We start from the raw sequence: 178097 nt of genomic DNA on the forward strand, positions 1-178097 counted from the left end.
CACCGCCGCCGAGCTCGTCGCCCCGGTGACCGATGCCGCGGGGGCTCCGGCGCTCGACCCCGTCGCACAGCCCGTCGTCGCGGCCGTCGACCCGGTCGTGGCACCGGTCCTCGAGGCCGTCGAGCCGGTGACCCAGCCGGTGGTCGCCGCGGCGGAACCCGTCGTCGACCCGGTCGTGCACGACGTCGCCCAGCCGGTCGCGCAGGCCGTGGCAGCACCCGTCGTCGCCGACGTCGCGGCACCCGTGGCGGATGCGGTCCTCACGCCGGTCGTGTCGGCCGCGGCACCCGTGGTCGCCTCCGTCGTCGACGACGTCATCGCCCCCGTGACCACCCCGGTGGTCGACGCGGTCGTGGCTCCGGTGGTCGCCGAGGTGGTGGCCCCGGTGACCACCCCGGTCGTCCGCGACGTCGTCGCCCCCGTCGTGGCCGGCGTCGTCGCACCGGTCACCACCCCAGTGGTCGACGAGGTCGTCGCACCGGTCGTCGACGCGCTCGTCCCGACCGTCGCACCCCCGGCCCAGGCGGCGCCGGTCCCGACGTCCCCGACCGGGACGACCCCGGCTGCGGACCCCGCGGCTGCCGCCCGGACCGCCGTCGTCGGGTCCGCCCCGGCCGCGCCGGCGAACGGGACCTCGGCGGACGTCGCCACCGCGGCCGCATCCGGCACCACGACCCCGGCCGCGCCCACCACCCCGGCCGGCTCCCCGCTGCCGGCCGTCCCTGCGGCACCGGCCGGTCAGGGCGGGTCGACCCCGGGCTCCGGCGGCGCCGGCCCGAACACCCTCGCCGACGCCACCTCCGCGGCGGGCCTCCAGCTCCCGGCCACGGCCGGTTCCCCGGCGACCTCGCCGGTGGCCCTGCTCGTCGACGGCACCGTCGCCGAGCCCTCGTTCTCCCCCGACTGACCTCCCCGCGGCCAGGCACCGGCGTCCGTCCAGGACCCGCCCCGGTCGTGACCCGTCCGCACCACCGCGTCCGGTCACCGACGACCGCCCGCGACCACACGGACACCGCGCAGCAGCGCGGACGGAAGGACAGATCGTGAACCGACACATCCGCAACGGACTCACCGTTGCGACCATGACCGGCGGGATGTTCCTGCTGGGCCAGGCAGTGGCCAGCGCCGACGAGGGCAGCCATGCCCTCTCCCCGGTGACCGACGCAGTCTCCTCGGTGGTCGGTGGTGACGCCGCGGCCAACTCGGGCAACGACGTCGACTCCGGTACGGCCACGGCCAACTCGGGCAACACGGCCGACGGCCAGGGCGGCGACGCCTCCGCCCAGGGCGGGAACGCCACCAACAACGGGGACGCCACCGCCGGCAACGGCGGCAACGCCGCCAACAACGGCTCCACCGGGGGCAACGAGGCGACCGCCGACGCCGCCCCGCAGGAGCAGCAGACGACCTACGCGACCTCGTCCCACGAGGGCGGCCAGCAGGGCGGCGACTCCGCCGCCCACGCCGACGGCTCCTCCGGGGACGTCGACCAGGGCGCCGAGGCCGGCGACGGCGGATCGGTGGTCGGGTCGAACAACCCGACCGGCGGCTCCCCGCAGGGCGGCGACGCCTCCGGCACCGGCGGCAGCAACGACTCCGCCACGGGGGCGAACTCCGGCAACGCGACCGGCTCCTCGTCCCAGGCCGAGGGCGGAGCGGCCGACTCGACCGCGAGCTCCGACAGCCAGGGCCAGGACGGCGGTCAGCAGTCCGCCGACAGCTCGGCCGAGGGCGGCGACGGGACGGCGAACTCGGGCAACACCGTCGACTCCGGTGACGCCACGGCCAACTCCAGCAACACCGCCGACGGCCGAGGTGGCGATGCCTCCGCCCAGGGCGGCAGCGCCACCAACGACGGGAACGCCACCGCCGGCGACGGCGGCAGCGCCACCAACAACGGCAGCACCGGCGGCAACGAGTCCCACGCCTACGCCTTCTCGCTGTTCGGTGATTCGAACGCCACCTCCGACGCCTCCTCAGGCGACGTCAACCAGGGCGCGCAGGGCGGCGACGGGGGCTCGGTCGAGCACTCGAACAACCCGCAGGGCGGCTCCCCGCAGGGTGGTGACGCCTCCGGCACCGGTGGTGGCAACCACTCCTCCACCGGCGCGAACTCGGGCAACCTGACCGGGTCCGACTCGCAGGCCTCCGGCGGTGACGCCGACGGTTCGGCCGAGTCGGCCGACAGCTACGGCCGGCACGCCTCGGACGAGGGCAGCTCCTCGGCCGGGACCACCTCCCAGGGCGGTGACGGAACGGCGAACTCCGGCAACGACGTCGACTCCGGGGACGCCACAGCCAACTCCGGCAACACCGCCGACGGCCGGGGTGGCAACGCCTCGGCCACCGGCGGCAACGCCACCAACAACGGCGACGCGGACGCCGGGGACGCCGGGAGTGCCACCAACAACGGCAGCACCGGCGGCAACCGGTCCTACTCGCTGTCCCTCGCGGTGTTCGGGGACTCGACCGCGAACTCCGACGCCTCGTCCGGGGACGTCAACCAGGGCGCTCGCGGTGGGGACGGCGGATCCGTCTCCGGATCCAACAACCCGACCGCCGGCTCGCCGCGCGGTGGGGACGCCTCGGGCACCGGGGGGCACAACTCCTCGACCACCGGCGCCAACTCCGGCAACGCGACGGGCTCCTCGTCCGATGCGCACGGCGGCGACAGCACCGGCACCTCGAGCTCGACCAGCTCGCACCCCCGTGGGTGGGACAGCTGGGAAGCCCTGGGCGGCGGCGGATCCGACGACTGGTTCACCGGCGGCTCGTCCACCGGTGACGCCACCAGCACCGTGACCGGTGGGGATGCCACGTCGAACTCCGGCAACGACGTCGACTCCGGTGACGCCACGGCCAACTCCGGCAACACCGCCGACGGCCAGGGCGGCGACGCCTCCGCCCAGGGCGGCAACGCCACCAACGACGGGAACGCCACCGCCGGCAACGGCGGCAGCGCCACCAACAACGGCACCAACGGTGGCAACACCGCTGAGTCCGAGGCCCGCACCGAGTCCGACGAGGGCAACGGCGACCGGTCCGGCTGGGGTCACGACACCTGGGGTCACGACACCTGGGGCCACGACACCTGGGGTCACGACACCTGGGGCCACGACCAGGGCTCCGGGGACCAGCACAGCACCTCGGACGCCTCGTCCGGGGATGTGAACCAGGGCGCCGCCGGCGGCGACGCCGGCGCCGTCGAGCACAGCAACAACCCGATGGGCGGTTCGCCCCAGGGCGGGGACGCCTCCGGCACCGGTGGCAGCAACCACTCCGCCACCGGCGCGAACTCGGGCAACCTGACCGGCTCGAGCTCCGAGGCCACCGGCGGCGACGCCGACGGCTCGGCGTCGAGCTGGCTCGGCGAGCTGGTCGGGTCGCACCACTGATCCGGTAGCGCGCGCCACGGTCGGGGCCCGTCACGGGGCGGACCCCGGCCGTCGGCGTGCCCGGTTACCGTGCCGGTGTGGCTGCCGAACCGACCCGTGAGCGCACCTACACGTGGGGCGACCCCTCGATCTCCGCCGCGGAGGTGATGACCAGCGCGGGCATCGACGTGCTGCGCGGCATCGCCGAGGGCCGTCTGCCGGCCGCCCCCATCGCGATGACGCTGGGCATGGGGCTGGAGTCGGTCGAGCCGGGCAAGGTCGTGTTCACCCTCGAGCCGGCCGAGTTCCACTACAACCCCATCGGCTCGGTGCACGGCGGGGTCTACGCCACGATCCTGGACTCCGCGACCGGTTGCGCCGTCCACTCGATGCTCCCGGCCGGGGTCGGCTACACCAGCCTCGACCTCACGGTGAAGTTCCTCCGCGCGATGACCACCCGCACCGGCCTGGCCCGCTGCACCGGCACGGTCACCCACCTGGGCGGTCGCACGGCGCTGGCCGAGGCCCGGCTGACCGACGCCGACGACCGGCTGCTGGCCACCGCCACGAGCTCGATCCTCGTCATGCGGCCCGAGCCCCGGGTGGTGCAGTGACCGACGTCCGCCCGGCCCGCCGTCCCGACGTCCCCCGCATCTCGGCCACCCTGGCCCGCGCCTGGGCCGACTACCGGTGGTCGTCCTGGGCGCTGCCCGAGGACGGCCGGGCGCAGCGGCTGCACCGGTGGTGCGAGCTGGCCGTGCTGCAGGGCCTCGACCAGGGCACCGACTCGGTCTGGACGACGGAGGACGGCGGCTGCGTGGCGGTCTGGGCCCCGCCGTCCCCACCTCCGGTCCCCGCCGACCTGCAGGCCGTGCTCGACCGCGACCTGCCCCGCATGCTGGGCAGCCGGCAGCCGGTGGTGCTGGCCAGCGAGCGGCTGGCCGAGCAGGGGCTGCCCGACGAGCCGCACTGGCGGCTGGTCGCGCTCGGCACCCTGGCCGAGCAGCGGCACGCGGGCCTGGCCGCCGCGGTCTGCCGGCCGGTGCTGGACCGGTGCGACGCCGAGGGGGTGCCGGCGGCGCTGACCGCCTACACCCGGCTGGCCGTCGAGTGGGGCCAGCGGCAGGGCTTCGCGGTCACCCACGCCACCCGGACGGCGGTCGACCACGAGCTGCCCGCGTGGTGCATGGTCCGCCGTCCGGCTGGGTGACCCTCAGGCCCGCGGGCCGCCGGCGACGTAGATGACCTGGCCGGAGACGAAGCCGGCGCCCTCGCTGGTCAGGAACGACACGGTGTGCGCGATGTCCTCGGGCTGGCCGACCCGGGCCACCGGGATCTGCGACGCGGCGGCCTTCTTGAAGTCCTCGAACGGCATGCCCACGCGCTCGGCCGTGGCCGCGGTCATCTCGGTCTCGATGAACCCGGGGGCGATCGCGTTCGCGGTGACGTTGTAGCGGCCCAGCTCGATCGCCAGGGTCTTGGTGAAGCCCTGCATGCCGGCCTTGGCCGCGGAGTAGTTGACCTGGCCGCGGTTGCCCAGCGCCGAGACGCTGGACAGGTTCACGATCCGGCCCCACTCGGCGGTGACCATGTGCTTCTGGGCGGCCTTGCTCATGAGGAAGGCCCCGCGCAGGTGCACGCCCATGACGGCGTCCCAGTCGGCGACGCTCATCTTGAACAGCAGGTTGTCCCGGGTGATGCCGGCGTTGTTGACCAGCACGGTCGGCCCGCCGAGCGCCTCGGCGACCCGGTCGACGGCCGCGGTCACGCTGGCCTCGTCGGACACGTCGGCGCCGACGGCGATCGCGTCGCCCCCGGCGGCCTTGATCGCGTCGACGGTGGCCCCGCAGGCGCCCTCGTCCAGGTCGAGCACCGCCACCGACATGCCGTCGGCGGCGAGCCGGGAGGCGATCGCCGCCCCGATCCCCCGGGCCGCGCCCGTCACGATCGCCGTCCGCTGTGCCTGCGCCATCGCTGTGCTCCTTCGTTACCGATGAGTAGAACGTCTGCGGTGATCTCTACCAGCCGGGCCGCAGGACGGCGCGGCGCGGGCGTGCGTACGATCTGCCGCACAACCGAACACACCGACAGGGGAGCGCCTCGGCGCTGAGAGTGCGGGCAACCGCAGACCCTCGAACCTGAACCGGGTCATGCCGGCGTAGGGAGTCTGGAGCAGCACCATGTCCGTGCAGGACCGTTCCGCCACGACCACCCGGTGGCGCACCGTCGACATCGTCACCACCGCCGTCCTCGGCGTGGCCTTCGGCGTCGTCTTCATCGTCTGGAACCTGGTCAACTCCGCCGTGGCGCTGGTGCCCCCGGTCGGCGGCATCATGAACGGGGTCTACCTGCTGCCCGCGGTGGTCGCCGGCCTCCTGGTGCGCAAGCCCGGGGCAGCCACCTTCGCCTCGACGCTGGCCGCGGCGGTGAGCCTGCTGGCCTCGCCGTACGGCGGCATCATCGTGGTCTACGGCGTGGTGCAGGGCCTGGGCGGCGAGCTGGGCTTCGCCCTGACCCGCTACCGCAGCTTCGGCTGGGTCACCGCGGTGCTGGCCGCGGTCACCGCGGGGCTCGCCACCACGGTGCTGGACATGACGATCTACTACCCCGCGGTCGCCTTCTGGTCGGTGAAGGTGCCCTACGGGGTGCTCACCGTGCTGAGCAGCGTGCTGGTCGCCGGGGTGCTCGGCCTGCTCCTGGTGCGTGCGCTGGCCCGCACCGGTGCGCTCAGCGCCTTCGCGTCGGGGCGCAGCCGCGTCTGAGCACGTCGGCCCGGCCCGGGTCACCGCGCGCGGGCTCGCCGTCCGGCACGCCTCGCGGCTGGCCTGGGCGCTGACCGCCGTCGACCTGGTGGTCGAGCCCGGCGAGCGGGTGCTGGTGACCGGTGCGTCGGGGGCCGGCAAGTCCACGCTGTTCGCCGTCCTCGCGGGCCTGCTGGACCCCGAGGCCGCCGAGGTCACCGGCGAGCTCGCGGTCGACGGTGCCGACCCGCGGGCCGCCCGCGACCGCCTGGGCCTGCTCATGCAGGACCCCGACGCCCAGCTGGTGATGACCCGCGCCGGCGACGACGTCGCCTTCGGCCTGGAGAACGCCGGCCTGCCGCCCGCGGAGATCTGGCCCCGGGTCGACGCCGCGCTGGCCGCGGTCGGCTGGCGGTACGGCCGCGACCGGGCCACCCAGGCGCTGTCGGGCGGGGAGAAGCAGCGGCTGGTGCTGGCCGGGGCGCTGGCCAGGCGGCCGGGGTTGCTGCTGCTGGACGAGCCGACCGCCCAGCTCGACCCGGCCGGCGGGGACGTCGTCCGGGAGGCGGTCACCCGGGCCGTCGCCGGTCGGCGCACCACGCTGCTGGTCGTCGACCACGACGCGGCGCCGTGGCTGCCGCTGGTCGACCGGGTGGTGGAGGTGCGCGACGGCGGGCTGGTCGAGCACCCGTCCGGCTGGCGCCCCACCCCCCGCACCGCCGGCCTGGCCCTCCCGGGCGGCTCCTCGCTGATCAGGTCACCTGATCACCGGGGTTCCGACCTCACCAACGGTGGTGCGGGTGGCGCACCGCTGATCAGGTCACCTGATCACCGTGGGGCGGCGGTCGTCGCCGACGGGGCCGGGTTCACCTACCGGGGGACGACGACGCCGGCGCTCGCCCCGGTGGACGTCGCCCTGCCGGCGGGCCGGGTGACCGCGGTGACCGGGTCCAACGGCACCGGGAAGTCCACGCTCGCCCTGCTGCTGGCCGGGCTGCGCGCCCCGGGCACCGGCACCGTGCTGGCGTCGGCCGAGCTCGCCGCGCGCGGGGAGCGCCGGCCGCACCGGTGGCGGGCCGGGGAGCTGGTCACCCGGATCGGCAGCGTGTTCCAGCAGCCCGAGCACCAGTTCCTCACCGGCCGGCTGCGCGACGAGCTGGAGCTGGGCCCGCTGCGCAGCGGCAGCGGGTCGGCGGCGGCGCGGGCCGGGGCGGAGGAGCTGCTCGAGCGGCTGGGGCTGACCCCGTTCGCCGACGCCAACCCGTTCACGCTCTCGGGCGGCCAGCAGCGCCGGCTGTCGGTGGCCACGGCCCTGGCCACCGCGCCGCGGGTGCTCGTGCTGGACGAACCCACCTTCGGCCAGGACGCCGGCACCTGGCGCGAGCTGGTCACCCTGCTGGCCGAGCAGCGGGCCGCCGGGTGCGCGGTCTGCACGGTCACCCACGACCGCGACCTGGTCGCGGTGCTGGCAGATGCGGAGATCGCGCTGTGACGGCGTCCCTGGCGCTGGGGCCGACCCCCGACGTCCCGCTGTCGCGGATCAACCCGTGCGCCCAGATCCTGGCCGCGGTGGTGGTCAGCGTCGTGCTGCTGGCCACCCTGGACGTCGTCACCCCGGCCGTGGTCGTGGCCGCCGAGCTGTGCCTGCTGCCGGCGGCGGGGCTGACCGCGCCGCGCACGCTGCTGCTGCGCACCTGGCCGCTGCTGGTCGGCGGCGGCACGCTGGCCGTGGTCAACCTGGTGCTGGGCGACGCCGGGGCGCTGGGCGCGCTGGGCATCGCGCTGCGGGTGGTCGGGCTGGCCCTGCCCGGGGTGCTGCTGGTGGCCTCGACCGACCCGGTGCGGCTGGCCGACGCGCTCACCGTGCACTGGCGCTTCCCGCCGCGGGTGGCCGTCGGGTCGCTGGCCGCGCTGCGGCTGGTGCCGCTGCTGGTGACCGAGTTCGAGACCGTCCGGCTGGCCCGGCGCACCCGCGGGGTGGAGGCCGGGCGCAACCCGGTCGCCCGGGCCCGGTTGCTGGGCGGGGTGGCGTTCACCCTGCTGGTGGGCGCGGTGCGCCGGGCCGGCCGGCTGGCCACGGCGATGGATGCCCGCGGCTTCGACTCCGGGGTGCGCCGGACGAACGCCCGGGGCTCGGTGCTGCGGCGGCGGGACCACCTGTTCGTGGCCGGGTCGGTCGTCGTCGCCGCGGTGGCGGTGACCGCCAGCGTGCTGGCCGGCACCTGGGCCCCGCTCTTCGTCGGGGGCTGACCCGGGCGCCGCCGGGATCAGCCCTTCTTCTGGGCGGTCTCCACGCTGATCAGCCCCAGCAGCAGCGACCAGCCCAGGGCGATGCCCAGCAGCAGGTCGGGCACCTCGCCCAGCAGCAGCCCGATGACCAGCGGCACCGTGCCCAGGACGCCGAGGTCCAGACCCCGGACGAGGGTCACGCCCACGCCGGTGGGCACGGCGCCCATCGGGGAGGAGAGCACGGGTCCGGACCAGTCCAGCTCGGGCCGGTAGCCCCCGCGGACGGCGGCCCCCGCCCACGCCGGCGCGGTGGCGGCCCCCAGCGCGGCCCACTCCCAGCCCAGCCCGACGACCCCGGCGGAGACGGCGCAGACCACGGCCAGCCCGACCACGGGCACGATCGCCCGGGCCCGGACGACGTCCTTCGCACCCATCGGCAGCGCCCGGTCGGCCGCGGGCGCGCCGTGCGCCCGCCGGGCCGGTTCACCGAGGGCGACGGCGGCCACCGACCAGCCGATCACCACCGCGACCGCCACCAGCGCCGGGACGCCGCCCAGCCCGTCGGTGCGGGCGGCCAGCACCGGCAGCGCGGTGCCGATGGCCAGCTGACCCCACCGCCACGGCGACCGCGAGAACACCGCGAGGTCGCCGGCCACCACCGCCTGCCAGGGTTCCCGCACCCAGCTCCAGCTCCGGGTCCGGCGCGGCGGGTGCACGGGGGTGCCGAGGGCGCGGCCCAGCTCGCGGGTGTCCAGCGACAGCGCCGAGGCCGAGGCCACGAAGACCGCCGTCCCCCGTTCGCGCAGGGCACCGGCCCGCAGCCGGCCGCTGACCCGGTCGGCGGCCAGCAGCGCGGCCACCGCCAGGAGCACGGGCACGCCGCCGAGCAGCGGCAGCGAGATGTCCGGGGCCGTGGGCACCCAGGTCCAGCTGCCCACGGTGCCCACCACCGCGGGGACGACGACGGCGACGGTGGCCACCGCCCCGGCCGCCGGTGCCACCCAGCCGGTGAGCTCGCGCGCCTGCAGCACGACCAGCACGCCGACGGCGGCCAGCGACACCAGGGCCGCAGCCAGCACGGTGACGACCACCTCGGGGAGGGTCGGAGCGGCGGGGGCGGCCAGCACCACCGGCAGCGCGACGACGACGGCGGCCACCAGCCCCACGCCGCAGACCCGGCGCAGCTCGCCGCGCAGCAGGCCGCGGCGGTCGGCCGGCAGCGGCAGCCACCAGGCGGCGGTGGCGGGGGTGGCCGACAGCGGGCCCAGCCGGGACAGCAGCGCGACCACGCCGGCGGTGACCAGCAGGGCGGCGACCAGGGCGGTCAGCTCGCCGGGGAGGTCGGTGGCGGCCGCCTCGGGCCGGGCCGCGATCCGCTCTCGCAGGGCCGAGAACGCCCCGCCGAACACCGCGACGACGACGCCGGCGGTGGTCAGCGCGGAGAGGACGTCGCCGCCCAGGGTCAGCCAGCTGGTGTCGGCCCGGGTCGCCGTGGCCTGCCGGGTGAACCGCCGGACCCCCGCACCGGAGAGCTCGGCGGCCGGGTCGGCGTTCACCCCTCGTGCAGCGCCGCGACCGCGGCCTTCGGCGAGACCAGGGTGCAGGCGTGGTCGTCGACGACCAGCACCCGGCGGGCCACGGTCGAGAGGAACTCGGCGTCGTGGCTGGCGAACACCACGGTGAGGCCCTCGGCGACGTCGGCGGCGATGCGGGCGGCCAGCCGGCGGCGCATCTGGGCGTCCAGGCGCCGCTCGGGCTCGTCGAGCACCAGGAGCTTCGCCGGGCGGACGAACGCGGCGGCCAGCGCCAGCCGGCGGCGCTGGCCCGAGGACAGCGCCGAGGGCAGCGCGTGCGCGCGGTCGGCCAGCCCGAACTCCTCGACCTCGGCCTCGACCACGGCGTCGGGGGCGGTGACCCCGTGCCCGCGGGCGGTCAGCAGCAGGTGCTCGGCACCGGTGAGCGAGGGGAAGAACGCGTCGTCGTCCAGCACGGTGGCGACGTCGCGCCGGAACCCGGCGTCGCGCTCGTCGACCTCGCGACCGTCGAACTGCACGCTGCCGGCGATGGCCGGCAGCAGGCCGACCAGGGTCTGCAGCACCGTGGACTTGCCCGCGCCGTTCGGCCCGATCACCCCCAGCGCCGTCCCCGCCTGCACGCCGAGGGTGACCGGTGCGCAGACCGGTTCCCCGCCGTAGCCGACGGAGAGGTCCTGCACCTCGAGCAACGCGTTCTTGGCCATCGTCGCGCAGCGTAGGGCGCCGCCCTGTGCGGCTCAGCGCTCGGTGCGGCCCTCCTCGGCCGCCGCCACGAACGGCTCGGCCGGCGAGGGGACGTCGGGGGCGGGCACCGGGCGGCCGGGCAGCACCAGGTTCAGCACGATCGCCACCAGCGCCGAGACCACGATGCCGGAGCTGAACAGCGCGCCCCACTCCCCCGCGATGCCGGCGATCGCGTCGGGGGCGGCGGCGATGCCCCGGCCCAGAGCGACCGACATCGCCACGATCAGCAGCGACCGGGTGTCCAGGCCGTTCTTCGAGAGCAGCTCGATGCCGATGGCGCAGACCATGCCGAACAGCACCAGCACGCCACCGCCGAGCACCGCGGGCGGGACGGCCGCCAGCACCGCGGCCAGCTGCGGCAGCAGCGCGAGCCCGACCAGCACGCAGGCGCCGATGGTCACCACGTGCCGGCTCATCTGCTTGGTGAGCGCGACCAGGCCGATGTTCTGGCTGAACATCGTGGTGGGCAACGCGCCGAACACACCGCCCAGCACGGCGGACCCGCCCTCGGCGAGGATGCCGCCGCGCAGCTCGCGGCGGGTGGCCGGCCGCCCGGCGCCGCCCTCGGTGACGGCGTGCACCGTGCCCACCGAGTCGACCATGTTCACCACGCCGACGATCGCCATCGAGAGGATCGCCACCAGCTCGAAGGAGACCCCGAACGCGAACGGCGACGGGAAGGCGACGACCGGCCGGTCGCCCACGCCGGAGAGGTCCAGCAGCCCGGCCGGGATGGCCACCAGGTAGCCGACGACGACGGCGATGAGCACCGACGCCGCCTTCGCGATCCCGCGGGCGAACTGGTTGAGCACCACGGTCAGCACGAGCACCAGCCCGGCGACCCCGAAGTTCGTCCAGGAACCGAAGCCCTCGCGGCCCACCCCACCGGCGGCCAGGTTGATGCCGCTGGGCAGCAGCCCCAGCCCGATGACCAGGATGATCGTGCCGGTCACCACCGGCGGGAACAGGAACGCGATCCGGTGGATGCCCAGGCCGATCGCCACCTGCACCAGCGCGGTGACCAGCACCCCGCCCAGCACGGCGTCCAACCCGCGCTCGGCGGCCAGCGGGACGGCGACCGCGATGAACGCGAACCCCGAGCCCATCATCAGCGGCAGCCGGCTGCCCACCGGGCCGATGCCGATGGTCTGCAGCAGGGTGGCCAGCCCGGCGCAGAGCAGCGCGGCCTGCACCAGCAGCACCGCCTCGCCCGTGGTCGCCCCGATGACCCCGGCCAGCAGGATCGCCGGCGTCAGGTTCGAGGTGAACATGGCCAGCACGTGCTGCAGCCCCAGCGGCACGGCCACGCCCCACGGCGGCATCGCGTCGGGGTCGCCCGGGTCCCGCCGCGCCTTCGTCGTCGTCGTCCTGCTCGCCATGCCGGCCCCCTGGCTCCCCACGGCGCCCGCTGCGCCGACCGGTGCCGAGACTGGCGGGTCCGGGTCACAGCCAGGTCACAGGGACGTGTCGCGGCGCCCCCAGTCGACGTCGGCCAGCAGGGCGGCCAGCCGCTCGCCGCGGGCGGGGTGCACCTGGGCCACCCAGGCCACCCGGCCGGTCAGGTGCCGGCGCAGGGCGTGCACGTCGCCGTCGAACGCGGCGAGGTCGGCCGCCGAGGGACCGCGGCGGACCGCGTTCGTCAGCCGGGCCCGCAGCGCGTCGAGCTCGGCGCGGGGCAGCGACGTCCGCTCGTTGACCACGACGCCGGTGACGGTCTGCCGGGCGCCGCGCCCGCGCACCCGGGTCTTGGCCGGCTGCACCGCGAAGCCCTCGTCCACGACGATGCCGGCCACCCGGTCCCGCAGCGCCGCGGTGCCCCGGCCGCCGGAGAAGCTGAGGTCGTCGGCGTACCGGGTGTAGGCGGCGCCGGCTGCGGCGGCCAGCCCGTCCAGCCGCCGGTCCAGGCGGTGCGCGGCCAGGTTGGCCAGCTGCGGGGACGTCGGCGCGCCCTGCGGCAGGTGCGGCCGGGCCAGCGCGGCGCGGGCGTGGTCGCGGGCGGCGTCGGTGCCGCCGCCGGGCATGGTGGCCAGGTCGTCGCGGGTGGCCCGGGTGGTGCACAGCCCGGTCAGCAGCGTCGCCACCGGCTCGGGGTAGCCCGCCGTGCGCAGGGTGGCCCAGACCCGGCCCGCGGTGACCGTGGCGAAGAACGCGGCCAGGTCCATCGTGAGGACGACGTCCGCGCCGACGTGCTGCCGCGCCCCGGTCAGCGCCGAGCGGCCCGGCACGAAGCCGTGCGCCGCCGGGTGGGCCGGGATCGGCGCGAGGACGGCGTCCAGCAGCACCCGCTGCACCGCGCGCAGCCGCGGGGTGGGCACCTCCAGCAGCCGCGGCACCCGGCCGGGGCGGGCCAGCCACCGGCGCCGGTACAGCTGCAGGTGCCCGGCCGGCTCGTGCCGCTGCCGGCCCTGGGGGTCGGCGTACCAGGCCAGGTGGTCCAGGTCGGTGCCCAGCAGCTCGGCGACGTCGGCCAGGTCGTGCAGCGGGTGCACCGGCCAGGGGGTGCGGCCCATCGCCGTGGCGGCCGGCAGCCAGGCCCGCACCCGGGGCTCCGCGGGCCGCGGCGGCAGGTCCTCCTCGTCGTCGTACGCCGGCGGGACGGCGGCCAGCTGCGTGCGGACGGCCAGCAGGAAGCGGGCGAACTCCCGCGGGGCGTCCCGCGGGGGCTCCCGCCAGGCCTCGACCGCGGCGGCCGCGACCCCGGCCAACCAGTCCGGCGCGGGGTCCAGCGCGCGGCGCCCGTGCGCGACCAGCGCGTCGACGGTCCAGTGCGGGGCGCCCAGGAAGGCGGCGGAGAGGGCGCGGGCGGTGTGGGTGCCGGGTGGGGTCCGCTGGTTCACGGCGTCGGATTCACGTGGAACACCGGGGTGCGGTGGCGCGGGCCGACCTGTCCCGTCGTCCCGACGCGGAGCTGCGCGGAGCGCTGCCGAGCGCCGGAGGCGTGGTGGTGGAGGCTGCGTGCTGTCCCCGGGGCATCCCCGGAGCTGCCGGACCGACGCGCGGCACGGCATCCTCGGTCCCGCGCCACCGCATGCGGTCCACCCTCCCAGATGCCGGCGCCCGGCTCTACCGTCGTCCGCATGGCCCGATCCGTCGTCCTGCTCCGCGGCATCAACGTCGGCACGGCGAAGCAGATCGGCATGGGCCCGCTGCGCGACGTGCTCACCGCCCGCGGGTACACCGACGTCGTCACCCACCTGCGCAGCGGCAACGTCGTGCTGGGCAGCGACCGGGCCGAGGCCGAGCTGGTCGCCGACGTGCACGCCTGCATCGCGGCGGAGTTCGGGCACGACGTGGCGGTCGTCGTCCGGTCCGCCGCGGAGCTGGCCGCCGTCGTCGAGGGCGGGCCACGGGCGCTGCCCGCGGGCGCCGAGCTCGACCCGAAGCGCTACCTGGTCACCTTCCTGCCCGAGGCCCCGGCCCCGGCCCGGGTGGCCGCGGTCCCGGCAGCCGGGCCGGACGACGGCGCCTGGGCGCTGCACGGGCGCGAGCTGCACCTGTGGCTCCCCGCCGGCGTCCTCGACACCCCGGTCGGCGGCTGGCGGTGGGACCGGCTGCTCGGCGTGCCGGGCACGGGCCGCAACTGGACGACGGTCACCCGGGTGGCCGAGCTCTCCGCTGCCGACCCGGGATGAGGACCGGTAGGGTGCCGGAGGTGCCGTGACCAGCTGTCCGTGGTCGACTGTCCGGGTCCGGGCCGTCCCCGGCGCCCCGCGACGACGACGAGAGGTACCGCGTGGACCGCGACACGGCCAGCCCGGTGTGGCCGTCCGTGGCACCCCCGGACGCCGCGCCCGGCCGGATGTGGCCCCTCGAACGGGTCTCCGAGCTCCCCCGGGTCCGCGCCCAGCTGCGCCGCCACCTGGCCGCCGAGCTCGGTGACGCACTCTCCGCCGAGGACGCCGAGCTGGTCGACCGGGTCGTGCTCGCCTTCGACGAGATGGCCTCGAACGCCCTGCGGCACGGCGGCGGCGGGGTCACCGCCCGGGTCGCCCCGCACGGGCGCTCGTGGCTGGTCGAGGTCTGCGACGAGGCCGCCGTGCGGCCGCCCACGCCGGCGATCGGCCGCGACCCCAGCCTCGGCGGGCTCGGGCTCTACCTGATCGCCGAGATGTCCACCGCGCACGGGTGGCACACCCACGGCGGCAGCAAGAGCGTCTGGGCCCTCCTCCCCCGCTGAACCGGGCCGCTCAGTCCAGCCGCAGGGCGACCAGCGCGACGTCGTCCTCGGAGCCGGCCGGCCGCAGCCGGCCGACCACCTCGTCGCAGAACGCCTCCAGCGCCGCGCGCCCCGGCGCCACCGGGCCCAGCTCGGCCAGCAGGGCCGCGAGCCTGGGCAGCCCGTCGTCCAGCGGCATCTCGCGGCTCTCGACCAACCCGTCGGTGTAGAGCAGCACCGTCGAGCCCGGGGCGACCAGCAGCTCGTGCTCGGTGCGCGGCGACCGGTCGTCGACCCCCAGCATCAGGTCGGCCCGGGCGGTGGCGAGCTCCTGCACCGTGCCGTCGGCGCGCAGCACCATGATCGGCGGGTGCCCGGCGTTGGACCAGCGCACCCGGGTGCCCCCGGGGCCGCCCCCGGGCTCCAGCCGGGCGATGGCCGCGGTGCCCATGGTGTCGACCTGCAGGCCGGTCATCGCGCGGTCGAGGTCGGCCAGGACGGCGGCCGGACCCCACCCGGCCCGGTGCGCGATGCCGCGCAGCAGCCCGCGCAGCTGGCCCATCGCCGCCGCGGCCTCGGTGTCGTGCCCGACGACGTCGCCGATCACCACCATCGTGCCGCCGTCGGGCTGGCGGAACGCGTCGTACCAGTCGCCGCCCACCTGGGCCGCCTCGGCCGCGGGCAGGTAGCGGACGGCGACCAGGGCCCCGGGGGTGGCCGGCGGCGCGGTGAGCAGGCTCAGCTGCAGCTCCTCGGCGATCCGCCGCTGCTGCTCGTACAGCCGGACGCTGTCGAGGGCGAGGGCGGCCCGGTCGGCCACCTCGCGGCCGGCGGCCAGGTCGTCGGCGTCCATCGGCGGTCGGCCGGGGCCGCGGTGCACCCACAGCACCCCCACCTCGCGGTCACGCGCGACGAGCGGGAAGGCCACCGCGCCCTCGGGCGCCTCGCCCGGGGTGGTGGTCGCGGTGTCGCCGAGCACCGGCACGACGGCCCGGGCCAGCTGGGCCAGCGCCGACCCGGGGGTGAGGTCGCCGGCCAGCATGGCCCCGAAGCCGGCCGTGACCTCGGCGATCATCGCCAGCCGGGCGGCGCTGCGGACCAGCTGCTCCTGCGCGCGGCGGCGCTGGGTCACGTCGAGGAAGTACACGCTCAGGCCGTCGGGCCCCGGCCAGGCGCGCACCTCGAACCAGGCGTCGAGCGGCGGCGGGTAGTAGGCGTCGAACACCACCGGCTGACCGGTCTCGACGGCGGACCGGTAGTGCATCTCGAAGTCGCTGCCCAGCGCGTGCGGGAACAGCTCCCACATCACCCCGCCGAGCAGCTCGTCGCGGCCGCGGCCCAGCACCCGCTCGGCCTCGGCGTTGACGTAGCTGAACCGCCAGTCGGCGTCGAGGGAGAAGAAGGCCGCCGACATCGACTCCAGCACCCGCGACACCCGTGCCTCGGCGTCGCGCTGCCCGGTGGTGTCGTAGGCGACCCCGAGGATGCGGGCGGTGCGGCCGGTCTCGTCGGCGATCGCCCGGCCGCGGCCGACCACCCACCGCGTGGTGCCGTCGGGCCGCTGCACCCGGTACTCGACGTCGAGAGCACCGACCGTGTCGATGGTCTGCTGGATCGCGTCGCCCACCCGCCCGACGTCGTCGGGGTGCAGGCGGTCGGTGAAGTCGGCCAGCGTCTCGCCGAAGGAGCCCCGCTCGTAGCCGAACATCTCGACCAGCCGGTCGTCCCAGACCAGCCGCCCCGAGGCGAGGTCGAGGTCGAAGCTGCCGATGCCGGCGGCCTCGGCGGCCAGCTCCTGGACCAGGGCCGTCATCGGCAGATCACGACCCTCCATGCCCCGATCATGCCTGTGCCCACCGACAGCCGCCGCAGGCCGGGCAGGATGTCGGCGTGACCGGTGTCGACGAGGTGCTGGCCCGCGCCCGCGAGGGCGTCGTCCGGTTGGACCCCGCGGGCACGGCGGCGGCGCAGGTCCGCGGGGCCCTCGTCGTCGACACCCGGACCGAGACCCAGCGCGCCGAGCAGGGCGAGGTCCCCGGCGCCCTGGTCATCGACCGGACCGTGCTCGAGTGGCGGCTGGACCCCACCGGCAGCCACCGCATCCCCGAGGCAACCGGCTGGGACCTCGAGGTCGTCGTGGTCTGCCACGAGGGCTACAGCTCCAGCCTGGCCGCGGCGAGCCTGCGCGCGGTCGGCCTGCACCGGGCCACCGACCTGGCCGGTGGCTTCGCCGCGTGGCGGGACGCCGGGTTCCCGGTCGGGCGCGGCCCGGCCGACGTCCGGCGCTGACGTCCCCGCTGAGGTCCCCCGGCTAGCGTCCGCGCATGGCCACCATCCACCTCGCCACGCTCACCCCCGGCAAGCTCGAGCTGCTGCAGGCCTGGGTCCCCGCGCAGCCCTGGGCGGCCGGGCTGGACACCTCGGCCCTGGAGCAGGTGGGCGCCTACCGGTTCGACGACCCGGCCGGCGAGGTCGGCACCGAGACCTTCCTGCTGCGCGCCGGCGACACGGTGCTGCACGTGCCGGTCACCTACCGCGCGGAGCCCCTGGACGGCGCCGGGCTCGTGGGCGTCACCGAGCACTCCGTGCTGGGCACCCGGTACGTGCACGACGGCCCCACCGACCCGGTCTACGCCGCCGCCCTGGCCGCGGCGTTGCTCATGGGCAGCCCGCAGGCCGAGCTGGAGTACCAGACCCCCGGCGGCCCCGAGGTGCGCGAGCCCACCGCCCGCGTGCACACCGACGGCGCGCTCGGCACCGTCGTCCCGGCGGTCGGTCCGGTCACCACGACCACCGAGGGGACGACCACGCTGCTGCGCGCCGACGGCCAGGAGCTCGTGCTGCTCCGCGTGCTGGGCGGCGCGGAGGAGGGCGCCGTCGCCGGCCCGGTGCTGCGCGGCACCTGGTCCGGCCAGGACGAGCCCGTCCTCCTCGCCCTCGCCCGCTGACTGAGCCCGGCCCCGGACCCCGCCCCGCCCGATGTGACAAGACGTCGTGTCCCCGGCCGCGGACCCCGCGACGAGTCACATCGAGCGGGACCCCAACCGGTCAGCGGATCCAGTAGCGCCGCTTCGCCGGTCCGCCGTCGGGGTTCTCGACGACGGTGTCCAGCACGCCGCCCCACCGCTCGATCGTCCGGGCCGACGCCGCGTTGCCCTCGTCGCAGTCGACGAGGACGGCGATGACGCCCTCGGACCGGGCCACGACGAGGCCCTGCCGCAGCATCTCCGCCGCGTACCCGCGCCCACGACGATCGGGCAGCACCCCGTAGCCGATGTGGCCGCCCACCCGGAGCAGTCGCTCGTCCAGCTCGTGCCGGACCGACGTCCGCCCGACCAGGTCCGTCCCGACCCAGGCCAGCAGGAACGTGGCGGCCACCTGACCGGGCGGCAGCTCGGTCCCCCGCCGCAGGTCGTGCAGCCGGTCCAGGTAGGTCGACCACGACTCCTCGGGCCGGGACGACGGCTCATCGACCGACGGCGTAGCCCTGCATGCCGCGGGGGTTGGCCGCCGCGTGCAGCAGGCCCGTGGTGGGGTCCGCGCTGACCGCCGACAGCCGGCCCAGCGACCACGGGTCGGCCACGACGACGGTGTGCCCGCGGCGGCGCAGGTCGGCGATGACGTCGTCCCCCACCCGGGACTCCACGACCACCTCGCCGACGTTCGTCTCGCGCGGGTAGAACGACGACGGGAAGGCCGTGGTGTGCCAGGCCGGGGCGTCGATCGCGGCCTGCAGGTCCAGCCCGCGGACGGTGTGCGCCAGCCAGAAGCACAGCTGCCACTGCTCCTGCTGGTCGCCGCCCGGGGTGCCGAAGGCCAGCCAGCGCCCGGTCTGCCGGTCCTGGGCCAGGGTCGGCGTCAGGGTGGTGCGGGGCCGCTTACGCGGGGCCAGGGAGTTGGGCAGACCGCGGTCCAGCCAGAACATCTGGGCCCGGGTGCCGAGCGGGAAGCCCAGCTCGGGGATGACCGGCGAGCTCTGCAGCCAGCCGCCCGAGGGGGTGGCCGAGACGATGTTGCCCCAGCGGTCGACGACGTCGACGTGGCAGGTGTCGCCGCGGGTGGTGCCGTCGCGCTCGGTGATCTGCTCGCCGGTGCGCTGGACGGTGGGCTCACCGCTCTGCCCGACTGTCGGCTCGCCGACCCCGGCGCCGGTGCTGAAGCTCCCGGACGGGTCCGTCACGTGCCGGGGGAGCCGGGGCGGGCGCCCGTCCGGTGACCCGGGCCGCAAGGTCAGGCTTGCGGTGTCACCGACGAGCGCCCGCCTCGCGGCGGTGTACTGCGGGTCGAGCAACTGCGTGATCGGGACGTCGGGCATGTCCCCGTACCAGGCCTCGCGGTCGCCCATGGCCAGCTTGACCGCCTCGACGGTGGCGTGGACGACCTCGGCCGATGGCGCCTGCTGCCCTGCTCCCTCGCCCGGTGCCAACCCCGGGACCCCGTCCAGCATCGCCAGCGTCTGCAGCATCGCCGGTCCCTGGGACCACGGCCCGGCCTTCGAGACGTCCCACCCTCGCCAGTCGGTCGTGACCGGGGGCTCGTACGTCGGCTGCCAGCTGGCCAGGTCGTGCCCGGTGAGGAAACCCGCGTGGTCACGACCGGAGTCGTCACGCACGGGGCGCCGGGAGAACACGTCGATCGCATCGGCGACGAATCCGGAGTACCAGGCCGCGAGCGCCGCATCGATGCCTGCCTCACGGGAGGGTCCGCGCGCTGCGTCGAGCAGCCGGCGGTACGTGGAGGCGAGAGCTGGGTTGCGGAACAGGCGGCCTGCTGCCGGAGGAGCTCCGTCGGCGGCGAGCCAGGTGGCGGCCGAGGTCGGCCAGTGGGTGGAGAAGTGCTCGGAGACCGAGGCGACGGTCGCTGCCACCCGTGGGGAGAGCGGGTGGCCGGACTCGGCGTACTCGACCGCGAAGCGGAGGACGGCGTCCAGCGGCAGGCTGCCGTGGTCGCGGAGGAGGGTCAGCCAGGCACCGACAGCACCGGGGACGGTGGCCGCGAGCAGGCCCGTACCGGGGACCAGCTCGAGACCGAGTGCCTCGAATCCTTCGATGGTGGCTGCGGCCGGGGAGACCCCCTGGCCCGACAGGACGGCGGCCCGGCCCGCGAGCCCACCGGACCCGCCGCGGGCGAAGACGACCGGGACCTCGCCACCGGGCCCGTTGAGGTGCGGCTCGACGACGTGGAGCACGAAACCAGCGGCGACGGCGGCGTCGAACGCGTTCCCGCCGGCCTCGAGGGTCGCCATCCCGGCCGAGCTGGCGAGCCAGTGCGTCGAGGCGACCATGCCGAAGGTGCCGGTGAGCTCGGGGCGGGTCGTGAACACCTGGCCAACCTACGGACCCCGCTGCTGGGGCGCAGCGTGCCCGAGGGACCGGCCGACCAGGCCACGCCCCGCACCACCGCACGACGCCGCGTCCGGACCACAGGACGGGACGCCGGGACCGGCGCGGGGGAGGCAGCGCGACGGGGCAGCAGCACGGACGGCGTCGTCCGGGCGGCACCGGCGGGACGGACCGGGGCCGGCTTGGGCAGCTCCACCATCGGGGCCGGGTCGTCGTCGTCCGGGGCGCGGTGCCGGCCGAGGGGGACGAGCGGCGCGACGGGGACGGGCCGGCCCCAGGCGAGGTTCTCGCCGTCCGGTCCGGCGCCCCAGGAACCCAGGGTGCGGTAGCCGCTGCGGATGGCGTGGCGGATCCAGGCCACCAGCCGGACGAGCGTCAGCACGGGGGCCGGCGCCCGGCGGGGGCGCGGTGCGTGCCGGGGGACGAGTCTGGCCACCGGGAACGCCTGGTGGGTGGCCACGGCGAGCCGGGCCAGCTCGACCCGCTGCGCCGACGTGAGCCGGGACAGCGGGATCACCGGGGCGCGGACGTCGTCGTCGGCGGCCCGCAGCCTGGCGGCGCTGCTGGGTCGGATGACCGGGTACTGCAGCGTGTCGGGCACGGGGCTCTCCTCTCCTTCTGGTCGTGAGCCGCAGCCGGGGAAGCAGCTGCGGTCAGGGAGAAGAGTGGCTCGTGGGACGTGCGGGATCGGCGTTGCGCGACACGACCTGGAGGGCGCGTGACCGAACCGTTGTCAACGGCGCGTCGCGGGTCGGCGACCGGCCTCCCCGGCGAACCACAAGTCGACCCGTAACGGCATTTCCGCAGGTCGAGATACGGAACGACGTCGGTGACCTCGCGGCGCGACGTGTGGGGCTGGCGTGTCGCGCGGGACGGACGGGGTCGCTGGGGGTGTCAGGGACGCCGGACGACGCCGGGGTCGGCGCCCACCGCGCGCAGTGCCTGCACCAGCAACGTGCCCAGCGGGCCCTCGGCCACCGTGTAGTAGACGAAGGTGCCCTCGCGGCGGCCCTGGACCAGCCCGGCCAGCCGCAGCTTGGACAGGTGCTGGCTCACCGCCGTGGGCGAGGTGCCGGCCAGCTCGGCGAGGCAGGCCACGTTGCTCTCGCCCTGGGCCAGCGCCCACAGCACCGAGAACCGGGTGGGGTCCGAGAGCATGCGCAGCAGGTCGGTGGCCGACCGGACCTGGGCAGGGTCGGGCATCGCGAAGTCGTCGATGCCCTGGTGCACACGACGGATGCTAGTGCGGCAGGCTCACGGCGTGGCCGAACGCATCCCGCTCGTGATCGACACCGACCCGGGCATCGACGACGCCCTCGCGATCCTGCTGGCGCTGGCCAGCCCCGAGGTGGACCTGCGGCTGATCACCGCGGTGCACGGCAACGTCGAGCTGGCGCAGACCACCGAGAACGCGCTGCGGGTGCTGCACCTGGCCGGCCGGTCCGACGTCCCGGTCGCCGCCGGCGCCGCCGGCCCGCTGGTGCACCCGCTCCCCGAGCGGGCCGGGCACGTGCACGGCGCAGCCGGCCTGGGCGGGGTGGAGCTGCCGGCCTCCCCCGCCGGGCTCGACCCGAGGCCCGCCGTGGTCGCCCTGGCCGAGCTGCTCATGGAGCAGGACCCCGGCACGGTGACCGTCGCGCCGATCGGGCCGCTGACCAACATCGCCCTGCTGCTGCACGTGTTCCCCGAGGCCGCGGCCCGGATCGGGCGCGTGGTGTGGATGGGCGGCTCGGCCACCCGCGGCGGCAACGTCACCGCGGCGGCGGAGTTCAACGCCTGGGCCGACCCCGAGGCGGCCGCGGCGGTGCTCGGGTCCGGGCTGCCGGTGACCATGGTCGGGCTGGACGTCACGCTGCCCACCGTGCTCACCGAGGCCGGCATCGCCCGGTTCCGCGAGGGCGGCGGCGAGGTGGGCCGCACGGCGGCCGAGGTGCTCCGGCAGTACGTCGACGCCGCGCGTGACCGCTACGGCATCGACGGCGTGGTCGTGCACGACGCGCTGGCCCTGACCGAGGCGATCGTCCCGGGCACGCTGGGGGTGGTGCGCCGCGAGGTCGTGGTCGGCACCACGCTGGGCGCGGCCCGCGGCCAGACCCTCGTCGACCGGCGGGCGGTGGCCGCCGGCGGCGTCGACGTCGCCGAGACCGTCGACAGCGCGGCGGCGGTGGAGTTCCTGGTCAGCCGGCTGGAGTCCTACGGCTCCTGATCGCGGCGCCGCTCGTCCAGGAAGGACCGCACCACCCCGGCCATCGCGTCGGCGTGCGTGAACAGGAACAGGTGACCGCCGCCCCGGACGACGTGCAGCCGGCCGTGCGGCAGCCGCGCGGCCATCAGCCGGGCGTTGGCCAGCGGGATGATCGGGTCGTCGTCCCCGGCCAGCACCAGCACCGGCATCTCCAGCCGGTGCAGCCAGGGCAGGCTGGACCACCGGCGCAGCGCGGCGATCTGGCACAGGTAGCCGTAGGGCGTGGGCGGGTTCGCCGAGCGCTGCGCGGCGTGCTCGCCGAGCAGGTCGGGGTGGTGCTCGATGCCGCCGCCGTAGAGGGTCGGCGCGACCCGGGTCAGGTAGCCCGGCGAGTAGTACCGCATCGGCGAGGCCAGGATGCTGATCGCCGCCGGTCGGCCGGGCAGCGACACCCAGCCCGGGGTGGTGCCGGCCAGCACGACCCGCCGGACGACGTCCGGGTGCCGCCGGGCCAGCTCCTGCACCAGCGCCCCGCCCCACGACAGCCCGAGGACGTCGACCCGGTCGTGCCCGACCGCGTGCACCAGCTCGGCCACCATCCCGGCCAGCCTGCGCAGCGTGGGCGGGTAGGCCGGGGTGGAGCTCTCGCCCACCCCCGGGGCGTCGAAGGTGATGGTCTCCCGGTCGCGCACGTGGTCGCGGAAGGTGTCGAACAGGTCGCCGGTGGCCCCGATGCCGTTGACCAGCAGCAGCGGCCGGCCGAGACCGGCGCCCTCGACGCGGACCCGCAGGCGGAAGCCCGCGACGTCCAGGAGCCGGCCGTCGATGGTGCGGGCCACGCTCAGACCGTCGCCCGGACGTAGCTGCCCGGGGCGTCCTCGACCGGCGGGTGGGCCGTGCTGCCGAGGGTCTTGCGGGCCCTCCGCTTCGCCCCGGCGCGGGGCTCGAGCCAGCCCACCCAGTGGTCCCACCACGAGCCCTCGTGCAGCTGCGCCCGCTCGAACCACTCGTCGGCGGTGGGCTTGCCGGCGCTGTCGTCGGTGCCCGCGGCCGGGTCGTCGCCGTCCGTCGTCCGGTAGGAGCCCTTCGGGTTGCCCGAGGGGTTGATCAGCGCCTGGATGTGGCCCTGGCTGCTGAGCACGAACTCGACCTCGCCGCCCATCAGGTCCACCACCGGGTAGCAGGCCCGCCACGGGCAGATGTGGTCGGTGACCGCACCGACCACGTAGCTGTCCTGGGTGACCCGGCCGAGGTCGACCGCCGTGCCCAGGACCCGGAACTCGCCGGGCCGGGTGAGGGAGTTGTCCGTGGCCATCGACATGAAGTCCGCGTGCAGGGCGGCGGGCAGGTCGACGGCGTCGGCGTTCCAGGCCAGGACGTCGAAGGCCGGCGGGTTCTTGCCCATCAGGTAGTTGTTGACCCAGTAGTTCCAGACCAGGTCGTTGGGCCGCAGCCAGGCGAACACCCGGGCCAGCTCGCGCCCCGAGAGCACACCCTCCTTGCGACTGCGCCGGCGGGCCGCGGCCACGACCGGCTTGGAGATGAAGGTGCCCACCTGCGAGGGCACCTCGAAGTCGATCAGGGTGACCAGGAACGTCACGCTGTGGAACCGGCGGTCGTCGGCGGTGGCCAGGTGGCCGAGCAGGCCTGCGGCGGTGATGCCCCCGGCGCACACGCCGAGCAGGTTCATGTCGTCGGCGCCGGTGATCTCCCGGACGACGTCCGACGCCTCGAGCGCCGTGCGGGCGTAGGAGTCGTAGTCCCAGCTCGCCGCGGTGTCGGTGGCGGTGTCGCTGCCGGGGTTGGCCCAGCTGAGCATGAAGACCTGGTGGCCGTGGGAGACCAGGTGCTCGACCATGCTGCGGCCCGGCGCGAGGTCGAGCACGTAGTACTTGTTGATCTGCGGGGGCATCACCAGCATCGGCCGCTCGTGCACCGTGCCGGTGGTCGGCGTGTACTGGATCAGCTCGGCGATCTCGTTCTTCCAGACCACCGCGCCCGGGGTGGCCGCGATGGTCTCGCCGAGCACGAAGGGCCGGGAGTCGACCATCGAGGGCATGGCGCCGTTCTTCTTCACGTCGTGCAGGGCGTGCCGGGCGCCGTCGACCAGGCTGCGGCCCCGGGTCTCGCGGGCCCGCCGCAGCGCGGCCGGGTTGCCCAGCAGCGTGTTGGTCGGCGCGACGGTCTCGGTGACCAGCTTGAGCACGAACTGGGCGCGCAGCTTGCTCTTCTCGTCCAGGTCGAGGTCCTCGACGACGCCGTGCACCGCCCGGTTCCAGGCCAGGTAGGACTGGCCCAGCCGCCTGTAGACCGGGTTCTCCTGCCAGGCGGGGTCCTTCCAGCGGGCGTCCTTGCGGTCGGGCTCGATGCTCGAGGTGCCGACGGCGATGCGGGCCAGCTGGGCGGTGAGGTCCACGCCCCGCCTGGTCAGCGCGGTGGGCTGGCGCAGCACACCCCCGGCCAGGCGGCGGGCGGCAGCCAGGCCCTGCGTAGGGCTCAGCGCCACCGGGAGGACGCCGGTGAGGGCCTCGATCGCGGCCTCGACGAGCTCGAGGTCGGACTGCTGCTCGCCCGGCTCGGCGACCGTGGTCCCCTCGGGCTCGGTGCGGTTCTCGGTCTGGGTCATGCGGAGTCTCCCGACCTCGTGTGTGCTGCCGCTCACATCCTGCCCCGCGGTCACCCTCCCCGCTCGACCGGCGGGCAAAGCACCAGCACGACCACCACCGCGACCACGATCGCCGCGGTCAGCGTCACGGGCACCGGGATGACCGGGTCGGCCAGCACCAGCAGCGCGCCGAGCGGGACCACGGTGTTCACCACCCGGTCGCCGACCGCCCGCAGCGCGATCCACCAGATGGCCAGCACGAACACCGCGACCGGCACGGTGACGGTGAACGAGGCGGCGACGTCGGACAGCTCGCCGTGGCCGAGCCGGGTGTCGACCTCCACCTCGATGCCGGCGGAGAACGCCCCCGCGGCCGCGAACACGACGTAGTGCACGTAGCCGTAGGTCAGCGACTGCCGGAGCGACCTGATCGCCTCGTGGTGCGGCGGCCAGAAGTAGATCCACCAGAGCCCGGCGGTGACCACCAGCGTCAGCACCGCGATCGAGATCAGCGGGCGCAGCGCCGCGTCGTCGTGCAGTGCCTCGATGATCGCGTTCGCGCTGGCCAGCAGGCTCTCGCCGAGCAGGATCAGGGTGAACAGGCCGTACCGCTCGGTGATGTGGTGCGGGTGCCAGGGCGTCGTCCCGTGCCGTTCGGCGACCAGGGGGACGGCGACCTCGGCGGCGATCAGCACGACCAGCCCTACCGTGGCCACCGGGCCGGACAGGGCCAGCAGGCCCAGCCACAGCACCTGCAGGACGCCGATGCCGCCGGCGTAGGTGAGGCAGGTGCGGCGGTGCGCGGGGTCGGCCCGCGCCGCCCGCAGCCACTGGGCGATCATCGCGACCCGCATGACCACGTAGCCGAGCACCACGACCGTGATCCGCTCGCCGGCGAAGACCGCGTCGATCCCGGCGGCCAGCACCAGGACGCCGGCCATCTGCAGGATGGTCAGCACGCGGTAGAGCCAGTCGTCGGTGGCGAACGAGGTGGCGAACCAGGTGAAGTTCATCCACGCCCACCAGATCGCGAAGAACACCACCGCGTAGTGGCCCAGCCCGGCGGCGACGTGGCCCTCGGCCAGCTGCCCGGCCAGCGCGACGGCGGCGATGCTGACCGCGACCACGAACACCAGGTCGAAGAACAGCTCCAGCGTGCTGGCCGTGCGCCCGGGCTCGTGCGGGTCCCGCGGTCGCATCGGGTGCAGACGGGCGGCGGTCACGATCCGGGGACCCTAGCCGTCAGGACGGCCCAGCCGCACGGGTCGTGCTGGTCACCCGTCGCCGCCCCGGAGGGAGCGGACCATCGTCTGCAGGGCCCGGAACGCGACGGACCGGTCGGCGTCGGTCAGGCCGGCCAGCATCCGGACCTCGACGGACCGGACGGCCGCCGTCGCCTGCTCCAGGCTGCGGCGCCCCCGCGGCGTCAGGCTGGCCGGGAGGGCCTTGCCCACCGGCGCCTCCGCGGGCCGGGTGACGTAGCCGTCGCGCTCGAGGTTCTGCAGCAGCACGTTCATCGACTGGCGGGTCACGAACGCACCGCGAGCCAGGTCGGAGTTGGAGGACCCGGGACGCTGGGCGAGCAGCTCGAGGCAGGAGTAGTGCGTGACGGTCATCCCCAGCGGGCGCAGCACCTCCTCCATGGCGGCGCGCAGCGCGCTGGACGCCTCCTTGAGCAGGTAGCCCATCGACGACCCGAGGTCGATGCCCGCTTGACTCATGTCAGGAGTCTGACATACGGTTCGTGTCAGGAAGCTGACACACGACGAAGGAGCACCCCATGCCCGCCACCGGACCCGACTTCATCTCCCTCCAGGCCCGCGACCTCGACGCCTCGCAGGCGTTCTACGAGCAGTACCTGGGTCTCGTGCGCTCGGCGGCGGGTCCCCCGCACGCCGTCGTCTTCGAGACCCGGCCGATCGCCTTCGCCCTGCGCAGCGTCGTCCCCGGCACCGACCTCGACGCCGTCGCCCAGCCCGGCATCGGCACGGCGCTGTGGTTCCACGCCGACGACGTGCAGGCCATCCACGACGCCCTCGTCGCCGACGGACGCACCGTCGTGGCCGAGCCGATCGACGGCCCGTTCGGCCGGACGTTCACCTTCGCCGACCCCGACGGCTACCACGTCACCCTCCATGACCGCGCCTGAACCGTTCTTCCACGGCACGGTCGCACAGCTGCTGCCCGGCGACCTCCTCGTCGCCGGGCGCCGCTCGAACTACCGGCCCGAGGTCGTGATGAACCACGTCTACTTCACCGCCCTGCCCGACGGCGCCGGGCTCGCGGCGGAGATCGCGGCCGAGCTCACCCCCGGGGATGCCGTACCGCGCGTCTACGAGGTCGAGCCCACCGGCCCGTTCGAGGACGACCCCAACGTCACCGACAAGAAGTTCCCCGGGAACCCCACGCGCTCCTACCGCAGCTCGGCGCCGTTGCGGGTGGTCCGCGAGGTCGAGGACTGGACCCGGCTCACCCCGGAGGCGCTGGAGCTCTGGCGCACCCGGCTGGGCGCGATGCGGGCCGACCCGAGCGCCGAGATCGTGAACTGACGACGGCGGGCCACCCAGGATCCCGTACACCTCCGACATCCTCGCGCAGCGCTGTGGACGCAGCTCTGAGCTGCAGTTTCGTCTCGACGCGGGTGCGACCGTGCGGTATTGTTCGTACAGGTGTTCGAGTGCGGGACGGGGGTGGTGCAGGTGGACGACGGTGCGGTCGGCACGCGGTTCGGGCTGTCCCTGGGTGTCGCCCAGGTCGAGGTCTACGCCTCGGCTGCGGCCCGGGCGGCGATGCTGGAGGCCGAGCGGGTGGCCCAGGTCGCCGCCGGAGCACCAGCCGACCTCACGGTGCGCCCCGCCCGGCTGGCCGAGCTGCTGATCACCCCGCAGACCACCCGGGCCCGGGTGCACGCGGTGCTGGCCGACGTCGCCGACGCCCAAGCCCAGCTGCACGCCCTGCAGGCCGCCGCCATCTCCCGGCTCGCCGACCTGCAGCCGGCGCAGCAGCAGCTGCCCGGCGCTCGTCCCGACGACGACCCGGCCGACCAGGAGCGGCCCGATGACTGGGTGGCCGACGAGGTCGCGGTCGTCTTGGGCATCAGCGTGGGATCCGCCTCGGCGTTGGTGGCCAAGCAGCGGGCGCTGGTGGAGCAGCTGCCGGCGGTGTGGGTGGCGTTGGCCGATGGTCGCATCGACGTACGCCGCGCGCAGGTGCTCGTGGAGGCCCTGGCCGACCGCAAGCGGTCCTTCGGCGGCAGCCTGCCCGACGACGTCGTGGACACCATCGCCGCCCAGGGCCTGGGCTGGATCGCCGAAGGCATCGGCCCCACCCCGCTCACCGACCGGATCGCCGGTGCGGTGATCGCGGCCGACCCGGCCGAGGCCGACCGTCGGGCCGAGCGCCGCAAGCGACGGCAGAACGTCACCAGCGTCGGTCAGGGCGACGGCCTGGCCTCGCTGCGCACCGACCTCGCCGACGCCGGTGACGTCGCCGCCGAACTCGAGGTCATCGACGCCCTGGCTGCCTCGATGCGCAAGAACGGCGACAAGCGGCCACTGGGCCAGCTCCGGGTCGCTGCCCACCACCACTTGGTCACCCGCCCCTGGGAGCCCCTGCCCGCCGACGTCGCCGCCGCCCGCTGGCAGCTGCACATGCGCGCCGACCTCGACCACCAGGGACCCCCGCTCAACCCGCCCGATGAGCCGAGCTCACCACCCGCCGACGTGGCGCAGGAAGAAGACGTGGCGCAGGAAGAACCAGCCGCCGACCAGAAGGTGGGCGAGGACCCACCAGCCGAGGGCCCACCTGCCGAGGACTCGTCGTCGCCTGCGACCGATGGCGCCCCGGGCGAAGCTCACCCGAACCCAGTCGACCGCCCAGCGTTCGCCGACCCGGCTGGTCCCGACACTGCAGCCGGGGATGCGGACCCCACGGGCACTCGCCTGCCCGGCGACACCGGGCTGCTCGACGGCGCAGGTCGCTCAGGTGGGTCGGGGATCGGCTCGATCGGCGGGTTGGCGGTGTCCCCGGTCGCGGTCGCCGAGCTCCTGGCCCGCTACGACGCCCTCCTGGCCAGCAACCCCACCGGAGCCGTCGCCGGCGGTGAGGTGTGGTTCGAGATCGTCGACGCCACCGGCCGCCTCCGGGCCACCACCTCACCCGCCCGGGCCCGCGCCGCTCTCCGCCGCGGCACCAGCCTGGGACCACCACCGGCGATCGATCAGTACGAGCCGAGCGCCGCGCAGATCAGGTTCGTCACGACCCGCGACCGGCACTGCCGGTTCCCTGGCTGCCACCGGCCCGCCGAGTACGTCGACCTCGACCACGTCGTCCCCCGCGACCACCACACGCCGGCCGACGGCGGACCGACGTGCATCACGAACCTCGTGTGCCTGTGCCGCCGGCACCACCGGCTCAAGACCCACGCCCCCGGCTGGGTGTTCGCCGTGGACCCCGACGGCACCCTGCACGTCACCCCACCCGGCGGACGCACCCGCACCACCCGGCCCCACCGCATCGCCGAGGTCGACATCGCCCGCGACACCCTCACCGACCTCCTCGGTGCCACCCCGAAGCGGTTCCGCTCGCCCACACCCGAGCAGCGCGCCGCACGCCGAGCCGCGGCCGCCGAACGAGCACAGCTCGCGGCCGACATCGAGGCCGAGCTGCTGGCGGCCGTCTCCCGTCTCGCGGCCGAGCGCGGCGACACCGGGAGCAGTGACACCAGGAGCAGTGACACCGGGAAAAGCGACGCCGAGGACGGCGAGACCAGTGGGAGCGAGACCAGCAGCATCGACGACCCCCCGCCGTTCTAGACCTCACCGGACCCCGGAGCACGTCATGTCCGGCCCGGGATGCCGCCCCGGTTCCTCAGCCCTGCCACCGGCTCCGCGACCACGCGCGCGTCGGACAGCGCCTGGTCGCCGCGCCGGTCGAACGCCAGGTCCGGCGCCCGGGGCGCACGGGGACACGGATCACGGCGCTCCTCCAGTCCGGGCCTCCTCGGACCGGTCGGCCGGGCCCGTCGGCGGGAGGACGGCAGCCCACCCTGGGATGGCGGGCCGCCACGCCGGGGCGGGCACCCGGGACCGGTCAGCTGAGCGCGTCGACCCGCTGCTGGGCGGCGTCGCGGTCGGCCTCGGCGCGTTGCAGGTCCTCCTCCGCCGCGGCGCGGTCGGCCTCGGCCTGCTCCGCCTCGCGATCGGCGGTGGTGGCCTCGGCGCCGGCCTGCTCCGCCCGCTCCCGGGCCTGCGCCAGCGCGGTCTCCAGCTCCTGCACCCGGCCCTCGGCGTCGTCGCGGGCCCGGCGGGCGGCGCCGGCAGCCTGGGCTGCCTCCCGGGCCGCCGCCGTGGCCTGCTCCGACTCGCCGGCGGCGTCGTCCACGGCACTGCGCGCGGCGCGCAGGTCCGCACGCGCCGCGCGCAGCTGCTCCTCGGTCTCCCTGCGCGCGGCCCGCTCGGCCTTCGCAGCGCGTGCGGCGTCCAGGTCGACCGGCGGCGGGGGCGGCTCGGCCGGGGCGGACGGACGGCGGGGCGGGCGACCGGTCGGCCGCACGGGCTGCGTCGACCCCGACGGCGTCCCCAGGCCGTTGTAGGTCAGCGCACCGGTCAGCCGCCCGGCCAGCACCTGCTCGGCCGCGGACGGGTCGGCGACTGCGGCCTTCAGCGTCTCCTCCACCTGGACCACCACCTGCTCGCTGACCGGGTTCCCGGCGCGACGGGCCTGCTTGGCCGCCTCGCGGGCGACGGCGCGGACCACCTGCCGGCGCTGCTTGTCCAGGGCGCGGAGCTGGTCGGGGTCCAGGTCGTCCTGGGCGCGGCGGAGCAGGTCACCCAGCTCCACGAGCTCCTGCACCTGGTCACCGGACTCCCGCACCAGCAGGTTCACCGTCCAGGCGGCCAGCGTCGGCTTGCCCAGCTCGCCGATCCGGCGGGCCAGCCCCTTGTCGGTGGCCTTGGCCTGCGCGACCGCGTCGGTGCGCGCCGCGATGAACTCCGCCGGCAGCACGGCGTAGAGCTCGTCGGCGACGGTGTCGAAGTCGGGGCCGGAGTCCACGCCGGCAGCCTAGGGAGTCACCTCAGGTGACCAGGCCCTCCGCGCGCATCCAGTCCAGCGCGACGTCCACCGGCTCCTCGCCGTCGACGTCCACCCGGCGGTTGAGCTCGATCATCACGTCGTCGGTGATCAGCGGGGTGATCTCGGCGAACACGTCGGCCAGCTCGGGGTGCGCCTCCAGCGTGGGCGTGTAGATCACCGGGGCCACGTTGTAGGCGGGGAAGAACTGCCGGTCGTCCTCGAGCACGGTCAGGTCCAGGGACTCGATCCGGCCGTCGGTGGTGAAGACCTCGCCGAAGTTGCAGGCGCCCTGGTCGGTGGCGGTGTAGACCGCGCCGGTGTCGAGGGTGGAGACGTTGTCGCGCGGCACGCCGTCCGGGCTGCCCAGCGGCAGGTCGTAGGCCTCCAGCATCGGCACGAACCCGTCGTTGCGGCTGGCGAACTCGGCCTCGACGCAGAAGGTGCGCTCCTCCACCGGCAGGTTCGCGATGTCCGACAGCGTCGAGACGCCCAGGTCGGCGGCGGCCTCGCTGCGGATCGCGAAGGCGTAGGTGTTGTTCATCTCCGCCGGCGGCAGCCAGGTCAGGTCGTTGGCCAGGTCGGCCTCGCGCACCGCCTCGTACTGCTCGGTGCGGCCGGGGATGCCCTCGGGCTCGCCGAGGTAGGTCAGCCAGGCGGTGCCGGTGTACTCCCAGTTCATGTCGATCTCGCCCGACGTCGCCCCGGTGCGCACCGGGACCGAGCCGGGGATGTTGGTGCGGTCCAGCACGTCGAACCCGGCCGTCTCGAGCGCGATGACGGCGATCTTGCCGAGGATCAGCTGCTCGGTGAAGTTCTTGCTGCCGACCACCAGCTCGACGCCCGCGGCGTCGGCGACCGGCTCGATCAGCCCCGGCGACGCCTCGGGCGTGTACTGGTTGGCGGCCTGCAGCCCGCAGCCCGCCAGCAGCAGGGGCGCGGTGAGCAGGGCGGCGGCGGTGCGGCGCATCGTCACAGTCCCTTCGGGCGGGCGATCGTCTCGACGACCCGGCCCACCCAGTCGACGGCCAGCGCGAGCAGGGCGACCAGCAGCGCCCCGCTGTAGAGCAGCGTGTCCAGGTTCAGGTTGATGCCGGTGGTGATCAGCAGGCCCAGACCGCCGCCGTCGATGAACGTGGCCAGCGTGGCGGTGCCGACCAGCAGGACCAGGGCGGTGCGGACGCCGGAGAGCATGACCGGCACCGCCAGGGGCAGCTCGACCCGCAGCAGCACGGCCAGCGCGCTCATGCCCATGCCGCGGCCGGCCTCGACCAGCCGGGCGTCGACGCCCTGCAGGCCGACCATCGTGTTCCGCAGCACGGGCAGCACCGAGTACAGGACGAGCGCCACGACGGCCGACCGGAACCCGAAGCCCAGCCAGGTGGCCAGCAGCACGAACAGGCCGATGGCCGGGGCGGCCTGGCCGGTGTTGGCGATGCCGAGCACCAGCGGCGTGGCCCGGCGGAACGGGCCGCGGGTGAGCAGCACGCCCAGCGGGATGCCGATGACCAGCACGACGACGGCGGCGACGGCGACCAGCTCGAGGTGGTCGACGACGCTGCTGCCCAGCGCGGACCAGGCCAGCGGTCGCGCCTCGGCGTCGGTGAGCGTGGCCGTCGAGCGCCAGACGACGAACGCGACCAGGGCCACCGCGATCAGCGCGGGCTGCACCAGCAGGCCGCGCCAGGCCACCCCGTCGCGCCGTCCGCCGGGTTCGACGTCCACCTGCGGGTCGACGACCGCGGTCATCCGCGGGTCTCCCCGCGGGTCGCCTGGATGGCGGCCATGACCTGCTCCACGACGAGGACGCCGGCCACGGAGTCGCGCCGTCCGGTGACGACGACGCCGCCCTGGCTGGCCGCGAGCATCGTGTCCAGCGCGTCGTTGAGGGTGGAGCGCAGCCCCACGACCGGCAGCCGGTCGTCGCGGGTGGCCGGCACGGTCGTCGTCCGGGTGAGCTCGGCGACCGAGGGCCAGCTGATCGGCCGGCCCCGGCCGTCGGTGACCACGACGTACTGCTCGCCCGCTGCGGTCGCCCGGGCGACGACGGCGGCGCTGTCCTCGCCGGCCTGCGCGGTGACCGGCGTGTGCAGCTCGGTGTCGGCGACCCGGGTCAGGGTCAGCTGCTTGAGCGTGGCCCCGGCGCCCACGAAGTCGGCGACGTACTCCTCTGCCGGCTCGGCCAGGATCGCCTCGGGGGTGTCGTACTGCACGACGCGGGCGCCGACGTCGAACACGACGATCTTGTCGCCGAGCTTCACGGCCTCGTCGAAGTCGTGGGTGACGAAGACGATCGTCTTGCCCAGCTCCTCCTGGATGCGCAGCAGCTCGTCCTGCAGGCGCTGGCGGGTGATCGGGTCGACCGCGCCGAACGGCTCGTCCATGAGCAGCACCGGCGGATCGGCGGCCAGCGCGCGGGCCACCCCGACCCGCTGCTGCTGCCCGCCGGAGAGCTCCTTCGGGTACCGGGCGCGGTAGACCTCGGGGTCCAGGCCGACCAGGTCGAGCAGCTCGTCGGTGCGCTCGGCGATGCGCTCCTTGTCCCACCCGAGCATGCCCGGGACCAGGCCGATGTTGGTGCCCACGGTCATGTGCGGGAAGAGCCCGCCGGCCTGGATCACGTAGCCGATCCGACGGCGCAACCTGTCCGGGTCCTGGCCGGTGACGTCCTCGTCGCCGAGGAAGATCTTGCCGCCGCTGGGCTCGATGAGCCGGTTGAGCATCTTCAGCAGCGTGGTCTTCCCGCAGCCCGAGGGGCCGACGAACATGACCGTCTCGCCGGCGGCGATCTCGAGGTCCACCGAGTCGACGGCGGGCTTCTGCTGGCCCGGGTAGCGCTTGGTCACGCCCTCGAGCCGGATGGCGACACCGCTGACGGTGCGCTGGTCGGGTGCGGTCGTGGTCTCAGACACGGATGCCCTTCGAGGTGGTCAGGCGGCCGACCAGCACGAGCACCACGTCCAGGACGAGGGCCAGCAGGACGATCGCGATGGTGCCGACGAGCGTGGCGTTCAGGGCGTTGGCGCCGCCCAGCCGGGAGAGCCCGGAGAAGATGAGGCTGCCCAGGCCGGGGCCCAGGACGTAGGCGGCGACGGCGGCGATGCCCATGACCATCTGGGTGGAGACCCGGACGCCGGCCAGGATCACCGGCCAGGCCAGCGGCAGCTCCACCCGCCACAGGGTGGCCAGCCGGCTCATGCCGATGCCGCGGGCGCTCTCGACCAGCGACTGGTCGACCCCGGCCAGGCCGACGACGGCGTTGCGCAGCACCGGCAGCGCCGCGTAGAAGACGACGGCGACGACCGCCGGGGTGATGCCGAACCCGAAGGGCGCCAGCAGCAGCCCCAGCAGCGCGAACGACGGGATGGTCAGCCCGATGGCCGAGACGCTGTTGGCCAGGCTGGTGATCCGCGGGCTGCGGTAGGCCAGCACGGCCAGCCCGACGGCCAGGACGGTGGCCAGCACCACGCACTGCACCACGAGGCTGACGTGCTGGTAGGCCTGGAACGCGATCAGGTCGCGCCGGTCGAGCAGGTACTGCCACATGCGTCCGGAACCCCCCGGGCAGACGACCGGGGATGCCCGGGATTGTTACGACTGCGTGTCACGCAACCACACCCGTCCCACGGCCCGCACGTCGAGGACGATCACGATCCGGTCACGCGAGGGGTTTGCGACCACCTCCGACTGCCCACTCAGAACGGCATGGAGACGGTGCACGGTCGCGCCGAGGGCGACGGGTTCACGCTGGTCACGGACGAGGACGACGACGGCGAGCTGGTGGCCCGCGTGTCCGGCACGCTCGACGCCTCGCACGGTCCGCAGCTGCACCAGGCCCTGCTCGGCGCCCTGCGGCAGGCACCGACGCGGTTGGTCGTGGACCTGTCCGGGGTGGAGTACTTCGGCTCGGCCGGGGTCACCGCGCTGGTCTGGTTGAGCCAGCACCCCGAGGCGGCCGGCAAGCACGTGCGGGTGGTGGCCACCAGCCGCATCGTCACCGGTCCGCTGGAGCTCACCGGCCTGCTGCAGCGGCTGGACGTCACCGGCATGCCGGCGGAGTCCCGCCCGCCGACCGATCCCACCGGGCCGGCGGTACCGCCGTCCGCTTGACTCGGGGCATGAGCAACCGCGACAAGGCCGAGACCCTGCTCCGCCTGCACACCGACCCCGAGCTGCTGACCGTGGTGAACGTCTGGGACGTGATCACCGCGACCGTCGTCGCCGACCTGCCCGCCACCAAGGCCCTGGCCACCGCCAGCCACTCCATCGCCGCCTCCTACGGCTACGCCGACGGCGAGAACATCCCGGTCGACACCATGATCGAGGCCGTCGGCCGGATCGCCGCCGCGGTGTCCGTGCCGGTGTCCGCCGACCTCGAGGGCGGTTACGGCGACGCCGGCGAGACGGTGCGCAAGGCGATCGGGGTGGGCGTCGTCGGCGCCAACCTCGAGGACCAGATGAAGCCGCTGGACCAGGCCGTGGCCGCCGTCCGGGCCGCCGTCGCCGCCGGCGAGGCCGAGGGCGTGCCGTTCGTGCTCAACGCCCGCACCGACGCCTTCGTCAAGGCCGGCGACCGCCCGAGGGCGGACGTCGTCGCCGACGCGGTCGAGCGCGGGAAGGCCTTCCTCGAGGCCGGCGCGGCCTGCGTGTTCGTGCCGGGCCTGCTCGACGAGCCGACCGTGGTGCAGCTGGTCGAGGGCATCGGCGAGCGCCGGGTGTCGGTGATCAACGTGCCCGGGTCGCTGCCGCAGGACCGGCTGGCCCAGCTCGGCGTCGCCCGCGTCTCCTTCGGCCCGTGGACCCAGCGCCTGGCGCTGACCGCCTTCGCCGACTTCGCCCTGTCGGCGTCCCGCGGCGGCAACCTCCCGGAGGGCATCCGCCCCCTCAACTGAACCCTGATGGAGTCAACCGGCGGCGCGGGCCAGGGCGGCGCAGAACCTCGCGTGGTCGGTCTGCGTCTCGGCCAGCGGGATCAGGACCTCCGACCGCGCCACCTCCGCCACCGCCTGCTCCAGGCGACGGCGGGCCCGACGGGCGCGGCGGCGGGCGCGCAGGGCGACCAGGGGTCGGGCGAGCACCGCCAGCAGCAGGCCCGCCAGCAGGCCGCCGACCAGCAGCAGGGTGGGCACCGGGAGGCCCTCGACGCGAGGCAGCGGCACCAGGTCGTCCAGCTGAAGCCAGCCCAGCACGACCAGGCCGAGCAGCCACAGCACCCCCACCAGCGCGGCCGCGGTCACCACCCACTGCAGGCCGCCGACCCCCCGCTGCCACAGCGGGGTGCGCTCGGAGCCGAGGTCGACCCCGCTCACGGCGAGGTCCAGCCGGTCGGCCAACCGGTCGGTGCGCACCTCGGTGGTGCGGCGCAGGTCGTCGGTCCAGGCCAGCGGCAGCCCCTCCCCCGCGGCGTCCCGGGCCCGGCGGACGGCGGTCGCCACCCCGGCGGCCTGCACCGACCCCACCTCGGGCAGCGAGCTGCGCCCGCCGGTGCCCAGGTGCAGGCGGCGCAGCGGGTCCGGCCGGAGCCGGCCCAGCCACCGGACCACCGGCCACCCGGTCGCCGCGGTGCCCGCCTTCACCGTCGAGCGCTCGACGGCGGCGGCGATCGCCGGCACCCCGGCCGCCTCGCCCAGCGCCCGGGTCAGCGCGGCGTCGTCGGTCGCGGGCCGGGTGGCGGGGCCGCAGTGCACCTGGAGCGCCCGCGCAGCACCCCGGACGTCCGCGGTCAGCCGCTCGGTGGCCGCCCGCCGCTCGGCGACCCGCCGGGCCAGCAGCCCGAGCAGCTCGGGCAGGCCGTCGCCGGTGCGCCCGCTGGCGGTGAGCAGGGTGGCCTCGGCCAGGCCCTCGCCGTCCAGCAGGCCGCGCAGGTCGGCCCGGCAGGCGGCGAGGTCGGCGGGCGGCAGCCGGTCGGCCTGGTTGAGCACCACGAGCAGGGTTCCGGCGTGCCCGGCCAGCGGCCGCAGGTAGCGGTCGTGGACGGCGGCGTCGGCGTACTTCTCGGGGTCCAGCACCCAGACCAGGACGTCGACCAGCTCCACCAGCCGGTCCACCTCGAGCCGGTGCTCCAGCCGCACGCTGTCGTGGTCGGGGAGGTCCAGCAGCACCAGGCCGTCCAGCGCGGGGTCGGCGTCGTGCCGGTGCCGGCGGGGGATCTCCAGCCAGTCCAGCAGGGGGTCCTGGGCCGGGCCCCACACGGTCGCGTGCGCCACCCCGGTGGTGGGACGGCGCACCCCCGGGGTGCTCACCTCGGCGCCGGACAGCGCGTTGAACAGCGTGGACTTGCCGCTGCCCGTGGCCCCGGCCAGCGCCACCACGGTGGCCTCGCCCAGCGCCTGGCGGGCCCCGGCCTTCGCCAGCAGCGCCCGGGCGCGACCCACCTCGGGCACCTCCAGCCGGCCCTCGGCGACCTCGACCGCCTCGCGCAGCCCGGCCAACCGGGCGGCCAGGTCAACCACGGGCCCGGCCCACCGCGGCGACGGCGTCCTGCAGCGCCGCGACGTCCTCCGGCGCGGCGGTGCCGGCCAGCAGCGCGGTGAACCGCGCCCGCTCGGCGGCCAGCAGCGCCGTCGCCCGCTCGTCGAGGTCGCGGCGGGCCCGCTCGGCCAGCTGCCGGACGGCGGAGTCGCCGAACACCGCCTCGAGCACCCGCTGGCCCACCACCGTCGTCCCGCCGGCGACCGCGACCTCGGCGCCGGAGAGCCCGGCGGTCTGCGCGAACACCGCGACCATGACCACCGCGCCGGCGCCGTTGACGCCCCAGGACAGCAGCCGGGCGCGGGAGCGCTTGCCGGCCCCCTCGCCGCGGACCAGCTCGAGCACCGCGCCCTGCCAGTCGCGCACGGTGCGGCCGGCGGCCTCGGCGAACCCCGGCCCCACGGTGGCCAGCTCGCGCTCGCGGCCGGCCACCAGCGCGGCACCGCCGGGCAGGCCGCGCCAGGCGGTGACGGTGTCCTCGGCGGCGGTCTCGGCGGCCGAGCGCAGCAGCTGCTCGACCCCGGACTCCAGCGCCCCGGTGAGGTCCTCGGCCGGCGTCGCCCGACCGGTCACCGCGGCGGTCACCCGGTCGCGCAGCCGCCCGATGCCGGCCTGCAGGGAGCGCATCCACTCACCCGTGCCCACGAACTCCTGCCAGCGGGCCAGCACCTCACCGCGCAGCAGGGTGCCGCTGCGCACGCCGTCGTCCACCGCCTCGACCGCCCGGCCGTAGGCGGCGCCGGCGGCCGCCTCGAGGGCCGCGGCGGCCGTGACCTGCTCCTGCGCGGCCACGCCGATCCCGGCCACCCGGTCGTCGAGGCTGGCCAGCGCGCCGGCCAGGGTCTGCCGCACCACCTCGGCGCGGGCACCGGCATCGGCGGCCAGGTCGTGCAGCCAGGCGCGCAGCGGGGCCACCTGCTCCTCGGGCAGCAGCCCGCCCTGCAGCGGCGCCTCGCGCACCACCCACAGCCGGGCCGCGGCCAGCCCGGCGCGGGCGAGCATGCCGGCCAGGTCGGCGGCCACCTCGTCGACCGCCTCGGCCGGCACCCGGTCCAGGACGACGGCCAGCGCCGTGCCCCGGTCGGCCGCGGTGCGCAGCAGGTCCCACGGCACCGCGTCGGCGTAGCGGGACGCCGTCGTCACGAACACCCACAGGTCGGCCGCGGCCAGCAGCTGCCCGGCGAGGTCGCGGTTGCTCTCGACCACGCTGTCGACGTCGGGGGCGTCGACCAGGGCCAGGCCCGGGGGCAGCGCCGGGCTGACCGTCACCTGCACCGGCAGCACCCGGCCGTCGGCGAACGTGCCCCGGTCGGCCGGCGCGCAGACCAGCACCGGGGTGCGGGTGGTCGGCCGCAGCACCCCCGCCGTGGTCACCTCGACCCCGAGCAGGCTGTTGACCAGCGTGGACTTGCCCGCCCCGGTCGAGCCGCCGACCACGGCCAGCAGCGGGGCGTCGAGGTCCAGCAGCCGGGGCAGCAGGTAGTCCTGCACCTGGTCCACCACCGACCCCGCCGACCGCACCGCGGCGTCGCGCCCGGGGGTGGCCAGCAGCCACGTCAGGGCCGCGACCCGGTCCCGCAGCAGGGTCAGCTCGTCGGGCAGGGTCACCGGGGCAGTCTCCCCCTGCGCATCGGGACGACGTCGTCCAGGATGGTGGACGAACGTCTCCCGCCCGTCGCCGAGGAATGGAAGTGCTCCGTGCATCCCGACACCTCGTGGCCGAGTGCACCGCTCCCCGAGATCCCGGGCGACGTGTGGCGGTGGCAGCTGCCGAGCGTGCACGACGCCTCGCGCGTGCGCATGGACCTCCGGGCCCGGCTGGCCCACCCGTCGCTGACGTCGTCCTCGACCGAGGACGCCCGCGAGGGTCTGCTGCTGGCCTTCGAGGAGCTGGCCTCCAACGCGCTGCGGCACGGGGGCGGGGCGGTCGAGGCCGTCATCGTCGCCACCGCCGACGGCTGGCTGCTGAGCCTGTCCGACGAGGCCGTCGAGCGGCCGCCCGTCCCCGCCGTCGACCGCGACCCGGCCCTGGGCGGCATGGGGCTGCCGATGGTCGCCCAGCTGTCGGTCGACCACGGCTACGACGTCGTGGCCGACCGCAAGCGGGTCTGGGCCCGGTTGACCTCCGGCGTCCCGGTGCCCGGGGCCGTCCCCGGTCCGCGGAGGGGCCTGGCCTGAGGCGCCTGAGCGCCGGCCGTGACCTGACCGTGACATCCCGGGGGGCCTGCGGCTAGCGTTGCCGACGATGCGACGCCGGCTCCCGACCCTCCTGCTCGGGGCACTGGTGACGCTCGCGCTGGGCGCCGGCCCCACGACCGCCCCGGCCGCCGCGGCGCCCGTCGACCCCTCCGCCGTCACCGCCGCGCAGGCCGAGGTGGACCGGGTGGCCGCCCTCGTCGCCGCCGCGGAGGACGAGCTGGCCCGGTCGACGGTGCTGGCCGAGGCCGCCGCCGACGCCGACCGGATCGCCCAGGACGAGCTGGCCGCCGCGCAGACCGCCGCGGCGGAGACCGCGGCGGCCCTCGCCGAGGCCCAGGCGGCCACCGCCGTCGCCGAGGACGACGTCGCCACCCTGGGCCGCGAGGCCTTCATGGGCTCGCAGAGCTTCGGCACCGCGGCGGTGCTGCTGGACGCCGAGAGCCCCGAGGACGTCCTGGAGCGCGCGGCGACCCTGGCCCAGCTCGGCGAGGACCGCGCCGGCCGGCTCGACGCCGTCGAGCTGGTCCGCGACCAGGAGCAGGCCGCCGACGCCGCCGCGCAGGAGGCCGTGGACCAGGTGGGTGCCGCGGCCACGGCCGCCGCGGAGTCCGACGCCGCCGCCCAGCAGCAGGTGGCCGCGGCCCAGCAGTCCTACGACGCGGTGAGCGCCGAGAAGGCCGGGCTGGACGCGACGCTGCTGGCCGCGCAGACCGCGCTGCTCGAGGCCCAGGGCGTCGAGGACGCCGCCGAGGCAGCGGCGGCCGCCGCGCAGGAGTCGGTCGCCGCGGCCAGCGTCACGTCGGTGGGTACCGGCTCGCTGGTGAGCGGCCGGGTGACCAGCTGCTACGGGTCCCGCTGGGGCACCGTGCACCAGGGCATCGACATCGCCGCCCCGATCGGCACCCCGATCTACGCCCCCGAGGGCGGCGTGGTGCTCGACGCCGGTCCGGCCAACGGGTTCGGCCAGGCTGTCTACCTGCAGCACGCCGACGGCGTCGTCACCCTCTACGGCCACGTGGACACCTTCACGGTGCAGGCCGGCCAGGTGGTCGCCGCCGGCCAGCAGATCGCGACCGTCGGCAACCGCGGCCAGTCCACCGGCCCGCACGTGCACGTGGAGACCCACTACAGCGGGCTGTACGCCGACCGCCGCAACCCCGTCCCCTGGCTCACCGCCCACGGCATCTCGGTGGGCTCCTGCGGCTGAGCGTCAGCCGCGGGCGGTCCAGGCCGACCAGAGCCGGGCGTAGCGACCGCCGGCGGCGACCAGCTCGGCGTGCGTGCCCTCCTCGACCACCCGGCCCGCGGCCAGCACCACCACGCGGTCGGCCCGCGCCGCCTGGGTGAGCCGGTGCGCCACCACCAGGGTGGTGCGGCCCCGGACGGCGGCGTCGGCGGCGTCCTCGAGGTCCCGGGCGCCCGCGCTGCCGGCCTCGGCGGTGGCCTCGTCCAGGACGGCGACCGGCGGGTCGGCCAGCACCAACCGGGCCAGTGCCAGCTGCTGCGCCTGCGGGGCGGTGAGCTCGCGCCCGCCGTCGCCCACCACGACGTCCAGGTCGGTGACCCAGCCCGCGCCCACCGTCGCCAGGGCCGCCGCGAGCTCGGCGTCGGTGGCCTGCGGCCGGGCGAGGCGGAGGTCGTCGGACAGCGGGCCGGCGAACACGTGCACCTCCTGGCTGACCAGGCCCACCCGCTCCCGCAGGTCGGCCACCGGCTCGCCGTCCAGCAGCACCTGGCCGGCGGCGGGGTCCAGCGCCCCGGCGAGCACCCCGGCCAGCGTGGTCTTGCCCGCACCGGAGGCCCCCACCAGCGCGACCCGTTCGCCCGGGGCCAGCCGCAGGTCGACGTCGACCAGCACCGGCGGTCCGCCGTAGGAGTGCCCGATGCCGCGCAGCTCGACCGCCGGCCGGACCCCGCTGCGGTCGGCGGCGCGGTCGGCGGCGTGGTCGGCGGCCGCGGTGCCGGGCAGGTCGGCGACCCCCACCATGCGCACCAGCGACGCCCCCGCCGACTGGACGTCGTCGAAGGTGAACAGCAGCAGCCCCAGCGGCCCGAAGAGCCGGTGGAACAGCAGCGCCGCCGTGGTCACCGCGCCCACGGTGACGTCGCCGGACCGGACGAGGAGGAAGCCGACCCCGAGGACGGCGGCCAGACCGACGTACTCGGCCCGGTTCATCCGCCAGCCGAAGTCGGTGAACAGCCGGAACACCCCGAGCGTGATGCCCAGCGCGTGCGCCGACCGGTCGTCGACCACGGCGCGGTGCCGGGCCTCGTCGGCGTAGGCGTGCACGGTGTCCGCGCCCTGCACGGAGCTGACCAGGGCCTGCGACCGCTCGCCCATCGCGACGCGCTCGGCGGCGTACCGCGGTGCCGACCTCGGCAGGTACCAGCGCAGCGCCAGCACGTACAGCGGCAGCGCGACCATCCCCGCCAGCGCCAGCCGCCAGTCCAGGGTGCCCAGCCCGACGAGGGTGAGCAGCACGGTGAGGCCGGCGCCGGCCACCTGCGGCAACGCGCTGGTCACCGCCTCGGCCACCTTCGCGACGTCGTCGCCCACCCGCGAGAGCAGGTCGCCGCCGCGCACCCGGTCCAGGGTCGCCGAGGGCAGGTGCAGGGCCCGGTCCACCACGCGCTCGCGGAGCCGGGCCAGCACGGTCTCGCCGAGGCGGGCGATGAGCACCGCCGACAGGCCGGTGAGGACGGCGGACAGCAGCGCGGCCCCCAGCAGCGCCCCGACGAAGGGCCAGACGGTCCCCTCGCGGCGGTCCACGGCGTCGACCAGCCGGCCCAGCACCACCGGGGCGAGGAGCCCCGAGGCGGCCGCGCAGACCGCGGCGAGCCCGGCCGCCGCGGTGGCCAGCGGACGGGCCCGGAGCTCGTCGGCCACCACCCGCCCGGCGCGCCGCCCGGTGGCGATCGGCAGCAGCTGGTCGGTCCCCCCGTCGGTCACCGCAGCACCGCCGCGGCGTAGCCCGTGTGGTCGGCGAGCTCGCCGTGCGTGCCCTCGGCCTCGACCACGCCGTCGCGCAGCACGACCACCCGGTCGCAGCGGCCCAGCAGTGCCGGGCTGCTGGTCACGAGCACCGTCGTCCGACCGCGGCGCAGCCCGGTCAGCCCACCGGCGATCTCCTCCTCGGTGACCGCGTCCACCGCGGTGGTGGGGTCGTGCAGCACGAGCACGGCCGGACGGCGGAGCAGTGCCCGGGCCAGACCCACCCGCTGGCGCTGGCCACCGGACAGCGAGCGGCCACGGTCGGCCACCGGCAGCGCCAGGTCGGTCAGGTCGGCGGCGCCCGCGGCGGTCAGCGCCTCGACCAGGTCGTCGTCGCCCGCCGCGTCGGCCGGGTCGACGGCCGAGCGCAGGGTGCCCTCGAAGAGCACGACCGCGTGCGGCTCGACCAGCACCCGGCCACGCACCGCGGCGGGGTCGAGCTCGGCGACGTCCTCGCCGTCGAGCAGCAGCTCACCGGGCGCGGCCGGCCGGCGGCCGGCAAGCAGCCCGACGAGGGCCTCGGCGTCGGCGGGGTCGGGTGCGACCACGCCGACCAGGGCGCCCGGTTCCACGTGGAACCCCGCCGCGGGCAGCGCGAGGCCGCCCGGGCCCGGCTGCGGCGCGCGGCCGGCGGGGTGGAGGGGCTCGGCGGTGAGCACGCCGACCACCCGGGCCGCGGACGCGCGGGCCTCGGCCACCTTCTGGCCGGCGAAGCCCAGCAGGCCGACCGGCTCGGCGAGGAACTGCGCCAGCCCGACCACGGTGACCAGCTGGCCGACGCTGAGCTGCCCGTCCAGCGCCAGACCGCCGGCGACCCCGGCCACCGCGACCAGGAAGAGACCGCTGCCCAGCACCGTCGCCCCCTGGTAGGTGCCGATCGCCCGGGCGGACCGCAGGGTCGAGGCCAGCGCCGTCGCGCTGGTGCGCCGGTAGCGGGCGGTGGCGGCGTCCTCGGCGCCGATGCCGCGCAGCACCCGGGCGCCGCGCACGAGATCGGTGGCCAGCCCCGAGGTGCGCGCGACGTCTGCCTGCTGCGTGGCGGTGCGCCGGGTCAACCACGGCGACAGCAGCTGCAGCAGACCCACCAGCAGCGGGGTGCCGACCAGCACGCCGATGCCCAGCGGCACGCTGATCGTGAGCAGGCTGACCGCCGACACGGTCAGCGCAGCGGTGCCGGCGACCACCAGCGAGGCCGCCTCGATCACCCGGCCGGCCTTCTCGGCGTCGTTGGTGGCGATGCTCAGCAGCTCGCCGGTCGGCGGGGCGCCCTGCAGGCCGTGCGGGTCGAGCACCCGGGCCGCGAGCTCGACCCGCAGCTGGTGGGTCTCGGTGAACCAGCCGGTCACCACGTGCCGGGCGCCGTACCGGTAGGCCTGCGACAGGACGACGAACAGCACCGCGGTGGACCCCAGCGCGGCCAGCAGCGCCGGCAGCGAGCCGGTGGCCACCGCCCGGTCGACGGTCACGCCGATGGCGACCGGGACCAGCGCCTCGCAGGTCTGGTGCACCGACAGCAGCACCGTCGCCCAGCCGAGCCGTCGGGGGTGCCGCCGCAGCGACCGCCGCAGCAGCGCGCCGGCCGTGCGGGGGTGGGTCTGCATGGTGAGGGCACCCTAACCCAGCGGGTCGGGGTGCCCCGGATCAGCCGTGGTGACCGAGGCGCTGCACCCGGGCGACGACCCGCTGCGTGCGGCTGGGGGTCTGCTCGGGGTCCAGCAGCTCGGTGTCGGCCAGCACCGTGTCGATCAACCCCTGCTCGGGGATCTCGAACAACTGCAACGACCGGCCGGCCGGCCTGACCAGGCTCTCGACGGCCGCGACCAGGGAGCCGTCGTGGGCGGCCACCGCGGCGGCGACGTCGTCCGGGCCGACGTCCAGGTGCTCGGCGAGCAGCCGGTCCCGCATGCCCAGCACGGCCGCCGCGATCTCGTCGCGCCGCGGGTCGTCGGCGGCCGCCTCGATCGTCAGGTCGCACTCGGTGTCCAGCCCCATCGACCGGTTGTTCAGGTTGGACGACCCGATCCGCAGCAGCCGGTCGTCGACCACGCAGACCTTGGCGTGCACGTAGATCGGGGTGCGGCTGGCGGTGACCGGGACGTAGAGCCGGAACCGGCCGTGCACGTCGGCCTCGCGGACCTTCGCCAACAGCTTGGCGCGGGCGGTGCCCATCGCCTTCTCCTCGAGCCAGCCGTCGGCGGTCTCGGGGTTGACCACCACGAACTCGGGCCCGTCGGCCTCGCCGAGCCGGGCGATGATCGCCTCGGCGACCCGGCGGTTGGCGAAGTACTGGCTCTCGACGTAGACCGCGGTGGTCGCGCTGGCGATCATCGCCAGCCACAGGTCCTCGATCTCGTGCACCAGCTCCCACTCGCGGTGCTCCGGCCGGGTGCGGGAGATCGCGACGTCGACGTCGTGCAGCAGCACCGGGACCTGCTCGGGCCACTCCTGGGTCACGTCGTCGACCGCGTCCAGCTGCTCACCGGTGCCCGCGGCCCAGCGACGCCGGGCGAGCTCGCCCAGGGCCTTGGCGGCCGGGCCGGACACCAGGCTGGTGACGTCGTGCCAGGGCTGGGTGGAGCGGCGCGACCGGGGCCGGTGGCGGTACCGGTTGCGGTCGGCGTGGTCGGAGTCGTCCCAGCGGTCGGCGGTGACGTCGATGCCGCCGGCGAAGGCCAGGCTGTCGTCGACGACCACGATCTTCTGGTGGTGCGCCCCGCCGAGGGGGTGGTGCGCGTCGACCTTCATCTGGAACCGGTCGGACGTGCGACGGTTCAGCAGCACGATCGGCACCAGGCCGCGGCCGAGCGCCTCGAGCATGCCGAGGTCCCACTGCAGCACGCCGACGAACAGGTCGGGGTTGGCCTCGACCGCGGCCTCGAGCACCCGGCCGACCCGGTCGTCGCGGCCCCGGCCCGGGGTGCGCGGGTCCAGCCGGATCCGGGGGTCGAAGTCCCACCCGATGAACAGCACCTGCCGCTTCGCCCGCAGGACGACCTGCTTGAGGGTGGCGAAGTAGTCGGCGGCGTCGACGAACACCGCGTGCTGGTCGGCCCGCTCGATGCGCCACACGGTCTCGCCCGGCTCGAGCACGCTGCCCCGCCAGGGCGCCGGGTCGACCGGCTCGCGCGGGCTCGGGACGGCGGCGGCGAAGCCGTCGGTGTCCGGATCGGTGGTGCTGACGCCGGTCTCCTCGCCGCTCACGCCGTCTTCCGGCCGTAGGCGGCGGCCGCGTCGCGCAGGCTCTTGGTCGGGCGCAGCCAGGCGCCCTCGACCGGCAGGGAGTCCAGCCGGACCCGGTCCAGCGGGGCGGCGAAGGCGCCCGGGACGTCCTCGATGTCGATGAAGTGCAGCAGCTCGCTGCTGCTGGCGTACCCGGCGACCTCGCTGAAGGCGACCACCACGACGTCGGTGCCGGCGCGGGCGAGGTCCTCGAGGGGCTCGGCGAAGTTGCGGCCGTCACCGGAGAACACCACCAGCCGGCGGAGCCGGTGGCTGTGGGTGCGCACCTCGATGTGGTCGAGCATCGACTGGTCGATGTCGTCGTCCGGGCGGCTCTTGGGCCGGGCGAAGACCGAGTAGCCGAAGCTGCGCAGCGCCTCGACCCAGCCGCGCAGGCTGGTGACGTGCTGCGGTGGCACGTTGGCGAAGACGCACGCCTCGACGTCGTCGGCGCCGCCGTCCCCGGGCTCGCCGGCGCCGCCGACGAACCACGAGGCGATGGCGTCGAACCGGGGACGCGAGGCCGCCGTGGGGCGGGCCCCGATGACCGTCGCGAGGGTCATGTCGATGTTCGGGGCGTCCCAGACGAGGAGGTCCAGGGCCGGGCGGTCGCGGTCGACCCGCCGCTCGACCTCGGCGGCGGGCTCCGACCCCCGGCCGGGGCCGAGGTCGGGGTTCTCGATCTCGGTCGCGGTCACCGGGTCAGTGTGCCGGGTCGCGGGCGGGGGTGCCGACGAGCCGGGTGCCGCGGCCACCCGGGAGGGTGGGCCGCCGGGGGACGTGGCGCGTCGGGAGCGGCGCCGGCCGGGGAACTCCACCGGTCCATGGTGGCAGCCGACCCCGGACGCCCGGCAGGCTGATTGCTTCTCCTACAGTTCCGATACACGCTGTCCGCAGCCGTCACCGAGGAGGGGCCACGACCAGCACCTCCTGGCGCGAGCGCAAGCGCGAGAAGACGCAGCAGCAGATCGTCGTCGCCGCCCGCCGCCTGTTCCTCACCCAAGGATTCGAGCAGACGACGGTGCAGCAGATCGCCGAGGCGGCCGAGGTCGCCGTCCAGACCCTGTTCAACCACGCGGCCAGCAAGGAGGCGCTGTTCTTCCTGGGGCGGGTGCCCTTCGCCGACGCGCTGACCCGCCCGGCCGAGTCGGGGGAGGAGACGTGGGAGGACACCCTGGTCGCCCACCTCACCCACCTGTCGATCGGCTACCTGCGCTCCCTGGACGACCCGGACAACCTCGCCATGGCGGCGCAGATCGAGTCCACCCCCGTGCTGCTCCGCTACGAGCGGAGCCTGCACACCCAGGTCGAGGGCGAGCTGGCCGTGGTGATCGCCGCGCACCTGCCCGGCACCGACGCCCGGCTGGCCGCGGCCCTGCTGCTGGCCACCACCCGCGCGCACGCGCACGCGCACCGCAAGCACCTGATCGCCGGGGTGCCGCCGCAGATGCCCCTGGAGCTGATGTCCGAGGTCCTGCCGGCGCGGTTGGCGCAGCTGTTCGCCGTCGCGCGCGACGTCCGGGTCGCCCCGGACCCCGCGCCCACCGCGTGACCGTCGCCGAGGCCTTCGCGGCGGAGCTGGCCCGCGGCACCGAGCCCGAGCTCCTGCCCGAGCGGTTGGCCCGCGCGTGCGTGGCCGCGCTGCCGGTCGACGGCGCCGGGCTGAGCCACTCGTTCGCACCCGGCCGCCGGCTCCCGCTGGGCGCCGGGGACACCGACGCCTCGGTCGCGGAGCGGCTGCAGTTCGCCCTGGGCGACGGCCCCTGCCTGGAGGCCCAGCGCCGGCGTCGGCCGCTGAGCGCCTCGGCGGCCGAGCTGGGCGACCGCTGGCCGGTGTACGCGGCCCAGCTGCAGGACCGCACGCCCTACCGCAGCGTGCTGGCACTGCCGGTCGGCGGGCCGCTGGCCGCCGTGACCATGCTGGTGCTCTTCGCCACCACCCCCGAGGTGCCCGACGTGCCGGCGGGCGACCTCACCGCCACCGCCGAGCTGGTCGGCGAGGTCTTGGCCGAGGCGATGTCCGGGGGCCGGTACCTCGTGCTGGGCCTGCCGGAGTGGTTCCACCAGCCGGCGGTGCTGGCCCGGCAGCGGATCTGGCTGGCCATCGGGCAGCTCAGCACCCTGACCGGCACGACGAACACCGCGGCCCTCGCGGTCCTGCGCGCGCGGGCCTTCCGGCTGGACCTGGACCTCGAGACGGCGGCCGACCGCTACCTGGCGGGCGCGCTGAGCCAGGACTGAGACAGGCTGGGCGGGTGCGGACCACCAGCAGCCGTGAGGTGTACCGGAACCCCTGGACCCGGGTCCGGGAGGACACCGTCGAGCTCGCCGACGGCAGCGCGGGGATCTACGGCGTGGTCGAGAAGCCGGACTTCGCGCTGGTGATCCCGGCCCAGGACGACGGGTTCTGGCTGGTCGAGCAGCACCGGCACCCGGTCGGCCGACGGTGCTGGGAGTTCCCGCAGGGCACCTGGTCGCACGGGCAGGACGGCAGCCCCGAGGAGCTGGCCCGCGCCGAGCTCGCCGAGGAGACCGGGCTCCGGGCCGCCGACCTGCGGCACCTCGGGCACCTCGACGTCTCCCCCGGCCTGTCCACCCAGGAGTTCGACGTCTGGCTGGCCACCGGGCTGACCCCGGGCCCGACCGCCCGCGAGGTCACCGAGGCCGACATGGTGCACGCCTTCGTGCCCGAGACCGAGCTGGTGGCCAGGATCCGGGCCGGCGGGATCACCGACGCCCCGTCGCTGGCCGCGTTCTCGCTGCTGCTGCTGGACCGCGCCGGGAGCTAGGGACGTCGCCCCGGCCAGCGGCGGGGCTGGCGCCGGTGGAAGGGCTCGGGTCGCAGCGGGCGCCAGTCGGTGCGGGCGAGCGCGTACTCGACCTCCCCGAGCTCGGCTCCGGTGATCGGGGCGGTGCGGTCCTCGGTGTAGGTGCGGCGCCAGGTCATGCCCAGCTTCTCCATCACCCGCCGGCTGCCGGTGTTCACCGCCAGGGTGGTGGCCACGACCTCGTCGGTGCCGGTGCCGGTGAACACGGCGTCCACCAGGGCACGGGCACCCTCGGTGGCCAGCCCGCGGCCCCAGGAGGCCCGCCGCAGCCGGTAGCCCAGCTCGACCGACACCAGCGGGTCGGTGACCATCGGCCGCAGCTCGAACCAGCCGACGAACGCGTCGGTGGCCCGGTCCTCGGCCGCCCAGTAGCCCAGCGGGACCGGACCGTGGTCGGCCAGCAGCCGGGGCAGGTCCAGGCCGCGCACCCGGGCGGGCGGCACGGGGCGCCCGGTGCCCAGGTGGCGCATCACCTCGGGATCGCCGTGCAGCGCGACCACGGCGTCGCCGTCCGCGGGGCGGACCGGTCGCAGCCGCAGGCGCGGCGTGAACAGCGGGGGGACGACGACGCCGGTGCCCGGCCCGGGGACCGGCAGGAGGGCACGCGGGGGCACCAGCCGCCGCCTGCCGTCGATCGCCATCCGCACCACGCTAGACCCGACGGGCCCCGTCGCCCGCGACGTCGCCGTGGGCGGCGTGCCGGACCGTCCCGTTCAGCGTCGCGGACGCCACCAGCGGCGGCGGGCCACCGGCGCGGGCTCGGGCGCCGAGGGCGGCTCGGGCGCCGGCCGGGAGGCCCGCCACTGCGCCACCCGCTCCTCCTCGTCGTGCATGCGGACCACCAGCGGCGGACCGTCCAGCGGGGTGCGCCAGGCGGCGGCCACCCGGTCGTTGAACTCGCGGACGGCGGCCCGCACCCGCTCCTCGCTGGTCAGCGCGACCAGTCGCCCGGGCAGATCGTCCCGCTCCCGGCCCAGGGCCAGCGAGGGCGGCAGGAACGACGCGTCGGGCTCCTGGCGGCGGGCCCAGGCCAGCGCCCAGGCGTAGGAGTCCTCGGGACCGTCGCGGCGCGGCAGCGGTTTGCCCGACCCGGGGAGGTCGGCGAAGGCGCCCCGCTCGGCCGCGGTGCGGATCTGGTGCTCCACCCAGGTCTCGACGGACATGCCGTCGGGCTTGCGCTCGGTCACCCACCTGAGTTTCCCACCCTCAGGCGGGGGCGACCACCGCGCGGTCGACGATCTCGGTGACCGCGGTGCCGGCGGGGAGCGTGCCGAGGACCGAGCCCCAGTCGCCCCCCAGGCGGGTGGCGCAGAACGCGTCGGCGACCGACCCGGGGGCGTGCTGGAGCAGCAGCGAGCCCTGCAGGCACAGCGCCAGCAGGCCGGCGACCCGGCGGGCGCGCAGCGGCAGGTCGGCCGGGTCGGCCAGCTCGGCCCGCAGCCGGGCGGCGGCGGCGTCGTAGCGGTCGTCCACCCCGGCGGCCTGCTCGACCTCGGCGAGGACCGCCGCCACCGAGGCCGAGTCGCGGTCCAGCGCGCGCAGGACGTCGAGGGCGATGACGTTGCCGCTGCCCTCCCAGATCGAGTTCAGCGGCGACTGCCGGTACAGCCGCGGCAGCACCGACTCCTCCACGTAGCCGTTGCCGCCGAGCACCTCGAGGGCCTCGGCGACCACGGCCGGGGTGCGCTTGCAGACGTGGAACTTCGCCGCGGCGCCGGCCAGCCGCAGGAAGTCGCTCTCGCCGGCGTCCTGCGCCGCGGCCAGCCGCACGGCCAGCGCGGTGGCCGCCTCGCTCTCGACGGCGACGTCGGCCAGCACGTTCTGCATGAGCGGCTGGTCCAGCAACCGGGCGCCGAACGCGGAGCGGTGGGCGGCGTGGTGCAGGGCCTGGGTCAGCGCGGCCCGCACGGTGGCGGCCGAGCCGAGCACGCAGTCCAGCCGGGTGGTGGTGACCATCTCGAGGATCGCGCGCACCCCGCGCCCGGGCTCGCCCACCAGCCAGCCGACGGTGCGGTCGAACTCGACCTCGGAGGAGGCGTTGGACCGGTCACCCAGCTTGTCCTTGAGCCGCTGCAGCCGGAACACGTTGCGCTCGCCGTCGGGCAGCATGCGCGGCACCAGGAAGCAGGAGACGCCCTCCTCGGTCTGGGCGAGCACCAGGAACAGGTCGCTCATCGGCGCCGAGGTGAACCACTTGTGCCCGGTGAGGTGGTAGGTGCCGTCGATCCGGGCGACCGCGCGGGTGGTGCCGGCCCGCACGTCGGAGCCGCCCTGCTTCTCGGTCATGCCCATGCCGGCGACCAGCCCGGCCTTGGTGCGCGGGTCGGCCAGCCCGAACTCGTAGGAGGTCGAGGTCAGCCCCGGCTCGAACACCACCGCCAGCTCCGGCGCCCGGCGCAGCGCGGGGACGACGGCGTAGGTCATGGTCACCGGGCAGCCGTGCCCGGCCTCGACCTGCGTCCAGCCCAGGTAGCCCACGGCGCGGCGCACGTGGGCGTGGGCGTCCCCCGCCTCGGCGAGCGCCCACGGGGTGCCCGCCAGGCCGTGCCCGACGGCGGCGCCCATCAGCGCGTGCCAGGCCGGGTGGAACTCGACCTCGTCGATGCGGTGCCCGGTGCGGTCGTGCGTGCGCAGCCGCGGCGGGTTCTCGTTCGCCAGCCGGCCCCACTCGGCGGCCTGCTCGCCGCCGGCCAGCGCGCCGAGGTCCTCCAGGGAGTCCAGGGTCAGCGGGTCGGCGTGCCGCAGGCACGCCTCGACCAGCGCGGTGTCCCCGGCGATCGGGTCGTGCCCCACCAGCGGGGGGACCTGGTTGGTCACCGTGTGGGTCGCGTTCACCCCGCGACCCTACGGCGGCTCAGCGGCGGACCAGCCGCTGCAGTGCCGCGGCCGCCAGCGGGACGTAGCCGGCGACCAGCGGGAACGGCCCCGAGACCAGGAGCCCGGTCGTCGTCCCGGTCTCGGGCCCCTCGCGCACCCAGTGCATGAGCTGCAGGGTGCCGACGCCGATGTCCACCGACCACAGCCACTCGCGGGCGGCGTCGTCGACGGCGTCCACCACGAACGGGACCGAGACGCCCAGCGGGCCCAGCACCCGGCCGGTGATGCCGGGGTCGATCCGCTCGGCGTCGGTCTCGACGCCGCGGATCTGCGGAGACCAGTCCGACCACCGCGCCGGGTGCAGGTAGCGGTCCCACGCCTCGTCGGGGTGGACCGGGCCCGTGGCGTGCAGGCGGAACGAACTCATGCGGTACTCCATGCCCGGGCAGTTCCACGTGGAACCACGATCAGGCCGGCGGGCCGCCCAGCAGCAGGTGGCGCAGCAGGTGCATGCCCACGGTGACCGTGCGCTTGCGGAACGCCGCCCGGTCCCCGGGGACGACGAGCGACCGGGTCACCGCGCCGTCCGGGCCGACCGCGCACAGGTGCACGGTGCCCACCGGCTTGTCGGGGCTGCCACCTCCGGGGCCGGCGATGCCGGTGACCCCGATGCCGACGTCGGCGCCGAACCGGCTGCGGGCGCCGTCGGCCAGCTGCCGGGCCACCTCGGGGCTGACCGCCCCGACCGTGGCCAGCGTCTGCGCGGAGACGCCCAGCAGCTCCTCCTTGGCGGTGTTCGAGTACGACACCACACCGCCGGGGACCCAGGCCGACGCACCCGGCCGGTCGATCAGCCGGGCCACCAGCTGCCCGCCGGTGCACGACTCGGCCGTGGCCACGGTGAGACCCCGCGACTCCAGCGCCTGCGCGACGAGGGTGTCGACGTCGGGGCCCTCGCTGACCAGCGTGCCGCCGAAGTCGGTGCGCACCGCCTCGACCAGCCGCCGGTAGGCCGCCGTGGCGTCGGGGGCGTAGCGGGTGACGATCTCGAGCTCGCCGTCGCGCAGGCAGGTGGTGATCTCCAGGCCGGTCAGCTGGTCGTCGACCCGGCGCAGGGTCGCGGCCAGCTCGTTCTCCGGGGTGCCCCACAGCCGCAGGGTGTCCTGCCGCAGCTCCACCGCGCGCTCGAGCACCGCCCGCACCGGTGCGGCCGCCAGCGCGGCCGGCCACATCGCCTGCAGCTCGGTCGGCGGCCCGGGCAGGACGACGACCGGCGGGCCGTCGCCCTCGGCCGGGGGGACGACGAGACCGGGCGCGGTGCCCACCGGCTCCAGCACCACGGCACCGCGCGGCACACGGGCCTGCTTGCGGGTGGCCGCCTCGGTCGACGCCGGGTCGCTCTGCCACCCACGACGGGCCATCAACCGCGCGACGATCGCCCCGATGCGCCCGGCGAGCTCCTCGTCCACGGCCGACGGCCGACCCTGCACGTCGCCGACCACCTCGGCGGTCAGGTCGTCGGCGGTGGGGCCGAGCCCGCCGGAGGTGATCACCAGGTCGTTGCCGGCCGCCAGGAAGCCCAGGGCCGAGCGGAGGTCCTCGGGCCGGTCGCCGACCACGACCACCTGCCCGACGTCCAGCCCCACCCGGCGCAGCTGCTCGGCCAGCCAGGGACCGTTGCGGTCGGTGACCCGCCCGGTCAGGACCTCGGTGCCGGTGACGACGATGCCCGCGCGTGCTCCCACCGCAGCGACAGTAGGCGCCGATACGGTGACCCGCGTGAGCCAGCCGCCCTACCCGCCCCAGCCCAGCCCTGAGCAGCACCCCCGCACGGAGCACCCCCGCACGGAGCAGCAGCCCCGCGTCGAGTCCGCGTACGACCCGGCGTACCCACCGCACGCGACCGAGCCGGCCTACGACCCGGCGTACCCGCCGCAGCCGACCGGGCCGATGGACGGCGCGTTCCCCGCGCCGCCCCCGCTGCCGGGCCCCGAGGTGTCCACCAGCGCGCGGGTGGGGGCCCGGCCGCGGGCCCGCAGCACCGCCGACCGCGCGACCCTCACCTCGACCGTCCTGGGCGTGCTCGGGTTGCTGCTGCTGGTCCTCGGCCTGTCGCTGGGCGACTTCGGCGTCTCGCTGTGGTCGGCCACGACGTCCTGGGCGGTGTTCGCGACGGTCGCCGCGCTGGTGGCGCTGGTGCCCTACGTGCCCGGTCGGGGCGGGCTGAGCAGGCAGCAGGCCTGGCAGGTCGGCGCGGTCGGGGCCGGCGGGGTGGTCGTGTTCTGGCTGCTGGTCCTGGTCCTCACCGGCGCCGCGGCGTCCGACCGCGGGTTCGTGCTCACGCTGGCCACCGCGCTGGTGGCCGGGGGGACCTGGCTCAACCGCCGGGAGTCCTGACCCCGACGGCGGCGGGTCAGGGCCGCCCGCCGCCGGGACCGTTGCCGTTGCCGTTGCCCGGCCCGTTCCCGTTCCCCGGCCCGTTCCCGTTGCCGTTCCCGTTGCCGTTCCCCGGGCCGGTGCCCGCGCCGGGGCCCGCGGGCACCGGCGCGGTGGTCTCCGGCGTGGTCTCGGGCGCGGGCGCGACGACCACCTCCGTGGGCGGGTCGGTGGTGGGGGCGGCGGTCGGCGCGGCCGAGCCGTAGCCGACCGTCACCGCGCTGCCCGCGGCCAGCGGCGTGCCGGCGGGGTCGACCGCCACCACCAGGCCGGCGGTGGAGCCGTCGCCGGCCACCTCCTCCGCGGTCACGAGCAGGCCCAGCGCGGTGAGCTCCGCGACCACCTCGTCGACCGGTCGGCCGGTGTACGCCGCGGCGTCCAGCGTGATCGGCTCGGGGGTCGCCGACGTCGGTGCCGGCGTCGTGGTGGCCGGGCTGCTCGACGTCGGGGCCGCCGACGACGACGCCGGGCCGGCCGCGGCGGGTGCCGTGCTGCCGCCCAGCCCGAGCAGCAGCGCCGTGCCGCCCCCGACGAGCAGCAGCGCGGCCAGCACCCCCGCCACCAGCAGCCTGCGCCGCCGCGGGGTGGGGGCGAGCCGGGTCGCCGTCCCGGTGCCGGGGTCGAGCTCGGGGGTGAGCAGGGCGGTGACGCCCGGTGGGGGGACCAGGTCGAGCAGCGCGGTGGGGGCGTCGGGGCCCAGGGCGGCCCGCGCCCGGCCCGCCGCGGTGACGACGGCGTCGCCGTCGGCCAGCCGGCCCGCGGGGTCCTTCACCAGCATCGCGGCGACCAGCGTGCGGACCGGCTCGGGGACGCCGGCCGGCAGCGGCTCGGGCTCGTCGTTGATCTGGCTCAGCGCGACCGCGACGGAGCTCCCGCCGTCGAAGGCCCGGCGCCCGGCCAGCAGCTCGTAGGCGACCATGCCCAGGGCGTAGACGTCGCTGGCCGGGGTGGCCTTGCGGCCCTGGGCCTGCTCGGGCGAGAGGTAGTGGGCCGTGCCGATGACCTGCCCGGTGGCGGTCAGCGACACGCTCTCCGCCGACCAGGCGATGCCGAAGTCGGTGACCGCCACCGAGCCGTCGGGGCGCAGCAGCAGGTTGCCCGGCTTGACGTCGCGGTGCACGATCCCGGCCTCGTGGGCGGCACCCAACCCGGCCGCGGCCTGGGCCACCACCTCGAGCACCTGCTCGGGGGGCAGCGCGCCCTGCCGGCGGCGGACGGCGGCCAGCGAGTCACCGGGCACCAGCTCCATGACCAGGTAGGCCAGCTGCTCGCCGTCGGCGGCCGCGGTCTCGCCGTAGTCGTAGACGGCGGTGACGTTGCGGTGGCCCAGCAGCGCCGTGTGCCGCGCCTCGGCCCGGAACCGGGCCAGGAAGTCGCGGTCGCCGGCGTACTCGCTGCGCAGCACCTTCACCGCCACCGGCCGCCCGAGCCGCCGGTCGTGCGCCCGCCAGACCTGGCCCATGCCCCCGGTGGCGATCAGCGAGCGCAGCTCGTACCGGTCGCCGAGGGTGCGGGTGACGGGGTCCACCCGACCATGGTGCCTGCTGCCGGACCGATCAGCCGAACAGGCCCGAGCCCCACCAGTCGTCCTCGTCGGTCACCCCGGGCGGGCAGGCGAACACCGCCGACGAGGTGTGCTGCACGTACTCGTTGAGCTTGTCGGTGCGCAGGTTGCGCTGGACCTGCACGAACCCGGTCGCCGGGTCGGACTGGTAGCAGAGGAAGAACAGCCCGGCGTCCAACCGGCCCAGCCCGTCGGAGCCGTCGACGAAGCTGTAGCCGCGGCGCAGGATCGCCGTCCCCGAGTTCGTGGGGTGGGCCAGGAACACGTGCGAGGTCGGCGGGACGGCGGGCTCGCCGTCGACCTGCGCGGTGAAGTCGACCGGGTCGAACTCGGCCGTCCGGCCCAGCGGTGCGCCCGAGCCCTTGGTGCGCCCGATCGTCTGCTGCTGGTCGCGCAGGTTCTGCCGGTCCCACACCTCGACCAGCATGCGGATCCGGCGGCTGACCAGGTAGGAGCCGCCGTCCATCCACGAGCCGGTGCCCGACACCCAGACGAAGCGGTCCAGGGTGGCCGGCTGCTGCGCCTTGAGGTTGTCGGTGCCGTCCTTGAACCCGAACAGGTTGCGCGGGGTGGTCTGGTCCGACGACGTGGACGACGTGCGGCCGAAGCCCAGCTGGGACCAGCGGACGCCGACCAGGCCCTGCCCGATCCGGGCCAGGTTGCGGACGGCGTGCACCGCCACCTGGGGGTCGTCGGCGCAGGCCTGGATGCAGAGGTCCCCGCCGCTGATCTCGGGCCGCAGCTCGTCGCCGGCGAAGGCGGGCAGCTCGACCAGCTCGGCCGGCTGCCGGTCGGCGATGCCGAACCGGTCCGTGCCGTCGGCGGTGCGGAACAGGGTGGGCCCGAAGCCGATGGTCAGCGTCAGCCCGGCCGGCGGCAGCCCCATCGCCTCGCCGGTGTCGTCCGGCGGGGCGTACTCGTTGCCCGCCACCGCGCCGACCGGACCGGCGTCCTGGCCCCGGGTCATCCGCCGGGCGGCGTCGGTCCAGGCCTGCAGCAGCCGGACCAGCTGGTCGCGGTCGTCGGTGATGACGTCGAAGGCGACGAAGTGCAGCCGGTCCTGCGCCGGGGTCACGACCCCGGCCTGGTGGTCGCCGTGGAACTCGACCGCGTCGGCCGTCGTCGTCCCCTCGTCGGTCGTCGCCGCCCGGCCCACGGCCAGGCCGCCGGCACCGAGGGCGACCACCCCGGCGGCACCGACCCCGGCCGCCCCGAAGAAGTCGCGTCGGGAGAGCTTCATGACCCCACTGTCCCCGGTCAGCCGGCGATGGCGGCCGGCACCTGGCTGACCTGGGCGGCGAGCGCGTTGAGGGAGTCGGACAGGCCCTGCACCTGCTCGGGGGTGAGCGCGGTGTAGAGCACGAACCCGTCGCCGGCGGCGAACTGGGCGAGCTCGGCCTGGGTCGCGGCGAACGCGGAGTCCAGCGCGGTGGCCAGGTCGGGGTCGGCCGCGGCGATCGCCGGGCGCAGCGAGGTGACGGCGGCCTGCGAGCCGTCCAGGTTGGCCTGGAAGTCCCACAGGTCGGTGTGGGAGTACCGCTCCTCCTCGCCGGTGACCTTGCTGGCCGCGATCTCGTCGAGCAGCTCCAGCGCCCCGTTGGCCAGCGCGAGGGGCTGCAGGTCGAGGGTCTGCACCTGGGTGGCCAGGTCGTCGACGTCGGTCATGAGCTGGTCGGCGACCGGCCCGGACTGGGACAGGTCGCCGGTGGACCAGAGGTCGCGCTCGAGCACGTGGAACCCGGTCCAGGTGTCGCCCTCCTCCACGTCGTTCTCGCGGGCGTCGATCTTCGGGTCGAGGTCGCCGAAGCTCTCGGCGACCGGCTCGATCCGCTCGTAGTAGGTGCGCGCGACCGGGTAGAGGGCCTGGGCCTGCGCGACGTCGCCGGCCTTGACCGCGTCGACGAAGGCCTGGGTCTGCTCCTGCAGCGCGGTGACCTGGCTGCCCACGTAGCGGGTGTAGTCGGTGACGGCGGCCTGCAGCTGCTCGTCGTCCGAGAGCTGCTGCGACTCGCCGGTCACGGTGAGCGCGTTGCGGATGCCGTCGCCGACCATGCCGGGCTTGCACGCCGTCTGGTAGTCACCGGCCGGCAGCTCGACCACCAGGGAGCGGGCCACGCCGGGGGCGATGTTCTCGACCTCGCCCATGATCCGGTCGCCCTCGGCGTAGACGTAGAACTCCGTCACCGAGCTGCCGCTGTTGGTCACGGTGAACTGGTGCGTGCCGGCGTCGAGGTCGCCGGTGGAGACGTCGCAGGTGGTGTCGGTGGCGGCGACGGTGATGTCGTCGGAGGCCTCGGTGTCGCCGCTGCCGGCCGAGGTGCCGCCCCCGCAGGCGGCCAGCAGGGCGAGGGCAGCGGCTCCGGCCGCGACCAGGGTGGTCCTACGCGCGCGCATCGACGGTCTCCGTGCTGTTCGAGGGGGTGGTGGACCGGGCCGAGCGGCCCGGGAGGAGGAACAGCGCCAGCACCGGCACGAGGTAGGTCAGGTAGGCCACCACCTCGAGCACCGACGGCTGCGCCGAGATGTGGAGGACGCCGTCGAGGACTGCCCCGTACCAGCTGCCCGGGTCCAGCCAGGACGAGGCGTCGTAGGCGTAGGTGGTCAGGCCGGGCAGGACGCCGGCCTCCTGGAAGTCGTGGATGCCGTACTTGAAGATGCCCGCGGCGACGAAGACCAGCAGGAAACCGGACACGGTGAAGAACCGCGAGAGGTCGATGCGGACGGCACCGGCGTAGAGCAGGGCCCCGAGGACGACGGCGGTGGCCAGCCCGGCGGCCAGCCCGACCAGCGGCGTGGCGCTCACCGCGCCCTGGGCCGAGGCGAAGAACAGCAGCGTGGTCTCCAGGCCCTCGCGCACCACCGAGGCGAACGCGATGCCGACCACGGCGCCCAGGCCCAGGCCGACCGCGTCGTCCAGCCGACCGCGCAGCTCGCCGGAGAGCTTCCGCGCGGTGCGGCGCATCCAGAAGATCATCCAGGTGACGAGGGCGACGGCGATCACCGAGGTGATGGCGTCGAAGAGCTCCTGGCCGGGCCCGCCGAGGACGGTGGAGGAGACGTAGGACAGCACCGCGCCGAACCCGACCGAGATCACCACGGCGGCGGCCACGCCGGCCCAGACCGGGAGGAGGTGCTGCCGGCGGCCGGTCTTGACCAGGTAGGCCACCAGCACGCTGACCACGAGGACCATCTCCAGGCCCTCGCGCAGGCCGATGAGGTAGCTGGGGAAGAACAGCGCTCCCACGGGGCACCTCCAGGCAGGCGAATGCCCCCGGCGACGGCTGAGGGCAGCCTCACCTTACGGCGAGGCTGCCCTCAACTCCTAACCCGTCCAGGCAGTTCCCAGCTGGACTACTTCACGTCGAAGCGGTCGGCCTCCATGACCTTGGTCCAGGCGCGCACGAAGTCGGCGGTGAACTTCTCCGCCGAGTCGCCCTGCGCGTAGACCTCGGCGACGGCCCGCAGCTCGGAGTTCGACCCGAAGAGCAGGTCGACCCGGCTGCCGGTCCACACCTGGGCACCGGTGGTGTCGTGCGCGGTGTAGCTGCCGTCCCCGGCCGGCTTCCAGGTGTTCTCCATGTCCAGGAGGTTCACGAAGAAGTCGTTGGTCAGGGTGCCCGGGCGGCTGGTGAGCACGCCCTGGGCGTTGCCGCCGTTGTTGGCACCCAGCACGCGCAGGCCGCCGACCAGCACGGTCAGCTCGGGCGCGGTCAGGCCGAGCAGGTTCGCCCGGTCGACCAGCTGGTACTCGGCCGGCAGCCGCTCGCCCTTGCCGGCGACGTTGCGGAAGCCGTCGGAGACCGGCTCCATCGCCGAGAAGGAGTCGACGTCGGTCTGCTCCTGGGTGGCGTCGGTGCGGCCCGGGGTGAACGGCACCGTCAGCGTGGTGCCGGCGTCGGCCGCGGCCTTCTCGACCCCGGCGTTGCCGGCGATGACCACCAGGTCGGCGAAGGAGACCTTCTTGCCGTCGGCGGCCGAGGCGTCGAAGTCGGCCTTGACGCCCTCGAGGACGCCGATCACCCGGGCCAGCTCGTCGGGCTGGTTGATCTCCCAGCCGGCCTGCGGCTGCAGCCGGATGCGCCCGCCGTTGACCCCACCGCGCTTGTCGCTGCCGCGGAAGGAGAACGCGGCCGCCCAGGCGGTGTTCGTCAACTGGCCGACGGTGAGGCCTGCGGCCAGCACCTTCTCCTTGAGCGCGGCCACGTCGGCGTCGTCGACCAGCGGGTGGTCGACGGCCGGGACGCGGTCCTGCCAGAGCAGCTCCTCCTGCGGCACGAGCGGGCCGAGGTAGCGCTGGATCGGGCCCATGTCGCGGTGGGTCAGCTTGAACCAGGCGCGGGCGAAGGCGTCGGCGTACTGGTCGGGGTCGGCCAGGAAGCGCCGGGTGATCTCCTCGTAGACCGGGTCCACGCGCAGCGCGATGTCGCTGGTCAGCATGGTCGGGTAGCGGGTGAGCTCACCGGTCTCGGGGTCGGGGATGGTGTTGGCGCCCCCGCCGTCCACCGGCCGCCACTGGTGGGCACCGGCCGGGCTCTTCTCGAGCTCCCACTCGTAGGCGTAGAGGTTCTCCAGGTAGCCCATGCCCCAGCGGGTGGGGGTCGAGGTCCAGGTGACCTCCAGGCCGGAGGTGATGGCGTCACGGCCCTTGCCGGAGCCGAAGGAGTTCGCCCAGCCGAAGCCCTGCGCCTCGAGCGGCGCGGCCTCGGGCTCGGGACCGACGTGCGGCTCGGGGTCGGCGGCACCGTGGGTCTTGCCGAAGGTGTGGCCACCGGCGATGAGGGCGACGGTCTCCTCGTCGTTCATGGCCATGTTGCCGAAGGTCTCGCGGATGTCCCGCGCGGAGCCCATCGGGTCGGGGTTGCCGGCCGGGCCCTCGGGGTTGACGTAGATCAGGCCCATCTGGACGGCGGCGAGGCCCTCGACCAGCTTGCCGTCGGCGTCGTAGCGCTCGCGGCCCAGCCAGGTCTGCTCGGGGCCCCAGTAGACGTCCTCGTCGGGCTCCCACACGTCGGGGCGGCCGAAGGCGAACCCGAAGGTCGAGAAGCCCATGGTCTCGAGCGCCCGGTTGCCGGTGAAGATGATCAGGTCGGCCCAGGAGATCTTCTGGCCGTACTTCTGCTTCACCGGCCACAGCAGGCGGCGGGCCTTGTCCAGGCTGGCGTTGTCCGGCCAGCTGTTGAGCGGGGCGAAGCGCTGCATGCCCGCACCCGCGCCACCGCGGCCGTCGCTGACCCGGTAGGTGCCGGCGCTGTGCCACGCCATGCGGATGAAGAGGCCGCCGTAGTGGCCGAAGTCCGCCGGCCACCAGTCCTTGGAGTCGGTCATGATCGCGTCGACGTCACGGGTGAGCTCGTCGAGGTCGATCGTGGCGACCGCGGCCGCGTAGTCGAAGTCCGCGTCGAGCGGGTTGGCCACCGCGGTGTGCTTGCGGAGGATCTTCAGGTTGAGCGCGTTGGGCCACCAGTCCTGGTTGCCGCCGCCCTCGGTGGGGTGCTTGAAGCGGTCGCCCATCGGGCAGCCGCCGGAGACCTCGTCGTTCATGTTGCGCTCGACGGTCTCGGTGTCGACGGGCACGTTCTCTTCGCTCACAGGACTTCCTTCCGATCACTGGACGGTGCGGAGCACTGGGGGCAGAGCCCCCAGAAGACGACCTCGGCCTCGTCCACGGTGAACCCGTGGCTGGCCGAGGGGGTGAGGCAGGGGGCCGCGCCGACGACGCAGTCGACGTCGACGATCCGCGCGCAGGAGCGGCAGACCAGGTGGTGGTGGTTGTCGCCGACCCGGGCCTCGTAGCGGGCCACCGAGCCCTGCGGCTCGATGCGGCGCACCAGCCCGGCGGTGGTCAGGGCCCGGAGGACGTCGTAGACGGCCTGGTGGGAGACCTCGGGGAGCTGGACGCGGACCCGACCGAGGACCTCGTCGGTGGTGGCGTGCGCGTGCTCCCGCAGGACGGCGAGGACGGCCAGCCGCGGCCGGGTCACCCGGAGCGCAGCGCCCCGCAGGGACATCTCCAGCTCCTGGTCCGTCGGCACCGCCCCACCCTCTCCTGCATTCTTGAACGAGTCAAGTAAACAGCGGATGACCACTGGACGGGAGCGCAGACTTGCCCCGGCGTCCGGTGTCCGCTTTCCTGACCGGACGGTCAGTAACCCAGCGAGGAGTGACGATGACGTCCGAGGTCTACCTGGTCGACGGGGTCCGCACACCCCAGGGCAAGTACGGCGGCGCGCTGGCCGGCGTCCGCCCCGACGACCTGGCCGCACTCGTCGTCGGTGAGGTGCTGCGCCGCTCCGGCGCCCCCGCCGACGCCGTCGAGGAGGTCGTGCTGGGTGCGGCGAACCAGTCCGGGGAGGACAACCGGGACGTCGCCCGCATGGCCGTGCTGCTCGCCGGCCTCCCGGACACCGTGCCCGGCTACACCACCAACCGGCTCTGCGCCTCGGGGCTGACCGCCACCGCCTCGGCCGCTGCGTCGATCCGGGCCGGCGAGCTCGACCTGGCCATCGCCGGCGGCGTGGAGTCCATGACGCGCGCCCCCTGGGTGATGGCCAAGCCCGGCACCCCGTGGGCCCGCCCCGGCGAGGTCGTGGACACCTCGCTGGGCTGGCGGTTCACCAACCCCACCTTCACCGCGCACGACCGGTCGGTGGAGCACCCCGAGGACCCCCGCACCCGCAAGGTCACCCTCACCATGGGCGAGACCGCCGAGGAGATCGCCGCCCTCGACGGACTCACCCGCGACGAGTGCGACGCGTTCGCCGTGCGCAGCCACGCCCGGGCCGTCGCCGCGGCCGAGGCCGGCCGGTTCGACGCCGAGATCGTGCCGGTCGACGTCGTCGGCCGGAAGGAGACCACCACCATCACCCACGACGAGGGCCCGCGCCCGGGCTCCTCGATGGAGTCCCTGGGCACGCTCAAGCCCGTCTTCCGCAAGGGCGGCATCGTCACCGCCGGCAACAGCTCCCCGCTCTCCGACGGCGCCGCCGCCCTCGTGCTGGCCTCCGCCGAGGCCGTGCAGCGGCACGGGCTCACCCCGCGCGCCCGCGTGGTGGTGTCGGCCTCGGCCGGGGTCGCCCCCAACGTCATGGGCCTGGGCCCGGTGCCGGCCACGGAGAAGGCACTGGCCAAGGCCGGCTGGACCGTCGCCGACCTGGACGCCGTCGAGCTCAACGAGGCCTTCGCCGCCCAGTCCCTCGGGGTGCTGCGCCGGCTGGGCATCGACGAGGAGATCGTGAACTCCGACGGCGGGGCCATCGCCCTGGGTCACCCGCTGGGCTGCTCGGGCGCCCGGCTGCTGGTCACGCTCATGGGCCGGCTGGAGCGCGAGGGCGGCCGCCGCGGCCTGGCCACCCTCTGCGTCGGCGTCGGCCAGGGCGTCTCGATGCTGGTCGAGCGCGTCTGATGGGAGTGCCCATGGACAAGGTCGTCGGCGTCGTCGGGGGCGGGCGGATGGGCGGCGGCATCGCCCAGGGCCTGCTCGGCACGGGCGCGCAGGTGCACGTCGTGGAGGCCGGGGACGAGGCGGCGCAGGCCGCCCACGACCGGATCGTCGCCGGGCTCGAGGAGTCCGCCCGGCGCGGGAAGCTCGAGGGGTCGGTCGCCGACTCCGCGGCCCGGCTGACGATGGTCGACACCCCCGGCGAGCTGCCGGCCGGCTGCGAGCTGGTGGTCGAGGCGGTGCCCGAGATCCCGGCGCTCAAGGTCGAGGTGCTCCGGGCGGTCGAGGGCGTGCTCGGCCCCGACGCCGTGCTGGCCACCAACACCAGCTCGCTGTCGGTGACGGAGCTGGCCGCCGCCCTCGACCGCCCGGCCCGGTTCGTCGGCATGCACTTCTTCAACCCCGTGCCGGCGTCGAAGCTGGTCGAGGTCGTGGTGGCCGCCGAGACCGCCGACGACGTCGTCGAGACCGCCCGCGCCTGGGTGGACCGGCTGGGCAAGACCGGCATCGTCGTCCGCGACTCCCCCGGGTTCGCGTCGTCCCGGCTGGGCGTGCTGCTGGGCCTGGAGGCGATCCGCATGCTCGAGGAGGGCGTGGCCGACGCCGAGGCGATCGACACCGCCATGGAGCTGGGCTACCGGCACCCGATGGGCCCGCTGCGCTCGACCGACCTGGTGGGTCTCGACGTCCGGCTGGCCGTGGCCGACTACCTGACCTCGACCCTGGGCGACCGGTTCACCCCGCCGCAGCTGCTGCGTGACAAGGTGGCCGCCGGCGACCTCGGCCGCAAGACCGGCCGCGGCTTCCACGACTACGGCTGAGGAGACGACGATGTCCGTGCAGCGCACCGACGACGGAGCAGTGGCGACGCTGACCCTGCCCGCCCCCGGGCTCACCCACGAGATCCGGGTGTCGCTGATCGACCACCTGCGGGCCGTGGCCGAGGACACCTCGGTGCGCGCGGTGGTGCTCACCGGCACCGGCCGGGCGTTCTGCGTCGGGCAGGACCTGGGCCAGCACGTCGAGGAGATCCGGGCCGGCAAGCCGGCGCTGGACGTCGTGGACACCGAGTACAACCCGATGGTGCTGGCGCTGGCGGCGCTGCGGGTGCCGGTGGTCGTGGCGATGAACGGCGCGTGCGCCGGGGCCGGCCTGGGTCTGGCCCTGGGCGGCGACCTCCGGGTGGCTGCGGCGGGCGCGAAGCTCACCACCGCGTTCGTCGGCATCGGGCTGGGCAGCGACTCCGCGCTGGCCTCCCGGCTGGTGCACTGCGTCGGCGGCTCGCGGGCCGCCGAGCTGCTGCTCCTGCCGACACCCTTCACCGCGGAGCAGGCCGCCGAGTGGGGCATCGTGCACCGCGTGGTGCCGGCCGAGGAGGTGCTGCCCACCGCGCAGGCCCTGGCCGCGCAGCTGGCCACCGGGCCCACCGCCGCCTACCGGGCGGTCAAGGAGGTCCTGGCCACCGCGGCCACCGACTCCCTCGAGACCACCCTGGCGCTCGAGGCGAGGCTGCAGGCCGACCTGGGCCACACCCACGACCACAGCGAGGCCGTCGAAGCCTTCCTGTCCAAGCGCACACCGGACTTCCACGGCAACTAGCCGTCTCCCCCACCTCACCCCCACCCACCTGTCGGGCGCCATGTGACGCTGAGGACCCACTCCGACCTCGTTCTGGGTCCTCAGCGTCATGTGACGGCCGACCGGGGAGTGTGCAGCGCGGAGCGCTGTGCAGCGCCGAGCTAGCAGATTCGCTGCAGCTCCGGCGGTCGTCGTCCACAGCGGGGGCTGTTGTCCACCGATCCCCCTGCTGAGCCCTGCTCGTCCTGCGGTGCCGCCACGGTGGTCGCATGGTGGTCGACCCCGCGGCGTTGCTCGGTCCCGACGGCGTGCGCCGGAGCGCCGAGGTGGTTGCCGCGTCGGGTCGCAGCAGTGTGGTCCGGTGGGTGCGCGACGGCCGGTTGCTGCGGCCGCTGCCCGGTGTGCTGGTCGACCCGGCCAGGGCCGGGCACTGGCGCACCCGGGCCGCGAGCGCAGCCCTGTGGACCGGTGGGCGGTTGACGGCGCGCACCGCGCTGCACCTGTCCGACCTGGTCGCCGATGCGGGCGCGAGGGTCCACGTGGCCGTGTCGCCGTCCCGGCACATCGCGGTGGAACGCCCACCGTGGTTGTCCGTCCACGTGTGCCGAGACCTGGCGGGCGTCGTCCGCGCAGGACTCCCGGTCACCCACGACCTCGCGGCGCTGCTCGACGCCTGGGGCTGGGCGCACGGCGCGAGAGGCACCCGACGCGATGTCGAGGTGGTCCGCGGTGCGGTGATCGGTGCTGTCCGGCGCGGTCGGGTCGACGCTGACGACCTGCTGGCCGCCCTCGTCACCCGCACCCGCCTCCCCGGGCGGGCGAGCCTGGTCGAGCTCGTCCAGCTGGTGGGCGGCGGATCGCACAGCGAGTTCGAGATCTGGGGCCTGCAGCACCTGCTGGACATCCCCGGCCTGCCACCGGTCGAGCGCCAGTACGCACTGGAGACGGCCATCGGCACCATCCACCTGGACGGAGCGCTGCCGGCTGCGCGGCTGGGCATCGAGCTCGACGGCGCTGCCTACCACCGCAGCCCGGACAACTGGGCGCGTGACCGCCGCCGGGACGCCGCCGCGCTGGCCCTGGACTGGGCGACCCTGCGCATCGACCACCGCCGCGGGACGGACGACCCGCGGGGGGCGCAGGCGGAGATCGCCGCGGCGTTCCACGTCCGCGCGGCGCGGATCGCCCTGGAGGGCGGCGTCGGATGACGCTCAGGACCCGTTCCGACGCGGTTCTGGGTCCTCACCGTCACATGACGGCTGGAACTGGGTGCGCGCGGAGCGCGCTGGGCGCGCTGGGTGCGCGCAGTGCTAGTAGAGGAGGTCGGCGCAGGCTTCGCAGCTGTCCTCGTCGGCGCCGTCCCAGACGGTGTCGAGGTCGACGCGGGCGAGGGCACCGCAGACGGCCACCTCGCAGGCGCCGTCCACCTCGGACGGGCTGCGGTGCAGCTCCACGGCGTGCCAGATGCCGGTGCTGCGGCCCTGGGCGGCAGCGAGGGTCAGGACGAGTTCGCTCATGCCCCAACGTTCGGCGAGCGCGGACGGCCGGCGCAGGGACGTCCAGCACGAATCACCCGTCCGGGTTGGTCACTTCTGCACCATCAAGCACAGGAACCCCCAGGTCGGGACGGCGTGTCACCCACCTGTCCGGCAGCCGCACGCGAGCTGCCGGTCGGCTGGGTCCCGCCGTGCGACCGGGCGCAGGGCGTGGCAGCGTCGCGGGCATGCAGCTCACCAAGCACGGGCACGCCGCCGTCGTCCTGTCCGAGGGCGACCGCCGCCTGCTCCTCGACCCCGGCGCGTTCACCGAGGAGTCCGCGTGGGAGGGCGTGGGCGCGGTGCTCATCACCCACGAGCACTTCGACCACCTCGACGTCGAGCGCACGAAGCGCGCGCTGGCCGACGACCCGGCCCTCGAGCTCTGGACCAACCGGTCGGTGGCCGACCAGCTCGACGCCGGCCGGCAGGTGCACGTGGTGGGCCACGGCGATGCGTTCACCGCGGTCGGGTTCGACGTCGCCGTCCAGGGCGAGCGGCACGCGGTGATCCACCCCGACATCCCGACCATCGCCAACATCGGCTTCCTGGTCGAGGGCAGCGTCTTCCACCCCGGCGACGCGCTCACCGTCCCCGAGGGCGGCGGCGTGCAGACGCTGCTGCTGCCCCTGCACGCACCGTGGTCGAAGACCGGCGAGCTCATCGACTACGTCCGGGCGGTTCAGCCGGCGCGGTCGTACGCCGTCCACGACGGCCTGCTCAACGACACCGGGCTGATGGTCGGCGCGAACTTCCTCGGCGAGGGCGGGCCCGGCGTCCCGGGCGAGTACGTGCGGCTGGCGCCTGGGGAGTCGGTCACGCTCTGAGTGGAGGGCCCCGGCCCGGGTAGGGGCCGGGGCATGAGCAGCGAGGACTACGACATCGAGCCCCAGGGCGACCTGCAGTACGTCGTCCACCTGGACGACGGCGAGGAGTCCGTCGAGGCGTGGTTCCGGCTGACCCCGGAGGTGTTGGCCCAGCTCGGCGTGGCCGAGGGCGGCGAGGCCGACCTGGTGGCGGCCACCGTGGACTTCCTGCGCCGGCACCAGGACGTCGCCGACTTCCCCTCCATGGTCGAGATCGAGGACGTCCTGGCCAGCTACCCCGACTACGAGGAGACCGTCACCACGCGCCGGTGAGCCGGGGCGCCAGCCACCGCGCGACGGCGAGGTACTTCTCGTCGGCGTGGTTGTCGACGCAGTGGTCGCCGTCGGACCACTCCTGCCAGGTCTTGTCCGCCGACCCGGCGAGGTCGTGCACCTCACGGGCGTTGGCCACCTTGAACACGGCGTCGCGGGCGCCGTGCTGCACCAGCAGCGGGCAGGTCAGCCCGGCGAGCGTGCCGGCGTCGAGCTCGAGGTCGTCCATCAACGTGCGCGAGGCCTCGGGGTCCAGGCCCAGCATGGCCTGCACCTTGCCCAGGAACCGCGGGAACCGGGTGTGCGTCTCGGCCGGCCGGACGGTGCCGCCGGTGACCACGCAGGCGGAGATGCGCGGGTCCTGGGCGGCCAGCAGCGCAGCCAGGTGCCCGCCCATGCTGTTGCCCCACACGGCCACCCGGTCGCCCAGCCGGTCGTCGGCCAGCACCTGGGTGACCGCGGCGGACAGCGCCAGCCGGACGTCGCGGTCCAGGTGCAGCCCGCCCAGCACCCGGGTCTCGCCCTGGCCGGGCGCGTCGAGCAGCAGCAGCGCCACGCCGCGGTCGCGCACCAGCTCGGCGCCGGCGGCGTACTCCTCGCGCCAGGCGTCGATGCCGCCGAGCACCACGACCACGGGCGGACGGACGACGCCGGACGGACGCAGCAGCCAGCCGCGCAGGCTGCGGCCGCGCCAGGGCACCTCGACGTGCTCGGCGGGCGGGTCCAGCAGTGCCCCGGCCCGGCCGAACGCGTCGACCAGGTCGCGGTAGAGGGACCGCTTGGCCGGGCCGTCCTCGAGCGGCACCTGCCCGAAGCTGTAGCAGGCCGCCGCGCGCAGGAAGCGGTCGCGGGCGACCTGGCGGTCACCGGCCTCGATGGCGGCCATCGCCGCCCGGGTCTGCCGGCGGGCCAGCCGGACGGCGACCTCGGACCAGGGCGTGCCGGCGGAGACCCCGGCGTGCAGCTCGTCGGCGTCGGCGGCCTGCATGCCGTTGCCGACCATGCGGTGCCGGGGCATCGCGCGGACCAGCGCCGCCGCTGTTCGCTGCCACTCCAGTGCGTGCGCGGTCACAGTGGACCAACGTCCCGCGGACCGTGCGGTTCCCCGGCTGGTCAGACCCCCGCAGCCAGGTGCTCGGGGAGTCGCTCGAGCTCGCTGTCGACGGTGCGGCGGACCAGCCGGGTGAGCGAACCGCGCTGCACCAGCCGGGCCACCCGCGACCCGCCGACCGGCTCGTGGGTCACGGTGATGGTCACGTCGGTGCCGTCGGCCCCGCCCTTGCCGGCGTCGGCCAGCTCGATCCGGGTCGTCCAGGTCTCGGGGGTCAGCTCGAGCCGCGTGACGACGACGCGGGCCGGGGTCCACTCCAGGATGGTGCCCCGGGGCGCCCCGGCCGGTGGTGCCGCGTCACCGGTCAGCTCACCGGGCACGCAGACGAAGGTCGTGCCCTTGCGGGTGGGCCCGGAGACGACGTAGGAGACGTCGCAGACCGCGCAGTACGGGTGCAGGACGGCGAGGGCCGCCCAGACGTCCGCGCGGCGGTCGGGCACGCGGCGGGTGCCGCTGGCGGTGGTCATGGAGCTCCTGACGACGGGGGGTGCCCACCCATGATGACCTCGCCCAGCACGGCCCTGGCGGTCGCGTACCGCTCGGGGCCGACCGCGGCCGCCCAGCGGCGCTCGACGGCGCCCAGCTGCTCACCGACCGCCTCCACCACCTCGCGTCCCCGGTCGGTCAACCGCACCACGCGGGCCCGCCGGTCGGCCGGGTCGGGGCCGACCACGACGTAGCCGCCGTCCTCCAGCGGCCGCAGGGTCTGGGCGAGCGCCTGCTTGGTCAGCCCGCTGACCGCGGCCACCCGGCTCAGCCGCTCGCCGGCGGGCGGCAGGAAGGTCAGCAGCCGGTAGTGCCGGGCCCGCAGGCCCGGGAAGCGGGCCGCGCTGAGCGCGTACAGCTCGGCGCGCAGCCCGAGGAGGACGCGCTCGAGCAGGCTGGTGACCGGGACACCGTTGACAGGATCGGACAAGCTGCTTCACCATCTCCCCGACAAGACAAGCACGTTGACCATCCTAGGACGGCGTCATGACCGACCTGCCCGGCGGTTGCACCCTCGACCAGCTCACCGCGGACCTGCGCCGGGCGCTCGACCGCCCCGGGCTCACCGTCACCGGCGCCCGCTGCACCCCGGTGGACCACGACGCCAGCGCCCCGACCACCTCCGGGCTGCACCGGGTCACCGCGTCGACGGCCGCCGACGGCGACGTCCACCTGGTCGCCAAGGGCCTGCAGGCCGCCCGGCACGGCCTGCCCCCGGTGATCCCCTCCCCGGCGCGGGCCCACCTGGACTCCGTCATCCCGTGGCGGCTGGAGATCGACGTGCTGGCCACCCCGCTCGCCCAGCGGCTGCCCGCGGGCCTCGCCGTCCCGGTGGTGGTCGCCGTCCACGAGCACGAGGACGACCGGGCGACGCTGTGGATGGTCGACGTCGACCCGGTCGACGCGGCCTGGACGACGGCGGACACCGAACGGGCCGCGCACCTGCTGGGCCGGCTGGCCGCCCGTCGCCGGCACGATCCCGTACCGCACTTCCCGGGCGGGGACTTCCTCACCGCGTACTGCGCGAACCAGCTCGACAGCTGGGCGGTGCCCCACATCCTCGACGACGCCACCTGGACGCACCCGGTGCTGGCCCCGCAGGCCGACCTCCGGCCCGCGCTGACGGCCCTGGCCGGCGACCGGGCCGGCCTGCTCGTCGAGCTGACCACCCTGCCCTGGCTGCCCGCGCACGGCGACGCGACGCCGATGAACCTGCTGCGGCCGCGGTCGGCACCGGACACCTTCGTCGCGATCGACTGGGCCACGGCCACCCCGGGTCCGGTGGGATGGGACGTCGTACCGCTGGTGTTCGGCCGCGCCGAGGCCGGGCTGGCCGACGCCGCCGGGCTGGGCGCGGAGCTGGACGTCGCGCTGGCCGCCCACGCGGCCGGCCTGCAGGCCGACGGCGTCGAGGTGTCCCCCGGCGACCTGCGCCGGTCCGTGCTGACCGCGGCGCTGCTGCGCTACCCGCTGACCAGCCTGCCGCTGGCGGTGGTCGACGGGATGCCCGAGGAGCCGGCGCACGCCGCCCGCAAGGCGGGGTTCGTGCGGGCGGTGCTGGCGCTCAGCGGCCGTCCACCGACACCTCGAACTCCACCTGGCTGACGTCGGGCCGCAGCCGGGAGAACGAGTGCACCAGCGGGTTGCCGTAGCCGTCGTGCACGGTGGTGCGGACGACGAGCAGCGGCGAGCCGGCCACCACCTGCAGCACCTCGGCCTCCTCGGCGCCGGCGGTGCCGACGTCGACGGCGATGCGCGCCCGGGCCAGGTCGGCCTGGTACTCCCGGCGCAGGAACTCGTACAGCGACCCGTGCCCGAAGTCCTCGGTGGCGGCCTTGGGGTAGTCCTCGGCCGGCAGGAACGAGCGGACGACGTGGTTGGGCAGGCCGTCGACCGAACGGAGCCGCACCAGCTCGACGACCTGGTCGGCGGGCTCCAGGCGCAGCTCGGCGGCCACCGCCGGCGGGACGGGGAGCACCTGCTGGCCGAGCACCGTGGTGCCCACCTGGGCGCCCTGCTCGGTCATGACGGAGTGGAACCCGGCGATGCGGTGCACGAAGCTCTCGCGGTACTCGTGCCGGATGCCGGGCCGGGTGACGTAGGTGCCGCGGCCCTGCTCGCGGACCAGGTGCCCGTCGGCGACCAGGCCGTCGACGGCCCGGCGCAGCGTGATGCGGCTGACGCCGTACTCCTCGCACAGCACCGGCTCGGGGGGCAGCAGCGTGTGCTCGGGCAGGTCGGCGACCCGCCGGCGCAGGTGCTCGCGCACGGCCAGGTACTTGGGTCCGGCGTCGGGGCTCACGCTCGTCGCTCCGGCTCGGTCACCCCTGAAAGGTACTCGATCGCAAGACGTCTGGACGTCATGACGAAAGCACGCCCCCTCGATCGAGCAGGCTCCTGGTCAGGCAGCGACGGCAGGTCTAGCATTCCGATCAACTTCAGTTCCGAGATTGGGGCCACGCCATGGAGACCGCTGTGCCGGCCCTGCCCCGACCCGTCGGCCGCCCCCGCGACCCCGCGCTGGACGTCGCCATCCTCGCCGCCGCCCTGGAGCTGCTGGGCGAGGGTGGCATGGAGACCTGTGCACTGGACGCCGTCGCCCGCCGGGCCGGGGTGGGCAAGGCGACGATCTACCGGCGCTGGCCGAGCAAGGACGACCTGGTCCGGGACGCCTTCGGCAGCACCGCGCCGGAGCTCCTCCCCGCCGAGGACCAGGGGTCGCTGGTCGGCGACGCGGTCGGCGTGCTGGCTGCCCTGGCCGCCGCGCTGCGCGCACCCCGCGCCCGGGCCTGGCGGCGCACCGTGCCCGCCCTGGGTCCGGACTCCCCCCTGCTCCCCGGCCTGCCGACCGGCCCCGTGGGTGACTGGACCGGCGCGGTGGACGGCGTGGTGGCCCGGGCCGAGCAGCGGGGTGAGGTCGGCCCGGGCACCTTCCCGCCCCTCGCGCTGCGGGCGGCCTGCGCGGTGCTGGTGGAGCGGTGGCTCACCGGCCAGGACCTGGACGAGGCCACCGAGACCGCCCTGCTGACCGAGCTGCAGTCGGTGCTCCTCCGACCGCACCTGCGTGGCTGACCTCGCCCACCCGGCCGCGTCCACCCCGCCGCACACCTCTCCACATGCCACGATGCGCAGGTGGAGGCGCGAGACTGGCGGGCGCAGAAACGGGACGCGACGCGTCGCCGGCTGAGTGACGCTGCCTTCGCCCTGTTCGACGAGCGCGGCTACGAGGTGGTGTCGGTCGGCGACATCGCGCACGCCGCCGGGGTCTCGGTGCCCACCTTCTACGCCTACTTCCGCACCAAGGAGCACGTCGTCCTGCCCGAGCAGGACCTCGGGTGGATCCACGACCACTTCGCCGACCAGCCCACCGAGCTGGACCTCACCGAACGGATCCGGCGCGGCCTGCACGCGATGGTCGCGGACCTCCCGCCGCGCACGACCGACGACCTGCTGCGCCGGTGGCGCCTGGTGCTCGCCGTCCCCGCCCTGCGGCTGCGGGCCGTCGACCGGGAGCACGCGTCGTCCGGCGTGCTGGCGCAGGCGCTGGGCATCGACCTCGCGACGTCCGGGGGCGCGGCCGACACCGTGGTGGTCTCCGCCTGCCTCACCGCCGCGACGACGGCCTTCCTGCGCTGGGCCGCCACCGGCGGCGAGGACTCGATCCCCGCCCTGCTCGACGACGCCTTCGTCGCCCTGCGGTCGATCTAGCCCACCTGCAGCTCGATGACCGTGATCTCGGGGCGGGCACCGACCCGCATCGGCGGGCCCCAGTACCCCGCACCCGCGGTGACGTAGAGCTGCGTGTCCCCCTGCCGGGACAACCCCTCGACCGCTGGCTGGTCCAACCGCACCGCGTAGTCGAAGGGCCACAGCTGGCCGCCGTGCGTGTGCCCCGACAGCTGCAGGTCGACCCCGGCCGCCCGTGCCTGCTCGACCTGCACCGGCTGGTGGGCCAGCAGCACCACGGGGACGGCGGTGTCCCGGCCGGCGAGCGCGGCGCCCAGGTCCGCCCCGTGGCCGGTGAGCCCCGACGCGGCCGCCGTGCGGTCGTCGATGCCGGCCAGGTCGAAGGAGCCCCCGCCGCGGCGCAGCGCCACCCGCTCGTTGCGCAGGATCCCGATGCCCAGGCCGTCCAGGTGCGTGAGCCAGGCGTCGGTGTCCACGAAGTACTCGTGGTTGCCGGTCACGAAGAACGCGCCGTCCCGGCTGACCAGGTCACCGAGCGGGGCGACGTCCTCGCGCAGCTCGGCGACCTCGCCGTCGACCAGGTCGCCGACGATCGCGACGGCGTCCGGCGACTGCGCGTTGACCATCTCGACCAGCCGCTCGAACCGCCGTCCGCCGTAGGTCGCCGACAGGTGGCCGTCGGAGAAGGTGACGATCCGGTAGCCGGCCAGCGCGGGGTCCAGGCCGGCCAGCGTGATCGGCACCCGCCGGACCACCGGGGCCGAGTTCGCCGCCCACACCCCGTACCCGGCCGTGCCGACCGCGGCCACGCCGGCGGTGACGGCCAGCGAGCGGGCCAGGAACAACCGCCGCGGGACGTCGGCCGGCTCCGGTGCGGGCTCCGGCTCGGTCGCCGGGCCGGGCTCCGGGACCGGACGCCGGCGCTGCACCGCCCGCAGCACCCAGCGCACCGGTTCGAGCACCAGCAGCGCCAGGAAGGCGTAGAAGGCCACCCCCAGCCAGGTGTAGCCCACCCAGTCCAGCGGGGCCTGCACGCCGAAGGGCAGCGACCGGCGGCCGAGCACCGCCGCGGTGGGCAGGACGGCCAGGACGACGGTGAGCACGGTCAGCCACCGGCGCACCCGACCCGGTCGCGTGGTGCTGCGCACGAGCCGGAACCACAGCCAGCCGTGCAGCAGCACCATCGCGAGGGCGACGACGGCACCGAAGGCGATCACCGCCCCATTGTCAGCGCTTGCCGGTGACCCCGTTCAGCACGGGGGCCAGCGAGGGCCACAACGCCCAGAAGTCGCGCTCGGCCTGCATCGCGCGGGCCTCCTCGAGGGCGTGCAGCCGGCCGTAGGTCCAGGCGTTCTCGCCGGCGGCGAAGGCGGCCAGGCCGACGGTGCGGCACAGCTCGCGGGTGACCACGGTGTCCTGCCGGTCGCCCAGGACGTCCTGCAGCTGCTTCATCGCGTCGACCACACCCATCACGGCGCCGCTCCTGCGCTTCGCCCCGCCGTCGAGCACCGGCGCGGCGACCTCGGCGGTGTAGCGCACCCGCTTGCCGGCCTTGCGCACCTCGTGCAGGGCCAGCTCGTACGGGCTGTCGACGGCCTCCTGGCCGGCGCCCTCGGGCTCGGCGAACTCGGCGTCCTCGGCGGCGTCGACCAGCTTCCGCAGCCGCTTCACCGTGTGCCGAAGGACGTCGGCGACGACGTCGGCGGCGGGCTCGCCGGCCCGCTGGGCCAGCGGGGGCTGCTCGACCAGCGCGTGCAGGGTGTCCAGCAGCGTCAGGTAGCGGGGGGTGCTCAGCGCGGCCACCGCGTGGCCGGTGCCGGCGGTCTCGCCCTGCAGCTCGGCCTGCTGCAGCCGGGCGGCCACCGGCCCGAGCACGAACTCCACCGGCTGGGCCGCGACCAGCTCGCGCAGGTGCTCGACGGAGACCTCGGCGTCGCGGGTGCCCGAGAGCTCCTGGCCCAGCCACCGCAGCTCGTCGCGGACGGCGTCGGTGCGGGTGCGGTCGAGCACGGGGCGGTAGGCGGCCAGGATGCTGCGGATCCGGCGCGCGGCGACCCGCACCTGGTGGACGCCGTCGGGCACGTCGGTGCGCACCATCAGGTCGGCCCGCTGCAGGGCGGCCAGCTGCTCGGCCAGGGCGGCGACGACCACCGCGCCGGCCTTGGGGACGGCGGCCAGGCGGGCCTGCTCCGCGGCCTCGGCCGCGGCGGCCTCGGAGGCCTTCTTCGCCTTCTTGGCCTCCTTCTTCGCGGCGGCCGCGGCGGCCTTCGCGGCCTGCTCGCGGCGCGCGATCTCCTTGGCCCGGGCCTTCTTGCCCTCGGGCAACGGCTCCTCGACCACCGGCTCGGGCGCCCCGCCGTCGGTGTCGCCGGTGTCGTCACCGGTGTCGTCGGCCTCGTCGTCGGCCTCGTCCTGCACGGTGGCCGGCGGCGGCCCGGCCAGCCGGTCGGCCAGCACACGGGTGAGCTTGGCCGCCGACGGCGACGGGCGGGCCCCCGACACGACCAGCTCGGCGCCGACCGCGCCCAGCAGCTCCTCGTCGCCGTCCACCAGCTCGACCTCGACCTCGCGCCAGGTCGTGACGACGGCGGCCTCGCCGGCGGCCGCGGGCAGCGCGGTCCCGGTGACCTGGTCGTCGGCGACCTCGACCAGCACGCGGCCGTCCTCGCCGAGCAGGGTCACCACGGTGCGCCGCGTGTGCAGGGTCGCGACCTGCGAGGACGGCGCCCGGCGGACGACGCCCAGCACCGGGGTCAGCACCGCCCGCGGCGGGGCCTTGACCGCACGGCCCAGCGGCGACCGCAGCTCACGGCGGGCGCCGGCGGCGGCGGGCAGCTTGAGGTGCCAGCCCTCGTCGGGGCCACCCGTGCGCCGCCGCAGGGTGATCTTCGCGCGGGCCAGCCGCAGGTCAGCGGTGTCGTAGTAGGTGGCCGCCAGCTCGTGGACGACGGGGGCGCCGACCGAGGCCACCCCGGGCACCCCCGAGAGGTCGGGCAGCGCGAACGTCTCGTCGACGTCGAACTTGCGCTCGATCTCGGTGTGCTCGGTCGCCACGGTGCATCCACTCCTGCTCGATCAACGGGTTGAGGTGCGCTTTCTACCGCAACCAGGTGAACGGCAACCCTGTGGTCGATCATGGGTGCCGATGAGCACCGTGCGGCGAGACCTCCTGCCCCTGGCCGTGGCGACCCCGTGGGCGGTGTGCGCGGGTCTGCGGGTGACCGGTCGGGAGCGCGGCTGGCCGTGGGTGCCGGCGCTGTCGTTCGTGCCCTACGCGGCCGCGTCGTCGGTGCTCCCGCTCGCCGTCGCGGTGGCCCGCCGGTCCCCCGCGGCGACGCTGCTCTCGGCCACCGCCGCCGGGGTGCTGGCCGGGGTGACGCTGGCGCGCACCCGCGTCTCGCCGGTGCGCACCGACGGGGCCCGGGTGCGGATCGTGTCGGCCAACCTGCTCTTCGGCCGCGCCGACCCCCGTGCCGTGGTCGACCTGGTCCGCTCGGTCGACGCCGACGTGCTGTGCCTGGTCGAGCTGACCCCCGAGGCCGACCGGGGGATGCGCGAGGCCGGCCTGGCCGACCTGCTGCCCAGCGAGCACGTGCGGGGGCACCGGCCGGGTGCGCCGCCGGCGGCCGGCGGGGCGGTCTGGACCCGGCTGGAGGTGCTGGACCGGGGCGGGGCACCCGGCCGGTTCGAGCAGCCCGTCGTCCGGCTGGCCGTGCCCGGGGGGCCGGACCTCGAGGTGACCGCCGTGCACACCGACCCCCCGATGTCGGTGCGCCGCACCGCCCGGTGGGAGCGCGAGATGGCCGCGCTGCCCTCCACCGGGGACGACGTGCTGCGCGTGCTGGCCGGTGACTTCAACGCCACCCGCGACCACGCCGCGTTCCGGCGGCTGCTGGACCGCGGGTACGCCGACGCCGCGACCCGGGCGGGGCAGGGCCTGGTGCACACCTGGACCCCCGAGCACCGGCCGCAACCGCGGCTGACCATCGACCACGTGCTGGCCGACCGGCGGATCGGCGTCGCGTCGTTCTCCGTGCACGACCTGCCCGGCAGCGACCACCGCGCCGTGGCCGCCGAACTGGTGCTGCCGCCCCGGTAGGGACCACGATCTGCGGGTGCGCGCGCTCGAGGTCCTCGTGGTGGTCGGTGTCCTGGTGCTGGCCGGGTCGGTGCTTGCTCGGCGGCTGCGGCTGCCCCCGCCCCTCGTGCTGCTCGCCCTGGGCACGGTCGTCGGCTTCGTGCCCGGCATCGGCGGGGTGGAGATGCCGCCGGACGTCGTCCTGTTCCTCTTCCTGCCGGCGCTGCTGTACTGGGAGTCGCTGACGATCTCGCTGCGCCAGATCCGGGCCGACCTGCGGGCGATCAGCCTGGCGTCGATCGGGCTCGTGCTGGCCACCGCGGGCACGGTCGCGGTGGTGGCGCACGCGCTGGGGCTGTCCTGGCCGATGGCGTTCGTGCTCGGCGCGGTGCTGGCACCCACGGACGCCACCGCGGTGTCCACCGTGGCCGGCCTGCTCCCCCGCCGGGCCCGCACCATCCTGCGGGCGGAGAGCCTGATCAACGACGGCACGGCCCTGGTGATCTTCGGGGTCGCGGTCGGCGTGGCCGTGGGCACGCTGGACGTCGGCCCGGCCGGGATCGCCTGGCGGCTGGTCGGGTCCTACGCCGGAGGGATCGCGGTGGGCCTGGTGCTGGCCCTCCTCGTGGTCGAGGTGCGCCGCCGGCTGCACGACACCCGGCTGGAGAACGTGATGAGCGTGCTCACCCCGTTCCTGGCCTACCTGCCGGCCGAGCTGATCCACGCCTCCGGGGTGGTCGCCGTCGTCACCTGCGGGCTGACCCTGACCCAGATCGCCTCCCGGGTGATCTCGGCGCGGGCCCGCGTGCAGTCGGCCGGGTTCTGGACGCTGACCACCTTCCTGCTCAACGGGTCGCTGTTCGTGCTGGTCGGGCTCGAGCTGCACGCCGTGGTCGAGGGCCGTACCGCAGCCGAGCTCTGGACCGGCGTCGCCGCCACGCTGTGGGTCGCGCTGACCGTCGTGGTCACCCGGCTGGCGTGGGGCAACACCATGCCCTACGTCGTCCGGGCCCTGGACCGCCGCCCGCAGCAGCGGCTGCGCCGGGTCGGTTTCCGCGGCCGGCTGCCCGGCCAGTGGGCCGGGTTCCGCGGGGCGGTCTCGCTGGCAGCCGCCCTCGCCGTGCCGACGACGACCTCGGCCGGCGGCCCGCTCGAGGGCCGGGACCTGGTGCTGCTGGTGACCTTCGGCGTCATCGTCGTGCTGCTCGTCGTGCAGGGGTTGACCCTGCCGGCGGTGATCCGGTTCTCCCGGCTGCAGCAGGACCCGGCCGAGGAGGAGGAGCGGCTGCTGGCCGAGCGGGAGATGACCCGGGCCGGCGCCGAGGCGCTGGAGGGCCGCGCCGCCGAGCTGGGCGTCCCCGAGGCCGTCGTCGAGCGGGTGCGGGAGTCCTACGAGACGCGGATCCGGCAGCAGCACCTGGAGCAGGTGCTCGCCGACGGTCGGGTGATCGACCCCGACCACCGGGCGGCCAAGCAGCGGGTGCTGGCGGAGGCCGCGGTGGAGTCACGGCTGCGGTTGGCCCTGCTGGCCGACAAGCGGGAGACGGTGGTCCGGCTGCGCGACGAGCACACCATCGACGACGCCGTCATGCGCCGGGTGATGGCCCAGCTGGACGCCGAGGAGGTCCGCCTCCTGGGCGTGGAGGCCGACGACTAGCTGCGGTCGGCCAGGAAGGGGAACCGCTCGCGGACGCGGGTGACCTCGCCCGCGTCGACGTCGGCCAGCAGCACGGTCTCGCCGTCCCCGGCCTCGGCCAGCAGCTCGCCCAGCGGGCTGATGATCCGGCTGTCCCCGCTGTGCTGCGTGCCGTCGCCGGCGGTGCCGACCCGGTTGACGCCCACCACGTATGCCTGGTTCTCGATCGCCCGGGCGCGCAGCAGCGTCGTCCAGTGCTCGCGGCGGGCGGCCGGCCAGTTGGCCGGCACCAGGTAGACGTCGGTGTCGGGGGCCAGGTCCCAGAACACGTCGGCGAAGCGCAGGTCGTAGCAGACGAACAGGCTCACCCGCAGGTCACCGACCTGCACGGTCACCGACTGCGTGCCGGCGCGGAAGCGCTCGTGCTCGCCGGCGTAGGTGAACGGGTGCTGCTTGCGGTAGCGGTGCACGGTGCCGTCGGGCCCGGCCAGCACGAAGGAGTTGTGGGGAAGGGTCTCCCCGGGGGCGACCTCCGCGCACGAGCCACCGACCCAGACACCGTGCTGCCGCGCCTGCGCGACCAGCCACTGCGCCGACGAGCCGCCCTCGGGCTCGCCGATGCCCGGCGTCATGGAGAACCCGGTGGAGAACGTCTCGCTCAGCAGGACCAGCCCGGCGCCCTCGTCGACCGCGCGGGCCACGGGACCGGCCAGGGCTGCGTGGTTGGCCGCCCGGTCCTCCCAGGCGATGTCGTGCTGGACAGCGGCGATCCTCATGCGGTCAGCCTCGCGACGGCCTCGTCGAGCACCTCGTCGCGCTTGCAGAACGCGAACCGCACCAGGTCGCGGCCCAGCTCGGCGTGCTCGGGCAGGTAGAACGCCGACATCGGGACGGCGACGACGCCCACCCGGTGCGGCAGCTCGCGGCAGAACGCCAGGCCGTCGCCGGGCACCCGCACCGTGGCGAAGTAGGTGCCCTGCGGGCTCACCACCGGCAACCCGGCGGCGGCCAGCCCGGCCACCAGGCGGTCGCGCTTGCCCGCCAGCTCCGTGGCCACCCCGGCGAAGAAGGTGTCGGGCAGCCCGAGACCGGCGGCGATCGCCGGCTGGAACGGGCCGCCGTTGACGTAGGTGAGGAACTGCTTGGCGGTGCGCACGCAGGTGACCAGCTCGGCCGGCCCGCAGACCCACCCGATCTTCCAGCCGGTGGTCGAGAAGGTCTTGCCGCCGCTGCTGACCACCAGGGTGCGCTCGCGCATGCCGGGCAGCTCGGCCACGGAGACGTGCTCCGAGCCCGGGAAGACCAGGTGCTCGTAGACCTCGTCGGTGACCACCAGCAGGTCGTGCTCGCGGGCCAGCTCGGCGACCAGCTCGAGCTGGGCGCGGTCGAGCACCGTGCCGGTCGGGTTGTGCGGGGTGTTCAGCAGGACCAGCGTCGTGCGGGGGCCCACAGCGGCGCGCAGGTCGTCGGGGTCGAACGTCCAGGGCGCGGTGGAGACCTCCCCCGGCTCGACCGCCGGCGGGCGCAGCGGCACCGGGACGGCGACCGCCCCGGCCATCGCGATGCCGGCCGCGTAGCTGTCGTACAGCGGCTCGAGCACCACGACCTCGTCGCCGGGGTCCAGCAGCCCCAGCATCGCCCCGGCCAGCGCCTCGGTGGCCCCGGCGGTCACCAGCACCTCGGTGCCGGGGTCGTAGACCAGGCCGCGGAAGCGCTGCACGTGGGCCGCGATCGCCTCGCGGAGCACCGGCAGGCCGGGGCCGGGCGGGTACTGGTCCAGCGGGGTGCCGATCGCGGCGCGGGCGACGTCGAGCACCTCGGCGGGGCCGGGGGTGTCGGGGAAGCCCTGCCCGAGGTTGACCGAGCCGGTGGCCACCGCGAGCGCGCTCATCTCGGCGAAGACCGTCGTCCCGAAGCCCTGCAGGCGCGCGGCCAGGTGCGGGGTGCTCACGACGAGGAGCCTGCCACCCGCGCGAGCACGTCCGGGGGCACCACCCACGGGCGGTCGGGGTAGCGGTCGAGCACGACCGTCACCTTCGACCGCCCCAGGGACACCACCCGGCCCTCCTCGCCGCCCAGGTAGGCCGGTACCCCGCGGCGGGTGCGGGTGGGGGCGATGCGGATCCGGTCGTCCACGGCGATCGGCTGACCGCGGTAGTCCACGAAGTCGGTCACAGCTCCGCTGCCAGTCGGCGCAGGGTCAGGGCCAGCTGCAGCTGCAGCACCCGGTCGGGGTCGCGCCAGTCGGGCCCGAGCAGCTCGGTCACCCGCTCGAGGCGCTGGTAGAGCGTGTTGGCGTGCACGTGCAGCTCGGCGCAGGTGCGGGCGTGGTGCTGGGCGGTGCGCAGGAACACGTCCACCGTGCTGGCGAGGTCGCGCCCGCGGTCGGCGTCCCACCGCAGCACGGGGCCCAGGGTGGCGTCGACGAAGGCGTCGAGCTCGCCCCGACCGGCCGGGCTCAGCAGCGCCCGGTACACCCCGAAGCGGGCCGCCGTCGCCGCCGACCCCGGCCGGTCCAGTGCCCGCAGCAGGGCCGCGGTCTGCGCCGCCTCCCGGTGCGCCGCGCGCACCCCCGCCGCGCCGCCCGCGCAGGGCGCCAGCCCCACCGCGGCCGGCAGCCCTCCGGTGCCCACCCGCGCGAGGACGTCGTCCGCGGTCGGCCCGGGCAGCAGCACCACCACCGCGCCGGCGTGCTCGACCGACCAGGAACCGCTCCCGTCGGCCAGCCGGGCCACGACCCGCCCGGCCTGCGCGGCGTCGGCCGGGGTGAGGACGGCGACGCAGGTGACCGCGTCGACGTCGACCCCGGCGGCCCGCCCCCGGCGCCGCAGGGCGGTGTCGTCCTCGGCGCCGGCCAGCAGCGACTGCAGGAACTCGCCACGGCTGCGGGCGGCGGCCAGCGCCACGGCCCGCTCGGTGGCCACCACCAGCGCCAGTGAGGTGGCCCCGGCGTCGAGCAGGCCGAGCACCTCGTCGTCGGTGTCGGTAGCGACCCGGCTGGCCACGAGGCAGGCGACCGGCCCCTCGGGCAGCACCACCGGCACGAGCACCGAGCCGGCCAGCAGCTGGCGCTGCGGTGTGCCGTCCCACCCCGCGGGCTCACCGCCGGGGCCGGCGTCCAGCCGGGCGCCGGTGGGGTCCTCGACCCGCACCGCGCCGCCGACCGCCTGCTCGACCGCGCGGGCCACCCCGTCGACCCCGCCGCCGGCCAGCACCACGGCGGTGAGCACCTCGCGCAGCTGGCCGGCCCGCTCGCGCCGCTTCCCCTCCCGGCGCAGCTGCACCGCCCCGGCCCGCAGGTCGGCGATCAGCTGGGCGTTGCCCAGCGCGACCGCGGCGTGCGCGGCCAGGGCCGCGAGCAGCTCGACGTCGTGGTCGGCGAACCGGCGAGGCCGGCGGTCGGCGGCCAGCAGCACCCCGGTCGTCTCGCCGCCGACCTGCAGCGGGACGCCGAGGATGCCGCCCAGCTGCTCGCTGCGGGCGGCGCCGTCGACGTGCTCGAGCCGCCGGACGCCGGTGTCGGCCAGGTAGTCCGCCGTCCACACCGGGCGCCCGGTGCGCAGCACCTCGCCGCCGATGCCCTCGCCCTCGCGCAGCACGATGCCGCGCAGCGCCGAGCCCATCGACCCGTCGGAGACCTCGATCCGCAGGCCGTCGGGGTGCCGCAGCATCAGGTAGGAGACGTCGGCGCCCAGCAGCCGGCGCGACTGCGCAGCCACCTCCTGCAGCAGGTCGGCCGGGTCGTGCAGCCCGACCAGCCGGCGGGCCAGGTCGTCGAGCACCGCCAGCTCGCGGGCCTGCTGCCGGCCCGCCGCCAGCCGGGCGTGCACCTCCTCCGCCGCCGCGGCGTCGGCCTCGACCCGCTCGCGGTCGGCGCCGGGTTCGGCCAGCAACCGGGCCCGGTGCCGCTGCAGCTCACCGGCGGGGACGTCGGCGGCCAGCAGCCCGGGCCACGAGTCAGGTGCGTGCACCACCCGAGTGTGGCCCCGGGTGGAGGGGTTCTCCACCCCCGCCGCCCGGGCCCGGTGACCCCCTCCGTGTGCGGGCCGGGGCGCACGGGTGTCCACTCGAGGGGTGACGACGACCACGGCGACGACCCCGGCGACGGCCACCACGACGGCCAGCACGACGGCCAGCACGACGGCCAGCACGACCCTGGTCGACGAGCTGCGCGCGGCCCTGCCCGACGGCCAGCTCGTCGACGACCCGCAGATCGCCGCGTCCTACCGGCACGACGAGGCCGAGTGGGCGCCGTACGGGACGCCGCTGGCCGTCGTCCGGGCGCGCTCGACCGCCGACGTCCGGGCCGTCGTGCTGGCCTGCCTGCGGCACGGCGTCCCGCTGGTCACCCGCGGGGCGGGCACCGGGCTCTCGGGCGGGGCGAACGCCGTCGAGGGCTGCGTGGTGCTCAGCACCGAGCAGATGACCGCGGTGCTGGAGGTCGACCCGGTCGAGCGGCTGTGCGTGGTCCAGCCCGGCGTGGTCAACGACGACCTGCGGGCGCACGTCGCCGGCTTCGGCCTCTGGTACCCGCCGGACCCGGCGAGCTCGCCCTGGTCGACCATCGGCGGCAACGTGGCCACCAACGCCGGCGGGCTGTGCTGCGTGAAGTACGGCGTCACCCGCGACTTCGTGCTGGGCATGGAGGTCGTCACCGGCACCGGCGAGGTCGTGCGGCTGGGCCGCCGCACGGCGAAGGGCGTCGCCGGCTACGACCTCACCGGGCTGATGGTCGGGTCGGAGGGCACCCTCGGGGTCGTCACCGAGGTGACCCTGCGGCTGCGCCCGGCCCGGTTGCCCGAGCACACGGTGGCCGGCTACTTCGACTCCGTGGTCGCCGCCGGCGAGGCCGTCCGCGCGGTGGGCGCGGCGGGCATCACGCCGTCCGCGCTGGAGCTGGTGGACCGGCACTGCCTGGCCGCCGTCGACGCCTGGAAGAACATGGGCCTGTCCACCGAGGCGCAGGTCGTGCTGCTGGGTCGCACGGACACCCCCGGCGCCGCCGGGGAGGCCGAGGCCGACGCGCTGCTGGCGTGCTTCGAGTCCGCCGGCGCCACCTGGGCGGCCCGCTCGACCGACCAGGAGGAGGCCGACGCGCTGTTCGCCGCCCGTCGGCTGGCCTACCCGGCGCTCGAGCGGCTGGGCCCGGTGCTCACCGAGGACGTCTGCGTGCCGATCGCCGCGGTGCCCGCGGTGCTGGGCCGGATCGAGGAGATCGCCGCCGAGCACGACGTGCTGATCGCCAACATCGCGCACGCCGGCGACGGCAACCTGCACCCGCTGATCATCACGCCGCCCGGCGACGAGCCGGCCCGGGCCCGCGCCCAGCTGGCCTTCGACGAGATCATCGTCGCCGCGCTCGCCGCCGGCGGCACGGTCACCGGCGAGCACGGCGTCGGGCTGCTGAAGCGCCCGGGGCTGGCCGACGAGGTCGGACCGGCCGTGATGGCCATGCAGCGCGCGGTCAAGCAGGCGCTGGACCCGGCCGGGATCCTCAACCCCGGCAAGGTCGTCTAGGCCGGCTCGAAGCGGACGGTGCGGGTGGCCGGGCCGGCCTGGGTCAGCCGCACCCGGACGACGTCCCCCGGCGTCAGCCGGCCGTCGCACCGGGCCTGCACGGCCAGCTCGGTGAGGACGACGGTGGACCGCTTCTCCTCGGCGTCGAGGACGACGGCCTCGAACACCTCGCCCACGCGGCCGGCCAGCAGCGTGGCCTCGACCAGGTCGACCACCGCCCGCTCCACCGCGTGGGTGCGCCGGTCGGAGGCGGCCATCAGCGCGGGCAGCTCGGGCAGCGCCGCCCGCAGCTCGGCCGAGGGCTGCTGCCCCGCGGCCAGCGCCAGGCACACCTCGGTGCCGAACCGGTCGACCAGCCGGCGCAGCGGCGCGGTCACGTGCGCGTACGGACCGCCGACCCCGCCGTGGCCGGGCTCGGCCGGGAGCTCGCCGTCGACGGCGGTGTAGCCGGCACCCCGCAGCAGCGACGTGGCCGCGTCGAGGAAGGCGGCGTGCCGGGGCGTCGCCGGGTCCAGGGTCGCGATCACCTCGCCGGGGCCGGCCCCCTCGGGCCACGCGACCCCCAGCCCGGGGGCCAGCCGGCGCAGCGCCTCGACCGCGCCGGGATCGGGTGCGGGCAGGGTGCGCAGGATGCCCACCCCGCCGTCGAGCATCAACCGGGCGGCGCACCGGCCGGTCAGCAGCGAGATCTGCGCGTTCCAGCCCTCGACGTCGGACTGGCCGCGGAAGACGACGGTCCACCCGCCGTCCGGGCCGGGCTCGACCTCCTGGGACGGCGTGCCCAGCTCGATCGCCCCCCGGTCGCGAGCCCGCGCCTGCAGCAGCCGGCCGATCTCGGGCAGCAGCTCGAGCTCGGCGGGCAGCCGTTCGCCGACGGACGCGTAGTCCAGCTGCGCACGGCTGCGCACCCGGGCCCGGCGGAGGTCGACCGCGGTCACCTCGCCCTGCGCGTCGAGGTCGATGGTCCACAGGGCCGCCGGGCGGAGCTGGTCGGGCAGCAGGCTGGCCGCGCCCTCGCTCAGCTGCGGCGGGTGCAGCGGGGTGCGGCCGTCGGGGCAGTAGACCGTCTGGCCGCGGCGGCGGGCCTCGGCGTCGACCGCGCTGCCCAGCGGGACGAACGCGCCGACGTCGGCGATGGCGTAGCTCACCCGGTAGCCGGTCGCGGTGCGGGCCAGGTGCATCGCCTGGTCCAGGTCGCGGGCACCGGGCGGGTCGACGGTGACCAGCGGCAGGTCGGTGGCGTCGTGGTCGGGCAGCGGAGGTGCGGCGGCCACGCGGTCGGCCTCGGCGAGCACGTCGGGCGGGAACGCCTCGGGGACGTCGAACTCCGCCCGGATCGCGGCGAAGTCGAGCGGACCGGAGACCTTCAGCACGCGAGCCACCCCGCCACGGTTCCACGTGGAACGTGCGCGGTACACAGGGCGCATGCCCGAAGGACACATGATCCACGTGGACGCGCGCCGGTTCGACGAGGCGATGAGCGGCCACGTGGTGCACACCGACAGCCCGCAGGGCCGGTTCGCCGACGGGGCCGCGGCCCTGGACGGCCGCACCCTGCGCGGCACCGAGGCGTGGGGCAAGAACCTCTTCCTGCGGTTCTCCGGCGACTCCCCGCAGTACCTGCACGTGCACCTGGGCCTGATCGGTGGCTGGACCTGGTGGGACGCCGACCACCAGCAGCTGTCCGGCCGCCCGGTGGTGAAGGCCGACTCCAGCAACGTGCGGCTGCGGCTCCGGGTGGGGCGCGGGGACGCCGCGCGCAGCGCCGAGCTGCGCGGCGCGATCACCTGCACGCTGGTCGACGAGGAGGGCCTGGACCGCGCCGTGGCCAAGCTCGGCCCCGACCCGCTGCGCGACGACGCCGACCCCGCGCTGGCCTGGGCGAAGGTGCAGAAGTCGAAGAAGCCGATCGGCGGGCTGCTGCTGGACCAGGCGGTGACCGCCGGCGCCGGGCTCATCTGGCGGGCGGAGGTGCCCTACCTGGCCGGCGTCGACCCGCACCGACCCGGGGTCGACGTCACCGAGGACGAGTTCACGACCATGTGGTCGGAGATGCGCCGGGTGATGCAGGCGGCCGTCGAGCGCGGCGGCAAGGAGATCACCACCGACCCCGCCGACCGGCCGGAGACCGACGGCCACGTCAGCCGGGACGACGCCTTCTACGTCTTCCGCCGCGACGGCGAGCCCTGCCTGCGCTGCGGCACGGAGATCCGGGTCGCCGAGATGGGCACCCGCAAGGTCTGGTGGTGCCCCGTGTGCCAGCCGGGCTAGAGGCCCGGCGAGTTGATCATCGTCTGGTGCAGGCCGGACGCCCGGGCGGCCGGCGCGTCCCACCTGCAGCTGCCGATGATCAACAGGTGGGGGGCGTGGTCAGGCGATGCGGAAGTCGCCCAGGCCCTCGACGGTCACGACGTCGCCGGCGCGCAGCTGGCGGCCGCGACGCTCCTCGGGCTCACCGTTCACGGTGATGTCGCCGCTGGTCAGGACATCCTTGACCTGCGCGCCGGTGGGCACGGCGTCGACGAGCTTGAGCAGCTGACCGAGGCGGATGACGTCCTCGCCCGGACGGAGGTCGACGGTCTGCACGGGGATCAGTCCACCACCAGCTCGTCGCCCACCGCGATCCGGCCACCCGTGGCGGGCATCGCACCCACCGAGAGGGTGCCGTCGTGCTCGCGGTGGATGGTCTTCAGCACGCCGGTGTCCCGACCGATCCCGCCCGGTTGCGGGCGGGTGGTCATCACGCAGCGCGGCACCGGCTCGCCGACCTCCAGCACCGCCGTGCCCAGCTGGACCTGCCGGCCGACCAGGTCGTCCTCGCCCGATCCGTCCAGCACGACGTTGGCCCGGAACCGCCGCGGTGACCAGGTGCCGGTGGAGCCGGTCGACAGCAGGGTGATGCGGGCGGTGGCGTTGTCGTGGAAGGCTCCGTCGGCCCCGGAGAACGGGTTCCAGCGCGACTCGGTGTCGACGTCGGCCGGGTTCTCGTAGGTGCGCGGGCCGGTGAAGGACGCCGGCCGCAGCTCCACCGCCCGGCCGACCCACGCCGACAGGACGGCGTCGTCGTCGGTGACCGTGCCGTCGGGCAGCACCACCTCGGGTCGACCCCCGGTCGCCCGGGCGGCGGCGAAGAGCAGGTCGGGGACCCGGCGGGCGGTCAGCCCGAAACCGGTGCCGGTGTCGAACAGCGCCCAGCCGCGATCGCCGTCGAACCCCTCGGGGCCCACGTCGACGGCGGCGCACCGCTCGCCCTGCAGCGACTTGACCGGGTAGCGCCAGAGCTCGAGGACCCGCATGCCCCCAGTGTGGCGCGGCCGGTCAGCCGGCGGGGGTCCAGGACAGCGTCCAGCTGCCCGACCAGGTCTGCTCGGGAGCCAGCACGACCAGGTCGGCGCCGTCGGCCAGGGCGTTGGGCGGGCAGGTCATCGGCTCCACCGCCAGGCTCCGCCGGCGCTGGCCCGCGGGCAGGGTGTCGCCGGTGTAGACCTGCAGCCAGGGCCAGCTCCGGTCGACCGCCAGCTCCAGCGCGCCGGCCGGGCCGCGCAGCCGCACCCGCGCCCACCCGTCGTCGTCCCGGGTGAGGTCGGTGAGCGCGTCGTCCAGCGCACGGTCGCCGATCGTGCCGACGGCGCCGTCGAAGGGACGCCGGCCACCGGTGGGCAGCCCGCCGTCCAGGTCCAGCGACGTGCTGGCCGGGACGTCGAGGTCGGCGGCGCCGACGTCGCCGTCCTCGTCAGAGCCGACGTGCAGGTAGGGGTGCATGCCGACGCCGAACGGGGCGTCGTGCGTGCCGGCGTTGCGCACCCGCACGGTGACGGTGAGCCGGCCGGGGTCCAGCCGGTAGTCCAGCGCGACGGCGAGCCGGAACGGGTAGCCCGAGCGCGGTTCGAGCACGGTGCCGACGGTGACGGTGTCCTGGGTGCGGGCCAGCACCGAGAACGGCTGCCAGGAGAGCAGTCCGTGCATCGCGGAGCCCTCGGCGGTGACGTCGAGCTGCAGGTCGGCGCCGGCCCAGGACCAGCGCCCGTCGCGCAGCCGGTTGGGCCACGGCAGCAGCAGGCCGCCCCGGCGGCCCTTCGGCACCACGCCCGTGGGGTAGCCGTCCAGGACGTCCCAGTCGCCCACCGCGAGCCGGCGCAGCCCACCGCCGCGCAGGTCGACCGCCACCCGGGCGGCGCCCCGCTCGAGCCAGGCCCCCAGCGGCTCCGTGGTCGGCCAGGCCTCCTCGTCCGGGCCCACCCCGGGGGTGCCCAGCAGGTCGGCGAGGACGTCGAGCACCTCGGCCCGGCGGACGGCGGCGGCCGGTGCGATCTCGGTCAGCCCGAAGTAGCCGTGCACCAGGCCCGGTCCGGGCAGGTGGACGACGTGCACCCCCGCGGCGGCCAGCTCGACGGCGTAGGTGTCGCCCTCGTCGCGCAGCGGGTCGAACTCCGCGGTGGCCACCACGGCCGGGGGCAACCCGGTGAAGTCGGTGCCCAGCGGCGCGACGGACGCGTCGGCCCCGTCGGGCAGGTACCAGTCCCAGAACTGCCGCATGTCCGACCGCTCCAGGAACAGGCCGGTGCCGTTCTCCTCGACCGAGGGCATGGTCATGGCCGGGTCCAGGCCGGGGTAGGCCAGCAGCTGCGCGGCCAGCACCGGCCCGTCCTCGTCCCGGCAGCGCAGGGCCACCCCGGCGGCGAGCCCGGCGCCCGCGCTGTCCCCGGCCACCACCAGCGGGGCGGTCGGCCACCGGTGCGCGGCCCACCGGACCGCGGCGAGGCAGTCCTCCAGCGGTGCGGGATGCGGGTGCTCGGGGGCCAGCCGGTAGTCGACCGCCAGCACCGTGGCGCCCAGCCGGTTGGCCACGGCCCGGCAGACCGGGTCGTGGGTGTCGAGGTCGCCGACCGCCCAGCCCCCGCCGTGCAGCCAGACCACGACCGGCCGGGTCTGCCCGCCGACCCGGCCCAGCCCCGACCGGTAGATGCGCACGCCCAGGTCACCGCCGGGACCGGCGATGGTGCGGTCCTCGACGTCGGCGACCGGCTCGGGCCGGTACCCCTCGCCCCTGCGGGCCAGGGACAGGGCGCGGTAGCGCTGCCGGTCGACGGCGGCGTCCCCGCTGACCAGGGGGGTGGCGCCGAGCTCGGCGAGGCGCTGCAGGAACGGCACGAAGTGCGGGTCGATCGGCACGGGGTCACCTCACCACGGGCGCGGACGCCGGGCGACCGCTCGGCTGTGGGTTCGCTGCCAATCCGGCGATCACCGGTCCGTCACGGCGACGATCGCGCCTACGGTGCCGGCGTCGCAGCACGCCGTCCAGGAGGAACCATGACCGCACCGGCCGCCGGCTGGTACCCCGACCCCCACGGCACCGGTGGCACCCGCTGGTGGGACGGCGGCGCCTGGACCGAGCACGCCGCTCCCCCACCCGCACCCTGGACCCCGGCCCCCGCCCCGTGGAGCTCGACGACCACCGCCCCGGCGCCGACCGGCTGGCGGCGCCACCGGTACAGCCTGCTCGTGGTGCTCTTCGCCGCCGTCTACCTCGGGCTGGCGCTGACCGTGCACATCGCGGTGCTCGGCGTCCTCCCCGCCCTGATGGCTGCCCGGGCGGTGCAGGCCGAGGAGCCGCTGGCCGGCGGTGCGGTGGTCATCGCGATCGCCAGCGTGCTGCTGGCCATCGCCGGGTTCGCCGGGCTCTGGCGGTTCTGACGCGACCCCGGCCCGTGACGGGTCGAGGGGTGGATCGGTGACAGACGTCAGTGGTGCCGGGCGCCCTCCCCGGCGAAGACTCGGGTCATGCCCGAGACCACGTTGCGAGCCGCAGACTCAGACCGCGCCACCGTCGCCGAGGTCCTCGGCACCGCGATGAAGGACGGTCGGCTGACCGTCGAGGAGTACGACGAGCGCCTGGCCGCCGCCTACGCGGCGCGCACCCACGCCGACCTCGCCGTCCTCACCGCCGACCTGCCGGTGCCCCGGGCGGCGGCCGCGCCGGCCGGCGGGCCGACCTACGGCAGCTGCGGGGGCGGTGACCTGCGGAACGCCTGGCGCGGGTACGCGACGGTCGCGCTGGTCGTGTGGGCGGTCTACCTGATGTCGTCGCTGGCCGGCGGCTTCGGCTACCCGTGGCCGGTCTGGGTCGTCGGGCCCTGGGGCGCCGTCCTGCTGGCCCGCACCCTCGGCACCCGCGGAGCGCTCGCCCGCCGCTGACCAGCCGGACCGCCAGCAACGACGAGAGGCCCCACCCGGATCCGGGTGGGGCCTCTCGTCTGCACTGTGGGCAAGGGGGGAGTTGAACCCCCACGTCCTTTCGGACACACGGACCTGAACCGTGCGCGTCTGCCATTCCGCCACTTGCCCTGGCGAGGGAGAACACTAGCAGTCGGCTCCCGAGGGTTTCCGCCGGGGCGTCGCGGGCTCACCGGGCGTCCTCGACGCCTGGTCACGGTTACGATCGGCCCTCAGTCAGCGGGAGGTCAACCGAGCGTAGGGAGCGACTGTGGGTGTGCTGCAGCGCTTCGAGCGTCGCCTCGAGGGCATGGTCGGCCTGGCGTTCGCCCGGGTCTTCAAGGGCAAGGTGCACCCGGCCGAGATCGCCAAGGCCCTGCAGCGCGAGGCCACGGAGCAGCGCAAGGTCATGGGCGAGGGCCGGGTGCTGGTCCCCAACGTCTACGACGTCCGCCTGGGCCCCACCGACTACGAGAACCTCTCCGAGTGGTCCGAGCAGCTGGCTGCCGAGCTGGCCGACATGGTCGCCGAGCACGTGGCCGACGAGGGCTTCCAGACCTTCGGCGACATCCAGGTCCGCCTCGAGCGGGACGACGAGCTGCACACCGGTGTGTTCGAGGTCGCCTCGCACGTCGCCGACCCCGGTGCGGCCCGACCCGAGCGCCGCGCCCGGTTGTCCGCCGGCCTGGACGACGACTGGGGCGGCCCGGTCCCGGGGCACAACACCGGCGCCCCCGCCGTCCCGCCGCCGGTCCCGCCCGTGGCCGGGCGCCCGCCGCTGCCCCCGCTGCCCTCCATCCAGGGCCGTGGGCCGGCCGGCCCGTCGGTGGTCGGCCGCTCCGGCCAGCGCCCCGGCGTGAGCCACGTGCTCGTCGTCGACGGTCCCGGCACCCGGCACGTCCTGGGCCCCGGCAGCAACGTCATCGGGCGCGGCACCGAGGCCGACATCCGGCTCCCCGACACCGGGGTCAGCCGCAAGCACGTCGACGTCGTCCTCGAGGGTCCCGTGGCCGCCGTCCAGGACCTCGGCTCGACCAACGGCACCCTGGTCAACGGCCGCCGCGTCGGCCGCCAGCCGCTCAGCGACGGCGACGTCATCCGCATCGGCCACTCCGTGCTGGTCTACCGGCAGGACGGCGCATGACCGCCGAGATCGTGCTGCAGGTCTTCCGGTTCGGGTTCCTGCTGCTGCTCTGGCTGTTCATCTTCGCGGCGTTCCGGGTGGTCCGGGCCGACCTGCTGGGCGGGCGCGCCGGGCGGGTGGCCTCGGTGCCCCCGCGCGCGCAGGCGGGCAAGAAGAAGGGCGCCCGCGGGCCGAAGAACCTCTTCGTGACCGCCGGCCCGCTGTCGGGCACCCGCATCACCCTCGGCGAGCAGGCCATCCTGATCGGCCGCGCCGACGACTCCACCCTCGTCCTCACCGACGACTTCGCCTCCTCGCGGCACGCCCGGCTCACCAACCGCGGTGGCCAGTGGTACGTCGAGGACCTCGGCTCCACCAACGGCACCTACCTGGACCAGCAGCGCGTGCAGGGCCCGCTGCTGGTGGCCCAGGGCCAACCGATCCGGATCGGACAGACAGTGCTGGAGCTCCGCTCATGACGTTGGTGCTGCGGTACGCCGCCCGCTCGGACCGCGGCCTGATCCGCGGCAGCAACCAGGACTCCGTCTACGCCGGCCCGCGGTTGCTCGCCGTCGCCGACGGCATGGGCGGCCACGCCGCCGGCGACGTCGCCAGCAAGGTGGTCATCGCGGCGCTGGAGCACCTGGACGACGACGCCCCCACCGGCGACATGCTGTCCTCCCTGCGCAACGCGGTCTTCGACGGCAGCGAGCACCTGCGCGAGGTCATCCGCGAGTCCCCCGAGCTCGAGGGCATGGGCACCACGCTGACCGCGGTGCTGTTCGCCGGCGGCCGGCTGGCCCTGTGCCACGTCGGCGACTCCCGGGCCTACCTGGTCCGCGACGGCCAGCTCTCGCAGATCACCCACGACGACACGTTCGTGCAGACCCTGATCGACGACGGCCGGATCACCGAGGACGAGGCCAACAGCCACCCGCAGCGCTCGCTGCTGCTGCGTGCCCTCAACGGCCAGGAGGTCGACCCCGACCTCTCCATGCGCGAGGCGCGCGCCGGTGACCGGTACCTGCTGTGCTCCGACGGCCTGTCCGGCGTGGTCAGCCACGAGACGATGGCCGAGGCGCTGCGCGACCCCGACCCGCAGGCCACCGCCGACCGGCTGATCGAGCTGGCGCTGCGCAGCGGCGGCCCGGACAACATCACCTGCATCGTGGCCGACGTCGTCGACGACGACGGCAGCTCCCGCATCGACCCGGTCGTCGACGGCGCCGCGGGGGACAACCGCGGGCAGCGCGAGGTCGACCCCCGCTCCGCCGCCGGCCGGGCCGCGCTGGCCGACCCGAGGCCGGCCACCCCCACGGCGTCGGTGACCACCGCGAGCCCGCCGGTGAAGCGGCGCCGACCGCTGCGCACCGTGCTGGTCGCGCTGGGCGTCGTGGTGGTCCTCGGCGCCGCAGCGGTCGGCTTCTACGCCTTCGTCGGCAACCACTGGTTCGTCCGCTCGGTCGACGAGGGCGACGTCGGCGTCTACCGCGGCATCAACGCCTCGCTGGCCGGCATCGACCTCTACCGCCTGGACACCGCCACCGACCTGGCCTGGACCGACCTCACCCTGGCCGCGCGCAGCCGGGTCGGTTCCGGGATCGACGCCAGCGACCGCGAGGACGCCGACCGGATCCTGGCCAACCTGCTCGAGCAGCGGCTGCCGCTCTGCCGCACCCCGGAGTCCACCCCGACCTCCGGCTCGGCGTCGGCCACGGCGTCGGCCACGGGGTCGACGACGGGCGCACCGACCACCGTCGACCCGGGCGCCACGGGCACCCCCAGCGGCACCGACCCGACGAGCACCGCCCCGGCCACGACCACGCAGACGACGACGTCGAGCCGGACGCAGGAGCCGGGAGTGGACTGCCGGGAGGCAGGCTGATGGCCGCCCCCGTACCGGCCGTCGGCCCGGGCACCGACCCGAAGAACGCCGCCCCGGGCGTCACCACCCCACCCAAGCGCCGCGGCACCGAGCTGGTGATGCTCGGCTTCGCGGTGCTCATCACGCTGGCCGCGCAGACGATCGTCGACATCACCATCACCGGCTCCCCCAGCCCCGAGATCGCCACCTTCGGGCTGTGGTTCTCCGGCATCTGGGTGGCCGCCCACCTCGTGGTCCGCAAGGTCGCGCCCTACGCGGACCCGTTGCTGCTGCCCTGCATCGCGGTGCTCACCGGTCTCGGCCTGTCGATGATCCACCGTCTGGACATCGCCACGAACGCCCTGGGCGAGTCCGTCTCCAGCCGGGAGGACGCCCCCACCCAGCTGCTGTGGGCCACCGTCGGGCTCGTGGTGTTCGTGGGCGTGCTGCTGGTGGTGCGCGACCACCGCGCGCTCGCCCGGCTGGCCTACACGATCGGGCTGGTCGGCCTGGTGCTGCTGGCCGTCCCGGCGGTGCTGCCCTCGGCGCTGTCCGAGGTCAACGGCGCCAAGATCTGGATCCGGGTGGCCGGGTTCTCGATCCAGCCCGGTGAGTTCGCCAAGATCTGCCTGGTCATCTTCTTCGCCGCCTACCTGGTCGACAAGCGCGACGTGCTCGCGCTGGCCAGCCGTCGCGTGCTCGGCCTCGAGGTCCCGCGCGCCCGCGACCTGGGCCCGGTGCTGGTCGCCTGGGGCGTCTCGATCCTGGTGCTGGTCTTCGAGCGCGACCTGGGCAGCTCGCTGCTGCTGTTCGGCATCTTCGTGGTGATGCTCTACGTGGCCACCGAGCGGGTGTCCTGGCTGGTCATCGGCGTGCTGCTGTTCTCCGCCGGCGCGACCCTGGCCTACCGGCTGTTCGGGCACGTGCGGCTGCGCGTGGACACCTGGCTGGACCCGTTCGCCTACTACCCGGACGGCGGTGGCTACCAGGTCGTGCAGTCGCTGTTCGGCCTGGGCACCGGTGGCCTGTTCGGCGCCGGCCTCGGCGGCGGGCGCCCCGACCAGGTGCCGGTGGCCAAGAGCGACTTCATCGCCGCCGCGATCGGCGAGGAGCTCGGGCTGTTCGGGCTGGTCGCCGTCGTCGTGCTGTACCTGGTGCTCGTCGAGCGCGGGCTGCGCACCTCCCTCGTCGTGCGCGACGGGTTCGGCAAGCTGCTGGCCGCCGGCCTGGCGTTCGGCATCGCCTGGCAGGTGTTCGTCGTGCTCGGCGGTGTGACCGGACTGCTGCCGCTGACCGGGCTCACCACCCCCTTCGTGGCCTACGGCGGGTCGTCGCTGGTGGCGAACTTCGGCCTGGTCGCGCTGCTGGTGCGCATCAGCGACGCCGCCCGGCGCCCGGCCGCCCCGCCGGCGCCCCCGGCCCCCAAGCTGGGCGAGGCGCTCACCGAGGTGGTGCGGCCGTGAACGCACCGCTGCGCAAGGTCGCGATCAGCGTGCTGGTGCTGTTCACCCTGCTGATCCTCAACGCCAACTACATCCAGGTGGTGCGCTCCTCGGAGCTGCGCTCGGACCCGTCCAACACCCGGATCCTGGCCGAGGAGTACGACCGCGAGCGCGGGCAGATCGTGGTCGACGGCAACCCCGTGGCCCAGTCCGTGGCCACCGACGACACGTTGACCTACCTCCGCCAGTACCCGCAGCCCGACCTGTACTCGACGGTCACCGGCTACTACTCCCTGGTCTACGGCAACAGCGGGATCGAGGACGCCGAGGACGAGATCCTCTCCGGTTCCGACGACCGGCTCGCCTTCCGCCGGATCGCCGACCTGTTCACCGGTCGCGACCCCTCCGGCGGCAACGTCGAGCTGACCCTCGACGCCGCCACCCAGCAGGCCGCCTTCGACGCCCTCGGCGGCGTCCGGGGCGCGGTCGTCGCGCTGGACCCCGAGACCGGTGCGGTGCTGGCCATGGTCAGCAGCCCGACCTACGACCCCGGCCAGCTGTCCAGCCACGACCCCGCCGCGATCCGCGCGTACTCGGACTCCCTGAGCGCGATGGACCCCGACCCCCGGGTGAACACCACGGTCTCCGAGCGCTACTCCCCCGGCTCGGTCTTCAAGCTGATCGTGTCGGCCGCGGCCCTCGAGGACGGCTACACCCCCGACACCGTCGTCCCCGCGCCGCAGTACTACACCCCCTCGGACAGCAGCCGGGCCATCCCCAACTTCGGCAACGAGGTGTGCGACCCCAGCGGTGAGCAGTCCCTGATCCAGGCGCTGACGATCTCCTGCAACACGGCGTTCGCCGGCCTGGGCGTGGAGCTGGGCGAGGACCGGGTCCGCGAGGCGGCCGAGGCGTTCGGCATCGACGAGGGCGGCTTCACCATGCCGCTGCCGGTCGTCGAGAGCACCGTGGGCGACGTCGACGGCAACGCCCAGCTGGCCAACGCGTCCATCGGCCAGCAGAACGTGCAGATCACCCCGCTGCAGGGCGCGATGATCGCCGCCGCCATCGCCAACGACGGCGAGCTGATGACCCCGTACCTGGTCGACCAGCTGCAGGCACCCGACCTCAGCGTGGTCGACCAGACCACGCCCGAGGTCCGCAGCCAGCCCGTCTCGGCCGACGTCGCCGAGCAGCTGCAGGAGATGATGGTCAGCGTGGTCGAGAACGGCTCCGGCCGCCGCGCGCAGATCGACGGCTACACCGTGGGCGGCAAGACCGGCACCGCCCAGACCACCACCGACGGCGACGACAACCAGTGGTTCGTCGGCTTCGCCGGCCCCGACGGCGACCCGCAGATCGCCGTGGCCGTCTTCGTCGAGGGCGGTCAGGGCACCGGCGGCGACCTGTCGGCACCGGTCGCCCAGCAGGTCATGTCCGCGTACCTGGCCGCTCACGGGGGCAACTAGCCATGGCACTGCACATCGGCAGCATCCTGGCCGGGCGGTACGAGATCACCGCCCCCATCGCCACCGGCGGCATGGGTGAGGTCTGGCAGGCCACCGACCGCACCCTGGGCCGCACGGTCGCGGCCAAGGTGCTCAAGAGCGAGTACACCGGCGACCGCAACTTCCTCGAGCGCTTCCGCAACGAGGCCCGGCACACCGCCGGGCTGACCCACGCCAACATCGCCTCGGTCTACGACTACGGCGAGATCCAGGACGACGACGGCCGCACGCTGGCCTTCCTGGTCATGGAGTACGTGGAGGGCGAGCCGCTGGTCGCGATCCTCGACCGCGAGATCACCCTGTCCCCCGAGCGCACCCTCGACGTCCTGGCCCAGGCCGGCGAGGGCCTGTCCGCCGCCCACCGGGCCGGTGTGGTGCACCGCGACATCAAGCCGGGCAACCTCATGGTCCGGCCCGACGGCGTCGTGAAGCTGACCGACTTCGGCATCGCCTGGGCCCGCGACGCCGCCCCGCTGACCCGCACCGGCATGGTGGTGGGCACCGCCCAGTACCTGTCCCCCGAGCAGGCGCAGGGCTTCCAGGTCACCGCCGCCTCCGACGTCTACTCCCTCGGGGTGCTCGGCTACGAGTGCCTGGCCGGCAACCGCCCGTTCGACGGCGACTCGCAGGTGGCCATCGCGCTGGCCCAGATCAACCGGCCCCCGCCCCCGCTGCCGGCCGCCGTCCCCGCGCCGGTGCGGGCGCTGGTCGAGAAGGCGCTGGCCAAGGACCCCGCCGCCCGGTTCGCCGACGGCGGCGCCTTCGCCGAGGCCGCGCGCCGGGTGGCTGCCGGCGGGCCGGGCCCCGAGACGGCGGCCACCACCGCCTTCATCCCCGCCGTGGGCGGTGGCAGCACGCAGATGATCGGCGCCGCGGGCGCCGCCGCCGCGACCACCGGGCCGGCGACCGCTCCGCGCGCCATGCCCCCGCTGCAGGGCCCCCCGGTCGACGACCAGGTCGACAGCTGGGACGACGACGAGCCGCGGCGCCGGTCGCCGTGGCCGTGGGTGGCGGCCGCGGCCGTCGTGCTGCTGGTGCTCGGCGCCGTGCTCGCCTTCACCCTGCTGGGCGGTGGCGACGACGAGGGCTCCCCGGGGACGACGACGACCCCGGCCACCACCACCTCCGCGCCCCCGACCACGAGTGCGGCCACCACGACGCAGGAGAGCTCGGCGGAGCAGACCACCGAGGAGTCGCAGGAGCAGACGACGGAGCCGGAGGAGACCACGCAGGCTCCGCCCCCGGCGACCACCACGCAGGCACCCACGACGACCCGGACCACGACGACGTCGTCCTCGACGTCCTCGGCCCCCACCACGACGGCGGCCACGACGACCACCGAACCTCCACCCGCCGGCGGGGAGACCCCTCCGTGACCACCCCCAGCACGTCCCCGGTCCGCCCGACCGGATCGCCTACGCTGCCTGGTGGCCCGGGGACCCCGGCCGCCGCCCGAGAGGACCGTCGATGACCACCCCGCAGGTGCTCGGTGAGCGCTACGAGATCGGTGGTGTCCTCGGCCGCGGCGGGATGGCCGAGGTGCACCGCGGCCGCGACCTCCGGCTGGGCCGCGAGGTCGCCGTCAAGGTGCTGCGCTCGGACCTCGCCCGCGACCCGTCCTTCCAGGTCCGCTTCCGCCGCGAGGCGCAGGCCTCGGCGTCGCTGAACCACCCGGCGATCGTGGCGGTCTACGACACCGGCGAGGACCGCACCACCACCGGCGCCACCCCGTACATCGTCATGGAGTACATCGAGGGCGAGACGCTGCGCGACGTGCTGCGCCGCGAGGGCCGCATCGAGTCCGACCGCGCCATGTCCCTCACCGCCGACATCTGCGCCGCGCTGGACTTCAGCCACCGCAACGGCATCGTGCACCGCGACGTGAAGCCCGGCAACGTCATGATCACCCCGCAGGGCACCGTGAAGGTGATGGACTTCGGCATCGCCCGGGCGGTCTCCGACTCCGCGGCCACCATGACCTCCACCGCCGCGGTCATCGGCACCGCGCAGTACCTCTCGCCCGAGCAGGCCCGCGGCGAGGGCGTCGACGCCCGCTCCGACGTCTACTCGGCCGGCTGCCTGCTCTACGAGCTCGTCACCGGTGCCCCGCCGTTCACCGGCGACTCCCCCGTGGCGGTGGCCTACCAGCACGTGCGCGAGGACCCCCGCACGCCGTCCTCGATCAACCCCGACGTCCCGGCCGAGCTCGACGCCATCCTGCTCAAGGCGATGAGCAAGAACCCGGCCAACCGCTACCAGTCCGCCGCCGAGATGCGCAGCGACCTGCTGCGCGCGGTCGCCGGCCAGCGGGTCGAGGCCACCCCGGTCATGGGCGACGCCGAGCGCACCTCCTACCTCGGCGCCGGCGGCGGTTACCCGGGTCAGGACGACCACTGGGACGCCGACGACGAGGCCGCCGCCAAGCGGCGCAGGCGCGGCATCATCGCCCTGGTCGTGGCCGGCGTGGTCGTGCTCGCGGGGCTGATCACCCTGCTCGTGGTGCTCAACAGCGGCGGCGGCGGCACGGACACCCCCGCCGCCCCCACCACGGCCACCGTGCAGGTGCCGAACCTGGTGAACCAGACGCAGGCGGCCGCCGAGGCGGCGCTCACCCAGCAGGGCCTCGAGCTGGGCACGGTCACCCCCCAGGCCAGCCCCACCGTCGCCGAGGGCTCGGTCATCAGCAGCGACCCCGCCGCCGGCCAGAGCGTCGACGAGGGAACCGCGGTGAACCTCGTGGTCAGCGCCGGACCGGACACCGTGGCCATCCCCAACGTCGTGGGCCTCAGCGAGGCCGCGGCGCGCTCCAACCTGAACAACCAGGGCTTCGAGCGGATCAACACCAACCAGGTCGCCTCCACCGAGCCGGCCGGCCAGGTGGTCGCCGTCGACCCCGGCGAGGGCACCCAGGCCAACCCCGAGACCCAGGTCATCACGCTCAGCATCTCGACCGGCAGCGCGCCGATCCCCGACGTGCGCGGTCAGACCTTCGACCAGGCGCGGGCCACCCTGCAGGCCGCCGGCTTCGCCGTCGTCACCCAGCAGAACGCCGAGAGCAACGAGGTCGCCCAGGGCCAGGCCATCGGCACCGAGCCCGCCGCTGGCCAGCTGGCCACCGCCGACGAGCAGATCGTGGTCCTCATCGCCGTCCCGGTCCCGACCCAGACCACGGCGACGTCGGCGCCCACCACCACCGCGACACCCACCACCGGCACGGGTGTCCCGATCCCGAGCATCCCCAACAACTGAGCGGTCGGGGGGCCGGCCCCCGACCGCTCAGCCGACCGCGGTGAGCAGGCGCTTCGCGGCGGCCGAGGCGGACTCGACCAGGGCCGGGTCGGGGGCCAGGCCGCACCGGCCCAGCCAGGTGGCCAGCAGCTGGTGACCGCCCTCGGTGAGCACCGACTCGGGGTGGAACTGCACCCCCTCGATCGGCAGCTCGCGGTGCCGCAGGGCCATGACGATCCCCGACGGTGTGCGACCGGTGACCTCGAGCTCGGCCGGCATGGTCGAGGCCTCGACGGCCAGCGAGTGGTAGCGGGTCGCGGTGAACGGGGAGGGCAGGTCGGCCAGCACCCCGACCCCGTCGTGCACCACCTGGCTGGTCTTGCCGTGCAGCAGCTCGGGCGCCCGGACGACGTCCCCCCCGAAGGCCTCGGCGATCGCCTGGTGGCCCAGGCAGACCCCCAGGACGGGGACGCCCGCCTCGGCGGCGGCCCGCACCATCGGCACGGTCACCCCGGCGTCGGTCGGGGTCCCGGGGCCCGGCGAGAGCAGCACGCCCGCGACATCCAGATCGCCGAGCTCGTCGACGGTCACCGCGTCGTTGCGGCGGACCACGCTGGGGACGCCGAGCTGGCCCAGGTACTGGACCAGGTTGTAGACGAAGCTGTCGAAGTTGTCGACGACCAGCACCCGCGCGTCCGTGCCCATGGTTCGCTCGCTCACCGGTCCACCGTCACGTCGTTGAAGGGCAGCTTCGGCTCGACCCACGGGAAGACGACGAACAGCAGCAGGGCGCACACGGCCAGCACGAGCACCAGCGCCTGCACGCTCTTCACCGCCGTCCCGCCGGGGAGGTGCCGCCAGATCCAGGTGTACATCAGCCCTCGCTCAGCGCCGGCGGCCCGTCGGGGGCGTCGGCCTTCGGGATCGGGTCGCCGTCCAGCACCGCGTGCACGATGAGCCGCTCGCGGGCGGAGAACTTCGGGTGGCAGGTGGTCAGCGTCAGGTACGCCCCGCTGGCCGGGCCGTCGAGGGCCCCGTTCGGGGTCGGGGCGATGACCGACACGTCGGTGGGCAGCACGATCTGCTGGGCCGGGATGCCGCTGGGGTCGTCCTCGGCCAGCACCCGGTAGACGTACCAGGTGTCCTCGGTCTCGATGACGATCGGGTCGCCGGACTGCAGCTGGTCCAGGTCGAGGAAGGGCGAGCCCTTGCCCACCCGGTGGCCGGCGAGGGCGAAGTTGCCCTGCTCGCCGGGCATCGCGGAGTCGACGTAGTGGCCCGGGCCCTCGACCAGCTCCTGCTCGTCGGTGCCCTCGAGGATCACCTTGACGTAGTCGGGACCGAACCGCGGGATCCGGATGAAGGCGAACCCCTCGCCCAGGGGCACCTCGGAGATGCCGCCGCCGGGGAGCGTGGGCACGGTGGGGTCGTCGGACCCGGTGTCCCAGTCCGCCCGCAGGTCCTGCGACAGGGCGTCCTGCTTGCGGTCGCTGGTCAGGTCGGTGATCCAGACCTCGTAGACCACGAACAGCAGGACGACGAGACCGGCGGTGACCAGCAGCTGACCGACCCCGCGCACCCCGGTGCGGACCAGGTCACCGCGGGTGCGGGTGCGGCGGGGGGCGGCGTCGTCGGTGGTGCCGGGGTCGTCGGTGGTGCCGGGGTCGCCCTGGTCGTCCGGGTCCACGGGCTCGTCGTGCGCCGGGGCGGCCAGCGGCTCCCGGGGGACATCGGGCACCCGGGCCTGCCGGACGGTGGCGTCGGCCCCGACCGGCTGGGGCAGCTGGGGGTCGGCCGGTTCCTCGGGGGCGTGCCGGCCGCGCCGGGGGCGCCCGGCGTCCTCGTCGTCCATGGTCCCTCCCCGCCCGGCAGCAGGTCTCAGCCGGCGGCCGAGGCGTACTGCAGGTCCAGCGCGCCATCGTAGGCGGGCAGGTCGACCTGGGAGGAGTCCTGCACGCGGTAGGTGAGACCGAACCGGTCCACCGCCTGCTGCAGCGCCGCCACCTCGCGGGACTCGCCCAACCGGTCGCGCATCGCGTCGGCGTCGCCGACGGCCGTGACCACGAAGGGCGGGGAGTAGGTGCGGCCCTGGAGCAGCAGCACGTTGCCCACGCAGCGGACGGCGCTGGTGGCGATCAACCGCTGGCCCATGATGGCCACGCCGTCGGCTCCCGCGGCCCACAGCGCGTTGACCACGCCCTGCACGTCGGACTGGTGGATGACCAGGTCGTCGACGTTGGCCCCGCGGGGCAGCGTGCCGCTGTCGGTCTCCGGGGCGTCGTCCAGGGTGACCTCGAGCCCGGCCCCGCTGACGGCGGTGAACCCGGCGGAGGCCTCCTCGGCCGCACCGGCGGCCGCCGCCGCGGCCACGGCCCCGTTGCGACCGGCCTCGGCCGCGGTGAGGGCCTCGGAGCGGTCCTGCAGCTGGCCGAGCTGGGCCTCCTGCGCGTCGTTGTCGGCGGTGAGCTGCCGGATCAGCTGCGACAGCTCGGTGACGTCGCCGGCCCGCAGATCCGTGCCCCGTGCGGTCTGCCCGGACGTGGCGAACAGCATCCCGGCCGCGAGCGCGACCACCGGGACCAGGGCGTCCCACGCGGTCCGCCGGCGGCGTGCCCTGGCTCTGCGCACGGGACCTCCCGGGGACGACGACGGCGCGCGGTGCGGGCCGTCGGCCCACGTCACGTCCCCCGCAGCTTAGGCTGGGGGCGATCCGGACCGGCCACGACGGCCGTTCCCCCGTCCGGTCAGCCGGGTCCGACCGCAGGTCGGGGGCGGCGAGCCGGCGCTCATCGAGCTCGAGGAGTCCTCGCGGTGCCCAAGTCCAAGGTGCGCAAGAAGTCGGTGTACACCCCGCCGGAGGGGGTGCTGCCCTCCAGCGCCACCCGGGCGCGCGCCGCGCAGCCCAGCCCCCGCTGGTACGCCCCCCTGATGATCGCGCTGATGCTGGTCGGGCTGATCTGGATCGTCGTCTACTACGTGGCCGGCGACAAGATCCCGTTCATGGTCTCGCTGTCGGCGTGGAACTTCGCGATCGGCTTCGGCGCCATGGTCGCCGGGCTGGTCATGAGCATGCGCTGGCGCTGAGCGCCCTCAGTCGTCCAGCTGGGGCCGCTCGGCCTCGATCGAGGGCTGGTCGTCGAACAGCGCGGGCAGGAAGCGCAGCATGAGCGTCGACCAGACGAGGTGGGTCAGCACCGGCGCCTGGATCCCCCCGGTGATCCTGCGCTGCCACCCGAACAGGGCGCCCATCACCACCGAGGCCAGGACCAGCGCCGGGTTGCGGGTCGCCGTCGTGGCCAGCGCGTAGACCGCGGTGGACTTCGCGACCGGGTGGGTCGTGCCGGCCGCGGCGTAGAGCGCCCCCCGGAAGAAGACCTCCTCGGCCATGCCGTTGGCCAGCGTGGTGGTGGCGACCAGCGCCGGGTTGCCCTGGTGGGCGTAGCGCAGCACCCGGGTGACCGCGGCGTTGAGGACCGGGATCCGGCGGGCCACCAGAGCAGCGCTGTAGAACACCCCGAAGATGCCGACCCCGGTGACGACCGGTGTGATCACCGGTCGGTGCAGCACCTCCTTCGAGGACCGCATCCACCCCAGGTGGAGCGGACCCGAGGCGATGCCGCCGGCGACCCACGTGCCGGCGACGGCCATCGTCAGGCCGTAGAACTCCTTGGAGTCCGGCTTCTGGGACAGCGAGACCCCCAGCAGCCCGGCCCCGAGCACCGAGACCCCGGCGGTGACCCGCCTGCGGCGCCGGAAGGCCTGGTCGGACTCGCGGTGGTCGCGGGGTACCGGGTCGATCAGCCAGGGCGGTGCGTGGCGGGCCAGGGCCGCCACGGTGCGGTCCAGCGGCCCGCTGGCCCGCCGTCGGCTCACGAGCGCGCGCCCCGGGCCAGCAGACCGCCGTGCCGGGGGCTGTCGCCGGCGGCCTCCCGGCGCTCGGCGGCACGTTCGCCCAGCGCGGTGAGCACCGCCTGGTCGTAGCCCATCGGCTCGAACGGGACCACCTGCCGGATGCTGTCGTCCTTCACGACCACCTCGTTGGTCATCGAGTCGATCAGCGACTTGCCGGTCTGCAGGTCGACGTCGGTCACCAGGGACAGCCAGCGGGCCGACAGCTGCGGGGTCAGGAACGGCACGGGGACGACGAACATGTGGCGGCCCTGGATCTCGGCCACCCGGGTCATCATCTCCAGGTACTCCAGGACGTCGGGGCCGCCGACCTCGAACACCCGCCCCTCGGCCTCGGGGGCCTCCAGCACACCCACCAGGTACCGGACGACGTCGGCGACGGCGATCGGCTGGGTCCGGGTGTGCACCCAGCGCGGGGTGATCATGGCCGGCAGGTGGGCGACCAGCTGCCGGGTCAGCTCCCAGGACACCCCGCCGTGGCCCACGACGATGCCGGCGCGCAGCACGGTCACCGGCACCCCGCCCTCGCCCAGCAGCTGCTCGACCTCGCGGCGGCTGCGCAGGTGGTCGGAGAGGTCGTCGGCGTCCTCGCCCAGCCCGCCCAGGTAGATGATCCGGCGCACCCCGGCGTCGGCGGCGGCGCGACCGAACGACCGGGCAGCCGCGGCGTCCTCCTGCACGAAGTCGGCGTCGCCCAGGCTGTGCACCAGGTAGTAGGCGGCGTCGCAGCCCTCCAGCGCACTCCGCAGCGACGCCTCGTCGGAGACGTCGCCGGCGACCGCCTCCCCGGCGCCGCGGTACTTCTCCGGACGCCGGGTCATCGCCCGCACCCGGTGCCCCTCCTCGACCAGGGCCGGCGCCAGCCGACCACCCACGAACCCGGACGCTCCAGTCACCAGAACCTGCACACGTCCAGCGTCGCGGTTGCCGGCCGGCACCGCAGTCCGAGTGCGACGAACCGGTCCGGTCGGTGTCGAGATGTCGACCACGTCCGCGGTCCCGACGTGTGCACAGGCCGACGACCTGATCCACAACGCCGATGACCGACCACCCCCAGGTTTGTCCACCGCGTGTGGAGGGAGCCGAGCCGCGCACCCGCCTCCGACCTGCACCGTTGTCCTCCGTGTGACGGATGGGGCAGCAGGTCCACCCGCGTAACTACATCCCTGTTCTTCTGTCCCCACCTGTGCACACAGGTGTGGACGAATCGACTCCAGGACCGTGACCACCCCGTCCGGGGGTCGGTCACCGGGCGTGTCCGGAGCGTGATCACGCATGGTGAGGACGACGAACGTCCAGGTCGGACGGCGCGTCCCGGGGTCGGCACCCCGCCCTGTGGACAACCGGGTGCGCGCTGTGGAGGGACCGCCTGGGAGGCTGGCCCCGTGCAGTGGTCCACCCGACGCGCCGAGACGCTCGCGGCCGGCGCCGTGGCGGTCCTCCTGGGGGCCGGGGCACTCCTGGTCGACCAGCTCGGGCGGGTGCTCGTCGGCGCCGCCGCCCTGCTGCTGCTCGGGGTCGTCGTCCGGGACCTGGTCCTGCGACCGCGGCTGCGGGCGGACGAGGGGCAGGTCGTCGTCCGATCCCTGACCGGCACCACGGTCATCCCCCGCGACCGCCTGCTGTCCCGGGTCCGCACCGCGCGGCGGCTCGGGCTGCGCACCACCACCCTCGAGCTCGAGGACACCGCCGACGACACCGTGCTGGTGGTGCTCGGCCGCCGGGACCTCGGCGCCGACCCGGCGCAGGTGGGCGCCGAGGTCCTGGGCCACCGTCCCGGCCAGCCGGGACCGGGCCGGCGCAGACCGGGCTAGCGCAGACCGCCGAAGGTCAGCACGAGGAGCACGGCGACGACCACGGCGACCCCGGCGACGGCCAGGGCACGGCGGCGGCCGGCCCACAGCAGGACGGCGGCGGTGACCGCACCGGCCACCAGACCGCCGAGGTGGCCCAGCAGCGAGACACCGGGCAGGAAGCTGATCACCAGGTTGATGGCCAGCAGCGTGAGCAGACCTCGGAGGTCCTGCTTCTGCTTGACCAGGACGACGCCGAACGCGCCGAGCAGGCCGTAGATGGCGCCCGAGGCACCGACGACGCCGCCCAGGTAGCTGCCGAACAGCTGGAGCGAGGCAGCGCCGCCGAGGGCGGCGACCAGGTAGACGGTGAGGTAGCGACCCTTGCCCAGCAGCCGTTCGAGCTCGGAGCCGAACAGCAGCAGGGCCAGCATGTTCAGCGCGAGGTGCACGATGCTGGCGTGGGTGAAGGCGCTGGTCAGCACCCGCCACCACTCGCCCTGGTCGATCAGCACCGGGGCGGTGAGCAGCTGGCCGGTCAGCGGGGAGTTGAACGAGCTGATCGGGTTGCCGCCGGAGAGCAGGGCGGCGACCGCCGTGGCGATGCCGACGGCGACGTTGAGCGCGACCAGCACGAGGGTGACCGGGCCCCACCGCCGGCCGGCGACCCGCACACCGGTGGAGCGCTTGGGCGCCCGGACGGTGCGCCGGGCCTCGGCGAGCTCCTCGGGGCACTGGAAGCCGACCGAGGCGGGGTTCATGCACTCCGGGCAGATCGGCCGACCGCAGCGGACGCAGGAGATGCGGGTGGGCCGGTCGGGGTGCCGGTAGCAGGTGGTGGCCGGGGGCGCGGGCTGACCCGCACCCCCGGGTCCGTCGGTGGTGCTCAGCTGCGCTGCACCTCGACCGAGGTGATCACGACGTCCTCGAGGGGCTTGTCGCCGCGCGCGGTCGGGACCTTGCCGATGGTGTCGACGACCTTGCGGGACTCGTCGTCGGCGACCTCGCCGAAGATCGTGTGCTTGTTGTTCAGGTGCGGGGTGTTGGTCGTGGTGATGAAGAACTGCGAGCCGTTGGTGCCCGGGCCGGCGTTGGCCATGGCCAGCAGGTAGGGCTTGGAGAACTGCAGGTCGGGGTGGAACTCGTCGCCGAACCGGTAGCCGGGGCCGCCGGTGCCCTGACCGAGCGGGTCGCCGCCCTGGATCATGAAGCCGTCGATGACCCGGTGGAAGATCGTGCCGTCGTAGAGCTTGTCGGTGGTCTTGGCCCGGGTGCGGGGGTCCACCCACTCGCGGCTGCCCTCGGCGAGCTCGGCGAAGTTGGCGACGGTCTTGGGGGCGTGGTCCGGGAACAGGTCCACGGTGATGTCGCCGTGGTTGGTGTGCAGGACTGCGCGCCGCGCAGGAGTCGATTCGGTCACGCGCTCCATCGTCCCACCTGCGGCGATGCGCTGCTCAGACGGCCCCGACGACGGCCTGCGCGATCTCCCGCGCCTGCAGGCTGGACTCCTGGTTCACCGTGACCACCACGACCAGGGTGCCGTCGGCGACGGCCAGCACCGTCTGGTCGGTGCCGACCGCGATCCCCCCGCCGTCGGCGATGTCGTCGACCGCCGTCCCCCCGATGCCGGCCACGCGCTCGACGGCGGCGGTGCGGGCGGCGATCGGGTCGGCGGCCTGGGTGATCTCGACGGTGAGCGCCGGTTCGCCGTCCGGCTTGGCGAACGTGCAGCCCGGCGGTGGCCCCCCGGGCACCCCGGTGGTGGTGACCGTGGGGGTCTTCTGGCCGACGACGTCCTCGACCTGCGCGGTGGCCAGGTAGGGGCAGTCCTGCTCGGTGGTGACCGGCTCGGCCGTGGTCGGGGCTGCCGTCGTGGTGGGGGCCGGCGCGCTGGTCGTGGTGGCCGCCGTCGTCGAGGCGGGGGGATCGACGGGCGGGGTGGGCGAGCTGCACGCGGCCAGCAGCACGCCGAGCGCGGGGAGCAGCAACCGTCGGGACACTGTGGAGACGAGGGGAATCGAACCCCTGACCCCCGCCTTGCAAAGGCGGTGCTCTACCAATTGAGCTACGTCCCCGAGGGGCGGTGCGGGCACCGCCACGGGTTCTAGCGCTGGGTGGTGCGGACGGCGTCGGGGCCGCTGGTGGCCTCGGCCCAGAGGTCCTGGTCGCCCTTGGCCGCCGTCCGCTTGCGGACGGCCAGCACGGCCCCGGCGGCCAGTGCCACCGCGGCGACCTTCTTCAGCACGGGGGTGCCTCCTCGCCGGACGACGTGCGTGGGTGGAGCTGGGCAGTGCACGGTGGGCCTGGGAGGACTTGAACCTCCGGCCTCATCCTTATCAGGGATGCGCTCTAACCGTCTGAGCTACAGGCCCGCGAACCTCGGAAACCATACCTGGACCCCGCGCGGCTCCGCCGCGCGGGGTCCTCGGCTCAGTCGCGCTCGGAGAGCGTGACCTCGAGACCGCCGACCAGGTCGGAGCACAGGTTGTAGATGAACGTGCCGACGGTGCACAGCGCCGTGAACAGCACGATGTTCACCGCACCGATCACCGCCGCGCCGCCGAAGACGATCCCGGGGGTGATCACGTCGGAGGGACCGGAGTCACCCGACGTCGAGCCCAGCTGGCCGATCAGGTCGTTCAGGGTGGAGAACACGCCCAGGCCGTTCAGCACGCCGTAGAGGACGCCGACGGCGACCATCCAGACGAAGAACAGCGCGATGGCCAGCACCAGCGAGATCTTCAGCGCCGACCAGGTGTCGATGTGCCGGAGCTGCAGGCGGGCCCGGCGGGGCCCCCGGCTGCCCGAGCCGCGGACCTTGCCCCCGGGGCGGTCGCCCTCGGACCCCTCGGAACCCCGCCCCTCGGCCGGCCGGCCGACGACCGACGGGGGCCGGTTGCCCGACTGCCGGGGGGCGCCTGCGGCGTCGCGGTTGGCCGGGCGGGCACCGGTCTGCGGCGCTCCCTGCCGGGCGGCGCCCACGGTGGCGGCCGGTGCTGCGGGTGCGGCGGGGCGCTGGCCCGCGGGACGGGCGGCCTGCTGCCCGGCCGGGCGGCCGGCCGACTGCGCGGGCTTCCCCGCCGGCTTGGCGGCGGGCTGGGTCGGCCCGGCCGGGGCCTGACCGGCGGGCGTGGCGGCCGGCGGCGTGCTGGCCGACGGCTGCTTGGCCGGCGACTGCTTGCCGGGGGTGGCTCCGCCCCAACCCGGTGCCGTGCCGGTGCCCTTCGCGCCGCCGACGGGCTGCCCACCGGAGGAGGAGCGTGCCGGCTCCTCGGGGGTGATCGCCGCGGTCTCGGGGTCGGCCGCCGCCGAGGAGTCCTCGGTGCGCACCGAGGACTGGGTCCGGTCGCTCATGCCGCTCTCCGTCCCGGGGTCGGTGTCCCGCCCCCGTCGCGCCCGGCCGCCACCCGGTCGGGCGGCGACCGCACATCGGTGGTCGCTCAGCCGTGCCCGGGGCGGACCCTGCGGTCCGTCCCGGTCGACGGCATTCGCCCCAGCCTAGGCGTCGGGGTGCGGCGTGCACCCGATCCACCTGCCCGGCACGCCGCGCACCCCGCCAGGGCAAGGTGCACGGCTTGCCGGACTCAGAGGGTCTGCTGGTCGCCCGTCTCGGGCTCCACGTCGTCCGTCGTCCGGGCGATGGCGACGATCGAGACGTCCTCGGGCAGGTTCATGAGCTTGACGCCCATGGTCGCGCGGTCCTTGTTGTGCCGGACGCCGTTGACCGGGGTGCGGATGACGCCACCGCTCGACGTGATGGCGTACAGCTCGTCGCCCAGCACGACCGACAGCGCACCGACCAGCACGCCCTTGCGGGACTTCGGGTCGGCGGTGAGCACGCCCTTGCCGCCGCGGTTCTGCTCCGGGTAGTTCTCGATCCCGGTCCGCTTGGCGTAGCCGCCCTCGGTGGCGACCAGGACGTCGACACCCTCGGTCACCACGATCATCGACAGCAGCTGGTCGTCGTCGGCCAGGGAGATGCCGCGCACCCCCTCGGTCGCCCGGCCCATGGGGCGCAGCTGGGCGTCGTCGGCCTTGAAGCAGATGCTCATGGCCTTGCGGGTGACCAGCAGCAGGTTCTGCTCGGGGTCGATCAGCGCCGCCCCGACCAGCTCGTCGCCGTCGCGCAGGTTGATCGCGATGACGCCACCGCTGCGCGGGGAGTCGAAGTCGGTCAGCCGGGTCTTCTTGACCTGGCCGTTGGCCGTGGCCAGCACCAGGTACGGGGCGACCGCGTAGTCCTTGATCTGGATGACCTGGGCGATCTTCTCGTCGGGCTGGAAGGCCAGGATGTTGGCCACGTGGGCGCCGCGCGCGGTGCGGGCGGCCTCGGGCAGCTCGTAGGCCTTGGCCCGGTAGACCCGGCCCTTGTTGGTGAAGAACAGGATCCAGTCGTGGGTCGACCCCACGAAGAACTGCTGGATCAGGTCGTCCTGCTTGAGGGTGGCCCCCATGACGCCCTTGCCGCCGCGCCGCTGCGAGCGGTAGAGGTCGGCCTTGGTGCGCTTGGCGTAGCCGGTGCGGGTGATCGTGACGACCACCTGCTCCTCGGCGATGAGGTCCTCCATCGACACGTCGCCGTCGTGCGCGACGAACTGGGTGCGGCGGTCGTCGCCGTACTTGTCGACGATCTCCTTGAGCTCGTCGCGGACGATCTGCCGCTGCCGCTCCGGGGACTCCAGGATGGCCTGCAGGTCGGCGATGATCGCTTCGATCTCGGCCAGCTCGTCGAGGATGCGCTGGCGCTCCAGCGCCGCCAGGCGACGCAGCTGGAGGTCCAGGATCGACAGCGCCTGGATCTCGTCGACGTCCAGCAGCTCCATCAGCCCGGTGCGCGCGGTCTCGGCGGACTCGCTGGCGCGGATGAGGGCGATGACGGCGTCGAGCTGGTCCAGGGCCTTGGCCCAGCCGCGCAGGATGTGGGCGCGCTCCTCGGCCTTGCGCAGGCGGTAGCGCGTGCGGCGCTGGATGACCTCGATCTGGTGGATCACCCAGTACCGGACCAGCTCGTCCAGCCGCAGCGTGCGGGGCACCCCGTCGACGATGGAGAGCATGTTGCAGCCGAAGGAGGTCTGCAGCTGGGTGTGCTTGTAGAGGTTGTTCAGCACCACCTTGGCCACGGCGTCGCGGCGCAGGGTGATGACCAGTCGCCGGCCGACGCGGTCGGAGGACTCGTCGGCGATCTCGGAGATGCCCTGCAGCCGGCCGTCCTTGACCTGCTCGGCGATGTTCTCGGCCAGGTTGTCCGGGTTGACCTGGTAGGGCAGCTCGGTGACCACCAGCTGCACCCGGCCCCGGGAGTCCTCCTCGACGGCGACGACGGCACGCATGCGCACCGCGCCGCGACCGGTGCGGTAGGCGTCCTCGATGCCGTCGCGGCCGACGATCAGGCCGTGGGTCGGGAAGTCCGGGCCCTTGACCCGCTCCATGCACGCGGTGAGGGCCTCCTCGGCGGGGGCCTCGGGGTGGTCGAGCATCCAGAAGACGGCCTCGGCCACCTCGCGCAGGTTGTGCGGGGGCATGTTGGTCGCCATGCCGACGGCGATGCCGGCCGAGCCGTTGACCAGCAGGTTGGGGAACCGGCCGGGCAGGACCAGCGGCTCGGTCTTGGTGCCGTCGTAGTTGCCCTGGAAGTCGACGGTCTCCTCGGTGATGTCCCGCAGCATCTCCATGGCCAGCGGGGTCAGCCGGGCCTCGGTGTACCGCATGGCCGCGGCCGGGTCGTTGCCCGGCGAGCCGAAGTTGCCCTGCCCGTCGATCAGCGGGTAGCGCATCGACCAGGGCTGGGCCAGCCGCACCAGGGCGTCGTAGATCGCGGTGTCGCCGTGCGGGTGGTAGTTGCCCATCACCTCGCCGACGACGCGGGCGCACTTCACCGTGGCCCGGTCGGGGCGGAAGCCCTGGTCGTACATGGCGTACAGCACGCGGCGGTGCACCGGCTTGAGGCCGTCGCGCACCTCGGGGAGCGCGCGGCCCACGATCACGCTCATCGCGTAGTCGATGTAGCTGCGCTGCATCTCCTGCTGGAGGTCGACCGGTTCGATGCGGTCGGTGGTGGGGCTCTCCGTCACGGTTCAGTTCTCCACAGGTCAGTGCACAGCGGTGGACAAAACCCCAGGTCGACATGGGGTTGGGACGACGTCCGAGTGGCGGGCAGATGGACGATGGGTTACCGCGTCGTCCACCGGGGCCCGGATCAGCCCGGATCGCCCCGCTACACGTCCAGGAAGCGGACGTCCTTGGCGTTGCGGGTGATGAAGGACCGGCGGGCCTCGACGTCCTCACCCATGAGGACGCTGAAGATCTCGTCGGCGGCCGCGGCGTCGTCCAGGGTCACCTGGCGCAGGATGCGGGTGTCGGGGTCCATGGTGGTCTCCCACAGCTCCTTGGCGTCCATCTCGCCCAGACCCTTGAAGCGCTGGATGCCCTCATCCTTGGGGATCTTGCGACCGGCCTCGGCACCGGCCTTGACCAGCGCGTCGCGCTCGCGGTCGGAGTAGGCGTACTCGATGCCGACCTTGCCGCCCCACTTGATCTTGTACAGCGGAGGTGCGGCCAGGTAGACGTGCCCGGCCTCGACCAGCGGTCGCATGAAGCGGAACAGCAGGGTCAGCAGCAGCGTGGTGATGTGCTGGCCGTCGACGTCGGCGTCGGCCATCAGGATGATCTTGTGGTACCGGAGCTTCACGATGTCGAACTCGTCGTGGATGCCGGTGCCGAAGGCGGTGATCATCGACTGGACCTCGGTGTTCTTCAGCACCCGGTCGATGCGCGCCTTCTCGACGTTGATGATCTTGCCTCGGATGGGCAGGATCGCCTGGAACATCGAGTCGCGGCCGGACTTGGCCGAACCGCCGGCCGAGTCGCCCTCGACGATGTAGACCTCGCTGCGGGCGGGGTCGGTGGAGCGGCAGTCGCTCAGCTTGCCGGGCAGGCCCGAGACGGTGAGCAGGCTCTTGCGGGCGAGCTTGCGGGCGTCCTGCGCCGCGCGGCGGGCACGGGCGGCCGAGCTGGCCTTGGTGATGATGGTCTTCGCCTCGGCCGGGTTGGCCTCGAACCAGTGGCCGATCTGCTCGTTGCAGACCCGCTGCACGAAGCCCTTCACCTCGGTGTTGCCCAACTTGGTCTTCGTCTGGCCCTCGAACTGGGGGTCGCCGAGCTTGACCGACACGATGGCGGCCAGGCCCTCGCGGATGTCCTCGCCGGAGAGCTTGTCCTCGGGCTTGTCCTTGAGGATCTTCTTCTCGACGGCGTACCGGTTCACGATCGAGGTGAGCGCCGCGCGGAAGCCCTCCTCGTGGGTGCCGCCCTCGTGGGTGTTGATGATGTTGGCGAAGGTGTGCACCGACTCGGAGTAGGACTCCGACCACTGCATCGCGACCTCGAGGCTCATCGCGGTGTCGTTCTTGCCGACGCCGTCGGCCGAGAAGCTGATGATCGACTTGTGGATCGGGCTGCGCTTGGCGTTGACGTGCTGGACGTAGTCCGACAGCCCGTTGTCGTACCGGTAGGTGACCTCGGTGGCCGTGAACGGCTTGTCGTCGTCGGCCGCGGGCTCGGCCTCGCCGATCAGCAGCTCGTCGGCGGCGGCCTCGGCGGCGACCTGGGTGCGGCGCTCGTCGCGCAGGATGATCGTCAGGCCCTTGTTGAGGAAGGCCATCTCCTGCAGGCGGCGGCGGATCGTCTCGTAGTTGTAGACCGTGGTCTCGAAGATCGACGGGTCGGCCCAGAAGGTGATCGCGGTGCCGCGCTTGGTGGTCTTGCCGACCGTCTCGAGCGGGCCGGGCACGGTGTCGGTGTAGTGCTGGAAGTACTCGGTGCCGTCGCGCCAGATGTTGACGTCCAGGGTGGTGGACAGGGCGTTGACCACCGTGACGCCGACGCCGTGCAGACCGCCGGAGACCCCGTAGCTCTTGCCGTCGAACTTGCCGCCGGCGTGCAGGATCGTGAGCACGACCTCGACGGTCGGGCGCTTCTGCACCGGGTGCTCGTCGACCGGGATGCCGCGGCCGTTGTCCTCGACCCGGACCCCGCCGTCGTCGAGCAGGGTGACCCGGACCGTGTCGCAGAAGCCGGCCAGCGACTCGTCGACGGCGTTGTCCACGACCTCCCACACCATGTGGTGCAGGCCGCGCTCGCCGGTGGAGCCGATGTACATGCCCGGGCGCTTGCGGACCGCCTCGAGCCCCTCGAGGACGGTGATCGAGCTACCGGAGTAGGAGTTCTGCTCGGCAGGCTTGCCGGATCCAGCCACGTGGGGCCCTTCTTCTCGCGCAAGACCACCGGCGCCCGGGAGGCTCAGGACGACGCTCAGCGGGCTGCTGGCGGTACGACCCCTCGATCGTACCGGGTCCCGACGACAGAACCGCGCCGTCCACGCCCTGACGTCACCCCTGCCGCACCAGAAGAGGTCCGACCACCACCGGTGTTGGCCCGGCCGACGAAACTCAGTTCCTCGGCCCCGTGGGGTGCTCGCCGCTCAGCGCCTCCGGGTCCATCCGCACGGTGGTCCCCGTCCTCCGGTTCACCGCGACGGTCACCACCCAGAGGACGACGCCGATCGCGAGCAGCACCCCGGCGATCTGGTACTGCACGGTGGGCCGGCCGGCGAAGGGCGTGGCCAGGTACGCGCAGGCCAGGGCGCCGACAACCGGCAGGAACGTCGGGGTGCGGAAGTGGTCGGCGTCGACGCGGTCGCGGCGCAGCACCAGGACGGCCACGTTGACCACCGCGAACACGACCAGCAGCAGCAGCGCCGTCGTCCCCCCGAGGTCGGGCACCGCGCCGACGAAGGTGATCAGCCCGAACGCCAGGGCGGTGGTGAACAGGATGGCGGTGACCGGGGTGCGCCGACGCGGCCCCACCCGGCCCAGCAGCGGGGGCAGGACGCCCTCGCGGCTCATGCCGTAGACCAGCCGGCTGGCCATCAGCATGTTGATCAGCGCGGAGTTGGCGACGGCGAACATCGTGATGACGCCGAACAGGGCCAGCGGGAAACCGGGGGCGCCGGCCTGCACGACCTGCAGCAGCGGGGTGTCGCCGACCGACAGCTCGTCGGCGGGCACCAGCGCGATCGCCGAGATCGACACCAGCACGTAGATGACCCCGGTGAGCGCGAGCCCGGTGAGCAGCACCTTGGGGAAGATCCGGCGGGGTTCCTTGCACTCCTCGGCCATGTTGACCGAGTCCTCGAAGCCGACCATCGCGAAGAAGGCCAGGCCGGTGGCGGCGATCACCCCGCCGACCAGGCTCTGGTCGCCGGTGTCGACCTGGGTGACCCGGGACAGGTCGCCCTCGCCGAGCCCGAGCGCCCAGGCACCGACCCCGATCACGATGAGCAGGCCGGTCAGCTCCACGCAGGTGAGCACCACGTTGGCCTTGACGCTCTCGCCGACCCCGCGCAGGTTCACCATCGCGACCAGGCCCATGAAGCCCAGGCCGATCAGGGTGATGCCGATGCCCTCGCCCAGGTCGAGCCCGAACACCTGCGCCGCGTTCGCGCTGAACGCCCGGGCCGCCGTCGAGGCCGACGTGATGCCCGAGCTCATGACCGCGAAGGCGACGATGAACGTCAGGAAGTGCACCCCGAACGCCTTGTGCGTGTACAGCGCGGCACCGGCCGCCCGGGGGTACTTGGTGACCAGCTCCAGGTAGCTGAACGCGGTGACCAGCGCGACCGCGAACGCCAGCGCGAACGGCGCCCAGACGATGCCGCCCACCTGGGCCGCCACCTGGCCGGTCAGCGCGTAGATACCGGTGCCCAGCACGTCGCCGACGATGAACAGCAGCAGGAGGCCGGGCCCCATCACCCGCTTGAGCTCCGGCTGGGCGGTCTGCTCGGTGGTGGCCATCGGGTGCACCTCTCGCCGGGGTCGGTGCCGGAGAGCGTGGCCCTGCCCCGGTCGGCCCGCCACTCGGGGCGCGTTCCACGTGGAACCACCGGAGACTGGCCCGATGCGGGTCCTGGTCACCGGAGCGTCCGGGCACGTCGGCGGGGCCCTGGTGCCGGCCCTCCTCGCCGCCGGCCACGAGGTCGCCGTCCTCACCCGGGACGCCGGGCGGCTCGCCGACCGCCCCTGGCTGCCCGACGTGCGGGTGGTCGTCGGGGACGCCGGGGACGACGACGCCCTCGCCCGCGCCTGCGCCGGGGTCGACCTCGCCTACTGGCTGGTGCACGCCCTCGACGCCGGACCCGGCTTCGCCGCCACCGACCGCGCCCACGCCCGCGGCCTCGCGCGGGCCGCCCGCCGGGCCGGGGTCTCCCGCCTGGTCTACCTGGGCGGGCCGCGCCCGGTCGACGAACCGCTGTCGGACCACCTGCGCTCCCGCGAGGAGGTCGGCGCGCTGCTGCTGGCCTCCGGCGTGCCGACGGCGGTGCTGCGCGCGGCGATCGTGGTCGGCGCCGGGTCGGCGAGCTTCGAGATGCTGCGGCACGTCACGGAGCGGGTGACCGTGCTGCCCGCCCCGGCCTGGGTGCGCACCCGGGTGCAGCCGGTCGCGCTGCGCGACGTCGTCACCGCGCTGGTCGGGTGCACCGGCCTGCCGGCCGACGTCAACCGGGCCTTCGCCGTCGCCGGGCCCGACGTCATGACCTACGCCGACCTGGTGCGGCGCTACGCGGCCGTCGCCGGGCTCGGCCGCCGGTGGTTCCTCCCGGTGCCCGTCGGGAACCCGGCGCTGGCCGCCCTGGGCATCGACCTGCTCACCCCGGTGTCCCGGCAGCTGGCCCGCTCGCTGGTGGAGTCGCTGGCCAACACGGTGGTCGCCGGCGAGGACGACCTGGCGCAGCTGATCGGGTCACCCCCGCGGCTGGGGTTCGAGGCCGCCGTCCGGGAGGCCCTGCACCCGAGCGGCGGGGGTCAAACCAGCAGCTGAGCCGTCGCGAGCTCGCGGTAGAGCGGGTCGGTCTCGACCAGTTCGTCGTGGGTGCCGACGGCGACCACGCGGCCGCCCTCCAGGACCACGATCTGGTCGGAGTCGCGCACGGTCGAGAGCCGGTGCGCGACCACCAGCAGCGCCCGGTCCTGCGCCGCGGTCGCAAGCGTCTGCCGCAGCAGGGTCTCGTTGCGGGCGTCCAGGCTGGCGGTGGGCTCGTCCAGCAGCAGCAACGCCGGTCGGGCCAGCAGCGACCGCGCGATGGCCAGCCGCTGCCGCTCGCCGCCGGACAGCAGCACGCCGTCGTCGCCGACCAGCACGTCCAGCCCCAGGTCGGAGCGGGCCACCACCGGGGTCAGCCCGACGTCCTCGAGCACCTGCCACAGCGCCGGTTCCGGCGTCTCGGGGGCGGCCAGCAGCAGGTTCTCGCGGATGGTGCCGGCCAGCACCGGCGCCTCCTGCTCGACGTAGCCCATCCGGGCCCGCAGCAGCGAGCGCGGCAGGTCCAGCACGTCGGTGCCGGCCCACCGGATGCTGCCCCCGCTGAGCGGGTAGAAGCCCTCGACCAGCGCGAGCAGCGTCGACTTGCCCGCGCCCGAGGGCCCGACCAGTGCCGTCCGGGTCCCGGCGGGGACCGAGAACGAGACGTCGTGCAGCACCCGGGTGCCGTCCGGGTAGTCGAAGTCCACCCCGCGCAGCTCGAGCAGCGGGACGGGGTCGCCGGACGCGGGCAGCCGGGGGGCGGTGGTCGTGCCGGGGCGGGCGGGCCGGTCGTCGTCCTCGGGGGTGAGGGCGAGCACCTCCTGCACCCGGGCCAGGGCACCCAGCCCGGTCTGCAGCTCGGTGTAGGCCCGGATCACCTGGCCCAGCGGCTGGATCAGCAGGAACAGGTAGAGGATGAACGCGATCAGGTCCGAGATGCCGATGGCGCCGCTGGCCACCCGGTAGCCGCCGACGCCGAGCACCGCCAGGAACGCGCCCTGGATCGCGATGCCGCTGGCCGGGGCCACCAGCGCCTGCAGCCGGGCGACGGCGACCCCGGCCCGGAAGGCCTTCTCCGCCGAGCCGCCCACCGTGTCGACCTCGCGGGCGGTGGCCCCGCTGGCCCGGATCGTGCGGACGGCGGACAGCGCCCGCTCGACCGACGCGCTCATCGCACCGACCTGCTCCTGGGCCTGCCGGGACAGCACCCGCACCCGCCGGGCCGCGGCGATCGCGGTGGCCACGCCGATCGAGACCGAGGCCAGCGTGACCAGCAGCAGCCACCCGTCGACCAGCGCCATCGCGATGAGCGCGCCGATGCCCAGCACCAGCGAGCCACCGACCTCGACGACCCCGCTGGTGACCGTGGCGCGCAGCAGCGTGGTGTCCGAGCCGACCCGGCTCATCAGGTCCCCGGTGCGGCGCCGGTCGTACTCCGCGACCGGCAGCCTCAGCAGCCGGTCGGCCAGCGTGCGCCGGGTGGTGAGCACGACGCCCTCGGCGGTGCGCTGCAGCAGGTACTGCTGGCCGGCGCCGAGCACCGCCGCCGCGACCAGGACGACGACCAGCGTGGCCACCCCGGGCAGCAGCGCACCGCCGGAGCCGACGGCGTCGACCACCCGGGAGACCAGCAGCGGCTGGGCGAGGGCGGCCGCGGCCGACACCAGCGACAGCACCGCGGCCGCGACCAGCGCCCGGCGGTGCGGGCGGAGCAGCGGGAGCAGCTCGCGCAGGCCCGCGCCCTGCTGGGGGGTCTGCTGGGGGGTCTGCGTCAGCGGGTCATCGCCCGGCGCCGAGGGCGGCGGTGACCGCGGCCAGGATGCGGGCGTGGTGCTCGACCAGCAGCGGGCGGTGGCCGTCGGGCCGGATCGCGGCCACGAAGCCGACCGCCGACCAGAGCTCGTCGCCGTCGTCGGAGCCCAGCAGGGCCTGCCGGACGACGGGGTCCTCGACCACCCGGCGCAGCTGCGGGGAGTCCTCGGCGGCCAGCAGCACCCAGCGGGTGTCGAACTCGGGGTCGCCGCTGGGGATCTGCAGCAGCCCGCCGGTGCCGTGCCGCCAGAAGCGGGCCGGGGTCAGCCGGAAGCCGGGCAGCTGGCCGAGCACCGGAGCCGCCGTGACGGCGTGGGTGGCCACCCAGCCGCGGCCGTAGGGCGACACGATGTCGAACGCGACGAGGTCCAGGCCGTCGGCGCGGCCGCGCAGCACGTTGCTGGGCACCTCCGACGTCGCCGGGCGGACCGGCGCCGACCGGGTGAGCTCGACCAGCAGCTCGTCCTCCTTGCCGGTGCCGTCCGACGCCGTCCAGCCGTAGGCCTGGCCCCACGCCGCGAGGTCACCCGCGCCGCCGCCCTTGGGCTGGAAGGCCTGCTGCACCTCCGACAGCTTGCGGGGGCCGCGGCCGAACAGGCCGCCCAGCAGACCGCCGCGCTTCTCCTCCTGCGGCGGGGCCTGCGGGGTGTCCCAGGGCTGGGGCTGGGGCTGGGGCTGGTCCCAGCCCTGCTGGCGGGCCGGGGGCGGGGTGGCCTCCCAGTCCTGCTGCGGGGCCGGCGGGGGCACCGGCGGCTGGGCGGGTCGGTCGGGTGCGGCGTCGGGCAGCGACCAGCCCGGCGGTTCCCAGGCCCGGTCGGCCGGCCGCTCCGGTGCCGCACCGGGGGGCGGGGTCGAGCCCTCGCCGAGGTGGGCGGGCTCGGACCACCCGCGCTGGTCCTCGGGGCGGTCGTCGAAGCCCTCGGAGCCGTCGCCGTTGCGGGGGGTGCTCATCTGCTGCTCTCTCTCGGTGGGTCGGGGGTGCGGCGGGTCAGCCGTAGGTGTCGCGCGGGCCGCGCCCGCGGACGGTGCGCGGACCCTTCTTCCAGCTGGGTGCCGTCGGACCGACAACGCGCAACCGGGTCACGACGTCCCCGCCCACCTGGTTGTGCAGCTTGCCCAGGATCGTCGGTGCCATCATGCGCAGCTGGGTCGCCCAGGCGGTGGACTCGGCGACCACGGTCAGCTCGCCCTCGCTGAGCGACTGCGGCGCGCAGTGCGCGGCGATGTCGGCGCCGACCAGGGAGTCCCAGCGGCCGAACACCGAGCCCACCTTCGTCCGCTCGCTCCAGTCCTCGGCGGTGACCAGGGAGTCGACCAGCGAGCTCAGCGTCTGCGGGTCGTCGGCGCCCGGGTGCGCCCCGCTCCAGGACCGCTTCGGCCCGGCGACCCGGCGCCGGGTGAGCCGGGGGCGGGCGGCCGAGGCGGCCCGGGCGGCGTCCAGCGCGGCCCGGGCGATGTCGCTGGGTCGGGCCGGGCGCTCGCCGGGCTGGTCAGCCATGCGACCCAGCGTCCTCCACCGCGCCGGGCAGCGGGACCCCGACCGGCTCGGTCTCCGGCGGGAGCACCGTCGCCGTCCCGTCGGCCACCTGAACCCGGGTCGCCCGCAGGGCCACCGGCACGTCCTCGGCCACCGCAGCGGTGATCAGGCACTGCTCGGCGGTGCCCGCCACCTCGGCCAGGGCGGTGCGCCGGCCGGCGTCGAGCTCGGCGAACACGTCGTCGAGCACCAGCACCGGCTCCTCGCCGTCGGCGCGCAGCAGCGCGAAGCAGGCCAGCTTCAGCGCGAGGGCGAACGACCACGACTCGCCGTGGCTGGCGTAGCCCTTCGCCGGGGCCGGGCCCAGGTGCAGCACCAGGTCGTCGCGGTGCGGACCGACCAGGGTGACCCCGCGGTCGACCTCCTCCTTGCGGCGCTCCTCGACCCGGCGGGCCAGCGCCGCGGTCAGGTCGGCCGCGCTGGGCACCCCGATGCCGGGCAGGAACGCCGTGCCGTCACCGGCCAGCGGCACCGTGCTGGTGTAGCCGAGCCGGGCCCGGTCGGCACCCTCGCCGGCCACGCCCTCGTAGGCGGCGGAGACGTGCGGGTCGAGGTCGGCGGCCAGCTGCAGCCGGGCGGCCAGCAGCTGACCACCCAGGTCGGCGAGGTGGCCGTCCCACACCTCGAGCGTGGCCAGCGCGTTTCCCCGCGCCAGCTTCGCCGTCTTCAGCAAGGCGTTGCGCTGCTTGAGCACCCGGTCGTAGTCCGACCGGACGCCGGCCAGCCGCGGGGTGCGGCTGACCAGCAGGTCGTCCAGGAAGCGCCGGCGCTCGGTCGGGTCGCCCCGGACCAGCGCGAGGTCCTCGGGGGCGAAGAGCACCGTCTTGACCAGGCCCAGCAGCTCCCGCGGCCGGGGCAGCGGGGCGCGGTTGACCCGCACCCGGTTGGCCCGGCCGGGGTTGATCTCGACCTCGACCAGCAGCTCGCGGTCGTCCTTGCGCAGCGCCGCCCGCACGACCGCCTGCTCGGCCCCGTGCCGCACCAGCGGGTTGTCCGAGGACACCCGGTGGCTGCCCAGCGTCGCCAGGTAGCCGACCGCCTCGACCAGGTTGGTCTTGCCCTGGCCGTTGCGGCCGACGAAGACCGTCGGACCCGGCGTCAGCGCCAGGTCCACGGCCTCCCAGCTCCGGAACGACCCGAGCTGGAGATGTCTCACGTACACGCTAGGCGGGGTCTTCGACCTCGCGGGCCTTGACCGCGTGGCCGCCGAACTGGTTCCGCAGCGCGGCGACGGCCTTCATGGTCGGGCTGTCGTCCTGCCGCGAGGAGAACCGGGCGAACAGCGACGCCGAGATCGCCGGCATGGGGACGGCGTGCTCGATGGCCTGCTCGACGGTCCACCGGCCCTCACCGGAGTCGGCCGCCCAGCCGGTGATGTCGTCCAGGCCCGGGTCCTCCTGCAGCGCGCGGACCAGCAGGTCCAGCAGCCACGACCGGATGACGGTGCCCTGGGTCCAGGACGCGATGACGCCGGGGACGTCCTCGACGAGGTCGACGGCGGCCAGCAGCTCGTAGCCCTCGCCGTAGGCCTGCATCATCGCGTACTCGATGCCGTTGTGGACCATCTTCGCGAAGTGCCCGGCGCCCACGGGGCCGGCGTGCACGAAGCCTGCGCCCTCGCCCGCCGGGGAGTCGCTCTCCTTGTCGACCGGCGGCTTGAGGGCGTCGAAGATCGGCTGGACCTTGGCGACGTCCTCCTTCGAGCCGCCGACCATCAGCGCGTAGCCGTTCTGCAGGCCCCAGACGCCACCGGACACCCCGGCGTCGACGTAGCCGATGCCCTTGGGGGCCAGCAGGTCGGCGTGCACCTGGTCGTCGGTGAACTTGGAGTTGCCGCCGTCGACGACGACGTCGCCGGCCTCGAGCAGCTCACCGAGCTTCTCGACGGTCTCGCGGGTCGGGTCGCCCGCGGGCACCATCACCCAGACCACGCGCGGCGAGGTCAGCGCACCGACCAGGGACTCGAGGCTGTCGACGTCCTGCAGCTCGGGCGAGCGGTCGTAGCCGACCACCTCGTGCCCCGCCCGGCGCACGCGCTCGCGCATGTTGCCGCCCATCTTGCCCAGTCCGATCAGGCCCAGCTGCACAGCGGTTCTCCTCGAGTCGGTGTCCTCCCGGGGCGGGCGGCACTGCCCTCCGGCGTCGTCGTGCACATCGTGCTCGCCCCGGTCCTGCGTCGCGCGTCGGGTCTCAGCCCGGCAGGCGGACCGGCATGATCAGGTAGCGGTAGGAGCCGGGGCGGACGGCGCCGTCCTCGCCCGGTTCCTCGTGGCCCGAGAGCACCGCGGGCTTGAGCGCGCTGGTGAAGTCCATGCGGGCGCGGTCGGTGTGCACTGCGGCCAACCCGTCGAGCAGGAAGGTCGGGTTGAACCCGATGGTCAGCGGGTCGCCGTCGAACTCGACGTCGCAGCTCTCCTCGGCCTGGCCGTCGTCGTCGGTGCCGCCGGCCCGCAGGGTGACCTGGCCGGGGGTGAACTCGCAGCGCAGCGGCGTGCCGCGCTCGGCGACCAGGGCCACGCGCTTGGCGGCGTCGGTGAACAGCCCGACCGGCAGCAGCGCGTGCGACGCCGACTCGTTGGGCATGATCGCGCGGTACTTCACGAACTCGGCGTCCAGCAGCCGGGTGGTGGTCTGCCGGTCCTTGCCCGACAGGCCCAGGATGCCCTCGCCGGAGCCACCGGAGGACAGCGACAGCACGACCTCCGGTCCGCTGGTCAGCGTCTTCGCCGCGTCGGCCAGGGTGCGGGCCGGGACCAGGACGGCGGCCGACAGCCCCGAGGTCTCCGGACGCCAGGCGAACTCGCGGACGGCCAACCGGTAGCGGTCGGTGGCGGCCAGGGTGACCCGGTCGTCCTCGATCTCCAACCGCACGCCGGTGAGCATCGGGAGGGTGTCGTCGCGCCCGGCGGCCACCGCGACCTGCGCGACGGCCTCGGCGAAGGCGTCGCTGTCGACGCTGCCGGCGGTGGAGGGCAGCGAGGGCAGGGACGGGTAGTCCTCGACCGGCAGGGTCGGGAGGGAGAAGCGGGCGTTGCCGCAGCGGATCTCCAGCCGCGAGCCCTCGGCGGTGACCTCGACCGGGTGCGGGGGCAGCGCGCGGGTGATCTCGGCCAGCAGGCGACCGGGCACCAGGGCCTTGCCGTCGTCGGTCGAGCTGACGTCGACCTCGGACCGCGCCGACACCTCGTAGTCGAAGCCGGAGACCGAGAGCGTGCTGCCCTGGACCTCCAGCAGGATCCCGGCCAGGACGGGGACCGACGGGCGCGGCGGCAGGCTGCGCGCCGTCCACGCCACGGCGTCGGCGATCACCTCGCGTGCGACCCGGAACTTCATCTCGTCGTCCACCCCTGCTCGTCGTCGTACCGGTCCTGCTGCGGGCGACAGTCTCCCCTGCCACGGAGCCCGGCGTCGAATCCCCCTCCTGCGGCCTGCGCTGTTGTTCCCGGGCCTCCCGGTCGACACGTCGACCGGCCCTGCACACCCAGTGTGTGGTTCGAGAACTCCTCGTCAGACATCCCTCATCACCGTCATCACAGGTGTGGGTACTGGGGACCGGGGCCGTCCGCGCAGGTCATCGGGGGTGCAGGCCTGTTCGCACGGTGTGGGCCGGTGACCGTCCACCTGGGGTCGACATGGGGACGAATCGGCTCCCGTCCACCGGTGACCGCCCCGCTCCACCCCTGGTCCACCCTCTCTCCCGGGTCCACCCCCGGTCCGTCCCCAGGGCACCCCTCCGGGGGACGGAGCTGGGGGGAAGCTGGGTACGCAGCCGGTCGACATGGGGATGCGGGTTCCCCAACCTGTGCACAGCTCTGGGGACAAGTCGACGGAGCCGACGAAGTCGACGCTGTGGGTCCGGCCGCGTCGCAGGGTCCCGGTGCGCGCGGAGCGTGTGCCGGGGGGCGACGTGGTCCTTCTCCTACTGGCGGGCGCGCGACTTGATGCGGGCGGTGAGCTCCGTGACCTGGGTGTAGGTGGCGCGGCGCTCGCCCATCAAGCCGGTGATCTTCTTGACCGCGTGCATGACCGTGGTGTGGTCCTTGCCGCCGAACGAGGCCCCGATGCGCGGCAGCGACAGCTCGGTGAGCTCGCGGCACAGGTACATGGCGATCTGCCGGGCGTTGACCAGCGTGCGCGACCGGTTGGCGCCCTGCAGCTCCTCCATCGTCACGGAGAAGTACTCGGCGGTGGCGGCCATGATGATCGCCGCGGTGATCTGCGGGCCCTGCTCGTCGCTGATCAGGTCCTTGAGCACGAGCTCGGCCAGCGCGAGGTCGACCGGCTGCTTGTTCAGGCTGGCGAAGGCGGTGACCCGGATCAGTGCGCCCTCGAGCTCGCGGATGTTGGTCTGCACCTTGCTGGCGATGAACTCCAGCACCGGGTCGGGGGCCTGCAACCGCTCGCCGTAGGCCTTCTTGCGCAGGATCGCGATGCGGGTCTCGAGGTCGGGCGCCTGGACGTCGGTGATCAGGCCCCACTCGAAGCGGGTGCGCAGCCGGTCCTCCAGCGTCGTCAGCTTCTTCGGCGGGCGGTCGCTGGTGATGACGATCTGCTTGCTGGCGTTGTGCAGCGTGTTGAAGGTGTGGAAGAACTCCTCCTGGGTGCGCTCGGCGCGCTCCAGGAACTGGATGTCGTCGATCAGCAGGAAGTCGATGTCCCGGTAGCGACGGCGGAAGTCCTCGGCCCGGCCGGAGTGCACCAGGTTGATGAACTCGTTGGTGAACTCCTCGGTCGAGACGTACCGGACCCGCACGTCGGGGAACATGCGTGCCGCGTAGTGCCCGATCGCGTGCAGCAGGTGGGTCTTGCCCAGCCCGGAGTCGCCGTAGACGAACAGCGGGTTGTAGGCCCGCGCCGGCGCCTCGGCCACCGCGACGGCCGCGGCGTGGGCGAACCGGTTGCTGTTGCCGATCACGAAGCTGTCGAAGACGTACTTGGGGTTCAGGCCCAGGTCACCGCCGCTGGAGCGACGGTCGCCGAACTGGGACGGCGCGCCGGTGCCCCGGCCGCCGGACGAGCCGGACGTGCTGCTGTCGTCGGCGTCCCACGGGGCCGGGCGCCGGGGGTCGCTGCGGGGGGAGTCCCAGGGGGCCCCGTTGCCGCGGGACCAGTCGCGGCCGTCACCGGACTCGGGCAGCCAGACGTCGCTGCGGGCGGCATCGGTGCGCACCCCGAAGGCGCTGCGGCCGTCGTCCTCCTGGGCGCGGGCAGCACGGTCCTCGGCGTCCCGGTCGCGCTCGGCCCGCTCGCGGGCCTCGGCGTCCCGCTGGTCGCGGTCGGTGTGGTCCTCGCGGTCCCACTCGGACCGCCGCGGGGGGACGTCGCGGGCCGGTGTCTCGCGGACCGGGGGGACGTCGTCGGCGGGGACGGACGGCGGCACGTCCTCCAGCTGGACGGCGACCTTGGTCTCCCGGCCGAACTCGGCGGTCAGCGCATCGGTCAGCGCCGTGCGGATGCGGGACTCCAGCACCGTCTGGGTGAACTCGTTGGGCGCGGCCAGCACGAAGACGCCCTCGACCAGGCCCAGCGGGCGGGTCAGGTTCAGCATGGCGTTCTGCTGACGGGTCAGGTCACCGGACAGCCGTGCCCGGATCCGGTCCCAGACCGGTCCCAGCTCGCTGGTGGTGTCGACCATCGACTGCCGTCCCTTCCGTCCCCGTGTGTGCCTGCTGCGCGTCCGCCGGTCCGGCCGCTCGTGCCCCGTCCGGTCCACCGGTGTGGACCGGGTCAGGCACCCCGGGTCCACACGGCTGTCCACAGAGTGTGGACGACGGGTGGGGACGTGCTGTGGTCGATGGTGGTCGGGCTGCCCGCTGCCGGGTGATCCGCCCTGCTCAGCGGGCTGCACGCGGTTGTGGACCGAGCACGGTGCCGGGCGTGGTCCGGAGGTCCCCGATCCGCGTCCCGGGATCGTGCCGTCGGGCCGTGGGCTCGGCGACGCTAACAGCTCCATCCACAGGCGGGCAACGACACCGGTGTGCTTCGCCGGCGCCGGCGGGCGGTGGCTCCGGCCGTGGCCGACCGCCGCCGGGTGGGCCGACTCGGCTATGCTTCTCGGCGTCTGCGACCAGCGGGCGGTTCCCGCGTGCCCGGCATGCGGTGGGCCGGTCCTGGTGGCAGCACCACCAGCCTCGGTGCTGGCAGGGGTCTCGCGCAGTTCGTCGTGCCCGACCTCCCGCCTGCTCCGCCGCGTGACCACCTCGACGGTGGTCACCGCCTCGTCGTCACCAGTGGGAGTACCTCGTGAGCAAGCGCACGTTCCAGCCGAACAACCGTCGCCGGTCCAAGACCCACGGCTTCCGGCTCCGGATGCGTACCCGCGCCGGCCGCGCCATCCTTGCCGGCCGCCGCCGCAAGGGGCGCGAGAAGCTCTCCGCCTGACGTGCTGCCTGCGCAGGCCCGCCTGCGCCGGCGTCCGGAGTTCACCGTGGTCGTCCGCTCCGGCCGGCGTGCCGGGCGTCCGACCCTGGTGGTGCACTACCTCCCCGAACGGCCCGTCGTCCCCGGCGGGGGTCTCACCGACCCCCCGAGCGGACCACGGGCCGGTTTCGTGGTGGGCAAGGTCGTCGGCAACTCGGTCCGTCGGCACCGGGTGACCCGCCAGCTGCGGCACCTGGTCCGCGACGAGCTGCACCGGTTGCCGCCGGCGGCCGACCTCGTCGTCCGGGCCCGGCCCGAGGCCGGGGACGCCGACCTCGCGACCCTGCGCCGCGACCTCGGTCGCGGCCTCGACCGCGTGCTGGACCGGGCATGAGCCTGCCCGCCCGCGCCCTGCTGGGCGCGATCGGCTTCTACCGCCGGGGCATCAGCCCGCTGCTGGGCCCGCGCTGCCGCTTCACCCCGACCTGCAGCGAGTACGCGCAGGAGGCCGTGCAGGTGCACGGCGCCGCGCGCGGTGCCGGGCTGGCGGTGGTCCGGATCGTCAAGTGCGCCCCGTGGCACCGCGGTGGCATCGACCTGGTGCCGGCGCCCCGCCGGTCACGCGGAACCGCCCAGCTGATCCACTCGTCGGACACAGGGACCCGCTCCCCCGACCCTGCCGCCCCCACGGAGGCCCGCGTTGCTTGACTGGCTGTACACCGCGATCGCGTGGGTGATGAAGCAGTGGCACGCACTGTTCTCCACCTTCCTCGACCCGGCCGGCGGCATCGCCTGGGCCCTGTCGGTGGTCATGCTCGTGGTGACCATCCGCGTCCTGCTGTTCCGGCTGTTCGTCAAGCAGGTCAAGAGCCAGCGGGCGATGCAGGAGATCCAGCCCGAGATCCAGAAGCTGCGCAAGCAGTACGGCAGCGACAAGCAGGGCTTCAGCCAGGCCATGATGGCCATGCAGAAGGAGCGCGGGGTCAACCCGCTGGCCGGCTGCCTGCCGATCCTGCCCCAGATCCCGATCTTCATCGGCCTGTTCCACGTCCTGCGGCGCATCGCCCCCGGCAAGCAGGGTCTGTACAGCTGGGACTTCGACCTCACCCAGCAGGCGGCGAGCGCCAAGCTGTTCGGCGCCCCGATCGCGGCCTCGTTCAACATGATGGAGCCGAAGAAGAGCGCCATCCTCGCGCTCACCGACGGCAGCTACGTCAACATCCGCATCGTGGCGATGATCTTGATCGTCATCATGTGCTTCACGACCTTCTACACCCAGAAGCAGATCCAGAAGCGCTCCGGCCCGGTCGAGGGCCAGGCCGCCACGATCCAGAAGCTGCTGCTCTACGGCATGCCGATCAGCCTCTTCGTCTCGGGCTTCTTCTTCCCGATCCTGGTGCTGCTCTACTGGTTCACCAACAACCTGTGGACCCTGGGCCAGCAGTTCTACATCCTCAAGAAGCTGCCCCCGCCCGGGTCGCCGGCCGCGCTGGCCAAGGCCGAGGCCGAGAAGCCGAAGATCGACCCCAAGCTGCTGGCGCCCAAGCCCGGTGCCAAGCCCGTCCGCCCGCGCAAGGGCCCGGCCGCCACGTCCGTCGCCGACCCGACCGAGGCCGCCGAGGCCGACCAGGCCGACCAGGACCTCGACGCCGGCACCCGGGCGGTCGACCCGGCCCCCGAGAGCGGCAGTGCGTCGAGCACCGGCGGCGCGTCGAGCAGCGGCGCGGCGCGGGCCGGTGGGTCCAGTCGTCCGCGGGCGTCGGGCGGCACGGCCGGACCGGCCAACCGGGGCAAGCGCAAGCGGCGCTGACCCACCCCGGGCGCGGACGACGCGCCCCCTCCCACCTCCGGGCCCCGCCCCGGCCGCCGGCACTCCCGTAGGAGAGACCCCGTGAGCACACCGCAGAGCAGCACCGAGAACGTCACCGACGCCGCCTCCGACACCTCGCCCGACACGGACACCGACACCGACACCGTGCTGCCCGACGCCGACCCGGTCGACGCCGACGCCGTGGTCGAGCCCGCCGTGGTCGTCGAGACCGACGACGAGGACGAGGACGAGGACGACGAGGAGGCCGACGACCTGCTCGTCCAGGAGGGCGACGTCGCCGGGGACTACCTCGAGCGGTTGCTGGACATCCTCGACGTCGACGGCGACATCGACCTGGACGTCGAGGGTGACCGGGCCTCGGTGGCGGTCGTGGGTGGCGAGCTGCGCACGCTCATCGGGCCGGACGGCGCGACGCTCGAGGCGCTGCAGGAGCTGACCCGGCTGGCCGTGGCGCAGTCCACCGGGACCCGCAGCCGGCTGATGCTGGACATCGGTGGTTTCCGCGCCAAGCGCCGGTCCGACCTCACCGAGCTCGCCGGCCAGGCCGCGTCCCGGGTGGCCGCCAGCGGGACGTCCGAGCGGCTGGCCCCGATGAACCCGTTCGAGCGCAAGGTGGTGCACGACGTCATCTCCGCGGCCGAGGGTGTGCGCAGCGAGTCCGAGGGCGAGGAGCCGAACCGCCGCGTCGTGGTCCTGCCCGCCTCGTGACCGACCCGCAGGTCCCCGGTCTCCCGGACGAACCGGCCCTGGCGGCCGGCGCGTTCGGGGACCGGTTGCCCCAGGCCCGCCGGTTCGTCGAGCTGCTGGCCACCGACGGCGTCGAGCGCGGTCTGATCGGGCCGCGCGAGGTGCCGCGGCTGTGGGAGCGGCACGTGCTGAACAGCGTCGCCGTCGCCGAGGCCGTGCCGCACGGGGCCCGTGTGGTGGATGTGGGCAGTGGGGCCGGGCTGCCGGGCATCCCGCTGGCCCTCGCCCGACCCGACCTCGCGATGACCCTGGTCGAGCCCATGGCCCGCCGGGTCGAGTTCCTGGGCGACGTGGTCGCCGACCTCGGTGTCGAGTGGCGGGTCGTGCGCGGCCGCGCCGAGGAGAAGTCGGTCGCTCGCGCGGTCGGCGAGGTCGACGTCGTGACCGCGCGGGCCGTGGCTCCCCTCCCCCGCCTCGTCGGTTGGGTGCGGGGGTTGCTGCGGCCGGGTTCGCAGCTGGTGGCCCTGATCGGCGCCTCGGCCGCCGCCGAGGTGCCCGGCCTGGTCCCCGAGCTGACGGCGGCCGGCATGCGGGACGTCCACGTCCGTGCCGTGGGCAGCACGCTCGGCGACGCCGCCACCCAGGTCGTCGTCATGACGCGCGGCGGCCGCTGAGCAGTGGGGTTCGGTCGACTCGTCGACCCGTACGCTGACCGTGGAACACATCCACGGCAGGCGTTTCACGTGGAACTGGCTACAGCGACCCGACGTGCGTTCCACGTGGAACACGATCGGGTGAGGAGGACTTCGGCATGACGGACCCGGGCGAGCGGCTGCGCAGCAGTCTGGCCGCCGATCTGCCGCCGGCCGCAGCCGAGTTCGACAGCCCCATCGCGATGGAGGCCATGCGGGCCACCCGCGTGCTGCACGCCGGTGACCAGGACCCGTTCCCGGCCCCCGGCCGGATCCGGGTGCTGACGATCGCCAACCAGAAGGGCGGAGTTGGCAAGACGACATCCACGGTGAACCTCGGCGTCGCCCTCTCGCTGTTCGGTCTCCGGGTGCTGGTCATCGACCTCGACCCGCAGGGCAACGCCAGCACCGCCCTCGGGGTCGAGCACGTGGTGGGCACACCGTCGATCTACGACGCCCTGGTGGGTGAGGCCACGCTGGCCGAGGTCACCCACCCCACCACGGCCTCCCCCAACCTGCGCTGCGTCCCGGCCACCATCGACCTGGCCGGCGCCGAGATCGAGCTGGTCAGCGTCGTGGCCCGCGAGCACCGGCTGCGCCGGTCGATCGAGGCCCACCTGCACGCACTGCCCGCCGAGGAGCGCCCGCACTACGTGCTCATCGACTGCCCGCCCTCGCTCGGGTTGCTCACGCTGAACGCGCTGGTGGCCGGGGACGAGGTGCTGATCCCCATCCAGTGCGAGTACTACGCGCTCGAGGGGCTGGGTCAGCTGCTCTCGAACATCGAGCTCGTCCGCGCGCACCTGAACCCGGGCATCGTGGTGAGCACCATCCTGCTGACCATGTACGACGGCCGCACCAAGCTCGCCGACCAGGTCGCCGACGAGGTGCGCAACCACTTCGGCGAGCTGGTGCTCAGCTCGGTCATCCCCCGCAACGTGCGGGTGAGCGAGGCGCCCGGCTACGGGCAGTCGGTGCTCACCTACGACCCGGGTTCACGTGGATCCACCAGCTACGTCGAGGCGGCCCGCGAGCTCGCCGTCCGCGGGGCCGACCTCGGTCCCCTCGTCCCCGTGCAGCAGGCCCCTGCTGCCGTGGCACCCGTCGCGGCCCCGCCGCTGAACGCGCTCGTCCTCGGTCAGTCCGCGGCGGCCCGATCCCAGGAGGACTCATGAGCAAGCGTGGCGGTCTCGGCCGGGGCCTGGCGGCCCTCATCCCGACCAGCGCTCCGGCGCCCACGGCCACGCCGGCGGCCAAGGCCGCCGAGGCGGTGGAGGCCGCTGCCGAGCGGGCCGCGGCCGGTCTGGGTCCGGTGTCGGCGCCGGTCACGCTGGCTCCGGTCGCCGACCTGCCGGCCGACGTCGTCGGCGTTCCCGGTGCGTCGCTGCGCGAGGTGGCCGTCGGGGACGTCGTCCCCAACCCGAAGCAGCCGCGGCTGGTCTTCGACGACGAGGCGCTGGAGGAGCTGACCTACTCCGTCAAGGAGTTCGGTCTGCTGCAGCCCATCGTGGTCCGCGAGCGCGCCGAGGGCGGCTACGAGCTCATCATGGGCGAGCGGCGCCTGCGGGCTGCCCGGGCCGCCGAGCTGGAGACCGTGCCGGCGATCGTCCGGGACACCTCCGACGACGCGATGCTGCGCGACGCCCTGCTGGAGAACATCCACCGGGTGCAGCTGAACCCCCTCGAGGAGGCCGCGGCCTACCAGCAGCTGCTGGAGGAGTTCGGCGCCACCCACGAGGAGCTCGCGTCGAAGATCGGTCGGAGCCGCTCCCAGGTCACCAACACCATCCGGCTCATGAAGCTGCCGGTGAAGGTGCAGACCCGGGTCGCCGCCGGCGTGCTCTCGGCGGGCCATGCCCGGGCGCTGCTCGGTCTGCCGACGAACGAGGCCATGGACGCCCTGGCCACCCGGATCGTCGCCGAGGGCATGAGCGTGCGTGCGACCGAGGAGGCCGTCGCGCTGGCGGTCGCCCACCAGCCCGAGGCGAAGCGGAAGTCCGGGCGCACCATCACCGCCCCCGGGGTCGAGGACCTCGCGCACCGGTTGTCCGATGCGTTCGAGACCAAGGTCAAGGTGCAGATCGGCCGGGCCAAGGGTCGGATCGTCGTCGAGTTCGGCTCGGTGGACGACCTGCAGCGGATCGTCGGCATGATGGCCCCCGACATCACCGGCCGGAGCCAGACACCGCCGCCCGCCTGATTGCGTCACTGACGCAATCAGGCGCGGGCGGCGGCCTGACGCAGCAGGGTCGTCAGGACGTCGCCGAGCCGGTGCCCGGCCGCCTCGACGGCCATGGGGAACATCGACGTCTCGGTGAGCCCGGGCGAGACGTTCACCTCGAGGAAGTGCACCGCGCCGTCGGCGTCGACGATCAGGTCGGTGCGCGACAGGTCGGCGAGCCCGAGCTCCTCGTGCACGGTGACGGCCACCTCGGCGGCCCGGCGGGCGACGTCGTCGGGCACCCGGGCGGGCGAGTGGTACTCGGTGAGGCCCGGTGTGTACCGGGAGGTGTAGTCGAACACGCCGGACTCGGGGGTGATCTCGACGGCGGGCAGCGCGTGCGGCCCGTCACCCAGGTCGACCACCGAGACGGCCAGCTCGATGCCCTCGACGAACCGCTCGACCAGCACCGTGTCGCCGTAGGCGAAGCAGCTGACCATGGCGGCCGGGAGGTCCTCGACCCGGCTCACCTTCTGGGCCCCGAGGGCGGATCCGCCCGAGGCGGGCTTGACCATGAGCGGCAGCCCGAGCCGGGCCACGATGAGGTCGAGCACCGCACCGGCACCCAGCTCGCGGAAGGTGGAGTGCGGGAGCGCGACCCAGTCCGGGGTGGTCACCCCGGCGGACCGGACGACGGACTTGGCCGCCGGCTTGTCCCACGCCAACCGGCAGGCCGCGGCCGGAGACCCGACGTAGGGGATCCCGGCCAGGTCGAGGACAGCACGCACGGCGCCGTCCTCACCGGTGGAGCCGTGCAGGGCGATGAACACCGCGTCGGCGGGCGCCGCAGCCAGCCCGGGGAGCAGGTCGCCGTCGGCGTCGCGCAGCTCGGCATCCAGCCCGGCGCGCAGCAGGGCCTCGACCACCTGGGTGCCCGAGGACAGGCTGACCTCGCGCTCGAAGGTCAGCCCACCGGCCAGCACCACGGCGCGCAGCAGGTCGGTCTCGACGTCGGCGGGTGCGCTCACGGCTGGTCCCCGATCTGGTCGGTCGACGCCGGGCCGACCAGCGAGGGGCTGGCCGGCGTGCTGCCGACCCTGCGGAAGGTCCCGGTGTCGACCCCGTCGAAGGTGGAGTGCAGGTCGAGCTCGGCCTCGACCACCCGGGCCAGCCGGCGCACCCCCTCGCGGATCTGGTCGGGCTCGGGGTAGCAGTAGCTCAGCCGCATGTACTCCTTGCCCTGGCCGTCGGCGTAGAAGCCGATGCCCGGCACGTAGGCGACGTGCGCACTCACCGCGCGGGGCTGCATGAGCTTGGCGTCCAGGCCGCGCGGGAGCTTCAGCCACACGTAGAACCCGCCGTCGGGCTTGGTCCAGGTGGTGCCCGGCGGCATGAGGGCGCTCAGGGAATCCAGGCAGGCGTCGCGGCGCTCGCGGTAGAGCTCGATGAAGGTCTTGATCTGCTGCTGCCAGGGCTGGGTGTCCAGGTACCGGGCGACGGCGTACTGGGTCAGGGACGGCGGGCAGAGCACCTGCGCCTCGGTGGCCAGCACGAGCTTCTCGCGGACCGCGAGCGGGGCCAGCACCCAGCCCACGCGCAGACCCGGGGAGAAGGTCTTGGAGAACGAGCCCAGGTAGATGACCCGCTCGGCGTCGCGCGCCCGCAGCGCCCGCATCGGCTCGCGGTCGAAGCCGAGCAGGCCGTAGGGGTTGTCCTCGACCACGAGCAGGTCGTAGCGGTCGGCGATCTCCATGACCTTGCCGCGGCGCTCCTCGGTGAGCGTGATGCCGGCGGGGTTGTGGAAGTTGGGGATCGTGTAGAGGAACTTGACCTTGTCACCGCGCGCCCGGCACTCGATGAGCGCGTCCTCGAGCGCCTCGGGGACCAAGCCCTCGTCGTCCATGAGCACGTGCTGCACGCGGGCCTGGGCGGCCTGGAAGACCCCGAGGGCACCCACGTAGGACGGCGCCTCGGCCAGGATGACGTCGCCGGGGTCGACGAAGACGCGGGTCACGAGGTCCAGCCCCTGCTGGGAGCCGACGGTGACCACGACCTCGGACGGCGAGGCGTCGGTGATGCCCTCGAGCGCCATGACGTCGCAGATCCGCTCGCGCAGCCGGGGGTCGCCCTGGCCGGAGCCGTACTGCAACGTCTGCGCGCCCATGCCCGACACCAGCTCGCCGATCATCGAGCCGACGGCGTCCAGCGGCAGGGCGGTGACGGCCGGCATGCCGCCGGCCAGCGACACCACCTCGGGTCGGCTGACGACGGAGAAGAGGGCCCGGATCTCCGAGCTCTTCATGCCGTGGGTGCGGGCGGCGTAGCGGTCGGCCAGCGGGTCCAGCCGCGGGTGACGCGCCGGGACCGGGACCTGGCCGGGGACCGCTGCGCCGACCGGGGGGTCAGGCGTCGGGGAAGGCATCGCCCGAGTGTATGGGCCGCGCGTTACGCCGGGGTCGACAGCTGGTAGGTGCCGGTCGGCGGGTCGGCCTCGGCGGGCAGGAACAGCCGCTGGACGGCGGCCAGCACGCTGGAGGCCACCGTGGACCGCAGCCGGGCGTCCAGCAGCAGCTGGCGGTCGACCGGGTGCGACAGGTAGCCGCAGTCCAGCCGGATGGCCGGCATGCGGGTCAGCCGGAGCAGGTCCCAGGTCTTGGCGTGCGAGCCGCAGTCGAGCATGCCGGTGCGGGCGATCACCTCGCGCCGCAGCAGGTTGGCGAACTCCTCGCCGACCGTGGACGACGCCCCGGAGCCGGTGCCGTAGTAGTAGCTGGCCACCCCGCGGGCGTGCCGGGAGCCGTGCGCCTCCATGTGCAGGGAGACGAACAGGTCACCGCCGGCCGAGTTGGCGAACGCGGTGCGCTCGGCGAGCGACGGGCCGCCCCGGCGGCCCCGGGTCAGGTAGACCGTCGCGCCGGCCGCGGCGAGCCGGCCCTCGATGCGCGAGGCCAGGTCGAACACCAGGTCGGCCTCAGTGGTCTCGCCCGCGGTGAAACCGGTGTCGTCGCCGCCGTGGCCGGGGTCGATGACGATGACCCGGCCGATCAGGTGTGGACCGGACTCGACCAGCGACGCGCTCTGCCGCAGCAGCTGCGGCCGCCCCCCGGTGACCCGGCGGCCGAGCTGACGGAGGGCACGCAGGGTGCCGGGACCGCAGGTGCCGTCGACGGTGAGGCCGTAGTCGCGCTGGAACCCGCGCAGCCCCAGCTCGGTCTCGGCGCCGAGGATGCCGTCGGCCCGGCCGGCGTCGTAGCCCAGCTCCAGCAGACGCTCCTGCAGGTTGTGGACGTCGTCCCCGCGCATGGGCCGCTCGGGGTCGTAGCGCAGCAGCCGGTCCCCCAGCGTCCACCGCGCCTCGGTGAGGGCCCGGTAGGTCTCCTCGCCGACCCGACCGTCCACCGACAGCCCGCGGACCTGCTGGAAGTGCCGGACGGCGAGTGCCGTGGCCTCGTCGTAGACGTCGGCGCCGTTCGCGTCGTCGGTCAGCAGACCCAGACCGCGCAGGGCAGCCTGGACCTCCGCGACGGCGGGGCCGGCGCTGCCGGGTAGCAGGATCTGCACGCGGGGGACGCTCCCAGGGATAGGTGGTGCGGTGAGCACCGATTGTGGTCCCCGCACCACCGCAGGGCGAGCGCGGGTACCCCGGACGCACCGAACGGGGGCACGGGCGTCGCCGCCCGTGCCCCCGTTCGTGTCGTGCCGAGCTGGCGCTCGGCTCAGATGTAGTCGGCCAGGTCGGAGAGGATCGCGCCCTTGGGCTTGGCGCCGATGATGCTCTTCACCGGCTTGCCGCCCTGGAAGACCGTCATGGTCGGGATCGACATGACCTGGTAGTCGCGGGCGATCTGCGGGTTCTCGTCGATGTTGAGCTTGGCGATGGTGAGCTTGTCGCCGTGCTCGGTGGCGATCTCCTCCAGCACGGGGGCGACCATCTTGCACGGGCCGCACCACTCGGCCCAGAAGTCGACGAGCACGGGCTTCTCGCTGCCGAGCACGTCGGCGGCGAAGCTCTCGTCGGTGACCTTCACGGTGTTGCCTGCCATTGGGGACTCCTCTTGGTGGGTGGAACAGATGCCTGGAACGGCCTCGTCGCAGGGGCCCGCGACGTGCGGAGCGCGTCGTGGGGGGCGACGAGGTCCTTATCGCTCGTCGAAGGTGTCGGCGAGCCAGCGCTCGGCGTCGATCGCGGCCGCGGCGCCGGTGCCCGCGGACGTGATGGCCTGCCGGTAGATGTGGTCGACCACGTCGCCGCAGGCGAAGACGCCGTCGACGTTCGTGCGGGTGGTCGGGTGCTCGACCTGGATGTAGCCCTCGTCGTCCAGCTTGAGCTGACCGGCGAAGATCTCGCTCCGCGGGTCGTGGCCGATGGCCACGAACAACCCGGAGACGTCCATGGTCTCGGTGGACCCGGTGTCGGTGTCGGTCAGGGTGATCGACTCGACCTGGTTCTCGCCGTGCACGTCGGTGACCTGCTTGCCCAGCGCCCAGCGGATCTTCTCGTTGTCCTGGGCGCGCTTCTGCATGATCTTCGAGGCCCGCAGCTCGGGGCGGCGGTGCACCACGGTGACGCTCTTGGCGAACCGGGTGAGGAAGGTGGCCTCCTCCATCGCGGAGTCACCCCCGCCGACCACGACGATGTCCTGGTCGCGGAAGAAGAAGCCGTCGCAGGTGGCGCAGGCCGAGACGCCGTGGCCGAGCAGCCGGGCCTCGTTCTCCAGGCCCAGGTACCGGTACTTCGACCCGGTGGCCACGATGACCGCGTGCGCCAGGTGCACCTCGTCGCCGACCTTGACCACCTTGGGGGTCGCGGTCAGGTCGACCTCGGTGACGTCGCTGGGCACCAGCTCGGCGCCGAAGCGCTCGGCCTGGGCGCGCATGTCGTCCATCAGCTGCGGACCCTGGATGCCCTCGGGGAACCCGGGGAAGTTCTCGACCTCGGTGGTGGTCATGAGCGCCCCGCCGAACTGGGAGCCCTCGAACACCAGCGGGTGCAGGTTGGCCCGCGCGGCGTAGGTCGCGGCGGTGTAGCCGGCCGGGCCCGACCCGATGATGATCAGGTCGCGGACCGCATCGGTCTCGGCCGGGGGGATCTCGGGGGCCTCGGCGGTGGGGACCGTGAGGCCGGGGCTGGACTGGTCGTTCGTCACGGGCGGCACAACGACCAGCCTAGGGGTGGCATTCCCCCGCTGCCGCGGCTCAGCCGGCGGAGAGGGGGGAGACCTCGGCCACCGAGGCCGCGAAGCCGCCGTCGGCGGGGACCAGGCCGGTGACCCACACCAGCACGTAGCGGGTGGTCACCGGGGCCTCGAAGGAGAGGTCGTCGGTGCCGGTCAGCTCGCCCTGCGCACCCACGGCGTAGCTGTCCAGGTCGCCGTCGGCGCTGTCACCGGTGCGCACCTCGACGGTGGCGCCCGCGGTGCCGGTGACGGTCACCCCGGCCAGGGACTGCTCGGACCCGAGGTCGTACAGCACGCCCACGCCGGGCTTGAGGTTGCCGAAGTCGGCCGAGCCCCGGTAGTTGAGCGTGGTCCAGGCGGTGGACGGGTCGCCGTCGTAGGACAGCGGCACCTCGTCGTCGTTCTCGGGCTCGCCGTCGCCGAAGGGGTCGAAGACCTGGGCGGTGCTGACCTGCAGCGGGGTGCCGGCCGCGGTGCCGGTGTCGCCGCCGGACTCCTCGGCGGCCGACGACGACGCGCTGGGGGTGGAGCCCTGGACGTCGTCGACGCTGCTCGCCGCGGAGATGACGTTGTTGCCCAGCCACCACCCGGCGGCGATCACCATGGCCAGGGCCAGCAGGGGCAGGCCGACGACGACCAGCCTGCGGCGCCAGCTCGTGGTCGCGTGGTCCTGCTCGGGCTCGGCGGCGTCGTACTCGTCGTCGTAGCCGGAACCCCAGTCCAGCTCGTCGTCCTCGGCGGTGTCCTCGACCACCTGCGGCACCGGCGGGCGTTCGCGGTGGACGCGGGGCGCGGGCTCCTCCGCGCGCGCCGCGGGGTGGGCGGCCGCGGCGGCGTCCTCGGCGTCCCGGCGGTCGCGCAGCTTGCGCAGCCAGCCGCTCTCGGACTCGTCGCCGCGGACGGCGTGGTGCGGTTCGGTGTGGCCGGTGCGGGGCCGGTCGCCCAGCAGGGCGGCCATCGCGGCGACGCTGGACAGCGCGGTGCCCGGCTCGGTGGAGCGGGCCCGGCGAACCAGGGCGGCCAGGTCGGGCTGCACGATCACCGGCGGGGCCACACCGGGCTCGTCACCGCGCCGGCCGGTGAGGCACAGCTCGAGCAGCGCACCCAGGGCGGCGACGTCGCCCGGCACGGTGCCCTCGGCGGCCGGGACGGCGAGCAGGCCCACCAGCCCGCCGGCGCGCAGCACGACGTGGTCGGGGGTGAGCCCGCCCACCGCGAGCCCGACCCGGTGGGCCTCGGCGACGCCCTCGGCCAGCCGGCGGACGACGACGCGCGCCTCGCGCTCGGGCAGCGGCCCGGACTCCAGGCGCTCGGCCAGGGTCTGCCCGTCGATCCACTCGTTGACCACGTAGGCCGCGGGGCTGTCGTCGGGGGTGCCCTCGGCGGCGTCGTAGACCATCGACAGCGCCGGGGTGGCCAGGCCGCCGGCGGTCAGCGCGCGGGCGATCCAGCCGCGGGCCGCGGGGCCACCGGGGGTGTGCACGCGCAGCGCGACGTCCCGGTTGAGCACCCGGTCCCGGGCCCGCCAGGAGCGGATGACACCGGTGGCGGTCGGCTCGTCGGGGGCCAGCTGGTCGATCGGACGGTAGCGGTCGGGCAGGCCGGTGGTCGTCGACGTCACGGACGCTGCCGACCTCCTGGATCCCCTGCCGGCGCATCGCACGCCGGTCGCGGAGCCGCACCCGTCAGCGTCGTGCCCCACCCAGTCGTGACCGGACGGCGGCGAGCGGGCCCGAGACCTCCGGGACCTTCGCGAGCACGACGCCGATGACGACCACGACGCCGATGACCAGGCTACCGACCAGGAGGGTCAGGAGCGAACCGATCACGGAGGTTCCGCCCACACCCGGCACCAGGTGCACCACCCCCCAGCCCAGAGCCCCGGCGGCGACGGAGACCCCGAGCATCTTGAGCACCGGCCCGGCGGTGCCGCCGGTGCGGAGGGTGCCCAAGGTGCGTCGCAGCATGAGGTTGCCGACGATCCATCCCGTGACGTAGGTGAGCGAGGTGACCACCATCAGCCCGGCCACCACGTGCTCGGGCTCCACGACCACAGGCACGGCATACAGGAGGGGCACCCGCACCAGGACCATGGCCAGCTGGATCAGCGTGGGGGTACGGGCGTCCTTCATGGCGTAGAACACCCGCAGCTGGAGCAGGGTCACCGCCATCGGCAACAACCCGAAGGCACCGAGGGCGAGTGCGATGCCGATCTCGCGGGCCTCCGCCACGCCGGTCTGACCGTGGGCGAACGCGACGGTGGTGAGCGCCGGGGCGAGGACGGCCAGCAACGCGGTCACGGGGAGGAGGCCCACCGCGGACAGCCGCATGCCCAGCGACAGGTCGGCGGCCACGCCCGGGACGTCGTGCCGACTGGCGGCGCGGCTCATCCTCGGGACGAGGGCGGTCAGGAGGGCCACGCCGATGATCCCGTACGGCATCTGGAACAGCAGGCTCGCGCGGGCGAAGGCCGCCGGCCCCAGGCCCCCCTCGGCGAACGCGCCCTGGGCCACCCTGGTGGCCACGAGCACCCCGACCTGGCTGATGGCGACGTAGCCCAGCACCCACAGCCCGAGGCCACCCACCTCGCCCAGACCGGTGCCACGCATGCCCCACCGGGGACGCAGCGGGACCCCGACGCGGCGCAGCTGCGGGATCAGCACAGCGGCCTGGACGGCGATGCCCAGCGTGCTGCCGATGCCGAGGATCCAGACCTGGGTAGCCGTGATGGTCAGAGGGGTCAGCTCGCCGGGGCCGCCGGCGAGCACGAAGACCACGGCGGTGATCATGACCACGACGTTGTTGAGCACCGGGGCCCAGGCCGGCCAGCCGAACACCCCCCGGGCGTTCAGGATCGCCGAGGCGAGGGCACCGAGGCCGTAGAACACGATCTGCACCAGCAGGAGCCGAGCCAGCCAGTTGGCCAGCGGCACCTGCTCGGGATCGGTGATGGCGTAGGCGCGGGTGAGCAGCGGCGCAGCGAGCACGGCCACGACGGTGAGGACCGTGAGCCCGACCATGGCCAGCGTGGTCAGCCGCTGGGCGTAGCCGACCCCGCCGTCCCGGTCCCGCTCCTGTGCGTGCACGAGCAGCGGGACGACGACGGAGGTGAGCACGCCCCCCAGCAGCAGCTCGTAGACGATGTTGGGCAGGGTGTTCGTGACGTCGTAGGCGTTGCCGACCAGCCCCACGCCCAGGGCGGCGGTCAGGGCGACCGTGCGCAGGAAGCCGGTGATGCGGGAGACCAGGCTCGCGACCGCCATCGTGCCGGCGGCGCGCAGGATGCCGCGGCTGCCGCCCGGGGTGCCCTCGCGGGCCTCGACGGTGCCGGTGTCCTCGTCGTCGTCCGCGCGGGTCGGGACCGGGGGCAGCACCGGGATGACCTGGGTGTCGTCCGGGCCCGGCACGAACCGTGCCCGGAAGGACACCTGCTCCCCGGACCGGGTGCGTGGTCCGGAGACCGGGGGCACGGTCGGCTGCTGCGGTGCGCGTGCGGGCGGCTGCGGGACCGGCGGTGCGGGAGCCGGCCGGACCGGCGGCGCCAGGGCCGACCTCAGCGGGCTGACCCGGGTGCTGGGCGACCGGCCCGTGCCGTCGGTCGGGGGTCGCGTGCGCCGCTGCTGCGGGAACGCCGGGTCGTCGGTGGTCGGGTGACCGGCCAGCGCGCTGGCCGAGGGGGCAGCCAGCGGCGGCGGGACGGCGCCGTACGGCGCCGGCGGCAGCGGTCGGGACGCCGGGCGCGACGGACGGGCGGCCTGCTGCTCGCCGCTGCGCCGCTCGGCCTCGGCGCGCTCGACGATCTCGGCCACCGTGGGGCCCTCTCCGGAGTGGGGGGCCGACGAACCGTCGGGCCGGTGGTTGCCGCCGCTCACACCGGGCTCCGGGTGGGCGGCGCGGGACGGGTGCCGGTCGCGTCGTCGCCTGCGGGCGCGAGGACGTCGTCCTCGGCCGGGTGGGGCTCACCGCGCCGGCGGCGGAGCACGAACAGCACCAGCCGGCGCAGGAACAGCAGGCCCAGCAGGGCGGCCGCGCCGACGGTGATGACCAGCGTGATGGGCCCGTAGGCGGTGCTGGCAACCCGCAGTTCGACCTCGGTGCCCAGCTGCCCCCCGGCCGGGGTGGCCAGCCGGGCGACGACGGTGAAGCTGCCCGACTGCCGGACCGACGTCGGCACGGTGACCACGGTGCGGCTCTCGGGCTCGAGCCGCTGGGCGGCCACCGGGTCGGCCTGGAACCCGACGCCGCTGCGGGTCTGCAGGTCGAGGCTGACGGTGACGGCGAAGGGCAGGTCGTTGCGGACGGTGAGCACCAGCGGGGCGTCGCTGGAGGCCAGGCTGTAGGTGCCGTCGGCGGGCGCGACGAGGCCCACCCGGTCGCGCAGCCCGGTCAGGGTCTGCTGCAGGTCGGCGGTGCGGGTCGCGAAGCCGTCCGGGTCGCCGCGCCAGGCAGCGGAGGACGCCCGGGCGACGGCGGCGTCGTAGCCGGCCAGCACCGTGCCGGGGTCGTCGACGGCTGCGGCGAAGTCGTCGCGGACGGCGACCGCCCCCGCGATGGCGGCCAGGCCGGCGCCGGACAGCTGCGCTCCGTCGGTCGGGGTCACCAGGGCCCCGGCGTCGGCCACCGGCCCGCGGGCGAGGTCGTCGACCGAGACCGCAGCCAGCCACGACTGGTCCGCGGTGTCGGCCATCATGGCGGTGGCCCAGCTGGGGTCGCTCTCCACCTCGCGCGGCGGCACCACCAGCACGGTCTGGGCCACCGCGGGGTCGACGGCGGCCAGCTGGCTGGTGAGGACGCCGAGCTCGGCCAGGTACCGCTGCTCGGCGATCCGGGCACCCCCCGCGGTGGTGTCGGCGGCGGCGACGACATCGCCGAGGGCGGAGTCGGCCACCACGGTGGTCAGCTGGCCGTCCGGGGTGCTCACCGGCACCTGCGCGGCGGCGGCCCGCCCGGTGCGGCCGACCGCTGCCCCGGCGTCGGCGTAGGCGTCCTGGGCCAGGACGAGCTCGTCGACCCCGCCGGCCATCAGCGTCGCCACGGTATCGGAGCGCACCGCCCCACCGGCCGGCCAGGCGACGTCGGTGCGCGGTGCGACGTCCAGCGCCTCGGCGAGGATCCGGGCCCCGGCGCCCTCGTCGGCCCCGTCGTCGGACACGCTGCTCGGCGCCGCGGTGGGGGTGGTCACCGGGTCGCCCGACGCGTCCACCGGCTGGGCGGCGGTGCCCGCGGGGGTGCCGGGCAACGAGCGGGTGACCACGGCCGGCAGCCCGACCGACTGCAGGGCGTCGGCGTCCACGTCGGCGTAGGGCAGCGCGATGACCGGGTGCACCCCGGCGAGCGCCCGGAGACGCTCCAACCAGTCGGCGGCCGCCGTCACGCCCTGACCGGTCGCGCCGGCCACGGTGTAGCCGGCCGCCATCGCGGTGACCTCCTCGACCAGCGCCGGGTCGACCGCGAGGGTCACCGGTACGTCGCGGCCGCCGTCGGGGAGGTCCTCCAGCACGTCCAGCGCCCGGTCCAACCGCCCGTCGGCCGAGATCTCGGTGGCCAGGTCGTCGTCGACGAAGGCGCCCGCGGCGTCCCGGTGCGGGCGCTCGGTCAGCGGCCACAGCCACGCCACCGACGTCCTGCTGGTAATCCCGGTCGTGGTGGCGAAGGAGACCAGGTAGGTGGACAGCTCGCCGACCCGCTCGACCAGGCCGTCACGGGTGCCGTTGACGTTGATGAGCACGGGGTAGACGCCGTCCTGGGTGATGCCCAGCTCCGCGGCGGTGGCGGTGTACTCCAGCGGGATCGAGTCGCCGGGCTCCAGCACGCCGTTCTGCGCGTTGAAGGGGGCCTGGGCGGCGTCGCCGGACGACGGGCTGGCCGCGTCGTCGGTCAGCTCCTGCCGGCTGGTCAGCCGGTCGCCCCGCTGCAGGCGGACGGTGACGTCGGTGATCGTGTCGTCCCCGTCGTTGGTGAGCGTCCCCACGACCCGGATCGTGCTGTCCGGGGTGACGGTGCGCGGTTCCAGGGTCGTGACGGTGACCTGGACCGGACCGGTCGCGGCGGTGTCCCCGGGAGCGGCCCACGCCGTGCCGACCGGCACCAGCAGGGCGCCCAGCAGGACGACGAGCACGACGGCCCACGGCGGGGCGGGGGTCACGGGGCGGCCGGCGCCGCCGGCGGCCCGCCGACTCACGCGCTGTCGGCCAGCAGGCCGGGGGCGCGCTCGACCAGGGCCCGTTCGTCGGCGTAGGCCAACCGGGCCGACAGCTCGGCCAACGGCACCCAGGCCACCTCGGTGACCTCGACGTCCTCGTCGGAGAGCTCGCCGCCGGTGGCCCGCAGCAGGAAGTGGTGCACGGTCTTGTGCACGCGTCGGCCGTCGGCGACGAACCAGAAGTCGATGATGCCCAGCGGGGCGACGATCTCCCCGCGGATGCCGGTCTCCTCGGCGACCTCGCGGACCGCGGTGTCCTCGGGGGTCTCGCCGGCCTCGATGTGGCCCTTCGGGAGCGACCAGAGCAGGCGGCCGCGGCGGTCGGTGCGACCGATGAGCGCAGCGCGGGGACCGGTGCCGTCGTCGTCGGCGACCACCAGGCCACCGGCCGAGGTCTCGTCGACCCGGCGCAGACGTCGGCCCGGGCGCCGTCGTCCGCCCGTCGGAGCCATGCCTGCAGGGTAGCGCGACCGACGTCGGTAGCCTGGGCGGTCGTGTCCGAGCAGCCCCCGCGTCCCGCGCCCGAGCCGGTCCCCGAGGCCGTGCAGCAGACCGTCCGGGACCTGGTCGACCTGACCCCGGTGCTGGGCCTGGTGGGCGACCGGTTCACCGCGGCCGGGCACGAGGTGCACCTCGTCGGCGGCTCGGTCCGCGACGCGCTGCTGGCGGCCGGGTCGGGGTCGACCCGCATCGGCGACCTGGACCTGACCACGTCGGCCACCCCGGAGCAGACCCTCGCCGTCCTCGAGGGGCTGGCGGGTTCCACGTGGAACACCGGGATCGCCTTCGGCACGGTCGGGGCCGAGGTCCGCGGTGAGCGGCTGGAGATCACCACCTACCGGGCCGACCGCTACGACCGCGAGTCCCGCAACCCGTCGGTGGCCTGGGGGTCGTCGTTGCTGGACGACCTCGCGCGCCGCGACTTCACGGTGAACGCCATGGCCGTGTCGCTGGGGCCCGACCGCACCGTCACCGATCCCTTCGGCGGCCTCGGCGACCTGCTGGCCGGCCGGCTCCGCACCCCGGGCCGGGCCGAGGACTCCTTCGCCGACGACCCGCTGCGGATGCTGCGCGCCGTCCGGTTCGTCGCGCAGCTGGGCCTCGCGCCCTCCCCCGAGGTGGTCGGGGCCATGACGGCGCTGGCCCCCGAGCTGGGGCGGATCACCGCCGAGCGCGTGCAGCAGGAGTTCTCCCGCACGCTGCTCAACCCCGCCCCCCGCGCCGCGCTCGAGCTGTTCGTGTCGACCGGGCTGGCCGACGTCGTCCTGCCCGAGCTCGCCGCGCTCCGCATGGAGATCGACGAGCACCACCAGCACAAGGACGTCTACGGCCACTCCCTGACCGTGCTGGACCAGGCCATCGCGCTGGAGGAGCCGGGCTCGCCGCCGGACCTCGTGCTGCGGTTGGCGGCGCTGCTGCACGACATCGGCAAGCCGGCCACCCGCCGGCACGAGGACCGCGGCCGGGTCTCCTTCCACCACCACGAGGTGGTCGGCGCGAAGCTCGTGCGCAAGCGGTTGCAGGCGCTGAAGTACTCGAAGGAGGTCGTGGAGCAGGTCTCGCGGCTGACCTTCCTGCACCTGCGGTTCCACGGCTACGGCTCGGGCGAGTGGACCGACTCCGCCGTCCGCCGGTACGTGACCGATGCCGGTGACCTGCTGGAGCGGCTGCACAAGCTGGTGCGCTCGGACTCCACCACCCGCAACAAGCGGCGCGCGGCGGCGCTGTCGGCGACCTACGATTCGCTCGAGCGCCGGATCGCCGAGCTGTCCGCCGCCGAGGACCTCGCCCGGGTGCGGCCGGACCTGGACGGCAACCGGATCATGGAGCTGCTGCAGATCTCGCCGGGCCCCGAGGTCGGTGCGGCGTGGCGCTTCCTCAAGGAGCTGCGCCTGGAGCGCGGACCGGTCGACCCGGAGGTCGCCGAGGCCGAGCTCCTCACCTGGTGGAACGCCCGCCCCTAGCCGGGTGTGGAGTCGCTGCGCATCGTTCTCCGAGCCCTGCGACTCCACCAGCTGGAGGTGGCGATCGCCTGGGGTGGGGAGTCGGCCAGGTCGTCGCACACCAGCGCCCTGCACGTGCACCGCGCGCGGGTGGAGCTGCCCCGGTCGGCGGTGCGGGTCGCGGGGGTGCGGGGCCACTACGCCACCCCGGAGGACGGCGGCCTCGAGCAGATCACGGTGCCGCGCGGGCGACACCTGTCCGGCAGGCCGACCTGGTCCGGCAGAACGCCGTCGTCGGCGCGGGCCTGCGACTGCTGCGGTTCCCCGTACCCCGCCTCCGTCGGGAGCAGGCCGCGTGCGGACGGGAGCTACGCCGGGCCCTGGGCCTCTGATGGAGTCGCCGAGCTTCGTCCTCCGAGCCCTGCGACTCCGTTGGCGATCGCGGCCGTGAGGTAGAGGACGGCGACGACGACGAGAGCCGGCACGCTGGTCCCCGAGCTGGGCAGCAGCAGGGCGGCGACCACGACCGCCGCCACGAAGGTGACGTTGAACAGGGTGTCGTAGACGGAGAAGACCCGGCCCCGGAAGTCGTCGTGCACGACCTCCTGCAGGGTGCTGTCCACGCAGATCTTCACCGCCTGGCCGACGAAGCCCAGCACGAAGCCGGCGGCCACGATCGTCGGCGGGCTGAAGGGCAGGCCGAGACCGAGCTGCCCCACCGCGCCGAGCAGCAGCACGGCCGTCGTCCAGCGGTTCTTGCCCCAGCGCCGGACGGCCGGCGGGGTGGCCGCGGCGGCCAGCAGGGTGCCCAGGGCACCGGCGGCCAGCACCTGGGCCAGCCCCGGCAGACCGACCGGGAACCACCCGACGGGCTGCAACGAGTTCCGGTAGAGCAGCAGCGTCAGCAGGGTGAGCAGGCCGAAGCAGACCCGCTGGACCGCCATCACGCCCAGGACCCAGGTGGCGGCCCGGGAGGCCAGCACGTGCCGGGCGCCGGCCACCATGCCGTGCAGCACGTCCCGTGCGGACACCGTGGCCGCCCGGGAGGTGTGGTCGGGCCCGAGGTGGGGCCGGGCGAACCCCGAGACGACGGCCGCGCCCAGCAGGTAGGCGGGGGCCGAGCAGAGCGCGAGCAGCGCGTACCCGCCGTCCGTGCCGCCCAGCAGCGACTGCACCCCGATCGCCACGCCCCCGCCCAGCACCCCGGACACCGCGCCGGCGGTGGTGGTCAGCGCGTTGGCCGGCACCAGCTGGGGTCGGTCGCAGGTGTGCGGCAGCCCCGCCGACAACGCCGACAGCACGAACCGGTTGACCGAGAACACCGCCAACCCGGCCAGGTAGAACAGCGGGCCGCTCACCCCCCACCAGGTCAGCGCGGCCACCAGGCCGACCAGTCCGGCGCGGACGCAGTTGGCGACCACCAGCACCTGGCGTCGGCTCCACCGGTCCAGCCACACGCCGGCGAAGGGGCCGACCAGGGAGTAGGGCACCAGCAGGATCGCGAACCCGGCGGCGACGTCGACCGGGTCGGCGGCCCGTTGCGGGTTGAACAGCACCGTGCCGGCCAGCGCGGCCTGGAACACGCCGTCGCCGAACTGGGAGGCCAGCCGGGTCAGCAGCAGCCGCCGGAAGTCGGCCCGGCCCAGCAGGCGGCGCGCAGTCGCCCCCCGTCCGGATGCCCGGACCTGCCCTGCCACACCCGCACCCTACGGCCGGGTCCGTCCTCGGCAGCGGCGCCCGGGAGCCCCCTGCCGGGCCCGACCTGGGGCACACTGGACCCGATGAACGCGGTCCCCCCGTCGCCAGACCCGGACCGCCGGCCCACCGCCTCACCCGCGGGCCGGCGGCCCCGCGGGGAGCTGCCCCGGTTGACCCTCGGGGGGCTGGACGACGTCCGGCCCGGCTGCCTGCTGGTGGCGATGCCGATGCTGGTGGACCCCAACTTCGCCGGCACCGTCGTCTACGTGGTCGACCACTCGGCCACCGGCACCGTCGGGGTGGTGCTCAACCGGCCCAGCGAGGTGCGCATCGCCGACGTGCTGCCGGTGTGGGCCGACCTGGCCGTCGACCCCGGGGTCTTCCACGTCGGCGGCCCCTGCGAGAGCGAGACGGCGCTGTGCCTGGCGGTCACCTCGGGCGGTGCACCCGGGCTGCAGCTGGTCGGCGACGACGTCCACCTCGTCGACCTGGACCACGACCCCGACGAGCTGCGCGGGGCCGTCCACGGGTTGCGGGTGTTCGCCGGGTACGCGGGCTGGTCACCGGGGCAGCTCGGCGGCGAGCTGGTCGAGGGGGCCTGGGCCTGCGTGCCGGGCCGGGCCGACGACGTCCTGGCGCAGGACGGCGAGGCGCAGCTGTGGCAGCGGGTGCTGCGGCGGCAGACCGGTGCACGCGGTGTGCTCAGCACCGCGACCCCGGACCCGACCCAGAACTGACGGGCCCACGTGCCCCAGGGGTCTCGCACAGGAGGTGCGGGTCTGGCAGACTGAGGGCTGCGGGAGGGACGGTCTGGGGAAGAGACCGTCCCTCCCGTTCCAGTTGATGAGCCCCGGTCCGGTCGCACGGCTGCGTCGCAGGGACCCGGTGCGTGCGGAGCACGTGCCGGGGGGCGACGTGGTCCTTCTAGAAGCCCAGTTGGGCGGCGACCTGGGGGTAGTCGGCCACGAGCGCGGTGTCGGCGTCGGCGGGCAGCGTGATGGTCCGGGGTCCGTGGTCGGCCAGGGTGATCGTCACGTCGAAGCTCTGGTCGGGCAGCCGCGTCGTGTACTGCAGCAGCAACTGGTCCTCGGCCGAGACGACCACCGTGGCACCGGTGCCGGTCCGGTACGCCGCACCCAGCTGGCCGTTGACCGACCGCTGGCCCTGCCAGGTGTACCCGCGCTCGGTGAAGGCGCGGGGGTCGTCGTCGGCGCGCTGGGAGAGGTTGGGCACCAGCTGCACCAGGACGTCGACCAGCGACGCCGTGCCGTCGGCCTGGGTGCTGGAGATCGGCCGGCGCAGGTAGGTGGTGTCCGGCCGACCGGCGGCGGCCATCGCGTCGGTGAGGCCGGGGACGTCGCCGTACCAGAGGTCGGCGGTGGTGAAGAACAGGGTGCGTGAGTCGTCGGGCTGCCCGTTGCCGAAGGTGGTGACCGCCTGCGCGCTGCCGATCCCGCCCTGGAAGTCGATCTCCCCGGTCAGGGTCAGGACGGCGCTCTCGGCGTAGGGGGCGGTGACGGTGAAGTCGGCGCCGCCCTCGGTGTAGTCGCGGTGCAGCAGCCCGGCCAGGGTGTCGGCCTCGGCGTCGGTGATCGGGTCGCCCGGGGTGCGGGTGTCCGCGGAGCCGCCGCTGCAGCCGGTGAGCAGCCCCAAGACGAGGGCGAGCAGGACGGCGAGCAGGCGGGACGAGGATCGGGCCGGCATGCCACCACGCTAGCGGCGGCACACCGGCCCGTCCCTCAGCGCTCGACGGTGCCGGCGATGAAGGCCTCGACCGCGTCGCGGGCCTCGGAGTCGCTGTACTGCTCCGGCGGGCTCTTCATGAAGTACGACGACGCCGACAGGATCGGGCCGCCGATGCCCCGGTCCAGGGCGATCTTCGCGGCGCGGACGGCGTCGATGATGATGCCGGCCGAGTTCGGGGAGTCCCAGACCTCGAGCTTGTACTCGAGGTTCAGCGGGACGTCGCCGAACGCGCGACCCTCGAGGCGGACGTAGGCCCACTTGCGGTCCGAGAGCCACGGCACGTGGTCCGACGGGCCGATGTGCACGTTGCCCTTGCCCATGTCGCGGTCGACCTGGCTGGTCACCGACTGGGTCTTGGAGATCTTCTTGGACTCCAGGCGCTCGCGCTCGAGCATGTTCTTGAAGTCCATGTTGCCGCCGACGTTGAGCTGCATGGTGCGGTCCAGCTGCACGCCGCGGTCCTCGAAGAGCTTGGCCAGCACGCGGTGGGTGATGGTGGCGCCGACCTGGCTCTTGATGTCGTCGCCGACGATCGGCACCCCGGCGTCGGTGAACTTCTGCGCCCACGCGGGGGTGCCGGCGATGAAGACGGGCAGCGCGTTGACGAAGGCGACCTTCGCGTCGATGGCGGCCTGGGCGTAGAACTCCGCGGCCTCCTGGGAGCCCACGGGCAGGTAGCAGACCAGGACGTCGGCGCCGGACTCGCGCAGCGCGGTGACCATGTCGACCGGCTGCTCGTCGGACTCCTCGACGATCTCGCGGTAGTACTTGCCCAGGCCGTCGAGGGTGTGGCCGCGCTGCACGGTCACGCCCAGCGGCGGGACGTCGGCGATGGTGATGGTGTTGTTCTCGCTGGCCACGATGGCCTCGGACAGGTCGCGGCCGACCTTCTTGGCGTCGACGTCGAACGCGGCGACGAACTGGACGTCGGAGACGTGGTAGTCGCCGAACCGGACGTGCATCAGGCCCGGCACGGACTTCGTGTCGTCGGCGTCCTTGTAGTACTCGACGCCCTGCACCAGCGACGCCGCGCAGTTGCCGACGCCGACGATGGCGACCTTGACCGATCCCATGGGTCCTCCTCGTGCCGCGACGGTGCGCGGCTGGTTGTGGTTGTGGCTGGGTGTGTGGCTAGGCGGTGCTGTCCGGGCCCGGCGACGCTGCCGGGTCGGCACGTTCTCGGTCGATCAGCTCGGAGAGCCAGCGGACCTCGCGGTCCACGCTCTCCAGCCCGTGGCGCTGCAGCTCCGCGGTGTAGCGGTCCACCCGGGCCCGGGTGCGGCCGAGGGCGGCCCGCAGCCCGTCGCGCTGCCGCTCGACGGTGCGCCGCCGGCCCTCGAGGATGCGGAGCCGGGCATCGGCGGCCGTGGAGCCGAAGAACGCCAGGTGGACGCCGAAGCGCCCCTCCTCCTCGTAGGCCTCCGGGCCGGTCTGCGCGACCAGGGTGTGGAAGCGCTCCTTGCCCTCGGCGGTGATGGCGTAGACGACCCGGCCACGCCGCCCGGTGAGGGGCGGCGCGTCGGCCGGGAGCAGGCCGCGGGGGTCGTGGTCGGCCACCGACACGAGCCCGGCGGCCAGCATCTTCTTCAGGGCCGGGTAGAGCGACCCGTAGGAGATGCTGCGCAGTCCCCCGAGCGTGACCGCGAGCTGCTTGCGCAGCTCGTAGCCGTGCACCGGGCCCTGCTGGAGCAGGCCGAGGATGGCGAGCTCGAGCACTTCGCCACCCCCTTCTCGCTGATCGACGTATCGGGACGATACGAACATACGACTTCGTTTGTCATGTCGGCGGGGGGCGGTAGCGGTCGTAACCTGGTTCGGTGACCCGGCGATCGACGGTCGACTACGCACTGCGCAAACGCGCCGTGCTGGCCGACGTCCGGGCCGGTCGGGTGGCGCTGGCCGAGGTGTGCGACGCCACACCCCAGCTGGTGCAGGCCGCCCGGCACCACGGCGAGGGGACCGAGGAGACCTGCCCGGTCTGCCGTCGGTGGCGGTTGACCCGGGTCAACTACGTCTACGGTGATGCCCTGGGCACGGTGGCCGGCCAGGCCAAGCGCGAGCGCGAACTGGCCCGCATGGACGCCGCGCAGGACGAGTTCGCCGTCCACGCGGTCGAGGTCTGCCGTGGGTGCGGGTGGAACCACCTGGCCCTCTCGTACGTCCTGGGAGCGGTGGTCGAGCCCGGGCGCGCCCCGCGCCGCCCCGGGCGGCGGTCCGCGCCGGACTGACCTGCGCCGCGCCCTGCGACGGAACGGTCCCGGCCCTCCACAGCTCCACACGTCATCCTGGTGCCGACACCCGGGTCGACGACGACTCCGCCCAGCCCGCCACCGACCGAGAGAGGGGCCCCCGCCGTGCCTCCCCACGACGAGACCTCGCCCGTCGGGCCGCCCGCCGGTTCCGTCCGCCGCCCACCGCCCGCCCGGGCCGCCGGGTCCGGCGGAGGGGGCGGTCGCCCCGACCCGCGGCGTCCCGACCCCCGCGCGGCCCGCCGCGGCGGCGACCGCGGGCGGACGACGGCGGCCCGCACCGACGGCGGCGCCACGGTCTCCGCCCGGCCGCCCGCCGGCCGGAAGGGCAAGCCGACCGGCAAGAAGGGCAAGCGGACGGCGAAGCAGAAGCGCCGGCGCATCTACAAGGTGCTCGCGTCGCTGGTCGTCGGCGGCCTCGTGCTGCTCGGCGTCTTCGTCGGGGTGGTCTACGCCAACACCACGGTGCCCAGCCTGGACGACGTCTCCCAGGCGCAGACCACGATCGTCTACTACTCCGACGGCACCACCGAGATGGCCCGGTTGGGGTCGGAGAACCGGGTGGCGGTGACCCTGGACCAGGTGTCCGAGCCGGCCCGCGACGCGATCCTGGCGGCGGAGAACCGCAACTTCTACGACGACCCGGGCATCTCGATCACCGGCATCGCCCGGGCGGCCTGGAACAACCTGACCGGCGGCTCGACCCAGGGCGGGTCGACGATCACCCAGCAGTACGTCAAGAACACCCTGCTCACCGCGGACCAGACGTTCAGCCGCAAGTTCCAGGAGCTGTTCCTGGCGGTCAAGCTGGACAACAACTACTCCAAGGACGAGATCCTCGAGGGGTACCTCAACACCATCTACTTCGGCCGCGGCGCCTACGGCATCCAGGCCGCGGCGCAGACCTACTTCGGGGTCGACGCCAGTGCGCTGACCGCGCAGCAGGGCGCCGTCCTCGCCGTCCTGGTCCGCAGCCCCAGCGCCTACGACCCGGCGAACAACCCCGAGGGCGCGCAGGACCGCTGGGGCCTGGTGCTCGACGGCATGGTCGAGCAGGGCTGGCTCAGCTCGGGTGACCGGTCGGCATCGACCTACCCCGAGGTGCTGCCGGTCACCGGGTCGTCGCTGGGCATCCCGGAAGGTCCGGAGGGCCTGATCGTCTACCAGGCACTGGCCGAGCTCGAGACGAAGCTCGGCAAGTCCCAGGACGACATCGCCAGCGCCGGCTACCGGATCACCACCACGGTCAACCCGACCTACCAGCAGGCGGCGGTGGAGACGGTCAACTCGGTGATGGCGGACCAGCCCGACACGCTGCGCCAGGCCCTCGTCGCGGTCGACCCGCGAACCGGTGGCGTGCTGGCCTACTACGGCGGCCCGAGCGGCACCGGGCTCGACTACGCGAACAACCCGCGACCGCCGGGTTCGTCGTTCAAGCCCTACGTCATGGCCACCGCGCTGGAGCAGGGCATCTCGATCAGCTCCCGGCGCGACGGCAGCTCACCCCAGACGTTCCCGGACCGGCCCGACCAACCCGTGCGCAACTCCGGCGGCGCCTCCTGCGGCGACTGCACCCTGGTCCAGGCGATGACCCGGTCGCTGAACACCACCTTCTACGGGCTGGCCTACGACGTCGGTGCCGAGAACGTGCGTGCCACCGCCCTCGCGGCGATGGGCCTCGGGGACACCTGGCAGGGGACGTCCAGCCCGGTGTTCAACGGCAGGAAGATCCTGGCCGACCCGGACTCCGACGGTGTCGGCGGCTCGATCGGCATCGGGCAGTACGCCGTCCGGCCGATCGACCAGGCGGTCGGCTTCGCGACCCTGGCCAACGGCGGGGTGCTGCACGCCACCCACTACGTGGCCCAGGTGACCGACTCCGAGGGCGGGGTGGTCATCGCGCCCGAGACGACCGTGGACGCCGGCAACCAGGTGATCCCGGCCGACGTGGCCAGCGACACCACGCTGTCCACCGAGGGCGTCGCCGAGTACTCCCGGCGCAGCCTGGACGACGACCGCCCGGTGGCCAGCAAGACCGGTACGCAGGGTCAGCAGGACAGCACGGTCAACAGCACGGATGCCTGGATGGTCGGCTACACGCCGTCGATCTCCACCGCGGTGTGGATGGGGTCCGACGACAACTCGGCCATCCAGAACGCCAGCGGTGGACCGATCTTCGGGTCGGGCCTGCCCGGGCAGATCTGGCAGGAGTTCATGGACCGCGTGCTCGACGGCACGCCGGTCGAGGAGCTGCCGACCGAGCAGCTGATCGACGGCGACACCGGCAACTCGGTGCCCGAGGTGACCACCGAGGCACCGCGGACCACCACCCAGGCGCCGCAGACGACGACGGAGGCCCCGGTCACCACCACCGAGGCCCCGCCGGCGACGACCGAGGCACCGCCGACGACGACGGCGGCCCCGCCGACGACGGCACCCCCGGCGACGACGAGCTCCGCGGGACCGCCGGGGCTGCTGCCCACGACCACCCGTTAGGCAGACTGTCGCGGTGAGCACGCACGACACGGGCCCGTCGCCGGCCGACCAGCCGGAGGACGGGCCCGCGCCGTCCCCGCGGCCGGCCGCGGTGCGGGTCAGCGAGCCGCCGCAGGTGGCCGCGCCGCCGTGGCCGGACCGGGTGGTGCCCACCTGGACCGACCGGGTGGCCGCCCAGGCCAGCGAGGCGTTCGGCGGTCCGTGGGGCCGGCACGCGGTGACCGGGCGCGCGCTGTTCTGGACCCCGTTGCGGGTCGTGCTGCTGTTCACCGTGCTGGGCCTGGCCCTCGCGTGGACCAAGCAGAACCCCTGCTCCGACGGCAACTGGGTGGGCTCGAAGCAGTACACCCACTTCTGCTACTCCGACACCGTGCCGCTGTTCGGCCTCCGGGGTCTGGACACCGGTCAGGTGCCCTACCTGGACTCCGCGATGGAGTACCCGGTGCTGACCGGCGGCTTCATGTGGCTGGCCGCGGTGCTGGCCCGCAGCTACGACTCGCTGGCCCAGTCGGTCGGGCTGCTGCCCACGGTGGTGCCGGTGCAGAGCTACTACGTGGTCACCTGCCTGATGCTGAGCGTCTGCGCCCTGCTGATCACCCGCTCGGTGGCCGGCCTGACCGGACGACGCCCCTGGGACGCCGCGATGGTGGGCCTGTCGCCGTTGCTGGTCGTGCACGCCTTCACCAACTGGGACCTGTTCGCCGTCGCGCTCGCGTCGCTGGCCATGTGGGCGTGGGCGAAGCAGCACCCCGTGCTGGCCGGGGTGCTCATCGGGCTGGGTACGGCGGCCAAGCTCTACCCGGTGCTCCTGCTCGGCGTCCTGCTCGTGCTGTGCCTGCGCGCCGGTCGGCTGCGCGCCTGGGCGGGCACGGCCGTCGCCGCCGCCGGGGCGTGGCTGGTGGTGAACCTGCCGATCGCCCTGCTAGCCCCGGACAACTGGCGGTTGTTCTTCACCCTCAACGACAGCCGCCCGGCCGACCCCGACACGCTGTGGAACATCGCCCTCCACGCCACCGACAACGCCCTGTTCGACGGCCCGCTGGCGGCCGGTCAGACCCCGTCGGTGCTCAACGCGTGGGTCGCCGGGGCCACGCTGGCCGTCTGCGCCGCCGTCGGCTGGCTGGCCCTGGCCGCCCCGGTGCGGCCCCGGGTGGCCCAGCTGGCGTTCCTGCTGGTGGCCGGGTTCCTGCTGGTCAACAAGGTCTGGAGCCCGCAGTACTCGCTGTGGCTGCTGCCGCTGGCCGTGCTGGCCCGGCCCGAGTGGCGCTCGCTCCTGCTCTGGCAGGCCACGGAGGCCGTGCTGTGGGTGCCGCGGCTGCTCTGGTACCTGGGCACCGACAACAAGGGCATCGACGTCCAGTGGTTCTTCCTGGCCGTGGGCGTGCGCGACGTCGCCGTCGTCGTCCTGATGGCACTGGTGGTGCGGGACGTGTGGCACCCGGAGCTGGACCGGGTCCGGCGCAGCTGGCCCGGCACCGACGACCCGTCGGGGGGCCTGCTCGACGGCACCCCCGACAGGTTCGTGCTACGCAAGCGCGCTGCGCAGCAGCGCGATCTCGGCGGCGTGGGACGCGGCGTCGCCGGGGGTCTCGAGGACGACGGGGCAGTCGGCGGTCCGCGCCACCTCCAGGAGTAGCTCGACCGGGATCGTGCCCTGGCCCAGCGGCGCGTGCCGGTCGCGGGTGGAGCCGGCCTCGTCGCGGCTGTCGTTGAGGTGCACCAGGTCGATCCGGCCGGTGATGGCCCGGACGTCCGCGACCACGGTGGCCAGGTCCCAGCCGGCCGCCCAGGCGTGGCAGGTGTCGAGGACGAACCCCGCCCCGAACTCGCCGACCGCCTCCCACAGGCGGGCCACCGCGTCGAGCTCGCGGGCCATGGCCTTGTCCCCGCCGGCGGTGTTCTCGATCAGCACCGGGACCGCGAAGCCGCCGTCGTCGACCTGGCGCTCGAAGAGCTTGCGCCAGTTGTCGAACCCGGCGGTCGGGTCGTCCTTGCCGGTGACGTGGCCGCCGTGCACCACCATGCCGGCCGCGCCGATCGCCGCCGAGGCGGTGGCGTGCTGGCCGAGCAGCTTGCGGCTGGGGATGCGGATCCGGTTGTTCGTGGACGCGACGTTGAGCACGTAGGGCGCGTGCACGAAGACGGCGAGGTCGGCGTCGCGCAGCTGCTCGGCGTCCGGGCGCGGCTTCGGCGCCTTCCAGTCCTGGGGGTCGGCGAGGAACACCTGGACGGCGCCCGCGTCGACCTCGGCGGCGCGGGCCAGCACCCCGCCGTCCTCGACCTCGTTGCTCTCCGTGAGCCCGGAACCGACGTGTACTCCTACCGGGTGTGACGACATACCCGCGAACCTAGGCCGTCCGGGTGACGTCGAGATGCGGGCGTATCTCCCAGGTCACACACTCGTTGCTGGACGTGATAGGTGTTACTCGTAGGTACTACCAGCGGGTAACCGCGGTACGGGGTCTCGACGGAGAGGCGCACGAACATGCAGAGCGGACGGATCGGCCGGTCGGCCAGGCGCGGCATCGCGGTGCTCACGCTGGGCTGGCTGCTCGCCATGGCCGGGTCGGTGCTCGCCGCACCGACCGCCACCGCGGCGCCCACGGCGACCGTGGAGATCAAGACGCTCACGCCGCCCACGGTGAGCATCGACGCCGGCGGCACGGCGACCTTCGTGAACTCGGTGGCCTCCTACCCGGCGAGCCTCACCCTGCCGCTGGTCGGCACGCTGGGCGCGACGGTCTACACCGACATCTCGGTCACCTTCAACGGCCAGACGCAGGCCCTGCAGCCCGGCCAGTCGGCCGCCTACACGTTCCCGTCCAGCACGGTCGGCGCGATCACCTACACCTACCGGGTGGTCTCGGGCACGAACCTGTCCGCGACCCTGCTCAACCAGCTGGTCAACGGGATCATCGCGACCCTGCCGCCGCTGCCGGTGGGCACCCCGTTCGTGGTGAACACCCTGGTCCCGCTGCCGAACCTGCCGTCGGCGAACCTCCCCACGCTGCCGCCGGTCTCGGTGGCCGTCCCGACCACCCCCGTCGCGGCGCCCACCACCGGGCAGGCCCCCGGCCAGACCGACACCGGCTCCGCCGCCCCGACCGGCACCGCCGCGGTGCCCACGACCGACGGCACCGCGTACGCCTACGGGGTGCCGGGGTCCGGTGGCCAGCTGGCCCCGGTCGACACCTCCGCGGCGGCGGCCTTCGACCCCTCGCGCTTCTTCCCGACCAGCTCGTCCTCCCCGGGCAGCGGCGGTGGCGGTGGCGCGGGCAGCTACGACGGCGCCTCCGTGCCGGTGTTCGGCCAGCTGGCCGGGCTGAACGGGTCCGCCCTCGCCGGCAGCGGCGACGGTGTCGAGACCGCCTCGGACTCCTCCGCCAGCAGCCCCGACCCGGCGCTGTCGGTCCCGGCCCTCGCCGCGGTGATCGCGCTGGCCGGGGTCACCGCGGCGCTGGTCCGCATGCACCTCGCCCAGCGGGCGACGACCCGGGGCTGATACCTTCGTCGTTGCGCTCCCGGTCGACCGAACCATCGGCCAGTCGGGGGCGCGACGCGTGCAAGCCCTCCTGCTGCAGATCTCCTGCAGCCGCCAAGACCAGAGGAGGTGGGGTTCTCCGTGCGTCACTACGAATTGATGATCATCCTCGATCCCGAGCTGGAGGAGCGAACCATCGCTCCCAGCCTGGACCGGTTCCTCTCCGTCGTCACCAACTCCGGTGGCACCGTGAAGACCGAGATCTGGGGCCGTCGCCGCCTGGCGTACGAGATCAAGAAGAACGTCGAGGGCATCTACGCCATCGTCGACATCCAGGCCGAGCCCGCTGCGGTCGCGGAGCTGGACCGTCAGCTCAACCTGAACGAGTCCATCCTGCGCACGAAGCTGATGCGGCCCGAGGTCCACTGACCATGGCCGGCGAAACCGTCATCACCGTCATCGGCAACCTCACCGCCGACCCGGAGTTGCGTTTCACGCCGTCCGGCGCCGCCGTCGCGAACTTCACCGTGGCCTCCACGCCGCGGACCTTCGACCGTCAGACGTCGGAGTGGAAGGACGGCGAAGCCCTCTTCCTGCGGTGCAACGTGTGGCGGCAGGCGGCCGAGAACGTCGCCGAGTCCCTCACCCGTGGCTCCCGGGTCATCGTCAGCGGTCGGCTGAAGCAGCGTTCCTTCGACACGAAGGAAGGCGAGAAGCGCACCGTCATCGAGCTGGAGGTCGACGAGATCGGCCCCTCGCTCCGCTACGCCACCGCGAAGGTCACCAAGGCCAACCGCGGCGACGGCGGCGGGTTCGGTGGCGGCTCCGGCGGCGGTGGGGGCTTCGGCTCCTCCGGCGGCGGGGGCGGCAGCTCCTCCAGCGACCCCTGGTCGACCCCGGCGTCGTCCTCGGACGAACCGCCCTTCTGATCTCGATACACCCTAGAAAGAGACTCCTGTGCCCAAGCCTCCCATTCGCAAGCCGAAGAAGAAGGTCTGCCAGTTCTGCAAGGACAAGGCGACCGGCGTCGACTACAAGGACACCACCCTGCTGCGGAAGTTCATCTCCGACCGCGGCAAGATCCGTGCCCGTCGCGTCAGCGGCAACTGCTCCCAGCACCAGCGTGACGTCGCCGTGGCCGTGAAGAACAGCCGCGAGATGGCCCTGCTGCCCTACACCTCCACGGCGCGCTGATCATGAGCGCATCGAAGTTGATCCTGACCCAGGAGGTCACCGGCCTCGGTTCCGCCGGGGACACCGTCGAGGTGAAGGGCGGGTACGCCCGCAACTACCTCCTGCCCCGCGGCCTGGCCATCAAGGCCACCCGCGGTGCCGAGAAGCAGATCGCCGGCCTGCGCCGGGCGCGGGCCGCCCGTGACGTGGCGACCCTGGACGAGGCCAAGCAGGTCGCCGGCCAGCTGTCCTCGCTCACCGTCACCGTGCCGGCCAAGGCCGGCAACGGCGGCCGGCTGTTCGGCTCGATCACCACGGCCGACGTCGTCGCCGCGGTGACCGCCGCCGGTGGTCCCGCGCTGGACCGTCGTCGGGTCGAGCTGCCCAGCTCGATCAAGTCGACCGGCTCGCACTCCGTCACCGTGCGGGTGCACCCCGAGGTCAGCGCCACGCTGGCCATCGAGGTCGTCGCGGCGTAGCCGCCCCTGCACCCTCCACAGGGGCGTCGGACCACGAGGTCCGGCGCCCCTGTGGCGTTCCCATCCCCCGTCCCCCCCGCCCAGCGTTGATCAGGGGGGTGCACGAAAGTCCGTCCCCCTCCACCAGATCTGGTGACGAGGGACGGACTTCCGTGGAGGAGGACGGTGGCGACCCACGGCCGGACGTCGTCCTGGGGCAGGTGGGACGGCGACGCGCCCGGGCGTGGTCGCGGGGAAGAAATATCTTCCGTCCACAGGTCGGGGACAGCCGACGGGCAGGTGGCGGGCGGTGGGCCTGCAGATGACCGCGGTCCGTCCCGGATCCCTCCACACGGAGGCTGCGTTCGTCCACGGCTCTGTCCCCAGGTTGTGCAGAGGCCTGTGCACAGCGCTCGTGGACGACGGGCCGGCGGCTGCCTAGCGTCACCCGGGAATCCACCGCGCGGGGTGGTCAGCACCGGTTCTGTCGGTGCCCCGCGGTACCAAGGACGACGACGGACGCGGCACCGCGGTGCCCCGTCCCGGCAGGCGCGCGCAGCAGATGGGGGCACACCGAAGTGGCACTGGCGGACGACTTCAGCAGGCCGGTGGCCGCGGCTCCGCAGTACGACCGTCAGCCCCCGCAGGACGTCGCCGCCGAGCAGTCGGTGCTCGGCGGCATGCTGCTGAGCAAGGACGCGATCGCCGACGTCGTCGAGGTCCTGCACGGGGCCGACTTCTACCGCCCGGCGCACCAGATCGTCTTCGACTGCGTCCTCGACCTCTACGGCCGGGGCGAGCCCGCCGACGCGATCACCGTCTCCGCCGAGCTCAACCGCACCGACCAGCTGTCCAAGATGGGCGGCGCGGTCTACCTGCACACGCTCATCCAGTCCACGCCCACCGCCGCGAACGCCGGGTACTACGCCGCGATCGTCGCCGAGCAGGCCGTGCTGCGGCGCCTGGTCGAGGCCGGCACCCGCGTCGTGCAGCTCGGCTACGGCGCCGCGGGCGGCAAGGGCGACGTCGACGACATCGTCGACCGGGCGCAGCAGGAGATCTACGACGTCACCGAGAAGCGCATGAGCGAGGACTACTCGCGCCTCGAGGACGTCCTGCAGCCCACCATGGACGAGCTCGACGCCATCGCCAGCCGGGGCGGCACCGCCCGCGGGGTGCCCACCGGCATCCGCGACCTCGACGAGCTCACCAACGGCCTGCAGGCCGGCCAGATGATCGTCATCGCGGCCCGACCCGGCGTCGGCAAGTCGACGCTGGGGCTGGACATCGCCCGCAACGCGTCGGTGAAGCACCACCAGGCGGCGTGCATCTTCTCCCTCGAGATGAGCAAGCACGAGATCACCATGCGTCTGCTGTCGGCCGAGGCGAAGGTGCCGCTGCACCACATGCGCGCCGGGTCGCTGAGCGACGAGGACTGGTCGAAGCTGGCCCGCCGCATGGGCGAGGTCGCCGACGCCCCGCTGTACATCGACGACTCCCCCAACATGACGATGATGGAGATCCGGGCCAAGGCGCGGCGGCTCAAGCAGCGCAACGACCTCAAGCTCGTGGTGATCGACTACCTGCAGCTGATGACGTCGGGCAAGCGCGTCGAGTCCCGCCAGCAGGAGGTCTCGGAGTTCTCCCGTGCGCTCAAGCTGCTGGCCAAAGAGCTCGAGGTGCCGGTGATCGCGATGAGCCAGCTCAACCGTGGCTCCGAGCAGCGCCAGGACAAGAAGCCGATGCTGTCGGACCTCCGTGAGTCCGGCTCCATCGAGCAGGACGCCGACATGGTCATGATGATCCACCGCGAGGACATGTACGAGAAGGAGTCCCCGCGGGCCGGCGAGGCCGACATCATGCTGGTCAAGCACCGCAACGGCCCCACCGCGAACGTCACCGTGGCCTTCCAGGGCCACTACTCCCGCTTCGTCGACATGGCCAACTGACCGCCGGAAACGGATGGCGCCGGACGAGCTGTCCGTGCGCTGATGGTCAGGTGGGCGACTTCTCCGACCTGGCCTCGTTCCACCGGCTCGGCCCCGACGGGGTGCACCCGGTCCCGGCCGTCGTCGGCCACGGGGCCGACGAGCAGGCCCAGTGGCTGGTCACCGCCCCGTTGCCCGGTGAGCACGCCGTGGGCGACCGCTGGCGGGCCCGCCGGACCGAGGCCATCGCTGCCGTCGCGACCGGTCTCCGAGCGCTGCACGCGTTGCCCCTCGACGTCGTCCCCGCCGAGCGGGCCGGCGAGAGCTGGGCGACGCGCACCCCACCGGCGCTGGGGCCGCGCCCCCGGCTCACCGACCCGGTCGTCGTGCACGGGGACGCGTGCGCCCCGAACACCCTGGTCGACGTCGCCGGCCGCTGGGTCGGGCACGTGGACCTCGGCGACCTCACCACCGGTGACCGCTGGGCCGACCTCGCCGTGGCGTCGCTGAGCCTGGACCGGAACCACGGCGAGGGCCACCAACCGGAGTTCTTCGCCGCCTACGGCACCGAGCCCGACGCCGAGCGCATCGCCTGGTACCGCGCCCTGTGGGAGGCCGAGAGCTGATGGAACCGACCGCGGAGCTCGTCCGGACGCTGCTGGCCGAGCAGTTCCCGCGGTGGTCGGACCTGTCCGTCACGCCGGTGGCCAGGCAGGGCAACGACAACCGCACCTTCCGGCTCGGCGACGGCCTCGCTGCTCGGCTCCCCGCCGGTCCCGGCTACGCGGCGGCCGTGGTGAAGGAGGACCGCTGGTTGCCGGTCCTCGCGCGGCACACCACGGTCGCCCTCCCGGAGGTGGTGGCCACGGGGAGCCCCGGAGCCGGCTACGCGCATCCGTGGTCGGTGCGTCGGTGGTTGCCCGGCGCCGCACTCCCCGACGCCGGGGCGGTGGACGACGCGCAGCTCGGCGTCGACCTGGGCCGGTTCGTCCGCGAACTGCACCGCACCCCGGCCACGGGCGGTCCGGCCGCCGGCGTGCACTCCTCCCGGCGCGGGGAGCACCCGAGCTGCTACGACGCCGAGGTCCGGGACTCCCTCGTCCGGCTCGGGGACGCCGTCGACCGGGCGGCCGGCGAGGCGATCTGGGCCCGTGCGCTGGTGACGTCCTGGGAGGGCGATCCGGTGTGGTTCCACGGTGACCTGGCGCCGGGCAACCTGCTGCTCCGCGACGGCCGGCTCGCCGCGGTCATCGATCTCGGCACCTGCGGGGTCGGTGACCCGGCCTGCGACCTGGTGGTCGCCTGGACCACCCTGGGCGACGCCGGCCGCGCTGCCCTCCGGGACGCCGTCGACCTCGACGCGGGTACCTGGGCCCGGGCCCGCGGGTGGGCGCTGTGGAAGGCGCTGGTCACCGGCACGGACTCCCCGCTGCACGCGGAGCAGCAGCGCGCTCTCGACGCCCTCCTCGGCGACCCCTCGATGTGACATCCGGTCGGGTCCGGGCGCAGGGACACCGCGACGGTCACATCGAGGCCCGTGACCGGCCCTCCCGCCCACCGGGCAGCATGTCCCCCGTGGACGACGCATCGCCGCTGAGCCGGACCGACGCGCAGCAGGCGGTGGTCGACCTCGGGTGGCGGCTGCTGCTGGGCGAGCTGGTGACCGTCGTCCCGCTGGACTCCCTGGCCGAGGGCGCCGGCCTGCTGGCCGCCGTCACCGTCGAGCTGGGCGCCGACGGCGACGCCCACCTGCGGGCCGACCTGCGCTCGGACCGGTTGCGGCTCACCCTGCAGGACCGGGCGCGGGGCGCGGTCACCGCGGCCGACACCGCCCTCGCTCGGCGGATCAGCGCCGTCGTCGACCGGCCGGTCGCCCCGGTCGGTGACCCGCGGATCGGCGACGCGCAGGAGCTCGAGGTCGCGATCGACGCCCTGGACATCCCCGCCCTGCTGCCGTTCTGGGCGGCGGTGCTGGCGATGGTCCCGCAGCCGGGGGACGACGAGGCCCTGGTCGACCCGGCCGGCCGGCTGCCGGCGGTCTGGTTCCAGCAGATGGACGCCGAGCGGCCGCAGCGCAACCGGATCCACCTGGACATCACCGTGCCGCACGACGTCGCCGACGCCCGCGTGGCCGCCGCGCTCGCCGCGGGGGGCCGGTTGCTCTCCGACGCCGAGGCCCGGTCGTTCTGGGTGCTGGCCGACGCCGAGGGCAACGAGGTCTGCGTCTGCACCTGGCAGGACCGCGACCGACCCGCCGAGGTCAGTCCCGCAGGTTGAGCTGGTCGTACCGGGCGGCCAGCTCGTCCAGCTCCTCGGGGGTGGGCACGTGGCCCCCGGCGCGCAGCTCGACCATGCCGCGGAAGTAGTCCTCCCGCGGCGCACCGGGGGTGAACAGGATCAGGAACCGGCAGCCGGCGTCGGCGTCCGCGGCCCGGAAGCCGTGCACCCCCGACCGGGGGACGTAGACCAGGTCACCGGGCCCCGCCGTCGTCCAGGTGTCACCGGAGAGGACGGCGAGCCGGCCCTCGAGGACGTGGAAGGACTCGCTGAACGTGCGGTGCACGTGCGGCCCCGGCCCGCCGCCACCCGCGGGGAGGGTGACCTCGAACAGGCCGAAGTCGCCGCGGGTCTGGGCGCCGGTGGCGAGGAACCGGGTCTGCCCGGCGACCTCCTGGTCGGCGTGCCGGGAGATCGTCGCCGGATCGGGCAGGTAGCTCACGCAGCTGTCCTACCCCAACCGATCAGCGGTCCGCCACGAACGCCGGGTGTGCGGATCAGCGACCGGGTGCAGGCCATGGCGATGCACGCGACCGCGCGGTGGACGGTCCGGTACGGCGAGGAGCTCCGGTTCGCGGGGTCGGAGCTGCCCGCGCCGTCCGTCGTCGACGTCGGGACGCGGCACGGCCGGGTGCCGGTGCACGTGTACGGGGAGGGGACGACGGCGCACGTGCACCTGCACGGCGGTGCCTGGCTGATGCGGTACCCGCAGATGGACGACTGGTGGTGCCGGTACCTGGCCGCCACCACCGGCGCCGTGGTGCACAACGTCGACTTCCGCACCGGCCCCTACGTCGCCTACCCGGTCGCCCAGGAGCAGGCGCACGACGTCGCCGAGCAGCTGGCCACCCGGTTCGACCGCGTGTCGGTGGGCGGCTTCTCCTCCGGCGGCGGGATGGCTGCGGCGGTGGCGTTGATGGCCCGCGACCGGAGCTCCTTCTCCCCCGCCCTGCAGGTGCTCGGCATCCCCGCGCTGGACATGGCCTCCGAGGTGCCGGCCGGGGCCGGGATGATCTCGCCCTCGCTGCGCGGACTGGTGCGGCGGGTCTACTTCCCGGACGTCGAGAGCCGGCGCGAGCCCTACGCCTCGCCGCTGCTGGCCCCCGACCTGACCGGCCTGCCGCCGGCGCTGGTGCTCACCGCCGGGCGGGACACCCTGCGCCCGGACGGCGTCCGGTACGCCCAGCGGCTGCGCGAGGCCGGCGTGGACGTCTGGCACCACGACACCCCGGGCGTCGACCACTACTTCCTCACCGAGGACCCGGTGCGCGCCCGCGACACCATGGCCCAGGTCGCCGACCGCGTACGGGCGGCCCTTGCCGGCTGAGCCCGGTCCGCGCCAGGGTGGGCCGCATGGCCACCTGGGACGACGTCGAGCGCATCGCGACCGCTCTGCCCTCGGTCGAGGAGAGCACGACCTGGGGCAACCGCTGCTGGAAGGTCGCCGGGAAGACCTTCGTCTGGGTGCGTCCGCTGGGGAAGAAGGACCGTGCCGACCTCGGCGACGCCGTGCCGGACGGCGAGGTCATGGCCGTGCGGGTCGACGGCGAGGGCGGCAAGGCCGACCTGCTGGCCGCCGAGCCCGAGGTCTGCTTCACCATCCCGCACTTCGACGGGTTCCCGGCGGTGCTGGTCCGCCTCGACGAGGTCGAGCCGACCCTGCTCGCCGAGCTCGTCGAGGACGCCTGGCGGGTGCAGGCCTCGCCCAAGCTGCTGCGCGATCACGGACCCCGGGACACCTGACCGCGGTGTGCCGCGCGCACAGGTCCGTGGTCACCGGCAGGGGACGGGTCAGGTGTCGGCGCGCAGCAGGGGTGGGTGCAGCTGGTCGGCGGAGCCGCGGCGGTACAGCTGGGCCGGGCGGCCGCCGTCCCGGGTGGTGGTCTCGCCGGTCGGCGCCAGCAGACCCGGCGTGCCGGTGACCTTGCGGTGGAAGTTGCGGGGGTCCAGCGGGCGGCCCCACACCACCTCGTAGACCCGGCGCAGCTGGGCCACGGTGAACTCCGGCTCGCAGAACGCGGTGCCCAGCGCGGTGTACTCCAGCTTGGCCCGGGCCCGCTCCACGCCGTCGGCCAGCACCCGGTCGTGGTCGAAGGCCAGGTCGCGGGCCGCGGCGACGGGCACCCAGCGGGCGTCGGCGGCGTCGGTGCCCGCCGTCGGTGCCGGCTGGTCGGGCACGAGAGCCAGGTGGGCGACGGTGACCACGCGCTGGCGGGGGTCGCGGGCGGGGTCGCCGTAGGTGGCCAGCTGCTCGAGGTGGCCCACCACCAGCCCGGTCTCCTCGGCCAGCTCGCGGGCGGCCGCCGTCCCCAGGTCCTCGTCGGGGCGCACGAAGCCGCCGGGCAGCGCGTCCCGCCCCACAAACGGCTCCTCGCCGCGGCGCACCAGCAGCACGCACAGCTCGTCGGTGCGCACGGTCAGCACGACGAGGTCCACGGTCACCGCGAACGGGGGGAACGCCACGCGCCCACCCTAGCGTCACGTTGACGACAAGCCGTGCTCCTGCTTATCGTCGTGCTGACGACAACAACTGGAGGCAGACATGGCCGACATCGCCCGCTACCCCTTCGTGCGGCACCTGCGCGGATCGGCGACCGCCCACGTGCAGCACGTCACCGCCGGCCGGCTGCGGCACGCCGGCACCGGGGCCAGCTTCTGGTTCCGCCCGCTCTCGGCCGTGCTCAGCGAGGTCCCGGTCGACGACCGCGAGCTGCCGCTGCTCTTCCACGCCCGCACGGCGGACTTCCAGGACGTCACCGTCCAGATGACGCTGACCTTCCGGTTCACCGATCCCGCGTTGGCCGCCGGTCGGGTCGACTTCTCGGTCGACCCCGACACCGGCACGTGGCGGGGCACCCCGCTGGAGCAGGTCGCCGGCCTGCTCACCGAGTCGGCCCAGCAGCACGCCATCGACCTGGTGGCCGGCGGGGCGCTGACCACGGTGCTCACCGCCGGGGTGGGTCCGGTGCGGGCGGCCGTCGCCACCGGGCTGGCCGCCGACGCCCGGCTCGTGGAGACCGGCATCGCCGTCGTCGACGTCCGGGTGGTGGCGATCCGGCCCGAACCGGAGGTGGAGCGGGCGCTGCGCACACCGACCCGCGAGCAGGTGCAGGCCGACGCGGACGCCGCGACCTACGCCCGCCGGGCCACCGCGGTCGAGCGCGAGCGGGCGATCAGCGAGAACGAGCTGGCCAACCAGGTCGAGCTGGCACGCCGCGAGGAGGAGCTGGTCGGCCAGCGCGGGGTCAACGCCCGGCGGGAGGCCGAGAACGCCGCGGCCGCGGCCGAGGTGGCGGCCGAGTCGAAGGCCCGCCGCGACCGCGCCGCAGCGGTGGTCGAGGCCGAGCGCACCCGGGTGCAGGGCGAGGCCCGCGGCGCGGCCAACCGCGCCGAGTGGGCCGTCTGGGTGGACATGCCGGTCGAGACCGTGCACGCGCTGGCCCTGCGGCAGCTGGCGGGCAACCTGCCACAGATCCAGAACCTCACCGTCAGCCCGGACGTGCTCACCGGGCTGCTGGCGAAGCTGGGGACCGACCGGTGACCCTGGCCCCCCGCGTGGTGCTCGTGCACCGGGCCACCGAGCTCACCGAGCTGGTGGCCCGGCACGGCACCCGCGGTCAGGCCGAGTTCTTCCTGCGCAGCCGCGGCCGGGACGTCGCCGAGGTGGCCGCGCACGACGCCGCGCAGCGGGCCGCGGTCACCCGGGCGCTGGCCCAGGTACCGCTGGACTGGCGACGGGGCAGCGTGGAGCGCGCCGACCTGCCGCGGTTCCTCTTCGCCCCGGACGACGTCGTGCTCGTGGTGGGGCAGGACGGGCTGGTCGCCAACGTGGCCAAGTACCTCGACGGCCAGCCGGTGGTCGGCGTCGACCCCGAACCCGGCCGCAACGCCGGGGTGCTGGTGCGGCACGGGGCGCAGGACGTCGGCGAGCTGCTCGCCGCCCGCGCCGGCGCGCAGGCCCGGACGATGGTGCAGGCCCGCACCGACGACGGGCAGACCCTGACCGCGCTCAACGAGCTGTACCTGGGCCAGCCCACCCACCAGACCGCCCGCTACCGGCTGCAGGTGCCCGGGTGCGGCCCGGAGCGGCAGGCGTCGTCGGGTGTGCTGGTCTCCACGGGCACCGGGGCCACCGGCTGGTGCCGGTCGGCCTGGCTCGAGCGGCGCAGCGGGCTGACGCTGCCGGGGCCCGAGGACGACGTCCTGGCGTGGTTCGTGCGGGAGGCGTGGCCCTCGCCGGTCACCGGCACCACCTGCACCGAGGGCCTGCTGGGCGGCGACGCCGAGCTGGTGCTGACCGTGGAGAGCGACCAGCTGGTGGTGTTCGGCGACGGCCTGGAGGCCGACCGGCTCACGCCGTCGTGGGGTCAGCAGGTCACGGTGTCGCGCGCGCGTCAGCAGCTGCGGCTGGTCTGAGCAGCGCGACCAGGAAACCGGCGTCCGGCGTCCACGGGCGGAGGTCCCAGGTGGCCAGCAGCAGGTCCTCGGCCCAGCCGGTGGCGGCGGCGTCGGCGCGGAACTCGGCGAACCCGTAGCCGCGGTGGTCGCCGAAGCCCATCGCCAGGCGGCCCCCGGGCTCGAGGTGGGCCAGCAGCCGGGTCAGCGCAGCCCGGCGCAGGGCCGGCTCGACGAAGGTGATCACGTTGCCGGCGCAGACGATGCCGTCGAAGGTCTCGCCCAGGTCGAACGTGGTCAGGTCGTCGACCAGCCAGCGGGGGCCGGGGTGGTCGACCTCGGCGGCGGCGACCAGCACGGGGTCGCCGTCCACACCGGTGACGAGGTGGCCGGCGCGGTGCAGCGCGCCGCCGACCCGACCCGGCCCGCAGCCGGCGTCCAGCACGCGGGAGCCGCGCGGGAGCAGTGCGTCCACCAGCCGGGCCTCGCCGTCCAGGTCCGCGCCCTCGGCCGCCAGGCCGCGGAACCGGTCGACGTACCACTGCGAGTGGTCGGGGTCCTCGGCGGTGATCGCGGCCCAGCTCGCGTTCTCGGTCATGCGGGCATCATGCAGGGGGTGCGATCCGAGGCCAGCGTGCTCCACCTGGACCTCGACGCCTTCTTCGCCGCCGTCGAGCAGCGCGACAAGCCCTCGCTGCGCGGCAAGCCGGTCGTGGTCGGCGGCACGGGTGGTCGCGGCGTCGTCGCCACCGCCTCCTACGAGGCCCGCGCCTACGGGGCCCGCAGCGCGATGTCCGCCGCCGAGGCCCGCCGTCGGTGCCCCCCGGGGACGGCGTTCCTGGGCGGCCGGTTCGCCGCCTACTCGATCACCTCGCGGGTGGTGATGGACCTGCTGCGCGAGCTCTCGCCGCTGGTCGAGCAGGTCAGCGTGGACGAGGCCTACGTCGACCTGGCCGCCGGTGGGCACGCCACCGACGTCGACTCCCTCACCGCCCTGGCCACCGACCTCAAGGAGCGCCTGCACACCGCGACCGGTGGGGTGCGCGGGTCGGTCGGCATCGCGTCGTCCAAGACCCTGGCGAAGATCGGCAGCGAGCTGGACAAGCCCGACGGCCTGCTGGTGATCCCCGCCGGCAGCGAGCTGGACGTGCTGCACCCGCTGCCGGTCCGCTCCCTGCCCGGGGTCGGCCCGGCCACGGGTGACCGGCTGTCGTCGGTGGGCATCCGCACCGTCGCGGACCTGCACGAGCGGTCGCTGTCGGACCTCGTGGGGCTGGTGGGCCAGGCGCACGGCTCCGGGTTGTACCGGTTGGCGCGGGCCGACGACGACCGTCCGATCGTGCCCGACCGCGAGGCGAAGAGCGTCTCCGCCGAGCGCACCTACGCCACCGACCTCACCGACCTGGCCGCGCTCGAGCACGAGATCGGCTCGCTGGCCCAGCGCGTGGTCAGCCGGCTGCAGAAGGACGGCACGGCCGGCCGCACGGTCACCCTGAAGTTCCGCCGGTACGACTTCACCACCCTCACCCGGTCGCAGACGCTGACCCAGCCCTTCGACGACGCCCGCACCGTCGGGGACGTCGCCCGCCGCCTGCTGGCCGGGATCGACCGCACGGGCGGGGTGCGGCTGCTCGGGGTCGGCGTCTCGGGCCTGGCCACCTACGTGCAGGGTGACCTGTTCGCGGAGGACCCCGAGCCCGCGGTCGCCGTCCTGGAGGAGGACGTCGACGTGGTCGCCGAGCCCGAGCCCGCGACCCGGCAGTGGCACCCCGGGCAGGACGTCGAGCACGCCGAGATGGGTCGCGGGTGGGTGTGGGGCAGCGGCCTGAACCGGGTCACCGTGCGTTTCGAGGGCCCGCTGACCCCGCCCGGCCCGGTGCGCACCTACGCCGGCGACGACCCCGCGCTCTCCCCCGCCGACCCGCCCGATTGGCGCGGGACGGAGGCCCAGAAGTCGCGTTCGTAGGCGGTGGCCAGGGCGAACGCCCGGTGCATCGGCCCAGCCAGCTCGGGGGTGGCCGCTGCGTCGGTGAGCTCGCGGGCCCGCCGGGTCGACTCCTGGAAGGCGGGGTCGTCGTAGGTGGCCACCCAGCGCAGGTACGGGTGGCCCTCGGTTCCCCGCGCGGTGGCCGCCAGCCGGGCGCCGGTGTGCGCGTACACCCAGAAGCAGGGCAGCACGGCCGCGCAGCCCACCGGGTAGGGCTCGGTGGCGGCCGTGGCGACCAGGTAGGAGACGTAGGCCAGGCAGGTGGGGCTGTGCTCGGTGGCCCGCGGTCCCCCGCCCAGCAGCCCGAGCAGGTCGCCGTGCAGCTGGGTCTCGACCACCGCGGCGGTCTGCGCCGAGCCCGCCCAGAACGCCGCGGCCTGCGGGTCCGGGGCGCGGGCGGCCAGCAGGGCCAGGGCCTTCGCGTACCCAGCCAGGTAGAGGGCGTCCTGCTCCAGGTAGAACCGGAAGGCCGGGGCGGCCAGCGAGCCGTCGGCCAGCTCGGCCAGGAAGGGCAGGGCGTCGATCTCGTCGCGCAGCGCGGCGGTGCGGGCCCAGGCGTCGTCGGTGAAGCTCACAGCTCGCCCCACGCGTACGCGCCGTGCGACACCGGGCCGTTGCCCGACCCGACGTGCAGCTCGTCGGCGTGCAGCAGCGCCGCCTGCAGCACGTCCCGGGCCTGCTCGACCAGTGCCGGCCAGTCCGGCGCCACCCCGGTTGCGCCGGCCGTCGTGGCCTCCGCGGCGAGCGCCGCGGACAGCGTGCAGCCGGTGCCGTGGGTGTTCGAGGTGTCGACCAGCGGACGCCGGCTGAGGTGCACGGCCGTCGTCCCGTCCGGCTCCCGGACGGCGAGGACGTCGACGCTCTCGCCCAGGTCGCGGGCCAGGTGACCGCCCTTGACCAGCACCGCGCCCGGGCCGAGCGTGACCAGCGCCACGGCCTGGTCGCGCAGGTCGTCGACGGTCCGCGCTGGTTCCACGTGCAACAACCGGGCCGCCTCGGGCACGTTCGGCGTCAGCAGGTCCGCGATCGGCAGCAGTGCCGTGCGGAGGGCGTCGACCGCGTCGTCGTCGATCAGCTGGTCCCCGCTGGTCGCCACCATCACCGGGTCGACGACGAGCGGGCCGACCGACCGCCGCGACAGCACCTCGACGACGGCGTGCACCACGGCCGCCGAGCCGAGCATGCCGGTCTTGGCGGCGTGCACGGTGACGTCGTCGAGCAGGGTCTCGAGCTGCTGGGTGACGAAGGTGGCCGGCACCGGGTGCACCCCGGTGACGCCGTGCGTGTTCTGCGCGGTGAGCCCGGTGAGCACCGCGGTGCCGTAGGTGGTGCGCCCGGCGAAGGTGGCCAGGTCGGCCTGGATGCCGGCCCCGCCGCTGGGGTCGGACCCGGCGATGGTCAGGGCGACCAGAGCGCTCATCGGAGCTCCGCCCGCAGCTGCTCGGCGGCTGCCCGCGGGTCCCCCGCCGCGCAGATGTCGGAGACCACGCAGATGCCGTCGACCCCGGTCGCGGCGACGTCGGCGGCCCGGTCGGCGTGGATGCCGCCGATGGCCACGGTCGTCGTCCCACCGGCCCCGCGGACCAGCTCGGCCAGGGCGTCGAGCCCCAGGGCGGCCGCGGCGTCGGGCTTGGTCGGGGTGGCCCACACCGGGCCCAGGCCGAGCAGGTCGACGGTGCCGGGCGGGAGGTCGCGGGCGGCGGCCAGCTCGGCGGGAGTGCCCACGGACAGCCCGAGGTGCAGCTGCGGGGCCAGTGCCCGCACCTCGGCGACCGGGAGGTCGGACTGGCCCACGTGCACCCCGTCCGCCCCGGCCAGCAGCGCGACGTCCAGGGCGTCGTCCACGACGACCGCCACCCCGGGCCGGTCGGCCAAGGTCTGCTGCACCGCCCGGGTCAGGGCCAGCAGGTCGCGCCGGGAGGCGGTCTTGTCCCGCACCTGGACGGCGGTCACCCCGCCCGCGACCGCGGCGGCCACCACCTCGGGCACCGACCGTGGTGCGCACAGCACGGTGTCGGTGACCAGGTAGAGGGTGGGGTCCAGCCGGCGGGTCATGCCTGGTCCCGGACGTCGGCATCGGCGAGGTCGTCGGGGCCGACCGCGTCGAGGGCGTCCAGCCAGGCGATCGCGAACGAGCCCGGGCCGGTGCACACCGCCGCCGCCCGCTCGGCGGCCAGCGCGACGTGGGCGTGGGCGGCCACCGCGCCCCACAGGTTCGAGCCGGTCGCGGCGACGTAGGCCGCGGTGAGCGCACCGAGGGCGCAGCCGGCGCCGGTCGTGCGCGTGAGCAGGAGGTGGCCGCCGCCGACGCGGACGGTGCGGGTGCCGTCGGTGACCAGGTCCACCTCGCCGCTGACCGCGACCACGCCGCCGGTGCGCCGCGCGAGGTCGCCGGCGGCCGCCGCGGCGTCGTCCACCCCGCTGGTGCTGTCGGTGCCGCGCCCGCCGGCCCCGGCGCCGGCCAGCGCGATGACCTCCGAGGCGTTGCCGCGGACGACGTCCGGGCGGTGGTCGAGCAGCTCGGCCGCCAGCCGGGTGCGGTAGCCGAGCGCACCGACCGCGACCGGGTCGAGCACCCAGGGCCGGGCGTCGGCGGACGCCCGGCCGGCGGCGGCGCGCATGGCCTCGGCCGTGCGGGCGTTCAGCGTGCCGACGTTGACCAGCACGGCGCTGGCGATGCCGGCGAACTCCGCGGCCTCCTCGGGGGCGTCCACCATGGCCGGGGACGCGCCGACGGCCAGCAGGGCGTTGGCCGTGATGGTCTGCACCACCGTGTTGGTCAGGCAGTGCACCAGGGGCCGGGTCTGCGTCAGGGCCGCCCGGGCGGCCATCAACGATGCGGTCGTGGAACGGCTCATGCCGCGACATCCCTTCGCCAGTACGAACTGGAGCAGGTTCGACGGGTGTCATCTCAGCCCCCGGATGGGGCACCCCGTGCCGCTCCCGATCCTGGCACGGTTCGCCTGATCGGGTGAGCCCGGTGGTGGTTCCGGCACCCGCCTTGCTCGCATCGGTCGCGCTCTGTGAGGCTGGGCGCCCGCAGCCCGCCCGGGAGGAGCCCGTTGGACCCCGTCTCGATCGCGTTCCTCGCCGTGGGCGGCGTCGGTGTCGGCGTGCTGCTGCTCGCGCTGCTGGGCGGGGAGATCGGGCACCTCGGCCACCCCGACGCCGACGGCCCGTTCTCGTTGCCGGCGATCGCGGCGTTCGTCGGCGGCGTGGGCTTCGGCGGGGCGGCCGCCTCGGCGCTGCTGCCCCCGCTGCCCGGTGCCGTCACCGTGCTGGTGTGCCTGCTGGTCGGGGTGGTGGTCGCGCTCCCGCTGGCGGCCGGCGCGGTCAAGCTGGCGAGCGGCCTGCGGGACATGAACACCTCGCCCACGCTCAGCAGCGGTGATCTGCTCGGCACCCAGGGCGTGGTGGTCTCCGCCGTCCCGGCCGGCGGGTTCGGCGAGGTGCGGCTCTCGGTGCACGGCCAGCAGCTGAAGTACGCCGCGCGCAGCGAGGTCCCGCTGCCCGCCGGCACCCCCGTCTACGTCGTCGACACCCCGTCGCCGACCTCGGTGGAGGTCGTCTCGACCGCACCGGAACCGTCTGGAGGCCCCACCCCGTGACCCTGCTCATCGCGATCGGCGGCATCGCCGTCCTCGTCGTCCTGCTCGTGCTCCTGGTGCTCTCGCGGATCAAGGTGGCCGGGCCCAACCAGGCCTTCCTGGTGACCGGGCGGCAGGGCCGGTCGGTCACCGGCGCCGACGGCTCGGTCAGCCGGGACATGAGCGGCCAGAAGGTCGTGATGGGCGCCAGCATCTTCGTGCTGCCCGTCGTGCAGAAGCTGCACACCCTCGACCTCTCCAGCCGGCGCATCCCGGTCGGGATCCGGGGCGCGGTGAGCAAGCAGGGCGTCAAGTGCGACCTCGAGGGCGTCGCGATCGTCAAGGTCGGCGGCAACGAGGCCTCGATCCGGGCCGCCGCCCAGCGCTTCCTGCAGCAGCAGGCCGGCATCGACACCTTCACCTCGGAGGTGCTCGCCGGCGCGCTGCGCTCGATCGTCGGCCGGCTGACGATCGAGGAGATCATCCGCGACCGCGCCGCGTTCGCCTCCGCCGTCGCCGAGGAGGCCGAGTCCTCGCTGACCGGCCAGGGTCTGGTGCTGGACACCTTCCAGCTGCAGGACATCCAGGCCGAGGGCACCTACCTGGCCGACCTGGGCCGCCCCGAGGCCGCCCGCGTGCTCAAGGAGGCCTCGATCGCCGAGGCCCGCGCCCGCCAGGCCGCCCAGCAGGAGCAGCTCCTCGCCGACGAGGCGATCGCGGTCTCCCAGCGGCAGCTGGCGCTCAAGCAGGCCGAGATCGACGCCGAGATCGACGCCGCCAAGGCCCGCGCCGCCGCGGCCGGCCCGCTGGCGCAGGCCGCGCAGGACCAGCAGGTGCTCGCCGAGCAGGAGAAGGTCGCCGAGCGCACGGCGACGCTGACCCAGGCCCAGCTGGACACCCAGGTGCGCCGGCCGGCCGACGCCGAGCGGTACCGGGTCGAGCAGGAGGCCGAGGGCCGCAAGAACTCGAAGATCCTCACCGCCGAGGCCGACCGGCAGGCCACCATCGCCGGCGCCCAGGCCGCGGCCGAGCAGGCCAAGCTCTCCGGTGAGGGCGAGCGGGCCCGCCGGTCGGCCCTCGCCGAGGCCGAGGCCATCGAGGGCGCCAAGCGCGGTGAGGCCGAGAAGCTGCGCCGCCAGGCCATCGCCGACGCCGTCGAGCGCGAGGGCTCGGCCGAGGCCGCCGCGATCCTGGCCAAGGGCAAGGCCGAGGCCGAGTCGATGGACGCCCGCTCGCAGGCGTTCAGCACCTACGGCGAGGCCGCGATCCTGGACCTGCTGGTCAAGGTGCTGCCCGAGGTCGTCGCCGCGGCGGCCGCGCCGCTGTCCAGCGTGGACAAGATGACCGTGATCAGCGCCGACGGCCCGGGGTCGCTGTCCCGGTCGGTGGCCTCGAACGTGGCGCAGGGCCTGCAGCTGTCCGGCGACCTGACGGGGATCGACATGGCCGCCATGCTCAAGCGGCTGTCCGGCGCGGCGGCCGATCACGTCGGGGACGGCGTGACCCGGGTTCCGGTCGACGGCGCGTGATCGTCGAGAAGCGGTTCGCCGAGCTGACCCCGGTCGAGCTGTACGGGCTGCTCAAGCTGCGGGTCGACGTGTTCGTGGTCGAGCAGTCCTGCCCCTACCCCGAGCTGGACGGGCGGGACACCGAGCCCGGCACGGTCCACGTCTGGGTCGCCGAGGACGGCGTCCCGGTCTCCTGCATCCGGGTGCTGGACAACGGCGAGGACCGGGCCATCGGGCGGGTCGCCACCGCGGCGTCGGCCCGTGGCCGGGGGCTCTCGGCCCAGCTGGTCAGCCGCGGGCTGGAGCTGTGCGCCGGCCGCACGGTCGACATCGGCGCCCAGGCCTACCTGGAGGCCTGGTACGGCCGGTTCGGGTTCGTGCGCTCGGGCCCGGACTACGTGGAGGACGGCATCCCCCACCTGCCCATGCGGATGACCGCTCGCTAGTCCGCGCCGGTGAGGCTGGCCGGGGGGAGCCAGTCGGCGTCGAGCAGCTCGGCGATCTGCTGCAGGCCCGCGGTGTCGCCGCCGGCGGTCGAGCCGGTGACCGCCAGCCGCTCGACCATCACCTTGGCCACCTGCTCCTCGACGGTGTCCTCGGCGAACGCGATCCGCCACGGCGACACCTGGTGGTCGCGGTGGGTGCGGCCGGTGACCTGCCGGGCGCCGATGCCGGAGAACCGCGGCTGGTGGAACAGCCCCACCCGCGGTGCGGTGGACGCCGTCCGACCGCCCGGGAGCTGCTCGCCGGCGTGCAGGCTGATCGAGGCGGTCACGGTGAACACGCACACCCGCGACTCCCCGGTCTGGAAGCGCAGCCGCTCGGCCTCGACGTCGAACCGGTCGCGGCCGTAGATGCCCGACACCGGCACCCCGGCGTCGAGCAGCGCCTGCCGGATGGGGTCGGCGGCGGTCTCGACGAACTCCACCGACACCGCGACCTGCCGGTCGGCCTCGACCTGGGCCTTCACCCAGTCGACGGTCGCGGCGACCCGGATCAGCCCGGCCTTCTGCCGGAACCGCAGCAGCGCGGCGCGGCCCCGTGCGGTCTGCTTCGCCCGCCGGGCGAGCTGCATCTCGGCCCGGAACTCCTGCCAGCCGCCCTCGTACTGGGCCCTCTCGGCGGGGGTCAGCGCCACCGGCGTGCCGGTGACCTGCACCTGACCCCACGGCGCCGGCCGGTGCAGGGTGGACGGCGGGTCGGTGTCGGTCAGCCACCCCCGCAGCGCGGCGAGGTCGGCGCGGCGCTCGTCGGGGTCCTCGGTCCAGGTGCTGCCGTAGCGGCCGCGTTCCACGTGGAACCCGTGCTCGGCGAGCTTGGTCGGCAGGTCGGACCACGCGCGCAGCGGCTCGTCGTGCAGCTGGGCCAGGTGCGGGGCCAGGTAGGGCAGCTCCAGCGGAGAGTGCGCCGGGGTGGCGGTGGCCAGCAGCACGAACGGGGCGTCCTTCACCCGACCGGAGCCCGAGACCGCCTTCCAGTGCTTCCACCGCTGGGTCGTGGTGTGCCTGACCATGTGCGCCTCGTCGGCCACCACGACGTCGAACCGCAGGTCGCGCACCTTGGCCAGGCGATCCCAGGTGGTCACGCACCAGCGCAGGTCGCCGGCCCCGAACGCGGTGATCGACCGGGTCCAGTGCGGCACGGTGATGGCGGCCGGCCGGTCGGCCACCACCAGCACGGTGCGGGCCCCGCGGCGGGCCGCGATCTGCTGCACGGCCAGGACCGCGGTGCCGGTCTTGCCCACCCCGGGGTCGTCGCCCAGCAGGAACATGCGTCCGCCGGCGGCCTCGTGCGCCGCGATGGCCGCCGCCCCGCTGACCTGCTCGGCGCGCGGGGTCATCCGGTGCCCGGCCGGCACCGGACGCGGGGTCGCGTTGAGCTCGTCCTCGAGGAACCGCTCGAACGTGTACGGCCCGGGCACGTAGGGCGCGAGCTCGGGCGGCGGGGTGGCCCCGACCCAGACGTGGGCCTGCAGCTCCTTGTCCCACACCGCGCCGGGGGCCGGGGCCCGGAACGGCACCGCGAGCACCCACACCCGCTCCCCCGACCCGGCGACCGGCCGCGCCCCCTCCGGGGCCGCCGTGCGAGGCGCTGACTTCCGGGGTGCTGCCTTGCGGGGTGCCGCCGTGCGGGGCGCGGCTCCCCGGGTCGTGGTGGCGCGACGGCGGCGACCGGGCACGGGACTCCTCAGCAGGGGCGGGGACGGACCCGGCCGACGCTAGGCGAGGGGTACGACGTCCCCGGGGAGGCTCAGGCGGCCAGCGACGCGGCGAGCCGGTGCGCCCCGGCCGTGGCGAGCACCGCACCCAGCGACCGGGCGGGGTCCAGCTCGCCCTCGGCCAGGTCGGCCGACGGCACGCCGACCAGGTCGGTGAACGCCTGGCCGGCCCGTGCGGCCTCGGCGGCGTCCAGCTCGGGGTGGAACTGGACGCCGGCGACCCGGGCGCCCAGCGTGAAGCCCTGCACGCGGGTGACGTTGCCGGTCCAGGTGAGCTGCACGCCCGGCGTCCGCAGGTAGGCCTCGGGGACCTGCTGCACGTGCGCGGTGGCCACGTGCAGGTCGGGGACGTGCAGGTCGGGGAGGTCGAGGCCGTGCAGCGTCGCCGTCCCGACCTCGCCGCCGCCGGGCACGGGCTCCGGGAGCACGCCGCCGCTGACCGCCGCGATCATCTGGGCGCCGAGGCAGATCCCCAGGACGCAGGCCCGGCCGCCCTCGGCCGCCCCGATCCCGGCGCGGACCGCGTCCAGCCGGTCGGCCATCGCGGCGGTGCCGGAGCCCACCGGCTCGAGGCCGCCGCTGAAGACGTGCAGGACGTCGAGCCGGCCCTGGTGCTCGGCCGCCGGGTCCCCCCACGGGACGACGTCGACCTGCCAGCCCATCCGCACCAGCAGGTCGGCGACCGGCTCGCCCCACCCGACGGAGGGCCACGCCGTGCCGCTGCCCGCCCAGACCACCGCCTGTCCGCTCATCACCGGGACACTGTGGGGGCAGCCCCGACCGCCACCGGGCGACGACACGGGATCACCGCACCGGGTGCCGTCACACTGGTCCCGTGCTGCTCCTCCTGCCCCGTGATCCGCTCGCGCCCCGCCGGGTGGACGGGCACTTCGCGCCCGAGGCGGCCGCGGCCCGGGAGCTGGGGCTGCCCACGGCGCTGGTGGACCACGACGAGCTGACCCGCCTGGACGGCGACCCCGCCCGGGCCGTGCGGGGTGTCCCGGCCGACGGGGACGCCGTCTACCGCGGCTGGATGCTGCGGTCCGAGCAGTACGCCGCGATGGCCGGGGCGCTGGCTGACCGCGACGTCGTGCTGCGCACCTCGGCGGAGCAGTACCGCACCGCGCACGAGCTGCCCGGCTGGTACGCGGCGCTCGCGGGGGTGACCCCGGAGTCGCGCTGGGACACCGACGGCGACCCGGCGTGGCTGGGCAGCGGCGGCGCGGTGCTGCGCGACCACAGCAAGTCGCTGAAGCACTCGTGGCACGAGGCCTGCTTCGTCCCGGACGTCACCGACGTCGTGGCCGCCCGGCGGGTGCGCGACCGGTTCCTGGAGCTGCGCGGCGAGGACCTCGTGGGCTCGGTGGTCGTGCGCCGGTTCGAGTCGTTCACCGGTCCCGAGGCGCGCACCTGGTGGGTCGACGGCCGCTGCGCCCTGGTCACCGCGCACCCGGACACCCCGGGCGAGGTGCCGGCCGGTGCCGACCTGGACCTCGCGGCCGAGGGCGTCGCAGCGCTGGGTCTGCCCTTCGTCACCGTCGACCTGGTGGCCCGGACCGACGGCGCCTGGCGGGTGGTCGAGCTGGGCGACGGCCAGGTCAGCGACCGACCGGTCAGCTCCCCCGCGGCCGACCTGCTCACCGCCCTGGCCGGCGCCCGGTGACCGCCGACCAGGCGCTGGCCACCCGGACGATCGGGGACGCCGGCCCGCGGGTCGCGTTCGTGCACGGCCTGTTCGGCCAGGGCCGCAACTGGACGACGGTCGCGCGCCGGCTGGCCGACCCCGCCGACGGGAGCGGCCACCGGGTGACCCTGGTGGACCTGCCCAACCACGGGCACTCGCCGTGGACCGACCGGGTCGACTACGTCGACATGGCCGAGCAGCTGGCCGAGCTGCTGGCCGGGTTCGGCGAGCCGGTGACGCTGGTCGGGCACTCGATGGGCGGCAAGGTGTCGATGCAGCTGGCCCTGCGGCACCCGGAGCTGCTGCGCGCCCTGGTGGTCGTCGACATCTCGCCGTCGGTGTACCCCGAGACCGGCGGCCGGACCGACGACCCCGACGAGGAGGCCTCGCCGTTCGCGGCCTTCATCACCGCGATGCGGGCGATCGACCTGACCGGGCTGGCCACCCGGGAGGACGCCGACGCCGCGCTGCGGGCCGCGGTGCCCAGCGACATGGTGCGGGCGTTCCTGCTGCAGTCGCTCGTCAGAGACGGCACGACCGGCTGGCGCTGGCGGTTGAACCTTCCCCTGCTGGCCCGGGACCTCGGCGAGCTGCGCGGGTTCCCGGAGCCGCCGCCGGGTGCGGTGTTCGAGGGCCCGGTGCTGTGGATCTCGGGGGCGGACTCCACCTACGTGCTGGACGAGGACCGGCCACGCATGGAGGAGCTGTTCCCGCGGGTGCGGCTGGTGCGGGTGAAGAACGCCGGGCACTGGGTGCACTCGGAGGCCCCCGAGGTGTTCACCGAGGCGGTGCGGCGCTTCCTGGCCCAGGTCGAGGGCTAGCTGTGATGTCCAGGCAGGTTGTCCAGCCGGGTGATCGGCGGTAGGGCTCCGGTGGCGCTGTGGGGCCGGTGGTGGTTGTAGAAGTGCAGCCATCCTGGCAGGGCGTCGCGGCGTTGTTGTTCGGAGTCGTAGAAGCGGGCGTAGGCCCAGCCCTCTGCCATGGTGCGGTGGAACCGTTCGATCTTGCCGTTGGTCTGTGGCCGGTAGGGGCGGGTGCGCTTGTGCACGATCCCGAGGCCGGCGCAGGCGTCGCGCCAGGCGAAGGACCGGTAGGCAGACCCGTTGTCGGACAGCACCCGTTGGACGGTGACCCCGCGGGCGGCGAACCAGGCCACTGA

The 178097-nt window shown here is 74.8% G+C and carries 174 protein-coding genes, 3 tRNA genes, 1 pseudogene and 2 riboswitches (1 of these 180 cut by a window edge); of the genes and pseudogenes, 80 read left to right on the forward strand and 98 right to left on the reverse strand.

The features are described from left to right. The 4 genes from BLS67_RS16995 to BLS67_RS17010 form a co-directional block, all read left to right on the forward strand. On the forward strand, positions 1 to 907 hold the 3' portion of the coding sequence (locus BLS67_RS16995; protein WP_091247399.1) for a hypothetical protein. It extends 194 nt beyond the left edge of the window; 907 of the gene's 1101 nt are visible here — the last part of the coding sequence; its start codon lies beyond the left edge, outside the window; it ends in the stop codon at positions 905 to 907. A 175-nt stretch (positions 908 to 1082) separates the two neighbouring features. Further along, positions 1083 to 3395, forward strand: coding sequence for a beta strand repeat-containing protein (locus BLS67_RS17000; RefSeq protein WP_131801773.1), 2313 nt, complete (start codon positions 1083 to 1085; stop codon positions 3393 to 3395). Between the two features lie 77 nt (positions 3396 to 3472). Further along, entirely contained in the window at positions 3473 to 3988 is a 516-nt protein-coding gene (locus tag BLS67_RS17005) for a PaaI family thioesterase (protein WP_242654146.1), read from the forward strand. Continuing rightward, complete coding sequence (locus tag BLS67_RS17010; RefSeq protein WP_091247403.1) at positions 3985 to 4584, forward strand: hypothetical protein; 600 nt, start codon at positions 3985 to 3987, stop codon at positions 4582 to 4584. Before BLS67_RS17005 ends, BLS67_RS17010 begins: the two co-directional genes overlap by 4 nt. A gap of 3 nt (positions 4585 to 4587) precedes the next feature. Here BLS67_RS17010 and fabG read toward each other — a convergent pair whose 3' ends face one another. Further along, entirely contained in the window at positions 4588 to 5346 is a 759-nt protein-coding gene (gene fabG, locus BLS67_RS17015; protein WP_091247404.1) for a 3-oxoacyl-ACP reductase FabG, read from the reverse strand. Positions 5347 to 5453: 107 nt separating this feature from the next. Then, a riboswitch (TPP riboswitch) is annotated at positions 5454 to 5556 on the forward strand. Positions 5557 to 5560: 4 nt separating this feature from the next. On the opposite strand from fabG, the gene BLS67_RS17020 reads away from it, so the two are divergent. The 3 genes from BLS67_RS17020 to BLS67_RS17030 are packed head-to-tail and all read left to right on the forward strand — an operon-like array spanning position 5561 to position 8365. After that, complete coding sequence (locus tag BLS67_RS17020) at positions 5561 to 6136, forward strand: ECF transporter S component (RefSeq protein WP_242654147.1); 576 nt, start codon at positions 5561 to 5563, stop codon at positions 6134 to 6136. After that, positions 6096 to 7607: an ABC transporter ATP-binding protein gene (locus tag BLS67_RS24795; protein ID WP_278247144.1), complete on the forward strand. Its 1512-nt coding sequence runs from the start codon at positions 6096 to 6098 to the stop codon at positions 7605 to 7607. The genes BLS67_RS17020 and BLS67_RS24795 overlap by 41 nt, the downstream gene beginning before the upstream one ends. After that, complete coding sequence (locus BLS67_RS17030; protein ID WP_207500691.1) at positions 7604 to 8365, forward strand: energy-coupling factor transporter transmembrane component T; 762 nt, start codon at positions 7604 to 7606, stop codon at positions 8363 to 8365. Before BLS67_RS24795 ends, BLS67_RS17030 begins: the two co-directional genes overlap by 4 nt. A 17-nt stretch (positions 8366 to 8382) precedes the next feature. Here BLS67_RS17030 and BLS67_RS17035 read toward each other — a convergent pair whose 3' ends face one another. The 4 genes from BLS67_RS17035 to BLS67_RS17050 form a co-directional block, all read right to left on the reverse strand. After that, entirely contained in the window at positions 8383 to 9900 is a 1518-nt protein-coding gene (locus BLS67_RS17035; RefSeq protein WP_091247407.1) for a DUF6297 family protein, read from the reverse strand. Continuing rightward, positions 9897 to 10583 (reverse strand): ABC transporter ATP-binding protein, encoded by a 687-nt coding sequence (locus BLS67_RS17040; RefSeq protein ID WP_091247409.1) that lies wholly within the window; start codon positions 10581 to 10583, stop codon positions 9897 to 9899. Before BLS67_RS17040 ends, BLS67_RS17035 begins: the two co-directional genes overlap by 4 nt. A 33-nt stretch (positions 10584 to 10616) precedes the next feature. Further along, a complete protein-coding gene (locus BLS67_RS17045; protein ID WP_091247411.1) occupies positions 10617 to 12002 on the reverse strand; it encodes a uracil-xanthine permease family protein in 1386 nt (461 codons plus the stop codon). A 75-nt stretch (positions 12003 to 12077) separates the two neighbouring features. Further along, entirely contained in the window at positions 12078 to 13460 is a 1383-nt protein-coding gene (locus tag BLS67_RS17050; protein ID WP_109504761.1) for a reverse transcriptase family protein, read from the reverse strand. Between the two features lie 240 nt (positions 13461 to 13700). On the opposite strand from BLS67_RS17050, the gene BLS67_RS17055 reads away from it, so the two are divergent. Together BLS67_RS17055 and BLS67_RS17060 are read left to right on the forward strand one after the other, a co-directional pair. Further along, positions 13701 to 14255, forward strand: a complete 555-nt coding sequence (locus BLS67_RS17055) for a DUF1697 domain-containing protein (protein WP_165617637.1) — start codon at positions 13701 to 13703, stop codon at positions 14253 to 14255. Between the two features lie 101 nt (positions 14256 to 14356). Then, positions 14357 to 14800 carry an ATP-binding protein gene (locus BLS67_RS17060; RefSeq protein WP_091247416.1) on the forward strand — a complete coding sequence of 148 codons (444 nt, stop codon included), beginning with the start codon at positions 14357 to 14359 and terminating at the stop codon, positions 14798 to 14800. 10 nt (positions 14801 to 14810) lie between these two features. Here the strand turns inward: BLS67_RS17060 and BLS67_RS17065 are convergent, their stop codons facing one another. After that, positions 14811 to 16592: a SpoIIE family protein phosphatase gene (locus BLS67_RS17065; protein WP_242654148.1), complete on the reverse strand. Its 1782-nt coding sequence runs from the start codon at positions 16590 to 16592 to the stop codon at positions 14811 to 14813. A gap of 77 nt (positions 16593 to 16669) precedes the next feature. Between BLS67_RS17065 and BLS67_RS17070 the strand changes: the two genes are divergently transcribed. Both BLS67_RS17070 and BLS67_RS17075 read left to right on the forward strand, forming a co-directional pair. Further along, entirely contained in the window at positions 16670 to 17068 is a 399-nt protein-coding gene (locus BLS67_RS17070) for a rhodanese-like domain-containing protein (RefSeq protein WP_091247420.1), read from the forward strand. A gap of 35 nt (positions 17069 to 17103) precedes the next feature. Further along, positions 17104 to 17727, forward strand: coding sequence for a maltokinase N-terminal cap-like domain-containing protein (locus BLS67_RS17075; RefSeq protein WP_091247421.1), 624 nt, complete (start codon positions 17104 to 17106; stop codon positions 17725 to 17727). A gap of 100 nt (positions 17728 to 17827) precedes the next feature. Here the strand turns inward: BLS67_RS17075 and BLS67_RS17080 are convergent. The 3 genes and pseudogenes from BLS67_RS17080 to BLS67_RS17095 all read right to left on the reverse strand — a co-directional run. After that, a pseudogene (locus tag BLS67_RS17080) lies at positions 17828 to 18214 on the reverse strand (GNAT family N-acetyltransferase); the annotation flags it as partial. A 31-nt stretch (positions 18215 to 18245) separates the two neighbouring features. Continuing rightward, complete coding sequence (locus tag BLS67_RS17085) at positions 18246 to 20102, reverse strand: gamma-glutamyltransferase family protein (RefSeq protein WP_091247426.1); 1857 nt, start codon at positions 20100 to 20102, stop codon at positions 18246 to 18248. A 913-nt stretch (positions 20103 to 21015) separates the two neighbouring features. Further along, positions 21016 to 21351, reverse strand: coding sequence for an ArsR/SmtB family transcription factor (locus BLS67_RS17095; RefSeq protein ID WP_207500695.1), 336 nt, complete (start codon positions 21349 to 21351; stop codon positions 21016 to 21018). Between the two features lie 31 nt (positions 21352 to 21382). Between BLS67_RS17095 and BLS67_RS17100 the strand changes: the two genes are divergently transcribed. Next, positions 21383 to 22327, forward strand: coding sequence for a nucleoside hydrolase (locus BLS67_RS17100; RefSeq protein ID WP_242654149.1), 945 nt, complete (start codon positions 21383 to 21385; stop codon positions 22325 to 22327). On the opposite strand, the gene BLS67_RS17105 is transcribed toward BLS67_RS17100, so the two are convergent. Genes BLS67_RS17105 through BLS67_RS17120 form a run of 4 tightly spaced genes read right to left on the reverse strand, consistent with a single transcriptional unit; the run spans position 22315 to position 26632 of the window. Then, positions 22315 to 23145: an alpha/beta fold hydrolase gene (locus tag BLS67_RS17105; RefSeq protein ID WP_207500697.1), complete on the reverse strand. Its 831-nt coding sequence runs from the start codon at positions 23143 to 23145 to the stop codon at positions 22315 to 22317. The genes BLS67_RS17100 and BLS67_RS17105 overlap by 13 nt on opposite strands. 2 nt (positions 23146 to 23147) lie before the next feature. Next, a complete protein-coding gene (locus tag BLS67_RS17110; protein ID WP_091247430.1) occupies positions 23148 to 24932 on the reverse strand; it encodes a PHA/PHB synthase family protein in 1785 nt (594 codons plus the stop codon). A 50-nt stretch (positions 24933 to 24982) separates the two neighbouring features. Next, positions 24983 to 26134: a low temperature requirement protein A gene (locus BLS67_RS17115; RefSeq protein WP_207500698.1), complete on the reverse strand. Its 1152-nt coding sequence runs from the start codon at positions 26132 to 26134 to the stop codon at positions 24983 to 24985. Between the two features lie 51 nt (positions 26135 to 26185). After that, positions 26186 to 26632 (reverse strand): MarR family winged helix-turn-helix transcriptional regulator, encoded by a 447-nt coding sequence (locus BLS67_RS17120; RefSeq protein WP_091247432.1) that lies wholly within the window; start codon positions 26630 to 26632, stop codon positions 26186 to 26188. Positions 26633 to 26691: 59 nt separating this feature from the next. Between BLS67_RS17120 and BLS67_RS17125 the strand changes: the two genes are divergently transcribed. From BLS67_RS17125 to BLS67_RS17135, 3 genes are all read left to right on the forward strand, one after another. Continuing rightward, positions 26692 to 27060, forward strand: a complete 369-nt coding sequence (locus tag BLS67_RS17125; protein ID WP_091247434.1) for a VOC family protein — start codon at positions 26692 to 26694, stop codon at positions 27058 to 27060. Beyond that, a complete protein-coding gene (arr, locus tag BLS67_RS17130; protein ID WP_091247435.1) occupies positions 27047 to 27460 on the forward strand; it encodes an NAD(+)--rifampin ADP-ribosyltransferase in 414 nt (137 codons plus the stop codon). The genes BLS67_RS17125 and arr overlap by 14 nt, the downstream gene beginning before the upstream one ends. Before the next feature lie 150 nt (positions 27461 to 27610). Further along, positions 27611 to 29725 carry an HNH endonuclease signature motif containing protein gene (locus tag BLS67_RS17135; protein ID WP_131801774.1) on the forward strand — a complete coding sequence of 705 codons (2115 nt, stop codon included), beginning with the start codon at positions 27611 to 27613 and terminating at the stop codon, positions 29723 to 29725. A 277-nt stretch (positions 29726 to 30002) separates the two neighbouring features. Here BLS67_RS17135 and BLS67_RS17140 read toward each other — a convergent pair whose 3' ends face one another. The 5 genes from BLS67_RS17140 to BLS67_RS17160 are packed head-to-tail and all read right to left on the reverse strand — an operon-like array spanning position 30003 to position 34529. Beyond that, entirely contained in the window at positions 30003 to 30965 is a 963-nt protein-coding gene (locus BLS67_RS17140; RefSeq protein WP_091247441.1) for a hypothetical protein, read from the reverse strand. A 22-nt stretch (positions 30966 to 30987) separates the two neighbouring features. Then, complete coding sequence (locus tag BLS67_RS17145) at positions 30988 to 31953, reverse strand: glycine betaine ABC transporter substrate-binding protein (RefSeq protein ID WP_091247442.1); 966 nt, start codon at positions 31951 to 31953, stop codon at positions 30988 to 30990. Between the two features lie 2 nt (positions 31954 to 31955). After that, positions 31956 to 32732, reverse strand: coding sequence for an ABC transporter permease (locus BLS67_RS17150; RefSeq protein ID WP_091247444.1), 777 nt, complete (start codon positions 32730 to 32732; stop codon positions 31956 to 31958). Further along, complete coding sequence (locus tag BLS67_RS24800; RefSeq protein ID WP_091247445.1) at positions 32729 to 33895, reverse strand: ABC transporter ATP-binding protein; 1167 nt, start codon at positions 33893 to 33895, stop codon at positions 32729 to 32731. Before BLS67_RS24800 ends, BLS67_RS17150 begins: the two co-directional genes overlap by 4 nt. After that, the gene (locus BLS67_RS17160; protein WP_091247446.1) at positions 33888 to 34529 is read right to left on the reverse strand and encodes an ABC transporter permease; all 642 of its coding nucleotides are present in this window, start codon (positions 34527 to 34529) and stop codon (positions 33888 to 33890) included. Before BLS67_RS17160 ends, BLS67_RS24800 begins: the two co-directional genes overlap by 8 nt. A gap of 159 nt (positions 34530 to 34688) precedes the next feature. On the opposite strand from BLS67_RS17160, the gene BLS67_RS17165 reads away from it, so the two are divergent. Then, a complete protein-coding gene (locus tag BLS67_RS17165) occupies positions 34689 to 35093 on the forward strand; it encodes an STAS domain-containing protein (protein ID WP_091247447.1) in 405 nt (134 codons plus the stop codon). A gap of 8 nt (positions 35094 to 35101) precedes the next feature. Continuing rightward, entirely contained in the window at positions 35102 to 35875 is a 774-nt protein-coding gene (locus BLS67_RS17170; RefSeq protein WP_091247449.1) for an isocitrate lyase/PEP mutase family protein, read from the forward strand. 12 nt (positions 35876 to 35887) lie between these two features. On the opposite strand, the gene BLS67_RS17175 is transcribed toward BLS67_RS17170, so the two are convergent. Together BLS67_RS17175 and BLS67_RS17180 are read right to left on the reverse strand one after the other, a co-directional pair. After that, positions 35888 to 37435 carry a GTPase gene (locus BLS67_RS17175; RefSeq protein WP_091247450.1) on the reverse strand — a complete coding sequence of 516 codons (1548 nt, stop codon included), beginning with the start codon at positions 37433 to 37435 and terminating at the stop codon, positions 35888 to 35890. After that, on the reverse strand, positions 37428 to 39062 hold the full coding sequence (locus BLS67_RS17180; protein ID WP_091247452.1) for a GTPase domain-containing protein: 1635 nt from the start codon (positions 39060 to 39062) through the stop codon (positions 37428 to 37430). The genes BLS67_RS17175 and BLS67_RS17180 overlap by 8 nt, the downstream gene beginning before the upstream one ends. Positions 39063 to 39152: 90 nt before the next feature. Here BLS67_RS17180 and BLS67_RS17185 point away from each other — a divergent pair, with 90 nt between their 5' ends. Next, on the forward strand, positions 39153 to 39632 hold the full coding sequence (locus BLS67_RS17185) for an ATP-binding protein (protein ID WP_242654150.1): 480 nt from the start codon (positions 39153 to 39155) through the stop codon (positions 39630 to 39632). 67 nt (positions 39633 to 39699) lie between these two features. Beyond that, complete coding sequence (locus BLS67_RS17190; protein ID WP_091247456.1) at positions 39700 to 40860, forward strand: M23 family metallopeptidase; 1161 nt, start codon at positions 39700 to 39702, stop codon at positions 40858 to 40860. Positions 40861 to 40863: 3 nt separating this feature from the next. Here the strand turns inward: BLS67_RS17190 and BLS67_RS17195 are convergent, their stop codons facing one another. Genes BLS67_RS17195 through BLS67_RS17210 form a run of 4 tightly spaced genes read right to left on the reverse strand, consistent with a single transcriptional unit; the run spans position 40864 to position 46562 of the window. Further along, positions 40864 to 42603, reverse strand: a complete 1740-nt coding sequence (locus BLS67_RS17195; protein ID WP_242654151.1) for an ABC transporter ATP-binding protein — start codon at positions 42601 to 42603, stop codon at positions 40864 to 40866. Beyond that, entirely contained in the window at positions 42600 to 44246 is a 1647-nt protein-coding gene (locus BLS67_RS17200) for an ABC transporter ATP-binding protein (protein WP_091247457.1), read from the reverse strand. The genes BLS67_RS17195 and BLS67_RS17200 overlap by 4 nt, the downstream gene beginning before the upstream one ends. Positions 44247 to 44286: 40 nt before the next feature. Further along, a complete protein-coding gene (locus tag BLS67_RS17205) occupies positions 44287 to 45846 on the reverse strand; it encodes a phospholipase D-like domain-containing protein (RefSeq protein WP_207500700.1) in 1560 nt (519 codons plus the stop codon). Further along, entirely contained in the window at positions 45843 to 46562 is a 720-nt protein-coding gene (locus tag BLS67_RS17210; protein WP_242654152.1) for an NYN domain-containing protein, read from the reverse strand. The genes BLS67_RS17205 and BLS67_RS17210 overlap by 4 nt, the downstream gene beginning before the upstream one ends. Positions 46563 to 46627: 65 nt before the next feature. Here BLS67_RS17210 and BLS67_RS17215 point away from each other — a divergent pair, with 65 nt between their 5' ends. Genes BLS67_RS17215 through BLS67_RS17225 form a run of 3 tightly spaced genes read left to right on the forward strand, consistent with a single transcriptional unit; the run spans position 46628 to position 48653 of the window. After that, on the forward strand, positions 46628 to 47416 hold the full coding sequence (locus BLS67_RS17215; RefSeq protein WP_165617638.1) for a TetR/AcrR family transcriptional regulator: 789 nt from the start codon (positions 46628 to 46630) through the stop codon (positions 47414 to 47416). Then, a complete protein-coding gene (locus BLS67_RS23285; RefSeq protein ID WP_109504763.1) occupies positions 47413 to 48105 on the forward strand; it encodes a GAF domain-containing protein in 693 nt (230 codons plus the stop codon). The genes BLS67_RS17215 and BLS67_RS23285 overlap by 4 nt, the downstream gene beginning before the upstream one ends. 14 nt (positions 48106 to 48119) lie before the next feature. Next, positions 48120 to 48653 (forward strand): NUDIX domain-containing protein, encoded by a 534-nt coding sequence (locus BLS67_RS17225; RefSeq protein ID WP_091247463.1) that lies wholly within the window; start codon positions 48120 to 48122, stop codon positions 48651 to 48653. Here the strand turns inward: BLS67_RS17225 and BLS67_RS17230 are convergent. From BLS67_RS17230 to BLS67_RS17250, 5 genes are all read right to left on the reverse strand, one after another. Continuing rightward, the gene (locus tag BLS67_RS17230) at positions 48650 to 49333 is read right to left on the reverse strand and encodes a GNAT family N-acetyltransferase (protein ID WP_091247686.1); all 684 of its coding nucleotides are present in this window, start codon (positions 49331 to 49333) and stop codon (positions 48650 to 48652) included. The genes BLS67_RS17225 and BLS67_RS17230 overlap by 4 nt on opposite strands. A gap of 72 nt (positions 49334 to 49405) precedes the next feature. Beyond that, a complete protein-coding gene (locus BLS67_RS17235) occupies positions 49406 to 49879 on the reverse strand; it encodes a DnaJ family domain-containing protein (RefSeq protein ID WP_091247465.1) in 474 nt (157 codons plus the stop codon). Positions 49880 to 49898: 19 nt separating this feature from the next. Further along, positions 49899 to 51527, reverse strand: a complete 1629-nt coding sequence (locus tag BLS67_RS17240) for an acyl-CoA dehydrogenase family protein (RefSeq protein ID WP_091247466.1) — start codon at positions 51525 to 51527, stop codon at positions 49899 to 49901. A gap of 19 nt (positions 51528 to 51546) precedes the next feature. Next, positions 51547 to 51936, reverse strand: coding sequence for an SRPBCC family protein (locus BLS67_RS17245; protein ID WP_091247468.1), 390 nt, complete (start codon positions 51934 to 51936; stop codon positions 51547 to 51549). Between the two features lie 40 nt (positions 51937 to 51976). Beyond that, positions 51977 to 53254 (reverse strand): competence/damage-inducible protein A, encoded by a 1278-nt coding sequence (locus BLS67_RS17250; RefSeq protein ID WP_091247469.1) that lies wholly within the window; start codon positions 53252 to 53254, stop codon positions 51977 to 51979. Positions 53255 to 53288: 34 nt separating this feature from the next. On the opposite strand from BLS67_RS17250, the gene BLS67_RS17255 reads away from it, so the two are divergent. Further along, the gene (locus BLS67_RS17255) at positions 53289 to 53906 is read left to right on the forward strand and encodes a hypothetical protein (protein ID WP_091247471.1); all 618 of its coding nucleotides are present in this window, start codon (positions 53289 to 53291) and stop codon (positions 53904 to 53906) included. Between the two features lie 16 nt (positions 53907 to 53922). Here BLS67_RS17255 and BLS67_RS17260 read toward each other — a convergent pair whose 3' ends face one another. The 6 genes from BLS67_RS17260 to BLS67_RS17285 all read right to left on the reverse strand — a co-directional run bounded on the left by BLS67_RS17260 (position 53923) and on the right by BLS67_RS17285 (position 61541). Continuing rightward, positions 53923 to 55473 carry a protein kinase domain-containing protein gene (locus tag BLS67_RS17260; protein WP_242654154.1) on the reverse strand — a complete coding sequence of 517 codons (1551 nt, stop codon included), beginning with the start codon at positions 55471 to 55473 and terminating at the stop codon, positions 53923 to 53925. A 28-nt stretch (positions 55474 to 55501) separates the two neighbouring features. Beyond that, positions 55502 to 56749, reverse strand: coding sequence for an iron uptake transporter deferrochelatase/peroxidase subunit (gene efeB / locus BLS67_RS17265; RefSeq protein ID WP_091247472.1), 1248 nt, complete (start codon positions 56747 to 56749; stop codon positions 55502 to 55504). A 17-nt stretch (positions 56750 to 56766) separates the two neighbouring features. Further along, positions 56767 to 57903, reverse strand: coding sequence for an iron uptake system protein EfeO (gene efeO / locus BLS67_RS17270; protein ID WP_091247474.1), 1137 nt, complete (start codon positions 57901 to 57903; stop codon positions 56767 to 56769). Beyond that, positions 57890 to 58753 (reverse strand): iron uptake transporter permease EfeU, encoded by an 864-nt coding sequence (efeU, locus tag BLS67_RS17275; protein WP_091247476.1) that lies wholly within the window; start codon positions 58751 to 58753, stop codon positions 57890 to 57892. Before efeU ends, efeO begins: the two co-directional genes overlap by 14 nt. 107 nt (positions 58754 to 58860) lie before the next feature. Continuing rightward, positions 58861 to 61098: a catalase/peroxidase HPI gene (gene katG / locus BLS67_RS17280; RefSeq protein WP_242654155.1), complete on the reverse strand. Its 2238-nt coding sequence runs from the start codon at positions 61096 to 61098 to the stop codon at positions 58861 to 58863. Beyond that, positions 61095 to 61541 (reverse strand): Fur family transcriptional regulator, encoded by a 447-nt coding sequence (locus BLS67_RS17285; RefSeq protein WP_278247145.1) that lies wholly within the window; start codon positions 61539 to 61541, stop codon positions 61095 to 61097. Before BLS67_RS17285 ends, katG begins: the two co-directional genes overlap by 4 nt. Before the next feature lie 134 nt (positions 61542 to 61675). Between BLS67_RS17285 and BLS67_RS17290 the strand changes: the two genes are divergently transcribed. The 4 genes from BLS67_RS17290 to BLS67_RS17305 all read left to right on the forward strand — a co-directional run bounded on the left by BLS67_RS17290 (position 61676) and on the right by BLS67_RS17305 (position 65733). After that, entirely contained in the window at positions 61676 to 62911 is a 1236-nt protein-coding gene (locus BLS67_RS17290; RefSeq protein ID WP_091247478.1) for a thiolase family protein, read from the forward strand. A gap of 11 nt (positions 62912 to 62922) precedes the next feature. After that, positions 62923 to 63768, forward strand: coding sequence for a 3-hydroxyacyl-CoA dehydrogenase family protein (locus tag BLS67_RS17295; protein WP_242654156.1), 846 nt, complete (start codon positions 62923 to 62925; stop codon positions 63766 to 63768). 10 nt (positions 63769 to 63778) lie between these two features. Then, positions 63779 to 64546, forward strand: coding sequence for an enoyl-CoA hydratase-related protein (locus BLS67_RS17300; protein ID WP_091247482.1), 768 nt, complete (start codon positions 63779 to 63781; stop codon positions 64544 to 64546). Between the two features lie 248 nt (positions 64547 to 64794). Beyond that, the gene (locus BLS67_RS17305) at positions 64795 to 65733 is read left to right on the forward strand and encodes a hypothetical protein (RefSeq protein ID WP_091247483.1); all 939 of its coding nucleotides are present in this window, start codon (positions 64795 to 64797) and stop codon (positions 65731 to 65733) included. A 102-nt stretch (positions 65734 to 65835) separates the two neighbouring features. Here BLS67_RS17305 and BLS67_RS17310 read toward each other — a convergent pair whose 3' ends face one another. Further along, positions 65836 to 66042, reverse strand: coding sequence for a hypothetical protein (locus BLS67_RS17310; protein ID WP_091247486.1), 207 nt, complete (start codon positions 66040 to 66042; stop codon positions 65836 to 65838). 206 nt (positions 66043 to 66248) lie between these two features. On the opposite strand from BLS67_RS17310, the gene BLS67_RS17315 reads away from it, so the two are divergent. Together BLS67_RS17315 and BLS67_RS17320 are read left to right on the forward strand one after the other, a co-directional pair. Next, positions 66249 to 66887 (forward strand): MBL fold metallo-hydrolase, encoded by a 639-nt coding sequence (locus tag BLS67_RS17315; protein WP_091247487.1) that lies wholly within the window; start codon positions 66249 to 66251, stop codon positions 66885 to 66887. 33 nt (positions 66888 to 66920) lie between these two features. Next, entirely contained in the window at positions 66921 to 67199 is a 279-nt protein-coding gene (locus tag BLS67_RS17320) for a hypothetical protein (RefSeq protein ID WP_091247489.1), read from the forward strand. Here BLS67_RS17320 and BLS67_RS17325 read toward each other — a convergent pair. From BLS67_RS17325 to BLS67_RS17335, 3 genes are read right to left on the reverse strand one after another with little or no spacing between them, the layout of a single operon-like run. Beyond that, positions 67183 to 68271, reverse strand: a complete 1089-nt coding sequence (locus BLS67_RS17325; protein ID WP_131801775.1) for an alpha/beta hydrolase family protein — start codon at positions 68269 to 68271, stop codon at positions 67183 to 67185. The two genes, BLS67_RS17320 and BLS67_RS17325, sit on opposite strands and share 17 nt — an antisense overlap. Before the next feature lie 41 nt (positions 68272 to 68312). Then, the gene (locus BLS67_RS17330) at positions 68313 to 68777 is read right to left on the reverse strand and encodes a polyketide cyclase (protein ID WP_091247493.1); all 465 of its coding nucleotides are present in this window, start codon (positions 68775 to 68777) and stop codon (positions 68313 to 68315) included. Continuing rightward, a complete protein-coding gene (locus BLS67_RS17335) occupies positions 68774 to 69226 on the reverse strand; it encodes a MarR family winged helix-turn-helix transcriptional regulator (RefSeq protein ID WP_091247495.1) in 453 nt (150 codons plus the stop codon). The genes BLS67_RS17330 and BLS67_RS17335 overlap by 4 nt, the downstream gene beginning before the upstream one ends. A gap of 56 nt (positions 69227 to 69282) precedes the next feature. Here BLS67_RS17335 and BLS67_RS17340 point away from each other — a divergent pair, with 56 nt between their 5' ends. Then, on the forward strand, positions 69283 to 70401 hold the full coding sequence (locus BLS67_RS17340; protein ID WP_091247496.1) for a phosphotransferase: 1119 nt from the start codon (positions 69283 to 69285) through the stop codon (positions 70399 to 70401). Here the strand turns inward: BLS67_RS17340 and BLS67_RS17345 are convergent. Further along, positions 70361 to 71098 (reverse strand): GntR family transcriptional regulator, encoded by a 738-nt coding sequence (locus tag BLS67_RS17345; RefSeq protein WP_091247498.1) that lies wholly within the window; start codon positions 71096 to 71098, stop codon positions 70361 to 70363. The genes BLS67_RS17340 and BLS67_RS17345 overlap by 41 nt on opposite strands. A gap of 161 nt (positions 71099 to 71259) precedes the next feature. Between BLS67_RS17345 and BLS67_RS23290 the strand changes: the two genes are divergently transcribed. Further along, complete coding sequence (locus tag BLS67_RS23290; RefSeq protein WP_109504764.1) at positions 71260 to 71868, forward strand: helix-turn-helix domain-containing protein; 609 nt, start codon at positions 71260 to 71262, stop codon at positions 71866 to 71868. A gap of 60 nt (positions 71869 to 71928) precedes the next feature. After that, complete coding sequence (locus tag BLS67_RS17355; protein WP_091247500.1) at positions 71929 to 72504, forward strand: TetR/AcrR family transcriptional regulator; 576 nt, start codon at positions 71929 to 71931, stop codon at positions 72502 to 72504. On the opposite strand, the gene BLS67_RS17360 is transcribed toward BLS67_RS17355, so the two are convergent. Both BLS67_RS17360 and BLS67_RS17365 read right to left on the reverse strand, forming a co-directional pair. After that, on the reverse strand, positions 72501 to 73700 hold the full coding sequence (locus tag BLS67_RS17360) for a metallophosphoesterase (RefSeq protein WP_242654157.1): 1200 nt from the start codon (positions 73698 to 73700) through the stop codon (positions 72501 to 72503). The two genes, BLS67_RS17355 and BLS67_RS17360, sit on opposite strands and share 4 nt — an antisense overlap. A gap of 10 nt (positions 73701 to 73710) precedes the next feature. Further along, on the reverse strand, positions 73711 to 75537 hold the full coding sequence (locus BLS67_RS17365; protein ID WP_091247502.1) for a CYTH and CHAD domain-containing protein: 1827 nt from the start codon (positions 75535 to 75537) through the stop codon (positions 73711 to 73713). Positions 75538 to 75628: 91 nt separating this feature from the next. Here BLS67_RS17365 and BLS67_RS17370 point away from each other — a divergent pair, with 91 nt between their 5' ends. Both BLS67_RS17370 and BLS67_RS17375 read left to right on the forward strand, forming a co-directional pair. Next, on the forward strand, positions 75629 to 76582 hold the full coding sequence (locus BLS67_RS17370) for an endonuclease/exonuclease/phosphatase family protein (protein ID WP_091247504.1): 954 nt from the start codon (positions 75629 to 75631) through the stop codon (positions 76580 to 76582). Positions 76583 to 76598: 16 nt separating this feature from the next. Then, on the forward strand, positions 76599 to 78218 hold the full coding sequence (locus BLS67_RS17375; RefSeq protein ID WP_091247507.1) for a Na+/H+ antiporter: 1620 nt from the start codon (positions 76599 to 76601) through the stop codon (positions 78216 to 78218). Here the strand turns inward: BLS67_RS17375 and BLS67_RS17380 are convergent. The 4 genes from BLS67_RS17380 to BLS67_RS17395 are packed head-to-tail and all read right to left on the reverse strand — an operon-like array spanning position 78215 to position 82168. Next, positions 78215 to 78973: a nitrilase-related carbon-nitrogen hydrolase gene (locus BLS67_RS17380; RefSeq protein ID WP_091247509.1), complete on the reverse strand. Its 759-nt coding sequence runs from the start codon at positions 78971 to 78973 to the stop codon at positions 78215 to 78217. The two genes, BLS67_RS17375 and BLS67_RS17380, sit on opposite strands and share 4 nt — an antisense overlap. Next, positions 78970 to 80148, reverse strand: a complete 1179-nt coding sequence (locus BLS67_RS17385) for a pyridoxal phosphate-dependent aminotransferase (RefSeq protein ID WP_091247511.1) — start codon at positions 80146 to 80148, stop codon at positions 78970 to 78972. The genes BLS67_RS17380 and BLS67_RS17385 overlap by 4 nt, the downstream gene beginning before the upstream one ends. Then, positions 80145 to 80372: a hypothetical protein gene (locus BLS67_RS17390; protein WP_091247512.1), complete on the reverse strand. Its 228-nt coding sequence runs from the start codon at positions 80370 to 80372 to the stop codon at positions 80145 to 80147. The genes BLS67_RS17385 and BLS67_RS17390 overlap by 4 nt, the downstream gene beginning before the upstream one ends. Beyond that, complete coding sequence (locus tag BLS67_RS17395) at positions 80369 to 82168, reverse strand: helix-turn-helix domain-containing protein (protein WP_131801776.1); 1800 nt, start codon at positions 82166 to 82168, stop codon at positions 80369 to 80371. Before BLS67_RS17395 ends, BLS67_RS17390 begins: the two co-directional genes overlap by 4 nt. A 103-nt stretch (positions 82169 to 82271) precedes the next feature. Between BLS67_RS17395 and BLS67_RS17400 the strand changes: the two genes are divergently transcribed. Further along, positions 82272 to 83714, forward strand: a complete 1443-nt coding sequence (locus BLS67_RS17400) for an FAD-binding oxidoreductase (RefSeq protein WP_242654158.1) — start codon at positions 82272 to 82274, stop codon at positions 83712 to 83714. On the opposite strand, the gene BLS67_RS17405 is transcribed toward BLS67_RS17400, so the two are convergent. Then, a complete protein-coding gene (locus tag BLS67_RS17405; protein ID WP_091247516.1) occupies positions 83711 to 85096 on the reverse strand; it encodes an RNB domain-containing ribonuclease in 1386 nt (461 codons plus the stop codon). The two genes, BLS67_RS17400 and BLS67_RS17405, sit on opposite strands and share 4 nt — an antisense overlap. A gap of 43 nt (positions 85097 to 85139) precedes the next feature. Here BLS67_RS17405 and BLS67_RS17410 point away from each other — a divergent pair, with 43 nt between their 5' ends. Then, positions 85140 to 85985 carry an Fpg/Nei family DNA glycosylase gene (locus BLS67_RS17410; protein WP_091247518.1) on the forward strand — a complete coding sequence of 282 codons (846 nt, stop codon included), beginning with the start codon at positions 85140 to 85142 and terminating at the stop codon, positions 85983 to 85985. Positions 85986 to 86084: 99 nt separating this feature from the next. On the opposite strand, the gene BLS67_RS17415 is transcribed toward BLS67_RS17410, so the two are convergent. Genes BLS67_RS17415 through BLS67_RS24175 form a run of 3 tightly spaced genes read right to left on the reverse strand, consistent with a single transcriptional unit; the run spans position 86085 to position 88886 of the window. After that, a complete protein-coding gene (locus BLS67_RS17415; RefSeq protein ID WP_091247520.1) occupies positions 86085 to 86300 on the reverse strand; it encodes an RNA-binding S4 domain-containing protein in 216 nt (71 codons plus the stop codon). Positions 86301 to 86305: 5 nt separating this feature from the next. After that, complete coding sequence (locus BLS67_RS17420) at positions 86306 to 87010, reverse strand: MOSC domain-containing protein (RefSeq protein ID WP_091247522.1); 705 nt, start codon at positions 87008 to 87010, stop codon at positions 86306 to 86308. A 22-nt stretch (positions 87011 to 87032) separates the two neighbouring features. Continuing rightward, positions 87033 to 88886 carry an aldose epimerase family protein gene (locus BLS67_RS24175; RefSeq protein ID WP_207500701.1) on the reverse strand — a complete coding sequence of 618 codons (1854 nt, stop codon included), beginning with the start codon at positions 88884 to 88886 and terminating at the stop codon, positions 87033 to 87035. 138 nt (positions 88887 to 89024) lie between these two features. Here BLS67_RS24175 and BLS67_RS17435 point away from each other — a divergent pair, with 138 nt between their 5' ends. Together BLS67_RS17435 and BLS67_RS17440 are read left to right on the forward strand one after the other, a co-directional pair. After that, a complete protein-coding gene (locus BLS67_RS17435) occupies positions 89025 to 89408 on the forward strand; it encodes a DUF2510 domain-containing protein (protein WP_091247524.1) in 384 nt (127 codons plus the stop codon). Between the two features lie 87 nt (positions 89409 to 89495). After that, positions 89496 to 89909 (forward strand): DUF1707 SHOCT-like domain-containing protein, encoded by a 414-nt coding sequence (locus tag BLS67_RS17440; RefSeq protein WP_091247526.1) that lies wholly within the window; start codon positions 89496 to 89498, stop codon positions 89907 to 89909. 67 nt (positions 89910 to 89976) lie between these two features. Here the strand turns inward: BLS67_RS17440 and BLS67_RS17445 are convergent. Further along, a tRNA-Leu gene (locus tag BLS67_RS17445) sits at positions 89977 to 90059 on the reverse strand. A gap of 139 nt (positions 90060 to 90198) precedes the next feature. Between BLS67_RS17445 and BLS67_RS17450 the strand changes: the two genes are divergently transcribed. The 7 genes from BLS67_RS17450 to pknB all read left to right on the forward strand — a co-directional run bounded on the left by BLS67_RS17450 (position 90199) and on the right by pknB (position 99113). Continuing rightward, positions 90199 to 91071 (forward strand): FhaA domain-containing protein, encoded by an 873-nt coding sequence (locus BLS67_RS17450; protein ID WP_091247528.1) that lies wholly within the window; start codon positions 90199 to 90201, stop codon positions 91069 to 91071. After that, positions 91068 to 91529, forward strand: coding sequence for an FHA domain-containing protein FhaB/FipA (locus BLS67_RS17455; RefSeq protein WP_091247530.1), 462 nt, complete (start codon positions 91068 to 91070; stop codon positions 91527 to 91529). The genes BLS67_RS17450 and BLS67_RS17455 overlap by 4 nt, the downstream gene beginning before the upstream one ends. Beyond that, positions 91526 to 92935, forward strand: a complete 1410-nt coding sequence (locus BLS67_RS17460) for a PP2C family protein-serine/threonine phosphatase (RefSeq protein ID WP_091247531.1) — start codon at positions 91526 to 91528, stop codon at positions 92933 to 92935. Before BLS67_RS17455 ends, BLS67_RS17460 begins: the two co-directional genes overlap by 4 nt. Further along, positions 92935 to 94377: an FtsW/RodA/SpoVE family cell cycle protein gene (locus BLS67_RS17465; protein WP_091247533.1), complete on the forward strand. Its 1443-nt coding sequence runs from the start codon at positions 92935 to 92937 to the stop codon at positions 94375 to 94377. The genes BLS67_RS17460 and BLS67_RS17465 overlap by 1 nt, the downstream gene beginning before the upstream one ends. Then, positions 94374 to 95825 carry a peptidoglycan D,D-transpeptidase FtsI family protein gene (locus tag BLS67_RS17470; protein ID WP_091247536.1) on the forward strand — a complete coding sequence of 484 codons (1452 nt, stop codon included), beginning with the start codon at positions 94374 to 94376 and terminating at the stop codon, positions 95823 to 95825. Before BLS67_RS17465 ends, BLS67_RS17470 begins: the two co-directional genes overlap by 4 nt. A 2-nt stretch (positions 95826 to 95827) precedes the next feature. Further along, complete coding sequence (locus BLS67_RS17475; protein ID WP_091247538.1) at positions 95828 to 97240, forward strand: serine/threonine-protein kinase; 1413 nt, start codon at positions 95828 to 95830, stop codon at positions 97238 to 97240. Between the two features lie 91 nt (positions 97241 to 97331). Next, entirely contained in the window at positions 97332 to 99113 is a 1782-nt protein-coding gene (pknB, locus tag BLS67_RS17480) for a Stk1 family PASTA domain-containing Ser/Thr kinase (protein ID WP_091247540.1), read from the forward strand. Positions 99114 to 99140: 27 nt separating this feature from the next. Here pknB and BLS67_RS17485 read toward each other — a convergent pair whose 3' ends face one another. From BLS67_RS17485 to BLS67_RS17500, 4 genes are read right to left on the reverse strand one after another with little or no spacing between them, the layout of a single operon-like run. Then, a complete protein-coding gene (locus BLS67_RS17485; protein WP_242654159.1) occupies positions 99141 to 99812 on the reverse strand; it encodes an aminodeoxychorismate/anthranilate synthase component II in 672 nt (223 codons plus the stop codon). Beyond that, positions 99809 to 99967: a hypothetical protein gene (locus BLS67_RS23890; RefSeq protein ID WP_091247544.1), complete on the reverse strand. Its 159-nt coding sequence runs from the start codon at positions 99965 to 99967 to the stop codon at positions 99809 to 99811. The genes BLS67_RS17485 and BLS67_RS23890 overlap by 4 nt, the downstream gene beginning before the upstream one ends. Continuing rightward, complete coding sequence (locus BLS67_RS17495) at positions 99967 to 100944, reverse strand: class E sortase (protein WP_091247546.1); 978 nt, start codon at positions 100942 to 100944, stop codon at positions 99967 to 99969. The genes BLS67_RS23890 and BLS67_RS17495 overlap by 1 nt, the downstream gene beginning before the upstream one ends. Before the next feature lie 26 nt (positions 100945 to 100970). Then, positions 100971 to 101720 (reverse strand): DUF881 domain-containing protein, encoded by a 750-nt coding sequence (locus tag BLS67_RS17500; protein ID WP_242654160.1) that lies wholly within the window; start codon positions 101718 to 101720, stop codon positions 100971 to 100973. Between the two features lie 183 nt (positions 101721 to 101903). On the opposite strand from BLS67_RS17500, the gene crgA reads away from it, so the two are divergent. Then, positions 101904 to 102176, forward strand: coding sequence for a cell division protein CrgA (gene crgA, locus BLS67_RS17505; protein ID WP_091247548.1), 273 nt, complete (start codon positions 101904 to 101906; stop codon positions 102174 to 102176). Positions 102177 to 102182: 6 nt separating this feature from the next. On the opposite strand, the gene BLS67_RS17510 is transcribed toward crgA, so the two are convergent. Further along, entirely contained in the window at positions 102183 to 102965 is a 783-nt protein-coding gene (locus BLS67_RS17510) for a CPBP family intramembrane glutamic endopeptidase (protein WP_242654161.1), read from the reverse strand. After that, the gene (locus BLS67_RS17515; protein ID WP_242654162.1) at positions 102962 to 103897 is read right to left on the reverse strand and encodes an NAD(P)H-binding protein; all 936 of its coding nucleotides are present in this window, start codon (positions 103895 to 103897) and stop codon (positions 102962 to 102964) included. The genes BLS67_RS17510 and BLS67_RS17515 overlap by 4 nt, the downstream gene beginning before the upstream one ends. 489 nt (positions 103898 to 104386) lie before the next feature. Between BLS67_RS17515 and BLS67_RS17520 the strand changes: the two genes are divergently transcribed. Further along, positions 104387 to 104815 carry a PH domain-containing protein gene (locus tag BLS67_RS17520; protein ID WP_091247554.1) on the forward strand — a complete coding sequence of 143 codons (429 nt, stop codon included), beginning with the start codon at positions 104387 to 104389 and terminating at the stop codon, positions 104813 to 104815. Here BLS67_RS17520 and BLS67_RS17525 read toward each other — a convergent pair. The 10 genes from BLS67_RS17525 to BLS67_RS17565 form a co-directional block, all read right to left on the reverse strand. Next, positions 104812 to 105555 carry a rhomboid family intramembrane serine protease gene (locus tag BLS67_RS17525; protein WP_091247556.1) on the reverse strand — a complete coding sequence of 248 codons (744 nt, stop codon included), beginning with the start codon at positions 105553 to 105555 and terminating at the stop codon, positions 104812 to 104814. The genes BLS67_RS17520 and BLS67_RS17525 overlap by 4 nt on opposite strands. Positions 105556 to 105680: 125 nt before the next feature. Next, on the reverse strand, positions 105681 to 106214 hold the full coding sequence (locus BLS67_RS17530) for a peptidylprolyl isomerase (RefSeq protein ID WP_091247703.1): 534 nt from the start codon (positions 106212 to 106214) through the stop codon (positions 105681 to 105683). A 34-nt stretch (positions 106215 to 106248) separates the two neighbouring features. Further along, on the reverse strand, positions 106249 to 106782 hold the full coding sequence (locus BLS67_RS17535) for a DUF2020 domain-containing protein (protein WP_165617641.1): 534 nt from the start codon (positions 106780 to 106782) through the stop codon (positions 106249 to 106251). 14 nt (positions 106783 to 106796) lie between these two features. After that, positions 106797 to 106869, reverse strand: a tRNA-Ala gene (locus BLS67_RS17540). Positions 106870 to 106898: 29 nt separating this feature from the next. After that, the gene (locus BLS67_RS23895; protein ID WP_165617642.1) at positions 106899 to 107039 is read right to left on the reverse strand and encodes a DLW-39 family protein; all 141 of its coding nucleotides are present in this window, start codon (positions 107037 to 107039) and stop codon (positions 106899 to 106901) included. Positions 107040 to 107092: 53 nt separating this feature from the next. Beyond that, a tRNA-Ile gene (locus tag BLS67_RS17545) sits at positions 107093 to 107166 on the reverse strand. A gap of 58 nt (positions 107167 to 107224) precedes the next feature. Beyond that, positions 107225 to 108148, reverse strand: a complete 924-nt coding sequence (locus BLS67_RS23510; RefSeq protein ID WP_131801777.1) for a DUF3566 domain-containing protein — start codon at positions 108146 to 108148, stop codon at positions 107225 to 107227. Between the two features lie 230 nt (positions 108149 to 108378). Then, on the reverse strand, positions 108379 to 110865 hold the full coding sequence (gene gyrA, locus BLS67_RS17555) for a DNA gyrase subunit A (RefSeq protein WP_091247560.1): 2487 nt from the start codon (positions 110863 to 110865) through the stop codon (positions 108379 to 108381). 143 nt (positions 110866 to 111008) lie between these two features. Continuing rightward, positions 111009 to 113048, reverse strand: coding sequence for a DNA topoisomerase (ATP-hydrolyzing) subunit B (gene gyrB / locus BLS67_RS17560; RefSeq protein WP_091247562.1), 2040 nt, complete (start codon positions 113046 to 113048; stop codon positions 111009 to 111011). A 193-nt stretch (positions 113049 to 113241) separates the two neighbouring features. Further along, positions 113242 to 114645 carry an APC family permease gene (locus tag BLS67_RS17565; RefSeq protein WP_091247564.1) on the reverse strand — a complete coding sequence of 468 codons (1404 nt, stop codon included), beginning with the start codon at positions 114643 to 114645 and terminating at the stop codon, positions 113242 to 113244. 103 nt (positions 114646 to 114748) lie between these two features. On the opposite strand from BLS67_RS17565, the gene BLS67_RS17570 reads away from it, so the two are divergent. After that, the gene (locus tag BLS67_RS17570; protein ID WP_165617643.1) at positions 114749 to 115669 is read left to right on the forward strand and encodes an NAD(P)H-binding protein; all 921 of its coding nucleotides are present in this window, start codon (positions 114749 to 114751) and stop codon (positions 115667 to 115669) included. Here the strand turns inward: BLS67_RS17570 and BLS67_RS17575 are convergent. The 7 genes from BLS67_RS17575 to dnaA form a co-directional block, all read right to left on the reverse strand. Beyond that, positions 115654 to 117327 carry an ABC transporter ATP-binding protein gene (locus BLS67_RS17575; protein ID WP_242654163.1) on the reverse strand — a complete coding sequence of 558 codons (1674 nt, stop codon included), beginning with the start codon at positions 117325 to 117327 and terminating at the stop codon, positions 115654 to 115656. The genes BLS67_RS17570 and BLS67_RS17575 overlap by 16 nt on opposite strands. 103 nt (positions 117328 to 117430) lie before the next feature. After that, positions 117431 to 118414 (reverse strand): hypothetical protein, encoded by a 984-nt coding sequence (locus tag BLS67_RS17580; RefSeq protein ID WP_091247571.1) that lies wholly within the window; start codon positions 118412 to 118414, stop codon positions 117431 to 117433. Positions 118415 to 118451: 37 nt separating this feature from the next. Continuing rightward, a complete protein-coding gene (locus BLS67_RS17585) occupies positions 118452 to 118961 on the reverse strand; it encodes a DciA family protein (RefSeq protein ID WP_091247572.1) in 510 nt (169 codons plus the stop codon). Continuing rightward, complete coding sequence (recF, locus tag BLS67_RS17590) at positions 118954 to 120162, reverse strand: DNA replication/repair protein RecF (RefSeq protein ID WP_091247574.1); 1209 nt, start codon at positions 120160 to 120162, stop codon at positions 118954 to 118956. The genes BLS67_RS17585 and recF overlap by 8 nt, the downstream gene beginning before the upstream one ends. Position 120163: 1 nt before the next feature. Beyond that, positions 120164 to 121087: a phosphogluconate dehydrogenase (NAD(+)-dependent, decarboxylating) gene (gene gnd, locus BLS67_RS17595; RefSeq protein ID WP_091247576.1), complete on the reverse strand. Its 924-nt coding sequence runs from the start codon at positions 121085 to 121087 to the stop codon at positions 120164 to 120166. Positions 121088 to 121190: 103 nt separating this feature from the next. Further along, positions 121191 to 122345 carry a DNA polymerase III subunit beta gene (dnaN, locus tag BLS67_RS17600; RefSeq protein WP_242654165.1) on the reverse strand — a complete coding sequence of 385 codons (1155 nt, stop codon included), beginning with the start codon at positions 122343 to 122345 and terminating at the stop codon, positions 121191 to 121193. A gap of 574 nt (positions 122346 to 122919) precedes the next feature. Beyond that, entirely contained in the window at positions 122920 to 124635 is a 1716-nt protein-coding gene (gene dnaA, locus BLS67_RS17605; RefSeq protein ID WP_207500702.1) for a chromosomal replication initiator protein DnaA, read from the reverse strand. A gap of 608 nt (positions 124636 to 125243) precedes the next feature. Here dnaA and rpmH point away from each other — a divergent pair. From rpmH to BLS67_RS17645, 8 genes are all read left to right on the forward strand, one after another. Next, positions 125244 to 125381 carry a 50S ribosomal protein L34 gene (gene rpmH / locus BLS67_RS17610; protein WP_040338882.1) on the forward strand — a complete coding sequence of 46 codons (138 nt, stop codon included), beginning with the start codon at positions 125244 to 125246 and terminating at the stop codon, positions 125379 to 125381. A gap of 1 nt (position 125382) precedes the next feature. Continuing rightward, positions 125383 to 125754: a ribonuclease P protein component gene (gene rnpA / locus BLS67_RS17615; RefSeq protein WP_091247578.1), complete on the forward strand. Its 372-nt coding sequence runs from the start codon at positions 125383 to 125385 to the stop codon at positions 125752 to 125754. Further along, positions 125751 to 126068 carry a membrane protein insertion efficiency factor YidD gene (gene yidD / locus BLS67_RS17620; protein ID WP_091247580.1) on the forward strand — a complete coding sequence of 106 codons (318 nt, stop codon included), beginning with the start codon at positions 125751 to 125753 and terminating at the stop codon, positions 126066 to 126068. The genes rnpA and yidD overlap by 4 nt, the downstream gene beginning before the upstream one ends. Further along, the gene (gene yidC, locus BLS67_RS17625; protein WP_165617644.1) at positions 126061 to 127170 is read left to right on the forward strand and encodes a membrane protein insertase YidC; all 1110 of its coding nucleotides are present in this window, start codon (positions 126061 to 126063) and stop codon (positions 127168 to 127170) included. Before yidD ends, yidC begins: the two co-directional genes overlap by 8 nt. An 81-nt stretch (positions 127171 to 127251) precedes the next feature. Next, positions 127252 to 127899 (forward strand): Jag family protein, encoded by a 648-nt coding sequence (locus tag BLS67_RS17630; RefSeq protein WP_091247582.1) that lies wholly within the window; start codon positions 127252 to 127254, stop codon positions 127897 to 127899. Further along, complete coding sequence (gene rsmG / locus BLS67_RS17635; RefSeq protein WP_091247583.1) at positions 127896 to 128552, forward strand: 16S rRNA (guanine(527)-N(7))-methyltransferase RsmG; 657 nt, start codon at positions 127896 to 127898, stop codon at positions 128550 to 128552. Before BLS67_RS17630 ends, rsmG begins: the two co-directional genes overlap by 4 nt. A gap of 137 nt (positions 128553 to 128689) precedes the next feature. Further along, positions 128690 to 129745, forward strand: a complete 1056-nt coding sequence (locus tag BLS67_RS17640; RefSeq protein WP_091247585.1) for a ParA family protein — start codon at positions 128690 to 128692, stop codon at positions 129743 to 129745. Next, positions 129742 to 130770 carry a ParB/RepB/Spo0J family partition protein gene (locus tag BLS67_RS17645; RefSeq protein WP_091247586.1) on the forward strand — a complete coding sequence of 343 codons (1029 nt, stop codon included), beginning with the start codon at positions 129742 to 129744 and terminating at the stop codon, positions 130768 to 130770. The genes BLS67_RS17640 and BLS67_RS17645 overlap by 4 nt, the downstream gene beginning before the upstream one ends. Positions 130771 to 130787: 17 nt before the next feature. Here BLS67_RS17645 and BLS67_RS17650 read toward each other — a convergent pair whose 3' ends face one another. The 9 genes from BLS67_RS17650 to BLS67_RS17690 all read right to left on the reverse strand — a co-directional run bounded on the left by BLS67_RS17650 (position 130788) and on the right by BLS67_RS17690 (position 142562). After that, positions 130788 to 131759: a D-alanine--D-alanine ligase family protein gene (locus BLS67_RS17650; RefSeq protein ID WP_091247588.1), complete on the reverse strand. Its 972-nt coding sequence runs from the start codon at positions 131757 to 131759 to the stop codon at positions 130788 to 130790. After that, positions 131756 to 133153, reverse strand: coding sequence for an aminotransferase-like domain-containing protein (locus BLS67_RS17655; protein ID WP_207500703.1), 1398 nt, complete (start codon positions 133151 to 133153; stop codon positions 131756 to 131758). The genes BLS67_RS17650 and BLS67_RS17655 overlap by 4 nt, the downstream gene beginning before the upstream one ends. A gap of 23 nt (positions 133154 to 133176) precedes the next feature. Then, the gene (locus BLS67_RS17660) at positions 133177 to 134292 is read right to left on the reverse strand and encodes an N-acetylmuramoyl-L-alanine amidase (RefSeq protein WP_091247590.1); all 1116 of its coding nucleotides are present in this window, start codon (positions 134290 to 134292) and stop codon (positions 133177 to 133179) included. 155 nt (positions 134293 to 134447) lie between these two features. Beyond that, positions 134448 to 134804 carry a thioredoxin gene (gene trxA, locus BLS67_RS17665; protein WP_423221513.1) on the reverse strand — a complete coding sequence of 119 codons (357 nt, stop codon included), beginning with the start codon at positions 134802 to 134804 and terminating at the stop codon, positions 134448 to 134450. A gap of 66 nt (positions 134805 to 134870) precedes the next feature. After that, a complete protein-coding gene (gene trxB / locus BLS67_RS17670; protein WP_207500704.1) occupies positions 134871 to 135887 on the reverse strand; it encodes a thioredoxin-disulfide reductase in 1017 nt (338 codons plus the stop codon). Positions 135888 to 135927: 40 nt separating this feature from the next. Next, positions 135928 to 137529: a protein kinase family protein gene (locus BLS67_RS17675; protein ID WP_091247595.1), complete on the reverse strand. Its 1602-nt coding sequence runs from the start codon at positions 137527 to 137529 to the stop codon at positions 135928 to 135930. A gap of 64 nt (positions 137530 to 137593) precedes the next feature. Next, the gene (gene murJ, locus BLS67_RS17680; protein WP_242654166.1) at positions 137594 to 139717 is read right to left on the reverse strand and encodes a murein biosynthesis integral membrane protein MurJ; all 2124 of its coding nucleotides are present in this window, start codon (positions 139715 to 139717) and stop codon (positions 137594 to 137596) included. A 59-nt stretch (positions 139718 to 139776) separates the two neighbouring features. After that, on the reverse strand, positions 139777 to 142089 hold the full coding sequence (locus BLS67_RS17685) for a DUF6049 family protein (RefSeq protein WP_091247597.1): 2313 nt from the start codon (positions 142087 to 142089) through the stop codon (positions 139777 to 139779). Then, positions 142086 to 142562, reverse strand: a complete 477-nt coding sequence (locus tag BLS67_RS17690) for an NUDIX hydrolase (RefSeq protein ID WP_091247598.1) — start codon at positions 142560 to 142562, stop codon at positions 142086 to 142088. Before BLS67_RS17690 ends, BLS67_RS17685 begins: the two co-directional genes overlap by 4 nt. A gap of 42 nt (positions 142563 to 142604) precedes the next feature. Here BLS67_RS17690 and BLS67_RS17695 point away from each other — a divergent pair, with 42 nt between their 5' ends. Continuing rightward, positions 142605 to 144074, forward strand: coding sequence for a CCA tRNA nucleotidyltransferase (locus tag BLS67_RS17695; protein ID WP_207500705.1), 1470 nt, complete (start codon positions 142605 to 142607; stop codon positions 144072 to 144074). A 347-nt stretch (positions 144075 to 144421) separates the two neighbouring features. Here the strand turns inward: BLS67_RS17695 and BLS67_RS17700 are convergent, their stop codons facing one another. After that, entirely contained in the window at positions 144422 to 145750 is a 1329-nt protein-coding gene (locus BLS67_RS17700) for an MFS transporter (RefSeq protein ID WP_242654167.1), read from the reverse strand. A gap of 84 nt (positions 145751 to 145834) precedes the next feature. On the opposite strand from BLS67_RS17700, the gene BLS67_RS17705 reads away from it, so the two are divergent. Next, positions 145835 to 146488 (forward strand): YqgE/AlgH family protein, encoded by a 654-nt coding sequence (locus tag BLS67_RS17705; protein ID WP_091247600.1) that lies wholly within the window; start codon positions 145835 to 145837, stop codon positions 146486 to 146488. Positions 146489 to 146675: 187 nt separating this feature from the next. Here the strand turns inward: BLS67_RS17705 and BLS67_RS17710 are convergent, their stop codons facing one another. From BLS67_RS17710 to BLS67_RS17720, 3 genes are read right to left on the reverse strand one after another with little or no spacing between them, the layout of a single operon-like run. Next, complete coding sequence (locus BLS67_RS17710; protein WP_091247602.1) at positions 146676 to 147455, reverse strand: hypothetical protein; 780 nt, start codon at positions 147453 to 147455, stop codon at positions 146676 to 146678. Between the two features lie 35 nt (positions 147456 to 147490). After that, entirely contained in the window at positions 147491 to 148570 is a 1080-nt protein-coding gene (locus tag BLS67_RS17715; protein WP_091247604.1) for an inositol-3-phosphate synthase, read from the reverse strand. A 58-nt stretch (positions 148571 to 148628) separates the two neighbouring features. Further along, entirely contained in the window at positions 148629 to 149213 is a 585-nt protein-coding gene (locus BLS67_RS17720) for a PadR family transcriptional regulator (protein ID WP_091247606.1), read from the reverse strand. A 101-nt stretch (positions 149214 to 149314) separates the two neighbouring features. Between BLS67_RS17720 and BLS67_RS17725 the strand changes: the two genes are divergently transcribed. The 3 genes from BLS67_RS17725 (at position 149315) to BLS67_RS17735 (ending at position 153878) form a co-directional block, all read left to right on the forward strand. Continuing rightward, complete coding sequence (locus tag BLS67_RS17725) at positions 149315 to 149725, forward strand: DUF5318 family protein (protein WP_091247608.1); 411 nt, start codon at positions 149315 to 149317, stop codon at positions 149723 to 149725. Between the two features lie 126 nt (positions 149726 to 149851). Then, the gene (locus BLS67_RS17730; protein WP_091247609.1) at positions 149852 to 152242 is read left to right on the forward strand and encodes a transglycosylase domain-containing protein; all 2391 of its coding nucleotides are present in this window, start codon (positions 149852 to 149854) and stop codon (positions 152240 to 152242) included. Positions 152243 to 152255: 13 nt separating this feature from the next. After that, positions 152256 to 153878 (forward strand): glycosyltransferase family 87 protein, encoded by a 1623-nt coding sequence (locus BLS67_RS17735; RefSeq protein ID WP_242654168.1) that lies wholly within the window; start codon positions 152256 to 152258, stop codon positions 153876 to 153878. On the opposite strand, the gene BLS67_RS17740 is transcribed toward BLS67_RS17735, so the two are convergent. Further along, positions 153768 to 154580: a deoxyribonuclease IV gene (locus BLS67_RS17740; protein WP_091247611.1), complete on the reverse strand. Its 813-nt coding sequence runs from the start codon at positions 154578 to 154580 to the stop codon at positions 153768 to 153770. The two genes, BLS67_RS17735 and BLS67_RS17740, sit on opposite strands and share 111 nt — an antisense overlap. A gap of 147 nt (positions 154581 to 154727) precedes the next feature. On the opposite strand from BLS67_RS17740, the gene BLS67_RS17745 reads away from it, so the two are divergent. The 9 genes from BLS67_RS17745 to BLS67_RS17785 all read left to right on the forward strand — a co-directional run bounded on the left by BLS67_RS17745 (position 154728) and on the right by BLS67_RS17785 (position 161559). After that, on the forward strand, positions 154728 to 155744 hold the full coding sequence (locus tag BLS67_RS17745; RefSeq protein ID WP_091247612.1) for a hypothetical protein: 1017 nt from the start codon (positions 154728 to 154730) through the stop codon (positions 155742 to 155744). A 120-nt stretch (positions 155745 to 155864) separates the two neighbouring features. Continuing rightward, positions 155865 to 156152 (forward strand): 30S ribosomal protein S6, encoded by a 288-nt coding sequence (gene rpsF / locus BLS67_RS17750; RefSeq protein WP_091247719.1) that lies wholly within the window; start codon positions 155865 to 155867, stop codon positions 156150 to 156152. Positions 156153 to 156154: 2 nt separating this feature from the next. Beyond that, positions 156155 to 156652 carry a single-stranded DNA-binding protein gene (locus BLS67_RS17755; protein WP_091247614.1) on the forward strand — a complete coding sequence of 166 codons (498 nt, stop codon included), beginning with the start codon at positions 156155 to 156157 and terminating at the stop codon, positions 156650 to 156652. A gap of 28 nt (positions 156653 to 156680) precedes the next feature. Then, a complete protein-coding gene (rpsR, locus tag BLS67_RS17760) occupies positions 156681 to 156917 on the forward strand; it encodes a 30S ribosomal protein S18 (protein ID WP_056296079.1) in 237 nt (78 codons plus the stop codon). Between the two features lie 2 nt (positions 156918 to 156919). Beyond that, positions 156920 to 157375 carry a 50S ribosomal protein L9 gene (gene rplI, locus BLS67_RS17765; RefSeq protein ID WP_091247616.1) on the forward strand — a complete coding sequence of 152 codons (456 nt, stop codon included), beginning with the start codon at positions 156920 to 156922 and terminating at the stop codon, positions 157373 to 157375. A gap of 557 nt (positions 157376 to 157932) precedes the next feature. After that, complete coding sequence (dnaB, locus tag BLS67_RS17770; protein WP_091247617.1) at positions 157933 to 159303, forward strand: replicative DNA helicase; 1371 nt, start codon at positions 157933 to 157935, stop codon at positions 159301 to 159303. Between the two features lie 50 nt (positions 159304 to 159353). Continuing rightward, positions 159354 to 159908: a phosphotransferase gene (locus BLS67_RS17775; RefSeq protein WP_165617645.1), complete on the forward strand. Its 555-nt coding sequence runs from the start codon at positions 159354 to 159356 to the stop codon at positions 159906 to 159908. Then, positions 159908 to 160768, forward strand: a complete 861-nt coding sequence (locus BLS67_RS17780) for an aminoglycoside phosphotransferase family protein (protein ID WP_207500706.1) — start codon at positions 159908 to 159910, stop codon at positions 160766 to 160768. Before BLS67_RS17775 ends, BLS67_RS17780 begins: the two co-directional genes overlap by 1 nt. Positions 160769 to 160857: 89 nt before the next feature. After that, positions 160858 to 161559: a VOC family protein gene (locus BLS67_RS17785; RefSeq protein WP_242654169.1), complete on the forward strand. Its 702-nt coding sequence runs from the start codon at positions 160858 to 160860 to the stop codon at positions 161557 to 161559. On the opposite strand, the gene BLS67_RS17790 is transcribed toward BLS67_RS17785, so the two are convergent. Next, a complete protein-coding gene (locus BLS67_RS17790) occupies positions 161543 to 162001 on the reverse strand; it encodes a cupin domain-containing protein (protein WP_091247622.1) in 459 nt (152 codons plus the stop codon). The two genes, BLS67_RS17785 and BLS67_RS17790, sit on opposite strands and share 17 nt — an antisense overlap. A gap of 75 nt (positions 162002 to 162076) precedes the next feature. Between BLS67_RS17790 and BLS67_RS17795 the strand changes: the two genes are divergently transcribed. Both BLS67_RS17795 and BLS67_RS17800 read left to right on the forward strand, forming a co-directional pair. Beyond that, positions 162077 to 162886 carry an alpha/beta hydrolase fold domain-containing protein gene (locus tag BLS67_RS17795; protein ID WP_091247723.1) on the forward strand — a complete coding sequence of 270 codons (810 nt, stop codon included), beginning with the start codon at positions 162077 to 162079 and terminating at the stop codon, positions 162884 to 162886. A gap of 26 nt (positions 162887 to 162912) precedes the next feature. Then, on the forward strand, positions 162913 to 163302 hold the full coding sequence (locus BLS67_RS17800; RefSeq protein ID WP_091247624.1) for an MmcQ/YjbR family DNA-binding protein: 390 nt from the start codon (positions 162913 to 162915) through the stop codon (positions 163300 to 163302). 48 nt (positions 163303 to 163350) lie between these two features. Here the strand turns inward: BLS67_RS17800 and BLS67_RS17805 are convergent, their stop codons facing one another. Continuing rightward, complete coding sequence (locus tag BLS67_RS17805; RefSeq protein WP_091247625.1) at positions 163351 to 164022, reverse strand: NUDIX hydrolase; 672 nt, start codon at positions 164020 to 164022, stop codon at positions 163351 to 163353. A gap of 79 nt (positions 164023 to 164101) precedes the next feature. Here BLS67_RS17805 and BLS67_RS17810 point away from each other — a divergent pair, with 79 nt between their 5' ends. After that, positions 164102 to 165100 (forward strand): SPFH domain-containing protein, encoded by a 999-nt coding sequence (locus BLS67_RS17810; RefSeq protein WP_091247627.1) that lies wholly within the window; start codon positions 164102 to 164104, stop codon positions 165098 to 165100. Continuing rightward, on the forward strand, positions 165097 to 165975 hold the full coding sequence (locus BLS67_RS17815) for an NAD(+)/NADH kinase (RefSeq protein WP_091247630.1): 879 nt from the start codon (positions 165097 to 165099) through the stop codon (positions 165973 to 165975). Before BLS67_RS17810 ends, BLS67_RS17815 begins: the two co-directional genes overlap by 4 nt. On the opposite strand, the gene BLS67_RS17820 is transcribed toward BLS67_RS17815, so the two are convergent. Next, a complete protein-coding gene (locus BLS67_RS17820; RefSeq protein WP_091247632.1) occupies positions 165935 to 166552 on the reverse strand; it encodes a class I SAM-dependent methyltransferase in 618 nt (205 codons plus the stop codon). The two genes, BLS67_RS17815 and BLS67_RS17820, sit on opposite strands and share 41 nt — an antisense overlap. A gap of 18 nt (positions 166553 to 166570) precedes the next feature. Here BLS67_RS17820 and BLS67_RS17825 point away from each other — a divergent pair, with 18 nt between their 5' ends. Then, complete coding sequence (locus BLS67_RS17825; RefSeq protein WP_165617646.1) at positions 166571 to 167920, forward strand: DNA polymerase IV; 1350 nt, start codon at positions 166571 to 166573, stop codon at positions 167918 to 167920. Here the strand turns inward: BLS67_RS17825 and BLS67_RS17830 are convergent. The 4 genes from BLS67_RS17830 to thiM all read right to left on the reverse strand — a co-directional run bounded on the left by BLS67_RS17830 (position 167839) and on the right by thiM (position 170799). Further along, a complete protein-coding gene (locus BLS67_RS17830; protein WP_091247637.1) occupies positions 167839 to 168516 on the reverse strand; it encodes a TenA family protein in 678 nt (225 codons plus the stop codon). The two genes, BLS67_RS17825 and BLS67_RS17830, sit on opposite strands and share 82 nt — an antisense overlap. Beyond that, a complete protein-coding gene (thiD, locus tag BLS67_RS17835) occupies positions 168513 to 169361 on the reverse strand; it encodes a bifunctional hydroxymethylpyrimidine kinase/phosphomethylpyrimidine kinase (protein WP_091247638.1) in 849 nt (282 codons plus the stop codon). The genes BLS67_RS17830 and thiD overlap by 4 nt, the downstream gene beginning before the upstream one ends. After that, positions 169358 to 169996, reverse strand: a complete 639-nt coding sequence (gene thiE, locus BLS67_RS17840) for a thiamine phosphate synthase (protein ID WP_091247640.1) — start codon at positions 169994 to 169996, stop codon at positions 169358 to 169360. Before thiE ends, thiD begins: the two co-directional genes overlap by 4 nt. Beyond that, positions 169993 to 170799: a hydroxyethylthiazole kinase gene (gene thiM / locus BLS67_RS17845; RefSeq protein ID WP_091247641.1), complete on the reverse strand. Its 807-nt coding sequence runs from the start codon at positions 170797 to 170799 to the stop codon at positions 169993 to 169995. Before thiM ends, thiE begins: the two co-directional genes overlap by 4 nt. Continuing rightward, positions 170792 to 170886, reverse strand: a riboswitch (TPP riboswitch). Its footprint overlaps the gene before it by 8 nt. 117 nt (positions 170887 to 171003) lie before the next feature. On the opposite strand from thiM, the gene BLS67_RS17850 reads away from it, so the two are divergent. The 3 genes from BLS67_RS17850 to BLS67_RS17860 are packed head-to-tail and all read left to right on the forward strand — an operon-like array spanning position 171004 to position 173482. Continuing rightward, positions 171004 to 171549, forward strand: a complete 546-nt coding sequence (locus BLS67_RS17850) for an NfeD family protein (RefSeq protein ID WP_091247643.1) — start codon at positions 171004 to 171006, stop codon at positions 171547 to 171549. Beyond that, positions 171546 to 173057: a flotillin family protein gene (locus tag BLS67_RS17855; protein WP_091247645.1), complete on the forward strand. Its 1512-nt coding sequence runs from the start codon at positions 171546 to 171548 to the stop codon at positions 173055 to 173057. The genes BLS67_RS17850 and BLS67_RS17855 overlap by 4 nt, the downstream gene beginning before the upstream one ends. Then, positions 173054 to 173482, forward strand: a complete 429-nt coding sequence (locus tag BLS67_RS17860) for a GNAT family N-acetyltransferase (protein WP_091247647.1) — start codon at positions 173054 to 173056, stop codon at positions 173480 to 173482. The genes BLS67_RS17855 and BLS67_RS17860 overlap by 4 nt, the downstream gene beginning before the upstream one ends. Here BLS67_RS17860 and BLS67_RS17865 read toward each other — a convergent pair. Together BLS67_RS17865 and BLS67_RS17870 are read right to left on the reverse strand one after the other, a co-directional pair. After that, complete coding sequence (locus BLS67_RS17865) at positions 173479 to 175056, reverse strand: DEAD/DEAH box helicase (RefSeq protein WP_242654170.1); 1578 nt, start codon at positions 175054 to 175056, stop codon at positions 173479 to 173481. The two genes, BLS67_RS17860 and BLS67_RS17865, sit on opposite strands and share 4 nt — an antisense overlap. A 230-nt stretch (positions 175057 to 175286) precedes the next feature. Further along, on the reverse strand, positions 175287 to 176006 hold the full coding sequence (locus BLS67_RS17870) for a glutamine amidotransferase-related protein (RefSeq protein WP_091247650.1): 720 nt from the start codon (positions 176004 to 176006) through the stop codon (positions 175287 to 175289). A gap of 83 nt (positions 176007 to 176089) precedes the next feature. Here BLS67_RS17870 and BLS67_RS17875 point away from each other — a divergent pair, with 83 nt between their 5' ends. Next, the gene (locus BLS67_RS17875; RefSeq protein ID WP_091247652.1) at positions 176090 to 176917 is read left to right on the forward strand and encodes an ATP-grasp domain-containing protein; all 828 of its coding nucleotides are present in this window, start codon (positions 176090 to 176092) and stop codon (positions 176915 to 176917) included. Then, positions 176914 to 177759, forward strand: a complete 846-nt coding sequence (locus tag BLS67_RS17880; protein WP_091247654.1) for an alpha/beta fold hydrolase — start codon at positions 176914 to 176916, stop codon at positions 177757 to 177759. The genes BLS67_RS17875 and BLS67_RS17880 overlap by 4 nt, the downstream gene beginning before the upstream one ends. On the opposite strand, the gene BLS67_RS17885 is transcribed toward BLS67_RS17880, so the two are convergent. Beyond that, positions 177756 to 178097, reverse strand: a 342-nt coding sequence (locus BLS67_RS17885; RefSeq protein ID WP_131801769.1) for an integrase core domain-containing protein, incomplete at its 5' end; no start/stop codon positions are given. The two genes, BLS67_RS17880 and BLS67_RS17885, sit on opposite strands and share 4 nt — an antisense overlap.

Origin of the sequence: Klenkia soli, assembly GCF_900103975.1 — a bacterium.
GTDB classification, from domain to species: domain Bacteria; phylum Actinomycetota; class Actinomycetes; order Mycobacteriales; family Geodermatophilaceae; genus Klenkia; species Klenkia soli.

What these genes read in the sequence shown, in the direction of transcription:
- BLS67_RS17000 (WP_131801773.1), top strand. Translation starts at nt 1,083, where the DNA reads ATGACCGGCGGGATGTTCCTGCTGGGCCAGGCAGTGGCCAGCGCCGAC.
- fabG (WP_091247404.1), bottom strand. Translation starts at nt 5,346, where the DNA reads ATGGCGCAGGCACAGCGGACGGCGATCGTGACGGGCGCGGCCCGGGGG.
- BLS67_RS17040 (WP_091247409.1), bottom strand. Translation starts at nt 10,583, where the DNA reads ATGGCCAAGAACGCGTTGCTCGAGGTGCAGGACCTCTCCGTCGGCTAC.
- BLS67_RS17045 (WP_091247411.1), bottom strand. Translation starts at nt 12,002, where the DNA reads ATGGCGAGCAGGACGACGACGACGAAGGCGCGGCGGGACCCGGGCGAC.
- BLS67_RS17055 (WP_165617637.1), top strand. Translation starts at nt 13,701, where the DNA reads ATGGCCCGATCCGTCGTCCTGCTCCGCGGCATCAACGTCGGCACGGCG.
- BLS67_RS17065 (WP_242654148.1), bottom strand. Translation starts at nt 16,592, where the DNA reads ATGACGGCCCTGGTCCAGGAGCTGGCCGCCGAGGCCGCCGGCATCGGC.
- BLS67_RS17075 (WP_091247421.1), top strand. Translation starts at nt 17,104, where the DNA reads ATGGCCACCATCCACCTCGCCACGCTCACCCCCGGCAAGCTCGAGCTG.
- BLS67_RS17110 (WP_091247430.1), bottom strand. Translation starts at nt 24,932, where the DNA reads ATGACCCAGACCGAGAACCGCACCGAGCCCGAGGGGACCACGGTCGCC.
- BLS67_RS17120 (WP_091247432.1), bottom strand. Translation starts at nt 26,632, where the DNA reads ATGAGTCAAGCGGGCATCGACCTCGGGTCGTCGATGGGCTACCTGCTC.
- BLS67_RS17125 (WP_091247434.1), top strand. Translation starts at nt 26,692, where the DNA reads ATGCCCGCCACCGGACCCGACTTCATCTCCCTCCAGGCCCGCGACCTC.
- arr (WP_091247435.1), top strand. Translation starts at nt 27,047, where the DNA reads ATGACCGCGCCTGAACCGTTCTTCCACGGCACGGTCGCACAGCTGCTG.
- BLS67_RS17145 (WP_091247442.1), bottom strand. Translation starts at nt 31,953, where the DNA reads ATGCGCCGCACCGCCGCCGCCCTGCTCACCGCGCCCCTGCTGCTGGCG.
- BLS67_RS17150 (WP_091247444.1), bottom strand. Translation starts at nt 32,732, where the DNA reads ATGACCGCGGTCGTCGACCCGCAGGTGGACGTCGAACCCGGCGGACGG.
- BLS67_RS17160 (WP_091247446.1), bottom strand. Translation starts at nt 34,529, where the DNA reads ATGTGGCAGTACCTGCTCGACCGGCGCGACCTGATCGCGTTCCAGGCC.
- BLS67_RS17165 (WP_091247447.1), top strand. Translation starts at nt 34,689, where the DNA reads ATGGAGACGGTGCACGGTCGCGCCGAGGGCGACGGGTTCACGCTGGTC.
- BLS67_RS17170 (WP_091247449.1), top strand. Translation starts at nt 35,102, where the DNA reads ATGAGCAACCGCGACAAGGCCGAGACCCTGCTCCGCCTGCACACCGAC.
- BLS67_RS17190 (WP_091247456.1), top strand. Translation starts at nt 39,700, where the DNA reads ATGCGACGCCGGCTCCCGACCCTCCTGCTCGGGGCACTGGTGACGCTC.
- BLS67_RS17200 (WP_091247457.1), bottom strand. Translation starts at nt 44,246, where the DNA reads ATGCAGACCCACCCCCGCACGGCCGGCGCGCTGCTGCGGCGGTCGCTG.
- BLS67_RS17230 (WP_091247686.1), bottom strand. Translation starts at nt 49,333, where the DNA reads ATGGCGATCGACGGCAGGCGGCGGCTGGTGCCCCCGCGTGCCCTCCTG.
- BLS67_RS17245 (WP_091247468.1), bottom strand. Translation starts at nt 51,936, where the DNA reads ATGAGTTCGTTCCGCCTGCACGCCACGGGCCCGGTCCACCCCGACGAG.
- efeB (WP_091247472.1), bottom strand. Translation starts at nt 56,749, where the DNA reads ATGAAGCTCTCCCGACGCGACTTCTTCGGGGCGGCCGGGGTCGGTGCC.
- efeO (WP_091247474.1), bottom strand. Translation starts at nt 57,903, where the DNA reads ATGCGCGCGCGTAGGACCACCCTGGTCGCGGCCGGAGCCGCTGCCCTC.
- BLS67_RS17290 (WP_091247478.1), top strand. Translation starts at nt 61,676, where the DNA reads ATGACGTCCGAGGTCTACCTGGTCGACGGGGTCCGCACACCCCAGGGC.
- BLS67_RS17295 (WP_242654156.1), top strand. Translation starts at nt 62,923, where the DNA reads ATGGACAAGGTCGTCGGCGTCGTCGGGGGCGGGCGGATGGGCGGCGGC.
- BLS67_RS17300 (WP_091247482.1), top strand. Translation starts at nt 63,779, where the DNA reads ATGTCCGTGCAGCGCACCGACGACGGAGCAGTGGCGACGCTGACCCTG.
- BLS67_RS17305 (WP_091247483.1), top strand. Translation starts at nt 64,795, where the DNA reads ATGGTGGTCGACCCCGCGGCGTTGCTCGGTCCCGACGGCGTGCGCCGG.
- BLS67_RS17310 (WP_091247486.1), bottom strand. Translation starts at nt 66,042, where the DNA reads ATGAGCGAACTCGTCCTGACCCTCGCTGCCGCCCAGGGCCGCAGCACC.
- BLS67_RS17315 (WP_091247487.1), top strand. Translation starts at nt 66,249, where the DNA reads ATGCAGCTCACCAAGCACGGGCACGCCGCCGTCGTCCTGTCCGAGGGC.
- BLS67_RS17320 (WP_091247489.1), top strand. Translation starts at nt 66,921, where the DNA reads ATGAGCAGCGAGGACTACGACATCGAGCCCCAGGGCGACCTGCAGTAC.
- BLS67_RS17330 (WP_091247493.1), bottom strand. Translation starts at nt 68,777, where the DNA reads ATGACCACCGCCAGCGGCACCCGCCGCGTGCCCGACCGCCGCGCGGAC.
- BLS67_RS17340 (WP_091247496.1), top strand. Translation starts at nt 69,283, where the DNA reads ATGACCGACCTGCCCGGCGGTTGCACCCTCGACCAGCTCACCGCGGAC.
- BLS67_RS23290 (WP_109504764.1), top strand. Translation starts at nt 71,260, where the DNA reads ATGGAGACCGCTGTGCCGGCCCTGCCCCGACCCGTCGGCCGCCCCCGC.
- BLS67_RS17370 (WP_091247504.1), top strand. Translation starts at nt 75,629, where the DNA reads ATGAGCACCGTGCGGCGAGACCTCCTGCCCCTGGCCGTGGCGACCCCG.
- BLS67_RS17380 (WP_091247509.1), bottom strand. Translation starts at nt 78,973, where the DNA reads ATGAGGATCGCCGCTGTCCAGCACGACATCGCCTGGGAGGACCGGGCG.
- BLS67_RS17410 (WP_091247518.1), top strand. Translation starts at nt 85,140, where the DNA reads ATGCCCGAAGGACACATGATCCACGTGGACGCGCGCCGGTTCGACGAG.
- BLS67_RS17420 (WP_091247522.1), bottom strand. Translation starts at nt 87,010, where the DNA reads ATGCGGGTCCTCGAGCTCTGGCGCTACCCGGTCAAGTCGCTGCAGGGC.
- BLS67_RS17435 (WP_091247524.1), top strand. Translation starts at nt 89,025, where the DNA reads ATGACCGCACCGGCCGCCGGCTGGTACCCCGACCCCCACGGCACCGGT.
- BLS67_RS17440 (WP_091247526.1), top strand. Translation starts at nt 89,496, where the DNA reads ATGCCCGAGACCACGTTGCGAGCCGCAGACTCAGACCGCGCCACCGTC.
- BLS67_RS17455 (WP_091247530.1), top strand. Translation starts at nt 91,068, where the DNA reads ATGACCGCCGAGATCGTGCTGCAGGTCTTCCGGTTCGGGTTCCTGCTG.
- BLS67_RS17460 (WP_091247531.1), top strand. Translation starts at nt 91,526, where the DNA reads ATGACGTTGGTGCTGCGGTACGCCGCCCGCTCGGACCGCGGCCTGATC.
- BLS67_RS17465 (WP_091247533.1), top strand. Translation starts at nt 92,935, where the DNA reads ATGGCCGCCCCCGTACCGGCCGTCGGCCCGGGCACCGACCCGAAGAAC.
- BLS67_RS17475 (WP_091247538.1), top strand. Translation starts at nt 95,828, where the DNA reads ATGGCACTGCACATCGGCAGCATCCTGGCCGGGCGGTACGAGATCACC.
- pknB (WP_091247540.1), top strand. Translation starts at nt 97,332, where the DNA reads ATGACCACCCCGCAGGTGCTCGGTGAGCGCTACGAGATCGGTGGTGTC.
- BLS67_RS23890 (WP_091247544.1), bottom strand. Translation starts at nt 99,967, where the DNA reads ATGTACACCTGGATCTGGCGGCACCTCCCCGGCGGGACGGCGGTGAAG.
- BLS67_RS17495 (WP_091247546.1), bottom strand. Translation starts at nt 100,944, where the DNA reads ATGGACGACGAGGACGCCGGGCGCCCCCGGCGCGGCCGGCACGCCCCC.
- BLS67_RS17525 (WP_091247556.1), bottom strand. Translation starts at nt 105,555, where the DNA reads ATGAACCCCGCCTCGGTCGGCTTCCAGTGCCCCGAGGAGCTCGCCGAG.
- BLS67_RS23510 (WP_131801777.1), bottom strand. Translation starts at nt 108,148, where the DNA reads ATGAGCGACCGGACCCAGTCCTCGGTGCGCACCGAGGACTCCTCGGCG.
- BLS67_RS17565 (WP_091247564.1), bottom strand. Translation starts at nt 114,645, where the DNA reads ATGGCCACCACCGAGCAGACCGCCCAGCCGGAGCTCAAGCGGGTGATG.
- BLS67_RS17570 (WP_165617643.1), top strand. Translation starts at nt 114,749, where the DNA reads ATGCGGGTCCTGGTCACCGGAGCGTCCGGGCACGTCGGCGGGGCCCTG.
- BLS67_RS17580 (WP_091247571.1), bottom strand. Translation starts at nt 118,414, where the DNA reads ATGAGCACCCCCCGCAACGGCGACGGCTCCGAGGGCTTCGACGACCGC.
- BLS67_RS17585 (WP_091247572.1), bottom strand. Translation starts at nt 118,961, where the DNA reads ATGGCTGACCAGCCCGGCGAGCGCCCGGCCCGACCCAGCGACATCGCC.
- dnaA (WP_207500702.1), bottom strand. Translation starts at nt 124,635, where the DNA reads ATGGTCGACACCACCAGCGAGCTGGGACCGGTCTGGGACCGGATCCGG.
- yidD (WP_091247580.1), top strand. Translation starts at nt 125,751, where the DNA reads ATGAGCCTGCCCGCCCGCGCCCTGCTGGGCGCGATCGGCTTCTACCGC.
- BLS67_RS17640 (WP_091247585.1), top strand. Translation starts at nt 128,690, where the DNA reads ATGACGGACCCGGGCGAGCGGCTGCGCAGCAGTCTGGCCGCCGATCTG.
- BLS67_RS17645 (WP_091247586.1), top strand. Translation starts at nt 129,742, where the DNA reads ATGAGCAAGCGTGGCGGTCTCGGCCGGGGCCTGGCGGCCCTCATCCCG.
- BLS67_RS17655 (WP_207500703.1), bottom strand. Translation starts at nt 133,153, where the DNA reads ATGCCTTCCCCGACGCCTGACCCCCCGGTCGGCGCAGCGGTCCCCGGC.
- BLS67_RS17690 (WP_091247598.1), bottom strand. Translation starts at nt 142,562, where the DNA reads ATGGCTCCGACGGGCGGACGACGGCGCCCGGGCCGACGTCTGCGCCGG.
- BLS67_RS17705 (WP_091247600.1), top strand. Translation starts at nt 145,835, where the DNA reads ATGAACGCGGTCCCCCCGTCGCCAGACCCGGACCGCCGGCCCACCGCC.
- BLS67_RS17710 (WP_091247602.1), bottom strand. Translation starts at nt 147,455, where the DNA reads ATGCCGGCCCGATCCTCGTCCCGCCTGCTCGCCGTCCTGCTCGCCCTC.
- BLS67_RS17715 (WP_091247604.1), bottom strand. Translation starts at nt 148,570, where the DNA reads ATGGGATCGGTCAAGGTCGCCATCGTCGGCGTCGGCAACTGCGCGGCG.
- BLS67_RS17740 (WP_091247611.1), bottom strand. Translation starts at nt 154,580, where the DNA reads ATGTCGTCACACCCGGTAGGAGTACACGTCGGTTCCGGGCTCACGGAG.
- BLS67_RS17745 (WP_091247612.1), top strand. Translation starts at nt 154,728, where the DNA reads ATGCAGAGCGGACGGATCGGCCGGTCGGCCAGGCGCGGCATCGCGGTG.
- BLS67_RS17755 (WP_091247614.1), top strand. Translation starts at nt 156,155, where the DNA reads ATGGCCGGCGAAACCGTCATCACCGTCATCGGCAACCTCACCGCCGAC.
- rplI (WP_091247616.1), top strand. Translation starts at nt 156,920, where the DNA reads ATGAGCGCATCGAAGTTGATCCTGACCCAGGAGGTCACCGGCCTCGGT.
- BLS67_RS17780 (WP_207500706.1), top strand. Translation starts at nt 159,908, where the DNA reads ATGGAACCGACCGCGGAGCTCGTCCGGACGCTGCTGGCCGAGCAGTTC.
- BLS67_RS17795 (WP_091247723.1), top strand. Translation starts at nt 162,077, where the DNA reads ATGGCGATGCACGCGACCGCGCGGTGGACGGTCCGGTACGGCGAGGAG.
- BLS67_RS17800 (WP_091247624.1), top strand. Translation starts at nt 162,913, where the DNA reads ATGGCCACCTGGGACGACGTCGAGCGCATCGCGACCGCTCTGCCCTCG.
- BLS67_RS17810 (WP_091247627.1), top strand. Translation starts at nt 164,102, where the DNA reads ATGGCCGACATCGCCCGCTACCCCTTCGTGCGGCACCTGCGCGGATCG.
- BLS67_RS17820 (WP_091247632.1), bottom strand. Translation starts at nt 166,552, where the DNA reads ATGACCGAGAACGCGAGCTGGGCCGCGATCACCGCCGAGGACCCCGAC.
- thiD (WP_091247638.1), bottom strand. Translation starts at nt 169,361, where the DNA reads ATGAGCGCTCTGGTCGCCCTGACCATCGCCGGGTCCGACCCCAGCGGC.
- thiE (WP_091247640.1), bottom strand. Translation starts at nt 169,996, where the DNA reads ATGACCCGCCGGCTGGACCCCACCCTCTACCTGGTCACCGACACCGTG.
- thiM (WP_091247641.1), bottom strand. Translation starts at nt 170,799, where the DNA reads ATGAGCCGTTCCACGACCGCATCGTTGATGGCCGCCCGGGCGGCCCTG.
- BLS67_RS17870 (WP_091247650.1), bottom strand. Translation starts at nt 176,006, where the DNA reads ATGAGCGGACAGGCGGTGGTCTGGGCGGGCAGCGGCACGGCGTGGCCC.